The organism is Hydrogenophaga sp. YM1, assembly GCF_016903055.1.
Classification (GTDB): domain Bacteria; phylum Pseudomonadota; class Gammaproteobacteria; order Burkholderiales; family Burkholderiaceae_C; genus Hydrogenophaga; species Hydrogenophaga borbori.
In genome coordinates, this window is record NZ_CP070223.1 from 4,015,090 (window position 1) to 4,238,155 (window position 223,066).

Below are 223,066 nucleotides of genomic sequence, written 5' to 3' on the forward strand. Positions count from 1 at the left end.
GCGCGGCGTCATGCCTTTCGTGCTGGTGGACCTGGTGCGGCTGGGCCTGTTGATCGCCCTGCCCGCCATCACCTTGTGGCTGCCTCAGGCGCTGCGCCTATGAGCCGCCGGCTGGTCCAGCCCATGAGGCTGCCCCGGCCGGTCACGTCCTGTCGCACCTGCTGCTCCAGCATCTCGAGGAACAGCCGCACCTTCTCCGGCATCAGGCGCTTGGCCGGCAACAGGGCATACACGCGCAGCGGGTCGCAGCTGTAGTCCGGCAGCAGGCGCTGCAGCAGGCCCGCGCCGATGGCGGGCGTGGCGAAGGGCTCGGCCACCCGCAGCACGCCGTGGCCGGCGATGGCCGCCTGCAGCCGCACGTCGGCGTTCCCGCTGACCAAGCGGGGCGACTGCAGGGTGATGCTCTCAGTGCCGCCATCGGGGCCCCGGAAGCGCCACTCGGTGTCGCTCAGGCCCGCCAGCATGGGCATCTTGGCCAGCTGCCGCGGCGTGCTGGGCGAGCGGTGGGCCTTGATGAGCGCGGGCGCGGCGTAGAGCTTTCGCTCCAGCGACATCACCCGGCGCACCACGATGTTCGAGGCCGGCAAGGCCGACTCCAGCATCGCGAACGCCAGGTCGTGGCCCTGCTCCAGCGGATTGAGCGAGGCATGGTGCACGTCGAGTTCGATGCGCAGCTGCCGGTAGCGATCCATCATCGCGCACACCACCGGCGCCAGGTGCTCGGCGCCGAACTCGTAGGGCGCAGCGATGCGCAGCGTGCCACTCACGCCCTGCCGCTGCTCGAGGGCCGCGAGGTGGGCCTCGCGCAGCGCGGCAAACAGCGGCCCCATGCCATGGAAGAGCGCTTCGCCGGCTTCCGTCATGCGCAGCCGGCGCGTGGTGCGCTCCAGCAGGCGCGCCTGCAGCGAGGTTTCGAGGCGGATCACCGCCGCACTCAGGCTCGACTTGGGGCGGTCCAGCGCGCGCGCCGCCGCGGAGAAGTTGCCGTGCTCGACCACGTGGCAGAAGAGGTCGTAGTCGTCCCAGTTGCTCGTCATGGGTCGATTGTCCAGCGCAGGGGACAGTGTGTCCACCGAGACCCCGTAGATGCCAGGGCTGGCGAACCCTAATCTCGGCGCCATCCAAACGCTTGGATCAACCCCACATCAGGAGAAGCAATGGCACACAAGGACGGGATTTTTCTCATGAACTGCTGGTACGTCGCGGCGTGGTCGCACGACCTCATCGACGGCAGGAAGCTGGCGCGAACGCTGCTGGAGGTGCCGGTCGTGCTGTACCGCGGCGACAGCGGTCGTGTCGTGGCGCTGGACAATCGCTGCTGCCACCGGGCCGCCCCGCTGGACCTGGGGCGCATCGAGGGCGACTGCCTGCGCTGCATGTACCACGGCATGAAGTTCGACCCGTCCGGCAAGTGCATCGAGATCCCGGGCCAGGAACGGGTGCCGCCCAAGCTCGGCGTGCGCAGCTACCCGGTGGTCGAGCGCGACGGCATCGTGTGGATCTGGATGGGCGACGAGGACCAGGCCGATCCGGCCAAGATCGTGGACTTCCCGGCCATGCGCGACCCGGCCTGGCGCGGCATCCCCGACTACATGCACTACGACGCCAACTGGATGCTGATCGTCGACAACCTCAGCGACTTCGCGCACCTGGCCTTCGTGCACACGAATACGCTGGGCGGCTCGGAGGAATACGCCTACAAGACCAAGCCGGTGGCCATCGAGCGGCTGGAGGACGGCTTTCGCGTAGAGCGCTGGCACCTGGATTCGGACCCGCCGCCCTATCACCGCAAGGTCATCCCGAACAAGACGGACAAGGTGGACCGCAAGAACATCGGCCACATGCAGATCCCCGGCATGTTTTTCCTCTACACCACCTTCGCGCCGGCCGGCAGCGGCCTCAAGGACGGCAACAAGGAAGGCGCGCGCAGCTACTGCAACTGCCAGTTCATGACCCCGGAGACGCGGCGCAGCACCCACTTCTTCTGGAACTACCTGCACGACTTCGACCTCGACGACCCCAACATCGCGCGCTCGCTGCGCAACAGCATCGAGGAAGGCTTCATGGAGGACAAGGCCTTCATCGAAGGGCAGCAGAAGCTGCTCGACGCCGACCCTGACTTCAAGATGCTGGCGATCGGTGCCGACGCGGCGCTGTCGCACTTCCGCTGGGTGTTCGATGAGCGCGTGAAGGCCGAGCAGCAGGCAGCGAAGTCCGCGGCCCAGCCGGTGGCCATGCCGGTGTCCCAGCGGGCCACGGCCTGAGGCGCGCGATGTCGAATCAGAAGGACGGCCTGGTGCTCCAGGTCAGCGACGTGCGGGCCGAGGCCTGCGGCGTGCTGCTGCTGGAGCTGCGGGACCCGCAGGGCGCCCCGCTGCCCGCTTTCGAGCCCGGGGCGCACCTGGAAATCCGGCTGCCCGGCGGCCTGGTGCGCCACTACTCGATCAGCAACGACTGCCGCGAGCGCGATCGCTACGTCATCGGCGTGGGCCTGTCGCCGGCCAGCCGGGGCGGCTCGGCGTTCGTGCACCGCAGCCTGCGCTGCGGCGATCGCCTGGAGACCAGCGCGCCGCGCAACCACTTCCGGCTGGACCCGGACCTGGACAGCTACCTGTTCGTGGCGGGGGGCATCGGCATCACGCCCATCATGTCCATGGTGCATTGGTGCATCGCGCACCAGCGCCCCTGGCGGCTGGTGTATGCCGCCCGCAGCCCGCAACGCGCGGCCTTCTATGACACCCTGGGCCAGCACGGCGCCGCGGTGCGCTTCCACTTCGACGCCCTGTGCGGCGGGGCGGCGCTGGACGTGCGCGAGGCCCTGGCCGATGTGCGCGAGGGCCAGCACGTCTACTGCTGCGGGCCGAGCGCGCTGATGGACGCCGTGCGGACCCAGGGCGCGCACCTGCCGCCCGAGCGCCTGCACTTCGAGTACTTCTCGGCGCCCGCGCCCGGCGCCGAAGCGGCGGGTCCCGGCGGCGCCTTCGAGGTCGAACTGCGCCGGCGCGGCCTGCGCCTGCAGGTGCCGCAGAACCAAAGCATCCTGGACGTGCTGGAAGCCCATGGCATCGGCGTTCCGTGCTCGTGCCGGGAGGGCCTGTGCCGCACCTGCGAGACCACGGTCCTTGAGGGCGAGATCGAGCACCACGACTACGTGCTGTCGCAGGAGGAGCGCGACGCGGGCCGCTCGATGGTCATCTGCGTGTCGCGGGCCCGTTCCCCGCGGCTCGTGCTGGACCTGTGAGGTCCCGGCGCCGCCGCCCGAACCGGAGAAGACGATGAGCCTCTATGGCGTGCAGAAGGTGATCTACGAACTCAACCGCAGCCCGCAGGCGCTGCAGCGGTTCCGCTCGGCGCCGGACGAGTACCTGTCGGCCTACGAGCTCGATCCGCAAGAGACGCAGGCCCTGCAGCAGCCCGACATCGGCCTGCTGTACGTGCTCGGTGTCAACGGACAGCTGCTGATGCACTTCGCCGCCGCCGCCGGCTACGACTGGAACGCCTACCTGGAAGCCATGCGCACCGGCTTGCGTGAGCATGGCCCGGTGCGCGCGGGCATTTACAAGGCGGTGGGCGAGCACTGCTAGGGCGCGTTCACCGCGAGGCCCCCGCGGGGCCTTGGCGCTCAGGCCTTGAGCCCGAGCCGGCGGGCCAGCTTGTGCAGGTTGCTGGCGTCCAGGTCCAGCGCACGGGCCGCGGCGGCCCAGTTGCCGCCGTGCAGCACCAGCGCCTGCTGGATGGCCTGCCGCTGCGTGGCCGCCACCATCTCGTGCAGCGGCGCCAGCGCGGGCAGCGGCGCGGCGCTGGCGCCCGGCGCGGCGCGGTCCTGCGCCGGCGCGTCCCCCTCGTCGAGGTCCAGCATGTCCGGCTCCAGGGTGACGATGCCGCGGCGGTCGGCGCCCCGGCTCACCGCCTTGAGCGCCGCGCGGCTGATCACGTGCTCCAGTTCGCGCACATTGCCGGGCCAGCGGTAGCGGCGCAGCGCCGCGTCGGCGTCGGCGGACAGGCGCAGGCTGCGCAGCCCCAGCCGGGCGCGGTTGAGTTCGAGGAAGCGGCCGGCGAGCAGCAGCACGTCGTTGCCACGCTCGCGCAGCGGCGGAATGGGAATGGGGTAGACCGAGAGGCGGTGGTAGAGGTCGGCACGGAACGCGCCCTCGCGCACCAGTTCGCGCAACTGGCGGTTGGTGGCCGCGATCACGCGCACGTTCACGCGCCGCGGCCGGTCGGTGCCCAGGCGCTGGATCTCGCCGTTCTGCAGCGTGCGCAGCAGCTTGGCCTGGATGGCCAGCGGCAGCTCGCCCACCTCATCCAGAAACAGCGTGCCGCCGTCGGCGGCCTCGAAGCGGCCGGGCCGCTCGCTCATCGCGCCCGAGAAGGCGCCCTTGGCGTGGCCGAACAGCTCGCTCTCGGCCAGCGACTCGGGCAAGGCCGCGCAGTTGACGTGCACCAGCGGCTTGCCGGCGCGGCGGGACAGCTGGTGCAGACGGTGCGCGAACAGCTCCTTGCCGACGCCGGTCTCGCCCAGCAGCAGCGCGGGCAGTTCGGAATCGGCCACCACCTGCAGCTCGTGCAGCAGGTGCACGATGGCCTCGCTCTGGCCGACGATGTCGCTGTCCTCGCGCGGGTGGGCGCGCGCGCCGGCCGGCGCCGGCCAGCCCGCCGTGCGCAGGGCGCGGACCTCGACCTCCAGCCGCGTGAGGCGCACCGCCGCCTCGATCGCGCTGGCGAGCTGTTCCAGCTCGCGCGGGGCCTGGGCGTCGAAGCGGCCGATGTCCAAGGCGTCCAGCGTCACCACGCCCCAGCGCTCCCCCTCCACGTCCAGCGCCATGCCCATGCAGTCGTGCACCGGCAGGGGCTGGCCGGGGTGGCCGTCGACCAGGCCATCGTAGGGATCGGGCAGCGCGCTGTCGTGGGGAAAGCGGGTGGCGCCGCGCCGCGCCAGGATGGCCGCCAGCCGGGGATGGTCTTTCAGCGCGAAGCGCCGGCCCAGCGCGTCGCTGGCCAGGCCGTCCACCGCCAGGGGCCGCAGGTGCTCCTGCTCGAGCCGCAGCAGCGCCACCGCCCCGCAGGCGAAGTGCGCGCGCAGGCTGCCCACCAAACGCTGCAGGCGCACCGCGGCCGGCAACTCGGCCACCAGGTCGGTCAGCAGCAGCAGTTGCGTCGTGTCGATGGTCATTCGTACCCCATGCGGTGATTTGTACCGTGGCGCGACCCGGGTGGATTTGACCCAGGTCAATCCAAGCCTTTGATTGGTAAGGGAATTTTTTTGGCACGCGGATCGCATATCGCCTGGCGACCCATTCACCAAGGAGCAAGCATGGACCTGATGGACCAATCCCTGGGCCAGTTGGCCCGGCGCATTCCCGGCGCCACCCGCGTGTTCGATGCGCACCGGTTCGACTTCTGCTGCGCGGGCAACCGCACGCTGCGCACGGCGGCCACGGCCGCCGGCGTCGACGGCGAGGCCATCGCGGCCGAGCTGCTGGCGCTGCAGGCGCGCGAGGCGCCGTCCCAGGCGCCCGACTGGGGCCGGGCCACCGACACCGAGCTGGTGGACCACATCCTGGCGCGCTACCACGCGGTGCACCGCGAGCAGTTGCCCGAGCTGATCCGGCTGGCGCGGCGCGTCGAGCAGGTGCACGGCGACCGCGCGGACTGCCCGCAGGGCCTGGCCGACCACCTCATGGCCATGGGCCAAGAACTGGAGAGCCACATGCGCAAGGAAGAGCTGGTGCTGTTCCCCTTGATCGCACGCGGACACGGCGCCATGGGTGGCATGCCCATCGGCGTGATGCGCGGCGAGCACGAGGAGCACGGCGCGGCCCTGCGCCGCCTGAGCGAACTCACGCAGGACTTCACGCCGCCGCGCGGCGCCTGCACCACCTGGCGCGCGCTCTACAGCGGCCTGGTCGCCTTCCGCGACGACCTGATCGCCCACATCCACCTGGAAAACAACGTGCTGTTCGAGCGCTTCGCGCCGGCGGACGTGCACTGACGCACGGGAGAAGCCTCATGGGTATTTACAAGAAGTACTGGTTCGCGCTGATCGGCGTGTGCATCGTCATGTTCTCGCTGCTGGGCTACTTCGGCGCCGAGGTCTACCGCTCGGCGCCGCCGGTGCCGGCGCAGGTCAGCACCGCCGGAGGCAAGGCGCTGTTCACACAAGAGGACATCCTGGACGGGCAGACGGCCTGGCAGTCGGTGGGCGGCATGCAGCTCGGCTCCATCTGGGGCCACGGCGCCTACCAGGCCCCCGACTGGACGGCCGACTGGCTGCACCGCGAACTCACGGCCTGGCTCGACCTGGCCGCCCGCGAGCGGCACGGGCGCGCCTACGCGGACCTCGACGCCGGCCTGCAGGGCGCGCTGCGCGCCGAGCTGCGCGCCGAGTACCGCGCCAATGGCGTCGGCGCCGATGGCGCGCTGGTGGTGAGCGAGCGGCGCGCGATGGCCATGGCGCACACGGCCGCCTACTATGACCAGCTGTTCTCCGACGCGCCCGCGCTGGCCAAGAGCCGCGAGAGCTTCGCGATGAAGGAGAACACCCTGCCCAGCGCCGAGCGGCGCGAGCGGCTCACGCAGTTCTTCTTCTGGACCGCCTGGGCCGCGGCCACCGAGCGGCCCGGCACGCAGGTGACCTACACCAACAACTGGCCGCACGAGCCGCTGATCGGCAACGTGCCCAGCAAGGAGAACGTGGTCTGGTCCATCGCCAGCGTGGTGATCCTGCTGGCCGGCATCGGCCTGCTGGTCTGGGCCTGGGCCTTCCTGCGCGACCACGACGAGCCGCTGCCGGCCGCACCGGCGCGCGACCCCTTGACGGCCTTCGCGCTCACGCCCTCGCAGCGCGCGCTGGGCAAATACCTGTTCCTGGTGGTCGCGCTGTTTGTCTTCCAGGTCTTCATCGGCGGCTTCACCGCCCACTACACCGTGGAGCGCAGCTTCTACGGCATTGACCTGTCGCAGTGGTTCCCCTACTCGCTCACGCGCACCTGGCACATCCAGGCCGCGCTGTTCTGGATCGCCACCGGCTTCCTGGCGGTGGGCCTGTTCCTCGCGCCCGTCATCAACGGCGGCAAGGACCCGAGGTTCCAGAAGCTGGGCGTGGACGTGCTGTTCTGGGCGCTGGTCTTCGTCTGCGTCGGCTCCTTCGTCGGCAACTACCTGGCCATCGCGCAGAAGATGCCGCCCGAGTGGAACTTCTGGTTGGGCCACCAGGGCTACGAGTACGTGGACCTGGGACGGATGTGGCAGATCCTCAAGTGGGTCGGCATCCTGCTCTGGCTGGTGCTGATGCTGCGCGGCGTGCTGCCCGCGCTGTTCGCGCGCGATGGCCAGGACAAGAACCTGCTGGCCCTGCTCACGGCCTCGGTCGGCGCCATCGGCCTGTTCTACGGCGCGGGCCTGTTCTACGGCGAGCGCACCAGCCTGTCGGTGATGGAGTACTGGCGCTGGTGGGTGGTGCACCTCTGGGTGGAGGGCTTCTTCGAGGTCTTCGCCACCACGGCCCTGGCCTTCGTCTTCTCCAGCATGGGGCTGGTGTCGCGCCGCATGGCCACCACGGCCAGCCTGGCCTCGGCCTCGCTGTTCCTGCTGGGCGGCATCCCGGGCACCTTCCACCACCTGTACTTCTCGGGCACCACGACGCCGGTCATGGCCGTGGGGGCTTCGTTCAGCGCGCTGGAGGTGGTGCCACTGATCGTGCTGGGACACGAGGCCTTCGAGAACTGGCGCCTGAAGACCCGCGCACCGTGGATGGACGACCTGAAGTGGCCGCTGCTGTGCTTCGTCGCCGTGGCCTTCTGGAACATGCTGGGCGCGGGCGTCTTCGGCTTCATGATCAACCCGCCGATCTCGCTGTACTACATCCAGGGCCTGAACACCACGCCCGTGCACGCGCACGCGGCCCTGTTCGGCGTCTATGGTTTCCTGGCACTGGGCTTCACGCTGATGGTGCTGCGCTATCTGCGACCGCGCACCGTGTTCAGCGAGCCGCTGATGAAGGCCGGCTTCTGGGGCCTGAACCTGGGCCTGGTGCTGATGATCTTCACCAGCCTGCTGCCGATCGGCTTCATCCAGTTCATGGCGAGCGTGGGCGAGGGCCTGTGGTACGCCCGCAGCGAGGCCTTCATGCAGCAGCCGCTGCTGCAGACGCTGCGCTGGGTGCGCACCTTCGGCGACCTGGTGTTCATCGGCGGCGCCGTGGCGCTGGCGCTGCAGGTGGTGCTGGGCCTGCTGGACCGCAGCGGCGCGCCGGCCCGGGCCGGGCAGCGCCTGAGCGAGGCGCGGGGTTGACGCACGGGCTCGCGGGCCGCTGCGGCGGCCTGCGGACCCTCAACCCGGCGGCGCCTCGCCTGGCGCCTGCGGCGCGCAGTCGAACGGCCCCGCCACCCGGCCGTTGTCGTCCTGCACACACACGTCGCTCACGTACTCCGCATAGGCGTAGTCGCCAGCATGGACCACGACGCCGCCGGGCCGCTCGCGCAGGCGCGGCGCGCGGTCGGCCACGGCGCGGGCCATGAACTCGGTCCACACAGGCAGCGCGTGCGTGGCCCCGGTGGCCCGGCCCAGGCTGCGCGGCTGGTCGTAGCCCATCCACACCACGGTGGACACCCCCGACGAATAGCCCGCGAACCACACGTCGCGGGCCTGGTTGGAGGTGCCGGTCTTGCCCGCCACGTCGGGGCGGTCCAGGCGCAGGGCGCGCCGCGCCGTGCCCTGCTGCACGACGTCGCGCAGCATGCTGTCCACGATGTAGGCGTTGCGCTCGGAGACGGCGCGCACCGCCGGCGCGCGGTCGGCGGCGTCGAACAGCACGGCGCCGCCACGCTCGCTCACGCGGGTGATCAGCACGGCGGGGCGCCATTCGCCGCCGCTGCCGAACACCGCGTAGGCCTGCGCCAGCCCCAGCGGCGAGACCGCGCCGGCGCCCAGGGCCAGCGGCAGGGTCGCCGGGTTGTGTTGCGGATCGAAACCGAAGCGCGCCGCGAAATCGCGCACGTGCGCCGCGCCCGCCGCCTCCATGAGGTTCACCGTGGCCACGTTGCGGGAACGCGCCAGCGCGTCGCGGGCGGTCAGGAAGCCGTCGTAGCGGTCGCCGTAGTTGCGGGGGGCCCAGGCGCGGCGCCCCGGGGCAGCCGGCGTCACCACGCGCTGGCGGTCTTCCACCAGCGTGCCGGGGAAGTAGCCGCGCTCCAGCGCCGCGGAGTAGACAAATGGCTTGAAGGTGGAGCCGGGTTGGCGCAGGGCCTGCATGGCGTGGTCGTACTGGCCCAGGCGCGGGTCGAAGCCACCGGCCAGGGCCAGGATGTGGCCGGTGTCCATGTCGATGGAGACCAGGGCGCCCTCCATCCGCGGCAACTGGGCCAGGCGCCAGGCTTGCGCCCCATCGCGCCGCACGCGGATCACCGAACCCGCCTCGATGCGCGGACCCCGCCCGGCGCGATGCGCGAGCGCGATGGCGCTGCCGTCGCGCAGGTGGGCCTGCAGGCCCGCGGACGACACCCCGCGCACCAGGGCCGCCTGCAGCTCGCCGCTGTCGGGGTACGGGGCCAGCGCGCGCCTCAGCCCCGGCCCGTCGAAGCGCCAGGGCGGGGGCAGCCGGGCTTCCGGTCCGGCGTAGCCGTGCCGCTGCTGGGCGCGCAGCAAACCGCCGCGCAGCGCGCGCATGGCCTCGCGCTGCAGGTCCGCGTCGATGCTGAGGACCACGTCCAGGCCGCGCGTGTACGCCTCGTCTCCGAAACGCTCCACCACCCGCTGGCGGGCCTGCTCCACGGCATGCCCCACGTACAGTCCACCCAAGCGTTCGGGTGACCGCAGGACCAGGGGCTCGGCCAGGGCCTGGTCGTGCGCGGGCTGGTCGATCCAGCCCAGCGCCAGCAGGCGCGACAGGATGTGGCGCTGCCGCACGACCGCGCGCTCGCGGTTGACCACGGGGTTGTAGGCCGACGGTGCCTTGGGCAGGCCGGCCAGCATCGCGGCCTCGGCCAGCGTGAGCTCATGCAGCGCCTTGTCGAAGTACACCGAGGCGGCGGCGGCAAAGCCATAGGCGCGCTCGCCCAGGTAGACCTGGTTCATGTACAGCTCGAGCAGCGTGTCTTTGTCGTGGTGCAACTCGAGCTTGTAGGCCAGCAAGACCTCCATGATCTTGCGGCGGTAGGTCTTCTCGGGGCTAAGAAAGAACATGCGGGCCACTTGCATGGTGATGGTGCTGCCGCCCTGCGCGCGCCCGCCGGCGAACAGGTTGCTCCAGGCGGCGCGCGCCAGCCCGGAGAAGTCCACGCCGCGGTGCGCGTAGAAGCCCGCGTCCTCGATGGCCAGCAGCGCCTCGCGCATGCGCTTGGGAATCTGCTCGATCGCCACGAGCTCGCGGCGCTCCTCACCGTACTCGGCCAACAGGCGGCCGTCCCTGGCGTGGATGCGCAGCGGCAGCTTGGGCTGGTAGTCGGTCAGCGCCGCCACGCTCGGCAGCTCCAGCCACAGGCGGTGAAGCGCGTAGGCCCCGCCCAGCGAGAGGCCGGCGAGCAGGCCCAGGATGAGAGCGATGGCAAAGCGCGTCGACGCGACCCGGGACGTGGGGTTGTGCGGGATGGGGGAAGGCACCAGGACTCCAATAGGTGGTCGCAGGCGTTCGCGTCGCATCGACACGAACCTGCTGCGCCTCTCCCTCTGTCCTTGAACCTGAGAGTTTCAGCCGCTGACGCGGCTTGCCCCTTCGGTGGGCCGTGCGAAGGCCACTCTCCAGTCGGCGAAATAGGTGGCTGCGGTCCTGGTGCCTGAGCGATGATGGGAGTTTGCGCCTTCGGCGGGGGCCCGAGGCCCCGCTCTCCCGCAGTGCGGCGATTATGGCATCCGGGCCTTCGCCTGCCGACGCCGCGCGCGGCGGACACTCGCGGCGCCACAAAGAAAAAAGGCCCTCGATTTGAGGGCCTTCTTCACCAGCTGGCACTGGGTTTGTTTGGTTGCGGAGGCAAGATTTGAACTTGCGACCTTTGGGTTATGAGCCCAACGAGCTACCAGGCTGCTCCACTCCGCGTCAAGCCAAAAATTATATCACGCTTTGTCGGCTTCACCGGCGTCGGCGGCCGGTTCGGCGCGGTCCACCAGCTCCACCAGGGCCATGGGCGCGTTGTCGCCCACGCGGAAACCCATCTTCAGGATGCGGGTGTAGCCACCGGGACGGGCCTTGAAGCGCGGACCGAGTTCGTCAAAGAGCTTGACCACCACATCGCGGTCGCGCAGGCGGTTGAAGGCGAGGCGGCGGTTCGCCACCGTCGGCTCCTTGGCCAGGGTGATCATGGGTTCGACGACCCGGCGCAGTTCCTTGGCCTTGGGCAGCGTGGTCTTGATGGCCTCGTGCGTGAGCAGCGAGTTCATCATGTTGCGCAGCATCGCCAGGCGGTGCTCGCTGGTGCGGTTGAGTTTGCGAAGTCCGTGTCCGTGACGCATGGTGTTTCCTTTCCGTCTTTTGCCGCCGGCCGTATCAGGTACCGGCGGTTCGTCATGGCCTGGCCCGAAGGCTCAGGGTTGAGATCAGTGCTTGTCGAGGCCGGCGGGCGGCCAGTTCTCGAGCTTCATGCCCAGCGTGAGACCACGCGAGGCCAACACTTCCTTGATTTCGTTGAGCGACTTGCGGCCCAGGTTCGGGGTCTTGAGCAGCTCGTTCTCGGTGCGCTGAATCAGGTCACCGATGTAATAGATGTTCTCGGCCTTCAGGCAGTTCGCCGAACGCACGGTGAGTTCGAGCTCGTCCACGGGACGCAGCAGGATCGGATCGAACTGCTGCGAGCTGCGCTGTTGCGGGGCCTCGGTGAAGAGGTCGGCGCCTTCCAGCTGGGCGAACACGGCGAGCTGTTCAACGAGGATCTTGGCCGAGGCGCGCACGGCCTCTTCGGGGCCAATGGAGCCGTTGGTCTCGATCTCGAGCACGAGCTTGTCGAGGTCGGTGCGCTGCTCGACGCGGGCGCTTTCCACCGTGTAGCTCACGCGCTTGACCGGCGAGAAGGAGGCGTCGAGGACGATGCGGCCGATCGAGCGGGCGGCTTCGTCGCCGCGGCGCAGGGTGCCGGGCACGTAGCCGCGGCCCTTCTCGACCTTGATCTGCATGTCCAGTTTGGCACCGGCCGACAGCGTGGCGATGACGTGGTCGGGGTTGACGATCTCGACGTCGTGCGGGGTCTGGATGTCGGCGGCCGTCACGACCCCTTCACCGTCCTTGCGCAGACTCAGGGTCACCTCGTCGCGGTTGTGGAGCTTGAACACCACGCCCTTGAGGTTGAGCAGCAGGTTGACCACGTCTTCCTGAACGCCGTCGATGGACGAGTATTCGTGCACCACGCCAGCGATGGTCACTTCGGTGGGGGCATGGCCCACCATGGACGACAGCAGCACGCGGCGCAGGGCGTTGCCCAGGGTGTGCCCGTAGCCACGTTCGAAGGGCTCCAGCGTGACCTTGGCGCGATTGGCCGAGAGTTGCTCGACGTTGATGGACTTGGGCTTGAGCAGGTTGTTCAGCATTCAGACTTCCTTCAGTTCCCTCGGCTCGTTACACCGATAAGGCAGACGGAGCATGGAATGGCCCGGCGACGCAGCGGATGCCGCGCCCGGCCGGGGACGGGATTAACGCGAATACAGTTCGACGATGAGCGACTCGTTGATGTCCGAGCCGAATTCATCGCGGTCAGGGGTCTTCTTGAAGACGCCTTCGACCTTGTCGACCGACACTTCGACCCAGCCGGGGAAGCCGATCTGCTTGGCCAGTTCCAGCGCCTCGATCACGCGGGCCTGCTTCTTGGACTTCTCGCGCACAGCGACCACGTCACCGGCCTTGACCAGGAAGGACGGGATGTTGACCGACTGGCCGTTCACCGTGATGGCCTTGTGCGACACGATCTGGCGCGCTTCGGCGCGGGTGGAGGCGAAGCCCATGCGGAACACGACGTTGTCCAGGCGCGACTCGAGCAGGAACAGCAGGTTGGCGCCGGTGTTGCCGCGGCGGCGGTCGGCCTCGGCGAAGTAGCGGCGGAACTGGCGCTCGAGCACGCCGTAGGTGCGCTTGACCTTCTGCTTCTCACGCAGCTGCACGCCAAAGTCGGAGGTGCGCTGGCCCGAGGTGCGGCCGTGCTGGCCGGGCTTGGAGTCGAACTTGGCCTTGTCGCTGATCGAGCGGCGCGCGCTCTTGAGCAGCAGGTCGCTGGCTTCGCGACGGGACAGTTTGGCCTTGGGGCCGAGGTAACGTGCCACGTTGGTTTCCTTTTGTCGTCTGCCGCAACCCACAGGGACTGTGATTGCGGGAGCCATCCCGCGATGGCGGGGGCGGTGGGCTTAGCAAAAATGCCACCGCAGCATGACTACGGTGGCGCTCGGAGAACCTGGCATTCTAGCGCGAAGCCAAACGCCAGGTAAAGACGGGCTCAGATGCGGCGGCGCTTCTGGGGGCGGCAGCCGTTGTGGGGCACGGGCGTCACGTCGGAAATCGAGGTGATGCGGATGCCCAGGGCACCCAGCGCACGCACCGACGACTCGCGACCCGGGCCGGGACCCTTGATCTCGACGTCGAGGTTCTTGATGCCCTGTTCCATCGCGGCGCGGCCGGCCACTTCGGAGGCCACCTGGGCCGCGAAGGGGGTCGACTTGCGCGAACCCTTGAAGCCCTGGCCACCCGACGACGCCCACGACAGCGCGTTGCCCTGGCGGTCGGTGATGGTGATGATGGTGTTGTTGAACGACGCGTGCACGTGCGCAATGCCGTCCGCGATGTTCTTGCGGACTTTCTTGCGAACGCGGGCGGCGGCGCTGCTGGAGGGGGACTTGGCCATGGTTTTCCTTCGAACCGATTACTTCTTCAGCGACTGGGCGGCCTTGCGCGGACCCTTGCGCGTGCGTGCGTTGGTCTTGGTGCGCTGACCACGCATCGGCAGGCCGCGGCGATGGCGGAAGCCACGGTAGCAGCCGATGTCCATCAGGCGCTTGATGTTCATCGTGGTCTCGCGGCGCAGGTCACCCTCGATGGTGAACGTGCCCACCTGGTCACGCACCTTCTCGAGCTCCGCGTCGGAGAGGTCCTTGATCTTCTTGCTGTACGCGATACCGCACGCGTCGCAGATCTGGCGAGCGCGGGTGCGGCCGATACCGAAGATCGCCGTCAGGCCGATCTCGGCGTGCTTGTGCGGCGGAATGTTGATGCCTGCAATACGAGCCATGTGAATCCTCTTGACGAATCGATCAGCCTTGACGCTGCTTGTGGCGGGGATCGGTGCAGATCACACGCACGACGCCGTGGCGTTTGATGATCTTGCAGTTGCGGCACATCTTCTTGACCGAAGCCGAAACTCTCATTTTCTTCTCCTAGAAATCCGGTAAACGTTCAGTACAGGCGCTTCACTTGGCGCGGAACACGATGCGGGCACGGGTCAGGTCGTAGGGCGTGAGCTCCACTTTGACCTTGTCGCCAGGCAGGATGCGGATGTAGTGCATGCGCATCTTGCCGGAGATGTGGCCGAGGACCACGTGCCCGTTTTCGAGCTTGACGCGGAAAGTCGCATTGGGGAGGTTTTCAACCACCTCACCCTGCATTTCGATCACGTCGTCCTTGGCCATGGTTCAGTTGCCGAGGGAAGTCTTGAAATTCGCTTTCTTGAGCAGCGATTCGTACTGCTGCGACATCATGTAGTTTTGCACCTGGGCCATGAAATCCATGGTCACGACCACGATGATCAGGAGGGACGTGCCACCGAAGTAGAAGGGCACGTTGTATTCCAGGATCAGAAACTCGGGCAGCAGGCACACCGCGGTGATATAGATCGCACCGGCAAACGTCAGCCGAAGCAGGATCTTGTCGATGTGGCGGGCCGTCTGGTCGCCCGGACGAATACCGGGGATGAAGGCGCCACTCTTCTTCAGGTTGTCCGCGGTTTCCCGGCTGTTGAAGACCAGGGCGGTGTAGAAGAAGCAGAAAAAGATGATGGCCGCCGCGTACAGCGCCACGTAGATCGGCTGCCCGGGCGACAGGGCCGAAGCCAGGTCGCGCAGCCAGCGGGTCGAGTCACCCGTGCTCAGCCAGCTCACCACCGTGGTGGGCAGCAGGATGATGGACGAGGCAAAGATCGGCGGGATCACGCCAGCCATGTTCAGCTTGAGCGGCAGGTGCGACGACTGACCGCCGTACACCTTGTTGCCCACCTGACGGCGCGCGTAGTTCACCAGGATCTTGCGCTGGCCACGTTCCACGAACACCACGAAATAGGTGACCAGGATCACCAGCGCGATGATGAACAGCGCCACCAGCACATTCATGGCACCCGTGCGCACGAGCTCGAGCAGACCGCCGACCGCATTGGGCAGACCCGCCGCGATACCAGCGAAGATCAGCAGCGAAATGCCGTTGCCCAGGCCGCGCTCGGTGATCTGCTCGCCGAGCCACATCAGAAACATCGTGCCCGCCACCAGGCTCACCACCGCCGTGAGGCGAAAGCCCATGCCCGGATCGATCACGAGACCCGCCTGGCCTTCCAACGCCAGCGCGATGCCCATGGCCTGGAAGATCGCCAGCGCCAACGTGCCGTAGCGCGTGTACTGGGTGATCTTGCGGCGGCCCGCTTCGCCCTCCTTCTTCAGCTGCTCGAACGTGGGGATCACGTACGTCATGAGCTGCATGATGATGGAGGCCGAGATGTACGGCATGATGCCCAACGCGAACACGGTGAAACGCGAAAGCGCGCCGCCCGAGAACATATTGAACAGGCTCAGGATGCCGCCCTGCTGCCCTTGGAAGAGCTGTTGGAGCTGCTCCGGATTGATGCCCGGCACAGGAATGTGCGCGCCGATGCGGTACACCACCAGCGCCAGCAGCAGGAAGACCAGCCGGCGACGCAGGTCGCCGTACTTGCCGGTCTTGGCCAGGGACGGGGAAGCGGTTGCCACGAGGTCCTTTCGAACGGGCGTGTTCAGGCGGCCGCGGCGACTTTGCCGCCGGCGGCTTCGATCGCGGCCTTGGCGCCAGCGGTCGGCAGCACGTCCTTGAGCGTCACGGCGCGCGTGATCTCACCGGACTTGATGACCTTCACGCGCTTGGCGAGCTGGGGCACGAGGCCGAGCTGCTTGAGCACCAGAACGTCGATCTCGGCGGCCTCGATCGCGTTGAGCTGGCCCAGGGTCACTTCGGCGTTGAACTGCAGCAGCGCGGACTTGAAGCCACGCTTGGGCAGACGGCGCTGCATCGGCATCTGGCCGCCTTCGAAGCCCACCTTGTGGTAGCCACCGGCCCGCGATTTCTGGCCTTTGTGGCCGCGACCCGCGGTCTTGCCCAGGCCCGAACCGATGCCGCGGCCCACGCGACGCTTCACGTGCTTGGCGCCTTCGGCTGGCTTGATGTTGTTGAGTTCCATGTCGTCGTCTCCGATCAGAGGACTTTGACCAGGTAGCTGATCTTGTTGATCATGCCGCGCACGGCCGGGGTGTCCTGCAGTTCGCTGATGCTGTTGAGCTTGCGCAGGCCCAGGCCGCGCACGGTGTCGCGGTGGCTCTGCTTGCAGCCGATGGGGCTGCGCACGAGCTGGACCTTCAGGGTGTTGGGAGTGCTCATCGGGATTCCTCTCAGCCCAGAATTTCCTCGACCGTCTTGCCGCGCTTGGCGGCGACCTCGGCCGGGGTGGTGGACTTCTCGAGCGCGTCCAGCGTGGCGCGCACCAGGTTGTAGGGGTTGCTCGAACCGTGGCTCTTGGCCACGACGTCGGTCACGCCCAGCACTTCGAAGACGGCGCGCATCGGGCCGCCGGCGATGATGCCGGTACCCTTGACGGCCGGCAGCATCATCACGTTCGAGGCGCCGTGTTCGCCGTGCACCGCATGGTGCAGGGAGCCATCCTTGAGCGACACCTTGATCATGTTGCGGCGTGCCTGCTCCATGGCCTTCTGCACGGCCACCGGCACTTCACGCGCCTTGCCCTTGCCCATGCCCACGCGGCCATCGCCGTCGCCGACGACGGTGAGCGCTGCGAAACCGAGGATGCGACCGCCCTTGACCACCTTGGTCACGCGGTTGATCGCGATCATCTTTTCGCGCAGACCGTCCTCGTTCGCTTCGTTCTTGATGTTTGCCTGAAACTTAGCCATGTCGTTGATCCCGTTTCATCAGAACTGCAGGCCGGCCTCGCGGGCGGCGTCTGCAAGGGCCTTGACGCGGCCGTGGTAGGCAAAGCCCGAGCGGTCGAACGCCACTTTCTCGATGCCGGCGGCCTTCGCCTTCTCGGCGATGCGCTTGCCGATGACGGCGGCAGCGGCGGCATTGCCACCCTTGCCCGAGGCGCCCAGTTGGGCGCGCACTTCCTTCTCGGCCGTGGAAGCCGAGGCGAGGATGCGCGAGCCGTCGGCGGACACGACGTTGGCGTAGATGTGCAGGTTGGTGCGGTTCACCGTCAGGCGCACCGCGCCTTGCTGGGCGATGCGAATGCGGGTCTGGCGCGCGCGGCGCAGGCGTTGTTCTTTCTTGGTCAGCATGATCGGACTCCTTATTTCTTCTTGGTTTCCTTGATCACGACCTTCTCATCCGCATAGCGGATGCCCTTGCCCTTGTAGGGCTCGGGCGGACGCACGGCGCGCACTTCCGACGCGATTTGGCCGACGCGCTGGCGGTCGGCACCCTTGATCACGATTTCCGTGGGCGCGGGCGTTTCCACCTTGATGCCGGCAGGCATGTCCATGATCACCGGGTGCGAGAAGCCCACCGTGAGGTTGAGCTTGGCGCCCTGGGCCTGGGCCTTGAAACCCACACCGACCAGGTTGAGCTTCTTCTCGAAGCCTTTGCTGACACCAGTGACCATGTTGTTGACCAGCTGGCGCATGGTGCCCGACATGGCGTTCGCCTCGCGCGACTCGTCGACCGGCGCGAAGGTCACCTTGCCGGCGTTGATGTCGATCTTGACCAGCGCGTTGGCGGCCAGGCTCAGGGCCCCGTTGGCGCCCTTGACGTTGATCAGGCCGTCCTTGACAACGACCTCGACCCCGGTGGGAACCGTGATCGGCAGTTTTCCAATACGTGACATTTCAGTCTCTCCTCGATGCCCGCATCAGGCCACGTAGCACAGCACTTCACCACCGACACCGGTGGCGCGCGCCTTGCGATCGGTCATGACGCCGCGCGGGGTGGTCACGATCGCCACGCCGAGGCCGTTCTGGACCTGGGGAATGGCGTTGCGGCCACGGTAGACGCGCAGGCCGGGACGGCTCACGCGCTCGATGCGCTCGATCACGGGACGGCCGGCGTAGTACTTCAGGGTGATGACCAGCTCGCTCTTGCCGCCTTCGTTGACCACCTTGAAGTCTTCGATGTAGCCCTCGTCCTTCAGGACCTGGGCGATCGCCGCTTTCACTTTCGACGCCGGCATCGCCACGGTGGCCTTTTCGACCATCTGCGCGTTGCGGACACGGGTCAACATGTCGGCGATAGGATCACTCATGCTCATGTGGGGTTCTCCTAAGGCTTACCAGCTGGCTTTGGTGATGCCGGGAATTTCACCGGCAAAAGCCATTTCGCGGACCTTGGCGCGGGCCAGGCCGAAGTGGTTGAAGGTGCCACGCGGGCGACCGGTGATCTCGCAGCGGTTGCGCTGACGGGTCGGGTTCGCGTTGCGGGGCAACTTTTGCAGGGCCAGGCGGGCGGCGTCGCGCTCTTCGTCCGACTTCTTGGCGTCGCCGGCGATGGCCTTGAGCTCGTTGTATTTCTTGGCGAACTTGGCGGCGAGCTTCTCGCGCTTGAGTTCACGTTGGAGCAGTGCTTGTTTAGCCACACGCCACCTCAGTTCTTGAAGGGGAAACGGAAACCCGCCAGCAGAGCCTTGCACTCTTCGTCGGTCTTGGCGGTCGTCGTGATGCTGATGTTCAGGCCACGCAGGGCATCGACCTTGTCGTACTCGATCTCGGGGAAGATGATCTGTTCCTTGACGCCGATGTTGTAGTTGCCACGGCCATCGAACGAACGACCCGAGATACCGCGGAAGTCGCGCACGCGGGGCAGGGCCACGGTGACGAAGCGGTCGAGGAATTCGTACATGCGGGCGCCGCGCAGCGTGACCATGCAGCCGATGGCCTGTTGCTCACGGATCTTGAAGCCGGCGATGGCCTTCTTGGCCTTGGTCACGACGGGCTTCTGGCCAGCGATCTTGGTGAGGTCGCCCACGGCGTTGTCCATCACCTTCTTGTCGGCGACCGCCTCGCTCACGCCCATGTTGAGCGTGATCTTGGTGATGCGCGGCACCTCCATCGGCGACTTGTAGCCGAACTTCTTGGTCAGCTCGGGCGCCACCTTCTCGGCGTAGTGTTGCTTGAAACGTGCCATGGTCATGCCACCTTGATCTCTTCGCCGCTGGACTTGTAGACGCGAACGCGCTTGCCATCGGCCTGAACCTTGATGCCCACGCGGTCGGCCTTGCCGGTCACCGCGTTGAAAATCGCCACGTTGGACTGATCGATGGGCATGGTCTTCTCGACCATGCCGCCGGTCACACCCTTCATCGGGTTGGGCTTGGCGTGCTTCTTGACGACGTTGACACCCTCGACCACGACATGCTGCTCGTCGGTGCGCTCGAGCACCGTGCCGCGCTTGCCCTTGTCGCGCCCCGTGAGGACGATGACCTGGTCACCTTTGCGAATCTTGTTCATGCTGCTTACCTCAGAGGACCTCAGGGGCCAGCGACACGATCTTCATGAACTTCTCGGTGCGCAGCTCGCGCGTCACCGGGCCGAAGATGCGGGTGCCGATGGGCTCCAGCTTGGCGTTGAGCAACACAGCCGCGTTGCCATCGAACTTGATCAGTGCGCCGTCCTGGCGGCGAATGCCCTTGGCGGTGCGCACCACCACGGCGTTGTAGACCTCGCCCTTTTTGACGCGGCCGCGAGGCGCTGCTTCCTTGATGCTGACCTTGATGACATCGCCCACGCTGGCGTAGCGGCGCTTGGAGCCGCCGAGCACCTTGATGCACATCACGGATTTCGCACCCGTGTTGTCAGCAACATCGAGTCGAGATTGCGTTTGAATCATTTGATTTAAGTCCCAACTTGAATGCTGTTGTCCACCACGGACAGCAGCGATCAGTCTTGGGCCCGTCGTTGGAGGGCTTCCACTGCAAGCGGCTGCTGCCGCGGCGGAGGCCACCCTTCGGTGGGCAGAAGGCTTTCGCCAAGATACATCACCCCCAAAAGGGAGCGAAGCCGCGCATTATGGCATGAATCGAAAACTGCGTCAAAGGCCGGGCGCGGCGTAACGATGGGCGAGCGCCAGGAAGTCGTCGGTGCGCGGATCGGCGATGCCCTCTTCGCGCAGGATGGCGGCCACCGAGCCCGCCATGCGCGCCGCCTGGATGGCGTCCAGGAAGAGTGCACGCCAGCGGCGGGCCAACACATCTTCAACAGTGAGCGCATGCTCACAACGAACCGCGAACCGCACCATCGCGGCGTGCAGGCCCAGGCCCAGCGCCTGGTCGGCGCCGGGCAGGCCACGCACCCGCTCGGCCTCGGTGCCGTACAGGTGCCAGCCGGGCGCGGCATGGATCGGCACCGATGCGCGCACCGGCGCGCCCACCAGCCGGTGCCTGGCGCTCTGCCCACCGGCGCGGGGCGGCAGGCGGCCGGCGTCGAAGCACTGCTGCAGGACGTCCTCGGCCATGGCGCGGTAGGTGGTCCATTTGCCACCGGTGACCGTGACCAGCCCGTTGCGGTCGACCACCACCGTGTGCTCGCGCGACAGCGCCTTGGTACCGGCGCCGCCGTCGCTCGGCGGCGCCACCAGCGGGCGCAGGCCGACCCAGGCGCTGCGGATGTCGGCACGTCGCACCGGCCGGCTGAGCGCACGCGAGGCTTCGTCGAGGATGAAGCTCAGCTCTTGCGCGAACGGTTCGGGCTCGCGCGCCAGGTCCTGGCGCGGCGTGTCGGTGGTCCCCAGGATCAGTTTGCCCAGCCAGGGCACGGCGAATAGCACGCGGCCGTCGCGCGTCCTGGGCACCAGCAGCGCGTGCTCCCCGCCCAGAAAGTCGCGGTCGACCACCAGGTGCACGCCCTGGCTGGGCCGCACCATGTGCGAGGGCGTGCCCGCGGCCTCGCGCAGGGCGTCGACCCAGACGCCGGTGGCGTTGACCACACAGCGCGCGCGCACCCGGTGTTCGGCGCCGCCCACGCGGTCTTTCACGGTGAGCGCGTGGCCGTCGCCGTCGGCGGCGATGGCGCTCACCTCGGCATGGTTAAACACCGACGCGCCCGCGACCTCGGCGGTGCGCGCCAGCGCGATGGCCAGGCGCGCGTCGTCGAACTGGCCGTCCCAGTAGCGCACACCGCCCTTGAGGCCCTGGGGGTTCACGCCCGGCAGGGCCTCCAGGGTGTGGGCGCGGTCGAGGAACTCGGTGGACCCGAGGCCGGCGCGCCCGGCCAGCAGGTCGTACAGCTTGAGCCCGATGCCGTAGAACGGCGTCTGCCACCACTGGTGGCTGGGCATGACGAAAGGCAGCGGCTGAGCCAGGTGGGGCGCGATGGCCATGACCGTGGTGCGCTCGGCCAGGGCCTCGCGCACCAGGGCCACGTTGCCTTGCGCGAGGTAGCGCACGCCACCGTGCAGCAGCTTGGTGGCGCGCGAAGACGTGCCGCCGGCGAAATCATGCGATTCGAACAAGGCGACAGAGAAGCCGCGCAGCGCGGCGTCGAGCGCCACGCCCAGGCCGGTGGCACCACCGCCCACGACCACCAGGTCGAAGCGTTCGGTCTCGGCAAGGGAGGCGAGTCGTTGTTCTCGGTTCATGCGAAACAGGGCGGACGGGCCCCGGGCATGAGGCGCCCGGGGCAACGCGGCGCGGGATATCGGTCAGCGGACCTTGCCCGCTTTCCAGGCGTTGAGCAGCTGATCGTAGGCGATGGTCTCGCCCTTGGGCTTCTCGTTCGCCAGCTTCTTCCAGGGCGCGGCCTTGTCGCTCAGCCACTTGTTGGGGTCGCCCTTGGGATTGAGCTTGGGCGCGCAGCGTTCCATGCCGGCGCGCTCCAGGCGGGCCATCACCTGGTCCATCTGGTCGGCCAGGCCGTCCATGGCCTGCTGCGGCGTTTTTTCACCCGTGACGGCCTGCGCCACGTTCTGCCACCACAGCTGCGCGAGCTTGGGGTAGTCGGGCACGTTGGTGCCTGTGGGGCTCCAGGCCACACGCGCGGGCGAGCGGTAGAACTCCACCAGCCCCCCAAGCTTGGGCGCCATGTCGGTCATGGCCTTGCTCTGGATGTCGCTCTCGCGGATCGGCGTGAGGCCGACGATGGTCTTCTTCAGCGAGGTGGTCTTGGCGGTGATGAACTGCGCGTACAGCCAGGCCGCCGCGGTGCGGTTGGCGTCGTGGTTCTTGAAGAAGGTCCAGGAGCCCACGTCCTGGTAGCCGTTCTGCATGCCCTGCTTCCAGTACGGGCCGTTGGGGCCGGGGGCCATGCGCCACTTGGGCGTGCCGTCGGCATTGACCACCGGCAGTCCCGGCTTGGTCATGTCGGCGGTGAAGGCCGTGTACCAGAAGATCTGCTGCGCGATCTGGCCCTGGGCGGGCACCGGGCCGGCCTCGCCAAAGGTCATGCCCGTGGCTTCCTTGGGCGCGTACTTCTTCATCCAGTCCACGTACTTGGTGAGCGCGTAGACGGCCGCCGGGGAGTTGGTCGCGCCGCCGCGCGCCACCGAGGCACCCACCGGCGTGCACTTGTCGGCGGCCACGCGGATGCCCCATTCATCGATCGGCAGTCCGTTGGGCGTGCCGATGTCGGCGGTGCCGGCCATGGAGAGCCAGGCGTCGGTGAAGCGCCAGCCCAGCGACGGGTCCTTCTTGCCGTAGTCCATGTGGCCGTAAATGGGCTTGCCGTCGATGGTCTTCACGTCGTTGGTGAAGAACTCGGCGATGTCCTCGTAGGCGCTCCAGTTCAGCGGCACGCCGAGGTCGTAGCCGTACTTGGCCTTGAACTTGTCTTTCAGGTCCTGGCGCGCGAACAGGTCGGCGCGGAACCAGTAGAGGTTGGCGAACTGCTGGTCGGGCAGCTGGTAGAGCTTGCCGTCGGGGCCGGTGGTGAACTTGGTGCCGATGAAGTCCTTGAGGTCGAGACCCGGGTTGGTGAAGTCCTTGCCCGCACCGGCCATGTAGTCGGTGAGGTTGAGGATCTGGCCGTAGCGGTAGTGGGTGCCGATGAGGTCGGAGTCGCTGATCCAGCCGTCGTAGATGGACTTGCCCGATTGCATCGAGGTCTGCAGCTTCTCGACCACGTCGCCTTCCTGGATCAGGTCGTGCTTGACGGTGATGCCCGTGATCTCGCTGAAGGCCTTGGCCAGGGTCTTGGACTCGTACTCGTGCGTGGTGATGGTCTCGGACACCACCGAGATTTCCTTGACGCCCTTGGCCTTGAGCTTCTCGGCGGCGTCGATGAACCACTTGAGCTCGGCCGCCTGCTGGGCCTTGCTCAGGGTCGACGGCTGGAACTCACTGTCGATCCACCGCTTGGCGGCGGCCTCGTCCGCCCAGGCGGGCAGCGCGGCGCCGGTCGCGATCAGCGCAGCGAGCGCCGTGTGTCGCAGTTTCATGTTGTCTCCTTGGGTGTTGATGGTGTGCCTCCCCGCCAGCGGATCGACACGGCACCGGGGAAGCGGCGGTCCGGTCGTTGAAAACGTCGCTCAGCCCTTGCGCATCACCAGCGCGAGCCACAGCATCGAGACGGCGAAACCGATCCAGGCCGAGGGTTCCTGCTCCAGCCGGAACCATTCGGCGAAGCGGCCGGCCATGCCGACGAAGGCCAGGTTGACGTAGGCGGCGCCGAGCAGGCCCACGAAGAGCCGGTCGCCGCGCGTGGTCTTCATGGGCAGAAAGCCCTTGCGCTCGATGGTGGGCGCGCGAACCTCCCACACCGTCATGCCAAAGAGCAGCAGCGCGATGGCGGTGAAGAAGATCGCCACCGGCGGGGTCCAGACCATCCAGTCGAACATGGGGTCCTCCAATCGTTGGGAACAGACTTGTCAGACGCGGCCCATCGCGAAGCCCTTCGCGATGTAGTGCCGCACGAACCAGATGACGATCGCCCCCGGCACGATGGTCAGCACGCCGGCCGCCGCCAGCGTGGCCCAGTCCATGCCCGAGGCCGACACCGTGCGCGTCATCGTCGCCACGATGGGCTTGGCGTTCACGCTGGTGAGCGTGCGCGCCAGCAGCAGCTCCACCCAGCTGAACATGAAGCAGAAGAACGCGGCCACGCCCACGCCGGCCTTGATGAGGGGCAGGAAGATGGTGAAGAAGAAGCGCGGGAAGCTGTAGCCGTCGATGTAGGCGGTCTCGTCGATCTCGCGCGGGATGCCGCTCATGAAGCCTTCGAGGATCCACACCGCCAGCGGCACGTTGAACAGCAGGTGCGCCAGCGCCACGGCGATGTGCGTGTCCATCAGGCCCAGCGTGGTGTAGAGCTGAAAGAAGGGCAGCAGGAACACCGCCGGTGGCGTCATGCGGTTGGTGAGCAGCCAGAAGAAAACGTGCTTGTCGCCCAGGAAGCGGTAGCGCGAGAAAGCGTAGGCCGCGGGCAGCGCCACAGTGAGCGAGATCACGGTGTTGATGCCGACGTAGATCAGGCTGTTGATGTAGCCCGAGTACCACGAGGCGTCGGTGAAGATGGTGCGGTAGTTGTCCCAGGTGAAGGTCTCGGGCCACAGCGTGAACGAGGACAGGATCTCCCCGTTCGTCTTGAAGCTCATGTTCACCATCCAGTAGATGGGCAGCAGCGCGAACACCAGGTAGGCGATCAGGAACAGCGTGCGCGCGCGGAAGCGGGATTCACGCATGGCCCTGCTCCTTGTCCGACGTGCCCAGGCTCTGCATCCAGTTGTAGAGCACGAAGCAGAACAGCAGGATGATGAAGAAGTAGATCAGCGAGAAGGCGGCCGCGGGCCCTAGGTCGAACTGGCCGACCGCCTTGGTGGTGAGGTACTGCGACAGGAAGGTGGTGGCGTTGCCCGGGCCGCCGCCGGTGAGCACGAAGGGCTCGGTGTAGATCATGAAGCTGTCCATGAAGCGCAGCAGCACGGCGATCATGAGCACGCCGCGCATCTTGGGCAGTTGGATGTAGCGGAACACCGCCCAGGGGCTGGCGCCGTCGATGCGGGCGGCCTGGTAGTAGGCGTCGGGGATGCTGCGCAGGCCCGCGTAGGCCAGCAGCGCCACCAGCGGCGTCCAGTGCCACACGTCCATGACCAGCACGGTCCACCAGGCGTGGCTCGGGTCGCCGGTGTAGCTGTAGGCGAAGCCCAGGCGCTCCAGCGTGTGGCCGAGCAGGCCGATGTCGGTGCGCCCGAAGATCTGCCAGATGGTGCCCACCACGTTCCAGGGGATCAGCAGCGACAGCGCCACGATCACCAGCACCACCGAGGCGCGCCAGCCCTGCGCGGGCATGGACAGCGCCAGCGCGATGCCCAGCGGAATCTCCACCAGCAGCACCGCCAGCGAGAACTGGATCTGGCGCCACAGCGCCAGGTGCAGCTCGCTGTCGCGCATCACCATGGCGAACCACTCGGTGCCCACGAACACGCGCCGCTGCGGCGAGATGATGTCCTGCACCGAGTAGTTCACCACCGTCATCAGCGGTAGCACGGCCGAAAAGGCCACGCACAGGATGACCGGCAACACCAGCCACCAGGCCTTCTGGTTCACGGGTTTGTTGATCGCGCTCATGGAAAAACCTCCGTACGGCGCACTGCGGTGCGAGCGCCTTCGGGCGGGCGTGCGGCGCTCATGCCATGTTCTCCACCAGTTGCTCGTCGCGGTAGAAGCAGGTGTGCGCGTCCAGCAGGCGCAAGTGCACGGTGTCGCCCACGGCGGGCGGCGCGGCCTCGGCGCCCAGCCGGCACTTCAGCGTGTGTTCGCCGAGTTCGCAGCTGAGCAGGAAATAGGTGCCGATGTCCTGCACGCGGCTCACACGGGCCGGCAGCGAGCGGCCGTCGCCGGGCTCGCCCAGGCGCAGGTACTCGGGGCGGATGCCCAGCTTGACCGGTCCCTCCGGCAGCCGCCGCCCGTCCTGGAAGGCCAGCGGCTGCTCGTTCACCAGCACGCCGCCGCGCACCGCCTGCGCGGGCAGGAAGTTCATGCCGGGCGATCCGATGAAGTGGCCCACGAAGGTGTGCGCGGGGCGCTCGAACAGGTCCGCGGCCGTGCCCTTCTGCACCGCGCGGCCGCGCGACATCACCACCACCTCGTCGGCGAAGGTCAGGGCTTCCACCTGGTCGTGCGTGACATAGATCAGGGTGAGCTTGAGTTCGTGGTGGATCTGCTTGAGCTTGCGCCGCAGCTGCCACTTCAGGTGCGGATCGATCACGGTCAGCGGCTCGTCGAACAGCACGGCCGACACGTCCGAGCGCACCAGGCCGCGCCCGAGCGAGATCTTCTGTTTCTGGTCGGCGCTCAGCCCGGCGGCGCGGTGGTCGAGCTGACCGCTGAGTTCCAGCATCTCGGCGATGCGCCCCACGCGCTGGTGGATCTCGGCCTGCGGCACCTTGCGGTTGCGCAGCGGGAACGCCAGGTTCTGCGCCACGGTCATGGTGTCGTAGATGACGGGGAACTGGAACACCTGCGCGATGTTGCGCTGCTGGGGCGACTCGCGCGTGACGTCGCGGCCGTCGAAGCGCACCGTGCCCTGCGAAGGCACAAGCAGCCCCGAGATGATGTTGAGCATGGTCGTCTTGCCGCAGCCCGAGGGACCCAGCAGCGCGTAGGCGCCGCCGTCGCGAAACGCCATCTTCAGCGGCAGCAGGGCGTAGTCCTCGTCAGTGCGCGGGTCCGGCCCGTAGGCGTGGGCGAGGTCGAGTTCGATCAGGGCCATCAGTGCGCCCCCTGGCGCGCCAGCGGCGCGCGCACCAGCGGACCGCTCGCGTCGAAGACGAAGAGCTGGTCGGGGTGCAGGTACAGCCGGATGGGCGCGCCCAGGTCCAGCTTGTGCACGCCCACCAGCTGCGCCACCAGTTCGCCCACGGCGCTGTGCACGTGCACGAAGGTGTCGGAGCCCGCGATCTCCGCCAGCTCGACACGGCCCTCGATGGCCAGGTCGCCCGGTTGCGCGCGCTCGCGCAGGCCCCCGGCGCGCACGCCGAGCACGAAGTCATCGCCCGCCGACAGGGGCAGGTCCAGCGGCCAGTCCAGCGCGCCGGCCACGCGCAGGCCGCCCTGGGCGCTGCGCCGCGCGGGCAGCAGGTTCATGGGCGGGTCGCTGAAGGCGCGCGCCACGCGCAGGCTCTTCGGCCGGTGGAAGACCTCGGCCGTGGGGCCGTACTGCAGCAGCTCGCCCGCGTCCATCACGGCCGTGTGGCCGCCCAGGAGCAGGGCCTCGCCAGGCTCGGTGGTGGCGTAGACCACCGTGGCCTCGCCTGCGGCGAACAGCGCCGACAGCTCCTCGCGCAGTTCCTCGCGCAGTTTGTAGTCCAGGTTCACCAGGGGCTCGTCGAGCAGCATCAGCGGCGCCCGCTTGGCCAAGGCGCGCGCCAACGCCACGCGCTGCTGCTGCCCGCCCGACAGCTCGGCCGGCAGGCGGTCCAGGAAGGGCTCGATGTGCAGCCGCGCGGCCAGCGCGCGCACGCGGGCCTCCACGTCGCGCTCGCCGCGCAGGCGCAGCGGCGAGGCGATGTTCTGCGCCACCGTCATCGAGGGGTAGTTGACGAACTGCTGGTAGACCATGGCCACGTTGCGCTCGCGCACCGGGCGGCGCGTCACGTCCTCGCCGTCCACCAGCACGCGCCCGGAACTCGCCGTGTCCAGCCCGGCCATCACACGCATCAGGCTGGTCTTGCCCGCCTGCGTGGCGCCCAGCAGCACCGTGACCGCGCCCGGCACGGGCGCCAGGCTCAGCGGGTACAAGTGGACCGAAGGCCCCACGGTCTTGGTGATGTGATCCAGTGACAGCTGCATGGGCGTGGTGGGCGCGCGTGCAATAAGTCCGGCGTCGCGCTTTCGTTTGCGCGTATCTTTGTTCGTTTCTTTTCTTTTTATGTTCGGTACATACCCTTAGAAGTCCATCAGTGTTTTCCGATATGTTCGGAACCCGATCGCCGGCCACCCCGACATGAACCTGAATCCCCGCCACACCCAACTGCTCGACGAGGTCCGCGCGCACGGCCCCCAGACCATCGAAGCCTTGGCCGAACGTTTCGGCGTCACCCTGCAGACCGTTCGCCGCGACGTGCAGCGCCTGGCCGAGGCCGGCCTGCTGGCCCGCTTCCATGGCGGCGTGCGACTGCCCGGCTCCACCACCGAAAACATCGCCTACCGCCAGCGCCAGGCCATGCAGGCCGACGCCAAGCAGCGCATCGCGCGCGCCGTGGCGGCGCGCGTGCCCAACGGCTGCTCGCTGATCATGAACATCGGCACCACCATCGAGGCCGTGGCGCGCGAGCTGCAGCGCCACCGGGGCCTGCGCGTGATCACCAACAACCTGCACATCGCCTCGCTCATGAGCACCAACCCCGACTGCGAGGTCATCGTCGCCGGCGGACAGGTGCGCGCGGCCGACCAGGGCATCGTGGGCGAGGCCACGGTGGACTTCATGCACCAGTTCAAGGTCGACATCGGCCTGATCGGCATCAGCGGCATCGAAGCCGACGGCACGCTGCGCGACTTCGACTACCGCGAGGTGAAGGTGGCGCGCGCCATCGTGGCGCAGTCGCGCCAGGTCTGGCTGGCCGCCGACCACAGCAAATTCAACCGGCCCGCCATGGTGGAGCTGGCGCGGCTCGACGACCTCGACGCGCTGTTCACCGACGAAGCGCCGCCCGAGCCCTTCAACGCGCTGATCGAGCAGAGCCACGTGGAATGCGTGGTGGCCGGCGAACGCGCGGCGCTCGCCACCTGAAAGCCCCGGAACACGACCGATGAACCCCACCCACCTGCTGGCCCTGGACCAGGGCACCTCCAGCTCGCGCAGCATCGTCTTCGACCGCCAGGGCCGCGTGGTGGCCATGGCCCAGCGCGAGTTCCCGCAGATCTACCCGCAGCCCGGCTGGGTGGAGCACGACCCGCGCGATCTGTGGCACACCCAGCGGGAGACCGCGCGCGAGGTGCTGGCCAAGGCCGGCCTGCGCGCCGGCGAGGTGCGCGCGGTCGGCATCACCAACCAGCGCGAAACCACGCTGGTGTGGAACCGCCGCACCGGCGAGCCGGTGTACAACGCCATCGTCTGGCAGGACCGGCGCGCCGAGGGCGCCTGCGCCGAACTGCGCGAACAAGGCCACGAGGCCCTGGTGCAGCGCAAGACCGGCCTGCGCATCGACGCCTACTTCTCGGGCACCAAGCTGCAGTGGATCCTGGACCACGTGCCCGGCGCGCGCGAACAGGCCGAGCGCGGCGAGCTGGCCTTCGGCACCGTGGACAGCTGGCTGATCTGGCAGCTCACGCGCGGCGCGCGCCACGTCACGGACCACAGCAACGCCGCGCGCACCATGCTGTTCAATGTGAACACACGCGACTGGGACGACGAGCTGCTGGACCTGCTGCGCATCCCGCGGTCCCTGCTGCCCGAGACGCTGCCGTCCAGCGCCGACTTCGGCCAGGTGCACGCCGACTGGCTGGGCGCCGCCTTGCCCATTGGCGGCGTGGCCGGCGACCAGCAGAGCGCGCTGTTCGGCCAGGCCTGCTTCCGGGCCGGCATGGCCAAGAACACCTACGGCACCGGCTGCTTCATGCTCATGCACACCGGCGAGCGCTTCCAGGCCAGCCAGAACGGCCTCATCACCACGTCCTGCGCGCAGGCGCCGGGCCCGGCGCAGTACGCGCTGGAAGGCAGCGTGTTCATCGGCGGCGCGGTGGTGCAGTGGCTGCGCGACGGCCTGCGCGCCATCGAAGCCAGCAGCGGGGTGCAGGCCCTGGCCGAAAGCGTGCCCGACGCCGACGGCGTGGTGGTGGTGCCGGCCTTCACCGGGCTGGGCGCGCCGTATTGGCAACCCGACGCGCGCGGCACCATCACCGGCCTCACGCGCGGCACCACCATCGCGCACATCGCGCGCGCCGCGCTGGAGAGCATCGCCTTCCAGAGCGCGGCCCTGCTGCAGGCCATGAGCCGCGACGCCGTGGCCGCGGGCGGCGTGCCGGTGAGCGAGCTGCGCGTGGACGGCGGGGCCAGCGTGAACGACCTGCTGATGCAGATCCAGGCCGACCTGCTCGGCATTCCCGTGGTGCGCCCCGCCGTGGTGGAGACCACCGCGCTCGGCGCGGCCTACCTCGCGGGGCTGCACGCGGGCGTGTACCAGGGCACGGACGAGCTCAGCGCGCAGTGGCGCGCCGAGCGCCGCTTCGAGCCCCAGATTTCGCGCGCGCGGGCGGCCGAGAAGATGGCGGCCTGGGAGCACGCCGTGCGGCAGACCACCGCCGCCTAGGGCCGCGGCGCGCGGCGACAATCGCGCGCATGAACACGCCCGCATCCCCCTCCCCCCTCATCACCTTCATCGGCGGCGGCAACATGGCCAGCGCCGTCATCGGCGGCCTGCTGCGCCAGGGCCATGCGGCCAGCGCCCTCCAGATCGTCGAGCCCTGGGACGAGCAGCGCGCCCGCCTGGCGCAGCAGTTCCCCGGCGCGGCGCTGTTCGACGCGGCGGGCACAGGGCTCAAGCCGTCGGACCTGGTGGTCTGGGCCGTGAAGCCGCAAACCTTCAAGGACGCCGCGCTGGCCGCCGGCCCGCACCTGGGCAACGCCCTGCACCTGAGCGTGGCCGCCGGCATCACCAGCGACAGCATGGCCGCCTGGCTGGGCACGCAGCGCATCGTGCGCGCCATGCCCAACACGCCCGCGCTCGTGGGCTTGGGCATGACGGGTTTGTTCGCGCGCGACGGTGCCTCGGCCGCCGACCGCGCCCTGGTCGAGCGCGTGGTACGCACCACGGGCGAGCTGGTGTGGGTGGCGGCCGAGCGCGACCTCGACGCCGTCACCGCGCTCTCGGGCTCGGGCCCCGCCTACGTGTTCTATTTCCTCGAGGCCATGCGCGACGCCGGCGCGCGCATGGGCCTGCCGGCCGACACCGCGCTGCAACTGGCCGTGGGCACCTTCGTGGGCGCGGCCACGCTGGCCCAGCGCTCGGGCGAGCCGCCGCAGGTGCTGCGCGAGCGCGTCACCTCCAAGGGAGGCACCACGTACGCCGCGCTCACGGCGATGGAGGCGGCGGGGATGAAGGCGTCGTTCGAGAAAGCCTTGCAAGCGGCGCAGCAGCGCGCCGAGGAACTGGGGCGCGAGTTCGGGAAGTGAGCGTCACCTAGGTGTCAGCCAGAGCAGGCGCACCGGGGGACGGGTTGGACCACGCACGCCTATGATCCCCGCGCCTGCGGCGCCGCGCGCCCCGGGGGGAGGTCGAGTTTCCGGGAGGAACCGAAACCGCGTTTATCACCTGTTTCCAACAAACGAACCCATGACGTCCAACATCAAAATCACCTTGCTCGCCCTCGCCGCCGCCGTGCTGAGTGGATGTGCTTCGGTCAACATGGCCAGCAAAGAGGAGTCCGACAAGGCCAAGCAGTTCAGCGCCCCCGACGCGGGCAAATCCGGGCTCTACGTCTACCGCAACAGCATCGTCGGGCAAGCGTTGAAGAAGGACGTTTGGGTGAACGGCAACTGCCTGGGTGAGAGCGCTTCCAACGTGTTCTTCTACACGCAGCTCGAGGGCAACACGAAGCACAAGATCGAAACGGAGTCGGAGTTCTCACCCAACGCCCTGGAGGTGTTCATGGAAGCGGGCAAAAACTACTTCGTCCGCCAGTTCATCAAATTCGGGGCTTTCGTGGGCGGCGCCGATCTGGAGCAGATCCCGGAAGAACAGGGCAAGGCCGATGTGGCCAAGCTCAGCCTGGCGCAGCCGGGCACCTGCGACGGCAAGTAAGCCGCGCCGAGGCGGCGTCGGCCAGCGGGTTCGCCTCCATGGCACCTGGTGCGAAGGCGAGCGGAGACCGCACGCACGCCGCGCTCAGACCAGGCCAACCGCCACCCCCACGAACAGCGTGAAGCCCAACCAGTGGTTGGCGCGAAAGGCCGCGAAGCAGCCTTCGCGCGTGCGCGCGCGGATCAGCGTGAAGTGCCATGCCACCTGGGCCAGCGCCACGGCCAGCGCGGCCAGCCACGCCAGGGGGCGCAGTTGCGGCCACAGGCCCAGGGTCCAGATCAGCAGGTGCAGCAGGTAGAAGGCCGTCACCGCCGCCACGTCGGCGCGGCCCAGGGTGATGGCCGAGGTCTTCATGCCGATGCGCAGGTCGTCGTCGCGGTCGACCATGGCGTACTCGGTGTCGTAGGCCAGCACCCAGAACAGGTTGCCCAGCAGCAGCACCCAGGCCAGCGGGGGCACGGCCCCCTGCACCGCCGCGAAGGCCATCGGAATGCCGAAGCTGAAAGCCACGCCCAGCACCGCCTGCGGCATGGACACCACCCGCTTGGCGAAGGGATAGGCCAGGGTGATCGCCAGCGCCGCGAAGGACAGCGCGATGGTGAGCGCGTTGGTGGTGAGCACCAGGCCGAAGGCGATCAGCGCCAGCACCGCGCCCACGGCCAGCGCCTCCTTCACCGACACGCGGCCCGAGGTGACGGGCCGCTGCGCGGTGCGCTTGACGTGGCGGTCGAAGTCGCGGTCGGCCACGTCGTTCACGCAGCAGCCCGCGCTGCGCATCAGCACGGTGCCCAGCGTGAACACCAGCAGCAGGTGCCAGCCGGGAAAGCCGCCCGCCGCCACCCACAGCGCCGACAGCGTGGGCCACAGCAGCAGCAGCCAGCCGGCGGGGCGGTTCCAGCGGATCAGGTCGAGCCAGAGCGACAGGCGCGAGGGCGCCGGCGAAGCGGGGGCGGTGGTCGTCACGACAGTCTCTTCACGCCCGGCAGCTCGCAGGCGTAGATGGCGTTGCGCAGCTCGGCGATGGCCTCGTAGCGCGTGAAGCTGCGCCGCCAGGCCAGCACCACGCGGCGCGTGGGCGCCTCGCCCTGGAACGGCAGGTAGCGCACGTAGGGCGAATCGCCCAGGTCGTCGCGGGCCGCCTGGGGGCCGCCCAGGGCCGAGCGCGGCACCGACAGGCGCGGCACCAGGGTCACGCCCATGCCGGCGGCCACCATGTGCTTGATGGTCTCCAGCGAGGAGCCCTCGAAGCTCTTGCGGATGCCCTCGGTGTCGTTGGAGAAACGCGCGAACTCGGGGCAGACCTCCAGCACGTGGTCGCGGAAGCAGTGGCCCGTGCCCAGCAGCAGCATGGTCTCGCGCTTGAGCTCGTCGGCCGTGATGTGGCCCTGCGCGGCCAGCGGGTGCGTGTGCGGCACGGCGGCCATGAAGGGCTCGTCGTACAGCGGCGCGATGGCCAGGTTGGTGTCGGGAAACGGCTCGGCCAGGATGGCGCAGTCGATCTCGCCCAGGCGCAGCTGCTCGAGCAGCTTGGTGGTGAAGTTTTCCTGCAGCACCAGCGGCATCTGCGGCGTGCGTTCGATCACCTGGCGCACCAGCTCGGGCAGCAGGTAGGGGCCGATGGTGTAGATGACGCCGAGCTTGAGCGGGCCGGCCAGCGGGTCCTTGCCACGCTTGGCGATCTCCTTGATGGCGGCGGCCTGCTCCAGCACGGTCTGGGCCTGGCGCACGATGTCCTCGCCCAGCGGCGTGACCGCGATCTCGCTGGCGTTGCGCTCGAAGATCTTGAGCTCGAGTTCCTCCTCGAGCTTCTTGATCGCCACCGACAGCGTGGGCTGCGAGACGAAGCAGGCCTCGGCCGCTTTGCCGAAGTGCTTCTCGCGGGCCACGGCCACGATGTACTTGAGTTCGGTGAGCGTCATGGGCTTATTGTGCCCCCCTGCGCCGCTGCGCGTCTTCCCCCCAGGGGGACCACGCCAGTGGCCCGGCGAAGCCGGTTCCACGGCGTGTCTGGATCAGACACGCGCGCCGGACTGGCTTCAGGCCTTCAGGTACTCGGCCTTGCTGCCGAGCCAGCGCGCCAGGTGCTGCTCGGCCTCGCGCGGGTGCCGGTCCAGCATGGCCTGCGCGGCCCCGCGCGCCCAGTCCAGCAGGTGGCTGTCGGTGGCCAGGTCGGCGAAGCGCAGCAGCGGCGCGCCGGACTGGCGCGCGCCCAGGAACTCGCCCGGCCCCCGGATTTCCAGGTCGCGGCGCGCGATCTCGAAGCCGTCGTTGGTCTCGACCATGGCCTTCAGGCGCTCGCGCGCGGTCTCGCCCAGGCGCCCGCCCTCGGGCGGCGAGTACATCAGCACGCAGGCCGAGGCCGCCGCGCCGCGCCCCACGCGCCCGCGCAGCTGGTGCAGCTGCGACAACCCGAAGCGCTCCGCATGCTCGATCACCATGAGCGAGGCATTGGGCACGTCCACCCCCACCTCGATGACGGTGGTGGACACCAGCACACCCATCTGGCCCTGCTCGAACAGCGACATGACCGCCTTCTTTTCGGCCGGCGACATGCGCGAATGCAGCAGGCCCACCAGCACGCCCGGCAACGCCTGCGACAGCTCGGCGTGCGTGGCGGTGGCGTTGCTCAGGTCCAGGGCCTCGCTCTCCTCGATCAGCGGGCACACCCAGTAGACCTGCCGGCCTTCGTCGATCTGGCCGCGGATGCGCGCCACCACCTCGGCGCGGCGCGCATCGCTCACCACCTTGGTCACGATGGGCGTGCGCCCGGGCGGCAGCTCGTCGATGGTGGAGACGTCCAGGTCGGCGTAGTAGCTCATGGCCAGGGTGCGCGGAATGGGCGTGGCCGTCATCATCAGCAGGTGCGGCTCCAGCGCGCCGCCGGTCTTGCCGCGCAGCGCCAGGCGCTGCGCCACGCCGAAGCGGTGTTGCTCGTCGATGAGGGCCAGTGCCAGGCGCTGGAACACTACCTGGTCCTGAATCACCGCGTGCGTGCCCACCACCAGCGCGGCCTCGCCGCTGGCGATGAGCGCCAGCATCTCCGTGCGCTGCTTCTTCTTCTGGCTGCCGGTGAGCCAGGCCACACGTTTGCCCAGGGGTTCGAGCAGCGGCTCCAGCCAGCCGATGAGCTTGCGAAAGTGCTGCTCGGCCAGGATCTCGGTCGGCGCCATCAGCGCGCACTGCCAGCCCGCGTCGATGGCGATGGCCGCCGCCAGCGCGGCCACCACCGTCTTGCCCGAGCCCACATCGCCCTGCAGCAGGCGGTGCATGGGCACCTGGCGCCCCAGGTCGAGCGCGATCTCCTCGCCCACGCGGCGCTGGGCCGCCGTGAGCGCGAAGGGCAGCGCCGCCAGCAGCTGCTCGTGCAGGCCTTCGCGGCGCAGCGGCAGCGCGGGCGCGCGCAGGGTGTCGCGCTCGCGCTTGGCCAGGGCCTGGGACAGCTGCTGGGCCAGCAGCTCCTCGGCCTTGAGGCGCTGCCAGGCGGGATGGCTGCCGTCCTCCAGCGCGGCCAAGGCTACGTCGGGCGCCGGGTGGTGCAGCTGCTGCAGCGATTCGCGCAGCGTGGGACTCACGCGCGCCGAGCGCTGCAGCGAGGCCAGCAGATCGGGCGGCAGGGTCTCGCGCAGGTCCACCCGGGCCAGCGCGCCCACCACCGCCTTGCGCAGGTAGGCCTGGGGCAGCTGCGCGCTGGTGGGGTAGATGGGCGTGAGCGCGTTCGGCAGCTCGCCGCCCGCCAGCTTGAACGCCGGGTGCAGCATGGTGTAGCCCGCGAAGCCGCCCTTGAGTTCGCCGCGCGCGCGGATGCGCGCCCCCACCGCCAGCGTTTTCTGGTGCGAGGGGTAGAAGCTGAAAAAGCGCAGCGTGCAGGTGTCGCTGCCGTCGTCCAGCGTCACCAGCAGCTGGCGCCGGCCACGGTACTGCACCTCGCTGTGCGTGACCGTTCCCTCGATCTGCACCACCGAGCCCTCGCGCGCCTCGCGCAGGGCCACCACCCGGGTCTCGTCCTCATAGCGCAGCGGCAGGTGCAGCGCGAGGTCGATGTCGCGCTTGAGGCCCAGCTTGTGCATGGCCTTTTGCGGCGCGGACAGGGCCTTGGGCGGGGTCGGGGCGGCGGTGGCGGCGGGTTCGGCCATGGGACAATTCTGCCTTCGCCCCTCCCCCTTCCTTGGAACGGGTCCGTCCGGCCCTCAAGCGACATGACTTCTCCCGTCGACCACCGCCGCTTCACTCTGAGCGACTTCGACTTCGCTCTGCCCCCCGAACTCATCGCCCAGCACCCGGCGCCCGAGCGCAGCGCCTCGCGCCTGCTCGACGGCCGCGCCGACGCGCCGGTGGACCGCGTGTTCCACGAGCTGCCCGGCCTGCTGGACCCCGGCGACCTGCTGGTCTTCAACGACACCCAGGTCATCAAGGCCCGCCTGTTCGGTCGCAAGGCCACGGGCGGTGCCGTGGAACTGCTGGTGGAGCGCGTGCTGCAGAACCACGAGGTGGTGGCGCACATGAAGGTGAGCAAGAAGCCCTTGGTGGGCGCGGTGCTGGAGATGGACGGCGGCTTCAGCGCCGAGCTGATCGGCCGCTGGCCCGACGAGGACGGCGCCCTGTTCCGCTTGCGCTTCAGCGGCGAGCCGCACGCCCTCATGGCCGCGCACGGCCACGTGCCGCTGCCGCCTTACATCGAGCACGGCGACACCGCCGAGGACGAGCGCCGCTACCAGACCGTGTTCGCCAAGCACCCCGGTGCCGTGGCCGCCCCCACCGCCGCGCTGCACTTCGACGAGGCCCTGCTGGCCGCGCTGCGCGCGCGCGGCGTGCAGACGGCCGAGGTCACGCTGCACGTGGGCGCAGGCACCTTCCAGCCGGTGAAGACCGAGAACATCGCCGAGCACACCATGCACGCCGAGTGGTACCGCGTACCCGAGGCCACCATCGCCGCGATCGACGCCTGCCGCGCGCGCGGCGGGCGTGTGGTGGCGGTGGGCACCACCACCGTGCGCACGCTGGAGAGCTGGGCCGCCTTCGGCCGCACCGAGGGCGATACGCAGATCTTCATCACGCCGGGCTTTCACTTCCAGGTGGTGGACCGGCTGATCACCAACTTTCACCTGCCCAAGAGCACGCTGATGATGCTGGTGAGCGCCTTCGCCGGGTATCAGCGCGTGATGGCGCTGTACCGCCATGCCATCGAACAGCGCTACCGCTTCTTCAGCTACGGCGACGCCATGCTGCTGTGCCGGCGCTGACCCCGCGGCGGCTCAAGGCGTTTGCAGCCGGCTGATGTACTCGATCAGCGTCAGGATCCTTGCGCGCACCACCTCGGCCGGCTCGTAGAGGCCGCGCGCCTCGCGCAGTCGCTGCCCCTCCTCGATGCGGTACTCCCGTCCCCAGACGGGCATGTCGCGCACGCCGTGGCTGGGTATGGCGGCGGTGCCCTCGATCACCGCATACATGCGGTTGACCGGCAGCACGCCGCCGTTCTTCTTCGCCAGTTGCGACAGATCCGGCGGACTCTTCTGCAACAGGCCGCCGAGCGGACCGTTGCCCTTGCCGTCCACGCCATGGCACGCGGCGCAGTTGTCGGTGAACTCCAGTTTGCCCAGGTCAACGCTGGCCTGGGGGGCCTGCGCCTGCGCGGCCAGGGTGCCCAGCAGACCGGCCGCCACGGCCGCGTACTTGATCGACTTCTTCATGGGATGCCTCCAGTGGGGTTGAAGCGAAGGCCTCACCACCAAGCCGCAGTGGCGAACCCTCGAATTCATCCTAGGAGGCGCCGGTGCCACCCATGTTGACGCGGCGCAAGTTGCGGGCGCCGCCCCCGCCCGCCTCAGCCCAGGTCCAGGTAGACCCGCCCGCCCTCCACCTTCACCGGCCAGGTCTTCACGGCCTCGGTGGCCGGCGCGCAGGTGGGCGCGCCGCTGCGCACGTCGAAGCGGCCCTGGTGGAAGGGGCACTCGATCTCGTGGCCCTCCAGGAAGCCGTCGCAGAGCTTGGCGTGGCCGTGCGTGCAGAGGTTGTCGGTGGCGAACACCTCGCCGTCGATCGCGAACAGGGCGATGTCGTGGCCCTCGGGCGCGACGGGAATGCCGGCGCCCTCGAACAGGTCGGCCTCGGCGGCCACGTCGGTCCATTGGGGGGTGGTCATGGCGTGCTCCTGCGTCGCGGCGTCAATCGGGCGTCAGGCCGGCGCGCTGGATCACCGGGCGCCAGCGCGCCTCTTCCTCGCGCATGAAGCGCCCCAGCTGCTCCGGGGTGCTGGCGATGACGTCGAAGTACTGGGCCTTGAGTTTCTCGGTGACCTCGGGCTCGCGCAGCACGGCCACCAGGGCCTGGTTCAAACGCTGCACGATGGCCGGCGGCGTGCCGGCCGGCGCCATGTAGGCGAACCAGGGCGCGGCCTGGATGTCGGGCACGCCCGACTCCTTGAGCGTGGGCACCTCGGGCAGCAGCGGCGAGCGCTCCGCCGACGTAATGGCCAGCACCTTGAGCTTGCCGGCCTTGGCTTGCGGCATCACGGTGGCGCCGGGCAGGCAGGCGAAGTGCACGTCCCCCTGCAGCATGGCCGTGACCGCCTGCGAGGACGAGGCGTACGGGATGTGCACCGCGAAGGACTTGGTCTTGAGCTTGAGCAGTTCCACGCCCAGGTGCGAGATGGACCCGTTGCCGGTGGAGGCGAAGTTGTACTGGCCCGGGCGCGCGCGCAGGGCGTCCAGCCAGCCCTTGACCGAGTCCACACCCATGCTGTTGGCCGCGGCGCAGACGTTGGGCGACGTCACGGCCAGCGTCACCGGCACCAGCTCGCGGAACGGGTCGTAGCGCAGGTTCTTGTAGAGGATGGTGTTGTAGACCAGGGGCGCGTTGACCGAGAGCAGGAAGGTCTGCCCGTCGGGCGTGGCCTTGGCCACGTACTCGGTGCCCGAGTTGCCGCCGGCGCCGGGCCGGTTCTCCACGATGAAGGCCTGGCCCAGGCGGGCCGTCAGGCGCTCGTTGACCAGGCGCGCCAGGATGTCGGGCGAGGAGCCCGGGCCGTAGGGCACCACCACGCGCACCGGGCGCTGCGGCCAATCGGCGGCCGGGGCCGCCTGGGCCAGGGCCTGCCCGGCGGCGCCGGCGAGCGTGAGGCCAGCGAGCAGCGCGGCGCAGCGGTTCTGGATGCGGTTCATGTCGGGTCTCCGGTTTCGACGTCGCTCATCTGGGTGAAGTCTGTTTGTTCTCGCGCGATGAAGCCCGCGATCAGCGCGCGGTAGCAGGCCTCCACCACCTCGGGGTAGGCGCCGTGGCGATCGGCCAGGGCCAGCACCTTGTCGATCACCTGCTGCTGGCGCGCCGGCGCCGACACCTGGAAGGCATCGCGCTTGAAGCGGGCCGCGTCCTTCACGTAGCGCCCGCGCTCGGCCAGCAGGGCCACGATCTTCTGGTCCAGCGCGTCGATGTTCTCGCGCACCTCGGCCAGGTTGCGGCACAGGGGCACGTAGGCCGGGTCGTTGAAACGCCGCAGCGGCCCGCCGTGGGGATCGGGCTCTTGGTTGTTCTGGGTCATATCGGGTAGATGATGGCGTTGGGGATCATTTCGCTGTCGTACACGCACAGGCGCTGCGCGAACTTCAGGCCCTGCGGGGTGCGCACCACCACGTCGAGGTAGCGCCCGACGTTGAACACGGTGCTCGGGCCGTCCAGCTTGGTGCGGAACACCGCGTAGTTGGCCTCGCAGTGCAGCGCGCCCTGCTCGTCCATCCGTCGCACCAGCGGCGCACCCACGACGTGGCGCTGGTAGTAGGGGTCGTGGAACAGGGTTTCCTTGATGCCGTACACGCGGTCGCGCAGCATGGCCTGGCTTTCGAAGGACAGCGTGGCCAGCGGGAAGCCGCGCTCGTGGTTCTCGCGCGGCTGCAGCTTGTAGACGCAGTCCTCGGTGAAGAAGCCGGGCCAGAGGTCCCACTGGCCGCTGTCCACGGCCAAGGCGTAGTCGGCGTACAGGGCCTGAAGCTCGTGGTAGAGCGACAGGTCAAGAGAGGTGGTGTCGCGGTTCACAGCGGGGCCTCCATCACCTGGCGCCAGTAGGCGTACATGCCGCGGATCAGGGTCTCGGTGACCATGTGGTCGGTCTCGCCCACCTCGCGGCCGCCGAGTTCGGCCAGCGCCCGGTGGCCGGGTTTGCTCTCGAAGCCCTGCTGCGAGAACTCGATCACCTCGCCGTCGTCGGCGCTGACGAAGCCGCCCGGGCCGAACAGGTTGGCCTGGCGCAGGCGGCGCTGGGTCATCTCGGGCGTGTCGTCCTCGAAGCCGAAGTGCGTCCAGACGAAATCGAAGGCGCCGTGGCCATCGGGCTGGATGTGGCGCGTGGACACGCTGTTGACCTGCTGCTGGAAGATCACGCTGGGGAACAGCGTGGTCATCACCGCCGTGGGTCCTCCCCACCAGGGCTCGGGCACGATGTCCAGGAAGCGCGGGTCCTCCAGCTGCATGCTGGACTTGAAGCTGGAGACCTGCGTGACCTGCGAGGCGCTGCCCGTGGCCTGCCCCGCGCTGCCGCGCGTGGAGATCATGGCCGCGTGGCGGTGGTGCGCGTCCATGCGCAGCTCCGACTTGTTGTCGGCGCGCCAGAGGCCGAAGGTGACGAACCAGGTGTGCAGCAGGCCCGGGTGGTAGGGGTCCTTGATGTTCTCCTGCATCAGCTTCCAGTTGCCGGGGATGCGCTGGCGGTTGTAGCCCAGGATGTTGAGCTTTCGGCCGTTGAACAGGCGGTCGAAGTAGCCCAGGATGGTCGGGCCCATGTAGTCCTCCAGCGACTCCACCTCGGGGTCGAAGGAGGCGAACACCACGCCGCCGCGCACGGCCACCTTCAGTTGCGTGAGGTGGTGCTGCTTGGGGTCGAAGTCGGCCGGCATGCCGCCCTTGACCTGGCCGTCCTGGCGCACGCCGCGGCGCAGCGGCACGCCCTGCAGATCACCATTGAGCGCGTAGCTCCACTGGTGGTAAGGGCAGACGAACTCCTTCTTGTTGCCGTGGCGCTCGCGGCAGAAGCGCATGCCGCGGTGGGCGCAGACGTTCTCCACCACGTGGATGGCGCCACCCTCGGCCCGCACCATGATGACCGAGCGCTCGCCCACCACCGAGCGGCGGTAGTCGCCCGGCTGGGGGATCTCGGCCTCCAGGCCCACGTAGCACCAGTGGCCACGGTAGAAGAAGCGTTCGAGCTCGCGCTGGTGGCGCTGCTGATCGGTGTAGACGGCGAAGGGGATGCGGCTGGTGTCGCCGGCTTCCCAGCGCAAAGCGTCCGGCGCGCCGCCGGTATCGGGCGTGGGGTTCATGGTCTTGTCTCCAAGGGTCGGTGCGCGTGGGGCACCCCGGGATGGTGGCGCGCCGCGCGTCATCCGGCAACGGAATCCAGGTGATACAAGATATTCACAAATAGAATACCGGCCGCCATGGAGCTGTCCGAGATCGACCTGAACCTGCTGGTGGTGCTGCACCAACTGCTGCGCGAGCGCAATGTCTCGCGCGTGGCGGCCAGCCTGGGGCAAAGCCAGCCGGCGGTGAGCAACGCGCTGCGCCGCCTGCGCGAATGCCTGGGCGACGAGCTGTTCCTGCGCAAGCCGCACGGCATGGAGCCCACGCCCTACGCGCAGCAGCTCGCCGAGCCCGTGGCCCAGGCCCTGGGCACGCTGCGCGAGGCGCTCAACGTGCGCGCCTCCTTCGACCCGGCGCATGGCCAGCGCTGCTTCACGCTGGCGCTCAGCGACGTGGGCGAGATCTACTTCCTGCCGGTGCTGATGGACGCGCTGGCCGCCGAGGCGCCGGGCGTGACCCTGCGCTGCGTGCCCGTGGCGCACGAGGCGCTGCGCGAGGAAATGGCCAGCGGCCACGTCGACCTGGCGCTGGGCTCGCTGCCGCAGCTGCAGTCGGGCTTCTTCCAGCAGGCGCTGTTCCGCCAGCCCTACGTGGCGCTGATGCGCGCCGGCCACCCCCTGGCCGGCACCCGCAAGGCCCTGGGCGCGACCCAGTACCGGCAGGCCGCGCACGTGCGCGTGGTGGCCGCCGGCACCAGCCACGGCCAGGTCGACACCGCGCTGGAGCGCCTGGGCGTGGCACGCCAGGTGCACCTGACGGTGCCGCACTACGTGGCCCTGGGCCATGTGCTGGCGGAAACCGACCTCATCGCCACCGTGCCCGAGCGCTTCGCCCAGCGCGCGCTCGGGCCCTTCGATCTGGTCATGCGACCGCTGCTGCTGCGCCTGCCCACCAACACCATCCACCAACTCTGGCACGCCCACCTGCACCGCGACCCCGGCCACCTGTGGCTGCGCGGCCTGGTGGCGCGGCTGTTCGGCGACCTGCCGGCCTGAGGCCGCACCGCTCCCCTGCGCCCATCCATCGAGACACGAGAGATTCCATGCTGACCTTCGAGGTGCTCAAGACCGACCCCACCAGCCACGCGCGCCGCGCCACGCTCACGCTCAACCATGGCGTGGTGCAGACGCCCATCTTCATGCCCGTGGGCACCTACGGCACGGTCAAGGGCGTCACGCCCGCCAGCCTGGAGGCCATGGGCGCGCAGATCATCCTGGGCAACACCTTCCACCTGTGGATGCGCCCCGGACAGGAGGTGATGAAGAGCTTCGGCGGCCTGCACGCCTTCGAGCGCTGGAACAAGCCCATCCTCACCGACTCGGGCGGCTTTCAGGTCTGGAGCCTGGGCGAGATGCGCAAGATCACCGAGCAGGGCGTTCACTTCGCCAGCCCCGTCAACGGCGACAAGCTCTTCATGTCGCCCGAGGTGAGCATGCAGATCCAGACCGGGCTCAACAGCGACATCGTGATGCAGCTCGACGAGTGCACGCCTTATGAGACCAAGGGCCACATCACCACTGAGGCCGAGGCGCGCCAGAGCATGGAGATGAGCCGGCGCTGGGCGCAGCGCTCCAAGGCCGAGTTTCAGCGCCTGGAAAACCCCAACGCGCTGTTCGGCATCGTGCAGGGCGGCATGTTCGAGCACCTGCGCCAGGAGTCGCTGGACGCGCTGGTGGAGATGGACTTCCCCGGCTACGCCATCGGTGGCGTGAGCGTGGGCGAGCCCAAGGAGGAGATGCGCCGCATCATGGCCCACACCCCGCACCGCCTGCCCGCGCACAAGCCGCGCTATTTGATGGGCGTGGGCACGCCGGAGGACCTGGTGGAAGGCGTGGCCTGCGGCGTGGACATGTTCGACTGCGTGATGCCCACGCGCAACGCGCGCAACGGCACGCTGTTCACGCGCTTCGGCGACCTGAAGATCCGCAACGCCCGGCACAAGGCCGACCACCGCCCGCTGGACGAGACCTGCACCTGCTACGCCTGCGCGGGCAGCGGCGGCGTCAGCTGGGCCGAGGGCGGGCGTGAGGGTTTCAGCCGCGCCTACCAGCACCACCTGGACCGCTGCGGCGAGATGCTGGGGCCCATGCTGGCCAGCATCCACAACCTGCACTACTACCTGAACCTCATGAAGGAGGTGCGCGCGGCGCTGGAGGCGGGCACGTTCGGCGAGTTCCGGCAGCGCTTCCACGCGGAGCGCGCGCGCGGGGTCTGAACCTTCGCGGCAGCGCAGCAAATGGCGCGCGATTAAGCTGCGCACCATGAACCGGCCCGCGCCCCCCCGCCACGTCCTGCCCGTCCTGGTGCTCGCGCAGTTCGCGGGCACCTCGCTCTGGTTCGCGGTGAACGCGGTCATGCCCGACCTGCAGCGCGAGCTCGGTTGGGCCACCAGTGCGGTGGGCACGCTCACCTCGGCGCTGCAGTTCGGCTTCATCGCGGGCACGCTGGTGTTCGCATTGCTGGCCATCGCCGACCGCTTTCCGCCGCGCCTGGTCTTTCTGGTCTGCGCCCTGGCGGGCGCGGCCTGTACCGTGGGCGCGTGGTGGACGGTGCGCGACTTCACCTCGCTGCTGCTGTGGCGCTTCGCCACCGGCTTCTTCCTGGCGGGCATCTACCCGGTGGGCATGAAGATCGCCGCCCAGTGGTACAGCAAGGGTCTGGGCGCGGCCCTGGGCCTGCTGATCGCGGCGCTGGTGGTGGGCTCGGCCAGCGCGCACGCCCTGCGCGCCCTCGGCGACGCCCTGCCCTGGCCCACGTTGATGCTGGGCGTGGCCGCGCTGGCGGCCGCGGGCGGCGTGCTGCTGTACGCCGCGCTGGGCGATCCGCCCGGCGCGGCGGCGCGCGTGAGCCAGCTGCAGTGGCGCGCCCTGGGCACCGTGTGGACGGATGCGCGCGTGCGCAGTTCGGTGCTGGGCTACTTCGGCCACATGTGGGAGCTCTACACCATGTGGGTCATGGTGCCGCTGATCCTGGCCACGCGGCTGTCGGGCACCGACCTGTCCTGGGCCGCGTTTCTCGTGCTCGGCGCGGGCGCGCTGGGCTGCGCGGGCGGCGGCTGGGTGGCGCAGCGCTGGGGCAGCGCGCGCGTGGCGGGCGCGCAACTGGCCATGAGCGGCGCCTGCTGCCTGGCCACGCCGCTGCTGTTGGGCGCGCCCGACGCGGCCTTCTACGCCTGGCTGGTGCTCTGGGGCATCACGGTGTCGGGCGACTCGCCGCAGTTCAGCACGCTCACCGCGCGCAATGCGCCGCCGCAGGCGGTGGGCAGCGTGCTCACGCTCACCAACAGCATCGGCTTCGGCATCAGCATCGCGAGCATCCTGCTGTTCGTGTGGCTGGCCGGCTCGGTGCCGCTGGGCGCGCTGCTGCCCTGGCTGGCCCTGGGCCCCGCGCTCGGCCTGTGGGCGCTGCGCCCGCTGCTGGCCGAGGAAGCGGCGCCGCGCTGATCAGCCCTTCGGCTCCAGAAACGCCTGCGGGTCGGGCAGCGGCGTGGTGTTGACCTGCATCTCCTCGGGCCTGAGCTGTTCGGTGAAGCCCTCGATGGAGCCCATGCTGCGGCGGTCGCGCCGCGCCACGGGCGCCGACATCAGATAGGCCACCGACAGGCGCCCCAGCGCGCGCAGCGAATCGAGGTGGGTGCGCTCCTGCGCGTGCGAGGCGTCGGCGCCGAAGCCGATGAGCGCGGTGCGGATGTCGTTGCCGGCCTCGACGGCGGCGGCCGAGTCGCTGCGGTAGAACTTGAAGACGTCGCGCCGGTGCTCGATGCCATGCGCCTGCGCCAGCTTGATGAGCTTGTGCGAGAGGTGGTAGTCGAAAGGCCCCGACAGGTCCTGCAGGCAGATGGTGACGGCGCGCTCGTCGGTGGCCTGGCCGGGCGCGGCGATGGCGATGTCCAGGCTCACCATCTCGGCAATGTCGCCGTGCAGCGCGGCCGAGGCGCCCGACCCCACTTCCTCGGTGATGGTGAACAGCGGGTGCACGTCCACCGGCAGGGGCGCACCGCTGTCCTGCATCGCCTTGCAGGCGGTCAGCAGCACCGCCACGGCGGCCTTGTCGTCGAGGTAGCGGGCGTTGATGTAGCCGCCGGGCTGCACCTCGGGCTGCGGGTCGAAGGCGATCCAGTCGCCCACGTGCACGCCGGCCTCGGCGAGATCGGCCCGGCTGTGCAGCGGCAGGTCCAGCCGCACCTCGACGTTGTCCCAGGTGTTGGGCTGGGCGTTGATGGCATCGCCGAAGGCGTGGCCCGAGGTCATCAGCGGCAGGCAGGTGCCGCGGATCTGCTGGGTGTCGGTGAACAGCGTGAGCCGCCCGCCCTCGGCGAAGCGCGAGGACCAGGTACCGATGGGCACCACGCCCACGCGGCCGTTGTCCTTCAGCTCGCGCACCATGGCGCCGAGCGTGTCCAGGTGGGCCACGATGGCGCGCGCCGGGTGCCGTTCCTGGCCACGGAGCGTGGCGCGGATGGCGCCGCGGCGCGTGATCACGTAGGGAATGCCCAGTCCATCGAGCCGGCCCGCGACGTAGCGCACCACGGCGTCGGTCAGGCCCACGGGGCTGGGAATGGCGAGCAGCTGCAGCAGGGTCTCTTCGAGGTAGGCCTCGTCGAGCGGCGGCAGGGGGGTGCGGGCGTCGTCGCTGGTGTTCATGGTGCGGTGGGCGCCGCCGCTGCGGTGCCAGGAAAGAGCAGGTCCACGAAGCGCTGCGCCGTGGGTTGGGGCTCGTGGTTGGCCAGGCCCGGGCGTTCGTTGGCCTCGATGACCACGTAGTCGGGGCCCTCCACCGAGGGCACCAGGAAGTCCAGGCCGGTGACCGGGATGTCGAGCACGCGGCTGGCGTGTTCGGCCGCCGTGCGCAGCGCGGGGTGCAGGCGGTCCGTCACGTCGTGGATGGTGCCGCCGGTGTGCAGGTTGGCGGTGCGCCGCACGGGCAGCGATTCGCCGAAGGGCAGCACGTCGCCCAGCGCATGGCCCTGGCCGGCCAGGCAGCGCCGGGTCTCGCCGTCCACGGGAATGCGCGACTCGCCGCCCGTGGCCGCCGAGCGGCGGCGGCTCTGCTTGTCGATGAGCTCGGCGATGGTGGACTGGCCGTCGCCCACCACGGTGGCGGGCTGGCGCACGGCGGCGGCCACCACCTGGTGGTTGATGACCACGATGCGCAGGTCCTGCCCTTCGCAGAACTGTTCCAGCAGCACGCCACCGCCGAAGTGGCTGGCGTGTTCGATCGCGGTCTCCACCTCGTCGATGGACGTGAGGTTGACCGCGATGCCCTTGCCCTGCTCGCTGTCCACCGGCTTGACCACCACGGCCCCGTGCTGGCGCAGGAAGGCCTCGTTGTGCTCGCGGTCGCTGGCCGTGGCCTGGGCCGGCACCGCCAGTCCCGCGCGCGCCAGCAGGCGCGAGGTCACGCGCTTGTCGGCGCAGCGGCTCATGGCCACGGCGCTGGTGAGTTCGCTGAGCGACTCGCGGCAGGTGACGCCGCGCCCGCCGTGGGTGAGGCGGAAGTAGCCGTGCTCGGCGTCGATCACTTCGACGCGGATGCCGCGCCGCTGCGCCTCGTCCACGATGATGCGCGCGTAGGGATTGAGGCCGTCGCTGTCGCTGCCTTCGGTGAACAGGGACTCGTTGATGGCGTTGCGCCGCTTCACCGCGAACACGGGGATGTTCTGGAAGCCCAGCTTGCGGTAGAGCGCGATGGCCTGGGCGTTGTCGTGCAGCACCGACAGGTCCATGAAGGCCCGGCCACGCGCGATGAAGAGCTCGGCCAGGTAGCGCGTGAGCGCTTCGCCGATGCCCGGGTGGCTGGCCTGCGGCGCCACAGCCAGGGCCCAGAGGCTGCTGCCGCCATTGTTGTCGCCGAAGGCCTCGCTGTGGTCCAGGCCCATGGCCACGCCCAGCACCTCGCCGCTCTGGCGGTCCTCGGCGAGCACGTAGACGGTGGCGCGGTCGCCGCGCTCGCCCCAGACGCGCGCCGGGTCCACCGGCACCATGCGGCGCGCGCGGTAGATGGCGTTGATGGCCGCGACGTCGGCGCGCGAGCGCAGGCGCCGGATGGTGAAGCCCTGGCGGCGCGCGCGCTGCGCCGCGTAGGTGTTGAGCGCCAGGCGGAAGGTCTCGGACGGGTCGACGAACAGCTGCTGCGGCGCATGCGAGACCACCACGTGCGGCTTGTCCAGGTAGAAGGCGATGTCGCGCTCGCCCGGCGTCTCCTGCAGCAGGGCCTGGGCGACGGCGGCCGGGTCGTCGAAGGTGTGACCGGCGATCAGGCGGCCCCAGCCGCAGTGCACGCTGGCGTCGCGCCGCTCGGCGGCCTGGTGGGGAATGGGCGAGCGCCCCAGGCGCAGGGCGCGCGGGGCGTGGTGGCGGACGGTGCTCATCTCGTGTGTCTCCTCTGGTGGGTCAGCGCAGGTGGGTCTGCAGCCACAGCTCCAGCAGGCCGAGCTGCCAGAGCTTGGAGCCGCGCAGCGGCGTGATGTGCTCACCCGGCGCGGCCAGCAGCGTCTGGACATAGCCCTCGCGGAACAGCCCGCGCTCGCGCGCGGCGCGGCTGTGCAGGGCGTCCTGCACCATGGCCAGCACGCGCCCCTGCAGGTGCTTGAGCGCGGGCACGGGGAAGTAGCCCTTGGGGCGGTCGATCACCTCGCGCGGCACGATGCGCCGCGCCACGGCCTTGAGCACGCCCTTGCCGCCATCGGCCAGCTTGTGGCGCGCGGGAATGCGCGCGGCCAGTTCCACCAGCTCGTGGTCCAGGAAGGGCACGCGCGCCTCCAGGCCGAAGGCCATGGTCATGTTGTCCACGCGCTTGACCGGGTCGTCCACCAGCATCACGGTGGTGTCCAGGCGCAGGGCCTGGTCCACCGGGTCGCTCGCGCCCGGCGCGTGCAGGCGCTCGGCGACGAAGGCGCGCGTGTGGTCCTCGCCCAGCCAGGGGTCCTGCAGCACGGCGCGCATCTCGGTGTGGTCGCGGTCGAGAAAGGCGGCCGCGTAGTCGTCCACCGGGCGCTGGCTGCCGTCCAGCTTGGGGTACCAGTGGTAGCCGCCGAACACCTCGTCGGCGCCCTGCCCGCTTTGCACCACCTTGCTGTGGCGCGCCACGGCCTCGCTGAGCAGGTAGAAGCCGATGCAGTCGTGGCTGACCATGGGCTCGCTCATGGCCTCGATGGCGGCGGGCAGGCGGTCCAGCAGCTCGGACTCGGGCACGAACAGGCGCTCGTGCGTGGTGCCGAAGTGGCGCGCCACGGTGTCGGCGTACACGAACTCATTGCCGCACTCGCCGCCCACGTCCTCGAAGCCGACGTTGTAAGTGCGCAGGTCGCGCACGCCCTGCTCGGCCATCAGGCCCACGATGAGGCTGGAGTCCACGCCGCCCGACAGCAGCGCGCCCACGGGCACGTCGGCCACCAGGCGGCGCTTCACGGCCGTGCGCAGGCCGTCGAGCAGCAGCTCCTGCCAGTCGTCGAAGGAGCGCTGCTCGTCGCTGGCGTCGCGCTCGAAGGACAGGGACCAGTAGCACTCCTCGCGCTGCTGGCCGTCGGGGTCCACGTGCAGCAGCGTCCCGGGCGCCAGCTTGCGCACGCCACGCAGCAGGGTGCGCGGCGCCGGCACGATGGCGTGCAGCGACAGGTAGTGGTGCAGGCCGATGGCGTCGATGCCGGCGTCCACCCCGCCCCCGGCCAGCAGCGCCGGCAGCGTGGAGGCGAAGCGCAGGCCGCCCGGCACCGGCGCCAGGTACAGGGGCTTGATGCCCAGCCGGTCGCGCCCCAGCAGGAGCTTGCCGCTGTCGCGCTCCCACAGGGCGAAAGCGAACATGCCCTGCAGGCGCCGCACGAAGCCCGGCCCCCAGGCGTGGTAGGCCTTGATCAGCACCTCGGTGTCGCCGCTGGAATGAAAGCGGTAGCCGCGCGCGACCAGGTCCTCGCGCAGTTCATGGTGGTTGTAGATGGCGCCGTTGAAGACCACGCCCAGCCCCAACAGCGGATCGGTCATGGGCTGCTGCGCGGCGTCCGACAGGTCCATGATCTTGAGCCGCCGGTGGCCCAGGCCGAGGCGGTCGACGACCAGCAGGCCCTGGCCGTCGGGCCCGCGGGCGCTCTGCCGGTCGTTCATGCGCGCGATCGCGCCGGGGTCGACGGCCCGGCCGTCGAAACGTATCTCTCCTGCAAGTCCACACATGGCGGTGCTGCCCTCCTGTTCGGATGGCCGGTCGGCGCCAAGGCGGTGCTTCGGGAACGGCGGTCGGACCGGGCAGCGCCGGACAGAACCTGGAAACAGCGGGGAGAAGACGTCGATCGGCCGGTGCACGTCCGAGGCGGGCGGCCGGCGGAGCCGGCCATGCGGGAAGCGAATCGCCCAAGGGCGCCCGGCACCGCCGGGGCTCCCCCCACACCGTGGCACGGGGTGCACGCGGGTTGATGATGGGGTGGAACGGCTCATCATACTCAAATGAGCATGATGTTCAAGTTTTAATTGCGTTTTTTCATATTATGAAGACCGACGCGCCCCCCCGGAGGAGCGCACCACGGAGCGAGTGCCAAAAAAGAACCGGTTCTTGGAACCGGTTCAAACGCTGGAGACAATCGGTACCGCTGTTCGATACGTCTCTACCGGCCCCGGAACAGGCCCAGCAGCATGGAGCCGAGCGCCAGCACGAGGAAGATGACGAAAAGGATCTTGGCGATGCCGGCCGCGCTGGCGGCGATGCCACCAAAACCCAGCACGGCAGCGATCAAGGCAATGACGAAGAAAACCACGGCGTAATGCAGCATGTCTGGCTCCTCTGCGAGGCCGCTGCCGCGACCCCGGCGTTGCATTCACAACGACCACCGTTGTGATGGCTTCACTCTAGGCATTCGCCGACCCGCGCGCTGCAAGTGCGCACCGCATCGACCTGTAGGACCCCACCGACGGACGGGCGCCGTGTCGGTGCCGTCCGACGCCGACCCGTCGCGCACGCCGACGGCGCCGCGCGGGGCCGCGCCGCACACTGCGGGCGACCCCACTGCGCCCCCCACACCATGCGCCACGAGGACCTCGACCCGCCCCGCCCCCTGCCCCCCGCCCGCTGGTGGTTCGCCTGGGCCTGGCTGTGCGCGCTCACGCTGTACCTGCTGGCGGGCTGCACCAGCCTGCCGCCGCGCGAGCCGCAGCTGGCCCAGGCCGGCGGCGGCCCCGGCCTGGTCACCGTGCGCGGGGCCGACGGCGTGCTGTCGAAGGAAGAGAAACGCCAGACCCTGCGCGAGCTGAGCCAGGAAGGCCGCCACGAACTGCTGCGCCACCACCTGCGCACGCTCACGCAATCGGGCGACGCCGACCTGTACCGGGGCAACCGCACCCGGCTGCTGGTGGACGGCCCGGCCACCTTCGGCGCCATGAAGGCGGCGATCGCCCAGGCGCGCGGGCGCATCCTGCTGGAGAGCTACATCTTCGAGGACCAGGGCGTGGCCGCCGAGGTGGCCGATCTGCTGTTGCGCCGCGCCGCCGACGGCGTGAAGGTGGCGGTGATCTACGATGCGGTGGGCTCCATCACCACGCCGGTGGCGTTCTTCCAGCGGCTCAAGGACGGGGGTGTCGCCGTGTGCGAGTTCAACCCCATCAACCCGGTGCGCCGGCCCGGCTACTGGGGCATCACGCACCGCGACCACCGCAAGCTGCTGGTGGTGGACCAGCAGGTGGCGTTCACGGGGGGCATCAACATCAGCCGGGTGTACGGCTCGGGATCGGCCTCGTGGCGCCGCTCGGCGCCCCCGGCCGGGGCCTCGCCCATCGACGATGGCTGGCGCGACACCCAGATCGAGCTGCGCGGCCCCGTGGTGCCGGCGCTGGCGAAGGTGTTCGAGACCACCTGGCGCGAGCAGGGCTGCCCGGGCGGGCTCGGTGAGCCGCCCGACAAGCCGCTCGCCGCCGAGCCCGGCGAACGCGTGGTGAAGGTCCTGGCCAGCGACCCGCGCGACGACGGCAACCGCATCTACACGGCGCTGGTCGCGGCGATCGACGCGGCGCAGGTGGAGGTGCACATCGCGATGGCCTACTTCGCGCCCGGCGAGGTGTTCGTGCAGGCGCTGTGCGACGCCGCGCGGCGCGGGGTGTCGGTGGAGCTGGTGCTGCCGGGCCGCAGCGACTCCTCCCTGGTGCTGCACGCAGGGAGGTCGTACTACACGCAGCTGCTGCAGGCCGGCGTGCGCATCTTCGAGATGGACCAGGCCGTGATGCACGCCAAGACGGCCGTGATCGACGGCGTGTTCTCCACGGTGGGCTCCAGCAACCTGGACTGGATCAGCTTCGTCGCCAACAACGAACTCAACGTGATCGTGCTGGGCGAGGAGTTCGGCGGCCAGATGAACGCGCTGTTCGAGCGCGACCGCCAGGCCTCACGCGCCGTGACGCTGGAGGCCTGGGAACGGCGCGGCCTGGGCGGGCGGCTGATGGAGGGCGTGGGGCGGCTGCTGGAGCGCTGGCTGTGAGCCGGCGGCGGCCGCCTACTGGATCAGGCCGTTCTTCAGCGCGTAGTACGTGAGCTCGCTGTTGCTGGCGAGCTTGAGCTTCTCCAGCACACGCGTGCGGTAGGTGCTCACGGTCTTGACGCTCAGGAACATGGACTCGGCCATGCTGCCCACGGTCTCGCCCTTGGCCAGGCGCAGGAAGACCTGCAGCTCGCGCTCGGACAGCAGCTCGTGCGGCAGGCGCTCGGCGTCGCCGACCGCGTTGTCGGCCAGCAGCTCGGCCACCGAGGGGCTGATGTAGCGCCGCCCGCGCGCCACCAGGCGGATGGCGTTGACGATCTCCTCCGGCTCGCATTCCTTGTTGAGGTAGCCGCTGGCGCCGTAGCGCAGCAGCGTGGTGGCGTACTGCGCCTCGGGAAAGCCGCTGAGGATGAGCACCGGCAGATCGGGAAAGCGCGCCTTGATGGCCTGCAGCGCGTCCACGCCGCTGTGGTCGGGCATGGAGATGTCCATCAGCAGGACGTCCACCTCGCCGCCGCGCGCCAGCTCCAGGGCCTCGCGGCCGTTGTTCGCCTCGCCCGTCACTTTCAGGTCCACGTGTTCGCCGAGGAACTGCCGCAAGCCGGAGCGCACGATGGCGTGGTCGTCGACGATGCCTACCTTGATCATGTGTCTTTCATGGATGAAGCGGAGCGCTGCAATTTAGCAGGCCCGCCGCGCGCCCGGGGTCGGACGCTTCCTACAAGCGGGGTCCGCGCATCGGCGCCGTCCTACAGCCGCGCGGCGATCCGCCCGACAGCGCGCGCGGCCCCGGCTTCCTACAGTGGCTTCACGGCTGGCGCAGCGCGCAACGGCCGACGCCATCCCCCCGGATGGCGCTAAGCAACCCGCAACCCTCAAGGAGCCAACACATGAACTGGGATCGCATCGAAGGCAACTGGAAACAGGTCAAGGGCAAGATGCTCGAGCAGTGGGGCAAGCTCACCGACGACGACCTCGACGTCGTCGCCGGCCGCCGCGAACAGCTCGCCGGCAAGATCCAGGAGCGCTATGGCTGCGCCAAGGACGAGGCCGAGCGCCAGGTGGCCGCGTGGGAGCGCACCGTGAGCGACGACTGGTTCGACCCCCCCGGCAGCGGCACGCGCCGCCCGCACTGAGCGGCCGCCAGCCCCGACCCCATTCACCCTCCCGGCCGGCCTTCGGCGCCGGCCCCCGAAAGGAATCACCATGAAACCCAGCACCCGCTACACCGCCCTTGCCGCCGCCGCCCTCGCCTCCCTGGCGCTGGTGGCCTGCGGAGAACGCGAAGACGCCACCGTCGGCCAACGCATGGACAGCGCCGTGAACGAAGTCCAGCAAGCCGGCCGCGAGATGCGCGATGACGCCCGCCAGGCGGGCCAGGACATGCAGGCGGCCGGCAAGGAAGCCACCGACACCATCGCCCGCGATGCCTCCGACGCCGCCATCACCGCCAAGGTGAACGCCGCGCTGGCCGCCGACGATCAGCTGAGCGCGCTCGCGATCGACGTCGACACCACCAACGGGCAGGTCGAACTGAAAGGCACGGCGCCCACCGCCGCGGCCCGCGACCGCGCCACCACGCTGGCCCAGGCCGTGCAGGGCGTGGTGAAGGTCGAGAACCGCCTGACCGTCCAGGCCAGCTGATCACCCACCCCACCAGGAGATGTCCATGATTGCCACCCGACTCACCACCGCCGTGTTCGCCGCCGCGGCCGGCCTGGCGCTGATCCAGGTCAGCGGCTGCTCGGTCGCGCGCGACCAGCAGACCGTGGGCGCCTACATCGACGACGCCACCATCACCACCCGCGTGAAGGCGCGTTTCGCCGAGGACCCGGCGGTGAGCGCGATGTCGCTCAACGTCGAGACCCTGAACGGCACGGTGCAGCTCTCGGGCTTCGCCAAGTCCGAGGCCGAGCGCAGCGCCGCGGCCCGCCTGGCCAGCAACACGCCGGGGGTGAAGTCGGTGCGCAACGACATCGTGGTGCGCTGAGCGGGGCGCGCCCCCCGGCGCCTCCCCGCCGGCCCCTGTAGGAAACCTCCTACAACACCATCAGCGGACAGGAAGCCCGGGGGGCGCGCGAACACGGCATCATGGCTGTGCCCGCGCGCCCGTTCCCTTTTCGCGGGACCTTCGCCCGCCCAACGTTTCCGCCTGCCCCGTGTCACCGCTTCGCACTTTCATCGTCGAGGACAACAAGGTCATCTACGACAACCTGGTGTCCACCCTCCAGGAACTGGCCAATGTCGAAGTCGTGGGCCATGCCCGCAACGAGACGGAAGCGGTGAACTGGCTCACCGGGGCCGGCGGCATGGGTGAGGCCGAAGGCGATCGCTTCGACCTCATGATCGTGGACATCTTCCTGCTCACCGGCTCCGGCCTGGGCGTGCTCAAGGCCGCGCAAGACGCCGGCCTGCCCGGGCGGCGGGTGGTGCTCACCAACTACGCCACGCCCGACATCCGCAAGCGCTGCGCCCAGCTCGGGGCCGATCGCGTATTCGACAAGTCCTGCGAGCTCGAGGACCTGATCAGCTACTGCGAGCGCATCTCCGACGGCACCGCCACCGCCCCGGGCGACCTGCACTGAGGCGCGGCGGTCATGCCGACCCCCCGCCCCCGCCCTTGGCGCCGCGCCCACTGGCGCGCCGCCCGGTGGCACATGCCGCTGAGCGTGGCCCTGGCCGTGCTGCTGGCCGTGGGCGTGTTCGCTGGCGCCGAATGGACCTACCAGCGCGCGCTCGACTCCCTGGTCAACCTGGGCGGGCGCGACACCGCGCGCAACGCCCTGCAAACCGTGATGCGCCGCCTGCTCGACATCGAGTCCGCGCAGCGCGGCTACCTGCTCACCGGCCGCGCCGCGTACCTGCAGCCCTACCAGGCCGCGCGCGCCGACCTCGGCAACGCCATCGGCCGCCTGCATGAGCACTACCGCACCGACCCCGAGCTTGCGCGGCTGGTGGACACGCTGGAGGAAAAGTCGCTGCAGAAGGTGTCCGAGGCGGCCGAGACCATCGCCCTGTACGACGCCGGCTCGCACGCCGCCTGGCAGGGGTTGGTGCTCACGGACATCGGGCGCGAAAAGATGGAGGCGGTGCGCCGCGTGGCCGACGTGCTGCTGGCCACCGAAGAGCGCCGCATCGCGGGCGAGCGCGCCGCCATCTACCGCACGCTGGAGGTGGGCCGCCTCAGCGTGCACGGCCTGGCGCTGCTGAGCCTGCTGGCCTACATCTTTTTCCTGCGCAACAACGCGGCCCTGCAGGCCAGCCAGGTGACGCACGCGGCCCAGCTGCGGGCGGAGCGCGACGCCTTCGAGCAGCAGGTGCGCCAGCGCACCGAGGAGCTGGCCCTGCTCAACCTGGGCCTGCAGGAAATGCGCGAGGGCGAACGCGGCGGCCTGGCGCGCGCCTTGCACGATGACCTGGGCGCGCTGCTCACCACGGCCAAGCTCGACCTGACCCGCCTGCGCCACGCCCTGTCCGCGCCCAGCGCCGACGTGAGCGCGCGCCTGCAGCACCTGAGCGCCACGCTCGACCAGGGCATCGAAACCAAGCGGCGCCTGATGGAAGGCCTGATGCCCTCGGCGCTGCAGAACCTGGGCCTGCAGGCCGCGCTGGAGCAGCGCGCGGACGAGCTGCACCAGCGCACCGGCGTGGCGGTCGAACGCGATCTGCAGCCGCTGGAGCTCGACGCCTCGACGCGGCAGGCGCTGTTCGCCGTGGCCCAGGGCGCGCTGTCCAACGTGGAGCGCCACGCCGGCGCCAGCCGGGTGGTGCTGCGCCTGAGCGGCGAGGACGGCGCCATCGCGCTGTCCGTGGCCGACAATGGGCGCGGTTTCGCCGAGCGCGGCGGCTCCACCTCGGCCCTGGGCCTGCGCAACCTGCGCCACCGCATCGAGTCGCTGGGCGGCACCTTCACCGTGCGCAGCGCACCGGGCGACGGCACACACGTCGAGGTCCGATTGCCCGGGCGCGAACGCCCCACCGAGCCCACCGCCTTGCCCGAGGACCCACCCGCATGATCAAGTCGTCGATCGAACGCGTCGCCCGCACCCGCTGGGTCATGCCGCTCATCGTGGCCCTGGCCATCGTGGTCATGGCCATCAACGAGAGCAGCTACCAGCACTCGAACAACACGCTGCGACAGGGCATCGCCCTCACCGACGCCCGCATGCAGGCCGCGCGCACGCTGCAGGCGCTCACCGACGCCGAGACCGCGGCGCGCGCCTTCATCGCCAGCGGCAACGAAGGCGACCTGGCCAACTACCGCACGGCCATGCAGGACATGGCCGTCGCTCGGCCCGGCGCCTTCGAATGGCTGATCGCGCTCGACCCGCAACGCAAGGCCTCGATCGACAAGGTGCGCGAGCGCGTGGTGGAGCGCAACGCAATGCTGGCGCTGTGGGTGGAGATGACCGAGAAGGGCCAGAACACGCAGGCCCAGGTGCTGGCCAGCGGCGACCATGGCCGCCAGCTCTACGCCGACCTGCGCCAGGAGTTCGATGGCGTGCTGGAGCGCGCTGGCGCGGTGCAGGCCCGCGCGCGCATCTCGCTGCACGACGCCCTGCTCGTCAACCGCGTGGCGCTGCATGGGCTGGTGCTGGTCTCGCTGCTGGCGCTGAGCCTGTTCATGCGACAGATCCGCGAGTCCGACCAGCGCAAGGCCGAGGAGAACGAGCGCCTGGCCAAGCAGGTCGCCGTGCGCACCAGCGCGCTGCGCCACCTGGCCGGCCACCACGTGAACGCGCGCGAGGACGAGCGCGGGCGCGTGGCGCGCGAGCTGCACGACGAAATGGGCGGCCTGCTCACGGCGATGAAGCTGGAGCTGGCGCGCCTGCGCCGCGTGCCCGACCTGCCCGAGACGGCGAAAGAGCGCCTGGCCGGCCTCGAACAGCGCGTCAACGAGAGCATCGCGGTCAAGCGGCGCATCATCGAGCACCTGCGCCCGTCCTCCCTCGACCAACTGGGCCTGATCCCCGCGCTGGAGATGCTGTGCCAGGAGGCCGCCGGCCGGCTGGGCATCCCCGTGCACACCGAGTTCTCGCCGGTGACGCTCTGCAAGGACACCGAGCTCACGGCCTACCGGCTGGTGCAGGAGTCGCTCACCAACGTGCAGAAGTACGCCCAGGCGCGCGAGGTGTGGGTGAGGCTCGCGCAGAGCGGCGACGCCGTGCACCTCTCGGTGCGCGACGACGGGCGCGGCTTCGACATCGAGGACGTGCCCGCCGGCCACCACGGCCTGCTGGGCATGAACGTGCGCGTGGAGTCGCACGCGGGGCAGCTGCGCATCACCAGCGCCCCGGGCCAGGGCACCCTGATCGAGGCACGCTTGCCGGCAGCGCCCGCGGCCGAGCCGGCGGTATCGGAGTGAAGCGGCGCCGCGCCGCCGGTTCGAAGGGAGGCGTCAGCGCCAGCTGAGCGCGCTGGCCGCCGCGGTGCCGAGTTCCACCACGGCCTTCACGAAATGGCGCTCCCCATCGGACGGCGGGTGCGCCAGGCTGGCCGCCACCGCGATGACGACGGTACTGAGGTAGGCCAGGATGGCAAGGGCGGCGTGGCGCATGGGTCCTCCTTGGACGTCGGGGCTGCCGCGCGGCGCGCCCCCGATCGATCGCCAGCGCCACTGTAGGGACGCCGCGGCCCACGCCGCGCAGGACGGTGGCGGTTCGGCGTGTCGGCACTGTCCTACAAGGAGCACCCGGCCGTTCCGCGCTTGTAACCACGCGGAAATTTCTTCAGGGATAATGAAACCAAATTACATGCCCGCCGGTGTTCCGGCCCTTTCAGGAGACTGCACCCCATGGCTACGCGCGCCACCAAGATCGTTGCCACCCTCGGCCCTGCCTCCAGCGATCCGGCCCTGCTCGAGGCCATGATCCGCGCCGGCGTCAACGTGGTGCGGCTGAACTTCTCGCACGGCAAGGCGCAGGACCACATCGACCGCGCCGCGCTGGTGCGCGAGGCCGCGCAGCGCGCCGGCCGCGAGGTGGGCATCATGGCCGACCTGCAGGGCCCCAAGATCCGCGTCGGCAAGTTCGCCCAGGGCAAGGTGCAGCTGGTGCCGGGCGAGAAGTTCGTGCTGGACGCCGAGCGCACCGAACCCGGCGACGAACAGGGCGTGGGCCTGGACTACAAGGAGCTGCCGCGCGACGTGAAGCCCGGCGACACCCTGCTGCTCAACGACGGCCTGATCGTGCTCACCGTCAACGCCGTGCAGGGCCCGGCCGTGCACACCACCGTCAAGCTCGGCGGCGAGCTGTCCAACAACAAGGGCATCAACAAGCAGGGCGGCGGCCTCACCGCTCCCGCGCTCACCGCCAAGGACATGGACGACATCAAGACCGCCATGGGCCTGAAGGCCGACTACGTGGCGGTGAGCTTTCCCAAGAACGCCACCGATATGGAGTTGGCGCGCCAGCTCTGCGCGGTGGCCGGCGGCGGCCACAAGCCGGGTCTGATCGCCAAGATCGAGCGCGCCGAGGCCATCCCCGAACTCGCCAACATCCTCAAGGCCTCGGACGGCATCATGGTCGCGCGCGGCGACCTGGCGGTGGAGGTGGGCAACGCCGCCGTGCCGGCGCTGCAGAAGCACATGATCCGGCTGGCGCGCGAGATGGACAAGGTTGTCATCACCGCCACGCAGATGATGGAAAGCATGATCGTCAACCCCGTGCCCACGCGCGCCGAGGTGAGCGACGTGGCCAACGCCGTGCTCGACGGCACCGACGCGGTGATGCTCAGCGCCGAGACCGCCGCCGGCAAGTTCCCGCTGGAGACCGTGCAGGAGATGGCCGCCATCTGCCTGGAGGCCGAGAAGGCCGACCTGCACGAGCTCGGCGCCGATTTCCAGGGCAAGACCTTCACGCGCATCGACCACAGCATCGCCATGGGCGCGCTGTTCACCGCGCACCACCTGGGCGCCAAGGCCATCGTGGCGCTCACCGACTCGGGCTCCACCGCGCTGTGGATGAGCCGGCACATCGTGCGCACCCCCATCTACGCGATGACGCCCAACCTCACCACCCAGCGGCGCATGACGCTCTACCGCAACGTGCGCCCGCTGCTGATGGAAACCAACGTGGACCGCGACAACGCCCTGGCCGACGCCGAGGCGCACCTGAAGAAGCGCGGCATCGTGCAGGCCGGCGACGTCTACGCGATCACCGTGGGCGAGCCCATGGGCCAGCCCGGCGGCACGAACACGCTGAAGATCTGCCGCGCGGGCTGAGCCCGAGCCCCGGCGCTCAGTCGAACCGCATCGACACGCCGGTCACGAACATGGTGTCGGCTTTCTTGAGGTTGGTGCCGGGGTCGCTGTCGTAGCGGTGGTTCAGGCCCGCGGTCAGGTTCACGCGCTGCGTCATCGCCACCGTCAGGCCCAGGTCCAGCACAGCGCGGAACTTGCCCGAATCGCGCAGGTCCGGAAAGACCGAGAACTTCTGGCGGAAGCTGGTGGTGTCGGTGAGCTTGTGGCTGGACTCCTCCGACAGCACCAGCTCCAGGCGGCCGTAGGCCCCCCGCAATTCGTCGGCGATCACGGTGGGCGTGATGTAGCGGTCGTAGCTGTAGCCCAGGCCGCCCGAGATGTCGAAGAAGCCGGAGGCGTCGCTCCAGATGTGGCGGCCCACACCCGTGGCCAGCGAGTAGCGCCCCGAGATGTTCGCCAGCCGGTCGCGCATCAGCTCGCCCGAGCCGAAGCCGAACCAGTCGATGGAGAAGTCGCGGTTGTACTGGGTGCGCAGGCCATAGCGCTCCACGGTGTCCACGCCGTTGCTGCGGGCGCGGTCGGCCTTGGCGTCCCAGGTCCACTTGTCCATGCTGGTCTGGCGCGCGCCCTCGGCGGCCAGGTTCAGGGTCGCGGCGTCGTTGTTGCCGGAGGAGAAGTTGGCGCCCGCGCTCAGCAGGTAGCGCCACTGGCCGTCGGGTTTGAGCGTGACCTGGGCCTGAGTGAGCGCGGGCGCCAGCAGGGCGGCGGACGTCAGCGTCGCGATCAGGGGGCGGCGTGCCATGGCGGTTCCTTTCTTCTGCAAAAGCCTGAACGTGTGGCTTTGCACGCCCACAGTTCCCCATGGGGTTGTGACCATTGGTGACGACACGGCCTGGCAGGACCCGAAAGCTAAAATGGCGGGTTACACCACGGTTACCAACGATTCAACGGATAAAGGGGAATCCCATGGCGCTCGTTTCCATGCGCGAACTGCTCGACCACGCCGCCGCCAACAGCTACGGCATCCCGGCGTTCAACGTGAACAACCTCGAACAGGTGCAGGCCGTGATGGCGGCCGCCGACGAAGTGGGCGCTCCCGTCATCCTTCAGGCCAGCGCCGGCGCACGCAAGTACGCGGGCGAGCCCTTCATCAAGCACCTGATCCAGGCCGCGATCGAGATGTACCCGCACATCCCCCTGGTCATGCACCAGGACCACGGCCAGAGCCCCGACGTCTGCCAGGGCGCCATCAACCTGGGCTTCTCCTCCGTGATGATGGACGGCAGCCTGGAGGCCGACGGCAAGACCATCGCGAGCTACGACTACAACGTGGACGTGACCCGCAAGGTCGTCGACATGGCCCACAAGCTGGGCGTCACCGTCGAAGGCGAGCTGGGCTGCCTGGGCAGCCTGGAGACCATGAAGGGCGACAAGGAAGACGGCCACGGCACCGACGCCACCATGACGCGCGAGCAACTGCTGACCGACCCCGAGCAGGCCGCCGACTTCGTCAAGAAGACCCAGCTCGACGCCCTGGCCATCGCCATCGGCACCAGCCACGGCGCCTACAAGTTCACGCGCAAGCCCACGGGCGACATCCTGGCCATCGAGCGCATCAAGGAAATCCACCGCCGCCTGCCCAACACGCACCTGGTGATGCACGGCTCGTCCAGCGTGCCGCAGGAGCTGCTGGCCCAGATCAACCAGTACGGCGGCAAGATGAAGGAAACCTACGGCGTGCCGGTCGAGGAAATCCAGAAGGCCATCCAGTTCGGCGTGCGCAAGATCAACATCGACACCGACATCCGTCTGGCCATGACCGGCGCGGTGCGCAAGTTCCTGGCCGAGAACCCCGACAAGTTCGACGCCCGCGAATGGCTCAAGCCCGCGCGCGAGGCCGCCAAGCAGGTCTGCAAGCAGCGCTACATCGAATTCGGCTGCGAAGGCCAGGCCGGCAAGATCAAGGGCGACAGCCTGCAGGTGGTGGCCGCCAGGTACGCCAAGGGCGAACTGGCCCAGGTCGTGAACTGATCCCCCAACGCGCCCGAGGCGCTGACGCCACCGCTCGGCCTGGCCGACGGTGGCGTTTTTCTTGGGCGCGGCGGATCAGTCCTCCCAGTCCCCCGCCTGGATCGCCGCCACGATCTCGCGTCCCGTGCGCACCAGCGCCGGCGCGAAGTGCTCGTGCAGCAGCGCGCCCTTCAGGCGCGCGGCCGGCCCGCCCACGGTGAGCGACAAGGGCTCGCGACCATCGCCCAGGTCCACGCCGACGCCGATGGCGGCGATGTCCTGCTCCCACTCCGAGGCCGAGACCACGTAGCCGCGCGCCGCGTGATCGGCCTCGGCGCGGCGCAGGCCGGCCTCCCGTTCGGGCCAGCGCGCCGGGTCCTCGGCCCGCAGCCTTTGCGCCACGAGCGAGCGCATGCCCGGCGCCGAGGCGCACCACATCGCGCGGCCCATGGCCGTCTCGGCAAAGGGCAGGCGCGTGCCCACGTCCAGCCCCAGGATGAGGCGCGCCGTGCTGCGGCAATGCGCCACGTAGACCACCGAGGTGCCGTGCCGCACGCCCAGCGAGATGGCGGCCTGCGTGTCCTCGGCCAGCGTTTCCATGAAGGGCCGCGCCAGGCGCCCGATCTCGAAATTGGAGAGCACGCTGAAGCCCAGCGACAGCACCGCCGGGCTCAGCGCGTACTCGCCGGTGGCGGCGCGGTGGCGCAGATAGCCCAGGCTGGTGAGCGTGAACGTGAGGCGCGACACCGTGGCCTGCGGCAGGCCGCTGCGGCGCGCGAGCGCCTGGTGCGCGAGCCAGCGGTCGGCCGGGCCGAAGCAGCGCAGCAAGGCCAGGCCGCGCGCGAGCGCGGTGACGAAGCGCCGGTCTTGCGAGGGATCGGCCTCGTCGGGTGTGGGCGAAAGGGGGTGGCGCTGGCGTCCCATGGATCGGTGGCTTTCGTCTTATTCCGCTGATCGGAATTTAAGGCCCATCACCCACGAACAGGGGGCTCGATTTCCCTGAATCGCATTGACGCCCCGGTGGACCGCGCCGCATATTGATCGCACACGGATTGTTTTTCCGATCAGCGGAATATCAAAGCTTCATGCGCCCGCTCGCCGATCACTGGCCGCCCGGTCTGCCGCGCCCGCTCGCGGCGCCGGAGGCCAACGTCTTCCACAACCTGGAGGCCTCGGCCGCGCGCCACCCGCACAAGCCCTTCACCGTCTACTACGACACGCCGCTGAGCTACGGGCGGGCCCTGCGCGAAGCCGAGCGCATCGCCGCCTTCCTGGAGCAGCGCTGCGGCGTGCGGCCCGGCGACCGCGTGCTGCTGTGCCTGCAGAACAGCCCGCAGTGGGCGCTGGCCTTCTACGGCATCCTGCGCGCCAACGCGGTGGTGGTGCCGGTGAACCCCATGAACCGCGTGGCGGAGCTGCGCCACTGCGTGAACGACAGCGGCGCGCGCGTGGCCATCGCCGCGCAGGACCTGCTGCCGCAACTGCGCCCCCTGCTGGCGGACGGCGCCAGCGCCGACGGCACCGGCCTGCAGCACGTCCTCGTCGCCACCTACAGCGACCACCTGCGCGAGCCCACCGAACTGCGCGTGCCCGACTTCGTGCGCGCGCCGCGCGAGCCGCTGGGCGACCATCCCGCCCTCGCCGCCTGGGCCGACGCGCTGGCGGCCGGGCTCACGCCGGGCCCGCTCACCGCCGGCCCCGACGATCTCTGCGCCATGCCCTACACCTCGGGCACCACCGGCCTGCCCAAGGGCTGCATGCACACCCACCGCAGCGTGATGGCCACGCTGGTGGGCGGCGTGCGCTGGTTCGGCACCACGCCCGACGCGGTCTGCCTCGCGGTGCTGCCCTTCTTCCACGTCACCGGCCTGTCGGGCAGCCTCAACGGGCCGCTGTACGCGGGCGCCACGCTGGTGGTGCTCTCGCGCTGGGACCGCGAGGCCGCCGTGCACTGCATGCAGCGCTACGGCGTCACGGTGTGGCAGGCCATCGCCACCATGGTGATCGATTTCCTTGCCCAGCCGGACCTGGAGCGCGTCGACCTCTCCCGCCTGGGCTGCGTGCGCGGCGGCGGCGCGGCCATGCCCGACGCCCTGGCCGCACGGCTCAAGGCCCTCACCGGCCGCGACTACATCGAGGGCTACGGCATGACGGAGGCCATGGGCGCCACCCACATCAACCCGCCGCACCGGCCCAAGCCGCAGTGCCTGGGCCTGCCGGTGTTCGAGGTGGACGCCCGCGTGATCGACCCCGAGACCGGGGCCGAGCGGCCCGTGGGCGAGACCGGCGAAATCGTGCTGCGCGGCCCGCAGGTGATGCAGGGCTACTGGCGCCAGCCGCAGGCCACGGCGCAGGCCTTCATCGAGATCGGCGGCCAGCGCTTCCTGCGCACCGGCGACCTGGGTCACGTCGACGAAGAGGGCTACTTCTTCATGACCGACCGCCTCAAACGCATGATCAACGCCAGTGGCTACAAGGTCTGGCCCGCCGAGGTGGAGGCGCTGATGTACCACCACCCCGCCATCCAGGAGGCCTGCGTGATCGCCGCGCGCGATGCGCGGCGCGGCGAGACGGTCAAGGCCCTGGTGGTGCTGCGCCCCGGACAGCGCGGCCGCGTGAGCGAGCAGGACCTGATCGACTGGGCGCGCGGCCGCATGGCCGCCTACAAGAGCCCGCGCATCGTCGAATTCGTGGCCTCGCTGCCCCGCTCGGGCAGCGGCAAGGTGATGTGGCGCGAACTGCAGGAGCAGCAGGCCGCGCGCGACGCCGCCGCGCCCCCGTGATCCCCCGCGCCGTGCGCTGCGCGGCACCCATCGCCATCCGGCAAACCACCCGCAAGGAGACAAGACGATGACCCGCCCGACAGAACACGCCCCGACCCTGCGCCGCCGCAGCCTGCTGCTGGCCGGCGTGGCCGCCAGCGCCGGCGCCGCCCCCTGGGTCGCGGCCCAGGCGCAGGCCTACCCCAGCCGTCCCATCACGCTCATCATTCCCTGGCCGGCCGGCGGCTCCACCGACCGCCACCTGCGCACCCTGGCCGAACTCGCCAGCAAGCACCTGGGCCAGGCCATCACCGTGGAGAACCGCCCCGGCGCCGGCGGCACCCTGGGCCCCAGCACCATGGCGCAGACCGCCAAGCCCGACGGCTACACCATCGCCCAGTTCCCGCTGGGCCTGCTGCGCATGCCGCACATGCAGAAAACCAGCTGGGACCCGCTGAACGACTTCACCTACATCATCGGCGTCTCGGGCTACACCTTCGGCCTCACCGTCAAGGCCGACTCGCCCTACAAAACCTTCAAGGACTACATCGAGGCCGCGCGCCAGCGCCCGGGCGAGATCAACTACGGCTCCACCGGCACCGGCAGCAGCCCGCACCTGCTGATGGAAGAGCTGGCCGGCAACGCCAAGGTCAAGCTGGTGCACGTGCCCTTCAAGGGCAACGCCGACCTGCAGGCCGCCCTGCTCGGCGGCCACGTGATGGCCCAGAGCGACGCCAGCGGCTGGGACAAGTACGTCGACGCCGGCCAGATGCGCCTGCTTGTCACCTTCGGCGAGCAGCGCACCCAGCGCTGGCCCGAGGTGCCCACCGCGCAGGAGCTGGGCTACGGCGTGGTGTCCACCTCGCCCTACGGCCTGGCCGGCCCCAAGGGCATGGACCCGGCCGTGGTCAAGGCCTTGCACGACGCCTTCAAGAAGGCCATGGACGAGCCAAAGCACATGGAGGTGCTGGCCCAGCTCAACCAGGCCGTGTGGTACCGCAGCGGCGAGGACTACAAGAAGTGGGCCGGCGAGACCTTCGCCAAGGACAAGGCCCTGATCGAGCGCCTCGGACTGGCCGCCAAGTGAGGGCCCGGGTGGGGCATTGCCCCGGCGGTCGCGCCAACTTGCGATAATCCGGCCGAACTGCGCAAGGCCCGTTGAGCGTTCAACGGGCCTTTTTCTTGCCTTCGACTCCTACCGCGCCATGACCTCCGCCCTGCACACCTCCAACCTCACGTCGCTGCCGCTGCTCGCGCGCGGCAAGGTGCGCGACAACTACGCCGTTGGCGACGACCGCATCCTCATGGTGGCGTCCGACCGCATCAGCGCCTTCGACGTGATCATGGGCGAACCCATTCCCGGCAAGGGGGAACTGCTCACCCGGCTGTCGCTGTTCTGGTTCGACCGCCTGGGCCCCAAGGGCCTCAACATCTGCCCCATCCACCTCACGGGCGAAGACCCCGAAAGCGTGGTCACGCCGGCCGAGCGGGCGCAGGTGGTGGGCCGGTCCATGCTGGTGCAGCGCCTCAAGCCCATTCCGGTGGAAGCGGTGGTGCGCGGCTACCTGGCCGGCAGCGGCTGGAAGGAGTACCAGGAGAGCCGCTCGGTCTGCGGCGTGCCGCTGCCCGAGGGCCTGCTCAACGCCTCCCAGCTGCCCGAACCCATCTACACGCCGGCCGCCAAGGCCGCCATGGGCGAGCACGACGAGAACATCACCTACGAGCGCACGGTGGAGATGGTGGGCGCCGAGGTCGCGGCGCAGATCCGCGACATCGCCATCCGGCTCTACCGGGCGGCCGCCGCCATCGCGCTCGAAAAGGGCATCATCATCGCGGACACCAAGTTCGAGTTCGGCCTGGACGCCGCCGGCCGCGTGGTGCTGATGGACGAGGTGCTGACGCCCGACAGCTCGCGCTACTGGCCGGCCGAGAGCTACGCCGTGGGCAGCAACCCGCCCAGCTACGACAAGCAGTACCTGCGCGACTGGCTCGAAGGCGCCAAGGTCAACGGCAAGCCCTGGGACAAGACCGCGCCCGCGCCGCGCCTGCCGCGCGAGGTGATCGAGAAAACCGCCGAGAAGTACCGCGAGGCGCTCACGCGCCTCGTCGGCTGAGGCTTCGCCGCCTGCCCGGCCGCGGCCTGCGAGGCGCGGCCCGCGCCGCGGCGCTGCGTGAGCGCCCGCTTCAGCTCAGCACGACGGACGACAGGCGCCGCCGGTAGCTCGCCACCGTCGGGTCCTCCGGCGGCACCTGGCCCTCGGCCACCTTGGGTTTGGGCGGCTCGATGACGTCGAGCACCGCGATGTAGGTCTTGCGCGCGAGCTCGTCGTTCCAGGACTTGTCGCGCATCAGGATCTCCAGCAGCTCGTCCATCGCGGCCGTCCACTGGCCGTAGGCCATCAGCAGCTGCGCGCGGGCGAAGCGCGCGTCGAAGTCGCGCTTGTTGGCGGCGATGGCGGTGTCCAGCGCGGCCATGCGGGCCTCGGGCTCGGCCACCTCGGCCTGCGCGTCGCGCGCGTCCATCCAGCGCTTGAGCGAGTCGAGCCGGCGCACGGCCGCGGCCTTGGCGATGACGGGCGCGAAGGCCACCTTGGCCTCGTCGTCCTCGCCCAGCTCCAGCAGCAGCTTCACCAGGTCGAAGCGCGCGTCGTCGTTCTCCGGGTCGGCCTGCACGGCCTGGCGCAGGCGCTCCAGCGCGGTCTCGGTGTCGCCGTCGGCCAGCGCCTCCTGCGCGGCGGCTTCCTCGGCCTCGGCCACGAGCTCGCCCTCGCCAGGCACGTGCTTGTCGAGGAAGGCGCGCACCTGGCCTTCGGGCAGCGCGCCCATGAAACCGTCGACCGGCTGGCCGTTCATGAGCAGCACGCAGGTGGGGATGCTGCGGATGCCGAAGGCCGCGGCGAGCTGCTGCTCCTGGTCGGAATCGACCTTCACCAGCTTGAAGCGGCCGCCGTATTCGGTTTCGAGCTTTTCCAGGATGGGGCCGATGACCTTGCAGGGCCCGCACCACGGGGCCCAGAAGTCCACCAGCACGGGGGTCTGCATCGAGGCCTCGATGACCTCGGCTTCGAAGTTGGCGATGGTGACGTCGATCATGGCTGCGCTCGGGTAATTGGGGGCAAAACGTAAAATCGCGACTTTACCGGAGGCCCCGCGGGCCGAAAGCCGATTCCATGAACCCCATCCCCGTGGGCGTGGTCATGGGTTCCAGCAGCGACTGGGACACCATGCAGCACGCCGTGCAGATCCTCCAGCAGTTCGGTGTCGCGCACGAGGCGCGGGTGGTCTCGGCCCACCGCATGCCCGACGACATGTTCGCCTACGCCGAGGCCGCCGCGGCGCGCGGCCTCAAGGCCATCATCGCGGGCGCGGGCGGCGCCGCCCACCTGCCCGGCATGCTGGCCGCCAAGACCGTGGTGCCCGTGCTGGGCGTGCCCGTGGCGAGCAAGCACCTCAGTGGGGTCGATTCGCTGCACAGCATCGTGCAGATGCCCAAGGGCGTGCCCGTGGCCACCTTCGCCATCGGCCCCGCCGGCGCGGCCAACGCGGCCCTGTTCGCGGTGGCCATGCTGGCCGGCGAAGACCCGGTCCTGCGACAGAAACTGCAGGCCTTCCGCGCCGAACAGACCGAGGCCGCGCGGGCCATGACCCTGCCTCCCCACGCATGACCGCAACGCCCCCCCTGCTTCCCGGCGCCACCGACGCCTCGGGCCGCCCCACCACGCTGGGCGTGATGGGCGGCGGCCAGCTCGGCCGCATGTTCGTGCAGGCCGCGCAGGCCATGGGCTTCAGCACCGCCGTGCTCGACCCCGACGCCGACAGCCCGGCCGGCCTCATCAGCCACCACCACATCCGCTGCGCCTACGACGACCCGAAGGGACTGGCACAGCTGGCCCAGTGCAGCGACGCCATCACCACCGAGTTCGAGAACGTGCCGGCGCCCGCGCTGGCGTCGCTGGCGGCGCTGCGGCCGGTGGCGCCCGGCGCGGCCAGCGTGGCCATCGCCCAGGACCGGGCGGCCGAGAAGGCGCATTTCGAGCGCTGCGCGGCCGACAACGACGGCGTGCGGCCCGCGCCCCACGCCAGCATCGACACCCCCGATCAGCTCGCCGCCGTGGCGGCCGAGCTGCTGCCCGGCATCCTGAAGACCGCGCGCCTGGGCTACGACGGCAAGGGCCAGGCCCGCGTGAAGGACCGCGCCGAACTCGCCGCCGCCTGGGACCGCCTGGGCCGCGTGCCCTGCGTGCTGGAGCGGCTCATGCCGCTGCGCGCCGAATGCTCGGTCATCGTGGCGCGTGGCGCCGACGACCAGTGCGTCAGCTTCCCGGTGCAGAAGAACACCCACCGCGACGGCATCCTCGCCGTCACCGAGGTCTACGAGGGCGCGATCGACCCCGCCCTGGCGCGGCGCGCTCAGGCCGCCACCATGGCCATCGCGCGCCAGCTCGGCTACGTGGGGGTGCTCTGCGTGGAGTACTTCCTGGTCGACGACGGCCGCGGCGGCCTGGACCTGGTGGTCAACGAAATGGCGCCGCGCCCGCACAACAGCGGCCACTACACGCAGAACGCCTGCGACGTCTCGCAGTTCGAGGCGCAGGTGCGCGCGGTCGCCGGCCTGCCGCTGCGCGCGCCGGTGCAGCACAGCCCGGCCATCATGCTCAACCTGCTGGGCGACCTGTGGTTCGCCCCGAACGCGCGGCACGCGCGGGCCAGCGACACGCCCGTCACGCCCCCCTGGGACGAGGTGCTGGCCCTGCCCGGCACGCACCTGCACCTGTACGGCAAGGCCAGCGCCCGCCCGGGCCGCAAGATGGGCCACCTCAACATCACCGGCCCCACGGTGGCCGCGGTGCGCGGCACCGCCGCGAAAGCGCTGGCCCTGCTGGGCCTGCCGCCGCTCTAGGCCCGCCATGCCGCTGCTGCTCGACGCGTCGCGCCCCGAGGCCATCGAACAGGGCGCGCGGCGCCTGGCCGACGGCGGCCTGGTGGGCCTGCCCACCGAGACCGTCTACGGCCTGGCCGCCGACGCCGACAACGCCAGCGCGGTGCGGCGCATCTTCGAGGCCAAGGGCCGCCCAGCCGACCACCCGCTGATCGTGCACGTCGCGGCCGATGCGCCACGCGCCGCCATCGACCACTACGCGCGCGAGGTGCCGGCCTTCGCCGAGCGCCTGATCGCCGCGCTCTGGCCCGGCCCGCTCACGCTGATCCTGCCACGCCGCGCCGAGGTGGCCGCCGTGGCCGCCGGCGGGCAGGACTCGGTCGGCCTGCGCTGCCCCTCGCACCCCGTGGCCCAGGCCGTGCTGCGCGCCGCCGCCGCGCATGGCGTGCACGGCGTGGCCGCGCCCAGCGCCAACCGCTTCGGCCGCGTCAGCCCCACCAGCGCCGCGCACGTGATGGAGGAGTTCGCCGCGCTGGCCGATGACGCGCTGCTGGTGCTCGACGGCGGCGCCTGCCCCGTGGGCATCGAATCGACCATCGTGGACTGCACGCGCGGCCACCCGGTGCTGCTGCGCCCCGGCGTGCTCACGCAGGCGCGGCTGGAGGCCATCGCCGGCCAGCCGCTGCGCGCGCGCGACGGGGCCGCGCCGCGCGCCTCGGGCACGCTGGAATCGCACTACGCGCCGCGCGCCAAGGTGCGGCTGATGGACGCCAGGCAGCTGCGCGCGGCCTTCCAGGTGCTGGGCGAGGACGCCCGGCACATCGCCCTGTACGCGCGCAGCCCGATCGAGGCCGCGCGCGGCGCGCCGCGCCGGCGCATGCCCGACGACGCCGAAGCCGCCGCGCGCGAGCTGTTCGCCGTGCTGCGCGAACTCGACGCCACCGGCGTGCGCCTGATCTGGGTGGAAACGCCACCCGACGGCCCCGAGTGGGACGGCGTGCGCGACCGCTTGAGCCGCGCGGCGGCCTGATATCGAACGACCGGCGTTCGATCTGTCGCTGGTCAAAAGGTCTGGGTAGGGCAGGGCTTCGTGCCTCTGCTTCTTCTTGGGCCGACGGCGTGGCCAGCCAAGACAAGCAACGGACCGCCCCCCGCTCGGTGATGGGTTGGCATCTGCCCCAATTCAGGGGGATCGGAATGCCTGGTGGTGCACTTGGGTGCAGGTGGGACGGGTGGTGGCGAGAAGCCAACCGTCAGCGCGAGATCTTGGAGGGGAAAAACGCCCAGTCAGTCCGCCAGCCGGGCGGTCCACTCCACCAGCGCCTCCAGCGCCGGGCGCGCCGCCGGCGCGTTGGGGTGGTTCACAAAAGCCACCACCACGTAGCGCACGCCATTGGCCGCGTTCACATAGCCGGCCACGCCGGTGACGTCGCGCAGCGTGCCGGTCTTGAGCCAGGCGTGGCCGTAGACCGGGCTGCGCTCATCCGCGGCGTAGCGGCGCGCCGTGCCGGTCACGCCCGCCAGCGAGAGCGTGCCGACGAAGGCGTCGGCCTGCGGATGGCGCGCCGCGTGGCGCAGCAGCAGGGCCAGGGCCTCGGGCGTGATGCGCTCGTCGCGCGACAGGCCCGAGCCGTTCTGGATGACGGGCGCCGGCACGCGCTCGCCGAAGGTGCGGCGCCACCAGTTGCCCAGCACCGTGCGCGCCTGCTCGAAGCCGCTGCGCTTCCAGGGCAGCGGCCCGCTGCCGGGCAGCGCCGTGGCCTGCGGCGCCAGTTGGCCCAGCGTGAGGAACACCTGCTGGGCCATCACGTTGTTGCTCCACTGGTTCACGTCGGTGAGGATGTCGGTCAGCGGCAGCGAGGGCGCGTCGAGCAGCAGCTTGGCGTCCAGCGGCGTGAGGCCGGCGCGCACCTGGCCCGTGAGCAGGCCGCCGCTGGCGCGCCACAGGCCCTCCATCGCGCGCGCCGCGAAGCTGGCCGGGTCCTGGTAGGCCACGGGCCATTTCTGCTCGCCGCAGCGCAGGGGGTAGCGGCCCTGGAAGGCGATGCGGCCGGGGTCGTCGAAGCGCGCGCGCAGCCCGCCGCGCCAGTCGCCGCAGGCGCCGTTGGACAGGGGCACGCTGGCGTCGATGGCCAGGCCCGCCAGCGGCGGCTCGCTGACCACGCGCGCCACGCCCGCCGCGGCGTCGGGCAGGAAACCCAGCACCACCGACTTGAAGTTCACCAGCAGCGCGTCGGGCCCGGCGTTGTAGGGGCGCAGGGCCTCGCCATCGAAAGCGCCGGGGTCGTAGGGCGGCAGGTCGAAAGCGCTGCTGTCGAGCACCATGTCGCCGAGGATGAGCTGCACACCCTGCGCCTGCAGGGCGGCGAAGGCCTCCTGGATGCGCTCGAGCACGAACTTGGGGTCGCCGCCGCCGCGCACGTAGAGGTTGCCGCGCAGCGCACCGGCCTCCAGCGGGCCGTCGGTGTAGAAGCGCGTGCTCCAGGTGTAGCCGGGGCCCAGCAGGTCGAAAGCGGCGTAGCTGGTCACCAGCTTCATCACCGAGGCCGGGTTGACCGGCATCCCCGACTGGTGGCGCACCCGCGCCTCATGGCCGTCCAGCGGCACCACCACGGCGGCGAAGGCGGTGGCGGGCACCTCGGCCCGTGCCAGCGCCGCCGCCACCGGTGGCGGCAGCGCCTCGCGCGAAGGCCCCTGGGCGCAGGCCGGCAGGGCGATGGCCAGCGCCAACAGCAGGGACGACAGGAATCGGTTCACGCGGGGGATTATCGGCCGGGCCCCGGCAGGTCCCTCCAGGCCGGTGGCCGATAATCCCCCGATGCCTGCCGCCCCGTGTTTCCTGGCCATCGAGACCAGCACCGACACCCTCTCGCTGGCCCTGGGCACCGGGCGGGCCGGCGAGGCCGTGCACCGCTTCCAGGGCCCCGGCGGCGCCCAGGCCTCCACCGAACTGCTGCCCCAGGTGCGGCGCCTGCTGGCCGAGGCCGGCCGGTCGCTGGACGAACTGGACGCCATCGCCTTCGGGCGCGGCCCCGGCTCGTTCACCGGCCTGCGCACCGCCTGCGCCGTGGCCCAGGGCCTGGCCTACGGCACGCGCGGGCCGCGCCACCCCCAGGGCCTGCCCGTCCTGCCCATCGACACCCTGCTGGCCCTGGCCGAGCAGGCCCGCGCCGACGACGCGGCCGAGGGCCACACGGCGCCCGCCCACATCGTGGCCCTGCTCGACGCGCGCATGGACGAGCTCTACCTGGCGGCCTACGCACTCGACGGCGAATCGCTGCGCGCCCTCGCCCCGCCCCGGCTGTGCGCGCCCGCCGACCTCGCGGGCTGGCTGCACGACCAGGGCCTGGCCGACGGCACCCGCACCCTGCTCGCGGGCAACGCCTTCGCGGCCTACGCCGACGCCCTGCGCGACGCGCCCGGCCGCCGCCGCGCGGCCCTGCCCACGGCCGACGCCTTGCTGCGCCTGGCCCCGGCGCTGATGGCCCGGGGCGCCGCGGTCGGCGCCGCCGAGGCCCTGCCGCTGTACGTGCGCGACAAGGTCGCGCGCACCACGGCCGAACGCGAGGCCGGGACATGAAGCACCCCCGCGCCGGGCTTTGCCCGTCACCCCCTCCAGGGGGCGATGCCAGCGGCCCGGCAAAGCCGGTGCCGCGGCATCCCTCGATGGATGCGGCCGCCACCCTGCCCGGATGGACCGCCGGCCTGTGGCCCGCGCCCATGGACACCCTGCCCGTGCCGCTGGAGGCCGAGGCGCGCGCCATCGCCTTCATGCCCATGACCGAAGCCGACCTGGACGCGGTGCACGCGGTCGAGACCAGTGCCTACGGCCACCCGTGGTCGCCGCGGCACTTCCGCGACTCGCTGCAGGCCGGCTACCCGGCCGTGATGCTGATCGGCGAAGCGCACGCGGGCGAAAGCCCCTGGCCCCCCCGGCCCGACGGCCGCTGGCTGCTCGGCTACCTGGTGGCCATGCCCGGCGTGGACGAGGTGCACCTGCTCAACCTCACCGTGAACCCGCCGCACCAGCGCCAGGGCTGGGCGCGCTTCATGCTCGACGCGCTGGCGCTGTGGTCGCGCGGCCAGGGCGCGCGCGCGCTGTGGCTGGAGGTGCGCCAGAGCAATGCGCCCGCGCGCCGGCTGTATGAACGCTACGGCTTTCGCGAGGTGGGCGTGCGCCGCGGCTACTACCCGCTGTCGGCGCTGCAGCGCGAGGACGCGGTGGTGATGCAACTGGGCCTGGACGGCACGCAGGGCACCGAATGACCGATCGGATCGACACGCCCGACGGCTGGGTGCGCGAACTCGACGCGCGCCAGCGCGCCATGCTGGCCGAGATGGGCGTGAAGGTCTGGGTGCCCGCCCCGCCGCGCGCGCCCGCGGCCAGCGCCGAGCCGGCGACCAGCGCCGTGGCGGCGCCCGCCGCGACGGCCACGCCCGCACCCGCCGGTCGCCCACCCGCGGCGGTCCGCCCGCCCCAGGTGCCGGTGCCTGCGCCGATGCCGGCACCGCCCACCCACCCCAGCCCCGCGCGCAGCGACATCGCCACGCTCGACTGGCCCGCGCTGCGCGAGGCCGTGGCCGACTGCCGCGCCTGCGGCCTGTGCGAGTCGCGGCGCAACACCGTGTTCGGTGTCGGCCACACCGAAGCCGACTGGATGATCGTGGGCGAGGCCCCCGGCGAACAGGAAGACCGCCAGGGCGAGCCCTTCGTGGGCCCCGCCGGCCAGCTGCTCGACGCCATGCTGCGTGCCTGCGGGCGCGACCGCCAGGCCATGGACGCGCGCGGCGTGTTCATCGCCAACGTGCTCAAGTGCCGCCCGCCGGCCAACCGCAACCCGGCGCCCGAGGAAGTGGTGCAGTGCGAACCCTTCCTGTCGCGCCAGGTGGCGCTGGTGCGGCCCAAGCTGATCATCGCCATGGGCCGCTTCGCGGTGCAGTCGCTGCTCAAGACCACCGAGCCGATCGGCCGCCTGCGCGGGCGCCTGCACCGCTACGAGGGCGTGCCGGTCATCGTGACCTACCACCCGGCCTACCTGCTGCGCACGCCCATCGACAAGGCCAAGGCCTGGGCCGACCTGTGCCTGGCCATGGAGATCGATCGGTAGAGCCTGGCGCGGGCGCTAGGCCCTCGGCGGCTCGGCGCCCGGCGCGGCCGGCCTCGCCGGCCACAGCACGGCCGCGATCGCCAGCATGATCAGCGCCACCGCCACCCAGTCCTGCCAGTGCAGCACCTCGCCCAGCAGCCAGGCGCCGCTGAACACGCCCAGCACCGGGATCATCATCACGCTCAGCGTGGACGCGATCGGCGGCAGGTCGCGCGCCAGCACCAGCCAGGCCACCTGAGCGAAGGCGAACACGCCCAGCGCGTTGTAGACGATGGCCCACCACACGACCGGGCCGGGCATCACGCCCCAGGCCTCGCGCTCGAACAGCCAGGACAGGGCGCTCATCCAGACCGTGGTCAGCGCGATCATCCAGAACGAGATCGTCAGCGTGTCGTAGGGCAGCGTGGTGCGCCGCATCTGCTGGGTGCCCCAGGCCCACATCGCCGCGGCCAGCAGCATCATGCCCACCGCCAGCGGCGCCCCCGACAGGCGCACGAACTCGTGCCACAGCAGCAGCAGCACGCCCAGGCCAGCCGCCGCCACGCCGCCCCAGGCGCGCACCGGCAGGCGCTGGCCGAACCACACCGCGCCCACGATGGCCGAGAACACCGGCATGGTGTAGCCCAGGATGGCCGCGCGCCCGCTGGACAGCGACTGGATCGCCAGCACCGCCAGCGTGTGCCAGAACAGCATGTTGATCACCGTGAGCCACGCCAGCTGGCCCCAGTGCTCGCGCGCCATCCGGAACGGCGCCCCGCGCCACCACAGCACGCCGGCCAGCACCGGCAGGCCGATCCACATGCTCAGGGCGCGAAAGGTGAGCGGCTGATAACCCGAGATGCCGATCTTCATGATCGGCCAGTTGATGCCCCACACCAGGGTGAGGAGGACGAGCAGAACCAGTTGCCGGCGCGATATCGAGTGCATGCCGCCGATCGTACGGTTGTTCCAAATCCCGTCCACCGGGCGGGCGGCCGAGGCCCCCACCTAAAATCCCGGCCCATGACCTTCATCGACCAGCTGCAGGCCGCCACCCGCGACAACGCGAGCCTGCTGTGCGTGGGCCTGGACCCGGACCCCGCCAAGTTCCCCGCGCACCTGAAGAACGACGCCTCGCGCATCCACGACTTCTGCGCCGCCATCGTCGATGCCACCGCCGACCTGGTCTGCGCCTTCAAGCCGCAGATCGCCTACTTCGCCGCGCACCGCGCCGAAGACCAGCTCGAGCGCCTGGTCGCGCACATGCGCCGCGCCGCGCCCGGCGTGCCCGTGATCCTCGACGCCAAGCGCGGCGACATCGGCGCCACCGCCGAGCAGTACGCCATCGAGGCCTTCGAGCGCTTCGGCGCCGATGCCGTCACGCTCTCGCCCTTCATGGGCTTCGACTCGGTGGAGCCCTACCTGCGCCGCCACGGCAAGGGCGCCTTCCTGCTGTGCCGCACCTCCAACCCCGGCGGCGACGACCTGCAGGCGCAGCGCCTGTCCTCCGTCGCCGGCGAGCCCCTGCTGTACGAGCACGTGGCGCGCCTCGCGCAAGGACCCTGGAACCTCAATGGCCAGCTCGGCCTCGTGGTGGGCGCCACCTACCCAGCCGAGATCGCGCGCGTGCGCGAACTCGCGCCCACGCTGCCCCTGCTCATCCCCGGCGTGGGCGCGCAGGGCGGCGACGCCGCGGCCACCGTGCGCGCGGGCCTGCGCGTGCAGGGCGATGCCATCACCGGCCCCGTCGTCGTGAACTCCTCGCGCGCCATCCTCTACGCCTCGGCGGGCGACGATTTCGCCGCCGCGGCGCGCCAGGCGGCCCTCAAAACGCGTGATCAATTGCACGCGGCGCGCATCGGCTGAACGACCGACGGCTTGACAAATACCCCCGTACGGTAAGCCGCTCAGCGGATGCGGCGACGCCACGACACCCCCCTGTAACCAAGCGCAACGCGCCATCAGCGCCCGCGGTCGCCTGCCTAGACTCGCGCCCCATCCAGATGGAGGGTGGCCATGGCGACGATCGAACAGGACGATCTGCCCAGCGATGCGCTGATCGAGCAAGAAGACCCGGCGGCGCGGACCCGCGCAGGGATCGCCGCTGCCGCGGCAGCGGCCACGGCGGCGCTGGCCGCCTGCGGGGGTGGCGGCGGTGGCAGCGACGGCGGATCGGCCGAACCGCCCTTCGTGCCCGTGGTGGACTTTCCCCTCGACGGCTACACCTACCTCGCCGCGAACAACGACGCCGAGGCGGCGCGCTTCCTGCAGCAGGCGCAGTTCTCCTCCACGCCGCAGGAGATCGCGGCGCTGCGCGGCGAGGGCTACGCCCTGTGGCTGGCGCGCCAGTTCCAGCAGCCCCGCGGCCAGAGCGGCTGGGACTGGCTGGAAGCGCGCGGCTACGGCGCCATCGACAGCAACAGCTACTTCTTCAACCAGTACCCGGCCGACTTCATGCTCTGGAGCCAGCTGCTGTCGGGCGGCGAGGCCATGCGCAAGCGCGTCGCGCTCGCGCTGTCCGAGATCTTCGTCAGCTCGCTGACCACGGCCGAGTTCACCTGGCGCAGCCACGCCTACGCCTCGTGGTGGGACATGCTCATGCGCAACGCTTTCGGCAACTTCCGCCAGTTGCTCGAGGACGTGACGCTGCACCCGGCCATGGGCTACTTCCTCAACACCAAGGGCAACCAGAAAGAGAACCCCTCCACCGGCCGCGTGCCCGACGAGAACTACGCGCGCGAGGTGATGCAGCTCTTCACCATCGGCCTGCTCGAACTCAACCTCGACGGCACGCCCAGAATGAGCGGTGGCCGCCCCATCGAGAGTTACACCCAGGACGACGTGACCCACCTCGCGCGGGTCTTCACCGGCTGGGACTTCGACACCTCCGACGGCGTGCGGCACACGCCGGTCGGGCAGAACTACACCATCGAATCCAGCGCCTTCGCGCGCAAGCCCATGAGCCTGCGCGAGAGCCGCCATTCCACGCTGGAGGCGCGCTTCCTGGGCGCCACGGTGCCGGCCGGCACGCCGGGGCGCGCGGCGCTGCGCATCGCCCTGGACACGCTGTTCAACCACCCCAACACCGGGCCCTTCTTCGCGCGCCAGATGATCCAGCGCCTGGTGACCAGCGACCCCAGCCCGGCCTACGTGGCGCGCGTGGCGAGCAAGTTCAACAACAACGGCAAGGGGCAGCGCGGTGACCTGCAGGCGGTGATGGTCGCCATCCTGCTCGACCCCGAGGCGCGCGGCGGCCTCTCGCTGGCCAGCAGCACCCACGGCAAGCTGCGCGAGCCCATGGTCCGCTTCATCCAGTGGGCGCGCAGCTTCAACGTCACGTCGGCGGCGGGCAGCTGGAAGGTCTTCGACCTGGCCGACGCCGGCACCCAACTCGGCCAGAGCCCACTGCGCTCGCCCTCGGTCTTCAACTTCTTCCGCCCCGGCTACGTGCCGCCCAACACCGCCCTGGCGGCCCGCAATGCCACGGCGCCGGAGTTCCAGCTCGTCAACGAGTCCAGCGTGGGCGGCTACCTCAACTTCATGCAGGGGGTGATCGAGCGCGGCATCAACTGCCCCAACCCGGGCGTGCCGTATGCCGCGTGGAACAACTACGCCTACGACGTGAAGGCCAACTACGCGCGCGAACTCGCGCTGGTGACCAACGCCGCCGCGCTGGTGGACCACCTGAACCTGGTGCTGGCGGCGGGGCAGATCTCCCCCGCCACGCGCACGCTCATGGTCAACGCGCTCAACGCCACCGGCGTCACGGCCGGCAGCAGCGCCGACGCGAAGAACCGCCGGGTCTGGGCCGCCGTGCTCATGGTGATGGCCTGCCCCGAGTACCTGATCCAGAAGTGAGGAGCGCGCCATGCATTTCATCGCCCCCGCCCGACACACCCGCCGCGCCTTTCTGCGCCGCGCTGGCCAGCTCGCCTTCACCGGCACCGCCCTGCCGACGGTGATGAACCTCGCCGCCATCGGCGAGGCCGCGGCCTTCGACGCCACCGACTACAAGGCCCTGGTCTGCGTCTTCCTGTTCGGTGGCAACGACTACGCCAACACCGTCATCAACTACGACGCCACCAGCCACGCCCAGTACGCCGCCATCCGCGGCGGCATCGCCATCCCGCGCGCCGACCTGGCGGCCACGGTGCTCAACCCCGCCGTGCCGCTGCCCGACGGCAAGCAGTACGCCCTGCACCCTGCCATGACGGGCCTGGCCAACCTCTTCAACGCCGGCGCGGCCGCCGTGCAGCTCAACGTCGGGCCCCTGGTGGTGCCGCTCACGCGCCAGCAGTACAACAGCAACAGCGCCTCCTTCCCGCGCCCGCCCAAGCTGTTCTCGCACAACGACCAGCAATCGGTGTGGATGAGTTCGGCCGCCGAAGGCAGCACCACGGGCTGGGGCGGCCAGGTGGGCGACCTGGCGCGATCGAGCAACACCAACAGCGTGCTCACCTGCGTCTCGGTGGCCGGCAACACCGTGTTCCTCTCGGGCGACGAGGCGTTGAGCTACCAGGTCGGCAGCGGCGGGGCGGTCCGCATCAACTGCCTCAACAGCAACGTCTATGGTTCGCCGGCCGTGCGCTCGGCACTGGTGGACATCGCCATGCAGACCCGCGCGCACGCGCTGGAGAACGAATACAACCTCGTCACCGCGCGCGCCTACGGCACCGAAGGCGCCATCACCAGCGCGCTCAACGCCTTTCCCGCCAACACCGCGCCGTTCAGCGGCTTCCCGGCCAACAACGGCCTGGCCAGCCAGCTGCGCCTGGTCGCGCGGCTGATCGCCGCGCGCAACCAGCTCGGCAGCCGGCGCCAGGTGTTCTTCGTCTCGCTCGGCGGCTTCGACCTGCACGACAACCTGCTCAACGGCCAGGCCGGCCTGATGGAGCGCCTGAGCGGCGCGCTCACCGCCTTCTACGACGCCACCGTGCAGCTCGGCGTGGCCGACAAGGTGACCGCTTTCACCGCCTCGGACTTCGGCCGCACGCTCACCTCCAATGGCGACGGCTCCGACCACGGCTGGGGCTCGCACCACCTCATGGTGGGTGGCGCCGTGCGCGGCCGCGCCTTCTACGGCAAGGCCCCGCCCGTGAGCGTGACCAACAGCACCAGCGACAGCTTCGATCAGTGGCACGTGGGCCAGGGCCGGCTGCTGCCCAGCACCTCGGTGAGCCAGTACGCGGCCACGCTGGCGCAGTGGTTCGGCGTGAGCGGCGGCGAGCTGGGCCAGGTGCTGCCCTACATCGGCAACTTCAACAGCGTGGACTACCCGGGCAATCTGGGGTTCATGGCCTGAGGGCCCGGCGGTCGGAGCGCGCGCGACACCCGCGCGCGACGGGGCGCACTAGCATGCCCCCATGATCGATCTCTACACCGCCGCCACCCCCAATGGCCACAAGGCCTCGATCGCGCTGGAGGAATTGGGCCTGCCCTACACGCTCAAGGTGCTCGACCTCACGGCCGGCGAGCAAAAGCGCCCCGACTTCCTGGCCATCAACCCCAACGGCCGCATCCCCGCCATCGTGGACCACGGGGCCGGCGGCTTCGCGGTGTTCGAGTCGGGCGCGGTGCTGATCTACCTGGCCGAGAAGACCGGCCGGCTCATGCCCACGGACGCGAAAGGCCGCTCGCGCGTGCTGCAGTGGCTGATGTTCCAGATGGGCGGCGTGGGCCCGATGATGGGGCAAGCCAATGTGTTCTTCCGCTACTTCCCCGAGAAGATCCCGGCGGTGATCGATCGCTACCAGGGCGAGACCAAGCGCCTGTTCCGCGTGCTCGACGGCCACCTGAAAGACAACGAGTACCTGGCCGGCGACTACTCCATCGCCGACATCGCCAACTGGGCCTGGGTGCGCACGCACCGCTGGTCCGGCGTGGACATCGACGACCTGCCGCACCTCAAGCGCTGGCGCGACGCCATCCGCGCGCGCCCGGCGGTGCAGCGCGGCATCGAATCGCCGCCGTCGAAGGTGGACCTCACGCGCGATGGCGACGAAGCGGCGCGCCGCTTCTCGCAAGACGCGCGCCAGCTGATGGAAACCGGCCAGAGCCTGAAGGAGGACCGCCGATGAAGCTCTACGTGTCCGAGCGCGCGCCCAACCCGCGCCGCGTGCAGATGTTCATCGCCGAAAAGGGCATGACCGGCATCGAGGAGGTGCTGGTCGACATCAATGCGCACGAGCACAAATCGCACCCCGTGCTCTCGCGCAGCCCGATGGCGCGCATCCCCGTGCTCGAACTCGACGACGGGCGCGCGCTGAGCGAGTCGCGCGCGATCTGCGCCTACCTCGAGGGCCTGCAGCCCGAGCCCAACCTGATGGGCCGCGACGCCGAGGAGCGCGCCTTCATCGAGATGGCCGACCGGCACGTGGAGTGGTACGTGACGCTGCCGCTGGCGCAGGCGATCCGCCACCAGCACCCCGGCCTGGCGGTGCTGGAGCAACCGCAATTCCCCGCGTTCGGGGCGTCGCAGCAGGCCAAGGCGATGGAGACCCTGCGCTGGCTCGACGGCCTGCTGCGCGGCCAGCCCTGGGTGGCGGGGCAGCGCTTCACGATCGCCGACATCACGGCCTTCTGCACCATCGAATTCGCGCGGCTGCTCAAGTTCAAGCCGGGGGAACAGGGACTCGCCGCCCTGGCGGCGTGGCGGGATCGGGTGGCGGAGCGGCAGCCCTCCCGCTCGGACGGCGGCCCCGTCAAACCCGCTTAAGTCAAGGATAAGAATTATTTGCATTTAGAATTCGGCGTTTCCTCCCTTCCGTCCTGGAGAACCGCCATGCGCCTGAAGCCCCTCGCCGCCGCCGCCGTGCTCGCCCTGAGCCTGGCCGCCCCTTTGCATGCCCAGACCGCCGCCACCCCCGCCAGCGTGGCCACCCACTACGCGGCCCTGGTGCACGCCAACTACGAGGACACGCTCAACGCCGCCAAGGCGCTGCAGGCCGCCGTCAAGGCCTTCACCGCCGCGCCCTCGCAGCCCACCCAGGACGCCGCCCGCAAGGCCTGGCTGGCCGCGCGCGAGTTCTATGGGCAGACCGAGGCCTTCCGCTTCTATGGCGGCCCCATCGACAACGACAACGGCCCCGAAGGCCGGCTCAACGCCTGGCCCATGGACGAGTCCTACGTGGACTACGTGGACGGCAAGAAGACCGCCGGCCTGGTCAACAACAAGAAGCAGGCCCTCACCAAGAAGGCGCTGGCCGCGCTGAACGAAAAAGGCGGCGAGGAGAACATCGCCACCGGCTGGCACGCCATCGAGTTCATGCTCTGGGGCCAGGACCTGTCCGAAACCGGTCCGGGCAACCGCAGCTTCGAGGACTTTGTCGACGGCAAGGCCCCCAACGCCGACCGCCGCCGCCAGTACCTCAACACCGTCACCGACCTGCTGGTGGACGACCTGGGCGGCCTGGTGAAGGCCTGGGCGCCGGGCGCCAAGAACAACTACCGCGCGACGTTCGAGAAGGGCGGCAACGAGTCCCTGCGCAAGATGTTCGTGGCCATGGGCTCGCTCTCGCGCGGCGAACTGGCCGGCGAGCGCCTGGAGGTGGCCCTGGCCAGCCAGGACCAGGAAGACGAGCACAGCTGCTTCTCCGACAACACCCACCGCGACGCCGTGGCCAATGCCAAGGGCATCGAGAACGTCTGGCTGGGCCGCTACGTGCGCGCCGACGGCAGCACCCTGCAGGGCCCCAGCCTGCGCGACCTGGTGAGCGCCAGGAACGCCGGCGTGGCCGACAAGACCACCCAGCAGATCCGCACCTCGGTGGCGTCGGCCGAGGCCATTCCCGCGCCCTTCGACCGCGCCATCGTCGCCGGCTCGGCGGGCCGCCCGAAGATCGAGGCCACCATCAAAAGCCTGACCGAGCAGTCCAAGGACATCGTGGCCGCCGCGGCCGCCGTGGGCATCGCCAAACTCACGCTGGTGCAACCGTGAGGCCAGCGGCCTGGGTCGCCGCGGCCTTGGGCGTGGCGGCGCTCACCTCGATCGCCGCGCTGCAGGCGGCGGCACAAGCGCCTGCCCCCACCAGCCCCACCGACGCGGCGCCCGATCCCCTGGGCGAGAAGGTCGGTGGCGCCACCACGGTCTGGGCCACCGGGCAGAACGCCTTCTCCTTCCCCGCCGCCAACCTCACCGACCCGGAGCGCACGCGCTTCGTCATCGGCAACTCCTTCTTCAAGCGCAACTGGGTCGAGGCCCCCGCGAGCACCAAGGCGCGCGACGGCCTGGGCCCGAACTTCCTGGCGCGCTCCTGCGGCGCCTGCCACCTGTTCGACGGCCGCGGTGAGCCGCCGCCGTGGCGGCGCGGCATCTCCGATCAGGAGCCGCTGGCCCTGCTGCTGCGCCTGTCGGTGCCCGGCACCGACGCGCACGGCGGCCCGAAGCACGACCCCGTCTATGGCGACCAGCTCAACACCGCAGCGGTCCAGGGCGTCAAGCCCGAGGGCCGGGTGCGCCTGCGCTGGCAAGCCATCCAGGGCCGCTTCGCCGACGGCACGCCCTACACGCTGCAAAAGCCCGAGTACATCGTCGACCGCCTCGCCTACGGCCCCTTCGCCCCGGGCGTGATGATCAGCCCGCGCATCGCGCCGCAGGTCATCGGCGTGGGCCTGCTCGAAGCCATCCCCGAACGCGAGGTCCTGGCCAACGCCGAGGCTCAGGCGGCGCTGCCCGGCCCCATCAAGGGACAGCCCAACCGCGTGTGGGACGTGTTCGCGCAGCGCGAGATGCTCGGCCGCTTCGGCTGGAAGGCCAACGTGGCCACCGTCGCCCACCAGACGGCGGGCGCCTTCCACGGCGACATCGGCATCACCTCGGCGCAGTTCCCCGACGAGACCTGCACGCCCCGGCAGAAGGACTGCCTGGCCGCGCCCAAGGGCTCGCGCAACGGCCAGCCCGAGATCGACCCCAAGACCCTGGACGAGGTGGTGTTCTACCAGGCCACGCTGGCGCCGCCCGCGCGCCGCCACATCCAGGACCCGCAGGTGCTGCGGGGCCAGCGGCTGTTCGCTCAGGCGCAGTGCGCGGTCTGCCACCGGCCCACCTACACCACGGCCGAAGGCCCCTTCCCGCGCCTGACCAGCCGGGCCCTGCAGGGCCAGACCATCCACCCCTACACCGACCTGCTGCTGCACGACATGGGCGAGGCCCTGGCCGATGGCCGACCCGACTTCCTGGCCAACGGCCGCCAGTGGAAAACGCCGCCGCTGTGGGGCATCGGGCTGATCAAGGACGTGAACGGCCACACCCGCCTGCTGCACGACGGCCGCGCCAATGGCGTGCTCGAGGCCATCCTCTGGCACGGCGGCGAGGCCGAGGACAGCAAGCAGCAGGTGCTGAAGTTCGGCGAGGCCGACCGCCGCGCCCTGGTGAAATTCGTGGAGAGCCTCTGATGCGTACCCGATCCCGCTGGCGGCTTGGCGCGGCACTCGCCCTGCTGCTGTGCGCGCCCGGCGCGCTGTGGGCGCAGGCCGCCGCGCCCTACTACTACCCGCCCGACGCGGTGGCCGCCCTGTACCGCGACCACACCGCGCCGCTGGCGCGCGCCTTGGCCGAGCAGGCGCCCAGGCTGGTGCAGGCGCTGCAGGGCCACTGCGCCGGCCCGGCCGCGCTGGCGCCGGCGCGCGCGGCCTGGACGCAGACGGCGCTGGCCTGGGAGCGCCTGGCCGCCGTGGCCGTGGGCCCGCTGATCGAGCGCCGCTCGCTGCGCGAGATCGACTTCCAGCCGCTGCGCCCCGAACTGCTCAAGCGCTCGCTGGCGCGCGAACCCAAGACCCTGGACGACATGGAGCGTGTGGGCACGCCCGCCAAGGGCCTACCCGCCATCGAGTACCTGCTGTGGAGCGCGCCCGCCGCGCCGCGCAGCAGCGCCTGCGCCTACGCCGTGCTGGCCGCGCAGGCCGTGCAGCGCGAAGCCGAGGCCCTGCGCGCCGCCTTCGACGCGCTGGCCGCCGCACCGCCCGAAGAAGACGCCGCCGTCACGGCCTTCGTGGAATTCATCAACCAATGGCTGGGCGGCCTGGAGCGCCTGCGCTGGGCGGGCATGGAGAAACCCCTGCGCGAGGCCGAGACGCGCGGTGCCGCGCCCGCCTTCGCGCGGCTGCCCAGCGGCCAGACCGGCGCGGCCTGGGCCGCTGGCTGGGCCGAGTTGCGCGCCCTGGCGCGCCAACCCGACAACGGCGCGCCCGCCATCGGCGCGGGCCGGGTGAGCATCGAGTCCTACCTGCGCGGGCGCGGGCACATCGCACTGGCCGATCGCTGGCGCGCGACGGTGGACGAGGCCGACCGCGCGATGCAGGGCGTTCAGCCTGGCGCCCCCGCCAGCGTCGACGCGGCGGCGCGCACGCTCAAGAGGCTGACCACGCTGATGCAGTCCGAGGTGGCGGGCAGCCTCGAAGTGAACCTGGGGTTTTCCAGTGCCGATGGCGACTAGACGGCTCCCCCCTGCGCCGCTGCGCGGCGTCCCCTTCCGGGGACAACACCTGCGGACCGGCGAAGCCGGATCCGCGGTGTTTCTGGATGCTTCGCCCGCGGCAGGTCTGACCCGCCGCGGCATCCTCGCCTGGCTGGCGGCGGGCATCGGCGTTCCCGCGCTGGCGCGCGCCCCGAACAGCCTCTTGGTCGCCAGTTGGGCGGAGGGTGGGCAGTACAGGGCCGGGCTGTTGCAAATGGACGAGGCGCGCGTGTCCGTGCTGGCGCAGCTGCCGCTGCCCACGCGCGCGCACGGCCTCGCCCTGGAAGCCGACGGCGCCGTGCTGGTGGCCGCGCGCCGCCCCGGCGACTGGCTGTTGCGCTGGCGGCCCGACAGCGGCGCGGCCCAGTGGCATTGGGTGGACGACGACCGCCGGCTCAACGGCCATGTGCTGCCCTCCGCCGACCGGCGCGCGGTGTGGACCACCGAGACCAACCAGGCCGACGCCGCCGGGCTGATCGGCGTGCGCGATCCGCGCACGCTGGAGAAAACCGGCGAGTGGGCCACGCAGGGCATGGACCCGCACGAGATGCTGGTGCTGCCCGAGGCCCTGGGCCGCGTCCCGGCCGGCGCGCTGCTCGTGGCCAACGGCGGCATCCCCACGCAGAGCGAGACCGGCCGCAGCCACCGCGACCTGTCGCGCATGGACCCCTCGCTGGTGGCGCTCGACCCGGCGTCGGGCGCCCTGCTGGGCCAGTGGCGCCTGGACGATCCGCGCCTGAGCGTGCGCCACCTTGCCTGGGACCCGGTGGGCCGGCGCGTGGGCATCGCCCTGCAGGCCGAGCACGACGACGAGGCCGCGCGCCGCGACGCCCCCCTGCTGGCCACCTGGGACGGCAGCGCGCTGCGCGCCGCGCCCCCGATGGCGCAGGCGCGCGGCTATGGCGCTGACATCTGCGCGCGCGCCGGCGGCGGTTTCTGGCTCAGCGCCACGCGCGCGAACGCGCTGCTGGGACTCGATGCACGCGGCGCCATCGCCGAGCGGGTGAACCTGCCCTCGGCCGGCGCCCTGGCCGCACGGCCTGGGCACGCCTGGGCCGCTGGCGCGGCGGTCACCTGGCACGACGGCGAGCGCCAGGCCCTGTCCGCCGCGCTGCAACTCGACAACCACTGGGTGAGCGCGCGCGCCTGAGGGCCCGGGCCCGGCCCCGCCCCCCGCGCGGGTCGCTCACCAGGGCGGTGGCGAGCGCTCCAGCGCACTCTCCATGGCCGGCAAGGCCAGCAGGCCCGCCTCCAATTGCGCCTGCAGGCCCGACTGCAAGGCGGCCACGAGCGCGGGCGCCACGCGGGCCGGCACCTGCTGCAGCAGGCCTTGTGCCGTGGCCAGGTCGTTCAGCTCACCCAGCAGCGCCTGCGCCTCGGCCAGCGTGGCGGTGCTGCGCGCGGCGCGCTGGGGGTCGAGCAGGCCGATCAGGAACTCCTGCGTGTAGCGCAGCTTCTTCAGCGCCAGGCGCAGCTCGTGGCGGCCATCGGGGCCCAGGCGGCGCGCGTCGCGCGCCTGTTCGCGCAACCGCGCATGGCCGGCGCGCAACCGGGCCACCGCCCAGCGCGGCAGGTTCACGCGCGCGCGCGGCACCGGCAGCGCGAACACCGAGCGCGTGAAGGCCAGCAAGGCCAGGGCGTGCGCCGGGTCGGCCAGCCGGCGCGCCACCGCGAGGTTGGCCGCGCGGCGCTGGGCGTCCACCCAGGCGCGCAAGGCCTGGGCCTCGGCGCGGGTGTCGCTGTCGGGCAGGCGATCGGGCAGCCATTCGGTGGCGAAGACGTCCCAGTTGCGCGCCGCGCCCAGCGCGTCGGCCAGGCCCTTCCAGTGCGCCGACCAGTGCGCCACCCAGCGGCGCGGCAGGTGCTCGCGAAACAGCCGCAGGCCGGTGCGCAGGCGGCGCAGGGCCACGCGCAGCTGGTGCACGAACTCCGGGTCGGGCAGCGGCGCGCCGGCCAGCGGCAGGTCGGCGAGCGCGCGCGGTTCGGCCTCGTTGGCCTGCAGGTGCGTGAGGCAGGCCAGGCTGGCGGCCTGGAAGGACTCGCGCACCGCCATGTCGCGCGCCAAGGCCAGCGGCGTGGCGCGCCGGGGCATGGCGGCCTGGCCGGCGAACAGGGCGTAGCCGCGCTCGGCCTTGCTGCGCGGCTCGGGGTGAAGGCGCAGCGCGCGCGCCGCCTGGCCCTCGGGGCCGAGCGCCAGGGTGTGCGCCAGGTCGAACAGCGCGTCGACCGGGCCGTCCAGCAGCTCCAGCTCCACCTCGAGCAGGCGCTCGCGGCGCGCGCGCCGGCCGCTGCCCACGCTGATGTGTCCGTCGTCGACGGCCAGCTCGATGCGCGCACCCGCGTGTTCCACCACCACGGCGCGGCGGACGAAGTCGGTGCGGAACACCGCGCGCAGCCGGGGCGCCCAGTCCTGCAGGGCGGCGGCCAGCGCGGGCTCATCCACCACGCGCGCGAAATCGACCCGCCCGCGCGGCTTGGGCACCTCCCATTCGCCGCGCCGCGACAGGCCGCCCACGGTGCTGCCCGAGGTCTTGACGGTGAGCCAGCGCCGCGCGCCCACGCGGCGCTCGCGCAAGGCCAGGCGCGCCTCGCGCAGCGCCAGCTCGGGGGTGTCGAAATAGGTGTTGAACAGGCGCTGCCCCGCGCGCGGCAGGCCGCCCAGCAGCGGGTGGGCCAGCAAACGCGCGGCGTCCTTGGGGTGCAGCGCGAGCTTGAGCTCGGTTTCCTGGGGCATGGGTCGATCAGACCACAGTTCCCCTGAAGCCCGCCACCTTACAGCCGGTTACCACGCGGGCGCTGCCTCGGCCAACAATGGCCGCTCGCGCGCCACGGGAGCGCGGTGTCTCGTTGCGTTGGAGACAAACATGAACACGATGTCCTGGATGCGCGCCGCGCTGGGCGCGGCCCTGCTGGGCTTGCTGGCCGCCTGCGGCGGGGGTGGTGGCGGCGATGGCGACGGCGGCAGCGGCACCCTGCGCGTGGCCCTCACCGACAACCCCGCGTGTGGCTACGACGAGGTGGTGGTCACGGTGAACGAGGTGCGCGTGCACACCGCCGACGCGCCCGACAGCGACCCGGGCTGGCGCTCGATCCCCGTCGACCCGCCCCAGCGCGTCAACCTGCTGGACTACACCAACGGCGCCCTGCTCGACCTCGGGCAGGCGCGCGTGCCCGCGGGCACCTATACCCGCCTGCGCCTGGTGCTGGCGGCCAACACCGGCGCCCAGGCCGACCGCAACTGGATCGTGCTCAGCGGCAACCCGGGCGTGAGGGTGCCACTCAAAACCCCGAGCGGCCAGCCGTCCGGCCTGAAGGTGCAGACCAGCCTGGCGGTGCAGCGCAACGGCCTGACCGACGTGGTGATCGACTTCGACGCCTGCCGGTCCGTGGTGGTGGCCGGGAATTCGGGCCAGTACCTGCTCAAGCCCGTGCTGCGCACGCTGCCGCGTGTGGAGACCGGCGTGATCGGCGAGGTCTCCCTCGCTGCGGCCACGGCGGGCGCCAGCGTCTCGCTGCAGCAGAACGGCGAGGTGCGCCGCGCCACCGTGGCCGACGCCAACGGACTGTTCAAGCTGCAACCCGTGGAGCCGGGCGAGTACACGCTGGTGGTGGTCACGCCCGGGCGGGCCACGGCGGCGGTGCGCCAGCTGCAGGTGTTCAGCGGCCAGCTGGTGCGCGCCGCGCCGGCCGGCCAGCGCATCGACCCGCCCGCCTCGGGTACGGCCATCTTCACGGGACAGGTCTCGCTCACGCCCGTGCCCACCGAGCTCGACGCGACCGTGGCCCTGCGCCAGACGCTCACGGCCGGCGACACCCTCACGTTGGTGGAGCGGCCCGTGAACGCCGTCACCGGCGAATACGCCTACACCGGCAACGCGGTGGCGGCGCCGCAGGTGGCCCAGCACGCCGCCGGCAACAGCCTGAGCTTCTCGGCCGACAACGCGGCGGCGGGCCACTTCACGCTGCGCGCCACCACGGGCGGTGTGAGCAAGACCGCCGGTCCCCTGACCGCGGCCGCCAGCGACACCATCGACCAGGATTTCGTTTTCCCCTGAACCGCAGAGCCTCAAGCCATGCCCATTCCCTCCCGCTCCTTGTCCGCCCTCGTACTGGGCGCCGCCCTGGCCCTGGCTGCCGCGCCCACGCTGGCCGAGAAACCCCCGCACGCCGGCGGCGGCAAACACGGCCAGTCCGAGGAGAAACACAAAGGTGGCAAACCCCACAAGGGCGATGACCGTGGCGATCGCGACGGCGGCACCCGGTATGTCCGTCCCGATGGCGACCGGACGAACCTCTCGGTGAACGTGCAGATCGGCGGCTACTTCACCGACACGCAGCGCCGCGCCGCCGTCGAGTACTACGAGCCCCGCTGGCGCGCCGGCCACTGCCCGCCCGGCCTGGCGAAGAAGCACAACGGCTGCATGCCCCCCGGCCAGGCCAAGAAGTGGCACCGCGGCGCGCCGCTGCCGCGCGACGTCGTCTACTACCCCGTGCCGGACGCCATTTCCATCCGCCTGGGCGTGCCGCCAGCGGGCCACAAGTACGTGCGCGTGGCCACCGACATCCTGCTCATCGCCATCGGCACCGGCATCGTGGTCGACGCCATCGAAGACCTGGGCCGTCTGTGAAGCCCGCGCTGGCCGCCGCGGCGCTGCTGGTGACCGCATCGGCCGGGCTCGCGCAAGCACGCGGCGACGCCGCCCCCGCCGCCGCCGCCGAGCCGGCATCGGCACCGCGCGACGACGTGGCCTTGCAGGCCAGCCGCGACTACCTCATCGGCGCCGCCATCGGCTCCTCGGCCAACCCGCTGGGCACCGCCGAGCAGAAGCTCTCGCTGGGCGGCATCTGGGCCTTTCAGCTCGGGCGCTGGCGCTTCGCCAGTTCCGGCGCCAGCGCCCTGCTCAACCAGGGCCGCGAAACCGTGGACAGCGGCGTGAGCACCCAGCTCGCGCGCGGCGACAGGCTCACGCTCAACACCTCGCTCTCGATCGACGAGGGCCGCGACTGGCGCGACGAAAAGGACCCGCGCTACCACGGCCTGGGCAAGGTGCGCGCCACCGTGCGCGGCCGACTCACCCTCGGCCTGACGCTCAGCGAACACTGGAGCCTGACCAGCCGGGCCTCGCAGGACCTGCTGGGCCGCGACGGCGGGCTGCGCCTGGACACGGGCCTGAACTACCGCCACCGCCTCTCGCGCGACACGCACTGGGACCTGTCCTTCGGTGCCGGCTGGGCCAACGGCACGTTCCGCCAGACGCACTACGGCATCGGCCCCGAGGGCGCCGCGGCCACCGGGCTGCCCGCCTACGCCATCGGCTCGGGCTGGGACAGCCTGTCGCTGGGCTGGCGCCTCACCTCGGCCATCAACCGGCACTGGGTGGGCTACGCGGGCCTGGGCGTGGCGCAGCTGCAGGGCGCCGCGCGGCGCAGCCCGCTGGCCACGCGGCCCACCACCTTCAGCGCGGGCCTGGGGCTGGCCTACCGCAACCGCTGAGACGGGTGGGCTTCATGCGCCGCCGGCCTCAGAGCAGGCGCTTGAGGTAACGCCCCGTGTGGCTGGCCGGGTTCGCGGCCACGGCTTCCGGCGTGCCCTGCGCCACCACGGTGCCGCCGCCGGTGCCGCCCTCGGGGCCCATGTCGATCACCCAGTCGGCGGTCTTGATGACGTCCAGGTTGTGCTCGATCACCACGATGGTGTTGCCCGCGTCGCGCAGCTGGTGCAGCACCTTGAGCAGCAGCTCGATGTCGGCGAAGTGCAGGCCGGTGGTGGGCTCGTCCAGGATGTAGAGCGTGCGCCCGGTGTCGCGCTTGGACAGCTCCAACGCGAGCTTGACGCGCTGCGCCTCGCCGCCCGACAGGGTGGTGGCGGCCTGCCCGAGCTGGATGTAGGACAGGCCCACGTCCAGCAGGGTCTGCAGCTTGCGCGCCAGCGTGGGCACGGCGCCGAAGAAGGCGTGCGCCTGCTCCACCGTGAGCTCCAGGATCTGCGCGATGTTCTTGCCCTTGTAGAGCACCTCCAGCGTCTCGCGGTTGTAGCGCTGGCCGTGGCAGACCTCGCAGGGCACGTAGACGTCGGGCAGGAAGTGCATCTCGACCTTGACCACGCCGTCGCCTTGGCAGGCCTCGCAGCGCCCGCCGGCCACGTTGAAGCTGAAGCGGCCTGGGCCGTAGCCGCGCTCGCGCGCGGCCGGCACCTCGGCCATCAGCTCGCGGATGCCGGTGAACAGGCCGGTGTAGGTGGCCGGGTTGCTGCGCGGCGTGCGGCCGATGGGCGACTGGTCGACGTTGATGACCTTGTCGAAGTGCTCCAGGCCCTCGATGGCGTCGTGCGGCGCCGGCTCGTCGTGCGAGCGGTAAATGGCGCGCGCCACGGCGGCGTAGAGCGTGTCGTTGACGAGCGTGGACTTGCCCGAGCCCGAGACCCCGGTGACGCAGGTGAACAGGCCGACCGGGAAATCCACCGAGACACCGCGCAGGTTATGGCCCTTGGCGCCGAGCACGCGGATCGCCTGGCCGCCATCGGCGGCCGAGGCCGGCGGCGCGGCCGCCGCGCGGCCCCTGGCGCTCGGGAAGCGCGGCTTGACGGGTTCGGCCGGCGCGGTGGCCGCGCGCGCCGGCTGCCAGGGCGTGCGCCGGGCCGGCACCTCGATGCGGCGCGTGCCGCCCAGGTACTGGCCGGTGAGCGACTCGGGCACCGCGACCACGTCCTCGCAACTGCCCTGGGCCATCACGCGCCCGCCGTGCACGCCGGCGCCCGGGCCCATGTCGATGACGTGGTCGGCGGCGCGGATCATGTCCTCGTCGTGCTCGACCACGAGCACGGTGTTGCCCAGGTCGCGCAGGTGCTGCAGGGTGCCGATCAGGCGGTCGTTGTCGCGCTGGTGCAGGCCGATGCTGGGCTCATCGAGCACGTACATCACGCCGGTGAGGCCGCTGCCGATCTGGCTGGCCAGGCGGATGCGCTGGGCCTCGCCACCCGAGAGCGTGTCGGCGCTGCGGTCCAGGCTGAGGTAATTCAGGCCCACGTCGTTGAGGAAACTCAGGCGCTGGCGGATTTCGTGCACCACGCGGCCCGCGATCTCGCCCTTGGCGCCGCTCAGCGCGAGCGAGGCGAACCAGCGCAGGGCCTCACCCAGCGTGACGTGGCCGATCTCGAAGATGGCGCGGCGCTGCGCGCCCTCGCCCACGAAGACGTGGCGCGCCTCGCGGCGCAGGCGCGCGCCGCCGCACTCCGGGCAGGGCCGCGTGGCGCGGTAGCGCGCGAGTTCCTCGCGCACGGTGGCGCTGTCGGTCTCGCGCCAGCGCCGCTCGAAGTTGCGCACGATGCCCTCGAAGGCGTGCTTCTTGTTCACGCGCTTGTTCGCGCGCTCGCCGCCGTCCAGCGCGTACTGGAAGCGGATTTCCTCGTCGCCCGAGCCGAACAGCAGCACCTGGCGCACCGCCTCGGGCAGCGACTCCCAGGGCGTGTCCACGTCGAAGCCGTAGTGCGCGGCCAGGCTCTCGACCAGCGAGAAGTAGTGGCCGTTGCGCCGGTCCCAGCCCTTGATGGCGCCGCTGGCCAGGCTGAGCGAAGGGAAGGCGACGATGCGCGCGGGATCGAAGAACTCGGTGTGGCCCAGGCCGTCGCAGGTGGGGCAGGCGCCCAGGGGCGAGTTGAAGGAGAACAGGCGCGGTTCGAGCTCGGCCACGGTGTAGTGGCACACCGGGCAGGAGAAACGCGCCGAGTGCGCGTGTTCCTCGCCCGATTCCATGTCGAGCGTGAGGGCGCGGCCGTCGGCCAGGCGCAGCGCGGCCTCGAAGCTCTCGGCCAGGCGCTGGCGCTGCGTGTGGGTGCCGGCGGCATCGGCCTCGGCGCGCACCTTCAGGCGGTCGATCACGACGTCGATGTCGTGCTTGTCGTTCTTCTTCAGCGCCGGCAGGGCCTCGGCCTCCACCACCGCGCCATCGACGCGAAAGCGCACGTAGCCGCGCGCCTGCATGTCGGCGAACAGCTCGGCGAACTCGCCCTTGCGCGCGCGCGCCACGGGCGCCAGCACCATCAGCCGCGTGCCCTCGGGCAGGGCCAGGGTGGCGTCCACCATCTGGGCCACGCTTTGCGCGGCCAGCGGCAGGTCGTGGTCGGGGCAGTGCGGCGTGCCGGCGCGCGCGTAGAGCAGGCGCAGGTAGTCGTGGATCTCGGTCACCGTGCCCACGGTGGAGCGCGGGTTGTGGCTGGTGGCCTTCTGCTCGATGGCGATGGCCGGCGCCAGGCCTTCGATCAGGTCCACGTCGGGCTTGTCCATCAACTGCAGGAACTGCCGCGCGTAGGCCGACAGGCTTTCCACGTAGCGGCGCTGCCCTTCGGCGTAGAGCGTGTCGAAGGCCAGGCTGGACTTGCCCGAGCCCGACAGCCCCGTGATCACCACCAGCCGGTGCTTGGGGATGTCGAGGTCGATGTTTTTGAGGTTGTGCGTGCGCGCGCCGCGCACCGACAGCGTGGCGCCGCGCAAACGCATGGCGTCGCCGAGGTAGCGGGCGTCGGCTTCGGCCACCTTCGGTGGGGCGGCGGTATCGCCCGGGCGCGGGTCGGTGGGCGGCATATCGGCGGGCGGGATCAGGTTCAAGGCGCGGTTCGTGCAGGGCAACCGGGCATGATAAACCGCAGCGCATTCGCGCCCCGGACCGCCTAGCCCGGGGCCGCCAGACCCCAGTCGGCCAGCGCGTCCTCCCCGCCACCGCCCCGGGGCACCGGTGGCCCCGCCACCGCCCCGGGCGTGCGCGAGAAGCGGGGCACGGGCGCCGGCTGCAGCACGCCGTCGAGCTCGAGCAGGCTGCCGCGTGCGTGCAGGTGCGCGTGGCGCATGGCCTCGGCGATGGACAGCACCGGCGAGACGCAGGCCTCGGTGCCCTCGAACACCTTCACCCAGTGCTCGCGCGGGTGCTGGGCGAACAAGGTCGCCAGGCGCGCGCGCATCGCGGGCCAGGCGCTGCGGTCGTGTTGCGGCGGCAGCGCGTCCGGCGACAGGCCCAGGCCCTTGAGCAGCGCGGCGTAGAAGCGCGGCTCCAGGGCGCCCACCGCCACCGCCTGGCCGTCCGAGGTGGCGTAGCAGCCATAGAAGTGCGCGCCGCCATCGAGCGCGTTCGCCTCGCGCTGATCGCGCCAGGCGCCGCTTTGCCAGCGGCCGATCACCGGCGCCAGCAGGGCCAGCGAGCCATCGACCATGGCGGCGTCGACCACCTGGCCCTGGCCGCTGGCGCGCGCTTCGTGCAGCGCGGCCAGCACGCCGAAGGCCAGCACCAGGGCGCCGCCGCCGAAGTCGCCCACCAGGTTGAGCGGCACGGACGGCGGCCCGTCGCGCGGGCCGATGGCGTGCAGCACGCCGGTGGTGGCGATGTAGTTGATGTCGTGGCCCACCGTGTCGGCCAAGGGCCCGTGCTGGCCCCAGCCCGTCATGCGGCCGTAGATCAGCTTGGGGTTGCGCGCCAGGCATTCGTCGGGCCCCAGGCCCAGGCGCTCCATCACGCCGGGGCGCATGCCTTCCAGAAGAATGTCGGCCCGCTCGGCGAGGCACAGCGCGCGCTCGACGCCGGCGGGGTCCTTCAGGTCGATGACCACGGAGCGGCGTCCGCGCGCGCTCAGCTCGAAGCGCGGGTCGCGCGGGACACCGAGCTCGGGCGCCGCCGGCCGGTCCACCCGCAACACGTCGGCGCCCAGGTCGGACAGCAGCATGGCGGCCAGCGGCACCGGGCCGATCGCCTCGATCTCCAGCACGCGCAGGCCGGCCAGCGGGCCTTGCCGCGTCATGGCGGGCACTCCCCAGGCGCGTGGGCGGACGGTCGAAGGCAAGGGGTCGAGGGCATGGCGCGGCCGGTGTGGAGCGCCCATCAGGCCACCGCCCCGGCGCGGGCGCAAGGCGCCGTTTCGCACATCGAAACACCGTCTCGACTCGGCCTGCCCCGCGCCGCATGATGCCGCGCAAAGGCCCGCACCATGAACCACCCCACCCTCTTCGGCGACCACTTCCTGCACCGACTGACCAGCGACGAACAGGCCATGGTGCTGCGCGTGCGCGGGCTCTGCCGCGACACCCTGGGCCCCAAGGCCGCCGAGGTGGCCCAACAGGACGTGTTCGCCTGGGACAACTTCCGCCTGCTGGCCCGCGAGGGCATCGTGGGCACCGCCTTTCCCCGCGCCTATGGCGGCAGCGACGCGCGCCAGCAGCTGCGCATCCGAATCATCGAAGAGCTGGGGCGCGTGTGCAGCACCTCGGCCTCGCTCATCACGGGCACCGACCTGTCGACGCGCGCCATCGTGGCCGGCGCCAGCGAGGCCCTGAAGCAGCAGCTGGTGCCCGGCCTGTGCACCGGCGAGCTGCAGGCCGCCTTCGGTCTGACGGAACCCGAGGCCGGCTCCGACGTGCGCGGCCTCAAGACCGTGTTCCGGCGCACGCCCGGCGGCTACAGCATCACCGGCCGCAAGAAGTTCATCACCCGCGCCAGCACCGCCGACTGGTTCGTCATCGTGGGCTGCGCCGAGGACGAGCCCTCGACCTTCCTGGCCGCGCTGGTGCCGCGCGACGCGCCCGGCTTCACCATCAGCCCCGACGTGGGCAAGCTGGGTTGGTACGGCGTGCCCATCGCCTCGCTCAGCTTGACCGAGGTGGCCGTGCCGGCGTCTCACCGCCTGGGCGCCGAGGGCGAGGGCTTCAGCCTGGCGCAGGACGCCCTGCTGCGCGCGCGCATCGGCCACGCCGCCATGGCCCTGGGCCGCGCGATCGGCGCGGTGGAGATCGCCGCCGCCTACGCCCTCGACCGCAGCGTGTTCGGCAAGACCCTGGGCGAACACCAGGGCGTGCAATGGATGCTGGCCGACATGGCGACGCAGATCGAGGCCTCGCGCGCGCTGCTGTCGCTGGTGGCCGAGAAGTACGACCGCGGTGACGCCGACGTCGCCACCTACGCCTCCATGGCCAAGCTGCAGGCCACCGACCTGTGCATGAAGGTCGTCACCGACGCGCTGCAGCTCACCGGCGGGCGCGGCTACCTGCAGGACTTTCCCCTGGAGCGCTTCTTCCGCGACGCCAAGCTCAACCAGATCGGCGAAGGCTCCAGCGAGGTGCACAAGACCGTGATCGGGCGGGACTGGGTGCGCCGCGCGCGCGGCGCCGAACGCAACCCCTGCCTGCACGAAGGCTCCCTGGTGGACTACTGATTCAAGCCAACACGCCATGCCCCAAGCCAACACCCCCATCCCCCCGCGTTTTCGCGCCGTCCGCACCCATGTGGTGGACGGTCGCACCGAGAGCCGCCTGGAAGAGCTCACGCTGGACGATCTCAGCCCCGGCGAGGTGGTCATCCGCAACCGCTACGCGGGCGTGAACTTCAAGGACTGCCTGTCGCTGCATGGCAAGGCCAAGATCATCACCGGCTTCCCCCGCGTGGCGGGCATCGAGCTGGTGGGCGACGTCCTGCACTCGGACGCCGCCGCCTTCGCCCCGGGCCAGACCGTGCTGGTGCACGGCTTCCAGACCGGCATCGCCTTCGACGGCGGCTTCTCCGAGATCGTGCGCGTGCCCGCGGCCCACGTGCAGGCCCTGCCCGCCGGCCTGACGGCCCTGGAGTGCGCCGCGCTCGGCGTGCCGGCCTTCACCGCGGCCATGGCACTGGAGCGCTTCCAGATGGAAGGCCTGCGGCCGGACTCGGGGCCCGTGGCCATCACCGGCGCGGGCGGCGCCGTGGCCCTGAACGCGCTGGGCATCCTGGCCCGCACGGGCCACCGGGCCACCGCCATCACGCGCCGCATGGAGCAAGCCGAGGCGCTGCGCGCGGCCGGCGCCAGCGAGGTGCTGGATGCCACGCAGATCCTGGCCGCGCCACCGCGCGCGCTGGAGAAGCCTCAGTTCGCGGCGGCCATCGACAACGTCGGCGGCCCCATGTTGTCCTGGCTGCTGCGCTCCACCCAGGACCAGGGCTGCGTGGCCTGCGTGGGCAACGCGGCCAGCAACGGCTTCGACGGCAGCGTGCTGCCCTTCATCATGCGGGCGATCAAGCTGGTGGGCATCGTGGCCAACGCGCCCTGGGAGCAGCGCCACCGCCTGTGGGCGCGCCTGGGCAGCGACTGGAAACCCGACTTCGACCGGCTGAACCCGCAGCTCGGCTTCATCGGCCTGGACGAACTGCTGCCCTTCAGCGAAGCGCAGCTGGCGGGCCGCAATTCGGGCCGCGCCCTGCTGCGTTTCGAGGGGGCCTGAGCCCATGAGCACCACCACCCGCCCACGCGGCAAATACTTCGACGAGTTCGCGGTCGGTGACCGCTTCCAGACCGCGCGGCGCACCATCACGCCAACCGACATCGTCAACTTCGCCGGCGTCTCGGGCGACTTCAACGCCCCGCACATGGACCACGAGTTCTGCCGCACGCAGCCCTATGGCGAGCCCATCGCGCACGGCCCGCTGGTCTTCGCGGTGTCCACCGGCCTGCTCTGCCAGTCCGGCCTGAACGACGGCACGCTGGTGGCCATGCTGGGCATCGACAAGTGGCGCATCCACGCGCCGGTGAAGGCGGGCGACACCGTGCACCTGGTGATGGAGGTGATCGAGACGCGCCCCACCAGCAAGGGCGACCGCGGTGTCGTCGGCTTCCGGCGCGAGATCGTGAACCAGCACGGCACCGCGGTGCACACCATGGAGGTGCAGTGCATGTACCTCTGCGACCCGGACCGCGCGCCGACGAACTGAGACAAGGGCGCGGTTCGCCACCGCGCCCATAGAGGCCTCAGGGCCTCAGATCACACCCTGCGCCCGCAGCCGCTCCAGCTCATCGGCGCCCACGCCCAGCGCGCCATACACCTCGGCGTTGTGCTCGCCCACCGACGGCCCGGTGCGCGGCACGTTCATTTCCCGGCCCACCACGCGCGGCACGATGCAGGGCGCGGGCAGGCTCCCGAAATCGGGGTCCGGCAGGCGCACGATGGCGCCGCGCGCGATGAAGTGCGGGTCCTGCTCGATGTCTTCGATGGTGTAGGCCTTGCTGAAGGGAATGCCCGCGCGTTCGAGCCGCTCGGCCAGCGCGGCGTAGTCGTGCCGCGCGAACCACCCGCCCAGGTGCTCGTCCAGCGCCACCAGGTGCTTCACGCGCGCCGGGTTGGTGTTGAAGCGCGGGTCGCTGGCCAGCTCGGGCTCGCCGAGGGCCTCGCACAGGCGCGCGAAGATCGCGTTCGACGAGGCCACCAGCGAGAAGAACTGGCCGTCGCGGCTGCGGTACATGTTGGACGGTGCCGTGTAGCTGGCGCGGTTGCCCTCGGGCCGGCGCACCTGGCCCAGCCGCTCGTGCTCCACCGGCAGGCAATCGAGCAGCCGGAACAGCGCCTCCGTGGCGGCCAGGTCCACCTCCACGCCCTTGGCGTTCGGGTCGCCGCGCAGGCGCACCATCTCCGACGCAATGGAGAAGGCGCAGAACAGGCCCGCCACGGCATCGCCGACCGGGAAGTTGCTGTGCAGCGGCGGCCCGCCGGCTTCGCCGGTCAGGTTGGTGAAGCCGCTCATGGCCTCGAAGATGCGCGCGTAGCCCGGCCGCGCCTTGTACGGCCCGGTCTGCCCGAAGCCGGTGAGCCGCACCACCACCAGGCGCGGGTTGGCCGCGTGCAAGGTGGCGATGTCCAGGCCCCAGCGGTCCAGCGTGCCGCTGCGGAAGTTCTCCACCAGCACGTCGAAGCGCGGGAGCAGGGACAAGAACAGCTCGCGCCCGCGCGCCTGGCGCACATCGAGCGTGATGCCGCGTTTGCCCCGGTTGGCCACCTTCCACCACAGCGGCACGCCGTCCTGCACCGGCTGCAGGCCGCGCAGGGCGTCGCTGCCATCCGGCAGTTCCAGCTTCACGACCTCGGCGCCATGGTCGGCGCACAGGGTGGCGCCCATGGGGGCCGCCAGCACGGTGGCCATGTCGAGGATGCGCACGCCCGCGAGGGCGCCTGCTGAGCGGGGGGTCGGGGTCACGGTGAGGTCCTTGGGTCTGTGGCCGCGGTCGGCCGCGCCACGCCGTTGTGCCAGAGCCTTTCGCTGCCCACAATCGATGTTTCGCACAGCGAAACAGCCGTTTACCCCGTCTTTCGAAGTACCCATCATGGCCACCAAGCAAGCGAAACGCCGCATGACCTCGATCACGCTCCCCGGTCTCGTCGATCCCCACGACCTCGCGGAGGACCGCCAGTTCTCCATGAACCTGGCGCGTGGACTCAACGTGCTGCGCGCCTTCACGGTGGCGGATCCGGTGCTGGGCAACCGCGAGATCGCCGAGCGCACCGGCCTGCCCAAACCCACGGTCTCGCGGCTCACCTACACGCTCACGCTGCTGGGCTACCTCACGCGCGATCCCGCGCTGCAGAAGTACCGGCTGGGCAGCGGCGTGCTGTCCCTGAGCCATCCCGTGCTCGCCGGCGCCCAGGTGCGCCAGGTGGCGCGGCCCTTCATGGAGCAGCTGGCGCGCGCGACCGGCTGTTCGGTGAACCTGGGCATGCGCGACCGCGCCGACGTCGTGTACCTGGATGCCGTGCGCGCCGACAAGGCCAACTACCACTGGCCCGACATCGGCAGCACCCGCCCGCTGCTGGCCTCGGCCATGGGCCGCGCGCTCATCCAGAGCCTGCCCAAGCCGGAGCAGACCGCGATCCTGAACTACCTCAAGGTGCACGACCGCGAGATGTACGACAAGCACCGCGCCGCCTGGGAGGCCGACCAGAAGCTGTTCGCCGCCCACGGCTTCTGCCACTCGCGCGGCGACTGGCGCAAGGACGTCCACGCCATCGCCGCGCCCATCCGCCTGCCCGCGCGCGAGCAGCCGGTGGCCATGAACTGCACGCTCATCGGCTACAGCCTGCCCAAGGACAAGCTCTCGCGCGAGGTGGCGCCCCTGCTGCTGGAAGCGGTGCGCCAGATCGAGCTCGCCTACGGCGTTCGCGCCACCAACTGAGAACCCGCCGCCATGATCCGAGACCCCGACGCCTTTTCGACGCTGCTCGCCGAAGTCCGTCGCTTCGTGCGCGACGAGTGCATCCCCGCCGAAGCGGACGTTGACCGCGAGGACCGCATCCCCGAGCCGCTGGTGGAGCGCATGCGCGCCCTCGGGCTGTTCGGCCACAGCATCCCCGAGGCCTATGGCGGCGCCGGCCTCACGAGCGAGGAGCTGTCGCTGGTCAACATCGAGGTCTCGCAGTGCGCGACCGCCTTTCGCGCCCGCTTCGGCGGCAACACCGGCATCGCCTCCGAGTCACTGGTGGTGGACGGCACCGAAGAACAGCGGCGCCAGTACCTGCCGCGGCTCGCCAGCGGGCAGCTGACCGGCTGCTTCGCCCTCACCGAGCCCGAGGCGGGATCGGACGCGACCGCGCAGAAGACCGTGGCCGTGCGCGATGGCGGCGACTACCTGATCACGGGGCGCAAGTGCTTCATCACCAACGCGCCCCTGGCCAACCTGTTCACCGTGTTCGCGCGCACCGACCCGCAGGGCAAGGGTGCCCGCGGCATCACCGCTTTCCTGGTCGAGCGCGGCGCGCCGGGCCTGTCGACGCCCGAGGCCTACCGCAAGATGGGCCAGCACGGCTCGCCCGTGGGCGAGGTGGTGCTGGAGCGGGTGCGCGTGCCGGCCAGCGCCATCGTCGGCGGCCCCGAGATGGAAGGGCAGGGTTTCCGCACCGCGATGCGCGCCCTGAACAAGCAGCGCATCAACCTGGCGGGCCTGTGCATCGGCCCGGCCATCCGCCTGGTCGACGAGATGGTCGCGCGCGCGGCCAGCCGCCGCCAGTTCGGCCAGGCCATCGCCGAGTTCCAGCTGGTGCAGCAAATGATCGCGCAGAGCAACACCGAGGTGCACGCCGCGCGCGCCCTGCTGCTGGAGACCGCGCGCAAACGCGACGACGGCCTCGACGTGACCATGGAAGCCTCGATGTGCAAGCTGTTCGCCAGCGAGATGTGCGGCCGCGTCGCCGACCGGGCCGTGCAGGTGTTCGGCGGCCAGGGCTACATCAACGACAACGTGGCGGAGCGCTTCTACCGCGACGTGCGCCTGTTCCGGCTGTACGAAGGCACGAGCCAGATCCACCTGACCAATATCGCCAAGCGGACCATGGCCATGGCCGCGACCGATTGACCCCACCACAACCAGGAGACAAGCATGACCCTCAGCCGCCGCACCCTGCTGGCCAGCGCCGCCAGCGCACTGGCCTTGGCCACCGCGCCGTCCTTCGCCCAGGACGGCTTCCCCAACAAACCGGTGCGCATCATCGTGCCCTTCTCGGCCGGCGGCATCGTGGACTCGATCGCGCGCGCCATCGCGGACAAGCTGTCCGCGCGCTACCCGCAGCCCGTGATCGTGGAGAACAAGACCGGCGCGGGCGGCTCCATCGGCACCGACTTCGTGGCCAAGTCGAACCCGGACGGCTACACCCTGCTGCTGGTCAGCCCGGGCTACGCCGTGATCCCCAGCCTGCAGAAGAACGTCACCTGGAACCCGGTGCGCGACTTCCGCTCTGTGGCCGGCATCGGGGTGGTGCCCAACATCATCGTGGTGCACCCGAGCGTGGCGGCGAACACCTTGCCGGAACTGATCGACCTGGCCAAGAAAAGCAGCGCGCCGGTGACCTATTCCACCGCCGGCATCGGCACCTCCAACCACCTGGCCGGCGAGCTGCTCGCGCAGGAGGCCGGCATCAAGCTGACCCATGTGCCGTACAAGGGCCAGCCCGACGCTTTGAACGACCTGCTCGCGGGCCGCGTGAACATGATGCCGCTGACGGCGGCGCTGGCCATGCAGCACGTGAAGGCGGGCAAGCTGCGCGCCCTGGCGGTGACCACCGCGAAGCACGCCAGCGCCGCGCCCGACCTGCCCACCGTGGCCGAGGCCGCCAAGCTGCCAAACTACGACGTCGGCACCTGGTTCGGCCTGGTGGCCCCGGCCAAGGTGCCCGAGCCCGTCATGCGCAAGCTGTCCGCCGACGTGGCGGCCGTGCTGGCCATGCCCGACATGAAGGCCAAGTTCGAAGGCATGGGCATGGAGTTCGCGCCGCAGAGCGGCCCCGACTTCGACGCCCTCGTGAGCAGCGAGTTCACCCGCTGGGGCCGCGTCATCAAGCAAGCCGGCATCGAACCCCAGTGATGGCGCTGCGCACCCCGATCTGCGAGCGCCTGGGCGTTCGCCACCCGATCTTCGGCTTCTCGCACTCCGTCGACGTCGTGGTGGCCATCGCCCAGGCCGGGGGCTTCCCGGTGCTCGGCCTGGCACGCGAGCTGCCGCACGAGATCCCGCACATCCTGCAAGACGTGCAGCGGCGCATGGGCGACATGCCCTACGGCATCGACCTCATGCTGCCCAGCCGCGTGCCGCAGGCCGCCACCATCGACGAGCTGCGCGGGGCGTTGCCGGCCGAGCACCGGGACTTCGTGCAGGGGCTGCGCGAACGCTTCGACGTGAAGCCGCCGGTGAAGCCCAGCTTCTTCACCACGCAGGTGCGATCCGAGGCGCTGTTCAACGAACAGATCGAGGCCGTGCTGGCGTCCAACTGCCGCGGCGTGGCCACCGCCATCGGCCTGCGCGCCGACCTCATCGAACGGGCCAAGGCGCGCGGCAAGCTCACCTTCTCGCTGGTGGGTTCGGTGCGCCACGCGCGCAAGGCCATGGAGATGGGTGTCGAGGTGCTGGTGGCCCAGGGCTACGACGCCGGCGGCCACACGGGCCCTGTCGGCACCCTGTCGCTGCTGCCGCAGGTCATCGCCGTGGCCGAGGGCCGGCCGGTGCTGGCCGCCGGCGGCATCGGCACCGGCGAACAGGTGCTGGGCACCATCGCCATGGGCGCGCAGGGCGCCTGGCTGGGCACGCTCTGGATGGCGGCGCGCGAGAACCACACGCCGGCGGCGCTGCTGCAGCGGCTCGTGGACAGCGCGAGCGAGGACACCCTGATCACGCGCGCGCACAGCGGCAAGCCCTGCCGCGTGGTGCGCAGCGAATGGATCGACGCCTGGCAGCAACCCGGCGCGCCGCGGCCGCTGGACATGCCGCTGCAGCAGGTGCTGACCGGCGACGTCTTCGCCTCCATGCACGAGCACGGCGATCCGCGCCTGATCTACGAAGCCGCCGGCCAAAGCGTGTTCGCCATCCGGGGCGAGACCACCGTGGCCGAGCAGATGGCCGGCCTGGTGGATGGCATGGAGCGGGCCTGGAGCCGCCTTGAGCGCCTCACGGCCTGATCTGCGCGCGCTGCTGGCGCCGCGCTCCATCGCCGTCATCGGCGCCTCCACCGAGCCCAACAAGGTCGGCGGCATGCCGATCCGGCTGCTGCTGCGGCACGGCTACACGGGCGCGATCTACCCGGTGCACCGCACGGCCCCGGAGATCCAAGGCCAACGCGCCTACGCCTCGCTCGATGCGATCGGCGCGCCGGTGGACCTGGTCCTCGTCGCGGTGCCCGCCTCGGCCTGCGACGATGCCATGGACCAGCTGGTGCGCACGGGCGCGCGCGCGGCGATCGTCTTCAGCTCCGGCTTCGCCGAGGTGTCGACGGACGGGGCGCGCCAGCAGCGGCGCCTGGGCGAGCGGGCGCGCGACGCGGGCATCGCCCTGCTGGGCCCGAACTGCCTGGGCGCCATGAATTTCCACGAGCGCCTGTTCGCCACCTTCTCGCCCGTCGTGCTGGACGACGCGCCTGCCAGCGGTTCTGTGGCCCTGGTCAGCCAGAGCGGCGCCTTCGGCGGCTACGCCTACACGCTCGCGCGGCGGGCCGGCGTGGCCATCGGCCACTGGATCACCACCGGCAACGAAGCCGGCGTGCAAGCGGCCGACGCGATCGACTGGCTGGTGCGCGAGCCGCGCTGCCACGCCATCCTGGTGTACCTGGAAGGGGCGCGCGACCTGGGCCGGTTGCGCGAGGCCCTGCTGGCCGCACGCGCGGCGGGCAAGCCGGTGACGGCGGTCAAGGTGGGCCACACGCCGGCCGGCGCCCGCGCCGCCCAGCTGCACACGGGCAGCGACACCGGCGATGCCGAGGTCTACCGGAACCTGTTCGAGGCCTGCGGCGCGCGCCAGGTCTCGCGCATCGGCGAGCTGTTCGGCGACGCGGCGCGGCCCGGCGCGGTGGCCGCCCCCGCGGCCGGTCAGGCCATCGCCCTGTTCAGCGTCTCGGGCGGGGTGGGCATCATGATGGCGGACCGCGCCGAGGAGCTGGGCCTGCGCCTGCCGCCGCTGCCCGACGCGGCGGCGCAGCGGCTGAAGCAGGCCATCCCCTTCGCGTCCACGCTGAACCCGATCGACGTGACCGGGCAGGTCTTCGCGCAGCCGGCCGTGCTGGTGCAGTCGCTGCACGACGCCGCCACCTGCGGCCAGTACCGCGCGCTCGCCGTGTTCCTCGCGGCCGCGGCCCAGGCGCCGGGCGTGTGGCCGCTGCTGCAGGCAGGCATCGCGCGGCTGCGCGCCGAACCGGCGGCGGCGCGGCTCGTCCTCAGCGGCATCCTCGGCGCCGAGCAGCAGGCCTGGCTGCGCGCGCAGGGCTGCGAGGTGTTCGACGAACCCGCCCGGGCCGTGGAAGCGGCGGCGGCCTGAACCGGCGCCGGCGCGCGGGGCCGAATCCGGCCGGCCGCCGACCTGCCCGCGCCGATCACGGACAATGCAGGGTTGGCCTGTCGACCCCCTTGTCCGCCTTGACCGCTTCGCGCACCGCCCCCTCCCCCTCCGCCCCGCCTGTCGATCAGCACCGCATGACGTCCGGCGAACGCCGCGCGAGTGCGGCGCTGGCCGCCATCTACGCCCTGCGCATGCTGGGCCTGTTCATCGTGCTGCCGGTGTTCGCGCTGGAAGCGCGGCGCTACCCCGGCGGCGACGACCCGGCCCTGATCGGCCTGGCCATGGGCATGTACGGCCTCACCCAGGCCTTCCTGCAGGTGCCGCTGGGCATGGCCTCGGACCGCTTCGGCCGCAAGCCGGTGATCCTGCTGGGCCTGGCGGTCTTCGCCGCCGGCAGCGCGCTCGCGGCCTGGGCGCCGTCGGTGCACTGGCTGCTGGCGGCCCGCGCGCTGCAAGGCGCGGGCGCCATTTCCGCGGCCGTCACCGCCTTGCTCGCCGACCTCACGCGCGACAGCGTGCGCACCAAGGCCATGGCGCTGGTGGGCATCAGCATCGCGCTGATGTTCGCGCTGTCCCTGGTGGCCGCGCCGGCGCTGGTGCCGCATGTCGGCTTGTCGGGCCTGTTCCTGATCACGCTGGCGCTGAGCCTGGCGGCCATGGCGGTGGTGGCCTGGGTGGTGCCGCCCGAGCCGGCCCGGCAGGCGCACGCGCCGCGCGCCAGCCTGCGCGAGGTGCTGGGCCAACGCGATCTGCTGCGCGTGAATGCCGGGGTGTTCGCCCTGCACGCGGCGCAGATCATGACCTGGCTGTCCGTACCGGCCCTGCTGGTGCAGGCCGGGCTGGACACGGCGCGGCATTGGCAGGCCTATCTGCCGGCGCTGGTGGTCTCGCTGCTGATCGTCGGCGGCTTCCTGTTCCGGCTGGAGCGGCGCGGCCATTTCCGCGCCGTCTACCTCGGCACCATCGCCTTGCTCGGCGTGGTGCAGCTGGGGTTTCTCGCCCAGCTCCACCAGCCCAGCCTGCCGCTGCTGGGGGTGCTGCTGTGCCTGTACTTCGTGGGCTTCAACACCCAGGAGGCCAGCCAACCCAGCCTGGCCTCCCGGCTGGCCAAGCCCCATCAGCGGGGCACCGCGCTGGGGGTCTTCAACACGCTGATGTCGCTCGGCATCTTCGTCGGCGGCTCGCTGGGGGGCCTGGTGTCGCGCGCGTGGGGCGCGCCGGGCGTCTTCGGCGCCAGCGCCGCGATCCTCGCCCTCTGGCTGCTGATCGCCTGGGGTATGCGCCCCAGCGCGGCCGCGCACTGATCAGCGCGGCGGCGCGGGCAAGGGGCCGGGCTCGCTGGGGGGCTCCGCTTCGGGCGGGCGGTCGGTGTCCGGGTCCAGCTGGGGGTCGGCTTGCGGCGGAGCGGTCGCTTCGGCCGCCGGCTCGGCGTGGGGCGGGGCAGTGCCCGACCGCTGCGCGTCGGGCTCCGGCTGCCTGGCCGGCTCGCTGGGCAGATCCGAGTCCGGCGCCGCGGTGGTTGCCGCGCGCGGGCGCAGCTTGCGCACCATCATCCCGGCCAGCGCGGAGTACAGCGGCCGGCTGATCAGGCGCGCGACCAGACTGGCGAGCATGGCCGACGCCATCAGGCTCAGCACCATGGAGCGGCCGTTGATCATCTCCATCACGATGATGAAGGACGTGAGCGGGGCCTGCGTGGTGGCGGCCAGGAAACCCGCCATGCCCAGCGCGATCAGACTGGGTGCCAGCAGGCGGGCGTTGTCGCCGCCCAGCAGCATGGCGATGTCATGACCAATGCCGCCGCCGATGGACAAGGAGGGAGCGAAGATGCCTCCGGGCACGCCGCTCCACGAGGTCAGCCAGGTCGCGACCAGCTTGAGCAGCACGTACAAGGGCGAGGTCTCGGCCTCGCCAGCGAGCATGAGCCGGACCTGTTCGGCGCCCGCGCCGAACGTGGCGCCGCCGGTGACGAGCCCGATGACCGCCACCCCCATGCCGGCCACCGCGGCGAATCGCACCGGATAGCGCCGCCGGTAGGCGCTGACGCGGTCGGGCAGGCCTTGCAGCGACGCGGCCAGCAAGCGGCTGAACAGGCCGCCGAGCACGCCGCACACCAGCGCCACCAGCAGGCCCGGCCAGAAGGCTTGCCAGCTCAGGCGCGGCACTTCGATCGAGCCGAAGTAGGTGAGGTTGCCGAACACCGAGATCGCCACCAGACCCGCCACCACGATGGCGGCGATGATGAGCCCGTTGTTGCGCGACTCCATCTTCTTCGACAGCTCTTCGATCGCGAAGACGACGCCGGCCAGCGGCGCGTTGAATGCGGCGGCCATGCCGGCGGCACCGCCGGCCACCAGCAAAGCGTGCTCCCCCATCGCCGACCCGGGGCGCAGCCACCGGCGCGCATCGTGCATGACGCCGGCGGCCACCTGCACCGAGGGCCCTTCCCGCCCCGCCGACAAGCCCGCCAGCAGCCCCGCGACACCCAGCACGATCTTGGCGAAGGTCAGCCTCAGCGACACCAGGCCCGCCCGCATGCCGGGCGTGATGCCGGGGTCCAGGGCCGCCATGACCTGCGGGATGCCCGAGCCGCCCGCGCCCGGCGCGAAGCGGCGCGTGCACCACACGATGAGGGCCGTGAGGCAAGGCGTCCACACCAGCACGGCCCACGGCGCGCGCCCGTGCAGGTGCTTGAACAGCTCGAAAGCCGCCTCGCTCAGCCAGGTGAACGCCACCACGAACAGCCCGGCGACCACGGCATAGGCGAGCACCACGCTGCGATCGACCCAGGCCCTCAGATCGGAAAATTCATCCTGCAGGTTCTGGAAGAAGTCGGGCTCGCGCTGTCTCATGAAGGCCGATTATTCCCTTCGCGGCAAATCGCACCGGCGCGCCCGGGTGCATGCGGCACAATCCTGCGGCCGGCCGCGTGCCACACGCGGCCCCAACCGACACGCAAGGAATTCCCATGGCATCCGTCAACAAAGTCATCCTCGTGGGCAACTGCGGCCGCGACGCCGAGATCCGCTACCTGCCCTCCGGCCAGGCCGTGGCCAACGTGAGCATCGCCACCTCCAGCCGCCGCAAGGACCGCAACACCGGCGAGACCGTGGAAGAGACGCAGTGGCACCGCGTGACCTTCTACGACCGCCTCGCCGAAATCGCGGGCGAGTACGTCAAGAAGGGCCGCCCGCTGTACGTCGAAGGGCGCCTGAAGTACGGCAAGTACACCGACCAGGGCGGCGTCGAGCGCAACACCGTGGACATCATCGCAACCGAGATGCAACTGCTCGGCGGCCGTGAAGGCATGGGTGGCGGCGACGACGGCGGCGCCCCACCGCGCGCCGCAGCGGCGCCCCGAGCGGCGGCGCCCGCTGGCCGCCCGGCCCCGTCGCCCCGCCCCGCGCCGGCGCCGGCGCGCCAGCCCACGGGCTTCGACGACATGGACGACGACATCCCTTTCTGAATTCGCGCAAACCGCGTAATCTGGCCCACCGCAACGGTGGGTTTTTTTTGGCCGCACGGCCCCGGCAGCTCAAAAAAATTGATGCTTATGGAGTAAATACCGCTGCAATCTGTTGACCAATTGATTATTCTCGACGGGGTTTTAACTGTTCATCTCAAGAGGTTCTCATGGTCCGGGTTGTTGTTGCTGAAGACCACGCACTCGTTCGCCAAGGCATCGGCATGCTGCTGCAGTCCGCTGGCGACTTTGATCTGGTGGCCGAAACGGCCAAGGGCAGCGATGTCGAACTGCTGGTGCAGTTCCACAAGCCCGACCTGCTGCTGCTCGACCTGGCCCTGTCGGACAGTTCGGGCGTCGAGGTGGCACGGCGCGTGCGGCGCGTGGCCCCCAACCTGCGCATCCTGGTCGTCACGGGCAACGTCTACCCGGGGTCGGTGGCCAATGCCTTCGGTGCCGGGGTCAACGGCTTCGTGCTGAAGCACGAGCAGGGCGCCGAACTGCTCGACGCGATCCGCGCCGTCATGGAGGGTCGGCGCTACATCAGCCCTCAGGTGGCGAAGGGTCTGGACAGCTCCGCCAACAAGCGGCCCAACGCTCAGGGCCTGCCGCAGACACTCACGCAGCGCGAGCAGCAGATCGTGCGCATGATCGCGCGCGGCGGCACCAACCAGGAAATCGCCGACGCGCTGCACATCAGCGTGCTCACGGCGCGCAAGCACCGGCAGAACGTGATGCTCAAGCTGGGCCTGCACAACGGCGCCGAGATCGCGGCCTACGCGATGCAGTCGGGGCTCATGGAAGCCCCCGACGTCGGCTCCAACCTCTGAGCATTCGCGCCCTCGTTCTCAGAGGGAAACCGGGTCGTCGGGACCCGTGTTCACGAGCGAAAAATCAAAATAGTGCTCGCGCATTATTGAGACAGACGCCCCGCGTCCGGATACTGAAGTCCATGTTGAACGTGCGTGCAGCCTCCCTCCGACCAGCGCACGAACGCTCACTCACCAACGAGGTGGAACCATGAGACAAGTACTGGCCAACGGCGTGATGCAGCGACTCGGCATCCGGAGCACGACCCGTATGAGCGACGAGCAGATGGACTCGGACATCGACTCGGCAATCATGCCCACCACCATCGCCGCCGACTATGAGACCCTCATCAACGAGTGCTTCCAGGTCCTGGGTCTGACACCCGAGCTCGTGCGGGTCAGCGTGCGCCCCGTGGGCTTCAGCCCCGCGGGCATGGAGATCTATGCCGCCTTCATCAAGGTGCTGCGCTGGGAGCCGAACGTGATCCAGATGCTGAACCGCCTGCCGTACTTCGAGAAAAAGATCGACAAGCGCATCCGGCTCAGCAACCTGACGCGCTACAGCGGCTTCGCGGGCCTGTGGTTCCGCACGCCCGCGACGGTTGAAGGGTTTGCCACCGCGGTGCATTGATTCGGCCGGCGGCCCATGCACCGAGCCGTTCATGCCTTCGGGCGTGAACGGCTTTTTTTATGCCCCACCCCACTTTTTCCTCAGCGCTCGAGCGGCAGCTGCCACACCAGGCCGCCCGCCAGCGCGCACAAGGCGCCACGCGCAGCGGCCCGCCGCGCCTCGGCCGCGAGCCAGGTGTCCACGCTCGCCATTTCGGCCAGGCAGGCGCCGGCCAGGCCCGACAGGCTGCCTCGACCCATGCGCCAACCGGATTCGGCCTGGCCGCGCGCCGCGCGCGCGGCGCTGGCCCGTGCCTGGGCCTCTTCGCAGCGCCGGTGCGCGGCCATGTACCGGCACAAGGCCACGTCGACCTCGTCGGAAGGTCCGCCCCCCGCCTCGCGCACCTGGGCCTGCATGAGCGCCTGCCAGGCCTGCACGGTCAGCGCGGGGGCCTGCGCCACCGCGTGCGACAACTGGGTGGGCAACAGATGGGTCACGCCGGTGAAATGCTGGCCCGCGTCGCGCCATTCGCTCAAGGCCTGAGCCGCCCGGGCCCACACCGCCTCAAGGTGCGGTTGGAGGGCCTCGCGCTCATCCGGCCGCAGGCGGCGCGCCCGCTCGCGTCCATCGGCCAATTGCATGAGTTGTTCGATGCGTTGCTGGCCGTCAAGCGCCAGGGTCAGGCGCTGGCGCGCGGCGATCAAGCGGGCGCAGGCGTCGACCGCCGCGACCGTGCGCTGGCGGGCGTCGGCCGCATCCATGGCCATGCGGGCCACGTGGCTCAGGACCGCACCGACCGGCAGCGCGCCTGGCGAGACGGCCACCCGCGGTGGCGTGCCGGACGGTGGGGAAAAACGCGGGTTGGAACCGGCTGCGTGCACGCTCATCCTCCTTGCAGATCAGACCCCTTGAGTCTTGGCGCGCGAGCAGCCCGATTCAATAATGCGCGGGAACTATATTGACCGGCTTCAGCACCTTGCCGCCTGTTGCCATCCCCATGCCACCCGACAGCGCCGCCGCCTGGGCTTTGGTGCCCGGTATCGGCGCGCTGCTGTCGGCGGTGGGCGAGGTGCTGGCGGCGTCGCCCGGCTGGCAGGCGTGCATGCAAGAAGCGCCCTGGGGCGGCGACTGGCGCAACGGCCTCGATCGCGACAGCCGGCTGCACCTGCTGCAGGCCCTGCCACGCGCGCGCGACTTCACCCTGACCCTGCGCTTGTGGCACCCCGCACGGGGCGTTGCCCACTACCGCTGCGCGGGATGGTGGGACCCGGTGCAGCGCGCGCACGGCTGCTACCTGGTCGAGGTCACGGACCAGGAAGTGGAGCGGCAGGCGCACGACGCGCTCACTGGCTGGATCCGCCGACTGTTCGAGCAACTGCCCATGCAGCTCGCGTACTTCAGCGCCCCGCCCAAGGTGCGCTGCCTGTTCGCGAACAACCGGTTCGCGCGCGCGATGGGCCACGACGACACCTCGATCCTGGGCCGCACCGTGGCCGACCTGCTCACGCCCGACGAACGCCTTCAGCTGCGCAGGGCGGGCAGGCCGTACGCCCGCAGCGGCCAGGACCTGACCTTCCTGCACCGGCGCCGCCGCGCGGACGAGGAAGAGGTCCTGGAGGTCTCCCTCTCCGCCGACCGCTCGCCCGATGGCCGTCTGCGCGGCACCTTCGTGCTGATGACCGACGTGACCGAACGCCACCGCGCCGAGAGGGCCCTGCGCGCCTCGCGCGAACGGCTGTCGCGCTTCCTCGAGGTCAGCGCGGAGGGGGTGCTGTTCCATCGCGACGGCACCATCACCGACGCCAACCCGGCCGCCTGCCAGCTCTCGGGCCACCCCCACGCCGAACTTGTCGGGCGCACGGTGGTGTCGATGACCCCAAGGCGCCACCGGGACCGCTCGCGCGTGGCCATCGGCAGCGGGGCGGACGCCTACTTCGAGTCGGAGATCCACCACGCGAACGGCGAGACGATCCCGGTCGAGCTGATCGGCCGCACCATGGAAATCAAGGGCGAGCGGCTGCGCATGACGGTCATCCGCGACATCCGCGACCGGCGCCAGGCGCAGGCGCGCATCCACACCCTCATCGAGGATCTGCGCTCGCAGAAGGACCGCGCCGAGGCCGCCGACCGCGCCAAGTCCGTCTTCCTGGCCGCCGCCAGCCACGACCTGCGCCAGCCCATCCACGCCCTGGGCCTGTTCCTCACCGCCCTGCGCGCCATGGCCCGCTCCCCCTGCGTGCCCAGCTCCGAGCTCACCCAGATCTGCCGGCGCATGCAGTCCTCCCTGGACGGCCTGGGCCAGCTGCTCAACATGCTGCTCGACGTCTCCCGTCTCGACGCCAACGCCGTGCAGGTCGAGCTCGCCGCCCTGCCCCTGGCCCAGCTCTTCGCCGAACTCGACCAGGAGTTCGCCGAGCTCGCCCACGAAAAGGGCCTGCGCCTGCATGTGGCCAGCTCCTCGGCCTGGGTGCGCACCGACGCCACCGTGTTGCGCCGCATCCTCTCCAACCTCATGGCCAACGCCATCCGCTACTCCCAGCGCGGGCGCATCCTGCTGGGCGCCCGATCGCGCGGCGATCGCCTGGAGATTCAGGTCTGGGACCAGGGCATCGGCATCGCCCCCGAGCAGCTGGAGGCCATCTTCGAGGAGTTCTACCAAATCGATGCCGCCCACTCGCGGCGCAGCCAGTCCCATGGCCTTGGGCTGGGCCTGTCCATCGTCAAACGATCGGCCCGCCTCATCGACGCGCCGCTGCGCGTGTGCTCCACCCCCGGGCGCGGCTCGCTCTTTTGCATCAGCGTGCCACGCGCACCGACGCACACGCACACGCACACGCACACGCACACGCACGCCAACGCCAACGCCAACGCCAACGCCAACGCCAACGCCAACGCACCCGCACCCGTACACACACCTACGCACGCCCACGCACCCTCCCCCCCCGAGCCCACCCAGCGCAGCGGGCGGCCCGCCGCCGCGCCAGCCCCGGGCGCGCGCCGCGTGCTCGTCATCGACGACGAGGAGCAGGTCCTCATGGGCATGCAGCAGCTGCTGCAGGTCTGGGGCCACCAGGTCTGGTGCGCCAACTCCGCCGACGAGGCCGTCGTGCTGGCCATCGCTCACGCCCACGAGATCGACCTGCTGCTCTCCGACTACCGCCTCGGCGGCAACATGACCGCCGTGCAGGCCATCGCCGCCGTGCACGCCTGCCTGCCCGCCCCCGTGCCCACCTACATCCTCACCGGCGACACCTCCCCCCAGCGCATCCAGGAAGCCTCCGAACTCGGCTTCCCACTCCTGCACAAACCCGTCGAGCCCGACGCCCTGCTCGCCGCGCTGGAGGCCTGAGCCTCAGGCGAGCAGCGCCGCCACCCGCTCGCGCAGCCCGTCGGGCGTGAGGCCCGGCGCGGCCAGCGGCGCGCCCACGTTCAGGCCCACCCGGTTGAACAGGCCGCGGCGGAACGGCCGCACCATGGCCACGCGCGCGCCCTGGCGCTCCTCGATGCGGCTGAAGAACGACCCCCACAGGTTGGTCAGGCCCATGGGGATCACGGGCACCTCCAGGCCGTCCGCGCGGGCGCGCTCCAGGATCTTGATCACGCCGCCCCGGAAAGCCTGCAGCTGACCGTCGCGCGTGATGCCGCCCTCGGGGAAGATCGCCACCAGTTCGCCCTCGCGCAGCGCCTGGGCGGCGCGCTCGAACGCGGCGTCGTAGGCACCGGGGTCCTCGCTCTGCGGCGCGACGGGGATCGCCTTGGCCAGGCGGAACAGCCCGCCCAGCAGCGGCTGGCGGAAGATGCGGTGGTCCATGAGGAAGCGGATCGGGCGCGGACTGGCGGCCATGATCAGCACCGCGTCGACGAAGCTCACGTGGTTGCACACCAGCACCGCCGCGCCTTCGGTGGGGATGCTCTCGTCGCCACTCACCTGGAAGCGGTAGACCAGGCGCGAGGCCACCCAGGCCACGAAACGCAGCAGGTACTCGGGCACCAGCATGAAGATGTAGAACGCCACCACGGCGTTCGCCAGACCCACCACCAGGAACATCTGCGGGATGGTGAACCCCATCTGCAGCAGCGCGCCGGCCACCAGCGCGCTGGCGATCATGAACAGCGCATTGAGGATGTTGTTGGCGGCGATGATGCGCGCGCGGTGCGTGGGCCGGCTGCGCATCTGGATCAGCGCGTACATGGGCACGCTGTACAGGCCGGCGAACAGGCTCAGCAGCGCCAGGTCGATCAGCACGCGCGCGTGCGCCGGCTGCGACAGGAAGGCCCCCAGCGCCATCACCCCGGCCGGCGGCAGGCCGCGCGTGGCGAAGTACAGGTCGATGGCGAACACGCTCATGCCGATGGCGCCCAGTGGCACCAGGCCGATCTCCACGTGCCGGCGCGACAGCACCTCACACAGCAGCGAGCCAACGCCAATGCCGACCGAGAACACCACCAGCAGCAGCGAGGCCACCTGCTCGTTGCCGTGCAGCACGTCGCGCGCGAAGGCGGGGAACAGGCTGAGGAAGACGGCGCCGAAGAACCACATCCAGCTGATGCCCAGCACCGAGCGGAACACCACCGTGTTGCCATGGGCCAGCTTGAGGTTGCGCCAGGTCTCGCTCACCGGGTTCCAGTTGATGACCAACGCAGGATCGGTGGCCGGCGTGGGCGGCACATGGTGCGAGGCGAAGCGCCCCAGCAGCGCCAGGCCCACGCAGGCGAAGCCCACGTGGTGCGCGCCGATCTCGGGCACGGCGATGATCAGGCCGCCCGCCACGTTGCCGAGCAGGATGGCGACGAAGGTGCCCATCTCCACCATGCCGTTGCCGCCGGTGAGCTCGCGCTCGCCCAGGTGCTGCGGCAGGTAGGCGAACTTCACCGGGCCGAACAGGGTGGAGTGCAGGCCCATGAGAAAGGTGCAGGCCAGCAGCACGGCGACGTGCTGGCCGAAGAAGCCCCAGGCGGCCAGCGCCATGATGCCGATCTCCAACCGCTTGACGAAGACCATGAGCGAGCGCTTGTCCAGCTTGTCGGCGAGCTGGCCGCTGGTGGCCGAGAACAGCAGGAAGGGCAGGATGAAGAGCGCGCCGATCACCAGGCCTGCCAGGCTGGCGGGCAGCCAGCCGATCTGCAGCTGGTAGGTGACCAGCACCGTGAACGCGAACTTGAAGAGGTTGTCGTTCGCGGCGCCGAGGAACTGCGTCCAGAAGAAGGGCGCGAAGCGGCGCTGCTTGAGCAGGGCAAACTGGTTGTGGCCCGGGGCCTGGGGCACGGCGCCGGTGTCCGGGGACAGCGTGGCGGTGGTCATGGCGTCTCCTCCTCTGGGTGGGCGCCGGGAAGGCGCGCGGCGGATTCTGCCCGCCCCCACCGTCCACCGCGCGAATTTCGATACGGGATCGACTGGCACCATCCAGGGTACCGAATTTCGATACTCTGACCACCCATGAGCACCACCGCCGACCTCGTCACCGCCCTCAAGCGGGAACTCAAATCCGCGCGCATGACCTACGCCGACCTGGCGATCGCCATGGGCATGGCCGAGTCCAGCGTCAAGCGCATGCTGGCCAAGGGCGACATGTCGCTCTCGCGCATCGACGCCATCTGCCACGCGCTCAAGCTCGACTTCGCGGAACTCGCGCGCCGCGTCGCCGACGCGCAGCCGCTGGTGACCGAGCTCACGCCCGCGCAGGAGCGGGCCGTGGTGGCCGACAAGAAGCTGCTGCTGGTGGCCATCTGCGTGCTGAGCCAATGGACGGTGGAGCAGATCACCGGCACCTACCGGCTCAGCGAGGCCGACTGCGTGAAGTCCCTGGCCCAGCTCGACCGCATCGGCATCATCGAGCTGCGCCCGCTCAACCGCTACCGCCTCAAGCTGGCCAAGACCTTCCGCTGGCGGCCGCACGGCGCGGTGATGAACTTCTTCCGCGAACACGCCTTGCTTGACTACTTCGCGGGCGGCTTCGACGGCCCCGGCGAGGGCCTGATGCTGGTGCACGGCTCGGTGAGCCGCACGCTGGCGCCGCTGTTCCTGGAGCGCCTGCAGCGCGTGGCGCAGGACTTCGCGCAGCAGCACCAGACCGACCAGAAACTGGCCGAGAAGGACCGCGAGGGCTACACCCTGGTGTTGGCCATGCGCCGCTGGGAATTCGAGGCCTTCACCCACCTGCGCCGCTGAACCGGCCGCGCCGCTGGCATGATCGCGGGCTTGCCTGTCGAACCGACCCCTGCATGAACGAGACCCGACCCCAGCCCCGGCGCCCGCGCCAGGGCCCCAAGACGCCCAAGGCCCCGTCCGCGCCGCGCCACCCGCTGCTGGCGCAGCTCGCCGAGTGGCACCCCGCCCTGTTCGGCGACGAGCCGCGCCCGCTCAAGCGCGGCATCTTCGAAGACCTGATCGCCGCGCACGGCGAGGCGCTGGAGGCCGAGGCCCTGAAGGCCGCCCTGGGCCTGCACACGCGCAGCACGCGCTACCTCAACGCCGTGGGCTCGGGCCAGCCGCGCCGCGACCTGCAAGGCCAGGCGGTGGAGGTGGTCGCCCCCGAGCAGCGCCACCACGCCATCGTGGAGGTGTACCGCCGCCGCCAGTCGCGCAGCCCCGAAGACCTGGCGCCGCAGCTGCGCCAACGCATCGCGCGCGCCTTCGAGGCCAGCGGCCTGGGCCGCGAGGCCTATGCCACGCTGGTGCGCGGGCGCGACGAGGCGATCAACGCGGCCACCGAGGCGGCGCTGGACGAGGCCAGCGCGCGCATCGCGCGCGAGGCCGCGCTGCTGCGGGCGTTCGAATCGAGCGGCCTGAGCGTGGCGGCCTTCGCCGACGGCTATGGCATGACGCCGGACGACGCGCAGCGCGCCCTGGAGCGCGCACGCCAGCGCCGCTGAGGGCGCGGCCGGCTCAGCCCTCGCGCACGAAGACCGTCAGCACGCCGGTGTAGCCGTAGAGCCGGTGGTGCGCGATCTCGCCACCGGCGAAGAAGCCCACCAGCGGCACGTCGCCCAGCGCGTGGCGCACGATCTGCAGCTCGGCGCTCGGCCCGCCGAAGTGCGGCCCGCCGCGGCCCGCGCAGCTCACGTACACCGCGCCCGCGATGGCGCGCGCCGGCCGCGGCGCGGCCTCCACCTCGGCCGCACCGGCGCCGAACAGCAGCTCCTCCGGCTCCAGTTCCTCGCGCACCTCGGCGCACACGCGCATGAGGTCGGCGCGCGCCGCCTGCACGTGGCGCTCGCAGAAGGCCAGCCGCGAGCCCTCGGGCGCCAGCTCGGCGATGGCCACGCCCCGGCGCACCGGGTCCAGGCCGATGATGTGGCGCACGATCACCTCGTGCCCGAAGGCGCCGCGCCGGTGCGAGGCCTCGCTGGTCGCCACCGGGGTGCCGTCGGGGCCAGGGCGGGTCACGCCCACCAGGGTGTGGCGCAGCCGCAGCATGGCGTGCTCGGGGTGGTCGAGCGAGATCTCCAGTTCGCGCAGCAGCACATCCAGCGCGGGCTCGCCGTCCAGGCGGGTCACCAGGTGAGCGTCGGATTCGGTGACCACGTGGGTCGCCGCGATCGGCTGCGCGCCCTGCGTGACGCGCGAGACGATGCCCACCTCGCGCCCGAAGGCCACGCCGCTGAGCCCACCGTGGAACACCCCGCTGGCCGCGCCGTGACCGCTGAGGGTGCCCGCGCTGCCCAGCGCGAACTGCACGGTGGGGCCGCGGCTGCCCGCCAGGCCGCCGAACAGGTAGCCGCTGCCGGTTCGCTCGGCCATTTCGGCGATCAGCTCACCCACCTCGGGCGTGCCGGCGTCGGCGTGCACCAGGGCCGTGTGGGCGACGAAGCCCTCGCCGCCGTCCGCGCGCCCGCTGGCCGACAGCGGCGCTACGCCACTGAACACGCGGTACTGGTCGGGGCTCAGGTCGCACAGCATCACCGACAGCGCCGGCTCGTCGAAGTACTCCACGTTGCTGGCCGAGACGCCCACGCCCACGGTGCCGGCCCAGTCGGTCACCTCGGGCAGTTCGGCGCTCATCCACTCCAGCAGGGCCTCGGCCTCGCCGGCGTAGTGGTCGGTGATGTAGAGCAGCCCCAGCGAGGGCTGGCTGGCGTGGTCGGGCAGGGCCATCTGCGCGCGCAGCTGCGCCACCACCATGGCGGCGGCCATGCGCCATTGCGGGTGGGTGGCGTGCGCCTGGGGGAAACGTTTCATGCGGTGTTCGAGCCCCGCGGGGCCCGCGGGTTCAAGCGCGTTTGTCGCGCGTCTTTCGAGGCGCCGCCTTCTTGGCGGGTGCCGCCGGGGCGCCGGACGAGACGGCACGCGCCGCCGCGCGGCCCACGCCCGCCGCCGCCCCCATGCCGCGGCCCACCGTGCCGGCGGCGCTGCGCGCGGCCTGGCCGGCCAGGCCGGTGGCGGTCTTCACGGCGGCATCGGTGAGGTCGGTGGCGACCTGGCGCGTGGTGTCCAGCGCGCCTTGCTTGGCCGCGTCCTTCAGGGCGTTGGTGGCGATCTGCTGGAACTGCTGGGACAGGGCGCCCCACCACTGCAGCGGATCGACCACACCGCCCGCCGGAGCGGCCACTCCGGCCTTGTCGGCCTTGGGCGCCACTTTCTTCGCGGCCGGCTTGCGCCGCGCGGGCGCGGGTTTGGCCACTTCGGTGCCGTAGGTGCGCGGCGGCACCTCCAGGCCCGGGAAGGGGTTGGCCTTGGCGGCGACCTCGGCCGTCTTCAGCTTGAGCGCGTTGGCCACGTCGCCCATGCTGAAGTTCATGGACTTCAGCGTGGACAGGGTCATTTTCTGCACCTCCAGCGCCTGGATGGTGGCGCCCAGGGCCTTGGCGTTCTGGTCCAGCCAATAGTGCACGGCCTTGAGCTCCTCGATGCGCTTCTCGAGTTCCTCGACGTTGAAGGTGGGCGCCACCCAGTGGCTGAGGTTGGGCAGCTGCGGGATGTTCTGCCCGATGCCCTGGGCGATGCCGCCGGCGGCCTGCGTGGCCAGGTTCTGCAGGAAATCGAAACCCGGCACGAACTTGCCGAAGCCGCTGGCGGACGCATCGCTCATGGCGAACTCCTCGATGGAAGGACCGGGGATCAGCCGTCGACGCCGTAGCGCGGCGCGCGGCGCTCGCGCAAGGATGCCACACCTTCGCGCACGTCGGGCCCGGCAAAACCCATGAATTCCAGCGCGAGCGAGGTGTCGAAACTCGGGCCCGCCTGGCGCAGCCAGTTGTTGAGCGAGTACTTGGTCCAGCGGATCGCGCTGGCGCTGCCGCCGGCCAGGCGGTCGGCCACCTCGTAGGCCTTGTCGAGCAGCTGGTCGTCGTCCACCACCAGCGAGACCAGGCCGATGCGCTCGGCCTCTTCGCCGCTCACGGCGTCACACAGCATGAGGTAGTACTTGGCCTTGGCCATGCCGCACAGCAGCGGCCAGACGATGGCCGCGTGGTCGCCCGCCGCCACGCCCAGGCGCGTGTGGCCGTCGACGATCTTGGCGCTGCGCGCGGCGATGGAGATGTCGGCCAGCAGGCCGGCCACCAGGCCCGCGCCCACGGCCGGGCCGTGCATGGCGCTGACGATGGGCTTGTCGCAGTTGATGACGTTGTAGACCAGGTCGCGCGCCTCCTTCCAGACGCGCGAGCGCACCTCGAAGTCGGTGGCCATGTCCTGCACCAGGGCCAGGTCGCCGCCACCGGAAAAGCCCATGCCGCTGCCGCGCAGCACGGCGGCGCGCACGCTGTCGTCGCGGCCCACGTCGCGCCAGATCTCGCTCAGCTCCCAGTGGCCTTCGTGGCCGGCGGTGGGCAGCTTGCCGTTGCCGCCGGGGCCATCGGCGCGCATGCGGATGTCGAGCACGCTGGGCGTGCCGTTCACCAGCGGGCCACGGCGGCTGATCTCCAGGGTCTGGTAGCGGCTGTAGTCGATGGTCGGGCTCATGGTGGTCTCCTGATGGTCGTTTGCTCTTGGACCGATCGATTGTGCTTGACCTGCATCAAGCGCCACGGCGCCGGCCGGGCCCAAGATGGAAGCCACGCAGGAGGCCCCCATGAGCACGTTCATTTCCGACACCTTCGAGATCCAGTTGCGTGCCGCGCGCCAGGCGCTGCTGGAGCGCCTGTACGCCCAGCGGGGCGGTGCCCGCAGCCGCGCCGAAGTGGCCGCCGACAAGCGCGCCCAGGCGGCCGACGACAACGACGCCGTCGCGGACCCGGCCTTCGACCTCGGCTCGGTACTGGGTGAGCGTGAAGCGGGCGAACTGGCCGCCATCGACGCCGCGCTCGCGCGCATCGCCGACGGCAGCTATGGCCTGTGCGTGGACTGCGGCGCGCAGATACCCGCCGCGCGCCTGCACGCGCAGCCCACGGCCGACCGCTGCCTGGACTGCCAGGCGCGGGCCGAGCGCTGATCGGGCGCGGTCCGCGCCCCGGGGCCGGGTTCAGGCCTTGGTCAGCGGCGCGATCTTCTGGTCGATCGCGCCGAAGATGGACTGGCCGTCCTTGCCCTTCATCTCGATTCGGATGGTGTCGCCGTACTTCATGAAGGCGGTGGAGGGCTTGCCGTCGAGGATGGTCTCGATCGCGCGCTTCTCGGCGATGCAGCTGTAGCCCTTGGGCCAGTCCTTGCGGCCGTCGACTTCCACACCCTTGTTGCTCACCGTGCCGCTGCCCACGATGGAACCCGCGCGCACGTTGCGCGTCTTGCCGATGTGGGCGATGAGCTGGCCGAAGTGGAAGGTCATCTCGGGGCCGGCCTCGCACATGCCGACCTTGCGGCCGTTCCAGGTGCTCTGCAGCGTGAGGTGCAGGCGCCCGCCCTGCCAGGCGTCGCCCAGCTCGTCGGGCGTCACGGCCACGGGGCTGAAGGCGGTGGCGGGCTTGCTCTGGAAGAAGCCGAAGCCCTTGGCCAGTTCGGCGGGAATCAGGTTGCGCAATGAAACGTCGTTGGCCAGCATCACCAGGCGGATGCCCTCGAGCGCCTGCTCGGGCGTCGCGCACATGGGCACGTCGCCGGTGATGACGGTGATCTCGGCCTCGAAGTCGATGCCGTAGTCCTCGCTGGGCACCACCACGTCGTCCATCGGGCCGATGAAGTCGTCGCTGCCGCCCTGGTACATCAGCGGGTCTTCGTAGAAGCTGGCCGGCACCTCGGAGTTGCGCGCGGCGCGCACCAGCTCCACGTGGTTCAGGTAAGCCGAGCCGTCGGCCCACTGGTAGGCGCGCGGCAGCGGCGCCATGCACATGGCCGGGTCGAAGGGGAAGGCGTGGCGCGCCTTGCCCTGGTTCAGGGTCACGTACAGGTCCTGCAGCTGGGGGCTGATGAAGTTCCAGTCGTCCAGGGCCTGCTGCAGGGTGTTCGCGATGCCGGTCGCATAATGGGCCGTGCTCAGGTCACGCGAGACCACCACCAGTTGTCCGTCGCGCGAGCCGTCCTTGTAGGTGGCGAGTTTCATGCGTATCTCCTGCTGCCTTCTGAGTGGATGGGTGCCCCGGGGGCTTTGGGGCGATAATTACGGGTAGTGAAATCGATTAACCTATGCGTAAGAGCGAGATTCTAGACCAAAGCCCCGCCAACGAGAGCGACGACAGCGAACCCCAGCGCGCGGGCATCCAATCGGTCGAGGTCGGCTTTGAATTGTTGAACGCCCTGTCGAGGGCCAGCGGCGCACTGATGCTGCGCGACCTGGCCGCCGCCGCCGGCATGAGCGCGGCCAAGGCCCACCGCTACCTGGTGAGCTTCCAGCGCCTGGGCCTGGTCACGCAGGACAGCGCCAGCACCCGCTACGACCTGGGACCGGCCGCGTTGCGCCTGGGCCTGGCCAGCCTGTCGCGCATCGACGCCGTGCGCCTGGCGCGCGAGCGCATCGACGCCCTGCTGCCGCTCACCGGTCACACCCTGGCCATCGCCGTCTGGGGCAACCAGGGGCCCACCATGGTGCACTGGACCGAGGCGCCCCAGGCCGTGCCCGTGGCGCTGCGCCTGGGCGACGTGATGCCCCTGCTGTCGTCCGCCACCGGCCGCTGCTTCGCCGCTTTCATGGGCGACGAGGGCCACGACGCCCAGCGCGTCGGCCCCATGATCCGCGAGGAACTCGCGCGCCTGAAGAAGCTGCCGCGCAACGGCCCCTTGCCGCTGGACCTGCCCACCTCCATGGCCGAGGTGCAGGAAATGCTCGACGAGGTGCGCCGCCGCGGCGTGGCGCGCGTGGTGCACAGCCTGCAGGCCAGCGTGGCCGGCTTTGGCGCCCCCGTGTTCGACGTGCAAGGCCGCATGGTGCTGGCCATGGTGGTGCTGGGCTCGGTGGCCACCCTGGACACCGACTGGGACGGCGGCCCGGCGACCGCGCTGCGCGACGCCGCCCGTCGGCTCAGCGCCGATCTCGGGCACCGCGAAGCGGCGCCCCGGTCCGACGAGCCATGAAGCCACTCAAGACCCCCGTGGGCCCGAGATCCCGCCCCTGGCTGTGGCTGGGCGCCGGCGTGCTGGCGGCCCTCGCCGCGGCGCTCGGCCCCCAGGGGGGCGGCACCGCGTTCGCCGCCGCGCCACCGGCACCCGCCGCCAGCTCCACCGCCCCGCGCAGCGACCCGCCCCCGGCGAGTGAGCTGAGTTACGAGGTGTTCGGCCAGGCCAAGGGCTTCGACTACCGCGCCACCGGCAGCCTCTCCTGGCGCCGCGAGGGCCCGAACTACGAGGCCCGCCTGGAGCTCGCCATGCCCCTGCTCGGCAAGCGCGTGCAGACCAGCCAGGGCAGCGTGGGCCCCGACGGCCTGCGGCCGACGCGGTTCGCCGACAAGCGCAGCAGCGAGCGCGCCGTGCAGTTCGAGCCCGAGGCCAAGCGCATCCGCTTCAGCAACAACGCCCCCGAGGCCGAGTGGCTGCCTGGCGCGCAGGACCGCCTGAGCCTGTTCCTGCAGCTCGCCGGCCTGCTGCGCGCCCAGCCGCGCCAGACCGGCGACGTGCTGAGCTTCCAGGTGGCCGGCCTGGGCGATGCCGAGATCTGGCAGTTCGAGGTGGGCGCTCTGGAGACCCTGCGCCTGCCGGCCGGCAACATCGAGGCCCGGCTGCTGAAACGCACCCCGCGCAAGCCGCACGACAGCACGGTCGAGGTCTGGCTGGCGCCCTCCCTGGGCCACCTGCCGGTGCGCCTGCGCATCGCCCAGCCGAATGGCGATGTGGCCGATCAACGGCTCGCCCGTTTGCCCTAGCCGCCGAGCACCCCGGAACCCGTTTCGGCTCAAACGCCACAAGCCGATTGAAAAACGCCGTCGCGTCCCCAACTGGGGCATACCCCTGCTCCAGTGGGGATGCAATTTGCCGATATAACGGCATCAGCGCCGAAAGCGATTGGCGGAAAGGAAATCAAGTCCATGCACATGCTGTACGACTCGGAAGCGTTCGCGGTGGTCCACATCCTGGCCAACGCGCCGGCCGACGGTGAGGCCCCCACCGACACCGGGCCGCAGATCCCGCGCCATGGCTTTGAAATCGTGGACAAGCGCTCGGGCAAGGAGGTCTACCTCGACGGCTCCTGGGCCGAGATGTTCCAGGCCCAGATCGTGGAATGGCAGCGCAACAGCCCCTCGCAGGAAGAGGTGGAGAACACGCTGGAGGGCTACGCCTCGCTGGCCCAGAACCCGGTCGTGATGCACTGAGCGCACCAGGGCGCCCCGACAACCCACAGCCCAGCCTGGCTATGCCAGGCTTTTTTGTGCCCGCGCGCAGCGCCAGCGGTACACCGGCTCGGCCAGGACCAGCACCGCCACCAGGCGGCAAACCTGGAAGGCGGTGACCACCGGCACGCCCAGCTGCAGCACCTTGGCGGTGATGGCCATCTCGGCGATGCCCCCTGGTGAGGTGCCCAGCAGCATGGTCACCGGGTGCAGACCCGTGAGCCGCGCCACCACCCAGCCGAAGCCGGCGCACAGGGCCATCATGGCGAAAGTGGCCAGTGCCACCGAACCCAGCCAGCGCGGCGCCGTGTGCGCGAAGGCCGGCGTGAAGCGCACCCCCAGGCTCACGCCGATGAACAGCTGGGCCGCGTTGGTGAAGGCCAGCGGCAGGGCCGAGAGCTGCACGCCCGCCAGCGTGATCGCCATGGTCACCACCAGCGCGCCCATGAACCAGGGGTTGGCGCGGCCCAGTCGCTGCATGGCCAGGGCACCGGCCAGCGTGAGCAGCCCCAGCAGGGCCAGCCCACCCGCGTGCACCTCGCGGATGGCGGGCGGCAGCGTGTCCAGCCCATGCACGCCCGCGGCCTGCAGGGCGAACGGAATGGTGACCGTGACAAGCAGCACGCGCAGGGTGTGGGCGGCGGCCACCAAGTCGGTGCGCGCGCCCTGGCGCTCGGCCAACAGGGTCATCTCGGACGCGCCGCCGATGGCGCCCGAAAAATAGGTGGTGGCGATCAACTGCGCGGGCGGCAGCCGCAGGCGCGCCGCGTGCTGGCGCCGCAGCCAGGCCGCGAAGCCCAGGCCCAGCAGCAGCGCCCAGGCCACGCCCAGGACGATCGCCCACCACAAGCCGGCGACCAGGGCGCCCACCTCGGGGGTGAAGTACAGGCCCAGGGCCGCGCCGATCACCCACTGCCCGGCGTTGCGCAGCGGTGTCCAGCTTTCGGTGGGCGCGCCCAGCACCGACACCAGGGCGCTGGCCAGCAGCGGTCCGATCATCCAGGGGATGGGCGTGCCCAGCCAGACGCACAGGCGGGCGGCGGCGTAGGCGAGCAAAAGGGTCAGGGCCGTGCGCGTCCAGGACGCCGGCCCGAAGCGCGACACAGGGAGAGGCACTCGGGAAATCTCGGGCGGCGCGGAGGGCGCCATCGGGGCCCGTAGTATCGGTGCATGAAGCCCTCCCTTGCCGCCACTGGCCTGGCCGTGCTCTGGCTCGCGGCCTGCGCCCAGACACCCCCTCGGGACCTGTCCGCCCTGCTCGCCCGCACCCAGCCCACGCCCCTGCTGCTGGTGGGCGAGCAGCACGACGCGCCCGAGCACCAGCAGTTGCAGCGCGAACTGGTGCAGACCCTGGCCACGCGCGGCGAGCTCGCGGCCGTGGTGATGGAGATGGCCGAGGCCGGCCACGACACGCGCCAGCTGCCGCGCGACGCCAGCGAAGAGACCGTGCGCCAGGCCCTGGCCTGGGACCAGGGGGCCAATTGGCCCTGGCCGGTCTACGGGCCGGTGGTGATGGCCGCCGTGCGCGCGGGCGTGCCCGTGCTCGGTGGCAACCTGCCGCGCGCGCGGATGCGCGAGGCCATGGCCGACACCGCGCTGGACCGGTCGGTGGACGCCCCGGTGCTGGACCGCCAGCGCGCCGCCGTGCGCGAAGGCCACTGCGATCTGCTGCCCGACAGCCAGATCGCGCCAATGACGCGCATCCAGCTCGCGCGCGACCGTTCGTTGGCGGACACCGCGCTCCAGGCCCTGGCGCCGGGCCGCACGGTGCTGCTGATCGCGGGCAACGGCCATGTGCGCACGGACATCGGGGTGCCGCTGCACCTGCCCGCCGGCCAGGCCCGCCGCGTGGTGGTGGCGCGCGCGGGCGCGGCCGGCGCCGACGCGCCGGGTGACGTGGTCTGGCCCACGCCCGCGCTGCCCGAACGCGACCACTGCGCCGGGCTGCGCGAGCGCTTCAAGCGCTGATCAGTCCTTCAGGCGCTGGATCGCGTCGGCCAGCACCGAGACCATGGTCTCGATGTGCTCGCGCTCCACGATGTAGGGCGGCGCGAACACCAGGTTGTCGCCCGCGTTGCGCACCAGCACGCCGCGGTGGAAGCAGTCCAGGAAAACGTCGAAGGCGCGCTTGCCGGGCATGCCCGCCTGCGGCGCCAGTTCCACCGCGCAGGCCAGGCCCAGGCTGCGGATGCCGATGACGTGCGGCAGGCCCTTGATGGCGCTGAACATGGCGTCGCTCAGCACCTGGCCCATCTGGCCGGCGCGCGCGAACAGCTGCTCCTTCTGCATCAGCTCCAGCGTGGCGATGGCCGCCGCGCAGGCCACCGGGTGGCCCGAGTAGGTGTAGCCGTGGAAGAACTCGATGGCGTGGTCGGGCGCGTTGCCGTGTGCGCCCATCATGGCGTCGTAGATGCGCTGGCTGCAGACCACGCCGCCCATGGGGATGACGCCGTTGGTGACGCATTTGGCGAAGTTCAGCATGTCGGGCTGCACGCCGTACCAGTCGGCGCCGAAGGCCGTGCCCAGGCGGCCGAAGCCGGTGATGACCTCGTCGAAGATCAGCAGGATGCCGTGTTTGTCGCAGATCTCGCGCAGGCGCTTGAGGTAGCCCTGGGGCGGCACGTACCAGCCCGCGCTGCCGGCCACCGGCTCCACGATCACCGCCGCCACGTTGCTCGGGTCGTGCAGCGGCAGGATGCGGTTCTCCAGCTCCAGCAGGATGTCCTCTTCCCACACCGGCTCCTGGTGCTGCACGAAGGCGTGCTTCACCGGGTCGTGGATGAAGCGCAGGTGGTCCACGCGCGGCAGCAGGCTGGTGCCGTAGACCTTGCGGTTGGCCGGGATGCCCCCCACCGACATGCCGCCGAAGCCCACGCCGTGGTAGCCGCGCTCGCGGCCGATGAAGAGGTTGCGCTGGCCCTCGCCGCGCGCGCGGTGGTAGGCCAGGGCCACCTTCATGGAGGTGTCGGCCGCTTCGCTGCCCGAGTTGCAGAACAGCACCTTGTTCAGGTCGCCGGGCGCCAGGGCCGCGATCATCTCGGCGGCTCGGAAAGCCTTGTCGTTGCTCACGCTGAAGGCGGTGGCGTAGTCCAGCGTGTCCAGCTGCCGCTTGATGGCCTCGTTGATGGGCTGGCGGTTGTGGCCCGCGCCCACACACCACAGGCTGGAAATGCCGTCGATGACCTGGCGGCCGTCGTGCGTGGTGAAGTGCATGCCGTCGGCGGCGACGAAGATGCGCGGGTCCTTGGCGAAGCTGCGGTTGGGCGTGAAGGGCAACCACTGGTTGTCCATGTTGAAGTCGTTGTAAGCCATGCGGCGTCTCCTGCGAGCGGTGATCCGGGCATTCTGGCACCGCCCCCGCGCGCCGGGGGCGCCACTGCCCGACCCCGCGCCAGGCCCACTGGCGGCCGCCCTGCGACAATCGCGCCGCCATGGAAAACACCTACGTCCTCACCCTGTCCTGCCAGGACCGCCCCGGCATCGTGCACGCCGTCTCGGGCTTTCTGTTCCAGCACGGTGGCAACATCGAAGAGGCAGCCCAGTACAACGACCACGACACCGGGCTGTTCTTCATGCGCGTGCAATTCGCTTGCGCGCAACTGAGCCAGGCCGAGCTGCGCGAGCGCCTGGGCGCCTTCGCCGAACCCTTCGGCATGCGCTGGGGCCTGCACCCGCTGGCGCAACCGCTGCGCACCGTGCTCTTCGTGAGCCGCGAAGGCCACTGCCTCAACGACCTGCTGTTCCGCTGGAAGAGCGGCCTGCTGCCGCTGGACATCCGCGCCATCGTCAGCAACCACCGCGACTTTTACCAACTGGCGGCCAGCTACAACGTGCCCTTCCACCACATCCCGGTGACGGCCGCCACCAAGGCCCAGGCCGAGGCGAAGCAGCTGGAGATCATCCGCGCCGAACAGGCCGAGCTGGTGGTGCTGGCGCGCTACATGCAGATCCTGTCCAACGAGCTGTGCCGCGAGCTCTCGGGCCGCGCCATCAACATCCACCACAGCTTCCTGCCCAGCTTCAAGGGCGCCAAGCCCTACTACCAGGCGCACGACCGCGGCGTGAAGCTGATCGGCGCCACCGCCCACTACGTGACGGCCGACCTCGACGAGGGCCCCATCATCGAACAGGACGTGGCCCGCGTGGACCACACCGACACGGTGGAAGACCTCACCGCCCTGGGCCGCGACACCGAAAGCCAGGTGCTGGCGCGCGCCGTGAAATGGCACGGCGAGCACCGCGTGCTGCTCAACGGGCACAAGACCGTCGTGTTCAAGTGATGCAAGACCTCATCAACGCCGAACGGACCGCCGCCGGGCCGCCCCAAGGCGGGCCAGCCCCCGCGGGGGGCAGCGACCCGCGCCAGCGGCGGAGCGTGGGGGCGTGATGACGGCGCGCATCCCGCCCATCCAGTGCCTGCTGGCCTTCGAGGCCCTGGCGCGGCTGCGCAGCGTCACGCAGACGGCCGACGAGCTCAACGTCACGCCCAGCGCGGTGAGCCACCGCATCCGCCAGCTGGAAGAGATCCTGGGCACCAAGCTGTTCGGCCGCGCGGACTTCTCGCTCACCACCGACGGCATCGAGTACCTCACCCACGTGCGCGACGGCCTGGGCGCCCTGCAGCGCTTCCCCAGCCAGAAGGCCGCGCCCGGGCGGCGCAAGCTGCGCCTGGCCATCACCCCCACCTTCGCGCGCTCGGTGGTGCTGCCGCGCCTGAAGCAGTTCAGCGACACCTATCCCGAGATCGACCTCACGCTACAGGTCAGCATCCCGCTGCTGGACGTGGTGGCCGAGGACGCCGACCTGATGGTGCGCTACGGCACCGGCCGCTACGCCGACGTGGAGTACCTGCTGCTGGCCAAGGACGAGGTCTCGCCCATGGCCTCGCCGGCCTTCGCGCGCGAGCACGGCCCCTTCGAGGCACCCGAGGACCTGGAAGGCCTGCCCCTGCTGCGCAGCCCTCTGGAGCCCTGGCGCACCTGGTTCGCCGCGCACGACCTGGACTGGCCCGAGCCCACCGAGGGCTCGCAGTTCAACGACATCGGCCTGATGTGCGACGCCGCCGCCGCCGGCATGGGTGTGGGCCTGCTGCGCTACAAGCTGGCCGCGCCCTGGCTGGACAGCGGCGCCCTGGTGCCCCTGTACCCGCGCCGCGTGCCCAGCCCGCACGCGCACTACCTGTGCTGGCGCACCGGCACCATGGAGCGCTGGGAATGCGCGGCGTTCGCGCGCTGGCTGCAGCAGGCCATGGGGTGAGCACCGCCCACGGCGCCCACCGCACTCTCACTCAATCGATCGCCAGGCGCTGGGCCGAGGTGGCGGCCTTCTTGGGCAGCGTCAGCCGCAGCACGCCGTTGTCGAAGCGCGCCTTGGACGCGTCCTTGTCCACGCGCTGCGGCAGCTGGAAGGCGCGCGAGACGGCGCCGTAGTACCGCTCGCTGCGCAGCACGCGCTGGCCGTCGCGCTGCTCGTCCTGCTGCTTGACCTCGGCGCGCAGGGTGACCACGTCGTCCTCGATGGTGACCTGGATGTCGTCCTTGGCCACGCCCGGCAGCTCGGCGTCCACGGTGTAGGCCACGGGCGTTTCCTTCACGTCCACCTTGATCTGCGCGGGCAGGGCGTCGCCGTGCAGCGGCTTGACGAAGAAGCCGGGCGCGACGTCGCGGAACAGGTCATCGAACAGGCTGTTGCGGGCAATGAGTCCGGTCATGGTGAAAGTCCTCCAGATTCGAGGGCGCCGCGACCACCGCGGCACCGGGGTGTCTCGAAACTGAAGTCGCCCCCCGAACATTTCAAGACCCCGCGCGCCCGCCGCTCGTCAACAGCCGCTGCAGGATTTTTCAATCCCCGCCGGGCCCGGCGCGCCTACACTGGCCCGCCACCCACGCCCCCGCCATGAACGCCCCACCCCACCCCGACCAGGCCCAGCGCCTGGCCCGCGCCGAGCGCCAGGCCGCCGTGGTGCGGGCCCTGACGCCCCTGCTGCCCGCCCACGCGCTGCTGTGGCAGCCCGAGGACACCATCCCCTACGAATGCGACGGCCTCACCGCCTACCGCGAGCGCCCGATGGTGGTGGCCCTGCCCGAGACCGAGGCCCAGGTGGCCGCCGTGCTCAAGGCCTGCCACGCGCTGGACGTGCCGGTGGTGGCGCGCGGCGCCGGCACCGGCCTGTCCGGCGGCGCCATGCCGCATGCCCTGGGCGTGGTGCTGTCGCTGGCCAAGTTCAACCGCATCCTGCGCATCGACCCGCGCTCGCGCACCGCCACCGTGCAGGCCGGCGTGCGCAACCTGGCCATCAGCGAGGCCGCCGCGCCGCATGGCCTGTACTACGCGCCCGACCCGAGCAGCCAGATCGCCTGCACCATCGGCGGCAACGTGGCCGAGAACTCCGGTGGCGTGCACTGCCTCAAGTACGGCCTGACCATCCACAACGTGCTGCAGGTGCGCGGCTTCACCATCGAGGGCGAGCCGGTCACCTTCGGCGGCGAGGCCCTGGACACGCCCGGCCTCGATCTGCTGCCCCTGGTGGTCGGCAGCGAGGGCATGCTGGCCGTCACCGTCGAGGTGGTGGTCAAACTGGTGCCCAAGCCGCAGCTGGCGCGCTGCATCATGGCCAGCTTCGACGACGTGCGAAAGGCGGGCGACGCGGTCGCCGCCGTGATCGCCGCCGGCATCATCCCGGCCGGGCTGGAGATGATGGACAAGCCCATGACGGCCGCCGTCGAGGATTTCGTGCACGCCGGCTACGACCTGTCCGCCGAGGCCATCCTGCTGTGCGAAAGCGACGGCACACCCGAGGAGGTGGCCGAGGAAATCGACCGCATGAGCGCCGTGCTGCGCGGCTGCGGCGCCACCGCCATCGCCGTCAGCCGCGACGAGGCCGAGCGCCTGCGCTTCTGGAGCGGCCGCAAGAACGCCTTCCCGGCCAGCGGGCGCATCAGCCCCGACTACATGTGCATGGACTCGACCATCCCGCGCAAGCGCCTGGCCGACATCCTGCTGGCCATCCAGGCCATGGAGACCACCTACGGCCTGCGCTGCGCCAACGTGTTCCACGCGGGCGACGGCAACCTGCACCCGCTGATCCTGTTCGACGCCAACGACCCCGACCAGCTCCAGCGCTGCGAGCGCTTCGGCGCCGACATCCTGGAGACCAGCGTCGCCATGGGCGGCACCGTCACCGGCGAGCACGGCGTCGGTGTGGAAAAGCTCAACAGTATGTGCGTGCAGTTCAGCGCGCAAGAGAACGATCAGATGTTCGGTATCAAGCGCGCTTTTGATGCCAAAGAATTACTCAACCCTGGCAAAGTGATCCCGACCTTGCAACGTTGTGCGGAGTACGGGCGGTTGCTGGTGCGCGGCGGGCGGTTGCCGCACCCCGATCTCCCCCGGTTTTAGGGCGCTGTTCCACGCGGCAGGCCCCCTGGGCTGGGGTACATTGCCTCCAATGAGCGCCCGCCTTTCGCCCACCGATGCGCCCCTGGCCCGCCGCGACGGCGAGGCGGGCGTCAGCGAACGCGAGCGGGCCATGCAGCTGGAGCTGCGCACGCTGCGCGCCGAGAACGAGTACCTGCGCCAGCGCTACGCGCAGCAGCTCAGCGGCCTGAACCCGGCGGCCGACGCCAGCCAGCCGGGGCTGCGCGCCGACCTGCCGCTGTCGCTGGTCTCGGCCCTGGACGCCGACCGCGACGGCCGTCCCGCCCAGGCCAAACTGGAGTTCGAGGCCCTGTTCGCCGCGCTCGCGAGCGTGTTCCCCATCGGCGTGTTTCGCACCGACGAGGGCGGGCTGCTGACCCACATCGACAGCCAGCTGCAGCAGATCTTCGGCCTGCAGCGCGAGGACTTTCCCAACTTCGGCTGGCTCGCCCGCGTGCACCCCGAAGACCTGGAGCGCGTGCAGGCCGCCTGGGTGCGCGGCATCTCGCGCGGCGAGAGCCTCAACGTCGAGTTCCGCATCGTCAAGCCGGGCAACGAGACCGTGTACGTGCTGACGCGCAACGCCCCGCTGCGCGACGCCAGCGGCCGCGTCGTCAGCCAGCTCGGCTTCGTGCAGGACATCACCCCGATGCGCGTGCTCGAGGCCGAGGCCCGCATCAAGGACGAACTCAACCGCCAGATCATCGCCAGCAGCCCCGACTGCACCAAGGTGCTCGACCTGGAAGGCCGCGTGGTGCAAATGACCGAGCAGGGCTGCCGCCTGGTCGAGGTGGACGATTTCGAAGAAGTTCGCCTGAGCGACTGGACCACCTGGTGGCCCGACGAGGGCGGCACGCTCGCGCGCGACGCCGTCGCCGCCGCGCGGCAAGGCAAGGGCTCGCGCTTCGTCGCCTTCGGCAACACCTTCAAGGGCACGCCCAAGTGGTGGGACACCGCGCTCACGCCGATCTGCGACGCCCAAGGCCAGCCCGCCATGCTGCTGGCGGTCTCGCGCGACATCACCGAACTGCACCAGCAGCAGGACGAGATCCGCCGCTTCAATGCCGAGCTCGAAAAGCGCGTCAAGGAACGCACCGAGGAACTGGCCGAAGCCAAGGAGCGCGTGAGCATGTCGCTGGCCGAGGCGCAGGCGCTCTACAACCAGGCCCCCTGCGGCTACCACTCGTTCGACGCCAACGGGACCCTGGTGCTCATCAACCGCACCGAACTCGACTGGCTCGGCTACGAGCGCCACGAGGTGATCGGCAAGCTGAACGTGCGCGACATGGTGCCGCCCGGCGACGGCAACCAGGAACAGGTGCTGGAGCGCCTGAACCGCCTGGTCGCCGGCGAGAAGCTCGACCCGATCGAGACCGTGGTGCGCCGCCGCGACGGCAGCACCTTCTCGGCGCTCGTCAGCAGCACGGCCGTGCGCGACAGCAAGGGGCGCTTCCTGCGCTCCAACAACACACTGATCGACATCACCGCCCTGAAGGCGGCGCAGCAGGCGCTGGCCGCGCAGAGCCGGTTCATGCAGACCATCAGCGACAACGCGCCGGTGCAGATCGCCTTCTTCGACCGCGACCTCATCTGCCGCTTCGCCAATGCCAGTTACACCCGCTGGCGGGAAGACCGCTCGCACGACTCGGTGGTCGGCCTGCACCTGAGCGAGATCGCCGACCGCAAGGTCTACGAGTCCGTGCGCGAGCGCCTGAGCGCCGCGCTCGCGGGCGAGCCGCAGCGTTTCGAAGGCGAGCGCCGCTTCCCCGGCGGCGAGCCGTACTACGCCAGCATCGAGTACATCCCTTTCCAGATGGATGGCCAGGTGCAGGGCCTGATCATCCAGATGATCGACATCACCGAGCGCAAGGCCTCGGAAGACCGTGTCTCGCAGGCCAACCAGCGGCTCGCGCGCGCGCTCGAACAAGCCAACGCCCTGTACAACCGCGCGCCCTGCGGCTACCACTCGCTCGACATCGACGGCATATTCGTCTCGATCAACGACACCGAGCTGGAGTGGCTGGGCTACACGCGCGACGAGGTGGTGGGCAAGCTCAACTTCCGCGACGTGATCCCGCCGCACCAGGTGCCGCTGCTCGATTCGCACATGCACCGCATGCTGCAGGACGACGCGCTCGACGGTGTGGAATACGAGATGCTGCGCCGCGACGGCACGCGCTTCTACGCGCTGGTCTCGTCCACCACGGTGCGCGATGCGCAGGGCCGTTTCCTGCGCAGCAACACCACGGTGGTCGACATCACCCGCCGCCGGGCGGCCGAGGACGCGCTGCGCCGCCAGCAGCATTTCCTGCAGTCCATCACCGACCGCGTGCCAGGCCTCATCGCCTACCTCGATGCGGACCTGCACTTCCGCTTCGCCAACGCCGAGCACCTGCGGGTCTACGGCATGGACCCGCAGCGCATCGTCGGCCAGCACCTGAGCCGCTGCGTCGCCCCCGACATCTGGGCCGACATCGAGCCGCGCATGCGCGGCGCCCTGGCCGGCACCTCGCAGCATTTCGAGGCCTGGCGCCGCATGCCCGACGGCACGCCGATCTTCATGAGCGCGAACTACCTGCCCGACCCAGGGCCGGACGGCAAGGTCCGCGGTGTGTTCGTGCAGATCATCGATATCACCGAGCGCAAGCGCGTCGAGGAGCGCGTCAGCCACCTGAACGAGGAGCTCGAGCAGCGCATCCAGGAACGCTCGGCCGAGCTGCTGGAAAGCGAGCAGCGCTTCCGCCTGATGGTGGACAACCTGCGCGACTACTGCATCTTCTTCCTCGACGCCAACGGCTTCATCACCGACTGGACCGACAGCGCCCAGCGCATGGACGGCTACTCGCCCGTGCAGATGCTGGGCCGCCACTACGGCGTGCTGTTCGACCCGGTGGACGAAGCCGCCGGCCGCGCCGACGCCGAGCGCATGCTGCGCCTGGCCGCCTCGCGCGGCCAGCACGACGTGCAGAGCTGGCAGCTGCGCAAGGACGGCTCGCGCTACTGGTCGCACTCGGTGTTGATCGCCCTGCGCGACCAGCGCGGCGACCTCAAGGGCTTCGCCAAGATCAACCGCGACATGACGGACGCGAAGCAGCTCGATGACCTCATGCGCAACATCAACGACGAGCTGGAAAAGCGCGTCGTCGAACGCACCGAGCAGCTGCTGGCCGCCAACCGGGACCTCGAGTCCTTCTCCTACTCGGTCTCGCACGACCTGCGCTCGCCGCTGCGCCACATCTCCAGCTTCGTGAGCCTGCTGGAAGAGCACCTGGGCCTGCAGCGCGACGAAACCACCACGCGCTACCTCGCCACCATCGGCAACTCGGCGCGCCACATGAGCCAGCTCATCGATGGCCTGCTGGCCTTCTCGCGCCTGGGGCGCGCGGCGGTGAACATCGCGCCGGTCGACTTCAACCACCTCGTCAGCGCCGTGGTCTCGCAGCTTGCGCACGACACCGACGGCCGCGTGGTGGACTGGCAGATCGCTTCCGACCTGCCCATCGTGCACGGCGACGCCCTGCTGCTGCGAGAGGTCTGGGCCAACCTGCTGGGCAACGCCTTCAAGTACACGCGGCCACGCGAGCGCGCCGTCATCGGGGTCAGCTGGCACCTGGACCCGGTGCGCGGCTACACCTTCTCCGTGCGCGACAACGGCGTCGGCTTCGACACCAAGTACGCGCAGAAACTTTTCGGCGTGTTCCAGCGCCTGCACCGCGCGTCGGAATTCGAGGGCACAGGCATCGGCCTTGCCCTGACCCGTCGTATCGTGGAGCGCCATGGCGGCAGCATCTGGGCGGAAAGCCGCCTGGGTGAAGGCAGCGTCTTCCATTTCGCCCTTCCCATCGACGGCCCCCGAGCACCCGATCCCACCGATTCCATGCCGGCCCCCCTGGAACCATGAACAAGACCGCCGATGCCATCCTTCTCGTCGAGGACAACCCCGACGACGCCGAACTCACCAAGCTCGCGCTCTCGCGCCACGGGTTGGACGGCCGCGTGACGCACGTCTCCGACGGCATGCAGGCACTGGACTACCTGTTCCGGCGCAACCAGTTCGCCAACCGCCCGGGCAGCAACCCCGTGCTGGTGCTGCTGGACCTGAAGATGCCGTTGCTCGACGGCATCGGCGTGCTGCGCGAGATCAAGAGCTCGGACATCCTGCACAACATCCCCGTGGTGGTGCTCACCTCGTCCACCGAGCCCAGCGACCTGCTGCGCGCCTACGACGCCGGCACCAACGCCTACATCGCCAAGCCGACCGAGTTCTCGCAGTTCCTCAGCGCCATGAAACACGTGTGCGAGTTCTGGGTGAACATCAACCAGACCGCGCCGCCACTGGCCACCGCGGGCGTGCGCAGCACCGGTTTCGGCGAGCTGCTCTAGCGGCGCCTTACCACGGGTCCACGGTGCGCACGGCCGGCCCGTCGCGCAGCTTGGCGCCTTCCAGCCCGCGCAACAGCCAGGCCCGCGTGTCCGCCGGGTCGATGACGGCGTCGATCTCCAGCGTGGTGGCCATGGGAATCGCCGCGCCCTGGGCGATCTGGCGCGCCAGCAGTTCATCGAACAGCGCCTGGCGCTGCGGCCCCTCGGGCACCGCCTCCAGTTCCTTGCGGTAGCCCAGGCGCACCGCCCCTTCCAGCCCCATCGCGCCGAACTCGGCGCCCGGCCAGGCCACGGTGAAGCCCGGCGCATGGAACCCGCCGGCCGTCATCCCCATAGCGCCCAGGCCAAAGCCCTTGCGCAACACCACGCTGAAGAACGGCACGCGCAAGGCCGCCGCCGCCACGAACAGGCGACTCGCGTGCCGCACCTGGGCGCGCGCCTCGACCTCGGGGCCGACCATGAAGCCCGGCGTGTCGACCAGGCTCAGCAGCGGCAGGCCATGGGCATCGCACCAGCGCATGAACCGCGCGGCCTTGTCGGCCGCGTCGGGATCGATGGCGCCGCCCAGGTGCCGCGGGTTGTTCACCAGCACGCCCACCGCGCGGCCGTCGAAGCGCGCCAACGCGGTGTGGATGCCCGGGCCGAAGCCTTCGCGCAGCCAGAGCGCGCTGCCGCCGTCGGCCAGGCCATGCAGGACCGCGCGGCTGTCGTAGCTGCGCGAGCGGCTGGCGGGCAAGGCCTCGCGCAGCCGCTCGGGCGGCGGCGAGGGCACCGGTGCCACACGGCCCTGGAAGAAGGCCAGGGCGCGGCGCGCCGCGGCCACGGCCTGCGCCTCGCCGTCCACCAGCAGGTCGATCACGCCATTCGCGTGCTGCACCTGGGCCGGGCCGATCGCCTCGGGCGGGAAGCGGCCCAGGCCACCGCCCTCGACCATGGCCGGGCCGCCCATGCCGATGTTGCTGCCGCGCGTGGCGATGACCAGGTCGCAGCAGCCCAAGAGGGCCGCGTTGCCCGCGAAGCAGCGGCCGGCCGCGATGCCGATGCTCGGTACCCGCCCCGACAGGCGCGCCATGGCCGCGAAGGTGCCCACGTGCAGGCCCGCCACGATGGGCATGTCGGTGTCGCCCGGCCGGCCCCCACCGCCCTCGGCGAACAGCACCACGGGCAGGCGCTGGTCGAGCGCGATGCCCAGCAGGCGGTCGGTCTTCTGGTGGTTGCGCATGCCCTGGGTGCCGGCCAGCACGGTGGCGTCGTAGGCCAGCACGGCCGTGCGCGAGCGCTCGGCGCCAAACAGCGCGCCATTGACCGCGCCGATGCCAGTGACCAGGCCATCGGCCGGCGTCTGCGCGATCAGCTCGGCCTCGCTGCGGCGCGCGGCCTGGGCGGCCACGGCGAGCGCGCCGTATTCGATGAAGCTGCCCGGGTCGCACAAGTCGGCGACGTTCTCGCGCGCGGTCCGCAGGCCCAGCGCATGGCGCCGCGCCACGGCCTCGGGGCGCGCGGCGTCTTCCACGAAGGCGAGCCGCGCGCGCAGCCGATGCAGCGCTTCGCTGTCGGCGGCGGGAGCGGCGGGCGATGGAGGCTCGGCGGCGGGGGTCGGTGCCGGCACCACCAGCGGCTCGATGCGCCAGAGCGGATCGCCCGCGTTCACGGTGTCGCCCGGGGCCACCAGGCGGTCGGCCAGGCGGCCGTCGCGCTCCGCCGGGAGCTCATGCTCCATCTTCATGGCCTCGACCACCAGCAGCGGCTGGCCCAGGCGAACCGGATCGCCCGGCTGCACCAGCCATTGGACGACCTGGGCCTGGAGCGGCGAGCGCAAGGTCTAGGGGAGGTGGGAACGTGCCTCGGGGCCGCTCAGTAGATGTCGGAGTCGCACCACTGCGACGAGGGGCCGAAGTCGTTCTGCTTGCTCGGCACGTTGAGGTTGAGCACGAACACCACCTCACCACCGAAACGACCCACGCCCAGGGTCTTCATGAGCTGCTGTTCCTGCTCGGGGCGTTCCATGCGCAGAAAGCAAATGGCCTGCTTGGTGCCTTCGTGCATGGCCGTGAGGATGTCCAGCCGCGAAATGCGGCCGAATTCGCTGCACAGCTGGTGCAGGGCCGATTTCAGGCTCGACACATCGTTGTGCTGCCGGAGTTCTGCGAGTGCGCTCACCTTGCGGGCTCCCCCATCCGTTCGGATGTCAGTGGTGGACATGGCTTGCATGGAGTGTGTCCTTGAATCGCGGTGCACCAATGACAATGGGTCGGATGCTAGGGCAGAGGCTACAAAAAGTCACAAGTCTGTTACAAAAATCCGTCGCTGCGCGGCGTGGCGTGCGGTAGTTCACGAATGGCGAATGCCGCCCGGCAACGCCGGCTGGTCGCGGGCCGCGCCAGGCTCGCTATCCTAAGGCCATCATGCCCACCGCCCGTCCCTCAAATGTGCCGACCGCCGATGCCACTCGGCTTCCCGAGCCGCGCGAGGCCTTCGACCGCGTCGCCCACCTGGCCGCGCGCGAAGGCCGTGTCTCGGCGGCCTTGTTGCTGGAACGCTTGGAAACAGGTGTTCGCGTGCTGGGCCGCTGGGGGCTGGATGCCCCCATGGAGGCGCTCGCCCTGGACATCGTCCACACGCTGGGCCCGCAGGAGGCCTGGGTGGGCGACACCAACCGCGAATCGCGCTGGGTCCCGCTGGAGCTGGGCCGCGGCCGCCGCGCCGTCCACCACCTGCACTGGCTGCCGCTGGCCCGCGCGCCGGGCGCTTTCCTGCTGCTGCTGGACCACCACCCGCGGGAAGAGCGCCGCAACGAAATCGGCATCGGCCTGGTGAGCGAAACGGCGGCCGACCTGGTGCTGACCCAGCGCCGCCAGCGCGAGCTGCTGGCCACGCAGGTGGCGATGCAGCGCCGCCACCAGGGCCAGATCGAGCTGGTGGAGCGCACCGCGGGCCTGGGCAGCTGGTCGGTGGAGACCTCGGGCGAGCGGGTGGACTGCTCGCCCGGCCTGCTGAGCCTGCTGGGCCTCGGCCCCGAGGCCCAGCCGCGCACCCTGGAGGACCTGCTGGAACACCATGCGCCCGAGTGGCGCCAGGGCCTGCGCCAGCGGCTGGAGCGCTGCGCCGCCAGCGCCGACCCCTTCGACGAAGAGGTGCAGGTGCTGATCGAGACGAGCGGACCCAAGTGGGTGCGAGTCGTGGGCGCCGCCGTGCTCGACGACAACGGGGACCCCATGCGCGTGCAGGTGACCGTGCACGACATCTCGGCCACCAAGCAGGCCCAGCAGGAAACCCTGCGCCTGGCCATGCGCCTGACGACCACGCTGGCCAGCATCACCGAGGCCTTCGTCACGCTGGACCGCCAGTGCTGCTTCACTTACCTCAACCAGGAAAGCGAACGCCTGCTGCAAAAAACCACGGCCGACCTGCTGGGCGTGGAGGTCTGGCACGGTTTCGCGCCCAGCGTCGCGCAGCGCCTGAAGGAACACCTGGGCCGCGCGCTGCAGACCAACCGGCGCGTGGAGCTGGAGGACTGGTTCGCCACCCTGGGCAAATGGCTGGAGGTGCGGGCCTATCCCTTCGCCGAAGGCCTGGCCGTGTACTTCCGCGACGTGACCGAACGCCGCCGCTCGCAGGAACAGCTGATGCTGCTGGAGACCAGCGTCGCGCGGCTCAACGACATCGTGCTGATCGCCGAGACCGGCGCGCAGGAGCTGCGCAACGAGCCCAAGATCGTCTTCGTCAACGACGCCTTCGAGCTGCACACGGGCTACTCGCGCGCCGAGGTGCTGGGCCAGTCGCCCGGCATGCTGCTCGACCTGGACCCGGCGGTGTCCAAGCTGCGCGAGATCTCGCGCGGCCTGCGCGACACGCAGAAGGCGCGCACCGAGCTGATGGTGCGGCGCAAGAACGGCGCGCTGTTCTGGGTCGAGCTGGAGGTGGTGTCGGTGCAGCCCAGCGCGGACGAGGTGACGCACTGGGTGGCGGTGGGGCGCGACATCACGCAGCGCAAGACGGCCGAGGACATGATCCGCCACCTGGCCTTCTACGACCCGCTGACCGACCTGCCCAACCGCCAGTTGCTGCTCGACCGGCTGCAGCAGGCCCTGGCCAGCAGCGCGCGCAGCGGCCAGCACGGCGCGCTGCTGTTCATCGACCTGGACAACTTCAAGATCCTCAACGACACCCTGGGCCACCAGATGGGGGACCAGTTGCTCAAGAAGGTCGCGCAGCGCCTGACCTCCAGCGTGCGCAAGACCGACCTGGTGGCGCGCCTGGGCGGCGACGAGTTCGTGGTGATGGCCGACGACCTCAGTCCCAGTCCGGTGGCGGCGGCGCACAAGGCGCGCGTGCTGGCCAACAAGGTGCTGCAGACCCTGCGCGAGCCCTTCGCGCTCACCGGACACCAGCACTTCGCCACGCCCAGCATCGGCGTCACCATCTTCCACGGCACGCAGGCCGACGTGGGCGATCTGCTCAAGCAGGCCGACCTGGCGATGTACCAGGCCAAGTCCATGGGCCGCAACACGCTGTCCTTCTTCGACCCCGCGATGCAGGCCGAAATGAGCGACAACGCGCGCACCGCGTCCGACCTGCGCGACGGCCTGCGCCGGCGCGAGTTCGTGGTGCATTACCAGCCGCAGGTGGACAAGGCCGGCATGATCATCGGCGTGGAGGCCCTGCTGCGCTGGAACCACCCGGAGCGCGGCCTGCTCTCGCCAGCGGCCTTCATTCCCGTGGCCGAGGACACCGGCCTGATCCTGCCACTGGGCCTGTGGGCGCTGGAGACGGCCTGCGGGCAACTGGCGGCCTGGTCCAAGCGGCCGGAGACGGCCAACCTCAGCATCGCCGTCAACGTGAGCGTGCGCCAGTTCCGCCACCCGGACTTCGTGGACTCGGTGATGGCCTGCATCCGCGCCAGCGGCATCCGGCCGCAGCGGCTGAAGCTGGAGCTCACCGAGAGCCTGCTGGCCGACCGCATGGAGATCACCATCGAAAAGATGGGCATGCTGAAGTCGCTCGGCGTGACGCTCTCGCTGGACGACTTCGGCATGGGCTACTCCTCGCTGTCGCTGCTCAAGCGGCTGCCGCTGGACCAGCTGAAGATCGACCGCGCCTTCGTGGCCGACGTGCTGACCGACCCGAACGACGCGGCGATCTCGCGCGCCATCATTGCGCTGGCGCAATCGCTGAGCCTGCAGGTGGTGGCCGAGGGCGTGGAGACGATCGAGCAGCGCGACTTCCTGGCCTACCAGGGCTGCGACCAGTTCCAGGGCCACCTGTTCGCCAAGCCGCTGCCCGTCGAGGCGCTGGACGTGCTGCTTTCCAACCCCGTGTCGGGCATGGTGGTGGTGGGCTGAGCGCGCCCGCCCGCCTCAGACGTTGAGCAGCAGGAAGCGCCGCTCCCAAGGGCTGACCACGTCGAAGTACTCGCGGTATTCCGTGTCCTTGATCGCCGCGTAGGTCTGGATGAAGTGCTCGCCGAACAGCTCCACCAGCGGCGCGCAGCGCATGAGGTTCTCGACCGCGTCGTCCAGGTGGCGCGGCAGCTGGTGCGGCTGCTCGTAGGCGCTGCCCGACAGGGGATCGGTGGGCTTGATGCCCTGCTTCATGCCCAGGTAGCCGCAGGCCAGGCTGGCCGCCAGCGCCAGGTAGGGGTTCACGTCCACCCCCGCCAGCCGGTTTTCCACCCGCCGCGCCTGCGGCACCGAATGCGGCACGCGCAGCCCGCAGGTGCGGTTGTCGTAGCCCCAGCTCAGGTTGATGGGCGCCGAGGTGTAGCGCGACAGGCGCCGGTACGAGTTCACATAGGGCGCGAAGAAGGCGATGGCCGCCGGCAGGTAGGTCTGCAGGCCGCCGATGAAATGGAAGAAGCGGTCGGAGGCTTCGCCGTCGGCGCGGCTGAAGATGTTCTGGTCGTCGGCCAGCCCCACCACGCTCTGGTGGATGTGCATGGCGCTGCCCGGCTGGCCCTGCATGGGCTTGGCCATGAAGGTGGCGTACATCTGGTGGCGGATCGCCACCTCGCGAATGGTGCGCTTGAACAGGAAGACCTGGTCGGCCAGCGGCAACGGGTCGCCGTGGTCCAGGTTGATCTCCATCTGCGCCGTGCCCATCTCGTGGATGAGGGTGTCGAGCTGGATGCCCTCGGCCTCGCACCAGTCGTACATGACGTCGAAGATGTCGTCGTACTCGTTGATGGCGTCCATCGAGAAGCTCTGCATGCCCGCTTCGCTGCGGCGCGTGCGCCCCACCGGGGCCTTGAGCGGAATGTCCTCGTCGGGCTCGACCTGCACCAGGTAGAACTCCATCTCGGGCGCCACGATGGGCTTCCAGCCCTCGTCCTCATACAGCTTGAGCACGCGGCGCAACACGTTGCGCGGCGACAGGTCCACCGCCTTGCCATCGAAGGAGAAGCAGTCGTGGATGATCTGCGCCGTCGGCTCCTTGGCCCAGGGCACCGGGCGCAGCGTGGCCGGGTCGGGGCGCAGCTGCATGTCGGGGTCGGCGACCGAGGTGTAGTCCTTCTCGGGGTAGTCGCCGGTCACGGTCATGGTGAGCACGGCCTCGGGCAGGCGCAGGCCCACGGCCGGGTCGTACTTGTGGCGCGGCACGATCTTGCCGCGCGCCTGTCCCGCCATGTCGGGGATCAGGCACTCGACTTCGGTGATGCGGTGCTCGTCGAGCCACTGCTGGATGCGTTGCGGGTCGCTGCTGGGGGTGTCGGCCATGGGGCGTCGCGGGTGAAGAAGAGGAATGGCCGCGACTGTACGCCGGGCCCCGCCCCGCGAGACAGGCCGCTTCTCACGCGCTGAACAGCGCCACGTTGCCGCCGGCGGCCGTGGTGTTGACGCTCAGGGTCTGCTCGGCGCAGAAGCGCGGCAGGTAGTGCGGCCCGCCGGCCTTGGGACCGGTGCCCGACAGGCCTTCGCCGCCGAAGGGCTGCACCCCCACCACCGCGCCGATGGTGTTGCGGTTGACGTAGACATTGCCCACGCGCGCCTGGGCGGCCAGCGCCAGCGCACGGCTGTCGATGCGCGTCTGCAGGCCCAGCGTGAGGCCGTAGCCCAGGGCGTTGACCTGGGCGATCACGGCTTTCGGGTCGCCGCGCCAGCGCAGCACCTGCAGCACCGGGCCGAAGATTTCCTGCGAGGCCTCGGCGACCTCGCGGATCTCGAACAGCTGCGGCGCCACGGTGTGCGTGGCCCCGTCCTCCCCCTCGGGCAGCAGCGCCACGGCCGTGGCGCGCAGGCGCGCCAGGTGCCGCGCCACGCCGGCGAAGGCGTCGTCGTCGATCAGCGGGCCGACGTCGGTGGCCAGATCGGAAGGGTCGCCCACCACCAACGCGTGGGCCGCGCCCCGCACCATCTCGATCACGCCGTCGGCAATGGATTCGTGCACGCACAGCAGACGCAGCGCCGAGCAGCGCTGCCCCGCGCTGCGAAAGGCGCTCTGCACCACGGCGTCGGCCACCTGCTCGGGCAGGGCGCTGCTGTCCACCAGCATGGCGTTCACGCCCCCGGTCTCGGCGATCAGGGGCACGATGGGGCCGTCCTGGGCCGCGAGCGCGCGCTGGATGGCCTTGGCCACCGGCGTGGAGCCGGTGAAGGCCACGCCGGCCACGGCGGGCTCGGCCACCAAGGCGGCGCCCACGGTGTCGCCCGGCCCGTGCAGCAGCTGCAGCGCCGCGGCCGGCACGCCCGCCGCGTGCAGCAGGCGCACGGCCTCATGGGCGATCGCGGGCGTCTGCTCGGCCGGCTTGGCCAGCACGGTGTTGCCCGTGACCAGCGCGGCCACCACCTGGCCGGTGAAGATGGCCAGCGGGAAGTTCCAGGGGCTGATGCAGACCCAGGCGCCACGCCCCTGCAGGCGCAGGGTGTTGCGCTCGCCGGTCGGGCCGGGCAGCGCCAGCGGCGCCAGCAGGCGCTCGGCCTCGGCCGCGTAGTAGCGCAGAAAGTCGATCGCCTCGCGCACCTCGGCGATGGCGTCGGGCCAGGTCTTGCGCGCCTCGGCCACCAGCAGGGCGCACAGCGGCGGCAGCCGCGCCTGCATCGCGTCGGCGGCGCGGCGCAGCACGGCGGCGCGCTCGGCCACCGGGCGCTGGTTCCAAGCCTCGAAGGCCTCGACGGCGCGCCGCACGGCCGGCGCGATCTCGTCGGGCCGTGCCTCGGGCACCAGGGGCACGGCCGCCTGGCGCCAGGCGGTGGCCAGCGCCTCGCGGTGCGCGCCCACCGCCGGGTCCAGGCCTTCGCTGTTGGGGCGCGCCGCGCCGTACAGGCGCGTGGGTGGGGCGAAGGCCGGCCCGCCCTCCTCGCCGGCGCAGCGCGCGAAGGGCGACTCGAGCAGCGTGTCCAGCCCCACCGATTCGTCGGCGAGCTGGTGCACGAAGGACGAGTTGGCGCCGTTCTCCAGCAAGCGGCGCACCAGGTAGGCCAACAGGTCGCGGTGCGCGCCCACAGGGGCGTAGACGCGACAGCCCACCGACCCCTCGCGCAGCACCTCTCGGTACACGCCTTCGCCCATGCCGTGCAGGCGCTGCAGCTCGAAACGCGCCGTGCCGCGCCGGCGCGCCATCTGCAGGACGGCGGCGATGGTGCCGGCGTTGTGCGTGGCGAACTGCGGAAAGACCGCATCGGCGGCGTCGAACAGGGCGCTCGCGCAGGCCAGGTAGCTCAGGTCGCTGCGGTGCTTGCGCGTGAACACCGGGTAGCCGGCCAGCCCCAGTTCCTGCGCGCGCTTGATCTCGCTGTCCCAGTAGGCGCCCTTCACCAGCCGGCACATCAGCCGCACGCCGTGGCGCCGCGCGATCGCGGCCACCTCGCCAATGAGTTCGACCGCGCGCGTCTGGTAGGCCTGCAGCGCCAGGCCCAGGCCCTCCCAGCGCGGGCATTCGCGCCCCACGCGAGCGACCAGGGCCTCGAAGACATCGAGCGACAGCTCCAGCCGCTCCACCTCTTCCGCGTCGATGGTGAGGTTGAGCGAGGCCTGCGCGGCGCGTTCGCACAGGGTCCACACGCGCGGCACCAGCTCGCGCATCACGCGCTCGTGCTGGGCCGGTTCGTAGCGCGGGTGCAGGGCGCTGAGCTTGATCGACAGGCCGTCGTTGAGCGAGGGGTGGCGCGCGGGGTCGGCGCGGCGCGCGATGGCCTCCAGCGCCTGGCGGTAGCTGTCCAGGTAATCCGCGGCGTCGGCCTCGGTGCGCGCGCCCTCGCCCAGCATGTCGAAGCTGTGGCGCAGCCTGGGCTGGGCACGCTGCCCGGCCTCGGCGCGGCGCAGCGCGTCCTCGATGCCCTCGCCCAGCACGAACTGGCGCCCCAGCAACTGCACCGCGCGCAGCGTGGCCGCCACCACCGAGCGCGCGCCCACGCGCGCCACCAGGCCGGGGGCCTCACCCTCGGCGGGCAAGCACCGCTTGCTCAGCGCGATGGCGGCCGAGGACAGCCGCGCCATCGCCGCGTCGGACGCCCCGTCGAAATCCGCCCGGCCCAGCTGGTCGGCGGTGAGCGCGATGGCGGTCTCGGTATCGGGCACGCGCAGCAGGGCTTCGGCCAGGCGCATCAGGGCCAGGCCTTCGTCGCTGCTGATGGGGTATTCGGTGAGCAGGCGCTCCAGGGCCCAGAAGGGAGGGGGGTTCTCGCGCACCGCGCGCACCCAGGGCGCGGCCTGGGCCTTCACCGCGGCCCAGTCGAGCGCGCCGTCCAGCGCGGCCAGGCGGTCGGCGAGCACGCCGGCTTCGGCGCGGTAGGGGTCGGGCAGGCGGTCGGTGTGCGGGAGCGGGGCCTGGGGGATGGGGTCGAGCATGGCGATGGTGGTCCGCGAGATAGTGAATTCCCGCATCCTGATCGCCTTTTGGATGAATTTTTGTCTATTATTTGGCCATTCAAAGAGAATAACTCGGCATGCACCCCCCTCCCGAGCTCGACCGCATCGACCTCAAGATCCTGCGCCTGCTGCAGGCCGATGGCCGCCTGCCCAACCTCAAGCTCGCCGAGGCCGTGGGCCTGTCGGCCACGGCCGTGCTGGCGCGCACCCAGCGCCTGCAGCGCGAAGGCGTCATCCAGGGCTATGAGGCGCGGCTGGACCCGCACAAGCTCGGGCGCGGCCTGCTGGTCTTCGTGGAGGTGCTGCTGGACCGCACCACGCCCAATGTCTTCGACCAGTTCCGCGCCGCCGTGCAGGTGCACGACGAGATTCTGGAATGCCACATGGTGGCCGGCGGCTTCGACTACCTGCTCAAGACGCGCATGGCCGACATGGCGGCCTACCGCGCCTTCGCCGGCCAGGTGCTGTGGCAGATGCCCGGCGTGCGCGAGACGCGCACCTACGCCGTGATGGAGGAAGTGAAAACCAGCACGCGCCTGCCGCTGTGACACCGCGGGGGATGCGACGGTGAATACCGCGTTGGCAGCGGCTCGACGGGCAGGGCATGACCTCGTCCGCCGCCAGCGGCCCGGGCCACGGGATCGCCGGCGCCCGCGGCGCGATCAGGCCGCGGGCGACGCCACCGGCTTCGGCGCCCGGGCGCCGAACACCGCGCGGCCCACGCGCACCATCGTGGCGCCCGCCGCCACCGCGGCCTCCAGGTCCTCGCTCATGCCCATCGACAGGGTGTCCAGCGCGTGGCCCCGCGCGCGCAGGTCGTCGTAGGCCGCGCGCGCCAGCGCGAACAGCGCGCGCTGCGACTCGAAGTCGGGCGCGGGTTCGGGAATGCACATCAGGCCACGCAGGCGCAGGCGTGGCAGCGCGGCCACCGCCTCGGCCAGCGCGGGCAGCTCGGCCGGCGGCACGCCGGCCTTGTTCGGCCCCCCGTCCACGTTGACCTGCAGGCACACGTTGAGCGGCGGCAACTCGGGCGGGCGCTGCTCGCTCAGGCGCTGCGCGATCTTCAGGCGATCGACCGATTGCACCCAATCGAATTGCGCGGCAACGAGCCGCGTCTTGTTGCTCTGCACCGGCCCAATGCAATGCCATTCGATGGCCGCGCGCGGCAGCGACTCGGCCACCAGCGCGATCTTCTCGACGCCTTCCTGCACATAGTTTTCGCCGAAAGCCGTCTGGCCGGCGGCATGGGCCTGACGGACGGCATCGGGTCCGAAGGACTTTGAAACCGCGAGCAGCGTAACCTCTGCGCTGCCTCGCGAAGCCCCATCGCAAGCGCGCCACAGGCGCTCCTTCACTTGCTGGAGATTGCCTGCGATCGTCGTCATAATCGTTTGCAACTGCCCCTCATCACACGGAAAAACCCGGGATGGACATCACCCAACTGCTGGCATTCAGCGTCAAGAACAAAGCTTCCGATCTTCATTTGTCCGCCGGGTTGCCGCCCATGATACGGGTGCATGGCGATGTGCGACGCATCAATGTCGACGCGCTGGACCACAAAGCCGTTCATTCGATGGTGTACGACATCATGAACGACAGCCAGCGCAAGCAGTACGAGGAGTTCATGGAATGCGACTTCTCGTTCGAGATCGAAGGCCTGGCGCGCTTTCGCGTCAACGCCTTCAACCAGAACCGCGGCGCCGGCGCCGTGTTCCGCACCATCCCGAGCAAGATCCTCACGCTGGAGCAGCTCAACGCGCCCAAGATCTTCGCCGACCTGGCGCTGCGCCCGCGCGGCCTGGTGCTGGTGACCGGGCCCACCGGCTCGGGCAAGTCGACCACCCTGGCCGGCATGATCAACCACCTCAATGAGACCGAGTACGGCCACATCCTCACGGTGGAAGACCCGGTGGAGTTCGTGCACGAATCCAAGAAGTGCCTGGTCAACCAGCGCGAGGTGGGTCCGCACACCCTGAGCTTCTCCAACGCCCTGCGCTCGGCCCTGCGCGAAGACCCGGACGCCATCCTCGTGGGCGAGATGCGCGACCTGGAGACCATCCGCCTGGCCATGACCGCGGCCGAAACCGGCCACCTGGTGTTCGGCACCCTGCACACCTCCAGCGCCGCCAAGACCATCGACCGCATCATCGACGTCTTCCCCGCCGAGGAAAAAGAGATGGTGCGCTCCATGCTGTCCGAGTCGCTGGTGGCCGTCATTTCGCAGACGCTGTGCAAGCTCAAGGACGGCAGCGGCCGCGTCGCCGCGCACGAGATCATGCTGGGCACCAGCGCCATCCGCAACCTCATCCGCGAGGCCAAGGTGGCACAGATGTATTCGGCCATCCAGACCGGCAACAGCGCGGGCATGCAGACGCTGGACCAGAACCTCACCGATCTGGTGCGCCGCAACATCATCAGCCCGGCCGAGGCGCGCAGCAAGGCCAAGATTCCCGAGAACTTCCCGGGCTGATCCCACACGGGGCAAGGGGCACCAGATGGAACGCGACCAGGCATCCAAATTCATCAACGACCTGCTGCGGCTCATGCTCAGCCGCGGCGGCAGCGACCTGTTCATCACGGCCGACTTCCCGCCCGCGATCAAGGTCGACGGCGCGGTCACCAAGGTCTCGCCTCAGCCGCTGACGGCGGGCCACACGCTGGCGCTGGCGCGCGCCATCATGAACGACAAGCAGGCCGCCGAGTTCGAGCGCACCAAGGAGTGCAACTTCGCGATCTCACCGCCCGCCATCGGGCGCTTTCGCTGCAATGCCTTCATCCAGCAGGGCAAGGTCGGCCTGGTGCTGCGGACCATTCCCGCCGTGCTGCCCACGATCGACAAGCTGGGCCTGCCGCAGGTGCTCAAAGACGTGGTCATGTCCAAGCGCGGCCTGTGCATCCTGGTGGGGGCCACCGGCTCGGGCAAGTCCACCTCGCTCGCGGCCATGGTCGACTGGCGCAACGAGCACTCCTACGGCCACATCGTCACGGTGGAAGACCCGATCGAGTTCGTGCACCCGCACAAGAACTGCGTCGTGACGCAGCGCGAGGTCGGCCTGGACACCGAGAGCTGGGCGGCGGCGCTCAAGAACACCCTGCGCCAGGCGCCCGACGTGATCCTCATGGGCGAGATCCGCGACCGCGAGACCATGGAGCACGCGATCCAGTTCGCCGAGACCGGCCACCTGTGCCTGGCCACGCTGCACGCCAACAGCGCCAACCAGGCGCTGGACCGCATCATCAACTTCTTCCCCGAAGAGCGCCGCGCCCAGCTGCTGATGGACCTGTCGCTCAACCTGCGCTCGCTGATCTCGCAGCGGCTGGTGCCGCGGCAGGACAACAAGGGCCGCTACGCCGCGGTCGAGATCCTGCTCAACTCGCCCCTCATCTCCGACCTGATCTTCAAGGGCGAAGTGGCCGAGATCAAGGAAGTGATGAAGAAGAGCACCCAGATGGGCATGCAGACCTTCGACCAGGCCCTGTTCGACGCCTTCGAGTCCAACCTCATCACCTACGAGGACGCGCTGCGCAACGCCGACTCGCTCAACGACCTGCGCCTGCAGATCAAGCTCAACAGCCAGCGCGCCAAGACCCTGGACTTGGCGGCCGGCACCGAGCACCTGACCATCGTCTGACCTGGGGTCTGGGTACCATTCCGGGTTGCACCACAGCCAACCCAGGAGACCCGCCTTGAACCCCAAGACCTACGAACCCACTCCCTCGCGCCGCGTCGCCTTCCTCGGACTGGGGGTCATGGGCAGCCCCATGGCAGGCCACCTGAAAGCGGCCGGCCACCAGGTCACCGTCTACAACCGCACCACCGCCAAGGCCGAGGCCTGGGCCCAGCAGCACGGCGGTGCCTTCAAGGCCACGCCGCGCGAAGCCGCGGGGGGCGCCGATATCGTCTTCTGCTGCGTCGGCAACGACGATGACCTTCGCTCGGTGACCCTGGGCGCCGACGGCGCCCTCGCCGGCATGAAGCCCGGCGCCATCCTCGTGGACCACACCACCGCCTCGGCCAACGTGGCGCGCGAGCTGTACGCCGCCGCCAAGGCACTGGGCATCGCCTTCGTGGACGCGCCCGTCTCGGGCGGCCAGGCGGGCGCCGAGAACGGCCTGCTCACCGTCATGTGCGGCGGCGACCAGGCGGCCTTCGATGCGGTCAAGCCGGTGGCCATGGCCTTTTCGCGCGCCTTCACGCTCATGGGCGCGCCGGGCGCGGGCCAGCTCACCAAGATGGTCAACCAGATCTGCATCGCCGGCCTGGTCCAGGGCCTGTCGGAGGCCATCGCCTTCGGCCAGAAGGCCGGGCTGGACATGAACCTCGTGCTCGAGGTCATCGGCAAGGGCGCGGCCCAGAGCTGGCAGATGGACAACCGCGGCAAGACCATGGTGGCCGGCGAGTTCAACTTCGGCTTCGCGGTGGACTGGATGCGCAAGGACCTGGGCCTGGTGCTCGACGAGGCCAAACGCAACGGCGCGCGCCTGCCCGTCACGGCGCTGGTGGACCAGTTCTACGCCGACGTGCAGGCCATGGGCGGCCAGCGCTACGACACGTCCAGCCTGATCAAGCGGCTGAAGTGAGCGGCGTCCGGCCTCAGTCGCCGGACTTGTCCCGTTTTCTGGTGTCGGCGGCGTAGTGGCCCGACTCCGGCGGCAGGCCCTCGGTCTCGACGCGGATGGTGCGCCGGTAGGCCTGCCACTCCTGCGGACTCAGGGCCGGCGCGCCGTCCTCCTGCGCGCCCAGGCCATCCACTTCCTGCGACGAATGCGCGCGCTCGTCGTAGGTCTCGCGCAAGAGCGGCTGCACCTGCAGCAGCGGCACCGTCTTGGGCAGCATGATGTCCACGTCGGTGGCCAGGAGCTGGATGTTCATGAACAGGGGACACGGCCGGTAGCGGTCGGTCTCGATGATCCCCTCGAACGCGGAATAGAGAAAACTGCCGCGCATGTTGCTCGGCGGCCGCACCAGCACACTCCAGCCGGGGGCGGTGCTGCAGAGCAGGCCGGTCCAGACCTGCACCAGGCCGGGCATGGGCAGGCGTGTCAGAAAGGGGGGGGCCAGGTCCAGCAGGTCCTCGGGCGCGTGTTCGTTCCAGTGGTCCGCGAACCCCGGCAACTCGGACCGCACCAGTGGCTGCCACTGGCCGCCACCTTCCCTGACGAAAACGTCGGCGCCGTTCCAGCGGAGGTGGACTTCCTCCGCCGGAAAGGCATACCAACCGAAAGAAGAGGCCACTCGCATGGCCTCGCAATGGCGATAAGCCATTGTGGGCATCAGGCCCAGCGCGGACTTGTCGGCCCGCATGGGCGAGATGGCAGCCGGATAGATGCGGTGGAACTTGATGGTGGGTTGCTGTTGCCTATCCGGCTGCTGGGGCATGGTGCAAAGCCTTCTTTAGAAGATCAGCCCGGCGTTGACGCCTTCTTACTGCGGTTATGCGCTACGACGGCCGGGGTAGTGATCATGCCGCCACCAATAACAGCTCGCCTGCTGGCGACTTGATTCTGAAGCGCAGGTGAATCTGCGCTCAGCATTTTCCTACGCATGTGCGTCATGACGGCCGGGGTGGTGATCATGCCGCCGCCTGTGACGACCTTCTTCGTCAATGAACGGTTTTGGCTTGTGCTTTGTGTGATGCTCATCAGATTCTCCTGAAAGTTTCAAAGAAAGGACTAGACTGGCTCGTTCGAGAGCCGGGTCGATCAGACCACCAGGGGGAGTACCGTGCAAACTGCGCTATCTGGCCGCCGCTTGAGCGCCTACGGAGCCACATTGGCCGTTGTGGCGTTCGCCTCCAGCGCACCCGCTGTCACGCGGCTCTCACTCACCCATGACCTGCGACCACTGGACCTCGTTCTGCTGCGCTGCGGCATCGGCGGGCTGGTGTTCCTGCCGTTCCTGCTGCTCCACTGGCGGCGGTTGCCCCGGAGATTGGCGGTGACTGGCTTGGCTCTCGCCTTTTTTCATGGCTGGGGAATGCACCTGACAGCAATCGCAGGCCTTCAGTTCTCTCCCGCCAGCCACGCGTCTGCACTGGGGCCTGGCCTTCTCCCTGTCTGGGTCATGCTGTGGCGCCGCATTGGATACGGTGCAGCACCTGGCCGGCTGCAAACAATTGGCCTGGCGCTGACGACCATTGGTTCGCTCGTGCTCCTCAGCTATTCCTCTTGGTCGTCCATCGACAGCAAGGTGTGGATTGGCGATCTGCTCTTTCTGCTGTCATCGGGGCTGGCGGCGGTCTATCTCGTCTATGTCCAGCAGCACGAAGTGGAACCTGCACAAGCGACCGCGCTGGTGGCGGTCTATTCGGGGGTTGCTGGTGGCTTGCTGTTGTTGGCGTGGCCTGCGCCGTCCACGCTTTGGACGGCGTCAAGCACCGAGGTTCTGGCGCAGGCCGCTTTCCAGGGACTTGGTATGGGGGCAGGCGTCGTCTTCTTGGCCAGCTACGCTACCCGCGAGCTCGGCAGTCAACGTTTTTCTGTCTTCATCGCCGCGATTCCTGTGCTGTCCTTGCTGTTTGCGCGAACGATCGCGGGCGACAGCACCCAAACCCATGAAGTCCTGGCGGCTACCCTGGTCAGCTCAGGCATTTTCATCGCCGGCGTATGGGCCGGCGGCAGCGCGGAGAAGCCCGCCTCCCTATCGAGAAATCACCACATTTCGCCGTGAGGTCACGCCATGAATGCTGCAGATGCTGCGACCCTTCACAGCTTCCAGGTCGAGGAACGCCCGCTGATGGCCATGGAGATGGTCGACAACACGCAAGGCGCCTGGGGCGAGGCCGACCCGCTAGTGGACCGACTAAAACGCTGGGCGGGCGATGCGTATTGGCAATTGCTGTCACATCACAAGGGTCACGTGGTCAGGCAAACGAACCATGGACTGATGATGGAATTCGCCGACGCTCGCCATTGCGTGCAAGCTGCCTTTGCGCTGAATCAGTTGGCCGATGCCGTGAACGCGCGAGCCAACGCATCGAAACGACTGCAATTGCGTGCTGGAGCTCATCTGGCCAGCTACGGCCTTGGTCAACGCGAGCCCGTCGATCGGGACGTGCAGCTGACCTCGGAGCTAACGGCATTGGCCGAGCCTGGGGAAATCCTGGTCACCGCGGAATTGCGCGACCGGCTGGCCAACGGCCTCGATGCCGATTTCGAGGATCTGGGCCATTGGGTGGAATCATTTGTTCAACCTGTGCGCCTGTTCCGTGCTCACTCGAGACACGAAGCGCTCCCTGACCGCCTCGCTGCAGTGGACAAGGACCTTCGCCCGACCCTGGCCGTCATTCCCTTTCAGGCCAGCGTGCCAGAAGTCAAGCACTGGATACTCGGCGAACTGATCGCCGACGGCGTGATCGCACGTTTGTCCCACAGCATCGGCTTGCGCGTGATCGCGCGGCAATCCACGTCTGCCTTGCGTGGCAGCGGCGAGCTCGCTGAGATCGAACGACACTTGGGTGCGACCTTCATCTTGTCGGGCAGCTACCGCACTCACAACAGCACACTCGTCGTGACCGCCGAACTTGCTGAAGCACGCAGCCACACCCTGCTATGGACCGGTCAGTTGCAACACGCGCTGAACGACCTGCTGCAAGAACAAAGCGAACTTCTGCACGAGCTGGCGCGCATGGTGGCGCAGGCCCTGGACAAGGCGCAGGTGAACCAGGCCTTGACGCGCCCACTGCCAAGTCTAGACAGCAGCTTTCTGATGCTCGCCGGCATATCGATGGTGCACAGCCATTCCAGCAAGGCCTTCGACCGCGGGCGCGAAGTCTTGAGCGCCTTGACAGAGCGGCATCCCGAACACGCATTGCCCCGCGCATGGTTGGCCATGTGGCATGCCTTGAACGTAGTGAAGGGAACAAGCGGCAATGCGGCTCGTGACATTAAGCTGGCGCGCGAACAGACGCTGTACGCGCAGCAAGCTGAGCCCAACAATGCGATGGCCCTTGCGGTCGAGGGCTACATCCACTGCCAGTTGCTGGGTAATCCTCAGCAGGCGAACAGTTACCTGACGTCGGCCGTCAAGGCCAATCCCAGCGAACCCATGGCTTGGCTGTTCAAGAGCCTTTGTTCGGCCGCTTGGGGATCTAGCTCCTTGTCCGTGACCGAGGCGTATGTCGCACGATCCCTCTCGCCGGTCGACCCCTTGCAATACTTCTTCAACCTGCTCACGGGCAACGCCTTGCTGGCCGACCACCAATTGGAACAGGCGCTCGCCTGTGGCCGCCTATCCCTGAGGGCCAACAAACACCATGTTCCCACGCTGCGATTGCTTCTAACAGCCTACGCGGAGTTGGGGAAAATCGACGAGGGCAAGGCCATCATGGCCCAGTTGCGAGCCGAGGCGCCAGAACTGACCGTCTCGTCGTACGTCTCGATGGGCAGCAACGAAAGCCCACTGCGCCAGCGCATCGCCCATGCCATGCGACAACTGGGACTTCCCGAGACTTGAGTATCCGACCCCCGTCAACCACGCCCTCTCTTTACAGAACGCTCTCGTTATTGCCCCATCTTGCAAGCTGCCGACGCCCCCGATTCAAACCATCGATTCGTAGAGCACCCGCTATTGGCGATCGACATTTCTGGGCACGACCCGGGCGCATCGAGTGGAGAAGAAGTACCCGCAAAGCAGTGGCTTCGATGGATAGGAGATGCAGACCGGCGCGTATTGTCGCATCACGGCGGTCAGATCGTCAGGAACATAGGCACAGGGCTTTTGATGGCCTTCGAAAATGTTCGTGACTGCGTGCAAGCCGCATTTGCACTAAACCAGTTGGCAGATTCCCTGAATGCGCGAGTCGATGAGTCCAGGCAACTGCACTTGCGCACCGTTGCCCATCTGGCCCACCACCTCAGCGATCAGGATGAGCCGCTCGATGGGGACATGCAATCGATCTCGGCACTAACCACCTGGGCCGGACCCGGAGACGTTCTGGTGACTGCCGAACTGCGCGACAGGCTGGCCAACGGTCTCGATGCAGACTTTGAGGACTTGGGGCTACGTGCCGGGCGGCTTGATCAAACAGTTCGCCTGTTTCGTGCCCGCCCAAAATGTTCAGACGTCTCGCTCCGCGCAGCGGTGGCATTGGGCAGCGACCCTCGACCGGGATTGGCCGTGGTACCTTTTCGGGCAGACACTGCGGAATCTATGCACTGGGTGATCGGCGAACTGATTGCCGAAGGGGTCATCGCGCGCCTGTCCCATAGCGTTGGATTGCGGGTGATTTCCCTGCGGACTACCTCCGTCTTGCATGACGCCAAAGAGCTCCACAAAATCAAGCTCCATCTGGGTATCGACTTTGTTTTCTCGGGGCGCTACAGCATTCGCAACCGCCAACTTATCGTCACTGCCGAACTCGTCGAGTTGCACAGCCAGTGTTGACGATCACCCAATACTGACCCGTCGTGATCATTCAAATTTGACCCACCCTCAAGGCTACCTGACGGCAGCCGGTTCTGTGGATAAGTCCTTGTCTGGACTCTCCGTCTTAGCTCCTTTCTTTCGTTTGCTGGTGGTTGGTGAGCGCGCAGCGCTCGTGCTGCTGTGCCTGAAGCGCCAGGACTCGTTTCCCGTCTCCACGATGTGGCAGTGATGCGTGAGGCGATCGAGCAGCGCAGTGGTCATCTTGGCATCGCCGAAGACCTGGCTCCACTCCCCGAAGCTGAGGTTGGTGGTGATGACCACGCTGGTGTGCTCGTAGAGCTTGGAGAGCAGGTGGAAGAGCAGCGCACCGCCCGACTGGCTGAACGGCAGGTAGCCCAGCTCGTCCAGGATGAGCATGTCCACGTACATCAGGCGGTGTGCGATCTGCCCGGCTCTGCCCTGGGCTTTCTCGATCTCCAGCGCGTTGACCAGCTCCACCGTGGAGTGGAAGCGCACCCGCTTGCCGTGGCGGTGCACGGCTTGAACACCCAGGGCTGTAGCCAAGTGCGTCTTGCCGGTCCCAGGACCGCCGATGAAGACCACGTTGTGGGCCGAGTCGGTGAAGCTGCTCGTGTGCAGCTTATTGATCAACTCCGCGTCGATGGCGCTGCCCTCGAACTCGAAGCTGGCCAGATCGCGGTGCGCGGGGAAGCGCGCGGCCTTCATCTGGTAGCTGATGGAGCGAAGCTCGCGCTCAGCACCTTCTGCGCTGAGCAGTTGCTCGACCAGGGCTTCCGGCCCCAGCGCCGAGTGGCGACAGCGCGCCACCAGCTCAGGCCAGTTGGCGGCCATGCCGTGCAGCTTGAGCGCCTTCAGGCGTGCAACGATCTCGGTGCTCATGCGCGCACCTCCCGCAGCCGGTCGTAGCGCTGCACGTCAGCACGCGGCTCCTCCCGCAGCGCCGGGGTGTTCGCCTCCAGCGGCTGCAGCACAGGCAAGCCCTCCTTGAGGCGGGCCAGCACGTTGAGCACGTGCTCGGCGCTTGGGCGCTGCGCCTCCAGCGCCACCTCCGCAGCCACGATCACCGCTTCCAGGCCGTGCACGGGAACAGCGGCGAGCACCTGCGTCATCACCCGGACTCCACCGGCGTGGCGCAGCAAGTGCCGCTGCAGCGCCTGCAGCGCCTCAGGCATGGTCTTGAACGGTGCGCCGTTGCGCAGCGCCCCGGGCTTGGTCTGCACCAGATCGATGTAGTGGCGCCAGTCGTAGACAGTCTGCTCGCGCTCGAAGCAGCGCACATGGCGCGCCACCTCCACCCCTTCAGCCACCAGCACGAGCTCGCGCGGGTACACCCGCAGGCTCAGGATCGCGTTCACGTGGCGGGTGGGCACGCTGTAGCGGTTGCGCTGGAAGTGGATCAGCCCGGTGGCCGAGACCCGAACCGGTTGCTCGACATAGCCATCAAAGGGCTTTGGGCAAGGCATGAGGCGCGCCTGCTCGTCCTGGAACACCTCGGCCACGGTGAGCTCGGGCCACTCGGGGTGGGCACTGTCCTCCCAGCACTGGCGGCAGCGCTCGCCCAGCCAGGTGTTGAGCGCCTCCAGATCCGCCCAGCGCCGCTCGGCGGCCTCGCGCCAGACCTGGCGGCGCCGGTCCTGCACGTTCTTCTCCACCACCCCCTTCTCCCAACCCGAGGCCGGGTTGCAGAACTCTGCATCGAACAGGTAGTGCGAGCACATGGCGGCAAAGCGCACGTTCACGCTGCGGGCCTTGCCCGTTCCCACCTTGTCCACAGCGGTCTTCATGTTGTCGTAGATGCCGCGCCGCGGCACTCCGCCGAAGGCGGCAAACGCCCGGGCGTGGGCATCGAACAGCATCTCGTGGCTTTGCGCCGGGTAGGCCGTGAGCCAGAACGCGCGCGAGGCGGCCAGCTTGGTGTGCGCAACCTCCAGGCGCCGGCGCAGGCCACCCACGAAGACGTACTCGCAGCTCCAGTCGAACTGGAACGCATCGCCCAGCTCGAAGCTCATCGGCACGAACGCCGCGCGCCGGGGCGCGTTGGCTTGCTGCTCGCGCCAGCGGCGCACCCACACCGCCACCCGCGGGTAGCTGCCCTTGTCGCCGAGTGCGCGGATCTGCTCGAACAGCCCCTTGGCGGTGCGCCGCTCGCGCGCCGCGCGGTGCTGGTCGGTTCGCAGCGCCGCCTCCAGGTGCTGCGCCCAGGCGTCCACGACGCTGACCTCGCTTCGCTTGGGGTACTTCGGCTCGGTCACGTCCTGCTGGCGCAACCACCCTCTCACCGTATTCCTGGACAGCCCGGTGACTCGGCTGATCTCCCGGATGGACTTCCCATCCCTCAGGTGCATTCGCCTGATCTTGGCCAACATGCCCACGTTGATCACTCCTGGTTCCCCTGCTCAAACATTGAGCAGGGCAGTGTCTACACGTGGGTCAGATTTGCTCGATCGCGCCCCTTACAGGTGGGTCAGTTTTGAATGATCGTCAACAACCAGGCCTAACCGTGTCGTCCTACCTCTCTATGGGCAGCGCTGAAAACCCGTTGCGCCAGCGCATAGCCAAGGCCATGCGGCAATTGGGTTTGCCTGACAATTGAGCACGCATTGCGCGCAATTGTCGCCCCTCTAAGCCGCCGCCAGTTGATCTCGTTGGGGCCAATGAGCGAGGGCTTGCCGATTCCCAGGAATGGCTTGACGCAGCGCCAACGCGAGTGCTTCACGGGACGCGCCTGTGATGCTTCGTCCAAGGCTTGAATGCTCAATCGGCAGATGTGGTCCTGCAAATCCGTCGACAGCGAATAGTGTTTGCCCTCCTCCGGTGTGAACCGCAGAAACAATGGGCCGCAGGAGGTGTCGTTGGTGTAAGTGGTGGCCGCGAAGGCGATCGCCTGGCCAGCGGGGTAGTGGGTGATCTTGGTCCTTGGAAGTTTCTCGATCCGATTGAGATTGCCCAAGGACATGAAATTGGCCAGACCATGAAAGCGCTGTACTGAAGCAGGGAGCATCTCGCGCCTTCTGACACGGGCGACCATGTCCTCGGATTCGGGCTCACACAGCTTGTCTCCCACACGCCGCTGAAAGACCGCGGTCGCCACGGAGTTCGTCGTGAACTCGACGACGGCGCTTCCTGGCGGAGGCGCGGAGCCCACCTCATCTTCGATCGCTTGTTCGTCGTCGGGATAGTACTGAACAGGCGGAGCGGCGCACCTCGTCAGTGCGGCACCAATGGCAACCGCCACGCAGGTCATCAACAGCCTGATCCGGCCACAGGTTTCGGCGTTCAGTGTCCCCATCACATCAGTTCGGGAAAATCACTTTGATCCGCTCACATTCCGAATCGGTGAGATAACACACCTAGGGTTTGCCCGGCGAACCGAAACTCGCAGAGCGCCCACCAAGTTCCTGAATTATTCACCGAAGCTGGCACAGTAGCGGTGGGCGACAAGCCGATCAATCCAACAAATCCACTCAATATTCATCACTCATCAGAATTGAAAACATCTTTCTCAAAACCGACCCCGCGCAAACGATACATCTCACGGATTTCGTTAGAAAATAAAATATTCAGAGGCGCACTGAATGCAGACCAACTCAGGAGATGGTATCTCGCCACCAACTCTTCCAGCAATGGAGTGGCACAAAACAGTACGCTGACCCATAAATCAGCGTTTTCCACGGCTGAGTTCAGATGAGGGGCATTTTGACGCAAAAGCTCACAAAGCCCTTCGGGTGACATTTCGTGAAATGATGGCTGATGCGGAGAAACTTGAATCAACCCGACGACTAGATTCCGATAGATAAAACGCACCGTTGCAAGCGCCCAGTCTTGGGCCCTCTTCCCATCTTGCCCGCCATATAGGTTATGTAGTGCGCTCGTCGCTGTAAAGTCGTCCAGGCAGGCATAAATTAACGACGCCTGATATGCTCGAAAGATGTCCTGATTTTTACTCATGTCAATTTCTCGGGAATTTGAATTTAGCAGAAACACCATTATTCTGCGCTCGAACACCGGCATTATTGATATCGACACTTGCCGTATCAGAATCGGTACGCGTACCTTGACCACTCGGACGATACAAGATAGTGGTCCCACCGGGAAGTTTTGCCAACCAACTCCCCGGCCCTGTAATCCCCGGAGTTATTGAAACCGGCTGTTGTCCGTTGAATGCGTCCCGAGCAAAATCTTCAGCGGTCTGGTCAGGATTTGGTGTCGGAGGCATCGGCACAGGAGTTCCAAGTCCGCCGATCCCGGAAGGCAACTGGCCATCCGAACCAAGAATGGAAGGCGGGATTCCTTGATTCAATACGATCGTAGATCCTGCGCCATTCTGAGTCGCCGGGCTCACCGTTGCGCCCGCTTCGGCAACAGGGCCTGCGATGACGTTGGGAGGCGTGCCCAGCGGGTTCACCGTGGCCCCCGGCTTCGTCGTGCTGACGTCACCTGCCGGCCCGGCAATGGGACTGGCGGTGTTGACTCCTGAGGGATTGGGGTTGGTGCCGTCGAACCCCAGTATCTGTGCGAGGTCAGCCGGATCGACCAATGACGCCACCTTCGCCACGAGCGCCGCCCCTCCCATGCGCAAAGCGTTCAGGCACGCGGGTGAACTCAGGCATGCCCGAGCCGCTGCCGCACCGCCGGCGACGACCCCGTCCACCAGTATCGGAATCGCCATCACTGCGTTGTGCGAGGCCTCGTTCAAACCCGCTGAGGCACCTGCCGAGCCGCCCACCGCGGCACCGGCGCCCAGTGCACCGAGTTGCGTAATGGCTCGCGCAGCCTCGTCGGGCACGCCTTGTGACTGCAGAAACGCCTGGAGGTGTGGTGCGCCGGCGCTGCTCAATGCCGCCGCGGAGGCGCCTTCGATGCCACCCGCGAGTCCGCCGACCAAGGCGTGTCCTGCCGCCCGGCAAGCCCCGTCGGGCCCCCAGCAGTGCGCGGCCTCCTCGTCACCCGCCTTGACGGCGTCTTCGAACTGCCGGTTCGCGTAGTCGCGCCACGCCGGCACGGCCTGCTGCCCAAAGCCCTGGGTGATGTCCACCTGGGCCTCGACCTCGTCTTCACAGTTCTAAGGATCACGCCTTGAATGTCGGACAAGGCAAATCTAGCGCCGTTGCTGCGAGTTCGATCAGGCCCCAAGCACGTGCCGAAGGCTTGTAGCTGCCGTCCTCTATCTCAGCGGCAAGGCTGTCAAAAGCTAGCGCGCACTCGCCAGCGTTCGTGTACTCCTTAACCCAGCGAATCGCGAAATCACGAATGCGCTCACCGTCCGCAGCAAGGATTGCGAGCAGTAGCGGCTCAGGAGACTCATTGGTCTTCATGGGCCCATACGACTGGGTACGTCAGGAAGGAAATTCAACTTCAATCGACTTGTGTTCCGGATCGGCGAGAAAGCGCACATAGGTTTGTACGGCGAGCTTGTATTGGGCGAAGCTGACCTCGCCGCCTTCGCCTTGGCTGTACAGGCCCTCGAACCAGACCTTGTCGGGGGTGATGTAGGCCACCCAGGCGTTGCCGTCGGATTCGATGTAGGCGATTTCACCCGCTTCGATGCGGCAGATCTCCTTGAGCGCGATTGCCCCGGAGCCTTCGGCGGTTTGGATGTCAGACATGATCGCGCTGCACATCATCCGGAATTGAGGCTCACAGAGTTCCCAGCGAGATCCAGAAGACTGCGCATGCGTGTCAACAACCTCAAGCCATCTTCCGATCCACTTCTTCGACGGATCGGCATCGGCCACATGCTCGACCAAGGTGGCACGCAACAACAAGCTCATCAGAGTTCCTATTTGGTAGGGTAGAAGGTCGTTCGCGTCGGGGTAACGAATCCTTCAATGACCACCCCACTTGGCGATGTTCCTTGCCACTTAGTGGCATCCAGCATTTGCTTGCTCTTGAACGCCTCCGACACCTCATACTCGATGCGCGCCTGGGACCACGAAGGCGGGAAGAAAGTCGAGTTTCGAACCTTATCCACCCACGCCCCCTTTGCCGCATCCCAAATCTGCACCGGTGCCTCATATGTTCCGTTGGCGTTGTATTTGATCTCAGCTCCGGGCTGTATGCGCGCCTCCCCCTCAGCTGCGAACTCCGCGTGATAGCCAGTGGCCTTGCCCTTGGCATTGACCTCGCCCGTGAGCACGTGGTCCATGTCGAAGTTGTTCTGCTGCAGTACCTGCCGATCCGTCTTGGCGAGGTACTCCGCATCCCTGCTGGTGTCGGGCAACATCTTTGCCCAATCGCCCAGTTCGGTTTTCAGTCGCCCACCCTGGGCCGCACTGGCCGCCCGTTGAGCATCCTCCGCTGTGGCCCCAGCCATCTTGACCGCTTCGCCGCCCTTGAAAATCGCCCGCAACCCTTCCACCGCCGGTTCACCGACCTTCTTGAGCACCCCTCCCGCCAGCGGCACCACGCCCACCGCCGTCCAGAAGCGGCTGACCTCCTCGCCGCTGACGCTGCTGCGCCCGGTGATCAGCTGCATCAGCGATTCGCCCGTGCCGTAGAACGGCGCCAGTTCAACGGCCAGTTGCGCCAGCCGCTGGGCCTGCTCCTCGGTGAGATAGCCGCGCTTGCCGATTTCGGCCAGGGTGCCCGCGGCCTCCAACTTGGCCATCTGCTGGTCGATGCGTCGGAAGTCCTCGGCCGTGCAGTTCACACCGCATTCATTGGTCAAGCGCGCGTTCTCCTGGCTCACCCTGCGATTGACCTCCCGGTAGGGGCTGTGAGAAACGTAGTTGTGGGCGGTCTGGTTCAACGAGGCCGCAGCCCCCGCTTCACCTCCCACCGCGCCCAGCGCCATGCCCGTCAACTGCGTGGCGGCCTGGCGCACCGGTTCGGGCAGGTTCAAGTCCGCGATGGTCTCGCCCACCACCGGCACCAGAGCCGCACCAGCCCCCGCCCCCACCGCGCCTTCGACGCCACCCGTGAGCAAGCCGATGGCCGTGTGCAAGCCGACGCGGTACTCGCCCCCTTCGTCCCACTTGTGCGCTTCTTCTTCGTTGCCCTCTCGGCGCAAGGCCACCGCCTTCTTGTCGGCAAAGTGGGACGCCGCCGGCACGGCCTGCTGACCGAATGCCTTGGTGATGCCCACCTGGGCATTGACTTCGTCCTTGACCTGCTCCTCGTCGAAGATTGGCGCGATGCCGCTCTGCGCATCACCTGTGCGGGCGTCCTTGTCGCCCGCGATGCCCGTGATGGCGGCTTTGGTGGTGCTGCTGGCCTGCCCCTTGTCCGAGCCCACCCCCGCGCCGCTGCTGCCCAGCTGGCCGCCCACGCCAACGGTCGCGCTGCTGGAGTGGGCCTTGTAGCTGGCCTCGTTCTGCACGTCCTGCAGCTCGACCCCGCCGTCGCTGGCGAAGTGGTTCCTGCCCTCCTCCAGCGCCGCCTGCGTGCTCGTGATCGCCCCGCCCTTGAGCACGGTCTTGCCCTTGACCCGGACATCAAACCCACCATCGCCCGCGCGCATGCCGCTCTGCTCGGTGACGCTGGCGTACTCGCTGTGAATGTCCGTGGCGCCGCTGCTGAAGGAGGCACCCCCCGCATTGGCCCCGAAGCTCACGCTGCCACCGGCTTGGCGGCTGCGCTCGTGGTAGCTGGCCCTGTCCTGCAGGCTCTCGATGTGCAGGTCACCCTGGACATCGCCCTCGATGCGCGGGGCGCTGATCACCGCACCGTCCAGGGCGGTGTCGCCCCCGGACTCGACCACCACCTTCTCTGCCGCCGTGACGTGGGTGTTGGTGTGGCTGATGGCCTGCCCCTCGGCGTGGCCACGCCCCGCGCTGGCGCTGGCGGTGACGCCCCAGCCGGAGTTGGCGCCGCCCAACTGCCAGCCGATGCCCACGCTGCCCGAGCGGTTCTCGCTCTCGGTGCGCTCCTGCACGGTGTTCTGTGCCGCGCCCAGGTCCACGTTGCCCTCGGCCTTCAGGTGCACGGTCCGGCCCGCGTTGAGCTCGCTGCCGCGGACCTGGATGTCGCTGTCCTGGCCGGCCCCTTCGGCGATGAACGTCACGTTGCCACCGGCGTAGACGCGGCTGCCCTGCGCGCTGTCGGCGCTGCCTTCGCTGGTGCTGCGGCTGCTGGAGGCGCCGACGCTGAAGTTCACGCCCGCGCCACCCGTGGCGTCTCCATTGCCCTGCGCCTGGGCCGCCGCCCCCATGCCCTGCTGCACCTGCAGCCCCGCCGTGGCCGCGCCCAGGGCCTGCAGGCGCCGGTCGCCGGTCTTGCCAAGCGCCTCCACGGTGTCGGCAAAGCCCTGCATGGCCTGCACCGGCGCGCCGCTCAGGCCCACGGTGAAGCCGCTCTGGCTCATCTTGTCTTGCTGCCAGCGCCGCTCGCCGGTGCGCGCGTCGCTGACCCGCGCGGCCTGGGCGTGCACGTCGATGTCGCCCTGGGGGGCCAGCAGGTCCGAGCCCACCTGCTCGTAGGTCTGGCCGGCGTGGATGTTCACGTTCCCCTGAAGGGAGCCCAGCGTGCTGCCCGCCGCGCCACTGCCGGAGGCGTTCTGTTCGCTGCTGCGTTGCTGGCTGCCCAGGGTGAGGCCCGCGCCGCTGCCGAAGACGCCGCTGCTCCTGTCTTGCTGGAAGCGCTCCTGGCGGTGCTCGGTGCGCTGTGCCAGCACGCGCACGCTGCCGCCGGCGTTGACGTCCAGGTCCTGATCGGCCACGGCGTGCGAGCCCTGGAAGGTGATGTCGCCGTCGGCGCTGAGGTCGATGTGGCGCCCACCCAGCGCGCTGCCCTGGGCCTGCGTGTGGCTGTCCAGGCGGCGGGTTGTGGTGCTGGAGGCGCCCAGGATGTCGCTGCTCTTGGCGTGCAGCCCGTGCTCGACCTGGTAGCGGGCCTCGCCGGCGTCGATGTCCAGGTTGCGCCCGGCGTGCACGCGCAGGCGCCCGTTGGCCGGGTCTTCGTCGTAAGGGGACTGGGCGGGCTGGTCCCGGCCGTTGGGGTCCGCGTTGTTGGGGTCCGCGTTGTTGGGGCCTGCGTTGTTGGCCGGATCCCCGTTGGCCTGCACCTGCGCGGCGCGCATCTGCACGTCCCGCTCGGCCGAGAGGTTCACTTGCCTGCCAGCGACCCAGCTGCCCACCTCGGCGCTGCGCTGCACCCGGCCGTAGTTGCTCTCGTCTCGGGTGGCGTCCAGCGCTTCTCGGGTGTCCACGGTCCCCAGGCGCATATCGCGATCGGCGTGCATGTCCACCCCGTCGGCCTGAGCGCCCGCGCCCAGCAGCTCGATGTCGCGCCCGGCGTGGGCGATGAGCTGGCCGGCCGGGCCGCTCACGCTCAGGCGGGCCACCCGATCGAGCACCTCGGTCTGGCCGTCGGTGCCGTCGGTGCCGTCGGCGCTGTGGGCCGTGGTGCTGCTCACTTTGAGGTCTCGCCCGGCGTCCAGCAGCAGCGCGTCTCGCGCGCTCAGCTCACCGCCCCGCACGTCGATGTCGTCCTGGGTCCTGAGCGCGGTGACGCCCTCGCTGCGGATGCGCCCGCTGCTTTGAATCCCTTGGGCGTCAATGAGCACCAGCTCGCGCCCGGCGATCGTGCCGCCGTTGAGCAGCGCGCCGCTGAGGTTCAGCTGCACCTGGCGCCCGGCGATCAGGCTGCCATCGGGGGCCAGGTCGCCGGGCCTGGGCATGAGGTAGACCTTGGGCACCAGAGCGGTCTGCTGGCTGCCGTCGGGCAGCGTGACAACCTGGGTCTCCAGCCAGACGATGTCGCTGGTGAGCGCGGCCACCTGCTCGGCCGTGAGGGCGATGCCCGGGCGCAGCTGGTGGGCCTGGGCATAAGTGGCGCCGGCCTCCAGGAGCGCCATGTATTGCGCTTCGTCGTCGCTGAAGTCGCCCAGGAAGCGCTGGCCGGTGAGTTGCGCGATCTGCTCGCGCACCAGGCGCTGTTCGACGAAGCCGTCGCCCAGGCGTTTGTGCAGGGTGCTGGGGTCGACGCCCAGCAGGGCCAACTGGTGGTCCGAGCTCAGCCACTGGCGCCGCTCGGCAAAGCGCGGGTCGGTCTCGATGAGGTAGGTGGCCGCGGGGTTGGCCGCCGGCTTGAACAGGGCGTTCCTCAGGTCCACGGAGGGCGCCGTGGGCGCGTCGGCGGCGCCTTGCTCCTGGCGCAGCGCGCTCACCTTGAGCGAGAGGGGGATGCGCTGGTCGATGGGGGTCTGCACCCAGCCGTAGTGGGTCTGGCAGGTGAGCCCTTCGCAGGTGTGGTCGACCACGCCCCAGGTGTAGGCCGTGCCGCGGCGGGTGAGGCTGGCGGCCACCTCGCTGGCCTGGTTGTCCACCGCCGCGCCCGGCGTGTTCAGCACGCCGCCGGCCACGATCTCGCTGTCTTGGTTGCTGAGCCGTTCGCTCGCGTCGATGCGCATGCCGCCGCCCGAGAGGATTTGCCCGGGCTCGCTGTGCACGGTCTTGAGCGTGGGGCGGGTTTCGGTGACGGTTTGGTAGATGTCGAAGGGGCGCAGCTCGGCGTTGATGGCGCCTCTCACCGCCCCGAGCGTCTCGCCCAGCGCCACCCAGGGGGCGGCCTGGGCCTGCCAGGCGGCGAGTTCGCGCTGGTAGGCGCTCAGGTCCACGGGGACGGCGCCGTCGGGAACTGGCGGGCGGGGCATGGGGCCCGGAGGCTCGCCGGGCGGTGGGGCCACGCCCAGGGCGGCCCAGATGGGGTCGCCGCGGCGGTAGTTGAACTGCGCGTCTTGCCAGACCTGGGCCTCGCTGTCTCCACTGCCCACGGTGACGATGCCGGCGGCGACAAAGGGCTCGGGGCCGTGGTACCAGGCATTGAAGCGCGGGTCGCTCACGCCCAGGGCCTCGGCGCTGGCCCGGGTGAGGATCCAGGGGCGGCCATAGCGCACGTAGTCGTTCCAGCCTTCGCTGCCCTGCATCAGCGAGAGGGGTTTGACGGCCATCCAGGCGATCTCGCTCGCATCGACTTCGCCGCTGGGGGTGAAGTACAGGGTGCGGGTGGTGGTGGTGCCGCCGTCCGTGGTGACTTCGGTCTGCAGGTGCTCGTTGGCGTTGATGAGCACGCGCGCCTTGACGTCCAGCTCACCCAGGGCTTCGATGCGCGCGCTGCGGTTCTCGATGCGCTCGGCCGCGAGGGCCATGTCCGCGCCGCTGAGGATGAGGCCACCGCGCCGGTTGCTGATGGATTCACGGGCCTGGATGGACAGATCGCCCCGCGCGGCGATGACGGCCCCCTCGCCGTTGTTGACGGTGTCGGCGCCGAGGCCCACGCGCTCGCCCACGATGACGGCGCCCGCGGCGTTGTCCACGCCCTGGGCCTTCACCTGCAGCTCGCCCTCGCTTTGCAGGCTGCCTTTGTTGACGAGCCAGCCGTCGGCGCGCAGCTGCAGCGGGCCGCTCTCGGCGGAGATGACCCCCTGGTTGTTCACGCCCAGCCCGGCCTCGGTGCCGATGAGCTGGATCTGGCCGGCGTACATGCCGCCGACGGCGGCCACGTCCAGCGCGAAGGCGGGGGCCTCGCCCGTGGGCGGGGCCGCGCCCGTGGGCCGCTGGCTGGCCGCGTCGATGGTGTTGGCGCCACTGACGAGCGTCAGGCGCTGCGCCCAGAGCGCGGCGTTGAGCTGCGTGGCGCGCGCCAGGATGGCGGTGGCGTCGGCGCCGCGCGCGTCCAGGCCCGCGCCCTCGACGCGGACTTGCCCGCCCTGCACGAGGTAGGCGTCCAGCGCGCCGCCGTTGAAGACGGGCGTGCCGGTGGTGAGCGTGACGCCGCTGGCGTTGAGGAAGGCCGCGCCGTCGACCTGGATGCCCGAGGGGTTGGCGATGACCACCTCGGCGCGCTGGCCGGCCACTTCAATCGGGCCCTTGAGCCAGCTGGGGTCGCTGGAGTTGACCTCGTTGAGGATGATGCGCGCGCCACCCGTGGCCAGCCAAGGGTTGCCCGCCACCCAGCCGCCCAGCTGGGTCTGCGCCTCGCCGCGGCTGTTGTTCAGGATCGCCCCCGCGGCGCCCACATCGAACTGGCGGTAGCTGTTGCGGCTCACGCCCGCCGCACTGGGCGTCTGGATGTTGACCAATGCCACGCCGCGGCCCGCCGACAGCACCGTCGGCCGCTGGCGCCCCGGCGCCCCCGGGTCGGCCACGATCTGCGGCCAGGCTGGCGTACCGATCGACCAAGCACCCATGGCCACGGCCACCGCCATGGCCATGCGCTGAAACACCATGCGCTGGCGCGTCTTGCTGCTCATCCCCTGCCCCCTGATGCGAGTCACAACGCCGCGCCATGGGCACGGAATGCACGATCACATCAGCGCGAGGCAGAACGCCGAATACCGCCTCAACAGTAGTTGGGGAAAGCTTGAGGGATTCTTGAGGCCAGTCGCACGCCCCGCCCACTGTCGGGGACGGGTTCCATCACAACTCACTCACGGGGTGTTGCGCACCCCGTCGCGCTCACTGGCGCGGCGCGGTGGTCGCAGGCGCGCTGCTGCCCGGCGGCGGCGTCACGACGTTCGAGGGCTGAACGGACGGCTCCGGCGCCAGTCGCTTCAGCTCTTCTTCGGTCAGCACCTCGAATACGCGCACCACGCGCTGCACGCCGTCCACGTTGCGGGCCACGTGGGTGGCGCGCTCGGCTTCCTTGGCGGTGACACGGCCCATCAGATACACCACGTTGTTGGTGGTGGTGACCTTGATGGCGGTGGTGGGGATGTCGCGCGCGTCCACGAAGCCCGCCTTGACGCGGCCCGTGATCAAGGTGTCGGTGGTGCGCTGCGAGAAGCCCGGCGAGTTGATCACCTGCAGCTCGTTGACGATGCTGCGCACGTTGTCCACGCCCGAGACGATGCTCTGGGCCTCGGCCTTGGTGGCCTCGTTCTGCACCTCGCCGGTGAGCAGCACCTGGCGGTTGTAGCTGTTGACGTAGACATTGGCGCGCCCGCCCAGCTGATCGCGGATGCGGCTGCCGGCGCGCATTTCGATGGTCTGGTCCTCCAGCTGCGTGGCCGAGCTGCGGCGGTCGGAGGCCACCAGCGCGGTGCCCACGGCCGCGCCGCCCAGCACCAGCGGCGCGCAGGCGGACAGCACGAGCGACAGGCCGACAGCCCCCAGCACGGCGGTGCCCAGGCGGGTTCGGTTCGCGGAAGGTCGGGTCGTGGTCATGCGGGGTTCTCCGTGTCGATGGGGGTGGAATCGGGCAGGCCGAGCAGTTGGGCGTCGAGGCCGTCGGCCAGGCAGTGCAGCACCAGCAGCTGCACCTCGAGCACGCGCGAGGCTTGCTCGTGGGGGACGCCAATGTGCACGTCGGTGTCGCGCAGCAGGGCGGCCACGCGGCCACCGCGCGCGCCGGTCAGGGCCACCACGGTCATCTCGCGCTCGTGCGCGGCCTCGATGGCGGCCACCAGGTTGCCGGCCTGGCCGTCGGTGCTGAAGACCAATAGCACGTCGCCCGCGAGGCCCAGGGCATGGATCTGGCGCGCGAAGACCTGTCGGCCGTCGAAATCGTTGGCGATGCCGGTGAGCACGGCGGCGTCGGCCGACAGGGAGTGCGCGGCCAGGCCGGGGCGGTCGCGCTCGTGGCGGCCCAGGATGTGCACCACGAACTGCTGGGCCAGCGCGGCACCGGCGCCATTGCCGCAGGCCAGCACCTTGCCACCGCCCGTGAGGCCGGCCAGCAAGGCCGACACCGCGCCCTCGACCAGAGGGGCGAGCACCGGCGCGCTCTGGTACTTGAGGTCGGCGCTGTCGATGAATTGCTGTTGAATGCGCTGCAAGAGCATGGGCGCGATGATAGCCGTGGGCCTCGTGTCAAAAAGAAAACGGATCGCTGGCGTCGAATGCCGCGCGCAGCCACTGAAGCTCCCCGCCGTCGCCGTGGATGAGCACGGCGTCGAAGCGTGCACGTGGCATGGACCGCTGCCGCGCCAGAAAGTGCCGCGCCGCGAACACGATGCGCCGGCGCTTCGTGGCATCGATGCTCGCGGCCGCTCCGCCATAGGCCCCTGATCGGCGCTGGCGCACCTCGACGAAGACCAGCGTGCCGTCGGGCTCCCGCATAATCAGATCGATCTCGCCGCCGCCGCGCCCGGGCGTGCGGAAGTTGCGCTGCACCAAGCTCAGCCCCTGGCCTTGCAGGTGCGCCAAGGCCCTGTCCTCGGCCCGCTGGCCGGCCTCGCGCGCCGGCTTCGGCGCCCCTGATGGAAACCACCGCACGTGTCACCCCCTGCCCTTGAACTGCTCCACGCCGCGCGCGCCGCGGCGGGTGCGCAGCATTTTCCGCAGGGCGCGCTGTACATGCTGGCCACCCCTATCGGGAACCGCGCCGACATCGGCCTGCGCGCCCTGCACGTGCTCGACCTGGCCGACTGCGTGGCCTGCGAGGACACGCGCCACACCGCCGCGCTGCTGCAGTCCTATGGGCTGCACAAGCCGCTGATCGCGGCGCATGAGCACAACGAGAGCGAGGCCGCGGTGCGCGTCGTCGCCCTGCTGCGTGAAGGCCAGCGCGTGGTGTACGTGAGCGACGCCGGCACGCCCGGCGTGAGCGACCCCGGCGCGCGCCTGGTGGCCGCCGTGCGCGACGCCGGCCTGCGCTGCGTGCCAGTGCCCGGCCCCAGCAGCCTGACAGCGCTGCTGAGCGTGAGCGGCCACACGGGCTGGGACGGCGGTTTCCGCTTCGCCGGCTTCCTGCCGGCCAAGGGCGCGGAGCGTCAGCGCGGGCTGCAAGCCATCGCCGATGATCCACAGGCCTGTGTCCTGCTCGAAGCGCCGCACCGCATCGAGGCGCTGGCGCGCGACCTGGCCGCGGCCCTGGGGCCCCGCCCGATCACGCTGGGGCGCGAACTGACCAAGCAATTCGAGGAGGTGGTGCACCTGGCGGCCCACGCCCTGCCGGGCTGGCTGGCGGGCGACGCGAACCGCATCCGCGGCGAGTTCGCGCTGCTGGTGCACCCGCGCGAGGGTTCATCCCCCGAGGACGACGCCTTGCCCGAAGCCGCCCTGCGCGTGCTCGACCGCCTGCTCGCGGACCTGCCGCTCAAGGCCGCCGTGAAAGCGGCCGCCGACATCACCGGCGCGCCGCGCAACGCGCTGTACGAGGCGGCGCTGGCGCGCCGCGCGCCACCGCCTCAGGGCTGAGGCCGGCGCGGCTCCTCGACCTCGCGCGCATCCACGTCCACCACCTCGCCGCGCGGCGCAGCGCCCGGCGCGGCCGGGCCGGCGCGCCACACGCCCTGCGAGTACTGGCGCGAACGCTCGCGCATGCGGCCGAACACCACCAGCGGCGCCGGCCGGCGCCCGGTGAACAAGGCCCACAGCGACATGCCCGCCACGGCGAGCACCGAGGCCAGCAACAGGCTCACCAGGAAGACCGCCGCGGCCAGGCCCAGCGCCAGGCGCAGAGCAAAGCCCGCGACGCGGCCCAGCAGATCGGCAACAGGATTCATGGGTGAGAGAGCGGATGGGGTCACGTGAGTTCCGGCGTCCCGCGGCGGAAATGCGGGCGAATCCGGCACCTGGGGGCGGGCACGGCCATTGCAAGGCCCGCCCGTCGGCGGCATTCGTTCGCCACCAGGGACTGCTATTCTCCCCCACGCCCATGAAATCGACCCTGACCCGAACCTTCCTGCGCGGCCTGATCACCTTCCTGCCGGCCGCCCTCACGCTGTACGCGCTGTACCTGCTGGTGGTGTGGACCGAATCGCTGACGCGCGCGCTCATCAGCCCCTTCGTCGGCGACTTCTACCTGCCGGGCCTGGGCATCGTCATCGTGGCGGCGCTGATCTTCGGCCTGGGTGTGCTGGTCTCGCGCCCCGAGGTCGCGCGCGTGCTCTCGGTGGTGGAGCTGCCCTTCACCAACCTGCCGGTGGTCAAGAGCATCTACTCCTCGCTGAAGAACTTCGCCGACTACTTCGCCCCGCACGACAAGGACCACCCGCAGCAGCAGGTGGTCCTGCTGCGCGCACCGGGCGGCGAGATGTCCATCGTCGGCCTGGTGACGCGGCAAAACTTCAGCGGTCTGCCCGGCGCGCTCGGTGAACTCGATCAGGTGGCCGTCTACCTGCCCATGGGCTACATGATCGGCGGCTACACGGTGTTCGTGCCGCGCAGCTGGGTCACGCCGGTCGAGATGTCGGTGGAAGAGGCCATGCGCTCTTCGCTGATCGCCTGGATGGCCTCGGCCCGCGACAACGGCCGCGAGGCCGCGCCCGACACCCCGCCCCCACCGGGGCGCGAACCCTACTGATACGAGGCGGCGCGCGGAACTCACCGGCCACCCGCGCTTCGAAACCGCCATGGCCACCCCCAATCCCGCCCGCACCCGCCGCTCCCTGCTGCTTGGCAGCGCCGCGCTGATCGCCACCCCCGGCTGGCTGAGCGCGGCCATCGCGCAAGGCGGCCTGCGGCCCACGCCCCGCCAGACCGAGGGCCCCTTCTACCCCGTGGCGCTGCCCGCCGACACCGACGCCGACCTGCTGCGCAACGGCCAGGTGCGCTACGGCAAGGGCCAGGCCGCCTGGATCGAGGGCACGGTGGTCGATCTGGACGGTCGGCCCCTGCGGGGCGCGGTGGTCGAGATCTGGCAATGCGATGCGGACGGGCACTACCACCACCCGGGCGACGGCGACCGCGCCGATCCGACCTTCCAGGGTTTCGGCCGCGCGGCGCTGGACCGCGAGGGCCGCTACCGCTTCCGCGCCCTGCGCCCCGTGCCGTACACCGGGCGCACGCCGCACATCCACGTGAAGGTGAAACTGGACCGCATGGAGCTGCTCACCACCCAGCTCTACGTGCAGGGCGACCCCGGCAACCCGCGCGACGGCCTCTGGCGCCGGCTGGACGAGGCCGCCCGCGCGGCGCTCACCCGGCCGTTCACGCCCGACGGCGATGGCGTGAAGGCCACATTCCCCATCGTCGTCCAGGCCTGATAGAGCGCCGATAGCATCGGCGTCCACCATGGACTCACTCACCCAGATCGCGCTCGGCTCCGCCGTCACCATGGCCGTCATGGGCCGGCGCACCGCCGCCTGGAAGCCCGCCCTGTGGGGCGCCATCGCCGGCACCCTGCCCGACCTCGACGCCTTCATCGACCACGGCGACGCCGTGCTCAACATGGTGCTGCACCGGGGCGAGTCGCACGCGCTGTTCTACCTCACGCTGTTCGCGCCGCTGCTGGCCTGGGGGGTGTCGCGCCTGCACGGCGAGGGCGCGCTGTTTCGGCGCTGGTGGCTGGCCCTGTGGCTGGCCCTGGTCACGCACCCGCTGCTGGACACCATGACGGTCTATGGCACGCAGTTGCTGCTGCCCTTCAGCAACCACCCCTTCGGCGTGGGCAGCGTGTTCATCATCGACCCGGCGTACACCCTGCCCCTGATCGTGGGCGTGGTGTGGGCGCTGTCGGCGCCGCGCACCGGGCTCAGGGCCAACGCCATCGGGCTGCTGCTGAGCAGCGCCTACCTGGCGTGGAGCGTGGCGGCGCAGCACCACGTGGCCCAGGTGGCGCGCGACTCGCTGCGCCAGCAGGGCATCGCGGCCGATCGACTGCTGGTGACGCCGGCGCCCTTCAACACCGTGCTCTGGCGGGTGGTCGCCATGGGCCCCACGCAGTACGCCGAAGGCCACTACTCGCTGCTCGACGAAGGCCGCGCGATCGACTGGCGCCGCTACACCCGCGGCGCCGCGCTGGCCGAGCGCCACGCCGGCGTCGAGGGCCTGCGGCGCATGGCCGCGTTCACCCACGGCTTCTTCCGCGTCCTGGAAGACGGGGGCCGGCTCTACGTGACCGACCTGCGCATGGGCCAGGAGCCGCACTACACCTTCCACTTCGACCTCGGCACCGAAGCCGAGCGGGCGAACGGGCCGCGCGCCTCGCGCCTGGAAGGCATGCGCATCGACGTGGCGCAGGGCCTGGATTGGTTGTGGCGCCGCCTGTGGGGCGAGCGGGTGGCGCCACCGGGGTTGCGGGCCCAGGCCGACTGAGCGCCGGCTACAGCAGCCACTCGATGGGCAGCAGCGACAACAGGCCGATCCAGGCGCTGCGCCCCAGGCCGACGCCGGGCTCGCGGTTGTGGCGGATCTCGCGCCCGCCTTCGCCGCGCTCGATCCAGACCAGGCCGCCCTGCCCGTCCAGGCGCACCGCGTAGGCGGCGGCCGGGATCTCGCGCCCGAACGCGCGCTCCACCGCCTGGGCCATGGCCGGGCTGTCGATGATGAAGCCGAGTTCGGTGTTGAGCCGCACCGAGCGCGGATCGAAGTTCATGGAACCCACGAACACGCGCTGGCCGTCGATGGCGAAGGTCTTGGCGTGCAGGCTGGAGCCCGAGCTGCCCATCAGGCCGGAGCGGCCGGGCACCGTAGCGCCGCGCCGCATTTCATACAGCTCCACGCCCGCGCGCAGCAGCGCCTGGCGGTGGCGCGCGTAACCCGAGTGCACCGCGGACACGTCGGTGGCCTCCAGCGCATTCGTCAGGATGCGCACGCGCACACCGCTGGCGGCCAGCCGGGCGAACACGCCCACGCCCGCGTCGGTGGGCACGAAGTACGGCGACACCAGGTCCAGCGAGGCCCGCGGCGGGCGCGCCAGGATGCGGCGCAGCTGGTGGGCCAGCAGGTCCTGGTCGCGCGCCTGTCCCAGGCCTTTGCGCGGGTCGTCGCTGACCATCTCCACCTGGGCCCACAGGGGCTCCAGGGTGCCGGCCAGCAGATCGGGCAGGAAGCGCGACGCGCGCAGGGCCTCGGAGAAGCGCGCGGCGCGCGGATCCTGGCGCGCCAGCGCCTCGCTGTCCGGGCGCGCGTCGGCCGCGCGCCCGGCCGGCACGATGCGATCGATGGGGTAGGACGAACCGCTGGCCCAGTAGCGGTCGAAGTCCGCCGACAGGTCGGGCAGCACCGCGCCGGTGGCCAGCACATCGAGGTCGGCGAAGAGCACGCCATCGGTGGCGCCGAAGTATTCGTCGCCCACGTTGCGCCCGCCCACGATGGCGGCCTGGTTGTCGGCGATCAGCGCCTTGTTGTGCATGCGCCGGTTGGCGCGCGAGAAGTGCGTGAGGTAGCCCAGGGCCTTGGGGTGGCGCACCGAAAACGGGTTGAACAGCCGCACCTCGATGCCGGGGTGGGCGTCGAGCGCCAGCAGCGTGGCGTCCATGGACTGGCCGTTGTCGTCCAGCAGCAGGCGCACGCGCACGCCGCGCGCGGCCGCTTGGCGCAGTTCGTCCAGCAGGGCGTGGCCGGTGATGTCGTCGCGCCAGATGTAGTACTGCACGTCCAGCGTGCGCTCGGCGGCGCGCGCCAGCAGCATCCGCGCCGCGAAGGACTCCAGCGCGTCCTCCAGCGCCAGGATGCCCGACTGCCCCGGGTGGGCCGCCGCCTGCGGCGCCAGGGCGCGGCCCAGTGCGGTGCCGGCCGCTTCAGCCGGCGCCAGGGCATGGGATTCGGTCCGCCCGTCCAGCGGGGGCAGCGCGCAGGCCGGCAGCAGGACGGACAGCATGGCGATCAGGCCGGCGGTGGCGGCGCGGCGCAGGCGGGCGGGGCCAGGTGTCGCACGCACGTCGCTCAGGTCAGCAGCAGCGCGATGGCGATGATGGCCACGCCGATGACCAGGTTGACCAGCACCCATTGGCGGATCGAGGCCATCGCCGCGCCGGCGGCCGGCCAGTCGCTGGCCGCCACGGCGCGCGACAGGCGCTTGAACAGGGCGAAACGGATGTGGCCGAAGATGGCGATCATCAGGATGCCCAGTGCGCCCATGAGGGTCCAGTCCAGCGGCATGGCGAAGTTCACGCCCGCCTGCACCGACTCCTTGGCCACGCGGCCGATCATCCACAGGCCGGTGACCAGCGCCAGCAGCGCGGCCACCAGCACGCCCCGGAAGAAGCGCTGCATCACCGCGTGCAGCAGGCGCAGGCGCTCGGGCGGCGGCAGCATGGTCACGGAAGGCCGCAGGCAGACGTGTGCGAAGGCCATGCCGCCGACCCAGAAGACGATGGCGAGCACGTGGAGGAGTTTGAGGACGGCGTAGAGCATGGCGATCGGGTGGAGAGGGGAAGAAAGCGGCCGGCGGTGGGCCCGGGGCATCGTAGCAAAGGGCGTTCGGCGCGGCGGCCCGGCCCGAGTCGGTGATATCGTGCGCGGCGCCGCCGTCACCCCTATCGTTCAGGAGACCCCAGCAGATGCCGTCGATCAGCCCCCTGTTGCGCAGGGCCATGGCCTTGCTCGCCCTTGGAAGCCTGGCCGCCTGCGGCGGCAACTCCTCTCCCTCGCCAGGCCCGGCCCCCGCGCCCCCGCCCGCACCGGCCACCACGCTCAGCCTCAGCGTGTCGCAGCTGGCGCTGGCGGTGTCGGGCACTGCAAGAACGCTCACCATCACCAATACCGGTGCCAACGCCGCGCTGAACCTGGCCCTGAACACCACGGGCCTGCCCGCGGGCACCAGCCAGATCTCGACCTGCGGCGCCACGCTGGCGGCGGGCGCCAGTTGCACCGCCACGGTCACGCCCGGCGCCACGCCCACGGCCGCACCAGGCAACGCCGCCCCCGCGTCCGCCTTGCTCGAGGTGGAGGGCAGCAACACCAACAGCGTGAACGCGGCGCTCCAGGTGATCACCTTTGGCAGCTGGTACCAAGGCGGCTGGGTGTTCGACCTTGACGACACCACCGTCGCCAGCGGCAGCGTCGGCGGCAAGGTCGCCGCGCCCAGCGACGCCACGCCGATGGGCGACTGGGGCCCTGCCAGCCTCATGGGCGCCAGCAGCCTGACCGACGGCGCCAGCAACACCAACCAGATCGTCATGGCCGTGGGCGCCATCCCGTCCGCGGCGGGCCGTTGCCAGGACAGCGCTGCGAGCGGGTTCTCCGACTGGTACCTGCCCGCCATCTGCGAACTGGGCTACACCTTCGGTGGTGGCGTCTGCGGCACGCAGGCGGCGCCGCTGCTCGCGGGCAACATGCAGAGCCGCCTGAAGGAGAACGGCGACATCGGCGGCATCGCCGACAGCTGGTACTGGAGCTCCAGCGAGGCCGCGGCCTCGCCCACCACCTCCGCGCACCTGCACCGTTTCGACCCCACGCTGACGCAGCAGGCCATCGTCAACAAGGTGAACGTTTTCCCGGCCCGCTGCGCCCGCGCCCTCACCCCCTGAGCGGCCTCACACGTCGGCCGTCACCCCCGCCTGCCGCCGCTGCAGGCGGTAGGGTGGCAGGCCCTGCAGCATGCGCCGGCCATAACCCTGGCGCAGCAGGCGGCCGTCGTAACAGACCACGGTGGCCTCGTCGGTCTCGGTGCGCAGCGCGCGCCCGGTCCACTGCAGCAGGCGCGCGCCGGTGGCGGGCACCACGAGTTCGCTGAACGGGTCGCGGCCCTGGCTCTTGAGCCATTCGGCGCGCGCCTGGCCCACCGGGTCGCTGGGCGAGGCGAAGGGCAGCTTGGTGATGAACACCCATTCGCACAGCTCGCCCGGCAGGTCCAGGCCTTCGCCGAAGGACTGCAGGCCGAACAGGATGGAGGCCTCGCCCTCGCCCACGCGCTGCGCGTGCCGCTTGAGCAGCACCGTGCGCGAGGCCTCGCCCTGCGCCAGCACGCGCTCGCGCAGGCGCGCGTGCTCGCCACGCTCCAGCAACTGCTGGGCCGATCGCATCTGCGCGCGCGAGGTGAACAGCACCAGCGCGCCGCGCTTCACCTCGCGCAGGTCGGCCAGCAGCAGGTCCAGCATCTCGCGCGTGTAGCCGTCCACGTCCTTGGGGTCGGCGCGGGTCTGCACCACCACCAGGCGGCCTTGTTTCGCGTGGTCGAAGGGGCTCTGCACCTCGCGCGTGGCCACGGCGGCGTCCCAGGCCAGACCGGCCTCGTGCAGGAAGTGGTCGAAGCCGCCGCAGGTGACCAGCGAGGCTGAGGTGACCACCGCGCCGCGCACCTGGCGCCACAGGTGGCCGCTGAGCAGGCTGCCCGGTTGCAAGGGACAGGCGTGCGCGCTCATGGCAACCATGCCGCGCTCCACGCGGGCCTCGATCCACTTGGCCTGCGGCGGCGCACCCTCGCTGGCCAGCAGCAGCCACTGGCTGGTGGTGTCGTGCAGGCTTTGCAGGCGCGGCGCGAAGCGGCCGATGCGCGCGTAGTGCTCGGCGCAGCGCGCGGCCTCGCCGGGGTTGTCGCGCGCGTTGGCGCGCAGCTGCGTGGCCAGGGCCTCGGCCAGCTTGAGCAGGCGCTGGGCGTGCCCCTGCAGTTGGGCCAGGGGCTCGGCCCAGCCGGCCGGCAGGGCGCCCGCGTCCAGGCGGTGCACCAGCGGCGGCGCCTCGGCCGGGTGTTCGCGCACGGCCGGGCCGAGCAGGTCCATGCCCAGGCGCGCCAGATCGGCCAGCGCCGCCTTGGCGCCGCGCGTGGCCTCGGCCAGGTCCAGGTCGTGGCGGTGCGCGATGGCGCGCGCGACCTCCTCGAAGGCCTTGGGCAGGGGGTCGAGCCAGCCGGTGCGCATCAGGTCCATCTGCGACGTGAACTGGCCCTGGGCCACCGAGGGCAGGTGGTGCGCTTCGTCCAGCACCAGGTAGCAGTCGGCCGGCGCGGGCAGCGCGTGCAGGCCCAGGGTGGACAGCAGCAGGTCGTGGTTGACCACGATCACCTGCGCCTGCGCCAGCCGGTTGCGCGACTGGTAGTAGCTGCAGCTGTTGTAGGCCGGGCAGTGGCGCGCGGTGCAGGTGTGGCGCTCGGCCGCCACCGGCGCCCAGAGGGCGGGATCGGGCGGTTCGTCGAGGCGGTCGCGGTCGCCGTTCCAGTCGCCCTGGTCGAGCGCGATGGTCCACTGCGCGTACTGGCGCGCGCGCTGCGCCCAGTCGTCCTTCGCGGCGCCGCTGGCCGGGCCGGCGCCCTCCTCGCCGAACAGGTCGGCGTCCTGCGCCTCGCCGCCGGCCAGCTGGTCCAGCTTGAGCCGGCAGACGTAGCGCCCGCGCCCCTTGGCCAGGGCGTAGGCAAAGGGCTGGGGCAGCAGCGCGGCCAGCGCGGGCAGGTCTTTGTTGATGAGCTGTTCCTGCAGCGCCACGGTGGCGGTGCTGATGAGCACGCGCTTTTGCTGCGCCAGCGCCAGCGGGATCACCGTGGCCGCGTAGGCCGCCGACTTGCCCACGCCGGTGCCGGCCTGCACCACGGCGATGCCGCGCTCGGGCGCGCCGGCCTCGCCCGAGACGCTGTCGTCGCCCAGCTTCACGCCGGCCAGGGTTTCGGCGATGAAGGCGGCCATCTCGCGCTGCCCGGGGCGCGCCCGGAAGCCCGGCGCGTGCGAGACCACGTGGTCGAAAGCGGCCAGCGCGATCGCCTCACGCGCCAACGGCCCCTGGGGGGCGTTGGCTGGGTCTTCGCGGTGCTCGGCGTTCATCATGGAGCCCGGCATTGTCGCCGAGCCCGGGAATGGCCCCGGATTCATGCTGCAGTGCAACAATGGGCCATGAGCAAGCCAGCCGTCCCCGCCCACAAAACCCCGATCGACCTCGCGCTGCAAGGCGGCGGCTCGCACGGCGCCTTCACCTGGGGCGTGCTGGACCGCCTGCTGGAGGACCCCTCCCTGCGCCTCACCGGCATCAGTGGCACCAGCGCGGGCGCGATGAACGCCGTCGCCCTGGCCAGCGGCCTGATGGAAGGCGGGCGCGACGGCGCGCGCGCCGCGCTGCGGCGGTTCTGGACGCGCGTGGGCGAAATCAACCCCTTTGGCGGCCTGGAGTCGGCGCCGGCGGCGCCCTGGCTGGACCCCGACAGCCCCTGGGCCGCGCCCTGGCTGGGGCCGGTGCGCTCCTACGCGCAGTGGCTCAGCACCCAGGCCTCGCCCTACCAGCTCAACCCGCTCAACCTCAACCCGCTGCGCGACATCCTGCGCGACACGGTGGACTTCGACCGCGTGCGCGCCTGCCACCGCACCCAGCTCTTCATCGCCGCCACGCGGGTGAAGACCGGCGAGCTGCGCATCTTCCGCCAGCACGAGCTCTCGGCCGACGTGATCCTGGCCTCGGCCTGCCTGCCGCTGCTGTTCCAGGCGGTGGAGATCGACGGCGAGGCCTACTGGGACGGCGGCTATGCCGGCAACCCCTCGCTGCTGCCGCTGCTGGAGAGCCCGGGCGACGACCTGCTGCTGGTGCAGATCAACCCCGCCGCGCGCGAGGCGCTGCCGGTGCGCGCGAACGAGATCCTGGACCGCATCAACGAGGTCACTTTCAACGCCAGCCTGATCAAGGAGCTGCGCAGCATCGCGCTGCTCAAGGAGCTGCTGGCCGCCGAGGGTTGGGTCGCGCGGCAGTTGCGCAGCCCCGTGTTCCGCCGCATCGCCGCGCTGCGCCTGCACCGGGTGGACGGCGGCGCCGAACTGGCCGCCCTGGGCGCGGGCAGCAAAACGCGCACCGACCCAGCCTTCCTCGAGCGCCTGTTCCAGCAGGGCCGCGGCGCGGCCGAAACCTGGCTCGCGCGGCACCGCGCCGACCTGGGCGTGCGCGGCACGCTGGCGCTGGAGACGGACGCGGGCGGCGGCACCGGCTGAGCGGCCGTCCCCAGCGCGGGGTGGCGCGATCACCGGCGGGCTGCTAATGTGCCCGCCCAATGAGCGAACACCCGCCCGTTACGAGCACCGGACAGCGCCTGCACGCGCTGGACAACCTGCGCGCGCTGCTCATGTGGCTGGGCATCGTGTTGCACGTGGAGGCCATCTACGCCACCCAGCACCTGCCCAACGCCTGGCGCGACGAGCAGCGCACCCTGGTGGCCGACGTGGTGGTCTCGTCCATCCACGCCTTTCGCATGCCGGCCTTCTTCATCCTGGGGGGCTTCTTCGCGGCGCTGCTGGCGCGCTCGCGCGGCCCCGACGGCCTGCTGCGCCACCGCCTGCTGCGCCTGGGCCTGCCCTTCGCGCTGTTCTGGCCCCCGCTCTGGCTGGCCTCGGGCCTGGCGGCGCTGTTCTTCATGAACCGCATGGTGCTGCACCGCTGGGGGCTGGACCCCGGCGTGCTGCCGGAGCTGCCCATCCTGGGCGGCCCCAACACCATCCACCTGTGGTTCCTGTGGATGCTGCTGTGGCTGTGCGTCTTCACCGCCGCGCTGTGGCGCCTGCCGCGCGCCTGGTTCGCGCCGGCCGAGGCGGCGCTGGCCTGGCTGGCGCGCCAGCCCTGGGCCTGCGTGGCGCTGGCACTGCCGCTGCTGCTGGCCAGCGCGGCCTACCCGAACGCCGTCCTGCAGCCCGCCGGCGCCTTCCTGCCCGAGTGGAACGAATGGCTCTACTACGGCAGCTTCTTCGCCTTCGGGCTGATGCTGCACGGGCGGCAGGCCGAGCTGTTCGCGCGGTTCCAGCGCCACTGGGCGGGCTACGCGGTGGCGGGCCTGGCCTGCTACCTCATCGCCTTTGCCGTGGCGCTGCGCCAGGGCCCGGCGCTGCTGATCGGGTACAGCTACCACTGCATCGCCTGGCTCTGGAGCTTCGCCGCCATCGGCCTGGCCCTGCGCTGGCTGTCCTCGCGCCAGGCGGTGCTGGGCTACCTCGCGGACAGCGCCTACTGGGTCTACCTGGTGCACTACCCGCTCACCATCCTGTTCGGCGCCCTGCTGTTCGAGCAGTCCCTGCCGGCCGCGGCCAAGATCGCGCTCAACATCACCGCCACCACGCTGGTCTGCCTGGGCAGCTACGCGCTGTTCGTGCGCCACGGCTGGATCAGCCAGCTGCTCAATGGCAAGCGCCACCCGCGGCGCCCGCGCGGCCCCGCGCGCGAACCGGCATGAGCCGAAGCATGCGCATTTCGGCTTCGCTCACCCACGCACCGGGCCAGCACCAGGTGGTTCTGCGCACAGGCGACGCCGAACACACGCTGCCCGTCGCGCCCAAGGCCGCGGGCGGCGGCTCGGCCACCAACGGCGGCGAGTTCCTCATGCTGGCCCTGGCCACCTGCTACTGCAACGACCTGTACCGCGAGGCCGCGCGCCTGGGCGTGGTGCTGGAGCGGGTGGAGGTGCAGGCCGAGGCCGAATTCGCCGGCATCGGCCTGGCCGCGCGCGACGTGCGCTACCGGGCGCGGGTACAGTCGCCCGCGCCACCGGACACCATTGCCCGGCTGCTGCGCGAAACCGATGCGGTGGCGGAGGTGCACAACACGCTGCGGCAAGGGGTGCCTGTCCAATGGATCGACGGCGGCCCACCTGAAACAACCCTTCCCATGACCCATTCCATCGAACACCAGGAAGCCGGCAGCACCGGCGCCTTCTTCATCCAGCAGGCCGGCGAGCGCCTCGCCGAGATGACCTACAGCCGCACCAACCCCACGCTGATCATCATCGACCACACCCAGGTCGACGAGCGCCTCAAGGGCCAGGGCGCGGGGCGCCAGCTGCTCGACGCGCTGGTGGCCTGGGCGCGCGAGACCAAGACCCGGGTCGTCGCGCTGTGCCCCTTCGCCAAGGCCCAGTTCGACAAGGACCCGTCGATCCGCGACGTGCTGGTCTGAGCCCGCTCAGAGGCTGCTCATCAGCCCGCGCACCAGCTCGCTCACGCCGTCCCACACGATCTGCACGCCCAGGCACAGCAGGATGAAGGCCGACAGGCGCAGGAAGATGATCGCGCCGGCCTCGCCCAGCGGGCGCAGCAGGTGCTCGGCGTAGCGGAACGCCAGGTACAGCAGCAGGCCGATGGCCAGCAGCGCGAGCACGCCGCCGCCGATGTTGGCCAGCGCCAGGCCCACGCGGTCGTTGCTCAGCGACACGCCCACGGTGATGGCCGCGGCGATGGAGCCCGGGCCGCAGCTGATCGGGAAGGTCAGCGGGTAGAAGGCCTGGCGGCGCGCCATCTCGGGCGTGAAGGCGTCGGCCAGTTCGGTGCGGCTGTCCGCCGTGGACTGCGTGGCCGTGAGCAGGCGCCAGGCGGTAGCCGCCAGGATCAGCCCACCGCCCACGCGCACGATGGGCAGCGAGATGCCGAAGAAGGCCAGCACGTGCGAGCCCACCAGCATGCTGCCCACCATCAGCGCGAACATGTTGCGCGCGATCTTGCGCGCCAGCATGGCGCGCGTGCGCTCGGACGCGCCCTCGGTGAGGCCGAGGAAGATCGGCGCCGTGGCCGCCGGGTTGAGGATGGGCAGCAGCGCGGCGAAGACGAACAGGAAACTCTTGCCGAACGCCAGGCTCAGTTCGACGCTCATGGCCCCCTCACCCCGTTCCCTCCCTGAGGCGGCTCCACCATCTCCCGCATGCGCCGGCGCAGCGCTCGCTCGCGGCGGTTCTCCTCGGCCCAGTCGTCGCGCACGCCACGCCACAGCGCGACGGCCATCAGCACGATCACCACCGCGAACGGCACCGCGAACACGATGGTGGCCGTCTGCACGGCCTTGAGGCCCCCGGCCAGCAGCAGCGAGATCGCGATGCCCGAGATCAGCGCGCCCCAGATGAGCTTGACCCGCGCGCGCGGGTTCTCGTCGCCGCCCGTGCTCATCATGCTCAGCACCAGCGTGGCCGAATCGCCCGAGGTGACGAAGAACACCACCACCAGCACCGTGGCCACCACGCTCATGACGCTGCCCAACGGCAAGGCCTCGAACATCGCGAACAGCGCCGTGGACACGTCGGCGCTCACCGCCTCGGACAAGGGCACGCCGCGCATCACCTCAAGCGTGAGCGCCGTGCCGCCGAACACCGAGAACCACAGGAAGCCGGCCAGCGTGGGCGCCAGCACCGTGCCGAGCACGAACTCGCGCACGCTGCGCCCGCGCGAGACGCGCGCGATGAACAGGCCCACGAAGGGCGACCAGCTCACCCACCAGGCCCAGTAGAAGATCGTCCAGCCGCCCACCCAGCCGCTGTCGCGGAACGGGGTCATGCGCAGGCTCATGCGCACGAACTCGCTGACGTAGCTGCCCAGCGTGGTGGTGAAGGTGTCGATGATGGCCACCGTGGGGCCGAGCACGAAGAGCGTGAGCGCCAGCAGCGCCGCCAGCAGCAGGTTGGCGTTGGACAGCCACTTGATGCCGCGCCCCACGCCCGACACCGACGAGCCCACGAACAGCACCGTGGTGACGGCGATGATGCCGACCTGCCAGGCCGGGCCCACCGGCATGCCGGTCAGCGCGGCCAGGCCGCTGTTGATCTGCAAGGCCCCCATGCCGAGCGAGGCCGCCACGCCGAAGGCGGTGGCAATGACGGCCAGCACATTGACCAGCGGCCCGAGGCGCCGGGCAAAACCCCAGGGCAGCGACTCGATCGCCGTGCTCACCTGCGCCGAACCGCCCTTGCGGAACTGGAAGAAAGCGATGGCCAGCGCCACCACGCTGTACACCGCCCAGGGGTGCAGGCCCCAGTGGAAGAAGCTGTAGCGCATGGCGGCGTTGGCGGCCTCGGGCGTCTGGGGCGCGATGCCGGGCGGCGGGTTGCCGTAGTGCGAGATCGGTTCGGCCACGCCCCAGAACACCAGGCCGATGCCCATGCCGGCGGCGAACAGCATGGCGAACCAGGAGCCGAGCGAGAACTCGGGCTCCTCGTCCTCGCCGCCGAGCTTGAGGTCGCCGTAGCGGCTGAATGCGAGCACCAGGGCCATGACCACGAGGCCCAGCACCACCCACAGGTAGAGCCAGCCGAAATCGCGCGTGATGACGGCCAGCAGCGTGTCGAACACCGCGCCCAGCGAGGCCGGCGACAGCACGCCCCAGAGCACGATGGCCAGGATCAGTCCGACCGAGACGATGAGTTGCATGGGGTCTTCTCCTCCAGATCGAGGCCACACCATACACGCCAGCACGCTGGAAAACTCTTTTCCAGGGGGCCCGCGCCGCGCCACCGGGGCGATTCTGGCGGTCCAATCCCGCATCGGCCAGGCCGCGGCGCCGGCCCCTGCGAATCAGACCCGAGGAGAAACAGTGAAGGAACTGCAAGACGCCCAGCGCGTGGGCGCGACGATCGCCGTGGACGTGCTCATCGCGGGCGCCGGCCCCTGCGGCCTCATGCTCGCCAACGAACTGGGCCTGCGCGGCATCCGCTGCCTGGTGGTGGACCCGAAGGCCACCACGGCCTTCAACCCGCAGGCCAATGCCACGCAGGCGCGCACCATGGAGCACTTCCGGCGCATCGGCATCGCGCAGGAGATCCGCGCCATGGGCCTGCCGGGCGACCACCCGACCGACATCGCTTACTTCACGCGCTTCGCCACGCACGAGCTGGCGCGGCTGCGCCTGCCCACGGCGGCGCAGGCCAGCGAGCACGTGCGCGGCCTGCGCGGCGCCTGGAACGCGGCCGAGCTGCCGCACCGCGTGTCGCAGAAGTTCGTGGAAGCGGTGCTGCGCCGCCACGCCGAGGCGCGCACCGGCCGGCCCGTGGGCTTTGGCTGGCGGCTGGTGGAATTCGAGCAGGACGCCGAGGGCGTGGACGCACTCGTGGCCCCGGCCGACGGCAGCGGCACCGCCGTGCCCGTGCGCGCGCGCTACCTGGTGGGCGCCGACGGCGCGCGCAGCGTGGTGCGCCAGGCCCTGGGCATCGCCTACGGCGGCGCCACCGGCGTGCAGCGCGAGTTCATGGGCGGGCGCATGTTCGCGGTCTACCTGCGCGCACCCACGTTCTATGAGCAGTTGCCGCACGACGTGGCCTGGATGTACGTGAGCGTGAACCACGAGCGGCGCGTGTTCATGGCGTCGGTGGACGGCCAGGGCGAGTTCGCCTTCCACGCGGCCGTGCACGCGCATGAAGACCCGTCGGACTGGACGCACGAGGACGCGAAGCGCCTGTTCGCGCAGGCCAGCGGCATGGACTTGCCCGTCGAGGTGTTGTCCACCGGCACCTGGATCGCGGGCCACTCGCTGGTGGCCGATCGCTACCAGCAGGGCCGCGTGTTCCTGGCTGGCGACGCGGTGCACCTGTTCACGCCCACCGGCGGCCTGGGCTACAACACCGCCGTGGGCGACGCGGTGAACCTGGGCTGGAAGCTGGCGTCGGTACTGAAAGGGCTCTCGGCCCCCGCGCTGCTGAACAGCTACGAGACCGAGCGCCGCCCCATCGGCCTGCGCAACACGAACTACGCGCGCGGTTTCGCCGATTCCATCGGCCTGTTCCAGACCACGGCCGCGCTCGAGGCCGCCGGTGCAGAGGGCGAGGCCCTGCGCGAACACGCCAGCGCGGTGCTCAACGAGCACGTGCGGCGCGAGTTCAACATCCCCGGCGTGACCTTCGGCGAGCGGTATGACGCCTCGCCGATCGTCTTCAGCGACCCCGGCCGCATCCCGCCCGACGCGGCCAACCACTACGAGCCCTCCAACAACCCCGGGGGCCGCCTGCCGCACGCCTGGCTGGGCGGCGAGCGCTCGCTGTTCGACGAGCTGGGGTTCGAGTGGACCGTGCTCGCACCGCCCGCGCTGCAGGCCGACGGACAGGCGCTGGCCGAGGCCGGTCGGGCGCGCGGCCTGGACGTGGCGCTGCGCTGCCCTTCGGACGCCGAGGCCGCGCCCGTGCTGGACGGGCAGCTGCTGCTGGTGCGACCCGATCAGGTGGTGGCCTGGCGCGGCCGCGAGGCGACCGAGGCGGCGGCGGTGTGGCGCCGCGTGGCCGGCACCTGAGGTTAAATGCCATCCCATTCATGGTGCGCTCTGGGGACGACCCGACATGCTGATGACCCAATGTGTCCGCGCCGCCTGTCTGGCAGGGGCGATCGTCACGGCGGCTTGGGCGCAGCCGGCGCAATGGCACGACCTGCGAAAGGAGGTTGAAGCGCTGTCGGACGCGCACCGGTATTCGGACGCTACCGCCGCGGCGCAACGGCTCGACACCCTGTCGGAACAGCTGCTGCCGCCCATCAGCCATCCACGGGTGGTGAGCCTCGTGTCGTTGGCGCAGGCCTACCGGGCGCAAGGGCTGTATGCGAAGGCCGAACGCCCCATGCAGCAGGCGATTGCGGTGCTGCGCCAGCTGCCCCCGGCGCCCCCCGCCCTCATGGCGGCCTATCTGGGCGTCCTCGCTGGCCTCCAAGAGCGGCAAGGCCACCTGGCCGAAGCCGATGCGCACTACCAGCAGGCCTTGGACGTTCTCGCCGATCCCGCCGACGCAGAGCGCGACCTCGCCGCCCAGCTGCAGCTCGCGCACGGCCGTCTTCTGTGGAGCCGGCAGCAGCCGCAGCGCGCACAGGCCTTGCTGGAGTCGTCCTTGCGAAACAGCGAAGCGGCTCTGGGCCCCTCGAGCGAGATGACCGCCATGGTTCTGCAAACGCAGGCCGAACACCATTTGGCCTTGGGGGACGCCGACCGGGCCGAGAAGACCGTGCGCCGCCTCATCGCCATCGTCGAAGCCAACCCAGCCCATGCCAGGCTGCGGCCGAACGCCTACAACACCCTGGCGTCCAGCCTATTGAGCCAGGCCCGACTCGATGAGGCACAGGCCGTACTGCAAGAGGCCATGCGCCGCTGGACCGAGCACCAGGCATCCGGCGCAGTCATCGCGAATGGCCAGTTCACTCTGGCTCGCATACTGGATCGAAAGGGCTCATCCGAAGCGGCCGCCAGTTGGGCAAGGAAGGCCCTCGATGAGGCCATGCGCCTACCGGGAGCGCCCACGCCATGGGAGCGCCCCATCGTCGACTGGTTGCGTGACCAGGCAGAGCGTGTGGGGGACCAGGACGCCACCGCCCGCTACGCCGCGCAGGCACAGGCCCTCGCGCAAGACGAGCAAAGAATGGAGCAGCGGCGGGCCGTGACGAAGCCGGCCGCGCGGACCACGGTCCCGCCGGCCTACCCGGCCGCCGCGCGTCGGCACGGACACACCGGCGTCGTGAGCGTGCGCGTGCGCATCGGGGCGGACGGTGTCCCCCTGCGCCCAGCCGTCGCGTCCAGTTCCGGCTACGCCAGCCTCGATCAGGCCGCACTGGACAGCGTGTCCGCCTCGCGCTTTCACCCTGCCAGGGACCGCGACGGCCTGGAAACGGAGTCCACGGTGCGGATCCCGTTCCGATTCGTTCTGGATCCCTGACAGCCCCACCATGCCGGACAGCGGTTGGTTCGTGAGCGGACGGGGATGCGCGATCGGGCTTTGTCCACGGTCGACGCGCCGTCCACCAGGGCCCCGCCTCAGTCCCTGCGCCCCCGCCGCTGCCAGTCGTCCCACACCGGCACCAGCGCCACCACCGTGAGCGCCACCGCCAGTGGCACCGTGAAGCCGTAGCCCAGGCGCTTGAAGCCGTAGGCGCCCACCACCCCGCCGCCCACGAAGGCGCCCAGCAGGCCGCCCAGCACGCGCATGCGGTCGCGGTCGGCGCGCACCACGGGCTGGGGCCCTTCGGCGCGGTTCCAGTACAGCAGCTTGCCGAGCTCGATGCCCAGGTCGGTCACCACGCCCGTCATGTGCGTGGTGCGGATGACCGCGTTCGACAGCTTGGTCACCACCGCGTTCTGCAGGCCCATGATGAAGCACAGCAGGGCCACGGTGGCCGGGATCAACAGGCCCTCGAAGCGCGCCAGCCAGGCGCCCATCAGCCCGAAGCACAGGATGAGCAGGGCCTCCAGCAGCAGCGGCAAGGCGTACTCGCTGGCCATGGCGCGCCGGCGCGCGAAATTGACCATCACCGCGCAGCACATGGCGCCCAGCAGGAAAGCCAGCACCGCCGCCAGCGCCGAGGCCACCAGCGCGCCCTCGCCCAGCACCAGGTGGTCGGCCATGGACGAGACCAGCCCGGTCACGTGCGAGGTGTACTGCCGCACGGCCAAAAAACCGCCCGCGTTGATGGCCCCGGCGACGAAGGCCAGCAGCAGCCCCACCTGCCGGTTGGCCGCCAGCGTGCGCTCGCGGCCGACAAGGAATCGCGCGTATTGGATGGGCATGGGAACACTCCGGGATCGCTGTCGTGGCCCCGATTGTCCCGCGCCCCCCGGCGCGCCTTCAGTTCTCGTGGACCAGGCGGTACAGGCCGACGTCGACGCGCCCGGCCAGGAAGCCGGCCTCGCAGTAGCCGAGGTAGTACTCCCACAGGCGCTTGAAGCGCGCGTCGAAGCCCTGGGCCTCGATGGCCGGCCACTCGGCCTGGAAGCGCCGCCGCCAATCGGCCAGCGTGCGCGCGTAGCTGTGGCCAAAGCGCAGTTCGGTGCTCAGGCGCAGCCCCGCCTGGCGCGCCTGCTGCGCCATCCGCTCGGGCGAAGGCAGCATGCCGCCGGGAAAGATGCAGCGCTGGATGAAGTCCGGGTTGTCGCGGTAGCCCTCGAAACGGCGCTCGTCGATGGTGATCGCCTGCAGCACGGCCACGCCGCCGGGCTTGAGCCGCTCGCGCAGCGTGGCGAAGTAGACCGGCCAATAGGCCTCGCCCACGGCCTCGATCATTTCGATGGAGACCACGCGGTCGTAGCGGCCCTCGACGTCGCGGTAGTCCTGCAGCCGCAGATCGACCCGATCGGCCACGCCCCAGGCGGCGGCGCGCTCGCGCGCGAAGGCCAGCTGCTCGGTCGAGAGCGTGACGCCCACCACCTCGGCGCCGCGCCGCGCCAGCGTGGCGGCCAGCGTGCCCCAGCCGCAGCCGATTTCGAGCACGCGCTGGCCCGGCCGCACGTCCAGCAGCCCGAGGATGCGCTCCAGCCGGCGCGCCTGCGCGGCCTCCAGCGAGTCCGCCGGCCCGTCGTACAGCGCGCTCGAGTACAGCATGCTGCCGTCCAGCCAGCGCTCATAGAAGCGGTTGCCCAGGTCGTAGTGGGCGGCGATGTTGTGGCGGCTGCCGCGCCGCGTATTGGCGTTGAGGCGGTGCAGCAGCCGCGCGAGCCAGCGCGCCGGCGCGGGCGCGGAGATGGCGCCGTCCAGCGCGGCCTCGTTCGCCAGCCCGAAGGACAGCAGGGCCACCAGATCGGGCGTGCTCCAGTCGCCGTCGCGGTACGACCAGGCCAGGCCCAGGTCGCCCTGCTGCAGCAGGCGCAGCAAGGGGCGCCAGCGGTGCAGGCGCAGCTCCGCGCTCGGGCCCGGCGCGGCGCCCTGCGCCTGCAGGCGCGCGCCGTCGGGCAGGGTCAGGAGCAACCGGCCGGCGCGCACGCGCGACAGCAGCCGGCGCAGCGGCGCCTGGCGCAGGCCCGAGGCGTCGCCGCTCAGGGTGGCCGCCGGCGCCGCCGGGGCCGCGTGGTGGGGGACGGGCCGCAAGGAAGGGGTGTCGTGGGACATGGGTGCTCGCGTCAGGAGGAAGAAGAATCGCCGGAGCGCACGACGCTCATGGCCTGGGCCGGCGGGGCCGGGCGCGGCCGCAGCCGCGCGCCCTTGCGCCACAGGTGCAGCGCTTCCCAGTGGATGCCGACGATCACCTTGAGCGTCAGCAGCGGGTAGGCGAAGAAGGTCCGCCACAGCGCGCCATCGCTGAGCGGCCGGCGCCGGGCGTCCAGCCGCGCGTGCAGCACGGCGGCGCCGCCGTCGCGGCGGTGCACGCCGACGCCGATGGACAGGCGCTCGCCCGGCGGCTCGATGCGGAAGCGGTAGGCCAGCTCCATGTCCAGGAACGGCGACACGAACAGGCGCTTGTCGCAGCCTTGCTCGATCAGGCGCGCACCGCGCTGCGCCTCGGGCACCTCGATCAGGTAGCTGTGGCGCTCGCCGAAGGTGTTGTTGACCTCATAGACGATGGCCTGCAAGCGCCCGTCCGGCGCGTCGCAGAACCACACGCTCAGGGGGTTGAAGGCATAGCCGAGCACGCGCGGCAGGGCCAGCAGGCGAATGGCGCCACCCACCGGCAGGCCGGCCTCGCGCAGGCGCGCGTCCAGCTGGGCGCGCAGGCCCGCGGCGTCGTGGGCGCTGCCGTCGCCGTGGTCCGAGGGCCACAGGCTGAACAGGTTGAAGCGCCCGACGGAGAACCAGCGCAGGCGCGCGTGCAGCGACGCCAGCTCATCGATATCGAGCAGCAGCGAGAACATGCGGTACGCCAGGCGGTGCCGCACCGGGCCCGGCCGCTGGTGCACCACCCGCCCGTCGTACAGCGCCGAGCGCCACGCCAGGGCCGGCGCGGCGGCGGGGGGCGGTGGCGCCGGCCGAGGCGTCGTCACGCCAAGGCCCCGGGCAGGTGGATGCGCGCGGACTCGCCGTCCACGGTCCAGGGCCGGCGCACGCCGCCCAGCGCCTCGGCCACCGCAAGCCCGGCCTGCAGGCCATCTTCGTGAAAGCCCGAGCCGAAGTAGGCCCCGCAGAACCAGGTGTTGCGCTCGCCCTGCAGCGACCAGAGCTCGCGCTGCGCCGCGATGGCCGCGGCGTCGAAGCTCGGGTGCTCGTAGACCTCGGTGCGGATCAGGTGCTCGCGCCGCGGCGCCGCCGCCGGGTTGAGGGAGACGAACAGCGGCGGCGCTTCCCGCCCCTGGGGCAGGTGCGGCTGCAGCCGGTTCATCCAGTAGGTCACCGTCGGCGCGGCTTGGGCGCCGCGCTCGGCCAGGTAGTTCCAGCTCGACCAGACCGCGCGGCGGCGCGGCATCAGCGCGGGGTCGCTGTGCAACACCGCGAGGTTGCGCGTGTAGCCGAAGGCCCCGAGCAGGCGGCGCTCGGCCTGCGTCGGCTCGGCCAGCAGGCGCAGCGACTGGTCCGCGTGGGTGGCCAGCACCACCTGATCGAAGGCCGGCGTCCAGCCGCCGTCGCGCAGACGCAGCCGCACGCCCGCGGGCCCGCGCTCGAGCGCGGTCACCGGCGCCTCGTGGTGGATGTGGCCGTCGAAGTCGCCCACCAGGCGGCGCACGTACTCGCGGCTGCCGCCGTCGACGGTGCGCCAGACCGGCCGGCCCGATACCTGGAGCAGGCCGTGGTTCTCGCAGAAGCGCACGAAGGCGGCCACCGGGTACTGGCCGATGCGCTCGGCCGAGCAAGACCAGATCGCCGCGCCCATGGGGTAGAGGTGGTCGTCGCGCAGGGCGCGGCCGTAGCCCCGGGCGTCCAGGTAGGCGTCCAGCGACAGCCCGCCGCAGGCCGCCGCGTCGCGCGGGGCCTCGCGGTAGAAGCGCCAGAGCTCGGCCAGCATGCGCCAGAAGCGTGGGCGCAGCAGGTTGGCGCGCTGCGCGAACAGGCCGCCGAGGTCGGTGCCGGCGTACTCCAGGCCGCCCCGGTCCAGGCTCACCGCGAACGACATGTCCGAGGCCCGGGTCGGCACCCGCAGGTGGCGAAAGAGCGCGGTGAGATTGGGGTAGGCGGGCTCGTTATAGACGATGAAGCCGGTGTCCACCGGCACCTGCCGCGCGCCGCAGGGCGCGTCCACCGTGTGGCTGTGGCCGCCGGTCCGCGCCTCGGCCTCGAACAGCTCGACGGCGTGGCGGCGCGACAGCAGCCAGGCGCAGGACAGGCCGGCGATGCCGCCGCCGACGACGGCGATGCGCAGGCGGTCGCCGCCGGTTCGGGCGCGCGGTGGCGTATCGAGGTCGGGGGAACGGCTCATGGGGGTGGCTTTCGGTCGGTGAGGCCCAGCTTGTACGCAGGCCGGGCGGTTTTGGATTCCCCGCCGCGCCATCCCGGACTGGGCGATGATCCAATCCCCCGCGCGCCGCGTAGAAGGGCCATGGGCCAAGCTCGACGCGACGAATCCTCCACCCCCTGGGTCACCCCCCCGGGCGGGACCCCGCCGAGCCCGCCCAGGACGCCGCACTTGACCATCGTTCCGCTCCACGCCGACCGCGCCGCGCCCGACCCGTCCGAGGACTGGCCGGCCCAGTTGCGCCGCATCGCCGAACACCGGGACCCGCAGGCCTTCGCCCGCCTGTTCCAGCACTTCGCCCCGCGCGTGAAAAGCTACCTGATGCGCACCGGCAGCAGCGACGAGGCCGCCGAGGACCTGGCCCAGGAGGCCATGGCCATGGTCTGGCGCAAGGCCGCGCTGTTCGACCCGGCGCAGGCCGCGGTGTCGACCTGGGTGTTCACCATCGCGCGCCACCTGCGCGTGGACGCCTCGCGCCGGCAACGGCTGGACTTCGCGGGCGACGAATGCTTCGAGTTCGACCAGCTCCCGGCCGACGGCCCCGGGCTGGCCGAGCAGACCGACGCACAGCGGCTGGCGCAGCGCGTGCGCGAGGCGCTGGAGCGGCTGCCCGCCGAGCAGGCGCAGGTGCTGCGCCTGTCCTATTACGAAGACGAGCCGCACGCGCGCATCGCGACCGAACTCGGCCTGCCGCTGGGCACGGTCAAGTCGCGCATCCGGCTGGCCGTGGCCCAGTTGCGCAAGTTGCTCGACACCTGAGGCCACCCAACGATCCCCTTGCCGAACCCGACCATGGACGCCCCCGAGATTCACCACCACCCCAGCGACGAACTGCTGCTGTCGCATGCCGCGGTCGGCCTGCCGATCGGGGCGCGGCTGGTGGTGGCCACCCACCTGGAACTCTGCGCCACCTGCCGCCAGCGCGTGGCGGCGCTGCGCGCCCTGGGCGGGGTGCTGCTGGACGAGCAGCCGCCCGCGCCGCTGCGGGAAGACGCGCTGGCGCGCGCCCTCGATCGGATCGCGCGCATCGAGCCACACCCGCCCGTCCCCACGCTGGGCGACCGGGCGCCGCGCCGGCCCAGCGCGCCGCCCCCGCTGCCCCTGGGCGCCGTGTGGCCACGCGCCCTGGCCGATTGCAGCGCCACCCGCTGGCGCTGGCTGGGGCCGGGCATGCGCTGGAGCCGCGTGAACGTGCCCGACGCGCCCGATGCCAACGTCTTCCTGCTGCGCATCGGCGCCGGCAAGTACCTGCCCCGGCACACCCACCGCGGCACCGAGCTGACGCAGATCCTCTACGGCCACTTCCATGACGGGCGCGCCCTGTTCGGCCCGGGCGACTTCGACCTCGCCGATGCCGATGTCCACCACCAGCCGGTGGTGCAGGACGGTGGCGAGTGCATCTGCCTCGCCTCGGTCGACGGCCGGCTGGCCTTCGATGGGGTCATCGCCCGCTGGCTGGGCGGGCTCGTCGGCATGTAGCCAGGGTGAGCCGGGCCGCCAGGCCCGAGGCCGTGCCGCTGACGAAAGCGCCCCAGGCGAGGTCCGCCAGCGTCACGCGCCAGGGCCAGTCGCGCAGCGTGGCCTGATTCGTGAGGTCGTAGGTCGCGTAGGCCAGGAGCCCGAACAGCGCCCCGCGGCCCAGCGCGGTGCCCCAGCGGCCGGAGGACAGCGCGGGCGCCACGGCAAACACCAGCAGGCCGGTGATGTACAGGACATAAAACAGGCCGGCGGCCGTCCAGTCCACGGTGCCGGACAACAGATGGCCGATGGCGGGCTGGTACAGCGTGGTGTGCATGCTGCTCAGCCAGACCGCGTCCAGCGCCAGGAACACCAGCGCGGTGAGCGCATAGGCCAGCGGCCAGCGCCAGGCCGGCGCGGCACCGGTCGAGGCCGTCGCGGCCGGGGCGTGGGAAGTCGCGTGTGGCATGGGGGTCTCCGCCAAAAAAAAGAAAAAGACAGGCCTCAGGGCAACCGGTAGCTCAGCAGCCGATCGCCCCGGACCAGGGCGTCGAGGCCGATCCAGCGGCCACTGGCGCGCTCCAGCCACAGGGTCAGCGTCTGGCGGGTCGCGGCGGGCGTGGGCGCGGTGGCGACGAGCCGCCAGCGCGCGGCCGTCACCTCGCGCCCGTTCACCGCCAGCGGCGCATCGGCCAGGCGCTCGAAACGCACCGCGTCGAGCTGGCCGGTCTGCGGGTTGAGCAGCTGCGTCTGGCGCGTCAGCGCGGGGTTCCAGTAGGCGTAGCTCATGAGGCAGGCGGGCCGGACAGGCCCGCTGGCGCCGGCCGTGTCGTCGGGCCACTCGACCTGGCTGGTCTCGCCGCCGTCGTTGGTGCGCGCGCTGACCCCGTCCAGGCAATCGCCACGCCAGCGCTCGCGCGCCTCGTGGCGGTAGCGGTACAGCGGCACGCCCAGCAGGGTGACGTCCATGCGCGCCACGCTCTGCACCTCGCGCGCCTCGGGCGGGCCGCTCAGCTCGAAGCGGTGCGAGCCGATCGGCCGGCCGTCCAGCCGCACCTCGAAGGCCCAGACCTCGGCCCGCGCGGGCGCCGCCGCGGCCCCCGCCAGCAGCCAGGCCAGCGCCCACCCGCGCCAGGCCCTCACCGCGCGCCTCCGCGCCGGGGCGGCCAGGGGAAGAAGGCGCTGGTGCGCGCCACGTAGTCGCGGTAGGCGGGGCGGCGCTCGCCGATGTCTTTTTCCAGCAGGGTCACACCCGACACCCGCAGCAGCAGCACCGTCATCAGCAGCGGAGAGACCAGGCACCAGGCGCCGGCCGCGCCGCCCGCCCCCAGCGCCATCAGGCCCAGGCCCCACCACACGCAGGCCTCGCCGAAGTAGTTGGGGTGGCGCGAGCAACGCCACAGGCCCCGGTCCATCACCTGGCCGCGGTTCGCGGGGTCGCGGCGAAAGCGCGCCAGCTGGGCGTCGGCCACGGTTTCCATCAGCAGGCCGCCCAGGGCGAGCGCCGCGCCCGCCCAGTCCCACAGGCCCCAGGCCGCGCCAGCGCGCCCCATGGCCACCAGCAGGGGCCAGCCAACCACCCAGCCCAGCAGCGCCTGCAGCAGGAACACCAGGTACAGGCTCTTGAGCGCGAAGCCGGGCCCGTGGCGCTCGCGCATGTCGCGGTAGCGGCGGTCTTCGCCGTGGCCCCAGTTGCGCCAGGTGATGAACAGGCCCAGGCGCAAGGCCCAGGCGAGCGCGATGAGCAGCATGGCCAGGGCCCGCGCGTCGGCGCCAAGCCGCCAGGCATAGACCAGGGCGGGCGCCGCGACGAAGGCCGGCCAGACGCGGTCGGCGACGCTGGCGTCGCGCAGCGCCAGGCTGGCCAGCCAGGTGGGCAGCGCGATCGCGAAGGCGGTCAGCAGGCCCGCGGCCGCGGCGGCGAGCAGCGCGTGGTTGGCCTCCATGGGATCAGCGCCGCGGCGCGAACAGGTAGTGGCTCACCCACCACTGCTGCCCCTGGTCGTAGCCGAACAGCTCTTCCACCGACAGCAGGAACAGCCGCCAGCGCTGCCACCACATCGGCGCCTGGCGCGCGCCATAGACCGACTCGAACACCGGCCGCAGGGCCTCCCGATGGGCGTCCAGCCGCTCCAGCCAGGCCGCCGCGGTGCGCGCGTAGTGGCGCCCGTCCCAGCGCCAGCGTTCCAGCAGGGCCAGGTCGTCCTGGCACAGCAGGGCGAGGTCGTCGCTGGGCATCATGCCGCCCGAGAAGAAGTGGCGGCTCATCCAGTCGCTGGCGTCGCGGGCCTCGAAGGCGTACGGCGCTTCGCGGTGGACGAAGACGTGCATGAAGAAGCGGCCGTCGTCGCGCAGCCAGCGCGCCACCTTGGCGAAGGCCTGGGGCCAGTTGCGCAGGTGCTCGAACATCTCGACCGACACCACGCGATCGAACTGGCCGTCGTGCGCGCCGTCCTCGCCGAAGGCGTTGAAGTCGCAGGTGAGCACGCGCAGGTTGCCCAGCCCGCGCGCGCGCGCCTGGGCTTCGATGAAGGCGCGCTGCGAGGCCGAGTTCGACACCGCCAGGATGCTGGCGTTCGGGTAGTGCGCCGCCATCCACAGGCTGAGCGAGCCCCAGCCACAGCCCAGCTCCAGGATGCGCTGGCCGTCGGCCAGGCCGGCGCGCGCGGCCGTCTCGGCCAGCGCCGCCTCCTCGGCGGCCTCCAGCGAGGACACGCCCTCGGGCCACCAGCAGCAGCTGTACTTGCGCTGCGGGCCCAGCATGGCCTCGAACAGGGCGGGCGGCAGCTCGTAGTGCTGCTCGTTCGCCTTGTCGGTGTGCAGCGCCAGGGGCGCGGCCCGCAGCGAGGCCAGGAAGGCCTGCGTCAGCGCGGCGGCGCCCTCGGGGTCCTGGTGGCGGGTCTCGTCCAGCCGCTCGCGCAGCAGGCGCCGGATGCCCAGGCGCAGAGCCGGCTCGGGCAGCCAGCCACGTTCGGCCCATTGCAGGGCCACGGAAGACAGATCGAGCGCCATGCGGGCCCCCATGAAGTGGCGAATGGCCCTTGTACGCGGGAGGGCGCGCCGTGGATCAGCCGGGGGAGCGCCGACGCGCCGCCTCAGTGGTCGTCGTCCGGGTTGTCGCGCGCCAGCGGCGCCTCGCCCGCCAGCATGCCGTCGGCCAGGGCCTGCACGTGCGCGACCATGGCGTCCAGCGCGCGCCGCTGCTCGGGCGTCAGGCCCTGCACCAGCGCGTGGTTGATGGCCGCGATGCGCGGGAAGATGTCGTCGTGCACCCGGCGCCCCGCCTCGCTCAGGAAGATCTGCACCTCACGCCGGTCGTGCGGCTTGGGCCGGCGCTCGATCAGCCCCTTGCCCGCCAACGAGGTCAGGGTGCGCGAGGTGCGCGCCCGGTCCAGCATGGCGCGCTCGGCCAGCGCCGATGACAGCACGCCCTCGTTCTCGGCCAGGAAGGACAGCACGCGCCACTCGCGCCGCGTCATGCCGTGCCGCTCCTCGCACATCCGCACCACCGTGCGCCCGGCCGTGATGTGGATGCGGTACAGGCGGTAGAGCAGGAAGTCGGCCTGGCGCTCGGGGTGCAGCAGCCGGTCGGTCCCGGCAGGGGGGGATGACATCAGGGTAAACCCGTAGAACGGTTGATTTCCGCAATCGATTGTGAATCCCTAGCATGGCCGGCTCCAAGCGGGACCACCCGCACCACGACAACCACACCCGGAGACACACCATGACCTTCAGCCGCCGCCTGATCCATGCCAGCCTGCTCGCCGCCCTCGCCCTGGGCGGCGGTGCCTTCGCGCAGGACAAGACCCCGTTGAAGATCGTGGTGGGCTTTCCGCCCGGCGGCTCGGCCGACACCCTGGCCCGCCTGCTCGGCGAGCACCTGCGCGACCAGTACGCGCCCATCGTGGTGGAGAACAAGCCCGGCGCGGGCGGGCGCATCGCGCTCAACCTCGTCAAGCGCGCCGAGCCCGACGGCCACACCGTGATCGTGCTGCCCAGCGGCCCCATGGTGCTGTTCCCGCACGTCTACAAGAAGCTGGACTACGACGCGGTGAAGGACTTCAGCCCGGTCTCGCTGATCGCCAACTTCCAGTTCGGCGTGGTGGCCGGCCCCGCCAGCAAGGCCAAGACCGTGGGCGAGATGGTGCAGGCCGCCAAGGCGCAGCCGGGGGTGGCCTCCTACGGCACGCCGGGCCTGGGCACGCTGCCGCACTTCATGGGCGTGCTGTTCGAGCAGCAGGTGGGCGCCAAGCTCAACCACGTGCCCTTCCAGGGCGGCGGCCCGGCCAACACCGCGCTGCTGGGCGGCCACATCGACTACAAGTTCGACGTCGTCTCCGAAACCGCCGAGCTGCACCGCACGAACAAGGTGCGCATCCTGGCCGTGACCGGCGCGCAGCGCGACCCGCAGGTGCCCGAGGTGCCCACGCTCAAGGAAAGCGGCATCGACATGGTGGCCACCGCCTGGTTCGCCATGTACGGCCCCGCGAACATGAACCCCGCCGCGCGCGACCGCCTGTCCAAGGCCGTGGCCGCCGCGGTGAAGACGCCCGCCCTGCGCGAGCGCCTGCTCGGCCTGGGCTACGACGCCGTGGGCTCCACGCCCGCCGAACTGGCCGCCGCCCAGGCGGCCGACCTCAAGCGCTGGGAGGCCCCGATCAAGGCCACCGGCATCCAGCTCGACTGAGCACCCGCCTTGTCCGAAGGAGTTTTTTTCATGACCGCTCGCCGCCGCGCGCTGTTGGGCCTTGCCCTCGCCGCCGCCCTCGCCGCCCCCGCCCTGCACGCCCAGACGGCCTGGCCCGCGCAGACCGTGCGCTTCGTCACCAACTTCCCCGCGGGCGGCCCGGCGGACATCCTGGCGCGCTCGGTCTCCCAGGGGCTGCACGAGCGGTTCAAGCAGAACTTCGTGGTGGACAACAAGCCCGGCGCGGCCGGCAACATCGGCGCGGCCGACGCCGCCAAGGCCGCGCCCGACGGCAACACCCTGCTGTTCGGCATCGACACCACCTTCACCATCAACCCGCACCTCTACCCCAACCAGGGCTTCAAGGCCGCGGACCTCAAGCCCGTGATCATCATGGCCTCCTCGGGCCTGCTGATCGGCGTGCACCCCTCCACCGGCCTGAAGACCCTGCCCCAGCTGGTGGAGCAGAGCGGGGCGAAGAACGTCAACTTCAGTTCGGCCGGCAGCGGCAGCCCGGGCCACCTGGCGGTGGAGGTGTTCGCCGAAGCCACCCGGCACAAGCTCACCCACGTGCCCTACCGCGGCAACACACCGGCCGTCACCGCCGTGCTCGCGGGCGAGGTGGACGGCGGCGCGCTGGCCACGCCGGGCATGCTGCCGCACGTGAAGGCCGGCAAGATCACCGCCCTGGCCGTCACCAGCCGCCAGCGCTCGGCGCTCGCGCCCGAGATCCCCACCGTGGGCGAGCTCGGCTTCAAAGGCCTGGAGCAGGAGGTGCTCTACGTGGTGATGGCGCCCGCCGCCACGCCCGACGCCCTGGTGCAGCAGATCGGCAAGGCCATCGCCGAGACGCTGCGGCGCCCCGACGTCAAGGCCCGCATGAACGGCCTGGACCTGTTCTACGAAGGCCTCACCGGCGCCGCCGCCAGCCAGCGCCTGGCCGACCTGAACGCGCGCTACGGCGCGATCGTGAAGGCCACCGGCATGAAAGTGGAATGATCGCGACATGAACCGCCCCAACATCATCTACATCGTCTGCGACGACCTCGGCTACGCCGACCTGGGCTGCTACGGCGGCCGCGAAGCCGGCTTCGGCCGCGTCTCGCCGAACATCGACGCGCTGGCCGCCGGTGGCCTCAAGTTCACCGAGGGCTATTCCAACTCGCCGGTGTGCTCGCCCACGCGCTTCGCGCTGATGACCATGCGCTACCAGTACCGGCTGCGCGGCGCGGCCGAGGAGCCCATCAACAGCAAGGCGCGCAAGAGCCAGACCCTGGGCCTGCCGCCCGAGCACCCCACCCTGCCCTCGCTGCTGCGCGGCGCGGGCTACCGCACGGCGCTGATCGGCAAGTGGCACCTGGGCTACCCGCCGGCCTTCGGGCCGCTGCGCTCGGGCTACGAGGAGTTCTTCGGCCCCATGGCCGGCGGCGTGGACTACTTCACCCACTGCGCCAGCACCGGCGACCACGACCTGTGGTTCGGCGAGGAGGAAAAGGCCGAGGAGGGCTACCTCACCGACCTGCTGAGCCGGCGCGCCGTGGACTACGTCGACCGCATGGCCGCAGGCGCCCAGGGCGGCACGCCCTTCATGCTGAGCCTGCACTACACCGCGCCGCACTGGCCCTGGGAAACGCGCGACGACGCCCACGTCGCGCCCGAGCTGGCGAAAAACCTGTTCCACCTGCACGGCGGCAACGTGGAGAGCTACCGCCGCATGATCCACCACATGGACGAAGGCATCGGCTGGATCATGGACGCGCTCAAGCGGCACGGCCTGGCCGAGAACACCGTCGTCGTCTTCACCAGCGACAACGGCGGCGAGCGCTTCTCGGACAACTGGCCCCTGGTGGGCGGCAAGATGGACCTCACCGAGGGCGGCATCCGCGTGCCCTGGATCGTGCACTGGCCCGCGCAGGTGCCGGCCGGCGGCAGCACCGCGCAGCACGGCATGAGCATGGACTTCTCGCGCACCCTGCTGGACGCCGCCGGCGTGGCGCCCGACCCCGCCTGCGCGCCCGACGGCGTGTCGCTGCTGCCCGTGTGGCGCGACGCTGGCGCGCGCATCGAGCGCCCCATGCACTGGCGCATGAACCACCGCGGCCAGCGCGCGCTGCGCGAGGGCGACTGGAAGTACCTGCGCGTGGACGGCAACGACTACCTCTTCAACATCGCCAAGGACGCGCGCGAGCGCGCCAACCTGGCGCCGCGCGAACCCGAACGCCTCGCCGCCATGCGCGAGCGCTGGGAGGCCTGGAACGCCAGCATGCCGCCGATCCCCGAGGACGCGACGGTGAGCCTGGGCTACTCGTATAAGGACATGCCTCAGCGCTGATCGGCCAGCGCGCGCCGGCCGGCCAGCGCCACGTGCTGGATCCAGCCGATCAGCTCGCGCGCGGCCGGCGTCAGGGGCAGGTCGTGGCGGCGCAGCACGCAGATCGTCGGGCTGGGCATGGCGTCGCGCACCGGCACGATGCACAGCGACTCGCGAAAGGCGTTCATCTCGAACAGGGTGCGCGGCATGGTCGAGAGCATGCGCGAATGCGTCACCACGCCCGGCAGGGCGAGGAAGGATTCGCACACCATGCCCAGCCGCGGCTCGCCCAGGCCGGCGCGCGCGAACACCTCATCGATGACCGCCCCCGGCCCGCCCGGCGCGCTCGACAGCACCCACTGGCAGTCGCGCAGCTCGGCCACGCTAGTGGCCTGCGCGAGCGGGTGCTCGCGCTGCGCAACGATCACGATGTCGCTCTGGTAGAGCGGCTCGGCCACGATGTCGCTCTGCACCTCCTGCCGATGCGCGGGCGTGATCGCGAAGTCCAGCGTGCCCTCGCGCAGCGCGGGCGTGACGCCGGGGTACAGGCCGTCGCGCACCGACAGCACCACGCCGGGGTACTTGGCCGAGAAGCTGGTCAGGGCCTGGGGCAGCACCGCCAGCGCGATCGCTGGCGAGGTGGAGAAGCGCACCTGCCCCTCCCACAGGCCGCGCATCTGCGCGATCTCATCCTGCGCGTGCTGGCTCTCCGACACGATCAGGTGCGCGTGCCGCATGAAGGCCTGGCCGAAGCGCGTGAAGCTCACCCCCTGCTTGCTGCGCGCCAGCAAGGGCGCCTGCAGTTCCGCCTCGAGCTGCTGGATCGCCGCCGTGAGCGCGGGCTGCGACATGTGCATGCGCGTGGCGGCGGCGCGGATGCTGCCCAGCTCCTCGATGCCGATCAGCGCTTGCAGGGTCTGCAGTTTCATGAGGTCCAGGGTTTCTACGGAGATCGGGTTTGCGGATCATAGGTCGGCAAAAGCGATTTGGTGCCGATCACGAACCCTCCCTAGCATCGCTCCCACCCTCTCCCCACACAAACGACAGGAGACAACATGAGCTTCCTCCAGCGGCGCCGCTTCCTGCTGCGCACCACTCTCGCCGCGGCCACCGGCCTGCTCATCGCCGGCCTGGCGCACGCGCAGGCCAAGTACCCCAGCAAGCCCATCGAGGTGGTGGTGCCCTGGCCCGCCGGCACCTCGGCCGACGTCGGCATGCGCACCGTCTCGCAGGCGCTGAGCAAGCAGCTGCGCGTGCCGGTGCAGGTGATCAACAAGCCGGGCGGCCAGGCGGTCATCGGCACCGCCGAGTTCGTGAAGGCCGCGCCCGACGGCTACACCCTGGGCTCGATCAACATCGGCCCGGCGGTCTCGCAGGTGATCGCCGGCAATGCACCCTACGCCATGACCGACATGGCGCCCATCGGCATCTACAACGTGCTGCCCTTCGTGGTGGCTGCCAAGGCCGACGCGCCCTTCAAGACCATGAAGGAGCTGGCCGCGCACGCCAAGGGCAAGGAAGTGATCCTGGGCAACTTCGGTCCGGGTGCCGTGCCCACGCAAAGCGTGGTGCGCATGTCCGGCATCGACGGCTGGAAGCCCAAGCTGGTCTCCTACCCTTCGCCGGGCTACACCCAGCTCAACGCGGGCGACGCCGACGTGGTGACGGTCGAGTCGATCAACATCATGGGACAGGTCAAGGCCGGCAACGCGCGCGTGCTGGTGGCCATGACGCCCAAGCGCCTGCCCGCCTTCCCCGACGTGCCGACCGCCAAGGAGCTGGGCTACGGCTTCGACGTGTCGATCTGGACCGGCCTGTTTGCGCCCAAGGGCACGCCGCCCGAGATCATCCAGACGCTGGCCACGGCGCTCGACGCCGCGCTGCAGGACCCGCTGGTGAAGGCCTACGCCGACAGATCGGGCACGCTGTTCGAGCACCTCTCGCCCGAGCAGACCAGCGCGCTGATGCAGCAGGACGCGGCCTGGCTGCGCCCGGTCATGGAATCGCTGGGTCTGGTGAAGAAGTGAGCGCGCGATGAGTCTGCCGGGCGCCGTGGCGCGATCCCTTTCGGTGGTCCTGGGCCTCATGGCCGGGGCCATCGCCCTGAACCTGCCGGCGCTGGTGAATGGCACGGAGCTGGCCGCGCACTGGTACGAATCCGCCGGCGCCTTTCCGCTGCTGGCGGCCGGGCTGATCCTGCTGGGCGCGCTGGTCCACCTGCTGCGCCTGCACCAGCGCGGCGACGCGGCCCTGGGCGACGAGGAAGTGGAGACCGGTGAAGGCCGCCTCGGCGTGGCGCTGGCCGGGCTCGCGCTCTTCGTTCTGCTGGTGCCCGCTGTGCTGCTGCTGGGCTTCGCCCCGGGCGTGGCGCTGTTCCTGCTCGCCGCCTGCCGCGGCGCCGGCCTGCCCTGGCGCGCCTCGGCGCTGTTCGCCGTGATCGCGGCCACGGTGCTGCAGCTGGTCTTCGTCGAGCTGTTCCACGTGTGGTTCCCCGAGCCCTGGATCGAACCATGGATCAAAGGGTGGCTGGCATGAGCTGGATCGAACCCTTCATGGGCTTCGCGGGGCTGGCCCACCCGGCCGTGCTGCTGGCCGTGGCCGTGGGCGCCCTCACCGGCGTGGTGATCGGCGTGCTGCCCGGCATCGGCCCGGGCGTGGCCATCGCGGTGATGCTGCCGCTGACCTATGGCATGAACCCGCTGGCCGGCATCACGCTGTTGCTGGGCATCTACGTCGGCGCGTACTACGGCGGCGCGGTCACCTCCATCCTGATCCGCACGCCGGGCGAGGCCTCATCCATCATGACCATGTTCGACGGCGCGCCCATGGCCGAGCGCGGCGAGGCCGAGCGTGCGCTGTCGCTGGCCTTCGCCTCGGCCTTCGTCGGTGGCATCGTGAGCGCGCTGGTGCTGGCCTTCGTCGCCGCGCCGGTCTCGCAGTTCACCAGCCGCTTCGGCGCGGCCGAGAACTTCATGGCCGCGCTGCTGGCCATGATCTTCATCGCCCGCGCCTATGAGCGCCAGATCGCCGGCGCGGTGATGATGATCGGCCTGGGCCTGCTGATCGGCACGGTCGGCATCGACCCCACCTCCAACGAGCAGCGCTTCACCTTCGGCCTCACCGCGCTGCAAACCGGCCTGCCCCTGGTGCCGGTGGTGATCGGCCTGTTCGGCGTGGCGCAGGCCCTGGTGCTGCTGTCCAGCCCGCCCGGCGAGCGCACGGCGGAGCCCATGGCCGCCTTCGGCAAGCCGCGGCTGGAGCATTTCCTGGAGCCGCTGCGCTACCCGCGAACCCTGCTGCGCTCGCTGGGCATCGGCACGGCCATCGGCATCCTGCCCGGCGTGGGCTCGGCGCTGTCGACCACCATGTCGTACTTCGCCGCGCGCCGCGCCGCGAAACAGCCCGAGAGCTTCGGCCAGGGCAACCCCGAGGGCATCGTCGCCGCCGAGACCGCCAACAACGCCAACAGCGGCGGCGCCATGCTGACCGTGCTCACCCTGGGCATCCCCGGCGACGCCATCACCGCCATCATCATGGGCGTGTTCATCGTGCACGGCATCGTTCCGGGCCCCACGCTGTTCACCGACCAGCCCGACCTGGTCTATGGCATCTTCGCTGCGCTGGTGTCGATCAACATCGCCACCATGCTCCTGCTGCTGGTGCTGGCGCGGCCTTTCGCGCGGCTCAGCCGGCTCGACCCGCGCTGGCTGGGCGCGGCGATCCTGGCCCTGTGCTTCACCGGCGCCTACTCCACCAGCAGCTCCATGTACGGCGTGTGGGTCGCGCTCGGCGCAGGCGTGCTCGGCTGGGCCTGCGCCCTGGGCCGCCTGCCGGTGATCCCGCTGGTGCTGGGCCTGGTGCTGGGCGACATCCTGGAGTCGACGCTGCGCCAGTCGCTCAGCGTCTCCTCCGGGTCCTGGTCCATCTTCTTCATGCGCCCGATCGCCGCCGCGCTGCTGGCCGCCTGCGCGCTGGCCGTGCTGCAGCCCCTGGTGCGCGGCCTGCGGCTGCACTGGCGGGCGCGCGAGGCGCGCCAGCAAGCCTCTTCGTAAAACGTTTTTGGAGCGAGACATGTTCATCCGCAACGCCTGGTACGTCGCCGCCTGGGACATCGAAGTGCCCCCGGAGGGCCTGTTCGAACGCACCCTGCTCAACGAGCCCGTGCTGCTGTACCGCGACAGCCAGGGCCGCGCCGTGGCCCTGGAGAACCGCTGCTGCCACCGCGCCGCCCCGCTGCACCTGGGCCGCAAGGAAGGCGACTGCGTGCGCTGCCTGTACCACGGGCTGAAGTTCGACCCCTCGGGCGCCTGCGTCGAGATCCCGGGCCAGGCTCAGATCCCGCCCAAGACCTGCGTGCGCAGCTACCCGGTGGTGGAGCGCAACCGCCTGGTGTGGATCTGGATGGGCGATCCGGCCCTGGCCAAAGCCGAGGATATCGTCGACTGTTTCTGGCACGACTCGCCCGAGTGGCGCATGAAGCCGGGCTACATCCACTACCAGGCCGACTACCGGCTGATCGTGGACAACCTGCTGGACTTCACCCACCTGGCCTGGGTGCACCCCACCACGCTGGGCACCAGCAGCGCGGCCGATCTCAAGCCGCGCATCGAACGCGACACCACGGGCAACGGCAGCCTCACCATCACGCGCTGGTACCTCGACGACGAGATGCCCAACCTGCACAAGCGCGTGGCCCGGTTCGAGGGCAAGGTCGACCGCTGGCAGATCTACCAGTGGACGCCGCCGGCCGTGCTGCGCATGGACGCCGGCTCCGCGCCCGCGGGCAGCGGCGCGCCGCAGGGCACGCGCGTGCCCGAGGCCCTGCAGTTCCGCCACACCTCGATCCAGACCCCCGAGACCGAGCACACCAGCCACTACTGGTTCTGCCAGGCGCGCAACTTCGAGCTCGACAACGACGCCATGACCGAGCAGATCTACCGCGACGTGGTGGTGGCCTTCGAGGAAGACCGCGCCATGATCGAGGCGCAGCAGAAGGTCATGCGCCAGGCGCCGGACCGGCCGCTGGTTCCAATCGCCGCCGACGCCGGCTTGAACCAGGCGCGCTGGCTGATCGATCGCCTGGCCAAGGCCGAAGCGGGCGCGCAGGCATGAACGGCGACACCGAGGTCGTGGTCAGCGCGGTGCGCTCGCTCGCCCGCGACGTGCTCGCGATCGAGCTCAGCCACCGCGGCGGCGCGGCCCTGCCCGGCGCGGCGCCGGGCGCGCACATCGACCTGGCGCTGCCCAACGGACTGACGCGCCAGTACTCATTGGTCAACGCCGATGGCGCCGAGCGCCAGCCCCACTATCTGGTGGCCGTGGGCCGCGACGCCCACAGCCGTGGCGGCTCCTCGTGGATCCACGACCAGCTGCGCACCGGGCAGGTGCTGCGCGTGAGCGCCCCGCGCAACCTGTTCGCCATGGACCCCGCGCACCGCCGCGTACTGCTGGTGGCCGGCGGCATCGGCGTCACGCCCATCGTCGCCATGGCGCGGCACTGCGCGGCGCAGGGTCTGGACTGGGAACTGCTGGCCTGCGCGCGCAGCGCTTCGCGCCTGGCCTACCACGACGAACTCAAGGCCCTGGCGGGCGCGCGCCTGCGCACCCACTTCGACGACGAACAGGGCGGACCGATCGACGCCGCGCCGCTGCTCGCCGAAGCGCGCTGGGACGGCCTCTACGCCTGTGGCCCCGCGCCCATGCTCGACGCGCTGGCGCGCGCCAGCGCGCACTGGCCCGCGGGCTCGGTGCGCATGGAGCGCTTCAAGGCCAGCGCAACCGAGGACGGCGGCGAGCGCCGCGGCTTCGTCCTGCGGCTGTCGCGCAGCGGGCTGCAGACCACGGTGGCCCCGCACGAAAGCGTGCTCGACGCGCTGGAGCGGCTGGGCGTGGAGCACCCCTTCGCCTGTCGCGAGGGCCTGTGCGGCACCTGCGAGGCGCCCCTGCTCGACGGCGAGGCCCTGCACCTGGACAGCGTGCTCTCGACCGAGGAACGCGCGGCCCAGCGGCGGGTGCTGGTTTGTGTTTCGCGATGCGCCGGCGACCGGCTGGTGCTCGACATCTAGAGGAAATCCATGCAACTCAACGACAAAGTCGCCATCGTCACGGGTGGCGCTTCAGGCTTCGGTGCGTCCATCGCGCGCCTGCTCAGCCAGCGCGGCGCCGCCGTGATGATCGCCGACCTCAACCTCGACGGCGCCGAACGGGTGGCCGAGGAGATCCGCGCCGCAGGCGGCCGCGCCGGCGCCACGGCCTGCGACGTCGCCAGCGAGCAGGCCTTTCGCGGCATGGTGGCGCGCACCCGCGACACCCTGGGCGGGCTGCACATCATGGTGAACAACGCCGGCACCACGCACCGCAACAAGCCCGCCTTGGACGTGAGCGAGGAAGAGTTCGACCGCGTCTACCGCGTCAACCTCAAGAGCCTGTTCTGGTCGGCCCACGCGGTGCTGCCGGGCTTCGTGTCGCAGGGCGGTGGCACCATCGTCAACGTGGCCTCCACCACCGGCGTGCGGCCCGGCCCCGGGCTCACCTGGTACAGCGGCAGCAAGGCCGCCATGATCAACCTCACCAAGGGCCTGGCGCTTGAGTTCGCGCGCTCGGGCGTGCGCGTCAACGCGGTCAACCCCATGATCGGCGAGACCGCGATGCTGGGCGACTTCATGGGCGCCGAGGACACGCCGCAGAACCGCGAGCGCTTCCTGGCGCGCATTCCCCTGGGCCGCTTCACGCGCCCCGGCGACGTGGCCTCGGCCGTGGCCTTCCTCGCCTCCGACGAGGCCGCCTACCTCACCGGCGTCTGCCTGGACGTGGACGGGGGACGCAACATATGAGCGCTCCCCAACAACTGCACGTCTACCGCTGCCCCGAGCTGCTGATCGCTGGCGCGTGGCGCCGCGGCGGCGGCGAGCGCCGCCAGGCCATCGTCAACCCGGCCGATGGCCAGACCCTCGACGAACTCGCGCTGGCCAGCGCGAAGGACCTGCAGGACGCCCTGCGGGCCAGCGCCGAGGGCTTCGAGCACTGGCGCCGCGTGCCGGCCCACCAGCGCGGCGAACGCCTGGCGCGCGGCGTGGCGCGCATGCGCGAGCGCTGCGAACACATCGCCACGCTGCTCACGATGGAGCAGGGCAAGCCGCTGGCCGAGGCGCGCGCCGAATGCCTGATGGCCGCCGACCTCATCCAGTGGTACGCCGAGGAAGCGCGGCGCGTGTACGGCCGCGTGGTCCCCGCGCGCCAGCCCGACAGCCGCATGACGGTGCTCAAGCAGCCGGTGGGCCCGGTCGCGGCCTTCTCGCCCTGGAACTTCCCCCTGGTGCTGTCGGCGCGCAAGCTCGGCGGCGCGCTCGCGGCCGGCTGCTCCATCGTCCTCAAGGGCGCCGAGGAGACGCCAGCGAGCGTGGCGGCCATGGTGGCCTGCCTGGCCGAGGAGCTACCGCCCGGCGCGCTGCAGCTGGTTTATGGCGTGCCCGCCGAGGTCTCCGAGGCGCTGATCGCCTCGCCGGTTATCCGCAAGCTGAGCTTCACCGGCTCGGTGCCCGTGGGCCGCCACCTGGCGCAGCTCGCGGGCCGCCACCTCAAGCGCATCACCCTGGAGCTGGGTGGTCACGCGCCGGTCATCGTCTGCGAGGACGCGGACCTCGCGCGCACGGTGCCGCTGATGGTGGCGCACAAGTTCCGCAACGCCGGCCAGGCCTGCCTGGCGCCCACACGCTTCTACGTGGCGCGCAGGCTCTACGTCGATTTCATCGACGCCTTCGCGCAGGCCAGCCGCGCCCTGGTGCTGGGCCCGGGCCTGGCGCCCGGCACGCAGATGGGGCCGCTGGCCAACCAGCGCCGCCGCGCGGCCGTGCTCGACCTGATCGAGCGCAGCGTGCAGCGCGGTGCGCGCCGCCTCGCGGGCGAGGCGCCGGCGGTCGGCTGCTTCGTCGCGCCCACGCTGCTGGCCGATGCGCCGCAGGACGCGCCGGCCATGCAGGACGAGCCCTTCGGCCCGGTGGCCTGCGTGGCGCCCTTCGACCAGCTCGACGAAGCCATCGCCCGGGCCAACGACAACGCCTACGGCCTCGCCGGCTACCTGTTCACCGACAGCGCCAAGGCCATCCTGAAGGTGTCGGAGCGGCTGGAGGTGGGCAGCCTGGCGATCAACGGTCTGGGCGTGTCCGTGCCCGAGGCGCCGTTCGGCGGCGTGAAGGACAGCGGCCACGGCAGCGAATCGGGCATCGAAGGCATGGAGGCCTACCTGGACACGCGCTTCACGCACTTCGTGGCCTGAGGTCCGCCGGGCGCGGCGGAGGGCCGCGCGGTCCCGCCGTCGATAATCGCCGGCTCCGGCTTCCCGTTCCCGTCGACCGACCGCCCCATGCCGCGCTTGCACCGTTTCCTGCCCTTCCTGCAGTGGCCCCGCCCCGACGGCTCGCTGCTTCGCAACGAGGCGCTCGCCGGCCTCACCGTCGGCCTGATGGTGGTGCCGCAGGGCGTGGCCTACGCCGCGCTGGCCGGCATGCCGCTGGTCACGGGCATCTACGCCGCGCTGCTGCCGGCGCTCATCGCGGTGCTGTTCTCGGCCTCGCCGCGGCTGTCGGTGGGCCCCACGGCGCTCACCTGCCTGCTGGTGGGCTCCTCGCTCGCGCCGCTGGCCACGCCGGGCAGCGCCGAATGGGTGCAGCTCGCGGTGTGGCTGGCCCTGCTGTCGGGCGCCCTGCAGGTGCTGCTGGGGCTGGTGCGCTACGGCTGGCTGCTCAACCTGGTGAACTCGCCGGTGCTCATGGCCTTCACCCAGGCGGCGGCGGTGCTGATCATCGCCTCGCAGCTGCCCGCGCTCACCGGCTTCGACAACATGGGCGCCCTGCTCGCGGGCCGCGGCTGGCACCTGCAGGCCTTCGCCTTCGGCCTGGGCGCGCTGGCGCTGCTGGTGGGCGCGCGCCGGCTGCGCCCGGGCTTTCCCTCGGTGCTGGTGCTGGTGCTGGTCAGCGCGGGCCTGAGCCGGCTGCTGGGCTTCGAGGCCCAGGGCGGCCCGGTCATCGGCACGCTGCCGCAGGGCCTGCCCGCGCTCTTCCTGCCCGGCTGGCCGGGCTGGGAGACCCTGGGCGCGCTGGTGCTGCCCACGCTCATGATCACGCTGGTGAGCTTCCTGGAGACGGCCAGCAGCGCCAAAGTGGACAGCGGACAGCGCGGCGCGCGCTGGGACCAGGACCAGGACCTCATCGGCCAGGGCCTGGCCAAGCTGGCCTCGGGCCTCACCGGCGCCATGCCCACCAGCTCCTCGTTCTCGCGCTCGGCGCTTAACCTGTACGCGGGCGCGCAAACCGCCTGGGCCACGGTGTTCTCGGTGGCGGTGGTGCTGCTGGCGCTGCTGCTGGCCATGCCGCTGCTGCACCATGTGCCGCTGGCGGTGCTGGCGGCCATCGTGGTGCTGCCGGTGTGGGGCCTGATCAAGCCGCGCGCCTTCGTGCTCCTGTGGCGCCTGTCGCGCGTGGAAGCGCTGATCGCCGGCGCCACCTTCGCCATCACGCTGCTGGCCGCGCCGCGCCTGTACTGGGGCGTTCTGGCCGGCGTGGTGATGGCGCTGACGCTGTTCCTCTACCTGCGCCTGCACCCGCGCATCATCGAGGTGGGCCTGCACCCCGACGGCAGCCTGCGCGACCGCCACCTGTGGCAGCTGCCGCCGCTGGCCCCTCGCCTGTGCGCGCTGCGCATGGACGCGGCGCTGGACTTCGCCACCGCCAGCGCCCTGGAGCGCGCCGTGGCCGACCACCTGCAGCAGCAGCCCGACACCACGCACGTGATGCTGGTCGCGCACCCCATCAACTGGATCGACGCCACCGGTGCCGAGGCCTTCGGCCGCCTGCGCGAGCGCCTCGACGACCAGCGCGTGCACCTGCACCTGGTGGGCGTGAAGCTGCCGGTGGAGCGCGTGCTGCGCACCGCCGGGCACCTGTACGAGAACGAGCGCCTGCACCTGTACCGCACCGAGGCGGAGGCGCTGCAGGCCATCGCGCAGGGCGCCACCGCCGAACCCGAAGCCGACCCCCGGGACTGACGCCACCCTGTCGGTCGGCTCAAGACTGGCGCGGTCGCGCCGAAAAGGCTGTTGGTCGTACATTCCCCAACAGCCCGGTGTTCACGCCCGCGCGGAGAAACGGTTGAACCTCAGTTCCGGTTCCCAGGAGACGCCTGACGAGTTCGCGCAACTCGACGCGTTCGCCCTGCTCGTGCAGGGCGCCCTGATGCGCTACGACTTCGACGCCCGGGGCCAGGGATCGCTGGTGTACATCAGCGAAGGCTGCACCGAGCTCTGGGGCGTGGACGCCGCCACCATCCTGGCCCACGAGGCGGTGATCTGGCTCATGGCGCCGCGCGAGCAGCGCCGCCTGCTGCGCAGCGGCTTCCGAGAGGCCACGCGGCGCGGCACGCCCTGGGCGCACGAGTGGCGCATCGTCGACGCGCGGGGCCGCCAGAAGTGGCTGCGTGCCATGGGCAAACCGCGCCCCCAGCCCGACGGCCGCGTGCACTGGACCGTGCTGGTGAGCGACGTGACCGACAGCGTGCGGGCGCGCTCGCTCGACCTGGCCAGCGACGACCGCTTCCGCCGCATCTTCGACAGCATCCCCAACATCGCCGTGCAGGCCTATGGGCCCGACATGATCGTGCGCTACTGGAACAAGGGCTCCGAGCACGTCTACGGTTACCGCGCCGACGAGGCCATCGGCCGCAGCATGCTGGAGCTGGTGATCCCGCCCGAGCTGCGCGGCAGCTTCGACCGCAACCACCAGCGCACGCTGGACGGGCGCGCCACGCTCAACACCGGCGTGCACTGGCTGCTGCGCAAGGACGGCGCCGCGGTGGAGGTCCAGTGCAGCGAGATCATCACCGAGCACCCCGAGCGCGGCGTCGAGATCTTCTGCATCGACTTCGACCTCACCGAGCGCCGCCGGGCCGAGGACCAACGCCTGGCGCTGGAGGCCCAGCTGCGCGAGTCGCAGAAGCTGGAGGCGCTGGGCACACTGGCCGGCGGCGTGGCGCACGACTTCAACAACATCCTTGCGGCCATCCTGGGCAACGCGCGCCTGGCGCTCGACGACGCCCACGAAGCGCCCGCCGTGGCCGAAAGCGTGGGCGAAATCCTCAAGGCCGGCGCGCGCGCCAAGGACCTGGTGCGCCGCATCCTGGCCTTCAGCCGCCGCCAGGCGCTGCAGCGGCGCGTGATGCCGCTGCAACCGGTGGTGGACGAATCGGTGCGCCTGCTGCGCGCCACCATCCCCAAGGGCGTGGAGCTGAGCGTGCGCTGCGACCCCGACACCCCCCCGGTGCTGGCCGACCCGACGCAACTGCAACAGGTGCTGCTCAACCTCTGCACCAACGCCTGGCAGGCCATGCCCGAGCGCTCGCGCGGGCGGCTGGAGATCGAACTGCAGCCGCACGCCGGCCCGCCGCCCCTGCCGGTGGCCGGCGTGCTGGCCCAGGGCCCGACGCAGGACTGGCCCGCGCTCGGCGTGCGCCTGAGCGTGCGCGACAACGGCATGGGCATGGACGAGGCCACCCTGGCCCACCTGTTCGAGCCCTTCTTCACCACCAAGCCACCGGGCGAGGGAACGGGCCTGGGCCTGGCGGTGGTGCACGGCATCCTGCGCGACCATCAGGCCGTGGTGCAGGTGCGCAGCCGCCCGGGTGAGGGCACGCGGTTCGACCTGTACTTCCGCGCGGCGGCTGCGCCCGTGGACGGCGGCGAACCGGCGGCGGCGCCCGAGGCCCACCGCGCCACGCCGGCCGTGCGCGGCGCGCGCATCCTCTACGTCGACGACGACGAACTCATCGCCGACCTCATGCAACGCCTGCTGCGCCGCGCGGGGCACGAGCCACGCGTCTTCACCAGCCCGATCGAGGCCCTGCGCGCGGTGGGCAATGGCGAGGTGGATTACGAGCTGGCGATCCTGGACCACTCCATGCCCGGCATGAACGGCGTGGAGCTGGTGCGCGCGCTGCGCGAGCACCAGCCCGGCGCGGCGATGGCCATCACCTCGGGCTACCTCAGCACCGAGCTGCGCCGCGACGCCGCGGCCGCCGGCATCACCGAGCTGATCGACAAGCCCAACACCGGCGAGGACCTGCTGGAGGCCATCGACCGGCTGGTGCAGCGCCTGCGCCAGCCCTGCACGCCGGGCTGAGCGCGCCGGACGGGCCCGTCAGGCCGAGGTGCCGTCGAGCAGGCGCCGCGCGGTGGCGAAATCCAGGCCGTCGATGGCCGCGGCCAGCGCGGCCACGCGCTCGGCGCCGAAGTGAACCTCCAGCGCGGCGCGGCAGGCCTCGAAGGTCTCGACACCGTCCAGGTCCTGCGTCGCCAGTTGCTCGGCCAGCCGCTCAAGCTGCGCGGCCAGCGCCGGTGCGTCCGGATCGGGGCCGGGCGTCGCCAAAGGCACCGGTCGCGGGCGCGTGGCCTCGGCCGGCACGGCCACCCGCAGCGCGTCGAACGCGGCGTGCACGGCCGCCAGTGCCGCGCCGGCGGGCGCGGGCTCGCCGCCCGGCTCCAGTGCGGTCTCCAAGGCGGTCGCTGCGCGAGACAGGGCCGATGCACCCAGCACGCCCGCGCTGCCGCGCAGGCGGTGGGCCCGGGCCCGCCAGGCCACGCGCGCCTCGGCGTCCCAGCGGTCGGCGGCCCCGGGCGGCAGCGCCGCCCAGTCGCCGTGTTCGGCCAGCAGGCGCGCGAGCAGGCGCTGGAACAGCGACAGATCGCCGCCGAGCTGGCGCCGTGCGGCCGCGGCATCAATGCCCTCGATCGCCGGCCAGTCCCCGGCGGGTGCTCGGGGCGTCACGGGGCCGGGCGCCACGGGCGCCGGTCGCGGCACCGCCGCCGGCGCATGCGCCGCCAAGGCCCCGCGCGCCGAGGCGGCGCGGCGCACCGCCTCGATCAGTTCCTCGGGGTCGATCGGCTTGGCCAGGAAGTTGCTGAAGCCCGCCTGCAGTGCGCGGCGGCGCTCGTCGGCCAGCGCGCCGGCCGTCAGCGCGATCACCGGCAGATCCACCAGGCGCAGCTCGTTGCGGATGCGGTTGGTGGCCTCCAGGCCATCCATCACGGGCATCTGCACGTCCATCAGCACCACGTCGAAGGCGGCGGGCGAGGCGCGCAGCCAGCCCAGGGCCTGTTCGCCGTCGCCGCAGGTCTGCACGCGCGCGCCCTGGCGCTCCAGCATGCGCCGCGCGATGTCCAGGTTGATCTCGCTGTCATCCACCAGCAGCACGGCCAGGCCCGCCAGGCCGTTCGAGTCGCTGGCCGCGGGGGGCGGCGCGGGCCGCGGCAGGTCCGAGGCCTTGGCCGGGCGCAGCGCCACGCGCAGCCAGAACTCGCTGCCCCGGCCGGGCTCGCTGTTCATGCCCACGTCCCCACCCATGAGCGCGACCAGCCGGCGCACGATGGACAGGCCCAGGCCGGTTCCGCCGAAGCGCCGCGTGGTGGTTTCGTCGGCCTGGGTGAAGGGCTGGAACAGCCGTGCCTGCACCTCGGGCGGGATGCCGATGCCGCTGTCGCGCACGCTCAGGCGCAGCTGCGGGCCTTCGCCGCCGCGCAGCACCTCGGCGCTGATGACGACACCGCCCTGCTGGGTGAACTTGAGCGCGTTGCCCACCAGGTTGACCAGCACCTGGCGCAGCCGCGCGGCGTCGCCCATCACGTAGGCCGGCACGTCCTCGGGCAGGCACAGCGACAGCGACAGGCCCTTGTCGCGCGCCGGCAGCGCATAGACCGATTCCACCTCGCGCAGCAGGCCCCCCAGGGCGAAGGCCTCGTCGGCCAGGCGCATTTCGCCGGCCTCGATCTTGGCCACGTCGAGCACGTCGTTGACGATGCCCAGCAGCGCGCGGCCCGCGGTCTGCGCGCTGTCGAGCAGGGCGCGCTGCGAGGCGTCGAGCGGCGTGTCGCCCAGCAGGTGGGCCACGCCCAGCACGGCATTGAGCGGGGTGCGGATCTCGTGGCTCATGTTGGCGAGGAAGGCGCTCTTGCTCTGGCTGGCCGCCTCGGCCGCGCGCATGGCCTCGCGCAGGCTCTGCTCGTTGGCCTTGCTCTCGCTGATGTCCTGCGAGGTGCCGTACATCCACTCGGGGGCGCCGTCCTCGTTGCGCGTCTGCACCTGGCCGCGGTCGAGCACCCAGACCCAGCGCCCGTCGGCGTGGCGCATGCGCACCTCGCATTCGTAGAACGGCAGCTCGCCGTCGATGTGCCGGCGCAGGCGCTCGCGCGCCAGCGTCAGGTCCTCGGGGTGCACATGGTCCCGCCAGGCCCGCACGTGGCTGGGCCTCAGCACGTCGTAGTCGTGGCCCAGCATCTCGGCCCAGCGCTCGTTGAAGCGCGCATCGCCGGTCAGCATGTTCCATTCCCAGGTGCCGGCGTTGGTGCCCCGCAGGATGCTCTGCAACCGCAGGCGCTCGGTGGCCTGCAGCGTGAGCGCGGCCTCCAGTTCGCGGCGGTTGCGGTTGCGCTCGGTCACGTCGTCGACGACGGCGTACCAGCCATGCACCCGGCCGTCGCGCGCGTCGGGCAGGTAGGTCAGCCGCAGCTCGCGCGGCTCGCCGGTGGCGGGCGTGCGCACGGTGACCTCGAAGGTCTGCTGGCGGCCGTCGAGTACGGCTTCGATGCGCGGCTGCAGGCGGGCGTAGGTGGCCTCGTCGAGGGTGTCCTTCACGCGCAGGCCCACCATCGTGCCGCCCTCGGGCTGGCGCCAGTGCAGGTTGGCGCGGTTGGCCGCGCGGTTGATCTGGTCGCGGTCCCAGTAGCTGATCATGGACGGCACGGCATCGAGCACCGTGCGCAGGAAGCGCTCGGTGTCTTCCAGCGAGCGCGTGCGCTCGGCGACGCGGTCTTCGAGGCGGGCGTTGAGCTCGGCCGTCTGGCGGTGGCGGCGGCGCAGGTTCAGCCAGAGCGCGTGCAGCGCCGCCAGCAGCACCGTGCCAAGCGCGCCCGTCCAGGCCACGCCGCGCGGCGACGGCAGGTCGAACTGCGAAGCGAACGAGGGCCGGGCCTCGGTGTGGATCGCCCAGGAGCGACCGAAGGGCACGCGCAGCAGGGCCTGCGAGAGCGCGCCGGCCGATGGCGCCTCGCCCAGCGCCGCCGTGCTGAAGAAAGGCTCGGCCAGTTCGGGCTCGGTGATGTCGGTCAGCGTGAGCGAGATCAGTTGCTCGCGCAGCGGCAGTCCGGCGATCAGGTCATCGAACACGATCGGCGCATAGACCCAGCCATAGGCCGCGGCGTCGCGCTCCTGCGGGCTGTCGATCGGCATGCCCCGGCGAAACACCGGCAACATGACGACAAAGGCACGCGCTCCCGGCGCCTGCACCAGCGTCGTCGGGCGCGACATGAACGGGCGGTTGCGCCGCACGGCCTGCGCGGCCATCTCGCGGCGAAACGGCTCCGCGGCGATGTCCAGGCCGACCGCCTGGTGGTTGAGCGCCAGGGGCTCCACCAGCTCGACCACGATGCGCTCGCCCCCGTTCGGGCCCTGGCCGTGGATCGGCGCGTCCGCCACGCCCAGGCGCTGGCGCAGGCGGCGGTAGTCGTCCTCGCCGCCGGGCGGCAGGCGGCGCATGAAGCCAAAGCCGCGCACGCCGGGGAATTCGTGCTCGAGGTCGCGCGAGCGCATGTAGGCGCGAAAGTCGTCCACCGTCAGGCCATGCTCGCCCGCCTGCTGGGCCACGCCGCGCGTCGCCTGCAGGCCGTACTGGATGAGCGAGAGCCGGTGGGTGATGTCGTCGGCCACCTCGCGCGACTGTGCCTCGAAGCGCGCGCGCACGTAGGCGTCGTTGGCGCGTTCGCGGTGGAGCACCGCCACGGCCGTGAGCAGGGCCCCGCACAGCAGCGTGATGGCCACCCAGGGCCAGGAACGGCCGCCGCCGGCAAGCCCCATCGCCGCCATCAGAGCTTGAAGACGCGCACCGTCTGCGTGACGGTGCCGGCCTGCGCCGCCAGCGAGGCGGCCGATGCGGAAAGTTGTTCGACCATGGCCGCATTCTGCTGCGTCAGGCTGTCGAGCTGGGCCACGGCCGCATTGACCTGCGCCACGCCTTGGGATTGTTCGTTGGAGCCGGCGCTGATCTCGGCCACCAGTTCGCTCACGCGGCCGATGCTGCCGGCACTCTCCTGCACGGTGGCGCGCGTCTCGCCCACCAGGCGCGCGCCGGCCTCCACCTGCTCCTGCGAGGCCTGGATCAGCGCCTTGATCTCCTTGGCCGAATCGCGCGCGCGCGCCGCCAGCGAGCGCACCTCGCCGGCCACCACGGCGAAGCCGCGGCCGTGCTCGCCGGCGCGCGCGGCCTCCACCGCCGCGTTGAGCGCGAGCAGGTTGGTCTGGAAGGAAATGCCGTCGATCACGCCGACGATCTCGGTGATGCGCTCGCTGGCGGCCTGGATGTCGGCCATGCGCCGCGCCACCGATTCGATGGCTTCGCCGCTGCGCTCGGCCTGGCCGCGCGCCTGGCGCGCGAGCTCGGCCGCGCGGCCCGAGGACTCGGCGTTGGCCCGGATGGTGGCCGTTATCTGCTCCAGCGAGGCCGCGGTCTGCTGCAGGTTGCCGGCCTGGGCCTCGGTGCGCGCGCTCAGGTCGGCGCTGCCCGCGCTGATCTCGCGCGTGGCGTGGTGCATGCCCTCGACCTGGGTGCGCACGTCGCTCACCACGGCCTGCAGGTTCACGTTGAGCTGCGACAGGCCGCGGTGGATGCGCCCGATCAGGCCGCCGGCGGCGTCGGCGCTGCGCGTGGCCAGGTCGCCGGCGGCGAGCCGGTTGGCCGACTGCAGGATGCGGCCCAGCGGCCGGTCGCCCTGGCGCTGCAGCCAGGCACCCGCCAGCAGCGCGGCCACGCTGGTGAGCCCGATGGCGGCGGCGTGGCTGGGCAGGTAAGCGCCCAGCAGCGCGCCGGCCGCGCCCATGGCCAGCAGCGACAGCAGGGTGCGCTGCGCGAACACCCAGCCCGCCGCGCGGCCCAGGCGCGCCAGCGGCGCGCGGCGCCGCACTTCGCCGGCCGACAGCACGTGCACCGCGCGGCCGACCGCCGCTTCCTCGCGCATGCGGGCGTACAGCGCCTCGGCCGCCTGCACCTGTTCGCGCGTGGGCTTGGTGCGCACCGACATGTAGCCCGTGATGCGCCCGCCGTCGATCACCGGTGTCACATTGGCCAGCACCCAGTAGTGGTCGCCGTTCTTGCGGCGGTTCTTCACCAGGCCCGACCAGGGGTGGCCGCCCTGCATGGTGGCCCACATGTCGCGGAAGGCCTCCTGCGGCATGTCGGGGTGGCGGATCATGTTGTGCGGCTGGCCGAGGAGTTCCTCGCGCTCATAGCCGCTCACCTCGACGAACGAGGGGTTGCAGTAGACGATGCGGCTCTTGAGGTCGGTGGTGGAGACCAGGGTCTGGCCTTCCTGCATCAGGTATTCACGCTGCGTGACCGGTCCGTTGTTGCGCATGCTTGTGCTCCTTGGGCGAGTACCCGGGTTCTCGGCGGGAAATCGGCCAACTTGTGCCGGGAAAACCTGCTTCTGCGTCCGGCCGGACAGACGGCCAGAACGTTCAGGCGGCACGCGCCAGCGGGACAGGCAGGCTGTCGGGCACGGCCTGGGACGGCAGGTGGCGGCTCGCCCACCAGCGCAGCACGCGCGGCAGCTCGCACCAGTGCCACAAGCTGCCCTGGCCACGCAGGCCTTCGGCCGGCGGGTCGTCGAAGATGAACACCTCCAGGTCCGAGCGCCAGCGCGCCAGCTGACCCACCAAGGCGCGGCCGCCCGCGCGGTCCAGGCGCGCGTCAACGATCGCCAGCGCCGGCGGCTGCGCCAGCGCGAGGCGCAGGGCCTCCACCGGGTCGCTGGTCCAGCGCACCTGCGCGGGCACCGGCCAGCGGGCGACCTGCTCGCGCACGTCCTGCAGCGCCTGGCCGCGCGGGCAGAGCACCAGCACCTGCAGGCTGCCGTGCCCGAGGCCGGGGGGTAGGGTGGGTGCCATGTCGATCTCCAGGTCCATGGCAAGGATGGTGCGCGCGCGGCCGCGCCGGCGCTGCGGGGAAATCTGGACGCGCGGGCAGCGGGGAACCCCGTGTCAGAGGTCGTCGGCGCTGATCAGGCCCTCGCGGATCGCCAGCCGCACCAGCGCGGGCAGGTCGCTCACGCCGAGCTTGGCCATGAGCCGGCTGCGGTAGCTCTCCACCGTCTTGGGCGACAGGTGCAGCTGCTCGCCGATGGCCGCGCTGGTGTGGCCCTGCACCACCAGCTGGATCACCTGGCGCTCGCGCACCGACAGCGCGGCCAGGGGGTTGTTGTCGTCCGCCTGCGTGAGCCCCTCCACGGCCAGCTGCGCCACCGGCCCGCCCAGGTGCTTGCGGCCGCCGGCCACGGCCTCCACCGCCTCCAGCACCTCGCGCGCGGGCGAGCCCTTGAGCACGTAGCCGAAAGCGCCAAGGCGCATGGCCTCGGCCACGTGGCGCGGCTGGGCCGACATGGTGAGCATGACCACGCGCGACGGGGCCTTGCGCTGCACCAGCTGCTCCAGCAGCTCGAAGCCCGAGCGCAGGCCGAGGTGCAGGTCCAGCAGCACCACCGACGGCGCCAGGCGCACGATCTCGGCCAGGGCCGCCGTGGGGTCGGCGGACTCGCCCACCACGCGGTGGCCGGCGTCCTCCAGCACGGCCTTCAGTCCGTCACGCAGCATGGCGTGGTCGTCAACCAGGTAGATGTCGCTCATGAGGGGGGTTCTCCGTTGTGGTCGTGTCGGCCGTGGCTCGATTCAGTTGTCGGTGTCCGGCAGTTCGCCGAACACGCTGCCGGGACGGGCGGTCCAGATCAGGGTGATCCGCGTGCCGCGCCCGCTGCGCGCGCGGGCGCTGAGCCGCGCGCCGATGGCCAGCGCGCGCTCGCGCATGCCCACCATGCCCAGGTGCCCGGGTCGCCCGAAGGCCAGTTCCTCGGGCAGGCCCACGCCGTCGTCGACGACGTCCAGCCGCAGGTGGGTGGCGTCGCCCTCCAGGCGCACCACGATGCGGCTGGCCTTCGCGTGCAGCAGCGCGTTGGCCACGGCCTCGCGCGCCACCATGAAGGCGGCGTACTCCACGTCGTCGGGCCAGCGCTGCGCGACCACGTCGCCCACGGTCTGCAGGTGCAGCGCCACCCCCTCTGCCTCGGCCGCGCGCTGGCGGATGTCGTTGTCCAGCGCGGCCGTCAGGCCCATGTCTTCCAGCATGGGCGGGCGCAGCCGCACCAGGGCCTGGCGCACCTCGGCGATGGCGTGGTCGATCTGGCGGCCCACCGTGTCCGAGCGCTCCTGCGCGCGCGGCGGCAGCAGCTCGCGGGTCATCTGCGCCAGCGAGTCGAAGGACAGGCGGATCGCGCCCAGGGTCTGGCCGAGCTGGTCGTGCAGGGTCTGGGCCAGCTCGCGCGTGGTGACCTGCTCCTGGTTCAGCAGGCGGTGCGTGAGCTCGGAGAGTTCGAGCTGGTACCGCGCCAGCGCCTGCTCGGCGCGCACGCGCTCGGTCACATCGCGCAGGATGGCGGTGAGCAGCTTGTGGCCACGCACCACGGCGTGCGAGATCGAGGCCTCGAGTTCGAGCTCGGCGCCGTCCGCGCGCAGGCCCTTGACACGGCCGAAGCCCATGGGCCGCGTGGTGACCCGCGAGTTGCCGAAGCGCTGCATCAGGGCCAGGTGCTCGCCCCGGTGCTCGGGCGGCAGCAGGCTGTCCAGCGGCTGGCCGATCATGGCCAGCGCCTCGCGGCCAAAAATGCGTTCGGCCGCCGGATTGAACATGGTGATGCGCCCGACCATGTCGACGCTGATGACGGCATCGCTGGCGGCGTTGATGATGGCGCCCAGCACCTCGCCTTGCTCGCGCAGGCGCATCTCGCTCAGGCGCTCGGCCGTCAGGTCGCGCACCTGGGCCAGCAGCCCGATGGGTTCGCCGTCGGCACCGAACACCTTGGTGAGCCGCCACTCGCCCCAGATGTCGCTGCCATCGCGGCGCAGCAGGTGGGTCTCGAAGGTCCAGGGCCCCTGGCCGGCGATCATCTGCGGGCGGATGGCGTGGCGCGCGCTGTTGGCCGGGTCCTTGTCGCGGAAGATTTCGTCGACGTGGCGGCCCTCGGTTTCGGCTGCGCTCCAGCCGAACATGCGCTCGGCCGCGTCGTTCCAGAACAGCACGCGAAAGTCCATGTCCACCAGGTACATGGGCGCGGGCAGGTGCTGCAGCACGGCCTGCAGGCGGCTGGCGTCGTGCAGCACCTGCGTCAGGGTCTGTTCGCTGCGCGAGCCGCCGCCGCCCTGCGCGGGCAGGCGTCGCATCTGCTCGGCGATGACGCGCAGCACCGTGCCGGGCGCGGCGTCCGCCTGCGGACCCAGGCGCTCGGCCACCACGTCCAGCATCTGGTTGAACGGCCGGGCGAGCCGGCGCGACAGCCAGAAGCCGCCCAGACTGACCAGCAGCACCGTGCCGCCGCCCCAGACCAGCACGTAGCGCTCCAGCTCGCGCACCGGCGCCAGTGTCATGCCCAGGGGCTGCCAGGCCACCACCTGCCAGTCGGTCTTCACCGGCAGGGTGGCGCGGTCGATGCCGTGGCGCACCAGCAGGATGGCCTCGCCCTGCTCGTCCTCAAAGACCCGCGGCGTGCCCACGGGCGTGCCCAGCAGGTCCAGCCACTGCGTGGCCGACAACCCCGCGCGCTCGCCGAGCAGGCGCCGGCCGTCCTGGTCGGCCAGCTCCAGCTGCAGGCCGCGGCGGGCGTCCGTCGGGCCCAGCACATCCCGGCGCAGCGCGTCGTAGTAGGCGGCGTCGAGGTGGGCGGCCAGCACGCCGGCGGGCTGGCCGTCGGCGCCGTGATAGGGCATGGCGAGGTCGGCGAGTTCGGTGGGCACCGGCCGCTGGAGCGCCGCCAGCGGCTCACGCAGCGACACGGGCGGATGCAGGCTGCCGAACCAGGTGCCTTCACGGCCCTTGAGGTACACCGGCCGCTGCGCGATCGACACGCCCTCGAGCAGGCCATCGCTGGCGGCCAGCACCAGGCCTTCGCTGTCGGTGGCGCCGATCCACACGTACCCCCGGTGGCGCTGGCGCAGGCGGTCCATTTGCAGGCGCCAGCCCTGGGGCGACACCTGCTGGCTGGGCGTCAGCGTGAGCAGGTCGAGTTCGGCGGCGTGGCGCGCGAGCACGCGCGAGAGCCGGTCGGCATAGATGGCGGCGGTCTGCTCCACCCGCTGCTGGGCGCGCCGCTCGAGCTCGTCGCCCACCACCCGCTCCACCGACCACACCATGAGCGCGAGCAGCACCAGTGCCACCGCTGCGGGCAGCAGTGGCAACCAGAGTTGTACCGAGCGCTTGCGGTCTCCCGCCATGCCGGGGGCTTCCTCCTGGCCCGCTCCGCCAGCCTCCCTGACGGTCGTTCTATCGGGCGTGCGGCAACTCTACGTTACAGACGCCTCTGTGCACAGGGGGAATACAGCCATTCCCCTCGAAGACACCGGTGTCCGCCGGGTTTGAGCAACACCGCCCCCTGGCTGAGCGCCCGACCGGCCACGCCGGCCGCCGAACCGGTGGCCCCAGCCCCCATTTGCATAGCACGCCATCGGCGGCTAGAGTGCCCGCTCCGGGGGATACCCCCCGCAAGACCCGCACACGACGGGTGGGAGGCCACACCAATATGGAACACACGAGCAGCGAACGGGCGATCGCCGAAGGCCATGCCTTGTGGGACAACGCCCCCTGCGGCCTGCTCGCGCTGGACACCGGCCTGCGCGTGCTGGCCATCAACGACACCCTGCTCGACTGGCTGGGCCACGACCGCGCCGACGTGGACCGGCTGGCCAGCGGCGGCGACCTGGACTTTCCCACGCTCGCCCGCCTGCGCGACGAGGCCGACCTGCAGCAGCTGCGCGACCACCTGCACGAGCTGCGCGCCCAGGGCCGCGCGCTCCCGCTCACCCTGCGCCTGTTCGGCAAGGACGGCGCCTTTTTCTCCGTGGAGCTGGTCTCGCTCGCGGTGCGCGACGCCAGCGGGCGCTTCTTGCGCTCGCACACCGCCGTGGTCGAGGTCACCGGCCGCGACCGCATCGAGCGCCAGATCGTCGCGCGGCTGCGCCTGCTGCAGGCCATCACCGACCGCACGCCCTCGCGCCTGGCCTACTACGACAAGGACCTGGTCTGCCGCTTCTGCAACGCCGCCTACGCGGCCGGCTACGGGCTCACCGCCGACGAGGTCATCGGCATCGACCTCAGCCGCGTGCTGTCGCCCGAGGTGCTGCCCGAGGTGCTGCCGCGCGTGGCCAAGGCGCTCAACGGCGAGTCGCTGAGCCACGAGGCCGAACGCCCCGACGCCGACGGCACGCCGCGCTACCACGAGGTGCACTACCTGCCCGACAGCCACGACGGCGAGGTGCACGGCTTCTTCATCGAGCTCATCGACATCACCGAGCGCCGCCGCACCGAGGACTTCGTCTTCAACGCCAACCTCGACCTCGAGGAGCGCGTGGCCCAGCGCAGCGCCGAGCTCTACGCCAGCGAGCAGCGCTTTCGCCTGATGTCGCACGCCATCCGCGACCACGCCATCTTCTTCCTCGACCCCGACGGCGGCGTGGCCGACTGGACCGACAGCGCCCAGCGCCTGCATGGTTTCGAGCGCGGCCAGATCCTGGGCCGCTCGCTGGACGCGCTGTTCGAGCCGCAGGACAAGGACCTCGCGGGCCTGGACGTGCAGGTGATGCTGGACGTCTGCCTGGAGGAAGGCCACGCCGAGCACGAGGGCTGGAGCCAGCGCCAGGACGGCACGCGCTTCTGGTCGCACGCCACCCTGACCGCGCTGCGCGACCCGCAAGGCCGGCTGCAAGGCCTGTCGGTCATCACGCACGACCTCAGCGAATCCAAGCGCCTGGCCGACGTGATGGCGCGACTGAACGAGGAGCTGCAGCACCGCGTGACCGAGCGCACCCAGCAGCTGGACGCCGCCAACCGCGACCTCGACGCCTTCTCCTACACCGTGGCGCACGACCTGCGCGCGCCGCTGCGCCACATCGGCCAGTACGTCGCGCTCACGCAGGAGGGCCTGGACCCGGCGCAGCACCACGAGCTGCTGCAGTTCCAGACCGCCATCGGCACCGCCGCCAAGCGCATGGGCCAGATGATCGACGGCCTGCTGGAGTACGCGCGGCTGGGCCGCCTGAGCGTCGACCCCTCGCCGGTCTCGCTCACGCCGCTGATCCTGGGCATCGTGGGCCGGCTGCGCGCCGAGAACGCGCCGCGCGAGATCGACTGGGTGGTCGACCCCCAGCTGCCCGTGGTGGGCGGCGACGCCATCCTGCTGGCCGAGGTGTTCGGCCAACTGCTGGACAACGCCGCCAAGTTCACGCGCCGCGTGGCCCAGGCGCGCGTCGAGGTCGGCCAGCTGCCACCGGTGGGCGGGCTGCACACCCTGTTCGTGCGCGACAACGGCGTGGGATTCGACCTGGCCAAGGCCAAGTCGCTGTTCGTGATGTTCCAGCGCCAGCACCACTCCATGGACTACGAGGGCATCGGCATGGGCCTGGCGCTGGCGCAGCGCATCGTGCTGCGGCACGAAGGCCGGCTGTGGTGCGACACCGCGCCTGGCCAGGGCTGCACCTTCTTCGTGGAGCTGCGCGCGCCGTCGACGGACCTGGAACTGCCCTGAGCGCCGGGCGCGGCGGGTCCGACCCACACCGGCCTCAACCGAGGGAGCGAACGATGACGAACTACCTGATCTCTTTTCCCGCCGGCGCGATGAGCGTTCCCGCCGAGGAGATGGCGGCCGTGGGCGACGCCGCGCGCGCGGTCATCCGCGAGGCGAAGGCAGCTGGCGTGTACGTGTTCGGCGGGGGCATCAATGGAGACGTCGCACCGCTCATGGTCGCCTCGGACCGCACGGTCACCCCCGGCACCTATCCGCAGACGAAGGGGTTCGACGGCGGCTTCTGCGTCCTGCGGCTGCCATCGCGCGACGCCGCCATCGTGTGGGCCGCCCGGATCGCCACCGCCTGCCGCTGTTCGCAGGAGCTGCGCGAGTTTGGGCACGACCCGGAGACCTAGCCGAACCGGGGCACGCGGTGCCACTGCCGTGGCGGCCGGTGCTCAGGGCAGGCCGCAGCCCGCGTCATCGGCCTCGGTAGCGGCCAGCAACGCCAGCCACAGGGCGGGCTGGGCCGGACCGGCGCCCGGCCGGTTCAGGCCGTGGTCGGCACCGGGCCAGCGCCGAACGCACAGCCGCGCGGGTCGCGCCACCGCCTCGCGCCCGAAGCGCTCATAGGCCTCGGCGGGGATCAGTTCATCGGCGTCGCCCCACCACTGCCACACGGCCCAGACCGGGGCCGTGAGCGGCTCGAACAGGCGCCAGGCCAACAGGTCGCGCCAATGGCCCAGGCTGCGGCCGTGCACCAGGTCGTCGTCGGACCGCGCGCTGGCCGCGGCCGCACGGATCTCCGCCCAGGCATCGGGGCGGCCGATCCGCTGCGCCTGCAGCCGCAGGGTCTCGGCCGGGTCCAGCCCGCTGGCCGACAGCAACACCAGGCCACGCAGCGAGGTGCCCAAGGCCTGGCCCAGCGCGGGCAACAGGTCGCCGCCTTCGGAGATGCCCACCAGCCAGGTGGGCCGTTCGGGCTCGCTCGCCCGCAGCGCTTGCAGCGCGGCCAGGGCGTCGGCCTGCCAACGCGTGGGCCGGTCGTCGCGCGCGAAGGCCTCGCCGCAACCGTCGGGCGCGGTGCGCACCCAGGGGTTCGTGAGAGGTTTGTGCAGCACCCAGACCTGCGCGCGCTCCAGGCCCGCGAAGTAGGCCGGGGCGATGGGGCCCAGACCGGCGCAGCCCGAGCCCGGCACCACCACCACGCGCGGCGCGGCCGCGTCGGGGCTGGCCTCTCGCCGCAGCACGGGCACGCGGCGGCCCGGCGCCGATCCGGGCAGGTCCACGCGGCTCCAGGGCGCACGGAGCGCGGCGCTCGGCCCGTCGGGCGCGGCCAAGGCCGATGGCGCGGCCGCCGCCGCGCCCGCGCAGGCCAGCAGCAACGCGGCGGCCGTGCGCGGCAGGCCGCGCCAGGGCTTCGCGCGCAGGGAAACGCCGGGCACCACCGGCTCAGCGCAGGATCATCACCTCGGGCTGGGCCGGTGCCGCGCCGGCCGGCGCGTTCG

At 70.7% G+C, this 223,066-nt stretch carries 205 protein-coding genes, 1 tRNA gene, 1 pseudogene and 1 riboswitch (2 of these 208 running past the window's edge); of the genes and pseudogenes, 103 read left to right on the forward strand and 104 right to left on the reverse strand.

Going from position 1 to position 223,066, the window contains the following annotated elements; genetic code table 11:
• A protein-coding gene (locus JNX00_RS18875) for a TRAP transporter large permease (protein WP_204743235.1) crosses the window boundary here: on the forward strand, positions 1–103 show its 3' portion. 1,190 nt of this gene lie to the left of the window's left edge; the window shows 103 of its 1,293 coding nt (coding positions 1,191–1,293); its start codon lies off the left edge, out of view; it ends in the stop codon at positions 101–103.
• Here JNX00_RS18875 and JNX00_RS18880 read toward each other — a convergent pair.
• On the reverse strand, positions 69–1,037 hold the full coding sequence (locus JNX00_RS18880) for a LysR family transcriptional regulator (RefSeq protein WP_204743236.1): 969 nt from the start codon (positions 1,035–1,037) through the stop codon (positions 69–71). The two genes, JNX00_RS18875 and JNX00_RS18880, sit on opposite strands and share 35 nt — an antisense overlap.
• Before the next feature lie 120 nt (positions 1,038–1,157).
• Here JNX00_RS18880 and JNX00_RS18885 point away from each other — a divergent pair, with 120 nt between their 5' ends.
• The 3 genes from JNX00_RS18885 to JNX00_RS18895 are packed head-to-tail and all read left to right on the forward strand — an operon-like array spanning position 1,158 to position 3,584.
• Entirely contained in the window at positions 1,158–2,264 is a 1,107-nt protein-coding gene (locus tag JNX00_RS18885; protein ID WP_070400740.1) for an aromatic ring-hydroxylating dioxygenase subunit alpha, read from the forward strand.
• An 8-nt stretch (positions 2,265–2,272) separates the two neighbouring features.
• The gene (locus tag JNX00_RS18890) at positions 2,273–3,241 is read left to right on the forward strand and encodes a PDR/VanB family oxidoreductase (protein ID WP_204743237.1); all 969 of its coding nucleotides are present in this window, start codon (positions 2,273–2,275) and stop codon (positions 3,239–3,241) included.
• Between the two features lie 34 nt (positions 3,242–3,275).
• On the forward strand, positions 3,276–3,584 hold the full coding sequence (locus tag JNX00_RS18895; RefSeq protein ID WP_070400742.1) for an aromatic ring-opening dioxygenase subunit LigA: 309 nt from the start codon (positions 3,276–3,278) through the stop codon (positions 3,582–3,584).
• A gap of 38 nt (positions 3,585–3,622) precedes the next feature.
• On the opposite strand, the gene norR is transcribed toward JNX00_RS18895, so the two are convergent.
• Positions 3,623–5,173 carry a nitric oxide reductase transcriptional regulator NorR gene (norR, locus tag JNX00_RS18900; RefSeq protein WP_070400743.1) on the reverse strand — a complete coding sequence of 517 codons (1,551 nt, stop codon included), beginning with the start codon at positions 5,171–5,173 and terminating at the stop codon, positions 3,623–3,625.
• Positions 5,174–5,314: 141 nt separating this feature from the next.
• Here norR and ytfE point away from each other — a divergent pair, with 141 nt between their 5' ends.
• Both ytfE and JNX00_RS18910 read left to right on the forward strand, forming a co-directional pair.
• Complete coding sequence (ytfE, locus tag JNX00_RS18905; protein ID WP_204743239.1) at positions 5,315–5,992, forward strand: iron-sulfur cluster repair protein YtfE; 678 nt, start codon at positions 5,315–5,317, stop codon at positions 5,990–5,992.
• A gap of 17 nt (positions 5,993–6,009) precedes the next feature.
• On the forward strand, positions 6,010–8,292 hold the full coding sequence (locus JNX00_RS18910; RefSeq protein WP_204743241.1) for a nitric-oxide reductase large subunit: 2,283 nt from the start codon (positions 6,010–6,012) through the stop codon (positions 8,290–8,292).
• 39 nt (positions 8,293–8,331) lie between these two features.
• On the opposite strand, the gene JNX00_RS18915 is transcribed toward JNX00_RS18910, so the two are convergent.
• The 27 genes from JNX00_RS18915 to JNX00_RS19045 all read right to left on the reverse strand — a co-directional run bounded on the left by JNX00_RS18915 (position 8,332) and on the right by JNX00_RS19045 (position 27,923).
• Positions 8,332–10,599, reverse strand: a complete 2,268-nt coding sequence (locus JNX00_RS18915) for a PBP1A family penicillin-binding protein (RefSeq protein WP_239478179.1) — start codon at positions 10,597–10,599, stop codon at positions 8,332–8,334.
• Positions 10,600–10,655: 56 nt separating this feature from the next.
• Positions 10,656–10,751: riboswitch (glycine riboswitch) on the reverse strand.
• Positions 10,752–10,955: 204 nt separating this feature from the next.
• Positions 10,956–11,032 (reverse strand) — tRNA-Met (locus JNX00_RS18920).
• A gap of 17 nt (positions 11,033–11,049) precedes the next feature.
• On the reverse strand, positions 11,050–11,445 hold the full coding sequence (gene rplQ / locus JNX00_RS18925; protein ID WP_070399527.1) for a 50S ribosomal protein L17: 396 nt from the start codon (positions 11,443–11,445) through the stop codon (positions 11,050–11,052).
• 84 nt (positions 11,446–11,529) lie between these two features.
• Positions 11,530–12,513, reverse strand: coding sequence for a DNA-directed RNA polymerase subunit alpha (rpoA, locus tag JNX00_RS18930; protein WP_070399526.1), 984 nt, complete (start codon positions 12,511–12,513; stop codon positions 11,530–11,532).
• Positions 12,514–12,615: 102 nt separating this feature from the next.
• Positions 12,616–13,239 carry a 30S ribosomal protein S4 gene (gene rpsD, locus JNX00_RS18935; RefSeq protein WP_070399525.1) on the reverse strand — a complete coding sequence of 208 codons (624 nt, stop codon included), beginning with the start codon at positions 13,237–13,239 and terminating at the stop codon, positions 12,616–12,618.
• 170 nt (positions 13,240–13,409) lie between these two features.
• Positions 13,410–13,814, reverse strand: a complete 405-nt coding sequence (rpsK, locus tag JNX00_RS18940) for a 30S ribosomal protein S11 (protein ID WP_009514913.1) — start codon at positions 13,812–13,814, stop codon at positions 13,410–13,412.
• Positions 13,815–13,832: 18 nt separating this feature from the next.
• Complete coding sequence (rpsM, locus tag JNX00_RS18945; protein ID WP_009514915.1) at positions 13,833–14,198, reverse strand: 30S ribosomal protein S13; 366 nt, start codon at positions 14,196–14,198, stop codon at positions 13,833–13,835.
• 22 nt (positions 14,199–14,220) lie between these two features.
• Positions 14,221–14,334, reverse strand: coding sequence for a 50S ribosomal protein L36 (rpmJ, locus tag JNX00_RS18950; RefSeq protein ID WP_009514917.1), 114 nt, complete (start codon positions 14,332–14,334; stop codon positions 14,221–14,223).
• 42 nt (positions 14,335–14,376) lie between these two features.
• Positions 14,377–14,595, reverse strand: coding sequence for a translation initiation factor IF-1 (gene infA / locus JNX00_RS18955; protein WP_009514918.1), 219 nt, complete (start codon positions 14,593–14,595; stop codon positions 14,377–14,379).
• Positions 14,596–14,598: 3 nt separating this feature from the next.
• Entirely contained in the window at positions 14,599–15,918 is a 1,320-nt protein-coding gene (secY, locus tag JNX00_RS18960) for a preprotein translocase subunit SecY (RefSeq protein ID WP_070399524.1), read from the reverse strand.
• A gap of 23 nt (positions 15,919–15,941) precedes the next feature.
• On the reverse strand, positions 15,942–16,382 hold the full coding sequence (rplO, locus tag JNX00_RS18965) for a 50S ribosomal protein L15 (RefSeq protein ID WP_070399523.1): 441 nt from the start codon (positions 16,380–16,382) through the stop codon (positions 15,942–15,944).
• 14 nt (positions 16,383–16,396) lie between these two features.
• A complete protein-coding gene (rpmD, locus tag JNX00_RS18970) occupies positions 16,397–16,579 on the reverse strand; it encodes a 50S ribosomal protein L30 (RefSeq protein WP_070399522.1) in 183 nt (60 codons plus the stop codon).
• 11 nt (positions 16,580–16,590) lie between these two features.
• On the reverse strand, positions 16,591–17,109 hold the full coding sequence (gene rpsE / locus JNX00_RS18975) for a 30S ribosomal protein S5 (RefSeq protein WP_070399521.1): 519 nt from the start codon (positions 17,107–17,109) through the stop codon (positions 16,591–16,593).
• Between the two features lie 18 nt (positions 17,110–17,127).
• Positions 17,128–17,493 (reverse strand): 50S ribosomal protein L18, encoded by a 366-nt coding sequence (rplR, locus tag JNX00_RS18980; RefSeq protein WP_070399520.1) that lies wholly within the window; start codon positions 17,491–17,493, stop codon positions 17,128–17,130.
• Between the two features lie 11 nt (positions 17,494–17,504).
• The gene (gene rplF / locus JNX00_RS18985) at positions 17,505–18,038 is read right to left on the reverse strand and encodes a 50S ribosomal protein L6 (RefSeq protein ID WP_070399519.1); all 534 of its coding nucleotides are present in this window, start codon (positions 18,036–18,038) and stop codon (positions 17,505–17,507) included.
• 24 nt (positions 18,039–18,062) lie between these two features.
• Positions 18,063–18,458: a 30S ribosomal protein S8 gene (gene rpsH / locus JNX00_RS18990; protein WP_070399518.1), complete on the reverse strand. Its 396-nt coding sequence runs from the start codon at positions 18,456–18,458 to the stop codon at positions 18,063–18,065.
• A gap of 18 nt (positions 18,459–18,476) precedes the next feature.
• Positions 18,477–18,782 (reverse strand): 30S ribosomal protein S14, encoded by a 306-nt coding sequence (rpsN, locus tag JNX00_RS18995; protein ID WP_070399517.1) that lies wholly within the window; start codon positions 18,780–18,782, stop codon positions 18,477–18,479.
• Positions 18,783–18,790: 8 nt separating this feature from the next.
• Positions 18,791–19,330, reverse strand: a complete 540-nt coding sequence (gene rplE / locus JNX00_RS19000) for a 50S ribosomal protein L5 (RefSeq protein ID WP_070399563.1) — start codon at positions 19,328–19,330, stop codon at positions 18,791–18,793.
• Positions 19,331–19,332: 2 nt separating this feature from the next.
• Positions 19,333–19,653 carry a 50S ribosomal protein L24 gene (gene rplX, locus JNX00_RS19005; RefSeq protein WP_204743245.1) on the reverse strand — a complete coding sequence of 107 codons (321 nt, stop codon included), beginning with the start codon at positions 19,651–19,653 and terminating at the stop codon, positions 19,333–19,335.
• Positions 19,654–19,663: 10 nt separating this feature from the next.
• The gene (gene rplN, locus JNX00_RS19010) at positions 19,664–20,032 is read right to left on the reverse strand and encodes a 50S ribosomal protein L14 (RefSeq protein ID WP_009514936.1); all 369 of its coding nucleotides are present in this window, start codon (positions 20,030–20,032) and stop codon (positions 19,664–19,666) included.
• A gap of 201 nt (positions 20,033–20,233) precedes the next feature.
• Positions 20,234–21,778 carry a glycerol-3-phosphate dehydrogenase/oxidase gene (locus JNX00_RS19015; RefSeq protein ID WP_070399515.1) on the reverse strand — a complete coding sequence of 515 codons (1,545 nt, stop codon included), beginning with the start codon at positions 21,776–21,778 and terminating at the stop codon, positions 20,234–20,236.
• Positions 21,779–21,841: 63 nt separating this feature from the next.
• Positions 21,842–23,572: an ABC transporter substrate-binding protein gene (locus JNX00_RS19020; protein WP_204743247.1), complete on the reverse strand. Its 1,731-nt coding sequence runs from the start codon at positions 23,570–23,572 to the stop codon at positions 21,842–21,844.
• A 90-nt stretch (positions 23,573–23,662) separates the two neighbouring features.
• On the reverse strand, positions 23,663–23,971 hold the full coding sequence (locus tag JNX00_RS19025; protein WP_070399513.1) for a DUF2160 domain-containing protein: 309 nt from the start codon (positions 23,969–23,971) through the stop codon (positions 23,663–23,665).
• A 30-nt stretch (positions 23,972–24,001) separates the two neighbouring features.
• Complete coding sequence (locus JNX00_RS19030; protein WP_070399512.1) at positions 24,002–24,814, reverse strand: carbohydrate ABC transporter permease; 813 nt, start codon at positions 24,812–24,814, stop codon at positions 24,002–24,004.
• Positions 24,807–25,700, reverse strand: coding sequence for a sugar ABC transporter permease (locus JNX00_RS19035; RefSeq protein ID WP_070399511.1), 894 nt, complete (start codon positions 25,698–25,700; stop codon positions 24,807–24,809). Before JNX00_RS19035 ends, JNX00_RS19030 begins: the two co-directional genes overlap by 8 nt.
• A 58-nt stretch (positions 25,701–25,758) precedes the next feature.
• The gene (locus JNX00_RS19040; RefSeq protein WP_070399510.1) at positions 25,759–26,844 is read right to left on the reverse strand and encodes an ABC transporter ATP-binding protein; all 1,086 of its coding nucleotides are present in this window, start codon (positions 26,842–26,844) and stop codon (positions 25,759–25,761) included.
• Entirely contained in the window at positions 26,844–27,923 is a 1,080-nt protein-coding gene (locus JNX00_RS19045) for an ABC transporter ATP-binding protein (RefSeq protein ID WP_070399562.1), read from the reverse strand. Before JNX00_RS19045 ends, JNX00_RS19040 begins: the two co-directional genes overlap by 1 nt.
• Positions 27,924–28,077: 154 nt before the next feature.
• Here JNX00_RS19045 and JNX00_RS19050 point away from each other — a divergent pair, with 154 nt between their 5' ends.
• The 4 genes from JNX00_RS19050 to JNX00_RS19065 all read left to right on the forward strand — a co-directional run bounded on the left by JNX00_RS19050 (position 28,078) and on the right by JNX00_RS19065 (position 31,873).
• The gene (locus JNX00_RS19050) at positions 28,078–28,863 is read left to right on the forward strand and encodes a DeoR family transcriptional regulator (protein WP_070399509.1); all 786 of its coding nucleotides are present in this window, start codon (positions 28,078–28,080) and stop codon (positions 28,861–28,863) included.
• 19 nt (positions 28,864–28,882) lie between these two features.
• Positions 28,883–30,382 carry a glycerol kinase GlpK gene (glpK, locus tag JNX00_RS19055; protein ID WP_204743249.1) on the forward strand — a complete coding sequence of 500 codons (1,500 nt, stop codon included), beginning with the start codon at positions 28,883–28,885 and terminating at the stop codon, positions 30,380–30,382.
• 29 nt (positions 30,383–30,411) lie between these two features.
• Positions 30,412–31,245 (forward strand): pyrroline-5-carboxylate reductase, encoded by an 834-nt coding sequence (proC, locus tag JNX00_RS19060; RefSeq protein WP_070399507.1) that lies wholly within the window; start codon positions 30,412–30,414, stop codon positions 31,243–31,245.
• 160 nt (positions 31,246–31,405) lie between these two features.
• The gene (locus JNX00_RS19065; protein ID WP_070399506.1) at positions 31,406–31,873 is read left to right on the forward strand and encodes a DUF2846 domain-containing protein; all 468 of its coding nucleotides are present in this window, start codon (positions 31,406–31,408) and stop codon (positions 31,871–31,873) included.
• 84 nt (positions 31,874–31,957) lie between these two features.
• Here the strand turns inward: JNX00_RS19065 and ubiA are convergent, their stop codons facing one another.
• The 3 genes from ubiA to recG all read right to left on the reverse strand — a co-directional run bounded on the left by ubiA (position 31,958) and on the right by recG (position 36,006).
• Positions 31,958–32,836: a 4-hydroxybenzoate octaprenyltransferase gene (gene ubiA / locus JNX00_RS19070; protein WP_204743251.1), complete on the reverse strand. Its 879-nt coding sequence runs from the start codon at positions 32,834–32,836 to the stop codon at positions 31,958–31,960.
• Positions 32,833–33,792, reverse strand: a complete 960-nt coding sequence (locus tag JNX00_RS19075) for a hydrogen peroxide-inducible genes activator (RefSeq protein WP_070399504.1) — start codon at positions 33,790–33,792, stop codon at positions 32,833–32,835. Before JNX00_RS19075 ends, ubiA begins: the two co-directional genes overlap by 4 nt.
• A gap of 117 nt (positions 33,793–33,909) precedes the next feature.
• Complete coding sequence (gene recG, locus JNX00_RS19080) at positions 33,910–36,006, reverse strand: ATP-dependent DNA helicase RecG (RefSeq protein ID WP_070399503.1); 2,097 nt, start codon at positions 36,004–36,006, stop codon at positions 33,910–33,912.
• 63 nt (positions 36,007–36,069) lie between these two features.
• On the opposite strand from recG, the gene queA reads away from it, so the two are divergent.
• On the forward strand, positions 36,070–37,113 hold the full coding sequence (gene queA, locus JNX00_RS19085) for a tRNA preQ1(34) S-adenosylmethionine ribosyltransferase-isomerase QueA (RefSeq protein ID WP_204743253.1): 1,044 nt from the start codon (positions 36,070–36,072) through the stop codon (positions 37,111–37,113).
• A 12-nt stretch (positions 37,114–37,125) separates the two neighbouring features.
• Here the strand turns inward: queA and JNX00_RS19090 are convergent, their stop codons facing one another.
• The 6 genes from JNX00_RS19090 to JNX00_RS19115 form a co-directional block, all read right to left on the reverse strand.
• Entirely contained in the window at positions 37,126–37,560 is a 435-nt protein-coding gene (locus tag JNX00_RS19090; RefSeq protein WP_204743255.1) for a c-type cytochrome, read from the reverse strand.
• Between the two features lie 134 nt (positions 37,561–37,694).
• Positions 37,695–38,012: a non-heme iron oxygenase ferredoxin subunit gene (locus JNX00_RS19095; RefSeq protein WP_070399500.1), complete on the reverse strand. Its 318-nt coding sequence runs from the start codon at positions 38,010–38,012 to the stop codon at positions 37,695–37,697.
• A 22-nt stretch (positions 38,013–38,034) separates the two neighbouring features.
• Positions 38,035–39,030 carry a tripartite tricarboxylate transporter substrate binding protein gene (locus JNX00_RS19100; protein WP_070399499.1) on the reverse strand — a complete coding sequence of 332 codons (996 nt, stop codon included), beginning with the start codon at positions 39,028–39,030 and terminating at the stop codon, positions 38,035–38,037.
• A complete protein-coding gene (locus JNX00_RS19105; protein WP_204743257.1) occupies positions 39,027–39,407 on the reverse strand; it encodes a chorismate mutase in 381 nt (126 codons plus the stop codon). Before JNX00_RS19105 ends, JNX00_RS19100 begins: the two co-directional genes overlap by 4 nt.
• Positions 39,404–39,898, reverse strand: coding sequence for an aromatic-ring-hydroxylating dioxygenase subunit beta (locus tag JNX00_RS19110; protein WP_070399497.1), 495 nt, complete (start codon positions 39,896–39,898; stop codon positions 39,404–39,406). Before JNX00_RS19110 ends, JNX00_RS19105 begins: the two co-directional genes overlap by 4 nt.
• Positions 39,895–41,178, reverse strand: a complete 1,284-nt coding sequence (locus JNX00_RS19115; RefSeq protein WP_070399496.1) for an aromatic ring-hydroxylating dioxygenase subunit alpha — start codon at positions 41,176–41,178, stop codon at positions 39,895–39,897. The genes JNX00_RS19110 and JNX00_RS19115 overlap by 4 nt, the downstream gene beginning before the upstream one ends.
• A 117-nt stretch (positions 41,179–41,295) precedes the next feature.
• Here JNX00_RS19115 and JNX00_RS19120 point away from each other — a divergent pair, with 117 nt between their 5' ends.
• The 3 genes from JNX00_RS19120 to JNX00_RS19130 are packed head-to-tail and all read left to right on the forward strand — an operon-like array spanning position 41,296 to position 44,661.
• The gene (locus JNX00_RS19120; protein ID WP_070399495.1) at positions 41,296–42,213 is read left to right on the forward strand and encodes a LysR family transcriptional regulator; all 918 of its coding nucleotides are present in this window, start codon (positions 41,296–41,298) and stop codon (positions 42,211–42,213) included.
• 47 nt (positions 42,214–42,260) lie between these two features.
• Positions 42,261–43,433 carry a tRNA guanosine(34) transglycosylase Tgt gene (gene tgt, locus JNX00_RS19125; protein ID WP_204743259.1) on the forward strand — a complete coding sequence of 391 codons (1,173 nt, stop codon included), beginning with the start codon at positions 42,261–42,263 and terminating at the stop codon, positions 43,431–43,433.
• A 46-nt stretch (positions 43,434–43,479) separates the two neighbouring features.
• Positions 43,480–44,661: an MFS transporter gene (locus JNX00_RS19130; RefSeq protein WP_070399561.1), complete on the forward strand. Its 1,182-nt coding sequence runs from the start codon at positions 43,480–43,482 to the stop codon at positions 44,659–44,661.
• On the opposite strand, the gene JNX00_RS19135 is transcribed toward JNX00_RS19130, so the two are convergent.
• From JNX00_RS19135 to JNX00_RS19150, 4 genes are all read right to left on the reverse strand, one after another.
• The gene (locus JNX00_RS19135) at positions 44,662–45,861 is read right to left on the reverse strand and encodes an osmoprotectant NAGGN system M42 family peptidase (protein WP_204743261.1); all 1,200 of its coding nucleotides are present in this window, start codon (positions 45,859–45,861) and stop codon (positions 44,662–44,664) included.
• Positions 45,858–47,588, reverse strand: coding sequence for an N-acetylglutaminylglutamine synthetase (gene ngg / locus JNX00_RS19140; protein WP_204743263.1), 1,731 nt, complete (start codon positions 47,586–47,588; stop codon positions 45,858–45,860). The genes JNX00_RS19135 and ngg overlap by 4 nt, the downstream gene beginning before the upstream one ends.
• A 22-nt stretch (positions 47,589–47,610) precedes the next feature.
• Positions 47,611–49,383, reverse strand: a complete 1,773-nt coding sequence (locus tag JNX00_RS19145; RefSeq protein WP_204743265.1) for an N-acetylglutaminylglutamine amidotransferase — start codon at positions 49,381–49,383, stop codon at positions 47,611–47,613.
• A 428-nt stretch (positions 49,384–49,811) separates the two neighbouring features.
• A complete protein-coding gene (locus tag JNX00_RS19150; protein ID WP_009515886.1) occupies positions 49,812–49,976 on the reverse strand; it encodes a DUF1328 domain-containing protein in 165 nt (54 codons plus the stop codon).
• Between the two features lie 249 nt (positions 49,977–50,225).
• Here JNX00_RS19150 and JNX00_RS19155 point away from each other — a divergent pair, with 249 nt between their 5' ends.
• The gene (locus tag JNX00_RS19155) at positions 50,226–51,671 is read left to right on the forward strand and encodes a phospholipase D-like domain-containing protein (RefSeq protein ID WP_204743267.1); all 1,446 of its coding nucleotides are present in this window, start codon (positions 50,226–50,228) and stop codon (positions 51,669–51,671) included.
• Between the two features lie 15 nt (positions 51,672–51,686).
• On the opposite strand, the gene JNX00_RS19160 is transcribed toward JNX00_RS19155, so the two are convergent.
• Positions 51,687–52,319, reverse strand: coding sequence for a response regulator transcription factor (locus JNX00_RS19160; RefSeq protein ID WP_070399489.1), 633 nt, complete (start codon positions 52,317–52,319; stop codon positions 51,687–51,689).
• A gap of 242 nt (positions 52,320–52,561) precedes the next feature.
• Between JNX00_RS19160 and JNX00_RS19165 the strand changes: the two genes are divergently transcribed.
• From JNX00_RS19165 to JNX00_RS19190, 6 genes are all read left to right on the forward strand, one after another.
• Positions 52,562–52,807, forward strand: coding sequence for a CsbD family protein (locus JNX00_RS19165; RefSeq protein ID WP_070399488.1), 246 nt, complete (start codon positions 52,562–52,564; stop codon positions 52,805–52,807).
• A gap of 70 nt (positions 52,808–52,877) precedes the next feature.
• Positions 52,878–53,315 carry a BON domain-containing protein gene (locus JNX00_RS19170; protein WP_204743268.1) on the forward strand — a complete coding sequence of 146 codons (438 nt, stop codon included), beginning with the start codon at positions 52,878–52,880 and terminating at the stop codon, positions 53,313–53,315.
• 25 nt (positions 53,316–53,340) lie between these two features.
• A complete protein-coding gene (locus JNX00_RS19175) occupies positions 53,341–53,661 on the forward strand; it encodes a BON domain-containing protein (RefSeq protein ID WP_204743270.1) in 321 nt (106 codons plus the stop codon).
• A 169-nt stretch (positions 53,662–53,830) separates the two neighbouring features.
• A complete protein-coding gene (locus JNX00_RS19180) occupies positions 53,831–54,256 on the forward strand; it encodes a response regulator (RefSeq protein WP_204743272.1) in 426 nt (141 codons plus the stop codon).
• Between the two features lie 12 nt (positions 54,257–54,268).
• Entirely contained in the window at positions 54,269–55,687 is a 1,419-nt protein-coding gene (locus tag JNX00_RS19185; RefSeq protein ID WP_204743274.1) for a CHASE3 domain-containing protein, read from the forward strand.
• Positions 55,684–57,036: an ATP-binding protein gene (locus JNX00_RS19190; RefSeq protein WP_070399483.1), complete on the forward strand. Its 1,353-nt coding sequence runs from the start codon at positions 55,684–55,686 to the stop codon at positions 57,034–57,036. Before JNX00_RS19185 ends, JNX00_RS19190 begins: the two co-directional genes overlap by 4 nt.
• A 33-nt stretch (positions 57,037–57,069) precedes the next feature.
• On the opposite strand, the gene JNX00_RS19195 is transcribed toward JNX00_RS19190, so the two are convergent.
• Complete coding sequence (locus tag JNX00_RS19195; RefSeq protein ID WP_204743276.1) at positions 57,070–57,228, reverse strand: hypothetical protein; 159 nt, start codon at positions 57,226–57,228, stop codon at positions 57,070–57,072.
• Between the two features lie 237 nt (positions 57,229–57,465).
• Between JNX00_RS19195 and pyk the strand changes: the two genes are divergently transcribed.
• A complete protein-coding gene (pyk, locus tag JNX00_RS19200; RefSeq protein ID WP_070399482.1) occupies positions 57,466–58,893 on the forward strand; it encodes a pyruvate kinase in 1,428 nt (475 codons plus the stop codon).
• A gap of 16 nt (positions 58,894–58,909) precedes the next feature.
• Here the strand turns inward: pyk and JNX00_RS19205 are convergent, their stop codons facing one another.
• Complete coding sequence (locus tag JNX00_RS19205; protein WP_204743278.1) at positions 58,910–59,674, reverse strand: DUF481 domain-containing protein; 765 nt, start codon at positions 59,672–59,674, stop codon at positions 58,910–58,912.
• A 164-nt stretch (positions 59,675–59,838) separates the two neighbouring features.
• On the opposite strand from JNX00_RS19205, the gene fba reads away from it, so the two are divergent.
• Positions 59,839–60,903: a class II fructose-bisphosphate aldolase gene (gene fba / locus JNX00_RS19210; RefSeq protein ID WP_070399480.1), complete on the forward strand. Its 1,065-nt coding sequence runs from the start codon at positions 59,839–59,841 to the stop codon at positions 60,901–60,903.
• Positions 60,904–60,978: 75 nt separating this feature from the next.
• On the opposite strand, the gene JNX00_RS19215 is transcribed toward fba, so the two are convergent.
• Entirely contained in the window at positions 60,979–61,806 is an 828-nt protein-coding gene (locus tag JNX00_RS19215; RefSeq protein WP_070399479.1) for an IclR family transcriptional regulator, read from the reverse strand.
• Positions 61,807–61,967: 161 nt separating this feature from the next.
• Between JNX00_RS19215 and JNX00_RS19220 the strand changes: the two genes are divergently transcribed.
• From JNX00_RS19220 to JNX00_RS19230, 3 genes are all read left to right on the forward strand, one after another.
• Entirely contained in the window at positions 61,968–63,665 is a 1,698-nt protein-coding gene (locus tag JNX00_RS19220) for a long-chain fatty acid--CoA ligase (protein ID WP_204743280.1), read from the forward strand.
• A 67-nt stretch (positions 63,666–63,732) separates the two neighbouring features.
• Complete coding sequence (locus tag JNX00_RS19225; protein ID WP_070399477.1) at positions 63,733–64,731, forward strand: tripartite tricarboxylate transporter substrate binding protein; 999 nt, start codon at positions 63,733–63,735, stop codon at positions 64,729–64,731.
• Positions 64,732–64,849: 118 nt separating this feature from the next.
• A complete protein-coding gene (locus JNX00_RS19230) occupies positions 64,850–65,758 on the forward strand; it encodes a phosphoribosylaminoimidazolesuccinocarboxamide synthase (RefSeq protein WP_204743282.1) in 909 nt (302 codons plus the stop codon).
• A gap of 70 nt (positions 65,759–65,828) precedes the next feature.
• Here the strand turns inward: JNX00_RS19230 and trxA are convergent, their stop codons facing one another.
• Positions 65,829–66,737 carry a thioredoxin gene (gene trxA, locus JNX00_RS19235; RefSeq protein WP_204743284.1) on the reverse strand — a complete coding sequence of 303 codons (909 nt, stop codon included), beginning with the start codon at positions 66,735–66,737 and terminating at the stop codon, positions 65,829–65,831.
• 77 nt (positions 66,738–66,814) lie between these two features.
• On the opposite strand from trxA, the gene purE reads away from it, so the two are divergent.
• Genes purE through JNX00_RS19250 form a run of 3 tightly spaced genes read left to right on the forward strand, consistent with a single transcriptional unit; the run spans position 66,815 to position 69,553 of the window.
• Positions 66,815–67,309 carry a 5-(carboxyamino)imidazole ribonucleotide mutase gene (purE, locus tag JNX00_RS19240; RefSeq protein ID WP_070399474.1) on the forward strand — a complete coding sequence of 165 codons (495 nt, stop codon included), beginning with the start codon at positions 66,815–66,817 and terminating at the stop codon, positions 67,307–67,309.
• Positions 67,306–68,544, forward strand: coding sequence for a 5-(carboxyamino)imidazole ribonucleotide synthase (locus tag JNX00_RS19245; RefSeq protein ID WP_204743286.1), 1,239 nt, complete (start codon positions 67,306–67,308; stop codon positions 68,542–68,544). Before purE ends, JNX00_RS19245 begins: the two co-directional genes overlap by 4 nt.
• Before the next feature lie 13 nt (positions 68,545–68,557).
• Entirely contained in the window at positions 68,558–69,553 is a 996-nt protein-coding gene (locus tag JNX00_RS19250; protein WP_070399560.1) for an L-threonylcarbamoyladenylate synthase, read from the forward strand.
• Between the two features lie 257 nt (positions 69,554–69,810).
• Here JNX00_RS19250 and dacB read toward each other — a convergent pair whose 3' ends face one another.
• Positions 69,811–71,280, reverse strand: a complete 1,470-nt coding sequence (gene dacB, locus JNX00_RS19255) for a D-alanyl-D-alanine carboxypeptidase/D-alanyl-D-alanine-endopeptidase (RefSeq protein WP_239478180.1) — start codon at positions 71,278–71,280, stop codon at positions 69,811–69,813.
• A gap of 61 nt (positions 71,281–71,341) precedes the next feature.
• Here dacB and tsaB point away from each other — a divergent pair, with 61 nt between their 5' ends.
• The 3 genes from tsaB to JNX00_RS19270 all read left to right on the forward strand — a co-directional run bounded on the left by tsaB (position 71,342) and on the right by JNX00_RS19270 (position 73,631).
• On the forward strand, positions 71,342–72,103 hold the full coding sequence (gene tsaB / locus JNX00_RS19260; protein ID WP_070399472.1) for a tRNA (adenosine(37)-N6)-threonylcarbamoyltransferase complex dimerization subunit type 1 TsaB: 762 nt from the start codon (positions 71,342–71,344) through the stop codon (positions 72,101–72,103).
• Positions 72,104–72,243: 140 nt separating this feature from the next.
• Positions 72,244–72,789 carry a ribosomal protein S18-alanine N-acetyltransferase gene (rimI, locus tag JNX00_RS19265; protein ID WP_070399558.1) on the forward strand — a complete coding sequence of 182 codons (546 nt, stop codon included), beginning with the start codon at positions 72,244–72,246 and terminating at the stop codon, positions 72,787–72,789.
• A complete protein-coding gene (locus tag JNX00_RS19270) occupies positions 72,786–73,631 on the forward strand; it encodes a uracil-DNA glycosylase (protein ID WP_204743288.1) in 846 nt (281 codons plus the stop codon). Before rimI ends, JNX00_RS19270 begins: the two co-directional genes overlap by 4 nt.
• Positions 73,632–73,646: 15 nt before the next feature.
• On the opposite strand, the gene JNX00_RS19275 is transcribed toward JNX00_RS19270, so the two are convergent.
• On the reverse strand, positions 73,647–74,558 hold the full coding sequence (locus JNX00_RS19275; RefSeq protein WP_070399470.1) for an EamA family transporter: 912 nt from the start codon (positions 74,556–74,558) through the stop codon (positions 73,647–73,649).
• Positions 74,559–74,633: 75 nt separating this feature from the next.
• Here JNX00_RS19275 and pyrF point away from each other — a divergent pair, with 75 nt between their 5' ends.
• From pyrF to JNX00_RS19320, 9 genes are all read left to right on the forward strand, one after another.
• Positions 74,634–75,476, forward strand: a complete 843-nt coding sequence (pyrF, locus tag JNX00_RS19280) for an orotidine-5'-phosphate decarboxylase (protein ID WP_204743291.1) — start codon at positions 74,634–74,636, stop codon at positions 75,474–75,476.
• Positions 75,477–75,626: 150 nt separating this feature from the next.
• Positions 75,627–77,468: a DUF1800 domain-containing protein gene (locus tag JNX00_RS19285; protein ID WP_204743293.1), complete on the forward strand. Its 1,842-nt coding sequence runs from the start codon at positions 75,627–75,629 to the stop codon at positions 77,466–77,468.
• A gap of 10 nt (positions 77,469–77,478) precedes the next feature.
• Positions 77,479–78,912, forward strand: coding sequence for a DUF1501 domain-containing protein (locus tag JNX00_RS19290; protein WP_204743295.1), 1,434 nt, complete (start codon positions 77,479–77,481; stop codon positions 78,910–78,912).
• Between the two features lie 61 nt (positions 78,913–78,973).
• The gene (locus JNX00_RS19295) at positions 78,974–79,687 is read left to right on the forward strand and encodes a glutathione binding-like protein (protein WP_204743297.1); all 714 of its coding nucleotides are present in this window, start codon (positions 78,974–78,976) and stop codon (positions 79,685–79,687) included.
• Positions 79,684–80,325 (forward strand): glutathione S-transferase family protein, encoded by a 642-nt coding sequence (locus JNX00_RS19300; RefSeq protein ID WP_204743299.1) that lies wholly within the window; start codon positions 79,684–79,686, stop codon positions 80,323–80,325. The genes JNX00_RS19295 and JNX00_RS19300 overlap by 4 nt, the downstream gene beginning before the upstream one ends.
• 66 nt (positions 80,326–80,391) lie before the next feature.
• Positions 80,392–81,546 (forward strand): imelysin family protein, encoded by a 1,155-nt coding sequence (locus JNX00_RS19305; protein WP_070399464.1) that lies wholly within the window; start codon positions 80,392–80,394, stop codon positions 81,544–81,546.
• Positions 81,547–81,605: 59 nt separating this feature from the next.
• Positions 81,606–83,003, forward strand: coding sequence for a di-heme oxidoredictase family protein (locus JNX00_RS19310; protein ID WP_239478350.1), 1,398 nt, complete (start codon positions 81,606–81,608; stop codon positions 83,001–83,003).
• A complete protein-coding gene (locus JNX00_RS19315; RefSeq protein WP_204743303.1) occupies positions 83,003–84,043 on the forward strand; it encodes an imelysin family protein in 1,041 nt (346 codons plus the stop codon). Before JNX00_RS19310 ends, JNX00_RS19315 begins: the two co-directional genes overlap by 1 nt.
• 76 nt (positions 84,044–84,119) lie before the next feature.
• Positions 84,120–85,214: a DUF1513 domain-containing protein gene (locus JNX00_RS19320; RefSeq protein WP_175442846.1), complete on the forward strand. Its 1,095-nt coding sequence runs from the start codon at positions 84,120–84,122 to the stop codon at positions 85,212–85,214.
• A 36-nt stretch (positions 85,215–85,250) separates the two neighbouring features.
• On the opposite strand, the gene JNX00_RS19325 is transcribed toward JNX00_RS19320, so the two are convergent.
• Complete coding sequence (locus JNX00_RS19325) at positions 85,251–86,798, reverse strand: CYTH and CHAD domain-containing protein (RefSeq protein ID WP_204743304.1); 1,548 nt, start codon at positions 86,796–86,798, stop codon at positions 85,251–85,253.
• A gap of 130 nt (positions 86,799–86,928) precedes the next feature.
• Here JNX00_RS19325 and JNX00_RS19330 point away from each other — a divergent pair, with 130 nt between their 5' ends.
• Genes JNX00_RS19330 through JNX00_RS19340 form a run of 3 tightly spaced genes read left to right on the forward strand, consistent with a single transcriptional unit; the run spans position 86,929 to position 89,558 of the window.
• Positions 86,929–88,119: a DUF4382 domain-containing protein gene (locus JNX00_RS19330; protein WP_204743306.1), complete on the forward strand. Its 1,191-nt coding sequence runs from the start codon at positions 86,929–86,931 to the stop codon at positions 88,117–88,119.
• Positions 88,120–88,137: 18 nt separating this feature from the next.
• Positions 88,138–88,692 (forward strand): RcnB family protein, encoded by a 555-nt coding sequence (locus tag JNX00_RS19335; protein WP_070399460.1) that lies wholly within the window; start codon positions 88,138–88,140, stop codon positions 88,690–88,692.
• A complete protein-coding gene (locus JNX00_RS19340; protein ID WP_083293195.1) occupies positions 88,689–89,558 on the forward strand; it encodes a MipA/OmpV family protein in 870 nt (289 codons plus the stop codon). Before JNX00_RS19335 ends, JNX00_RS19340 begins: the two co-directional genes overlap by 4 nt.
• A gap of 28 nt (positions 89,559–89,586) precedes the next feature.
• Here JNX00_RS19340 and uvrA read toward each other — a convergent pair whose 3' ends face one another.
• Positions 89,587–92,559, reverse strand: coding sequence for an excinuclease ABC subunit UvrA (gene uvrA / locus JNX00_RS19345; RefSeq protein WP_239478351.1), 2,973 nt, complete (start codon positions 92,557–92,559; stop codon positions 89,587–89,589).
• Between the two features lie 170 nt (positions 92,560–92,729).
• Positions 92,730–93,848: a CaiB/BaiF CoA-transferase family protein gene (locus JNX00_RS19350; RefSeq protein ID WP_204743308.1), complete on the reverse strand. Its 1,119-nt coding sequence runs from the start codon at positions 93,846–93,848 to the stop codon at positions 92,730–92,732.
• A gap of 186 nt (positions 93,849–94,034) precedes the next feature.
• On the opposite strand from JNX00_RS19350, the gene JNX00_RS19355 reads away from it, so the two are divergent.
• The 3 genes from JNX00_RS19355 to JNX00_RS19365 are packed head-to-tail and all read left to right on the forward strand — an operon-like array spanning position 94,035 to position 96,781.
• Positions 94,035–95,255, forward strand: coding sequence for an acyl-CoA dehydrogenase family protein (locus tag JNX00_RS19355; RefSeq protein WP_204743310.1), 1,221 nt, complete (start codon positions 94,035–94,037; stop codon positions 95,253–95,255).
• A 16-nt stretch (positions 95,256–95,271) separates the two neighbouring features.
• On the forward strand, positions 95,272–96,294 hold the full coding sequence (locus JNX00_RS19360) for a YhdH/YhfP family quinone oxidoreductase (protein ID WP_204743312.1): 1,023 nt from the start codon (positions 95,272–95,274) through the stop codon (positions 96,292–96,294).
• Between the two features lie 4 nt (positions 96,295–96,298).
• Entirely contained in the window at positions 96,299–96,781 is a 483-nt protein-coding gene (locus JNX00_RS19365; protein ID WP_070399455.1) for a MaoC/PaaZ C-terminal domain-containing protein, read from the forward strand.
• Positions 96,782–96,826: 45 nt separating this feature from the next.
• Here JNX00_RS19365 and JNX00_RS19370 read toward each other — a convergent pair whose 3' ends face one another.
• Positions 96,827–98,038, reverse strand: coding sequence for a CoA transferase (locus JNX00_RS19370; protein ID WP_070399454.1), 1,212 nt, complete (start codon positions 98,036–98,038; stop codon positions 96,827–96,829).
• A 154-nt stretch (positions 98,039–98,192) separates the two neighbouring features.
• Here JNX00_RS19370 and JNX00_RS19375 point away from each other — a divergent pair, with 154 nt between their 5' ends.
• The 6 genes from JNX00_RS19375 (at position 98,193) to JNX00_RS19400 (ending at position 104,953) form a co-directional block, all read left to right on the forward strand.
• The gene (locus JNX00_RS19375; RefSeq protein WP_070399453.1) at positions 98,193–99,011 is read left to right on the forward strand and encodes an IclR family transcriptional regulator; all 819 of its coding nucleotides are present in this window, start codon (positions 98,193–98,195) and stop codon (positions 99,009–99,011) included.
• Positions 99,012–99,023: 12 nt separating this feature from the next.
• On the forward strand, positions 99,024–100,187 hold the full coding sequence (locus JNX00_RS19380) for an acyl-CoA dehydrogenase family protein (RefSeq protein ID WP_204743314.1): 1,164 nt from the start codon (positions 99,024–99,026) through the stop codon (positions 100,185–100,187).
• Between the two features lie 24 nt (positions 100,188–100,211).
• Positions 100,212–101,192 carry a tripartite tricarboxylate transporter substrate binding protein gene (locus JNX00_RS19385; RefSeq protein ID WP_070399451.1) on the forward strand — a complete coding sequence of 327 codons (981 nt, stop codon included), beginning with the start codon at positions 100,212–100,214 and terminating at the stop codon, positions 101,190–101,192.
• Positions 101,192–102,280, forward strand: coding sequence for a nitronate monooxygenase (locus JNX00_RS19390; RefSeq protein ID WP_239478181.1), 1,089 nt, complete (start codon positions 101,192–101,194; stop codon positions 102,278–102,280). Before JNX00_RS19385 ends, JNX00_RS19390 begins: the two co-directional genes overlap by 1 nt.
• Positions 102,261–103,628: a CoA-binding protein gene (locus JNX00_RS19395; protein ID WP_204743316.1), complete on the forward strand. Its 1,368-nt coding sequence runs from the start codon at positions 102,261–102,263 to the stop codon at positions 103,626–103,628. The genes JNX00_RS19390 and JNX00_RS19395 overlap by 20 nt, the downstream gene beginning before the upstream one ends.
• Positions 103,629–103,783: 155 nt before the next feature.
• Entirely contained in the window at positions 103,784–104,953 is a 1,170-nt protein-coding gene (locus JNX00_RS19400; protein ID WP_070399448.1) for an MFS transporter, read from the forward strand.
• Here the strand turns inward: JNX00_RS19400 and JNX00_RS19405 are convergent, their stop codons facing one another.
• Entirely contained in the window at positions 104,954–106,501 is a 1,548-nt protein-coding gene (locus JNX00_RS19405) for a chloride channel protein (protein ID WP_204743318.1), read from the reverse strand.
• A gap of 116 nt (positions 106,502–106,617) precedes the next feature.
• On the opposite strand from JNX00_RS19405, the gene ssb reads away from it, so the two are divergent.
• The 3 genes from ssb (at position 106,618) to JNX00_RS19420 (ending at position 108,552) form a co-directional block, all read left to right on the forward strand.
• Entirely contained in the window at positions 106,618–107,115 is a 498-nt protein-coding gene (gene ssb, locus JNX00_RS19410; RefSeq protein ID WP_070399447.1) for a single-stranded DNA-binding protein, read from the forward strand.
• A 167-nt stretch (positions 107,116–107,282) separates the two neighbouring features.
• Positions 107,283–107,942: a response regulator transcription factor gene (locus JNX00_RS19415; RefSeq protein ID WP_070399446.1), complete on the forward strand. Its 660-nt coding sequence runs from the start codon at positions 107,283–107,285 to the stop codon at positions 107,940–107,942.
• 190 nt (positions 107,943–108,132) lie between these two features.
• Positions 108,133–108,552: a hypothetical protein gene (locus tag JNX00_RS19420; RefSeq protein ID WP_204743320.1), complete on the forward strand. Its 420-nt coding sequence runs from the start codon at positions 108,133–108,135 to the stop codon at positions 108,550–108,552.
• Positions 108,553–108,632: 80 nt separating this feature from the next.
• Here JNX00_RS19420 and JNX00_RS19425 read toward each other — a convergent pair whose 3' ends face one another.
• Positions 108,633–109,412 carry a hypothetical protein gene (locus JNX00_RS19425; RefSeq protein WP_139147058.1) on the reverse strand — a complete coding sequence of 260 codons (780 nt, stop codon included), beginning with the start codon at positions 109,410–109,412 and terminating at the stop codon, positions 108,633–108,635.
• 116 nt (positions 109,413–109,528) lie between these two features.
• On the opposite strand from JNX00_RS19425, the gene JNX00_RS19430 reads away from it, so the two are divergent.
• Complete coding sequence (locus JNX00_RS19430) at positions 109,529–111,880, forward strand: PAS domain S-box protein (RefSeq protein ID WP_204743322.1); 2,352 nt, start codon at positions 109,529–109,531, stop codon at positions 111,878–111,880.
• Between the two features lie 3 nt (positions 111,881–111,883).
• Here JNX00_RS19430 and JNX00_RS19435 read toward each other — a convergent pair whose 3' ends face one another.
• Positions 111,884–113,833 (reverse strand): MFS transporter, encoded by a 1,950-nt coding sequence (locus tag JNX00_RS19435; RefSeq protein WP_204743324.1) that lies wholly within the window; start codon positions 113,831–113,833, stop codon positions 111,884–111,886.
• A 135-nt stretch (positions 113,834–113,968) separates the two neighbouring features.
• Here JNX00_RS19435 and JNX00_RS19440 point away from each other — a divergent pair, with 135 nt between their 5' ends.
• Together JNX00_RS19440 and JNX00_RS19445 are read left to right on the forward strand one after the other, a co-directional pair.
• Positions 113,969–114,700, forward strand: a complete 732-nt coding sequence (locus JNX00_RS19440) for a helix-turn-helix transcriptional regulator (RefSeq protein WP_070399441.1) — start codon at positions 113,969–113,971, stop codon at positions 114,698–114,700.
• A 53-nt stretch (positions 114,701–114,753) separates the two neighbouring features.
• Positions 114,754–115,404, forward strand: a complete 651-nt coding sequence (locus JNX00_RS19445; protein WP_070399440.1) for a ProQ/FINO family protein — start codon at positions 114,754–114,756, stop codon at positions 115,402–115,404.
• A gap of 13 nt (positions 115,405–115,417) precedes the next feature.
• Here JNX00_RS19445 and JNX00_RS19450 read toward each other — a convergent pair whose 3' ends face one another.
• From JNX00_RS19450 to JNX00_RS19460, 3 genes are read right to left on the reverse strand one after another with little or no spacing between them, the layout of a single operon-like run.
• Entirely contained in the window at positions 115,418–116,710 is a 1,293-nt protein-coding gene (locus JNX00_RS19450) for an FIST C-terminal domain-containing protein (RefSeq protein WP_204743326.1), read from the reverse strand.
• 31 nt (positions 116,711–116,741) lie between these two features.
• Positions 116,742–117,560, reverse strand: a complete 819-nt coding sequence (locus JNX00_RS19455) for a PhaM family polyhydroxyalkanoate granule multifunctional regulatory protein (protein WP_204743328.1) — start codon at positions 117,558–117,560, stop codon at positions 116,742–116,744.
• A gap of 29 nt (positions 117,561–117,589) precedes the next feature.
• Positions 117,590–118,432: an enoyl-CoA hydratase/isomerase family protein gene (locus tag JNX00_RS19460; RefSeq protein WP_175442845.1), complete on the reverse strand. Its 843-nt coding sequence runs from the start codon at positions 118,430–118,432 to the stop codon at positions 117,590–117,592.
• Between the two features lie 109 nt (positions 118,433–118,541).
• On the opposite strand from JNX00_RS19460, the gene JNX00_RS19465 reads away from it, so the two are divergent.
• A complete protein-coding gene (locus tag JNX00_RS19465; protein ID WP_070399553.1) occupies positions 118,542–118,901 on the forward strand; it encodes a TraR/DksA family transcriptional regulator in 360 nt (119 codons plus the stop codon).
• A gap of 30 nt (positions 118,902–118,931) precedes the next feature.
• On the opposite strand, the gene JNX00_RS19470 is transcribed toward JNX00_RS19465, so the two are convergent.
• On the reverse strand, positions 118,932–119,945 hold the full coding sequence (locus JNX00_RS19470; protein ID WP_070399437.1) for a fumarylacetoacetate hydrolase family protein: 1,014 nt from the start codon (positions 119,943–119,945) through the stop codon (positions 118,932–118,934).
• Between the two features lie 83 nt (positions 119,946–120,028).
• Between JNX00_RS19470 and JNX00_RS19475 the strand changes: the two genes are divergently transcribed.
• From JNX00_RS19475 to JNX00_RS19485, 3 genes are all read left to right on the forward strand, one after another.
• Positions 120,029–120,913 carry an IclR family transcriptional regulator gene (locus tag JNX00_RS19475; protein ID WP_070399436.1) on the forward strand — a complete coding sequence of 295 codons (885 nt, stop codon included), beginning with the start codon at positions 120,029–120,031 and terminating at the stop codon, positions 120,911–120,913.
• Complete coding sequence (locus JNX00_RS19480; RefSeq protein ID WP_204743330.1) at positions 120,910–121,698, forward strand: DUF3108 domain-containing protein; 789 nt, start codon at positions 120,910–120,912, stop codon at positions 121,696–121,698. Before JNX00_RS19475 ends, JNX00_RS19480 begins: the two co-directional genes overlap by 4 nt.
• A gap of 162 nt (positions 121,699–121,860) precedes the next feature.
• On the forward strand, positions 121,861–122,145 hold the full coding sequence (locus JNX00_RS19485) for a DUF3567 domain-containing protein (RefSeq protein ID WP_070399434.1): 285 nt from the start codon (positions 121,861–121,863) through the stop codon (positions 122,143–122,145).
• A gap of 39 nt (positions 122,146–122,184) precedes the next feature.
• Here the strand turns inward: JNX00_RS19485 and JNX00_RS19490 are convergent, their stop codons facing one another.
• On the reverse strand, positions 122,185–123,279 hold the full coding sequence (locus tag JNX00_RS19490) for an AbrB family transcriptional regulator (protein WP_239478183.1): 1,095 nt from the start codon (positions 123,277–123,279) through the stop codon (positions 122,185–122,187).
• A gap of 54 nt (positions 123,280–123,333) precedes the next feature.
• Between JNX00_RS19490 and JNX00_RS19495 the strand changes: the two genes are divergently transcribed.
• On the forward strand, positions 123,334–124,131 hold the full coding sequence (locus tag JNX00_RS19495; RefSeq protein ID WP_204743332.1) for a ChaN family lipoprotein: 798 nt from the start codon (positions 123,334–123,336) through the stop codon (positions 124,129–124,131).
• On the opposite strand, the gene JNX00_RS19500 is transcribed toward JNX00_RS19495, so the two are convergent.
• Positions 124,132–125,475 carry an aminotransferase class III-fold pyridoxal phosphate-dependent enzyme gene (locus tag JNX00_RS19500; protein WP_070399431.1) on the reverse strand — a complete coding sequence of 448 codons (1,344 nt, stop codon included), beginning with the start codon at positions 125,473–125,475 and terminating at the stop codon, positions 124,132–124,134. It abuts the gene before it with no gap.
• A 119-nt stretch (positions 125,476–125,594) separates the two neighbouring features.
• Between JNX00_RS19500 and purU the strand changes: the two genes are divergently transcribed.
• Positions 125,595–126,443 carry a formyltetrahydrofolate deformylase gene (gene purU, locus JNX00_RS19505; RefSeq protein ID WP_070399430.1) on the forward strand — a complete coding sequence of 283 codons (849 nt, stop codon included), beginning with the start codon at positions 125,595–125,597 and terminating at the stop codon, positions 126,441–126,443.
• A gap of 106 nt (positions 126,444–126,549) precedes the next feature.
• A complete protein-coding gene (locus JNX00_RS19510) occupies positions 126,550–127,419 on the forward strand; it encodes a LysR substrate-binding domain-containing protein (protein WP_070399429.1) in 870 nt (289 codons plus the stop codon).
• Positions 127,420–127,450: 31 nt separating this feature from the next.
• Here the strand turns inward: JNX00_RS19510 and JNX00_RS19515 are convergent, their stop codons facing one another.
• Positions 127,451–127,873 (reverse strand): Hsp20/alpha crystallin family protein, encoded by a 423-nt coding sequence (locus tag JNX00_RS19515; RefSeq protein WP_070399428.1) that lies wholly within the window; start codon positions 127,871–127,873, stop codon positions 127,451–127,453.
• Positions 127,874–128,058: 185 nt separating this feature from the next.
• Here JNX00_RS19515 and JNX00_RS19520 point away from each other — a divergent pair, with 185 nt between their 5' ends.
• From JNX00_RS19520 to JNX00_RS19530, 3 genes are read left to right on the forward strand one after another with little or no spacing between them, the layout of a single operon-like run.
• Positions 128,059–129,561, forward strand: coding sequence for an FAD-linked oxidase C-terminal domain-containing protein (locus JNX00_RS19520; protein WP_204743334.1), 1,503 nt, complete (start codon positions 128,059–128,061; stop codon positions 129,559–129,561).
• Positions 129,562–129,610: 49 nt separating this feature from the next.
• The gene (locus JNX00_RS19525; protein WP_204743336.1) at positions 129,611–133,480 is read left to right on the forward strand and encodes a PAS domain S-box protein; all 3,870 of its coding nucleotides are present in this window, start codon (positions 129,611–129,613) and stop codon (positions 133,478–133,480) included.
• Complete coding sequence (locus JNX00_RS19530) at positions 133,477–133,962, forward strand: response regulator (RefSeq protein WP_070399425.1); 486 nt, start codon at positions 133,477–133,479, stop codon at positions 133,960–133,962. The genes JNX00_RS19525 and JNX00_RS19530 overlap by 4 nt, the downstream gene beginning before the upstream one ends.
• A gap of 7 nt (positions 133,963–133,969) precedes the next feature.
• On the opposite strand, the pseudogene JNX00_RS19535 reads toward JNX00_RS19530, so the two are convergent.
• Both JNX00_RS19535 and JNX00_RS19540 read right to left on the reverse strand, forming a co-directional pair.
• Positions 133,970–135,781, reverse strand: a pseudogene (locus JNX00_RS19535) (carboxyl transferase domain-containing protein); the annotation flags it as partial.
• A 35-nt stretch (positions 135,782–135,816) separates the two neighbouring features.
• The gene (locus tag JNX00_RS19540; RefSeq protein ID WP_239478184.1) at positions 135,817–136,122 is read right to left on the reverse strand and encodes an RNA-binding protein; all 306 of its coding nucleotides are present in this window, start codon (positions 136,120–136,122) and stop codon (positions 135,817–135,819) included.
• Positions 136,123–136,367: 245 nt separating this feature from the next.
• Here JNX00_RS19540 and JNX00_RS19545 point away from each other — a divergent pair, with 245 nt between their 5' ends.
• On the forward strand, positions 136,368–139,304 hold the full coding sequence (locus tag JNX00_RS19545) for an EAL domain-containing protein (protein WP_204743341.1): 2,937 nt from the start codon (positions 136,368–136,370) through the stop codon (positions 139,302–139,304).
• Positions 139,305–139,319: 15 nt separating this feature from the next.
• Here the strand turns inward: JNX00_RS19545 and JNX00_RS19550 are convergent, their stop codons facing one another.
• Both JNX00_RS19550 and JNX00_RS19555 read right to left on the reverse strand, forming a co-directional pair.
• Positions 139,320–140,675, reverse strand: a complete 1,356-nt coding sequence (locus JNX00_RS19550; protein ID WP_070399421.1) for a glutamine synthetase family protein — start codon at positions 140,673–140,675, stop codon at positions 139,320–139,322.
• Between the two features lie 73 nt (positions 140,676–140,748).
• Positions 140,749–143,745, reverse strand: coding sequence for an L-glutamate gamma-semialdehyde dehydrogenase (locus JNX00_RS19555; protein ID WP_239478353.1), 2,997 nt, complete (start codon positions 143,743–143,745; stop codon positions 140,749–140,751).
• 98 nt (positions 143,746–143,843) lie between these two features.
• Between JNX00_RS19555 and JNX00_RS19560 the strand changes: the two genes are divergently transcribed.
• Positions 143,844–144,314 (forward strand): Lrp/AsnC ligand binding domain-containing protein, encoded by a 471-nt coding sequence (locus JNX00_RS19560; RefSeq protein ID WP_070399420.1) that lies wholly within the window; start codon positions 143,844–143,846, stop codon positions 144,312–144,314.
• A gap of 114 nt (positions 144,315–144,428) precedes the next feature.
• Here JNX00_RS19560 and JNX00_RS19565 read toward each other — a convergent pair whose 3' ends face one another.
• Positions 144,429–145,151, reverse strand: coding sequence for a YggS family pyridoxal phosphate-dependent enzyme (locus tag JNX00_RS19565; RefSeq protein WP_204743345.1), 723 nt, complete (start codon positions 145,149–145,151; stop codon positions 144,429–144,431).
• A 41-nt stretch (positions 145,152–145,192) separates the two neighbouring features.
• Between JNX00_RS19565 and JNX00_RS19570 the strand changes: the two genes are divergently transcribed.
• Genes JNX00_RS19570 through JNX00_RS19580 form a run of 3 tightly spaced genes read left to right on the forward strand, consistent with a single transcriptional unit; the run spans position 145,193 to position 148,347 of the window.
• Entirely contained in the window at positions 145,193–146,236 is a 1,044-nt protein-coding gene (locus JNX00_RS19570; RefSeq protein ID WP_070399418.1) for a type IV pilus twitching motility protein PilT, read from the forward strand.
• A 25-nt stretch (positions 146,237–146,261) separates the two neighbouring features.
• Complete coding sequence (locus tag JNX00_RS19575; protein WP_070399417.1) at positions 146,262–147,398, forward strand: PilT/PilU family type 4a pilus ATPase; 1,137 nt, start codon at positions 146,262–146,264, stop codon at positions 147,396–147,398.
• Positions 147,399–147,453: 55 nt separating this feature from the next.
• Complete coding sequence (locus JNX00_RS19580; RefSeq protein ID WP_204743347.1) at positions 147,454–148,347, forward strand: NAD(P)-dependent oxidoreductase; 894 nt, start codon at positions 147,454–147,456, stop codon at positions 148,345–148,347.
• Positions 148,348–148,360: 13 nt separating this feature from the next.
• Here the strand turns inward: JNX00_RS19580 and JNX00_RS19585 are convergent, their stop codons facing one another.
• Together JNX00_RS19585 and JNX00_RS19590 are read right to left on the reverse strand one after the other, a co-directional pair.
• Positions 148,361–149,146, reverse strand: coding sequence for a hypothetical protein (locus JNX00_RS19585; RefSeq protein WP_070399415.1), 786 nt, complete (start codon positions 149,144–149,146; stop codon positions 148,361–148,363).
• Positions 149,147–149,169: 23 nt separating this feature from the next.
• Positions 149,170–149,409, reverse strand: a complete 240-nt coding sequence (locus tag JNX00_RS19590) for a hypothetical protein (RefSeq protein ID WP_204743349.1) — start codon at positions 149,407–149,409, stop codon at positions 149,170–149,172.
• A 109-nt stretch (positions 149,410–149,518) separates the two neighbouring features.
• On the opposite strand from JNX00_RS19590, the gene JNX00_RS19595 reads away from it, so the two are divergent.
• Genes JNX00_RS19595 through JNX00_RS19605 form a run of 3 tightly spaced genes read left to right on the forward strand, consistent with a single transcriptional unit; the run spans position 149,519 to position 153,151 of the window.
• Positions 149,519–150,436 carry a DMT family transporter gene (locus JNX00_RS19595; protein WP_204743351.1) on the forward strand — a complete coding sequence of 306 codons (918 nt, stop codon included), beginning with the start codon at positions 149,519–149,521 and terminating at the stop codon, positions 150,434–150,436.
• A 9-nt stretch (positions 150,437–150,445) separates the two neighbouring features.
• Entirely contained in the window at positions 150,446–152,221 is a 1,776-nt protein-coding gene (locus JNX00_RS19600; RefSeq protein WP_204743353.1) for a hypothetical protein, read from the forward strand.
• Positions 152,222–152,281: 60 nt separating this feature from the next.
• Positions 152,282–153,151 (forward strand): hypothetical protein, encoded by an 870-nt coding sequence (locus JNX00_RS19605; RefSeq protein ID WP_204743355.1) that lies wholly within the window; start codon positions 152,282–152,284, stop codon positions 153,149–153,151.
• Between the two features lie 54 nt (positions 153,152–153,205).
• On the opposite strand, the gene istB is transcribed toward JNX00_RS19605, so the two are convergent.
• The 11 genes from istB to JNX00_RS19660 form a co-directional block, all read right to left on the reverse strand.
• Entirely contained in the window at positions 153,206–154,033 is an 828-nt protein-coding gene (gene istB / locus JNX00_RS19610) for an IS21-like element helper ATPase IstB (protein ID WP_054470453.1), read from the reverse strand.
• The gene (gene istA / locus JNX00_RS19615) at positions 154,030–155,526 is read right to left on the reverse strand and encodes an IS21 family transposase (protein ID WP_204743357.1); all 1,497 of its coding nucleotides are present in this window, start codon (positions 155,524–155,526) and stop codon (positions 154,030–154,032) included. The genes istB and istA overlap by 4 nt, the downstream gene beginning before the upstream one ends.
• Before the next feature lie 122 nt (positions 155,527–155,648).
• Positions 155,649–156,443 (reverse strand): hypothetical protein, encoded by a 795-nt coding sequence (locus JNX00_RS19620; RefSeq protein ID WP_204743359.1) that lies wholly within the window; start codon positions 156,441–156,443, stop codon positions 155,649–155,651.
• 185 nt (positions 156,444–156,628) lie between these two features.
• Positions 156,629–157,102 (reverse strand): hypothetical protein, encoded by a 474-nt coding sequence (locus tag JNX00_RS19625; protein WP_204743361.1) that lies wholly within the window; start codon positions 157,100–157,102, stop codon positions 156,629–156,631.
• A 1-nt stretch (position 157,103) separates the two neighbouring features.
• A complete protein-coding gene (locus JNX00_RS19630; protein WP_204743363.1) occupies positions 157,104–158,189 on the reverse strand; it encodes a hypothetical protein in 1,086 nt (361 codons plus the stop codon).
• 34 nt (positions 158,190–158,223) lie between these two features.
• Positions 158,224–158,469 (reverse strand): hypothetical protein, encoded by a 246-nt coding sequence (locus JNX00_RS19635; RefSeq protein WP_204743365.1) that lies wholly within the window; start codon positions 158,467–158,469, stop codon positions 158,224–158,226.
• 21 nt (positions 158,470–158,490) lie between these two features.
• Positions 158,491–158,925: a hypothetical protein gene (locus tag JNX00_RS19640; protein WP_204743367.1), complete on the reverse strand. Its 435-nt coding sequence runs from the start codon at positions 158,923–158,925 to the stop codon at positions 158,491–158,493.
• A gap of 8 nt (positions 158,926–158,933) precedes the next feature.
• Entirely contained in the window at positions 158,934–165,344 is a 6,411-nt protein-coding gene (locus JNX00_RS19645) for a hemagglutinin repeat-containing protein (protein WP_204743369.1), read from the reverse strand.
• 205 nt (positions 165,345–165,549) lie between these two features.
• Entirely contained in the window at positions 165,550–166,257 is a 708-nt protein-coding gene (locus tag JNX00_RS19650) for a BON domain-containing protein (RefSeq protein ID WP_204743371.1), read from the reverse strand.
• Positions 166,254–166,874 carry an SIS domain-containing protein gene (locus tag JNX00_RS19655; RefSeq protein WP_070399404.1) on the reverse strand — a complete coding sequence of 207 codons (621 nt, stop codon included), beginning with the start codon at positions 166,872–166,874 and terminating at the stop codon, positions 166,254–166,256. The genes JNX00_RS19650 and JNX00_RS19655 overlap by 4 nt, the downstream gene beginning before the upstream one ends.
• A 28-nt stretch (positions 166,875–166,902) precedes the next feature.
• A complete protein-coding gene (locus JNX00_RS19660; protein WP_070399403.1) occupies positions 166,903–167,307 on the reverse strand; it encodes a YraN family protein in 405 nt (134 codons plus the stop codon).
• Positions 167,308–167,388: 81 nt separating this feature from the next.
• On the opposite strand from JNX00_RS19660, the gene rsmI reads away from it, so the two are divergent.
• On the forward strand, positions 167,389–168,231 hold the full coding sequence (gene rsmI / locus JNX00_RS19665; RefSeq protein ID WP_083293207.1) for a 16S rRNA (cytidine(1402)-2'-O)-methyltransferase: 843 nt from the start codon (positions 167,389–167,391) through the stop codon (positions 168,229–168,231).
• Here the strand turns inward: rsmI and JNX00_RS19670 are convergent.
• Positions 168,222–168,539: a hypothetical protein gene (locus JNX00_RS19670; RefSeq protein ID WP_239478185.1), complete on the reverse strand. Its 318-nt coding sequence runs from the start codon at positions 168,537–168,539 to the stop codon at positions 168,222–168,224. The two genes, rsmI and JNX00_RS19670, sit on opposite strands and share 10 nt — an antisense overlap.
• Positions 168,540–168,691: 152 nt before the next feature.
• Between JNX00_RS19670 and JNX00_RS19675 the strand changes: the two genes are divergently transcribed.
• Genes JNX00_RS19675 through JNX00_RS19685 form a run of 3 tightly spaced genes read left to right on the forward strand, consistent with a single transcriptional unit; the run spans position 168,692 to position 171,072 of the window.
• Positions 168,692–169,339: a DUF502 domain-containing protein gene (locus JNX00_RS19675; protein WP_070399400.1), complete on the forward strand. Its 648-nt coding sequence runs from the start codon at positions 168,692–168,694 to the stop codon at positions 169,337–169,339.
• Positions 169,340–169,388: 49 nt separating this feature from the next.
• Positions 169,389–170,021 carry a protocatechuate 3,4-dioxygenase gene (locus tag JNX00_RS19680; protein ID WP_204743373.1) on the forward strand — a complete coding sequence of 211 codons (633 nt, stop codon included), beginning with the start codon at positions 169,389–169,391 and terminating at the stop codon, positions 170,019–170,021.
• Between the two features lie 28 nt (positions 170,022–170,049).
• A complete protein-coding gene (locus JNX00_RS19685) occupies positions 170,050–171,072 on the forward strand; it encodes a metal-dependent hydrolase (protein WP_204743375.1) in 1,023 nt (340 codons plus the stop codon).
• A gap of 7 nt (positions 171,073–171,079) precedes the next feature.
• Here the strand turns inward: JNX00_RS19685 and JNX00_RS19690 are convergent, their stop codons facing one another.
• A complete protein-coding gene (locus JNX00_RS19690; protein WP_204745102.1) occupies positions 171,080–172,579 on the reverse strand; it encodes a phospholipase D family protein in 1,500 nt (499 codons plus the stop codon).
• A 65-nt stretch (positions 172,580–172,644) separates the two neighbouring features.
• Positions 172,645–173,115 carry a CopD family protein gene (locus JNX00_RS19695; RefSeq protein WP_070399398.1) on the reverse strand — a complete coding sequence of 157 codons (471 nt, stop codon included), beginning with the start codon at positions 173,113–173,115 and terminating at the stop codon, positions 172,645–172,647.
• A gap of 146 nt (positions 173,116–173,261) precedes the next feature.
• Here JNX00_RS19695 and JNX00_RS19700 point away from each other — a divergent pair, with 146 nt between their 5' ends.
• The gene (locus JNX00_RS19700) at positions 173,262–174,230 is read left to right on the forward strand and encodes a hypothetical protein (RefSeq protein WP_204743377.1); all 969 of its coding nucleotides are present in this window, start codon (positions 173,262–173,264) and stop codon (positions 174,228–174,230) included.
• A gap of 6 nt (positions 174,231–174,236) precedes the next feature.
• Here the strand turns inward: JNX00_RS19700 and dinG are convergent, their stop codons facing one another.
• Positions 174,237–176,456 carry an ATP-dependent DNA helicase DinG gene (dinG, locus tag JNX00_RS19705; RefSeq protein ID WP_345774090.1) on the reverse strand — a complete coding sequence of 740 codons (2,220 nt, stop codon included), beginning with the start codon at positions 176,454–176,456 and terminating at the stop codon, positions 174,237–174,239.
• Positions 176,457–176,522: 66 nt separating this feature from the next.
• On the opposite strand from dinG, the gene JNX00_RS19710 reads away from it, so the two are divergent.
• The 3 genes from JNX00_RS19710 to JNX00_RS19720 are packed head-to-tail and all read left to right on the forward strand — an operon-like array spanning position 176,523 to position 179,550.
• Entirely contained in the window at positions 176,523–177,602 is a 1,080-nt protein-coding gene (locus JNX00_RS19710) for a patatin-like phospholipase family protein (protein ID WP_070399396.1), read from the forward strand.
• A gap of 59 nt (positions 177,603–177,661) precedes the next feature.
• Positions 177,662–178,831 (forward strand): acyltransferase family protein, encoded by a 1,170-nt coding sequence (locus JNX00_RS19715; protein ID WP_204743379.1) that lies wholly within the window; start codon positions 177,662–177,664, stop codon positions 178,829–178,831.
• A gap of 8 nt (positions 178,832–178,839) precedes the next feature.
• Positions 178,840–179,550, forward strand: coding sequence for a GNAT family N-acetyltransferase (locus JNX00_RS19720; protein ID WP_204743381.1), 711 nt, complete (start codon positions 178,840–178,842; stop codon positions 179,548–179,550).
• Between the two features lie 6 nt (positions 179,551–179,556).
• Here JNX00_RS19720 and JNX00_RS19725 read toward each other — a convergent pair whose 3' ends face one another.
• Together JNX00_RS19725 and JNX00_RS19730 are read right to left on the reverse strand one after the other, a co-directional pair.
• Positions 179,557–180,240: a MarC family protein gene (locus tag JNX00_RS19725; RefSeq protein WP_070399394.1), complete on the reverse strand. Its 684-nt coding sequence runs from the start codon at positions 180,238–180,240 to the stop codon at positions 179,557–179,559.
• A complete protein-coding gene (locus JNX00_RS19730) occupies positions 180,237–181,784 on the reverse strand; it encodes a BCCT family transporter (RefSeq protein WP_083293183.1) in 1,548 nt (515 codons plus the stop codon). Before JNX00_RS19730 ends, JNX00_RS19725 begins: the two co-directional genes overlap by 4 nt.
• A 163-nt stretch (positions 181,785–181,947) precedes the next feature.
• Here JNX00_RS19730 and JNX00_RS19735 point away from each other — a divergent pair, with 163 nt between their 5' ends.
• Both JNX00_RS19735 and JNX00_RS19740 read left to right on the forward strand, forming a co-directional pair.
• Positions 181,948–183,633, forward strand: coding sequence for an FAD-dependent oxidoreductase (locus JNX00_RS19735; protein WP_239478186.1), 1,686 nt, complete (start codon positions 181,948–181,950; stop codon positions 183,631–183,633).
• Positions 183,634–183,679: 46 nt separating this feature from the next.
• Positions 183,680–185,035 carry a TonB family protein gene (locus tag JNX00_RS19740; RefSeq protein WP_070399392.1) on the forward strand — a complete coding sequence of 452 codons (1,356 nt, stop codon included), beginning with the start codon at positions 183,680–183,682 and terminating at the stop codon, positions 185,033–185,035.
• A 98-nt stretch (positions 185,036–185,133) separates the two neighbouring features.
• Here JNX00_RS19740 and JNX00_RS19745 read toward each other — a convergent pair whose 3' ends face one another.
• Genes JNX00_RS19745 through JNX00_RS19760 form a run of 4 tightly spaced genes read right to left on the reverse strand, consistent with a single transcriptional unit; the run spans position 185,134 to position 189,434 of the window.
• Positions 185,134–185,883, reverse strand: a complete 750-nt coding sequence (locus tag JNX00_RS19745) for a YoaK family protein (protein WP_070399391.1) — start codon at positions 185,881–185,883, stop codon at positions 185,134–185,136.
• Positions 185,884–185,941: 58 nt separating this feature from the next.
• Positions 185,942–187,198 (reverse strand): cyclopropane-fatty-acyl-phospholipid synthase family protein, encoded by a 1,257-nt coding sequence (locus JNX00_RS19750; protein ID WP_083293182.1) that lies wholly within the window; start codon positions 187,196–187,198, stop codon positions 185,942–185,944.
• Between the two features lie 11 nt (positions 187,199–187,209).
• Entirely contained in the window at positions 187,210–188,067 is an 858-nt protein-coding gene (locus JNX00_RS19755; RefSeq protein WP_239478187.1) for a DUF1365 domain-containing protein, read from the reverse strand.
• A complete protein-coding gene (locus JNX00_RS19760) occupies positions 188,064–189,434 on the reverse strand; it encodes an FAD-dependent oxidoreductase (RefSeq protein WP_204743386.1) in 1,371 nt (456 codons plus the stop codon). Before JNX00_RS19760 ends, JNX00_RS19755 begins: the two co-directional genes overlap by 4 nt.
• Positions 189,435–189,641: 207 nt before the next feature.
• Between JNX00_RS19760 and JNX00_RS19765 the strand changes: the two genes are divergently transcribed.
• Together JNX00_RS19765 and JNX00_RS19770 are read left to right on the forward strand one after the other, a co-directional pair.
• Complete coding sequence (locus JNX00_RS19765) at positions 189,642–190,229, forward strand: sigma-70 family RNA polymerase sigma factor (RefSeq protein WP_239478188.1); 588 nt, start codon at positions 189,642–189,644, stop codon at positions 190,227–190,229.
• A gap of 33 nt (positions 190,230–190,262) precedes the next feature.
• A complete protein-coding gene (locus JNX00_RS19770) occupies positions 190,263–190,949 on the forward strand; it encodes a ChrR family anti-sigma-E factor (protein WP_204743390.1) in 687 nt (228 codons plus the stop codon).
• Here the strand turns inward: JNX00_RS19770 and JNX00_RS19775 are convergent.
• The 5 genes from JNX00_RS19775 to JNX00_RS19795 form a co-directional block, all read right to left on the reverse strand.
• Positions 190,912–191,397, reverse strand: coding sequence for a DUF2177 family protein (locus JNX00_RS19775; protein WP_204743392.1), 486 nt, complete (start codon positions 191,395–191,397; stop codon positions 190,912–190,914). The genes JNX00_RS19770 and JNX00_RS19775 overlap by 38 nt on opposite strands.
• Positions 191,398–191,432: 35 nt before the next feature.
• Positions 191,433–192,071, reverse strand: coding sequence for a DUF6134 family protein (locus JNX00_RS19780; protein WP_139147053.1), 639 nt, complete (start codon positions 192,069–192,071; stop codon positions 191,433–191,435).
• The gene (locus tag JNX00_RS19785) at positions 192,068–192,874 is read right to left on the reverse strand and encodes a DUF1295 domain-containing protein (RefSeq protein WP_070399387.1); all 807 of its coding nucleotides are present in this window, start codon (positions 192,872–192,874) and stop codon (positions 192,068–192,070) included. The genes JNX00_RS19780 and JNX00_RS19785 overlap by 4 nt, the downstream gene beginning before the upstream one ends.
• A 4-nt stretch (positions 192,875–192,878) precedes the next feature.
• A complete protein-coding gene (locus tag JNX00_RS19790) occupies positions 192,879–193,940 on the reverse strand; it encodes a cyclopropane-fatty-acyl-phospholipid synthase family protein (RefSeq protein ID WP_070399386.1) in 1,062 nt (353 codons plus the stop codon).
• Positions 193,941–194,023: 83 nt separating this feature from the next.
• The gene (locus tag JNX00_RS19795) at positions 194,024–194,542 is read right to left on the reverse strand and encodes a MarR family transcriptional regulator (protein WP_070399385.1); all 519 of its coding nucleotides are present in this window, start codon (positions 194,540–194,542) and stop codon (positions 194,024–194,026) included.
• Positions 194,543–194,652: 110 nt separating this feature from the next.
• On the opposite strand from JNX00_RS19795, the gene JNX00_RS19800 reads away from it, so the two are divergent.
• From JNX00_RS19800 to JNX00_RS19810, 3 genes are read left to right on the forward strand one after another with little or no spacing between them, the layout of a single operon-like run.
• On the forward strand, positions 194,653–195,615 hold the full coding sequence (locus JNX00_RS19800) for a tripartite tricarboxylate transporter substrate-binding protein (protein WP_204743394.1): 963 nt from the start codon (positions 194,653–194,655) through the stop codon (positions 195,613–195,615).
• A 30-nt stretch (positions 195,616–195,645) separates the two neighbouring features.
• On the forward strand, positions 195,646–196,614 hold the full coding sequence (locus JNX00_RS19805) for a tripartite tricarboxylate transporter substrate binding protein (protein WP_070399383.1): 969 nt from the start codon (positions 195,646–195,648) through the stop codon (positions 196,612–196,614).
• A 7-nt stretch (positions 196,615–196,621) separates the two neighbouring features.
• Positions 196,622–197,947, forward strand: coding sequence for a sulfatase-like hydrolase/transferase (locus JNX00_RS19810; RefSeq protein WP_070399382.1), 1,326 nt, complete (start codon positions 196,622–196,624; stop codon positions 197,945–197,947).
• Here the strand turns inward: JNX00_RS19810 and JNX00_RS19815 are convergent.
• On the reverse strand, positions 197,938–198,855 hold the full coding sequence (locus JNX00_RS19815; RefSeq protein WP_070399381.1) for a LysR substrate-binding domain-containing protein: 918 nt from the start codon (positions 198,853–198,855) through the stop codon (positions 197,938–197,940). The two genes, JNX00_RS19810 and JNX00_RS19815, sit on opposite strands and share 10 nt — an antisense overlap.
• 126 nt (positions 198,856–198,981) lie before the next feature.
• On the opposite strand from JNX00_RS19815, the gene JNX00_RS19820 reads away from it, so the two are divergent.
• From JNX00_RS19820 to JNX00_RS19860, 9 genes are all read left to right on the forward strand, one after another.
• Positions 198,982–199,953: a tripartite tricarboxylate transporter substrate binding protein gene (locus JNX00_RS19820; protein WP_070399380.1), complete on the forward strand. Its 972-nt coding sequence runs from the start codon at positions 198,982–198,984 to the stop codon at positions 199,951–199,953.
• A gap of 7 nt (positions 199,954–199,960) precedes the next feature.
• Positions 199,961–200,461, forward strand: a complete 501-nt coding sequence (locus JNX00_RS19825; protein WP_083293180.1) for a tripartite tricarboxylate transporter TctB family protein — start codon at positions 199,961–199,963, stop codon at positions 200,459–200,461.
• Positions 200,458–201,978, forward strand: a complete 1,521-nt coding sequence (locus JNX00_RS19830; protein WP_070399378.1) for a tripartite tricarboxylate transporter permease — start codon at positions 200,458–200,460, stop codon at positions 201,976–201,978. Before JNX00_RS19825 ends, JNX00_RS19830 begins: the two co-directional genes overlap by 4 nt.
• Before the next feature lie 19 nt (positions 201,979–201,997).
• Entirely contained in the window at positions 201,998–203,038 is a 1,041-nt protein-coding gene (locus JNX00_RS19835; RefSeq protein WP_070399377.1) for an aromatic ring-hydroxylating dioxygenase subunit alpha, read from the forward strand.
• Positions 203,035–203,991, forward strand: a complete 957-nt coding sequence (locus JNX00_RS19840; protein WP_204743396.1) for a PDR/VanB family oxidoreductase — start codon at positions 203,035–203,037, stop codon at positions 203,989–203,991. The genes JNX00_RS19835 and JNX00_RS19840 overlap by 4 nt, the downstream gene beginning before the upstream one ends.
• A gap of 9 nt (positions 203,992–204,000) precedes the next feature.
• A complete protein-coding gene (locus JNX00_RS19845; protein WP_070399375.1) occupies positions 204,001–204,759 on the forward strand; it encodes an SDR family oxidoreductase in 759 nt (252 codons plus the stop codon).
• On the forward strand, positions 204,756–206,201 hold the full coding sequence (locus JNX00_RS19850; RefSeq protein WP_204743398.1) for an NAD-dependent succinate-semialdehyde dehydrogenase: 1,446 nt from the start codon (positions 204,756–204,758) through the stop codon (positions 206,199–206,201). The genes JNX00_RS19845 and JNX00_RS19850 overlap by 4 nt, the downstream gene beginning before the upstream one ends.
• A gap of 87 nt (positions 206,202–206,288) precedes the next feature.
• Complete coding sequence (locus JNX00_RS19855; RefSeq protein ID WP_204743400.1) at positions 206,289–207,968, forward strand: SulP family inorganic anion transporter; 1,680 nt, start codon at positions 206,289–206,291, stop codon at positions 207,966–207,968.
• 103 nt (positions 207,969–208,071) lie between these two features.
• Positions 208,072–210,093 carry a PAS domain S-box protein gene (locus JNX00_RS19860; protein ID WP_204743402.1) on the forward strand — a complete coding sequence of 674 codons (2,022 nt, stop codon included), beginning with the start codon at positions 208,072–208,074 and terminating at the stop codon, positions 210,091–210,093.
• A gap of 18 nt (positions 210,094–210,111) precedes the next feature.
• Here JNX00_RS19860 and JNX00_RS19865 read toward each other — a convergent pair whose 3' ends face one another.
• The 5 genes from JNX00_RS19865 to JNX00_RS19885 all read right to left on the reverse strand — a co-directional run bounded on the left by JNX00_RS19865 (position 210,112) and on the right by JNX00_RS19885 (position 219,273).
• Positions 210,112–213,819 carry a CHASE domain-containing protein gene (locus JNX00_RS19865; RefSeq protein WP_204743404.1) on the reverse strand — a complete coding sequence of 1,236 codons (3,708 nt, stop codon included), beginning with the start codon at positions 213,817–213,819 and terminating at the stop codon, positions 210,112–210,114.
• An 8-nt stretch (positions 213,820–213,827) separates the two neighbouring features.
• Positions 213,828–215,372, reverse strand: a complete 1,545-nt coding sequence (locus JNX00_RS19870) for a methyl-accepting chemotaxis protein (RefSeq protein WP_204743406.1) — start codon at positions 215,370–215,372, stop codon at positions 213,828–213,830.
• Between the two features lie 103 nt (positions 215,373–215,475).
• On the reverse strand, positions 215,476–215,904 hold the full coding sequence (locus JNX00_RS19875; protein ID WP_204743408.1) for a hypothetical protein: 429 nt from the start codon (positions 215,902–215,904) through the stop codon (positions 215,476–215,478).
• A 93-nt stretch (positions 215,905–215,997) separates the two neighbouring features.
• Positions 215,998–216,639 (reverse strand): response regulator transcription factor, encoded by a 642-nt coding sequence (locus tag JNX00_RS19880; RefSeq protein ID WP_204743410.1) that lies wholly within the window; start codon positions 216,637–216,639, stop codon positions 215,998–216,000.
• Positions 216,640–216,681: 42 nt separating this feature from the next.
• Positions 216,682–219,273: a PAS domain S-box protein gene (locus JNX00_RS19885; protein WP_204743412.1), complete on the reverse strand. Its 2,592-nt coding sequence runs from the start codon at positions 219,271–219,273 to the stop codon at positions 216,682–216,684.
• 305 nt (positions 219,274–219,578) lie between these two features.
• Here JNX00_RS19885 and JNX00_RS19890 point away from each other — a divergent pair, with 305 nt between their 5' ends.
• Together JNX00_RS19890 and JNX00_RS19895 are read left to right on the forward strand one after the other, a co-directional pair.
• Positions 219,579–221,579 (forward strand): PAS domain-containing protein, encoded by a 2,001-nt coding sequence (locus JNX00_RS19890; RefSeq protein ID WP_204743414.1) that lies wholly within the window; start codon positions 219,579–219,581, stop codon positions 221,577–221,579.
• 53 nt (positions 221,580–221,632) lie between these two features.
• Entirely contained in the window at positions 221,633–221,974 is a 342-nt protein-coding gene (locus tag JNX00_RS19895; protein ID WP_204743416.1) for a YciI family protein, read from the forward strand.
• A 42-nt stretch (positions 221,975–222,016) separates the two neighbouring features.
• Here the strand turns inward: JNX00_RS19895 and JNX00_RS19900 are convergent, their stop codons facing one another.
• Positions 222,017–223,003 carry an alpha/beta hydrolase gene (locus JNX00_RS19900; protein ID WP_204743418.1) on the reverse strand — a complete coding sequence of 329 codons (987 nt, stop codon included), beginning with the start codon at positions 223,001–223,003 and terminating at the stop codon, positions 222,017–222,019.
• A 7-nt stretch (positions 223,004–223,010) separates the two neighbouring features.
• Positions 223,011–223,066, reverse strand: partial view of a hypothetical protein gene (locus JNX00_RS19905; protein ID WP_204743420.1) — the end only. 832 nt of this gene lie beyond the right edge of the window; only the last 56 of its 888 coding nucleotides appear in the window; the start codon falls outside the window, past its right edge; the stop codon is at positions 223,011–223,013.

What these genes read in the sequence shown, in the direction of transcription:
- JNX00_RS18880 (WP_204743236.1), bottom strand. Translation starts at nt 1,037, where the DNA reads ATGACGAGCAACTGGGACGACTACGACCTCTTCTGCCACGTGGTCGAG.
- JNX00_RS18885 (WP_070400740.1), top strand. Translation starts at nt 1,158, where the DNA reads ATGGCACACAAGGACGGGATTTTTCTCATGAACTGCTGGTACGTCGCG.
- JNX00_RS18890 (WP_204743237.1), top strand. Translation starts at nt 2,273, where the DNA reads ATGTCGAATCAGAAGGACGGCCTGGTGCTCCAGGTCAGCGACGTGCGG.
- JNX00_RS18895 (WP_070400742.1), top strand. Translation starts at nt 3,276, where the DNA reads ATGAGCCTCTATGGCGTGCAGAAGGTGATCTACGAACTCAACCGCAGC.
- norR (WP_070400743.1), bottom strand. Translation starts at nt 5,173, where the DNA reads ATGACCATCGACACGACGCAACTGCTGCTGCTGACCGACCTGGTGGCC.
- ytfE (WP_204743239.1), top strand. Translation starts at nt 5,315, where the DNA reads ATGGACCTGATGGACCAATCCCTGGGCCAGTTGGCCCGGCGCATTCCC.
- JNX00_RS18910 (WP_204743241.1), top strand. Translation starts at nt 6,010, where the DNA reads ATGGGTATTTACAAGAAGTACTGGTTCGCGCTGATCGGCGTGTGCATC.
- rplQ (WP_070399527.1), bottom strand. Translation starts at nt 11,445, where the DNA reads ATGCGTCACGGACACGGACTTCGCAAACTCAACCGCACCAGCGAGCAC.
- rpoA (WP_070399526.1), bottom strand. Translation starts at nt 12,513, where the DNA reads ATGCTGAACAACCTGCTCAAGCCCAAGTCCATCAACGTCGAGCAACTC.
- rpsK (WP_009514913.1), bottom strand. Translation starts at nt 13,814, where the DNA reads ATGGCCAAGTCCCCCTCCAGCAGCGCCGCCGCCCGCGTTCGCAAGAAA.
- rpsM (WP_009514915.1), bottom strand. Translation starts at nt 14,198, where the DNA reads ATGGCTCGTATTGCAGGCATCAACATTCCGCCGCACAAGCACGCCGAG.
- rpmJ (WP_009514917.1), bottom strand. Translation starts at nt 14,334, where the DNA reads ATGAGAGTTTCGGCTTCGGTCAAGAAGATGTGCCGCAACTGCAAGATC.
- infA (WP_009514918.1), bottom strand. Translation starts at nt 14,595, where the DNA reads ATGGCCAAGGACGACGTGATCGAAATGCAGGGTGAGGTGGTTGAAAAC.
- rplO (WP_070399523.1), bottom strand. Translation starts at nt 16,382, where the DNA reads ATGGAACTCAACAACATCAAGCCAGCCGAAGGCGCCAAGCACGTGAAG.
- rpmD (WP_070399522.1), bottom strand. Translation starts at nt 16,579, where the DNA reads ATGAGCACTCCCAACACCCTGAAGGTCCAGCTCGTGCGCAGCCCCATC.
- rpsE (WP_070399521.1), bottom strand. Translation starts at nt 17,109, where the DNA reads ATGGCTAAGTTTCAGGCAAACATCAAGAACGAAGCGAACGAGGACGGT.
- rplR (WP_070399520.1), bottom strand. Translation starts at nt 17,493, where the DNA reads ATGCTGACCAAGAAAGAACAACGCCTGCGCCGCGCGCGCCAGACCCGC.
- rplF (WP_070399519.1), bottom strand. Translation starts at nt 18,038, where the DNA reads ATGTCACGTATTGGAAAACTGCCGATCACGGTTCCCACCGGGGTCGAG.
- rpsH (WP_070399518.1), bottom strand. Translation starts at nt 18,458, where the DNA reads ATGAGCATGAGTGATCCTATCGCCGACATGTTGACCCGTGTCCGCAAC.
- rplE (WP_070399563.1), bottom strand. Translation starts at nt 19,330, where the DNA reads ATGGCACGTTTCAAGCAACACTACGCCGAGAAGGTGGCGCCCGAGCTG.
- rplX (WP_204743245.1), bottom strand. Translation starts at nt 19,653, where the DNA reads ATGAACAAGATTCGCAAAGGTGACCAGGTCATCGTCCTCACGGGGCGC.
- rplN (WP_009514936.1), bottom strand. Translation starts at nt 20,032, where the DNA reads ATGATTCAAACGCAATCTCGACTCGATGTTGCTGACAACACGGGTGCG.
- JNX00_RS19015 (WP_070399515.1), bottom strand. Translation starts at nt 21,778, where the DNA reads ATGAACCGAGAACAACGACTCGCCTCCCTTGCCGAGACCGAACGCTTC.
- JNX00_RS19020 (WP_204743247.1), bottom strand. Translation starts at nt 23,572, where the DNA reads ATGAAACTGCGACACACGGCGCTCGCTGCGCTGATCGCGACCGGCGCC.
- JNX00_RS19025 (WP_070399513.1), bottom strand. Translation starts at nt 23,971, where the DNA reads ATGTTCGACTGGATGGTCTGGACCCCGCCGGTGGCGATCTTCTTCACC.
- JNX00_RS19030 (WP_070399512.1), bottom strand. Translation starts at nt 24,814, where the DNA reads ATGCGTGAATCCCGCTTCCGCGCGCGCACGCTGTTCCTGATCGCCTAC.
- JNX00_RS19035 (WP_070399511.1), bottom strand. Translation starts at nt 25,700, where the DNA reads ATGAGCGCGATCAACAAACCCGTGAACCAGAAGGCCTGGTGGCTGGTG.
- JNX00_RS19040 (WP_070399510.1), bottom strand. Translation starts at nt 26,844, where the DNA reads ATGGCCCTGATCGAACTCGACCTCGCCCACGCCTACGGGCCGGACCCG.
- JNX00_RS19045 (WP_070399562.1), bottom strand. Translation starts at nt 27,923, where the DNA reads ATGCAGCTGTCACTGGATCACATCACCAAGACCGTGGGGCCTTCGGTC.
- JNX00_RS19050 (WP_070399509.1), top strand. Translation starts at nt 28,078, where the DNA reads ATGAACCTGAATCCCCGCCACACCCAACTGCTCGACGAGGTCCGCGCG.
- glpK (WP_204743249.1), top strand. Translation starts at nt 28,883, where the DNA reads ATGAACCCCACCCACCTGCTGGCCCTGGACCAGGGCACCTCCAGCTCG.
- proC (WP_070399507.1), top strand. Translation starts at nt 30,412, where the DNA reads ATGAACACGCCCGCATCCCCCTCCCCCCTCATCACCTTCATCGGCGGC.
- JNX00_RS19065 (WP_070399506.1), top strand. Translation starts at nt 31,406, where the DNA reads ATGACGTCCAACATCAAAATCACCTTGCTCGCCCTCGCCGCCGCCGTG.
- JNX00_RS19075 (WP_070399504.1), bottom strand. Translation starts at nt 33,792, where the DNA reads ATGACGCTCACCGAACTCAAGTACATCGTGGCCGTGGCCCGCGAGAAG.
- recG (WP_070399503.1), bottom strand. Translation starts at nt 36,006, where the DNA reads ATGGCCGAACCCGCCGCCACCGCCGCCCCGACCCCGCCCAAGGCCCTG.
- queA (WP_204743253.1), top strand. Translation starts at nt 36,070, where the DNA reads ATGACTTCTCCCGTCGACCACCGCCGCTTCACTCTGAGCGACTTCGAC.
- JNX00_RS19090 (WP_204743255.1), bottom strand. Translation starts at nt 37,560, where the DNA reads ATGAAGAAGTCGATCAAGTACGCGGCCGTGGCGGCCGGTCTGCTGGGC.
- JNX00_RS19095 (WP_070399500.1), bottom strand. Translation starts at nt 38,012, where the DNA reads ATGACCACCCCCCAATGGACCGACGTGGCCGCCGAGGCCGACCTGTTC.
- JNX00_RS19100 (WP_070399499.1), bottom strand. Translation starts at nt 39,030, where the DNA reads ATGAACCGCATCCAGAACCGCTGCGCCGCGCTGCTCGCTGGCCTCACG.
- JNX00_RS19105 (WP_204743257.1), bottom strand. Translation starts at nt 39,407, where the DNA reads ATGACCCAGAACAACCAAGAGCCCGATCCCCACGGCGGGCCGCTGCGG.
- JNX00_RS19115 (WP_070399496.1), bottom strand. Translation starts at nt 41,178, where the DNA reads ATGAACCCCACGCCCGATACCGGCGGCGCGCCGGACGCTTTGCGCTGG.
- JNX00_RS19120 (WP_070399495.1), top strand. Translation starts at nt 41,296, where the DNA reads ATGGAGCTGTCCGAGATCGACCTGAACCTGCTGGTGGTGCTGCACCAA.
- tgt (WP_204743259.1), top strand. Translation starts at nt 42,261, where the DNA reads ATGCTGACCTTCGAGGTGCTCAAGACCGACCCCACCAGCCACGCGCGC.
- JNX00_RS19130 (WP_070399561.1), top strand. Translation starts at nt 43,480, where the DNA reads ATGAACCGGCCCGCGCCCCCCCGCCACGTCCTGCCCGTCCTGGTGCTC.
- JNX00_RS19135 (WP_204743261.1), bottom strand. Translation starts at nt 45,861, where the DNA reads ATGAACACCAGCGACGACGCCCGCACCCCCCTGCCGCCGCTCGACGAG.
- ngg (WP_204743263.1), bottom strand. Translation starts at nt 47,588, where the DNA reads ATGAGCACCGTCCGCCACCACGCCCCGCGCGCCCTGCGCCTGGGGCGC.
- JNX00_RS19145 (WP_204743265.1), bottom strand. Translation starts at nt 49,383, where the DNA reads ATGTGTGGACTTGCAGGAGAGATACGTTTCGACGGCCGGGCCGTCGAC.
- JNX00_RS19150 (WP_009515886.1), bottom strand. Translation starts at nt 49,976, where the DNA reads ATGCTGCATTACGCCGTGGTTTTCTTCGTCATTGCCTTGATCGCTGCC.
- JNX00_RS19155 (WP_204743267.1), top strand. Translation starts at nt 50,226, where the DNA reads ATGCGCCACGAGGACCTCGACCCGCCCCGCCCCCTGCCCCCCGCCCGC.
- JNX00_RS19160 (WP_070399489.1), bottom strand. Translation starts at nt 52,319, where the DNA reads ATGATCAAGGTAGGCATCGTCGACGACCACGCCATCGTGCGCTCCGGC.
- JNX00_RS19165 (WP_070399488.1), top strand. Translation starts at nt 52,562, where the DNA reads ATGAACTGGGATCGCATCGAAGGCAACTGGAAACAGGTCAAGGGCAAG.
- JNX00_RS19170 (WP_204743268.1), top strand. Translation starts at nt 52,878, where the DNA reads ATGAAACCCAGCACCCGCTACACCGCCCTTGCCGCCGCCGCCCTCGCC.
- JNX00_RS19175 (WP_204743270.1), top strand. Translation starts at nt 53,341, where the DNA reads ATGATTGCCACCCGACTCACCACCGCCGTGTTCGCCGCCGCGGCCGGC.
- JNX00_RS19185 (WP_204743274.1), top strand. Translation starts at nt 54,269, where the DNA reads ATGCCGACCCCCCGCCCCCGCCCTTGGCGCCGCGCCCACTGGCGCGCC.
- JNX00_RS19190 (WP_070399483.1), top strand. Translation starts at nt 55,684, where the DNA reads ATGATCAAGTCGTCGATCGAACGCGTCGCCCGCACCCGCTGGGTCATG.
- JNX00_RS19195 (WP_204743276.1), bottom strand. Translation starts at nt 57,228, where the DNA reads ATGCGCCACGCCGCCCTTGCCATCCTGGCCTACCTCAGTACCGTCGTC.
- pyk (WP_070399482.1), top strand. Translation starts at nt 57,466, where the DNA reads ATGGCTACGCGCGCCACCAAGATCGTTGCCACCCTCGGCCCTGCCTCC.
- JNX00_RS19205 (WP_204743278.1), bottom strand. Translation starts at nt 59,674, where the DNA reads ATGGCACGCCGCCCCCTGATCGCGACGCTGACGTCCGCCGCCCTGCTG.
- fba (WP_070399480.1), top strand. Translation starts at nt 59,839, where the DNA reads ATGGCGCTCGTTTCCATGCGCGAACTGCTCGACCACGCCGCCGCCAAC.
- JNX00_RS19215 (WP_070399479.1), bottom strand. Translation starts at nt 61,806, where the DNA reads ATGGGACGCCAGCGCCACCCCCTTTCGCCCACACCCGACGAGGCCGAT.
- JNX00_RS19220 (WP_204743280.1), top strand. Translation starts at nt 61,968, where the DNA reads ATGCGCCCGCTCGCCGATCACTGGCCGCCCGGTCTGCCGCGCCCGCTC.
- JNX00_RS19225 (WP_070399477.1), top strand. Translation starts at nt 63,733, where the DNA reads ATGACCCGCCCGACAGAACACGCCCCGACCCTGCGCCGCCGCAGCCTG.
- JNX00_RS19230 (WP_204743282.1), top strand. Translation starts at nt 64,850, where the DNA reads ATGACCTCCGCCCTGCACACCTCCAACCTCACGTCGCTGCCGCTGCTC.
- trxA (WP_204743284.1), bottom strand. Translation starts at nt 66,737, where the DNA reads ATGATCGACGTCACCATCGCCAACTTCGAAGCCGAGGTCATCGAGGCC.
- purE (WP_070399474.1), top strand. Translation starts at nt 66,815, where the DNA reads ATGAACCCCATCCCCGTGGGCGTGGTCATGGGTTCCAGCAGCGACTGG.
- JNX00_RS19245 (WP_204743286.1), top strand. Translation starts at nt 67,306, where the DNA reads ATGACCGCAACGCCCCCCCTGCTTCCCGGCGCCACCGACGCCTCGGGC.
- tsaB (WP_070399472.1), top strand. Translation starts at nt 71,342, where the DNA reads ATGCCTGCCGCCCCGTGTTTCCTGGCCATCGAGACCAGCACCGACACC.
- rimI (WP_070399558.1), top strand. Translation starts at nt 72,244, where the DNA reads ATGGACACCCTGCCCGTGCCGCTGGAGGCCGAGGCGCGCGCCATCGCC.
- JNX00_RS19270 (WP_204743288.1), top strand. Translation starts at nt 72,786, where the DNA reads ATGACCGATCGGATCGACACGCCCGACGGCTGGGTGCGCGAACTCGAC.
- JNX00_RS19275 (WP_070399470.1), bottom strand. Translation starts at nt 74,558, where the DNA reads ATGCACTCGATATCGCGCCGGCAACTGGTTCTGCTCGTCCTCCTCACC.
- pyrF (WP_204743291.1), top strand. Translation starts at nt 74,634, where the DNA reads ATGACCTTCATCGACCAGCTGCAGGCCGCCACCCGCGACAACGCGAGC.
- JNX00_RS19285 (WP_204743293.1), top strand. Translation starts at nt 75,627, where the DNA reads ATGGCGACGATCGAACAGGACGATCTGCCCAGCGATGCGCTGATCGAG.
- JNX00_RS19290 (WP_204743295.1), top strand. Translation starts at nt 77,479, where the DNA reads ATGCATTTCATCGCCCCCGCCCGACACACCCGCCGCGCCTTTCTGCGC.
- JNX00_RS19295 (WP_204743297.1), top strand. Translation starts at nt 78,974, where the DNA reads ATGATCGATCTCTACACCGCCGCCACCCCCAATGGCCACAAGGCCTCG.
- JNX00_RS19300 (WP_204743299.1), top strand. Translation starts at nt 79,684, where the DNA reads ATGAAGCTCTACGTGTCCGAGCGCGCGCCCAACCCGCGCCGCGTGCAG.
- JNX00_RS19305 (WP_070399464.1), top strand. Translation starts at nt 80,392, where the DNA reads ATGCGCCTGAAGCCCCTCGCCGCCGCCGCCGTGCTCGCCCTGAGCCTG.
- JNX00_RS19315 (WP_204743303.1), top strand. Translation starts at nt 83,003, where the DNA reads ATGCGTACCCGATCCCGCTGGCGGCTTGGCGCGGCACTCGCCCTGCTG.
- JNX00_RS19325 (WP_204743304.1), bottom strand. Translation starts at nt 86,798, where the DNA reads ATGCCCCAGGAAACCGAGCTCAAGCTCGCGCTGCACCCCAAGGACGCC.
- JNX00_RS19330 (WP_204743306.1), top strand. Translation starts at nt 86,929, where the DNA reads ATGAACACGATGTCCTGGATGCGCGCCGCGCTGGGCGCGGCCCTGCTG.
- JNX00_RS19335 (WP_070399460.1), top strand. Translation starts at nt 88,138, where the DNA reads ATGCCCATTCCCTCCCGCTCCTTGTCCGCCCTCGTACTGGGCGCCGCC.
- uvrA (WP_239478351.1), bottom strand. Translation starts at nt 92,559, where the DNA reads ATGCGTTTGCGCGGCGCCACGCTGTCGGTGCGCGGCGCGCGCACGCAC.
- JNX00_RS19350 (WP_204743308.1), bottom strand. Translation starts at nt 93,848, where the DNA reads ATGACGCGGCAAGGCCCGCTGGCCGGCCTGCGCGTGCTGGAGATCGAG.
- JNX00_RS19355 (WP_204743310.1), top strand. Translation starts at nt 94,035, where the DNA reads ATGAACCACCCCACCCTCTTCGGCGACCACTTCCTGCACCGACTGACC.
- JNX00_RS19360 (WP_204743312.1), top strand. Translation starts at nt 95,272, where the DNA reads ATGCCCCAAGCCAACACCCCCATCCCCCCGCGTTTTCGCGCCGTCCGC.
- JNX00_RS19365 (WP_070399455.1), top strand. Translation starts at nt 96,299, where the DNA reads ATGAGCACCACCACCCGCCCACGCGGCAAATACTTCGACGAGTTCGCG.
- JNX00_RS19375 (WP_070399453.1), top strand. Translation starts at nt 98,193, where the DNA reads ATGACCTCGATCACGCTCCCCGGTCTCGTCGATCCCCACGACCTCGCG.
- JNX00_RS19380 (WP_204743314.1), top strand. Translation starts at nt 99,024, where the DNA reads ATGATCCGAGACCCCGACGCCTTTTCGACGCTGCTCGCCGAAGTCCGT.
- JNX00_RS19385 (WP_070399451.1), top strand. Translation starts at nt 100,212, where the DNA reads ATGACCCTCAGCCGCCGCACCCTGCTGGCCAGCGCCGCCAGCGCACTG.
- JNX00_RS19390 (WP_239478181.1), top strand. Translation starts at nt 101,192, where the DNA reads ATGGCGCTGCGCACCCCGATCTGCGAGCGCCTGGGCGTTCGCCACCCG.
- JNX00_RS19400 (WP_070399448.1), top strand. Translation starts at nt 103,784, where the DNA reads ATGACGTCCGGCGAACGCCGCGCGAGTGCGGCGCTGGCCGCCATCTAC.
- JNX00_RS19405 (WP_204743318.1), bottom strand. Translation starts at nt 106,501, where the DNA reads ATGAGACAGCGCGAGCCCGACTTCTTCCAGAACCTGCAGGATGAATTT.
- ssb (WP_070399447.1), top strand. Translation starts at nt 106,618, where the DNA reads ATGGCATCCGTCAACAAAGTCATCCTCGTGGGCAACTGCGGCCGCGAC.
- JNX00_RS19415 (WP_070399446.1), top strand. Translation starts at nt 107,283, where the DNA reads ATGGTCCGGGTTGTTGTTGCTGAAGACCACGCACTCGTTCGCCAAGGC.
- JNX00_RS19420 (WP_204743320.1), top strand. Translation starts at nt 108,133, where the DNA reads ATGAGACAAGTACTGGCCAACGGCGTGATGCAGCGACTCGGCATCCGG.
- JNX00_RS19430 (WP_204743322.1), top strand. Translation starts at nt 109,529, where the DNA reads ATGCCACCCGACAGCGCCGCCGCCTGGGCTTTGGTGCCCGGTATCGGC.
- JNX00_RS19435 (WP_204743324.1), bottom strand. Translation starts at nt 113,833, where the DNA reads ATGACCACCGCCACGCTGTCCCCGGACACCGGCGCCGTGCCCCAGGCC.
- JNX00_RS19440 (WP_070399441.1), top strand. Translation starts at nt 113,969, where the DNA reads ATGAGCACCACCGCCGACCTCGTCACCGCCCTCAAGCGGGAACTCAAA.
- JNX00_RS19445 (WP_070399440.1), top strand. Translation starts at nt 114,754, where the DNA reads ATGAACGAGACCCGACCCCAGCCCCGGCGCCCGCGCCAGGGCCCCAAG.
- JNX00_RS19450 (WP_204743326.1), bottom strand. Translation starts at nt 116,710, where the DNA reads ATGAAACGTTTCCCCCAGGCGCACGCCACCCACCCGCAATGGCGCATG.
- JNX00_RS19455 (WP_204743328.1), bottom strand. Translation starts at nt 117,560, where the DNA reads ATGAGCGATGCGTCCGCCAGCGGCTTCGGCAAGTTCGTGCCGGGTTTC.
- JNX00_RS19460 (WP_175442845.1), bottom strand. Translation starts at nt 118,432, where the DNA reads ATGAGCCCGACCATCGACTACAGCCGCTACCAGACCCTGGAGATCAGC.
- JNX00_RS19465 (WP_070399553.1), top strand. Translation starts at nt 118,542, where the DNA reads ATGAGCACGTTCATTTCCGACACCTTCGAGATCCAGTTGCGTGCCGCG.
- JNX00_RS19470 (WP_070399437.1), bottom strand. Translation starts at nt 119,945, where the DNA reads ATGAAACTCGCCACCTACAAGGACGGCTCGCGCGACGGACAACTGGTG.
- JNX00_RS19475 (WP_070399436.1), top strand. Translation starts at nt 120,029, where the DNA reads ATGCGTAAGAGCGAGATTCTAGACCAAAGCCCCGCCAACGAGAGCGAC.
- JNX00_RS19480 (WP_204743330.1), top strand. Translation starts at nt 120,910, where the DNA reads ATGAAGCCACTCAAGACCCCCGTGGGCCCGAGATCCCGCCCCTGGCTG.
- JNX00_RS19485 (WP_070399434.1), top strand. Translation starts at nt 121,861, where the DNA reads ATGCACATGCTGTACGACTCGGAAGCGTTCGCGGTGGTCCACATCCTG.
- JNX00_RS19495 (WP_204743332.1), top strand. Translation starts at nt 123,334, where the DNA reads ATGAAGCCCTCCCTTGCCGCCACTGGCCTGGCCGTGCTCTGGCTCGCG.
- JNX00_RS19500 (WP_070399431.1), bottom strand. Translation starts at nt 125,475, where the DNA reads ATGGCTTACAACGACTTCAACATGGACAACCAGTGGTTGCCCTTCACG.
- purU (WP_070399430.1), top strand. Translation starts at nt 125,595, where the DNA reads ATGGAAAACACCTACGTCCTCACCCTGTCCTGCCAGGACCGCCCCGGC.
- JNX00_RS19510 (WP_070399429.1), top strand. Translation starts at nt 126,550, where the DNA reads ATGACGGCGCGCATCCCGCCCATCCAGTGCCTGCTGGCCTTCGAGGCC.
- JNX00_RS19515 (WP_070399428.1), bottom strand. Translation starts at nt 127,873, where the DNA reads ATGACCGGACTCATTGCCCGCAACAGCCTGTTCGATGACCTGTTCCGC.
- JNX00_RS19520 (WP_204743334.1), top strand. Translation starts at nt 128,059, where the DNA reads ATGAACGCCCCACCCCACCCCGACCAGGCCCAGCGCCTGGCCCGCGCC.
- JNX00_RS19525 (WP_204743336.1), top strand. Translation starts at nt 129,611, where the DNA reads ATGAGCGCCCGCCTTTCGCCCACCGATGCGCCCCTGGCCCGCCGCGAC.
- JNX00_RS19530 (WP_070399425.1), top strand. Translation starts at nt 133,477, where the DNA reads ATGAACAAGACCGCCGATGCCATCCTTCTCGTCGAGGACAACCCCGAC.
- JNX00_RS19545 (WP_204743341.1), top strand. Translation starts at nt 136,368, where the DNA reads ATGCCCACCGCCCGTCCCTCAAATGTGCCGACCGCCGATGCCACTCGG.
- JNX00_RS19550 (WP_070399421.1), bottom strand. Translation starts at nt 140,675, where the DNA reads ATGGCCGACACCCCCAGCAGCGACCCGCAACGCATCCAGCAGTGGCTC.
- JNX00_RS19555 (WP_239478353.1), bottom strand. Translation starts at nt 143,745, where the DNA reads ATGCTCGACCCCATCCCCCAGGCCCCGCTCCCGCACACCGACCGCCTG.
- JNX00_RS19560 (WP_070399420.1), top strand. Translation starts at nt 143,844, where the DNA reads ATGCACCCCCCTCCCGAGCTCGACCGCATCGACCTCAAGATCCTGCGC.
- JNX00_RS19565 (WP_204743345.1), bottom strand. Translation starts at nt 145,151, where the DNA reads ATGACGACGATCGCAGGCAATCTCCAGCAAGTGAAGGAGCGCCTGTGG.
- JNX00_RS19570 (WP_070399418.1), top strand. Translation starts at nt 145,193, where the DNA reads ATGGACATCACCCAACTGCTGGCATTCAGCGTCAAGAACAAAGCTTCC.
- JNX00_RS19575 (WP_070399417.1), top strand. Translation starts at nt 146,262, where the DNA reads ATGGAACGCGACCAGGCATCCAAATTCATCAACGACCTGCTGCGGCTC.
- JNX00_RS19585 (WP_070399415.1), bottom strand. Translation starts at nt 149,146, where the DNA reads ATGCCCCAGCAGCCGGATAGGCAACAGCAACCCACCATCAAGTTCCAC.
- JNX00_RS19590 (WP_204743349.1), bottom strand. Translation starts at nt 149,409, where the DNA reads ATGAGCATCACACAAAGCACAAGCCAAAACCGTTCATTGACGAAGAAG.
- JNX00_RS19600 (WP_204743353.1), top strand. Translation starts at nt 150,446, where the DNA reads ATGAATGCTGCAGATGCTGCGACCCTTCACAGCTTCCAGGTCGAGGAA.
- istB (WP_054470453.1), bottom strand. Translation starts at nt 154,033, where the DNA reads ATGAGCACCGAGATCGTTGCACGCCTGAAGGCGCTCAAGCTGCACGGC.
- JNX00_RS19620 (WP_204743359.1), bottom strand. Translation starts at nt 156,443, where the DNA reads ATGGGGACACTGAACGCCGAAACCTGTGGCCGGATCAGGCTGTTGATG.
- JNX00_RS19625 (WP_204743361.1), bottom strand. Translation starts at nt 157,102, where the DNA reads ATGAGTAAAAATCAGGACATCTTTCGAGCATATCAGGCGTCGTTAATT.
- JNX00_RS19635 (WP_204743365.1), bottom strand. Translation starts at nt 158,469, where the DNA reads ATGAAGACCAATGAGTCTCCTGAGCCGCTACTGCTCGCAATCCTTGCT.
- JNX00_RS19640 (WP_204743367.1), bottom strand. Translation starts at nt 158,925, where the DNA reads ATGAGCTTGTTGTTGCGTGCCACCTTGGTCGAGCATGTGGCCGATGCC.
- JNX00_RS19645 (WP_204743369.1), bottom strand. Translation starts at nt 165,344, where the DNA reads ATGAGCAGCAAGACGCGCCAGCGCATGGTGTTTCAGCGCATGGCCATG.
- JNX00_RS19650 (WP_204743371.1), bottom strand. Translation starts at nt 166,257, where the DNA reads ATGACCACGACCCGACCTTCCGCGAACCGAACCCGCCTGGGCACCGCC.
- JNX00_RS19655 (WP_070399404.1), bottom strand. Translation starts at nt 166,874, where the DNA reads ATGCTCTTGCAGCGCATTCAACAGCAATTCATCGACAGCGCCGACCTC.
- rsmI (WP_083293207.1), top strand. Translation starts at nt 167,389, where the DNA reads ATGCTGGCCACCCCTATCGGGAACCGCGCCGACATCGGCCTGCGCGCC.
- JNX00_RS19670 (WP_239478185.1), bottom strand. Translation starts at nt 168,539, where the DNA reads ATGAATCCTGTTGCCGATCTGCTGGGCCGCGTCGCGGGCTTTGCTCTG.
- JNX00_RS19675 (WP_070399400.1), top strand. Translation starts at nt 168,692, where the DNA reads ATGAAATCGACCCTGACCCGAACCTTCCTGCGCGGCCTGATCACCTTC.
- JNX00_RS19680 (WP_204743373.1), top strand. Translation starts at nt 169,389, where the DNA reads ATGGCCACCCCCAATCCCGCCCGCACCCGCCGCTCCCTGCTGCTTGGC.
- JNX00_RS19685 (WP_204743375.1), top strand. Translation starts at nt 170,050, where the DNA reads ATGGACTCACTCACCCAGATCGCGCTCGGCTCCGCCGTCACCATGGCC.
- JNX00_RS19690 (WP_204745102.1), bottom strand. Translation starts at nt 172,579, where the DNA reads ATGCTGTCCGTCCTGCTGCCGGCCTGCGCGCTGCCCCCGCTGGACGGG.
- JNX00_RS19695 (WP_070399398.1), bottom strand. Translation starts at nt 173,115, where the DNA reads ATGCTCTACGCCGTCCTCAAACTCCTCCACGTGCTCGCCATCGTCTTC.
- JNX00_RS19700 (WP_204743377.1), top strand. Translation starts at nt 173,262, where the DNA reads ATGCCGTCGATCAGCCCCCTGTTGCGCAGGGCCATGGCCTTGCTCGCC.
- dinG (WP_345774090.1), bottom strand. Translation starts at nt 176,456, where the DNA reads ATGATGAACGCCGAGCACCGCGAAGACCCAGCCAACGCCCCCCAGGGG.
- JNX00_RS19710 (WP_070399396.1), top strand. Translation starts at nt 176,523, where the DNA reads ATGAGCAAGCCAGCCGTCCCCGCCCACAAAACCCCGATCGACCTCGCG.
- JNX00_RS19715 (WP_204743379.1), top strand. Translation starts at nt 177,662, where the DNA reads ATGAGCGAACACCCGCCCGTTACGAGCACCGGACAGCGCCTGCACGCG.
- JNX00_RS19720 (WP_204743381.1), top strand. Translation starts at nt 178,840, where the DNA reads ATGCGCATTTCGGCTTCGCTCACCCACGCACCGGGCCAGCACCAGGTG.
- JNX00_RS19725 (WP_070399394.1), bottom strand. Translation starts at nt 180,240, where the DNA reads ATGAGCGTCGAACTGAGCCTGGCGTTCGGCAAGAGTTTCCTGTTCGTC.
- JNX00_RS19730 (WP_083293183.1), bottom strand. Translation starts at nt 181,784, where the DNA reads ATGCAACTCATCGTCTCGGTCGGACTGATCCTGGCCATCGTGCTCTGG.
- JNX00_RS19740 (WP_070399392.1), top strand. Translation starts at nt 183,680, where the DNA reads ATGCTGATGACCCAATGTGTCCGCGCCGCCTGTCTGGCAGGGGCGATC.
- JNX00_RS19745 (WP_070399391.1), bottom strand. Translation starts at nt 185,883, where the DNA reads ATGCCCATCCAATACGCGCGATTCCTTGTCGGCCGCGAGCGCACGCTG.
- JNX00_RS19750 (WP_083293182.1), bottom strand. Translation starts at nt 187,198, where the DNA reads ATGTCCCACGACACCCCTTCCTTGCGGCCCGTCCCCCACCACGCGGCC.
- JNX00_RS19760 (WP_204743386.1), bottom strand. Translation starts at nt 189,434, where the DNA reads ATGAGCCGTTCCCCCGACCTCGATACGCCACCGCGCGCCCGAACCGGC.
- JNX00_RS19770 (WP_204743390.1), top strand. Translation starts at nt 190,263, where the DNA reads ATGGACGCCCCCGAGATTCACCACCACCCCAGCGACGAACTGCTGCTG.
- JNX00_RS19775 (WP_204743392.1), bottom strand. Translation starts at nt 191,397, where the DNA reads ATGCCACACGCGACTTCCCACGCCCCGGCCGCGACGGCCTCGACCGGT.
- JNX00_RS19785 (WP_070399387.1), bottom strand. Translation starts at nt 192,874, where the DNA reads ATGGAGGCCAACCACGCGCTGCTCGCCGCCGCGGCCGCGGGCCTGCTG.
- JNX00_RS19790 (WP_070399386.1), bottom strand. Translation starts at nt 193,940, where the DNA reads ATGGCGCTCGATCTGTCTTCCGTGGCCCTGCAATGGGCCGAACGTGGC.
- JNX00_RS19795 (WP_070399385.1), bottom strand. Translation starts at nt 194,542, where the DNA reads ATGTCATCCCCCCCTGCCGGGACCGACCGGCTGCTGCACCCCGAGCGC.
- JNX00_RS19800 (WP_204743394.1), top strand. Translation starts at nt 194,653, where the DNA reads ATGACCTTCAGCCGCCGCCTGATCCATGCCAGCCTGCTCGCCGCCCTC.
- JNX00_RS19805 (WP_070399383.1), top strand. Translation starts at nt 195,646, where the DNA reads ATGACCGCTCGCCGCCGCGCGCTGTTGGGCCTTGCCCTCGCCGCCGCC.
- JNX00_RS19810 (WP_070399382.1), top strand. Translation starts at nt 196,622, where the DNA reads ATGAACCGCCCCAACATCATCTACATCGTCTGCGACGACCTCGGCTAC.
- JNX00_RS19815 (WP_070399381.1), bottom strand. Translation starts at nt 198,855, where the DNA reads ATGAAACTGCAGACCCTGCAAGCGCTGATCGGCATCGAGGAGCTGGGC.
- JNX00_RS19820 (WP_070399380.1), top strand. Translation starts at nt 198,982, where the DNA reads ATGAGCTTCCTCCAGCGGCGCCGCTTCCTGCTGCGCACCACTCTCGCC.
- JNX00_RS19825 (WP_083293180.1), top strand. Translation starts at nt 199,961, where the DNA reads ATGAGTCTGCCGGGCGCCGTGGCGCGATCCCTTTCGGTGGTCCTGGGC.
- JNX00_RS19830 (WP_070399378.1), top strand. Translation starts at nt 200,458, where the DNA reads ATGAGCTGGATCGAACCCTTCATGGGCTTCGCGGGGCTGGCCCACCCG.
- JNX00_RS19835 (WP_070399377.1), top strand. Translation starts at nt 201,998, where the DNA reads ATGTTCATCCGCAACGCCTGGTACGTCGCCGCCTGGGACATCGAAGTG.
- JNX00_RS19840 (WP_204743396.1), top strand. Translation starts at nt 203,035, where the DNA reads ATGAACGGCGACACCGAGGTCGTGGTCAGCGCGGTGCGCTCGCTCGCC.
- JNX00_RS19845 (WP_070399375.1), top strand. Translation starts at nt 204,001, where the DNA reads ATGCAACTCAACGACAAAGTCGCCATCGTCACGGGTGGCGCTTCAGGC.
- JNX00_RS19850 (WP_204743398.1), top strand. Translation starts at nt 204,756, where the DNA reads ATGAGCGCTCCCCAACAACTGCACGTCTACCGCTGCCCCGAGCTGCTG.
- JNX00_RS19855 (WP_204743400.1), top strand. Translation starts at nt 206,289, where the DNA reads ATGCCGCGCTTGCACCGTTTCCTGCCCTTCCTGCAGTGGCCCCGCCCC.
- JNX00_RS19865 (WP_204743404.1), bottom strand. Translation starts at nt 213,819, where the DNA reads ATGGGGCTTGCCGGCGGCGGCCGTTCCTGGCCCTGGGTGGCCATCACG.
- JNX00_RS19870 (WP_204743406.1), bottom strand. Translation starts at nt 215,372, where the DNA reads ATGCGCAACAACGGACCGGTCACGCAGCGTGAATACCTGATGCAGGAA.
- JNX00_RS19875 (WP_204743408.1), bottom strand. Translation starts at nt 215,904, where the DNA reads ATGGCACCCACCCTACCCCCCGGCCTCGGGCACGGCAGCCTGCAGGTG.
- JNX00_RS19880 (WP_204743410.1), bottom strand. Translation starts at nt 216,639, where the DNA reads ATGAGCGACATCTACCTGGTTGACGACCACGCCATGCTGCGTGACGGA.
- JNX00_RS19885 (WP_204743412.1), bottom strand. Translation starts at nt 219,273, where the DNA reads ATGGCGGGAGACCGCAAGCGCTCGGTACAACTCTGGTTGCCACTGCTG.
- JNX00_RS19890 (WP_204743414.1), top strand. Translation starts at nt 219,579, where the DNA reads ATGGAACACACGAGCAGCGAACGGGCGATCGCCGAAGGCCATGCCTTG.
- JNX00_RS19895 (WP_204743416.1), top strand. Translation starts at nt 221,633, where the DNA reads ATGACGAACTACCTGATCTCTTTTCCCGCCGGCGCGATGAGCGTTCCC.